The sequence below is a fragment of the Psychrobacillus sp. FSL K6-1464 genome (genome assembly GCF_038003145.1).
Taxonomy (GTDB): Bacteria; Bacillota; Bacilli; order Bacillales_A; family Planococcaceae; genus Psychrobacillus; species Psychrobacillus psychrotolerans.
Genome location: NZ_JBBOOP010000001.1, coordinates 173015 through 403700 on the forward strand (window position 1 = coordinate 173015; position 230686 = coordinate 403700).

A 230686-nucleotide genomic window follows, 5' to 3' on the forward strand; every position below is an offset into this window, starting at 1 on the left:
TTTTCCCATTTGTAATAACCTTGGCACTAGCTGCATTAAAGCTTTCATATTGTAATTCTCCTAATGGACCACCATCCATTGTATAGGCAAAGTTTGCTCCGAATTTTTCCACATCAAATTTATGAGGACCACGCCCGATTTCTTCATCTGGTGTGAATGCCACTCGAATTTTCCCGTGTTTTACTTCTGGATGTTGGAGAAAATATTCCATTGCAGTCATAATGATGGCAATTCCTGCTTTATCATCGGCACCAAGAAGCGTAGTACCATCTGTAGTTAATAGTGTGTGACCAACATAATTTTTTAGTTCAGGGAAGTCTTGAACGGTCATGACAGTATGCTCATTGAGAGTAATATCTTGTCCATCATAGCTTTCGATTCGCTGTGGATTCACATTTTTTCCTGTGTAATCTGTAGCTGTATCTACGTGAGCTAAGAAACCGATTGTTGGCATTTCTTTATCAGTATTAGCGGGTAGAGTGGCGAAAAGATAACCGTTTTCGTCTAATGTAATTTCCTCTAAACCAACTGTAGTCAATTCTTTTTTCAGCTCATGGAGTAAGTCCCATTGACCTTCAGTGGTTGGACATGTTGTACTTGAAGCATCGGATTGTGTATCTATTTTTGCATAGCGCACTAGTCGCTCTATTAAAGTCTCTTTCATGAGATTAAATCTCCTTTCGATTTGTAAAGCTAGTTCTTATTTTAACAGATTCTTTCGAGTTACGGAATAATGAATGCTAAGAGCAAACATAAATTGAGCTCCGTAATAAGAAATCATTATAAGTGCATCTGAGAAAGGAATATCTACTATGAATTTATTAATAGCAAGGGTTGAATCCGAAAAGATAAATAAAATAGCCCCAATAATAACAAATTTGTTTGCAGTTTGGAAAGCGTTCCAACCCATCGTCAGAATAACTGCAATATAAATAATAACTGCCAGCGCTAACACTGTATCTCCTTGAGACCAGAGTGTTCCAGCTAACCAAATTACCATTGATAACCCGTATATTAATAGCAATGCGATTGCCCATTTCGGAATGGATGTTTGTTTGATGTTTCTAAATGCGAAGATATACCAAATATGCCCGATCAAAAAGGTTATAAGTCCGACTATAAACCAATAGATTAATCCGTCAGCAAACATACATACAGTGAGTCCGATTAAAATAAGTATCTTGTACTTTTTAGATTCTCCTCCAGATTGTAGAGAAGCAAACAAGATAATAAGTAGCATCGGAATAAGTTTGAAAATAATCTTTGTCGAAACAGGGTCACTTGGAATAAAGAAAATATAAATAATACCCATGATTGCAATTAAAACCCCAATAATTTTGCTCCACATAAAACAAACACTCCCCTTTCTTATTAAATTCGTTACGGAAGATAAAACTTCCTCCACATTGTATGCGAATCTAAATAAAAAAAAGAACCAGCTGCCATAGTGAATAGGGCAACTGGTTGTATTTCTGCTTGGTATTATCTTGTGGAAGTTGAGCTTTATTTATTAGTAAGCAGTCCAACCAGCATCAGCGGCAATAATTTGCCCATTAACGAAGCTTGACTCATCAGAACCTAAGAATACTGCAAGTTGTGCAATTTCTTCTGGTTGACCGACACGTGGCATAGTACCGCTACCTGTTTGCTGACGACCCATACCGAATTCAGAAAGGCTAGTCATAGAATTTTGAATATTAGTCATGACGCCACCTGGAGCGATTCCGTTACAACGAATCCCTGAGTTAGCGTACATATAAGCTGTATTTTTAGTTAAACCAGACACTGCATGTTTAGATGCTGTGTATGCTGCACCTGCACGAGCACCACGTAATCCACCTGCAGAAATGTTGTTAACGAATACTCCGTGTCCTTGTTCTAAGAAAATGTTAGTTGCTATACGCATTGCACGCATAACGCCAGTAGTATTTACTGCGAATAACTGATCCCATTTTTCATCAGTAATTTCACCAACAGGCTCCATTCCATCCATGATCCCAGCGTTATTTACTAAAATATCTAATTTACCAAATGCTGCTTTTGTTTCAGCGAATAAGTTTTCTAAATCAGCAAGTACTGCTACGTTTGTACGGTTAGCGATTGCTTCTCCGCCAGCCGCTTTAATAGCTGCTGCCACAGTTTCTGCACCTTCTAAATTGTAGTCGGAAACAACGACCTTTGCGCCTTGTTTTGCATATGCCTCAGCGATAGATTTCCCCATCCCAGAAGCCGCGCCTGTAACGATAGCTACTTTGTCTTGTAATCTCATAATTATTTCCTCCTCATATGTTATTATACAGTTGTACAATAACAGTATAGTTTAAAATGAAAACGTATTCAATCAACAGTTATCGCAATAGTTGTACAATATCAAACACATATTGCAATAAGTGTTCGATAAGGAGAGATATTATTGAAAACAAAAGATTTAAGAGTCGTGAAGACAAAAAAAGCTATCTATCAAGCATTAACTCATATATTAAAAAACAAAAGTCTGACTGATATTAATGTGTCCGAGCTTTGTAGAAAAGCTGGTGTAAATAGGGGGACTTTCTACTTCCACTATGAGGAGGTTGGAGATGTTTTTAAGGAATTTTTTGAAGAGGTCATTTTAGATTTGCAAGAATCTTATAAAGAACCATATAAATACATTTCTGCACTTCAATTAAAGTCTTCAGTTTACAAAAATCTAGATCCAAAAACAGTTCGTATTTTTCACCATGTCAAAAAGTACGAAGACTTTTACCGTATTATTTTATCAGACAATGTGTCTACAACATACTACTACATGTTTTTTGATGCAATCCGTTCGAATTTTATAGAAGATAGTAAAATAGGGGAGTATGATGAATCTAAAAAATTTGTATATTCTTTTATGACAAATGCAATAATTGGTTTAATTATTGAATGGCATCGAAGTAATTTTAAAGAGTCCGTTGATGACATGAACATTCATTTAGTTCAAACATTGAACGCGATATCGAGGAATTAGTGAAATTAGTATATATGCTATTTCCATATTTGAAGAATAAAAGAATAAGTGGAGAAATAATGAAGATTAAAAGTTGTACAAAAAGACTCATCCGAGAGGATGAGTCTTTTTAATCAAAACTTAAACTTCTTGTAAAGCGTTGCTTAATTACTTGCGTACAGTTTTTAAGGCAGTTGTCCAAGGGATAACTTGATCTAGCATTTGGTTTACTGAATCAGCTTGTACTGCTGCTGGTTTGAAGTCTGTACCATTTTCAAAGTCTGTAAACAAGGATAGTGCTGGATGTACACGTACATGCGCTACTAGTAATTCACTTAAAATACCACGTAAATGCTCGGTTGCTCGAGCCCCACCTACTGAACCGTAAGATACGATTCCTGCTGCTTTGTTGTTCCACTCTTCACGTAAATAATCTAATGCATTTTTAAGTGCTCCAGTAATAGAGTGATTGTATTCTTGAACGATGAATACAAATCCGTCTTGTTTTGCAATGGCTGCTGACCAAGCTGCTGCACCTGATGCGTCGCCGCCTGCTTCACCTAATAGAGGTAATTTGAAATCTGCAATGTCAATAATTTCATATTCTGCGTCTCCACGCTTGTCGGCTAACTCTTTTACCCATGCTCCAACTTGAGGACTAACGCGTCCTTCGCGTGTACTTCCTAAAACAATACCAATTTTCATCATGTCATTTCCTCCTGTTTGCTCTTCATTTGAATTTAATCCGAATATTTTTTTCATAAAGCTCATGTTTATACCCCAAATCTTTACTTATTTTTTTGTGACAGTTTTTCATCAAGTGATAAGTTAATTGGATTAACTAAGACAAAGTAAATACCGATAGCCAAGTAGACTAATTCTAATTCGTATCCAGCGGATACACCATCACCTAATAATCCGAATGATAATTTCGCTGAGAGTATTGCTCCTAGCATTATTACTGCAAATAGCCCGCTAATTACTCGTGTTCCAAGTCCAACTACCAGTAATGCTCCACCGACTAATTCAATAATCGCAATTGCGTATGCTAGAGATCCTGGTAAACCAAGGAACTCAAAATATCCAACGGTATTTGAAATACCACCTTGGAATTTTGCTATGCCATGTATTAAGAACATAAGTCCAAACACGACACGTAAAATAAGTGTTGCAAGTTGTTGCTTCTTCATAATAAAAAAATCCTCCATTTAAGTTACTTAACGTAACTTACTATAATATAGTTATTAACTAAATACAATACATTTGATTACAAAAAGTAATCATATAAGCAAAAAAAATGATTTTCTGCTTATTTATCAGAAAATCAATGAGTAAGAAAGCTATAGAAATGAAAGGAAATCAACTAAAAACAAGCATTCTGATGAATGCTTGTTTTAAAAACTATTTTTGCCAAGGAGGATAGAAAGTTACATAAGTTCCTGCTATAAAATCATGAATTGCTCGTTTATCTTCACGAATACCAACCATAAAAGCACTAACAATAGCACCAATGCCAAATGTAAAACCATAGATAATACCGGCTATTAAGTGACGCTTAATCATTATCCAAAAGTTTACGTCAGTTTCATCGATATTCACAATACGAATACCAAGAATTCTTTTACCTACAGTGTATCCAACCCAAAAGACAGGTAGTAATATAAAATAAAGATATGACCCTATGGTAGTAAACCATGTATTGCTTTCTCCAAGAATAAGGTAACTAATGATAGCTAGTGGAGCCCCCATAATAATACCATCGAATAGACTAGCACCAAACCTAACCCAAAAGCCAGCAGGATTCAATTACTTCAACTCCTTTTAAATGCCTATAGTGCAGAGTCATCCACGCTATTTAAATATTCTTCAATCGAGCCAATAACGGATTCCACACAACCTTCCTCAAATGGAGAGATCAAATTAGCTTCTGCTACTAATTTAGTGAAAGATGTCGACCCACCAAGCTGACAAAGATGTAAATAATCCTTCCATGCAGCTTCGTGATCCTCTCTTGAACGCTTCCAAAATTGGAATGCACAAATTTGAGCAAGTGTGTAGTCAATATAATAGAATGGGCTAGCAAAAATATGTGCTTGGCGTTGCCACAACCCACCTGCCTCATAATAACTATTACCATCGTAATCACTATGAGGTAAATAAACTTCCTCGATTTTCCTCCAAGTAGCTTTACGTTCAGCGGGGGTCATCTCTGGATTTTCATATACAGCATGTTGGAATTCATCGACTGCCACACCGTAAGGTAGAAACAGCAGTCCACTACTTAAGTGAGCAAACTTATATTTGTCTGTTTGATCCTTAAAGAACAATTCCATCCAAGGCCATGTGAAGAATTCCATACTCATCGAGTGGATCTCACATGACTCATAGGTCGGCCATACATACTCAGGGATTCCAATGTTACGACTTGTATACACTTGGAAAGCGTGGCCTGCTTCATGCGTTAATACATCAATATCTCCAGATGTTCCATTGAAGTTAGAGAAAATATAAGGAGATTCATAGTTATCGATAAACGTACAATAACCACCTGCTTCTTTTCCTTTTTTCGCAACTAAGTCCATCAATTCACGGTCAATCATAAATTGGAAGAACTCCGCTGTTTCAGGAGAGAGCTCCTCGTACATTTTCTTGCCGTTTTCTACAATCCACTCCGGAGAACCTTGTGGTGTTGCGTTCCCACTTAAGAAGTTAAAAGGCTCATCATAATACTTCAGACAGTCTACGCCTATGCGTTTTGCTTGTCGCTCATAAAGTCTAGTTGCAACAGGAACGATAAAATCACTGACCTGATCACGGAATTTTTTTACCATCTCTGTATTGTAATCGATACGGTTCATACGAATATAGCCGAGCTCTACAAAGTTCTTGTACCCGAGAGTTGTTGCTATTTCATGGCGTACTTTTACTAGTTGATCATAAAGGTCATCAAATTTCGCTTCATTTTTATGGAAAAATCCACTACTAGTCTCTTTTGCTTTTTTACGAGTATCACGATCGGTAGATTCAGCATATGGTCCCAGCTGTGCAAGTGTTAATGTTTCCCCGTTAAATTCTACTTGTGCGGAAGCAACTAGCTTCGAGTAGTCGGATGCAAGCTTATTTTCTTTTTGCATAAGAGAAATAATTTCCGGTGAGAATGCCTTAATCTGATAATCTGCCAAATCGAATAGTTGATTACCCCATTTATCCTCCAGTTCATCTCGAAAAGGTGATTGAACCAACGCTTTGTAGTATTCAGTAATCATCTCTTCAATTTCAGGATTCGTTTCATCAAAATAATCACGCTCTTTTTGATAGAACTCATCATTAGTATCGATAGATGCACGAATATAAACTAAGTTTGCTTGTGTAGAATAATCATTGCGAAATGCATTGATATTCTCAATTGCTTCATTCTGTTCTGCTACAGAAGAAGCTTCTTTAAATTTTGTTAATAACTCTCTAAATGTAGATTTGTCTTGTTCTAAATTTGGACGTTTATATTCATAATCGTTAAATGTAACCAATGGAATTCCCCTCTCTATCGTTTCGCTTTACGAAACTCCTTATTCATATTGTTTATTATTTTCAGATAAATTGCAACCACATTTTTACATATTGATAATTTACAAACGTTATTATATAATGTTTGTAAATTAATAAACAAAGATTGGTTGTGTTTGTATATGGAAGTGTCAGAATTACTTTGGAGTGCCTCTTCAGAACAGTTAAAATCAGGGTATGCTGAAGAAGACGAAATGTATATATGTATTATGTGCGGTTTTAAAGTTGAAAAGGGATTCATTTATCCAAAGAATAATATGTTATATGAAGCAGAAAAATTCATGAAGCATCATATTGAAACGGAGCATGAATCTGTTTTTCAATATCTAATAGGGCTTAACAAAAAATTTACTGGCTTAACCGAACATCAAAATAGCCTATTACGCCTCTTTTATGAGGGTAGAAGTGATGCAGAAATACAAACAGAGTTAGGAATTGGAAGCTCTTCTACGATTCGAAATCATCGTTTCGTATTAAAGGAAAAGGAGCGACAAGCAAAAGTGTTTTTAGCGATGATGGAATTGTTAAAGGCAAAAGACAATCATGCGCCGACATTTTTACCACTTCATAAGACTGCAACGATGGTGGACGACCGGTATAACATCACGCAAGAAGAACAAAAAGATATCGAAAGTAAATTCTTCCCAGATGGAATAGATGGACCTCTTATGAAATTTCCGAGGAAAGAAAAGCAAAAACTAGCAACCTTAAGAGTTCTGATCCAAAGATTTGAAAAAGGAAAAACTTACACAGAGAAAGAAATAAATTATGTACTAAAGAATGCTTATGAGGATTTCGTAACATTAAGACGTTACTTAATAGAGTATGGATTTTTGGACAGACAAGACGATGGTAGTGCGTATTGGGTGAAAAACTAAATAGAAGGATGGAATATAAATGGATCGCAAAAAAGAATTAAAACAAGAATATAAAGAAATTAAAATCGAGGGCGGAATTTACGTCATCACAAACAAACGAAACGGTAAAAAGTATGTAGCTTCTACACCTAATTTTAAAACGTTGAATGGGGTTAAATTTACATTAGAAAACGGACTCCATTCAAATAAAAATCTGCAAAAGGACTGGACTCAGTTCGGCAAAGATAATTTTGACATAGAGCATATGGAGATTATTAAAAAAGAGGAAACTGAAAGTAGGGTAGGCAAAAAAGAATTAGAAAGGTTATTGGAGAAATGGTTAGAAAAACTACAACCTTACGGTGAAGAAGGGTATCATAGCTAAAATGAATTTTATGGAATAGTAAAAAGATGGGTATCAAGAAAATAACACGATAATTACTTAATACCCATCTATTTGTAACAATCAATTCCCCAAAATATATGCCTTTAACAACGCGACACGTTCTCGCGTACGAACCTTGAATTCAACCACTTTGGGAGTTTTAGCAGCCACGACATCTGATTTCCATCCTAGTTTACTTGCTAGTACTTTGGATCGTTGTAAATGGTAGTCGCTTGTTATAAGTGTGACGGAGTCGATATTACTGGGTAGTAATTCTTGTGAAAACAGTAGATTTTCATATGTTGAGGTGGCTTTGTCTTCTAAGATGAGTCGATCTTCGGCTATGCCATTTTCCAATAGAAAATCTCTCATCACCACGGCCTCTTCGATATCTTCATCGGGACCTCGTCCACCTGAAAGTACTAATTTTACATGGGTATATTTTTGGGCATACGCAAGAGCAGCCTCCAATCGATACTGTAAAGCAAAAGAAGGGATATTCCCTTTTTTCACTTTGGCACCAAGCACAATAGCATATTGATTGGTGCCATCTGCCTTTGGATTTTGACCATTTTCAAGCCAATTACTCGTGAGAACCCATATCCCAATTCCACTAGAAATAATCACTACTAATGGGATAAGCACGATCCACCTCATTTTCTTCTTCATGATATTCACTCATTTCATACAGATGGTTTCTTCTTACTTAAGAAAGTGGAGATTCTCATCTCTTCCTTTCGCATTAAACGACGGAAATTCTCGAGATGTAGTACAACAGCCATCAAAAATAGAAATCCGGCAATAGCCATTGGCCCTACTCCTTCTGCAAACCAAATGGATGCACCGATAAAAACAAAGTAAAAAACAAACACACCAATTAATAAATAGTCCGTTAATAATGTAGTTCCGATTAATAATATAAGTCCGATTAAACCAAGCGGCCAGCTAAGAGCAAGTAGTACACCAATAAGGGATGCAGTGCCTTTACCACCTTTAAATTTAGTGTAAAGAGGGAAGTTATGTCCAAGTATTACAGCAGCACCTGCACTATATAGCAGGATGTCCTGTTCCACTATCGAAAAATGTGCGTACTGTGACACCCAAAAACCCGTCCCAATTACGACTATAACTCCCTTTAAAATATCAATTATGGCAACTAAAATGCCATATTTTGCGCCAAGAACAATAGCTGCATTTGAGGCGCCAGAATTTTTTAAGCCCTCTTTTTTAATATTTACCCCACTCAGATACTGAGCTATTTTAGAACCGTGAATGGACCCAACAAGATAACTGATCACAAGGATACAAATCATCGGAATGAGCATTTTTTTCACCCCCATTAACTTCAATATATTAAACGAATGAAAAGATGAGAAGTTTCAGAATTTTAAAGTATATGTTTTTTAATTATTCAAAAAAGTATTGACAAATAGATTGGTAGAAATCTATACTGTGAAACAAGATGGAAAACTAAATCTAATACTCTTATCAAGAGTGGCGGAGGGAATAGGCCCTACGATGCCCGGCAACCAACAAGTTCTCAACTTGGAAAGGTGCTAAATCCTACAAATTCTAAATTGAATTTGGAAGATAAGAGGAGGAACATGCGAATTTGCACCCTCTTCTTAATTGAAGAGGGTTTTTTGCTTGTTCTAATCCTCCCTCGCCTCCATAAGCGTCCATCTAACTACATTTTAGGAGGAATTCAAATGACCAATCTACAAAAAGAAACACTACTTTTACACGGTGGCCAACAACCAGATCCAGTGACTGGATCACGAGCAGTACCCATTCATAAGACAACATCCTTTGTATTTAGAGATACAGAACATGCACAAAACCTATTTGCTCTTGCAGAAACAGGTAATATCTATTCACGTATTACGAATCCAACTGTGGATGTATTTGAACAACGAATTGCATTATTAGAGGGGGGGACGGCAGCAGTTGCATTTTCTTCAGGAATGGCAGCTATCGCATTTTCTATATTAAACATTGCAGGAGCAGGAGACGAAATTATTGCTGCTGAGAATTTATACGGTGGTACGTTTAATTTATTTGCTCATACATTGCCGCGATATGGTATAACGGTGAAATTTGTAGATTCTACAGATCCAGAAAATTTCCGAGCTGCTGTGACAGATAAAACGAAAGCATTTTTTGGAGAAATTATAGGAAACCCAAGCTTAAATGTATTAGATATAGAAAACGTAGCAGCCATTGCTAACGAAGTAGGAGTGCCTTTACTTGTAGATAGCACATTTGCTACTCCATATGGATCGAACCCTATTAAGTACGGTGCTCATGTCGTAATTCATTCAGCGACTAAGTGGATTGGTGGTCATGGTACTACGATTGGTGGAGTTGTAGTAGATGGAGGAAACTTCAATTGGGACTCCGAGAAATTTCCAGGATTCACACAACCGGATGTGACCTATCATGGTCTAAGATATGGAATAGACGTTCCAAACGTGGCATTTGCAGTGAAATTACGCGTTCAATTGCTTCGTGATTTTGGTCCAACTTTAAGTCCTGAAGCAGCATTTTCCTTTTTACAAGGACTAGAAACACTTCATTTACGCGTACCAAAGCATAATGAAAATGCACAAAAAATTGCGGAGTACTTAGAAAGTAACGAAGAAGTAACTTGGGTTAACTACTTAGGTTTAGAAAGTCATCCCTCCCATGAGCTTGCTAAAAAGTACTTACAGAATGGTTTTGGTTCCATCCTAACTTTTGGAGTGAAAGGTGGTAAAGAGGCAGGTCGTAATATTATCGATAATATTGAAATTTGGTCGCATGTAGCTAATGTCGGGGATGCTAAATCGCTAATAATCCACCCTGCATCTACAACACATCAGCAGTTAACTCCTGAAGACTTGGTGAAATCGGGCGTTACAGAAGACTTAATTCGCTTGTCTGTTGGACTAGAGGCGGTTGAGGATTTACAGTCTGTCCTTGATAAAGTACTTGTGGGAAAAACAAATGTCCTCTCTAGATAGAATTTTATTGATAATTGAGTAAAAATGGGCTACAATATGTAAAATAGTTCTTCGTATATGAATGCGATTAGATTTTACAAATTGAAGCAAATTGGAACTCAATTGTGCAAATTCAGTTGGAGGAGATAGCATGGCGACGATAAAAGCAGCAATCCTAGGTTTCGGAACAGTCGGGCAAGGGATTTACAACATTGTAAATGAAAAAAGAGAAGATCTGAAAAAGTCTTTAGGATTAGAACTAGAAATTAGTGCGATCCTCGTAAACAATGTTGGAAAAGAAAGAATGGCTACACCTGGTGTGTTAGTAACTGATAACTTTGAGGATATTATTAATATACCTGGACTCCAAGTGGTATTCGAGGCAATTGTAAATGAGGAACCGGCATATAACTACTTATGTAGAGCGATTGATAAAGGATGTCATGTAATAACAGCAAATAAAGTAATGTTCTCCAAATATAGTATTCCATTACATGAGCGTGCAAAGTCTCGTGGAGTATTTATAGGATATGAAGCAACAACAGCCGGCGGAGTTCCAGTTATTAAGACATTAAAAAATCTATTACAAGTTAACTCAGTGAAAAGAATCCAAGGGATCTTAAATGGTACGTCGAACTACATTTTGACACAAATGCGTCAGGATGAATGTCCATTTGATGACTCATTAAAAGAGGCGCAGGACCTTGGTTATGCAGAAGCAGATCCATTTAACGATGTGTCCGGGCAAGATGCTTTCCGAAAACTGATGATACTAAGCGCACTAGCGTTTAAAAAACAGCCCAATTGGAACGATGTTCGTGTAGTTGGTATTGATGAAATCTCATTAGAGGATGTCCGCAAAGCCAAAGAACAAGGACTACGTTATCGCCATGTAGCAGAAATAGAGCAAGACGAAAACGGTGAACTATACGCATCAGTTGGTCCACAACTAGTAGGGCCAGATCATCCATTATACTCAATAGAAGGTGTAAACAACGCAGTTGCACTAGATACAAACTATATTGGAACATTAACATTAGTCGGTCCAGGAGCAGGTATGTACCCAACAGCAAGTGTGATGGTAGAAGATTATGCAGAAATAATCGGAAAAAGAGCTGGATTCTTTATTACGATCTAATTTTTAGTTTAGGGTACTAGTATATTTTATTTGCTTACTTGATTGAAGTGGAGGGCGGCGACTCCAGCGGGAAAAGCGAGACAGTCGAGACCCCGCAGGGAGCTTAGCGACCGAGGAGGCTCGGCCTCGCCCGCGGAAAGCGTCCGCCTTTAACGGAAATCAACAGTATTGTATACAGGGCCAATTAATATAAAAGGACATTCTCCTCATTCGGAGAACGTCCTTTTCCTTTGTATTAATCTTCGTCTTTTACATCAATATCATCCGGAATCGGAGTATTTCGCCATTCATCGATTTGTCGCTTCAAATCCTCAATTTGCAGTAAGTGCGTTTCAAATTGAGCACTATTCACGTAATACTCTTCCCCATCAAAAATAGCACGAATTTTTTTCTCTGAAATATATCGTTTTACTTGATCAATAGGCATTGATAAATAATTCGCAGTTTCTTCTACTGTCATATACATGTAAAATGCCTCCTATCCTTATTAGTATAAGATACGATTGGCGGTAACTCAATATGTGCTATATTGGAAGTTAGAAAATGTGGAAAGGTAGGGAGAAAACTTGACCGTATTACCATACATATTTGTTCTACTTGGTGCTATTTTATGGGGGACAACAGGCACTGCACAAACATTTTTACCAGACAGTGCGCATCCTTTTATCATTAGTGCTGGACGATCAGCAACAGGTGGATTATTCCTGCTGATCATTATGGTTTTATTAAAAAAAATTAAATTCCGTTCATGGCCCTGGAAGCAAACACTATACGCCGCTGTATGTATCTCTTTGTTTCAGCTCTTATTCTTTTCTTCTGTGCGTTTAACAGGTGTAGCTGTAGCAAGTGTGGTTGCCATTGGAAGTGCACCAGTATTTTCAGGTTTAATAGAATGGATATTTTTAAAGATGCGCCCTACAAAAGTGTGGGGATTCTCGACTGGCTTAGCTATTATAGGTTGTATGTTATTATTTGTTACAAAAGGTGAAGTGAGTATAAATCCATTTGGGGTTCTGTATTCCTTAATCGCGGGTATTATCTTTGCATTGTATACAATGACAAGTAAATCTATGTTGCAAAAAGAAGAGGCAATGTCGGTCGTTGCAATGACTTTTTCACTAAGTGCTTTACTGTTGACGCCTTCTTATTTCCTATTTGACGTGAGTTGGTTGAATGATGCAGGAAACATAGGAATCATTTTTTACTTGGGAATAGCAACAACTAGTATTGCATATGTATTATACGGCTGGGGTCTTCGTAAAATACCCGCCTCCTCTGCGTTAACTTTGTCTCTGGCAGAACCGACGACAGCTGCTTTACTTGGGGTAGTTGTGGTAGGGGAAATTCTTAGTACAACCTCTTGGATGGGGATTGGTTTATTGCTTGGGAGTATCGCTATTTTAACACTAGGGAGTAAATCGGCTAGGGGACAATCTGAAGGCGTAGGTAAAGTGTCTGTTTAACTAAGACTGTAAATAAGGAGGGCTGTTTCGAGAAATCGGAACAGCCTTTAATTATTATTCTCGTTTAAAACCCTAACACTGCTCGAACATCTGTCATATAAGACTGACTTACCGGTAATTCGGTTCCGTCCTGTAACTGTATTAACAAATTAGAAGAAAAATCGCGGACGATTCGGTCGATAAATGAAATATTAACAATATAAGAGCGGTGAATACGTAAAAAGTTATCTGGTAACCGGAGTTGTAATTCCTTCAAAGGGATACTAGTTTTATAAGGCTCTTTATTGGCGTAGAACCATGTCTTTTTTTGAAGACTTTCAATATGAGACACTTTTTCAATAGAGATTGGTTTCCATTCGTCTTCCTGCTTCCCGGTTAAAAACTTATAAGGAGAAGTAATGGGAACTGCATGATGAGGGGGGAGTATAACAACCAATGCCGCTTTTTCACCATTAATCTCAATTGGATAACCAATTCCGTAATAGGGAACTTGAAATAATGCATCTTCTAATACAGCTTCTATTCTACATCCTCTCGTCAGTACTAGATCAGCTACACTATTAGGATGGATTTTCTGTCCTGCTTTTAGATGAAGATCATGCCCTCCTGCTTGGTAGTAAATATACTGATCTCCAGCCGCTATAGCGATAGAGGCCTCTTTGGGCACCCATTCCTCCATTATTAAACTATACTGTTTTAGTTGCTCTATTTTAAAATCCACTAATACACCTCGTTTTCATAATATTCTGCGTTCATCTCACTAATCCTTCGTTCATCCTAAAAAAACAATATTTCATCCAAATATCTATACAAAAAACATCTTTCTGTTATATATTAGATTACAAGAAAAGGAACTGTTATGATACAGTAAAAAAGTCGTATTTTTAAACAGTGTTCCTCCACAAAATATTAAGGGGTGTATGTACATGTCAAAAAGACAACAACAGGTAGAAGAGCTTCAACAACAATGGAAAGAAGAAAACCGTTGGAACGGTATTGAACGTCCATATTCTGCAGAAGATGTAGTGAAATTACGTGGCTCTGTCATTATTGAACAAACATTAGCTCGAAAAGGTTCAGAACGTTTATGGAAGTCGCTCCATCAAGAAGACTTCATCAATGCCCTTGGAGCTTTAACTGGTAATCAGGCAGTGCAACAGGTAAAAGCTGGACTTCAAGCAATTTACTTAAGTGGCTGGCAGGTAGCAGCAGATGCAAACCTTTCAGGTCAAATGTATCCAGATCAAAGCTTATACCCTGCAAACAGTGTGCCGGCAGTAGTTAAGCGTATTAACCAAGCGTTACAACGTGCAGATCAAATTGACCAAGCGGAAGGTAGAGAAGATGAGTTTGACTGGTTTGCACCTATTATTGCAGATGCAGAAGCTGGGTTTGGCGGACCATTAAATGTTTTCGAACTGATGAAAGGTATGATTGAAGCTGGAGCGGCGGGTGTCCATTTAGAAGATCAACTTGCTTCTGAAAAGAAATGTGGACATCTTGGTGGGAAGGTTCTTCTACCTACTCAAAATGCCATTCGTAATTTAGTATCAGCTCGACTAGCAGCAGATGTAATGGGGGTTCCAACTGTATTAATTGCACGTACGGATGCAGATGCGGCAGATATGGTGACGAGTGACATTGACCCACGTGACGCAGATTTCATAACTGGTGAAAGAACACCTGAAGGGTTCTTCAAAACAAAACCAGGAATTGACCAGGCAATCGCACGTGGTTTAGCATACGCGCCATACGCGGATCTTATATGGTGTGAAACTTCTCATCCTAGTTTAGAGGAAGCTAAACAATTCGCTGACGCTATACATGCAAAATTCCCAGGTAAATTGCTAGCGTACAATTGTTCACCTTCCTTCAACTGGGAAGCAAACTTGGATCAGGAAACAATTGCAAAATATCAAGTAGAGCTAGGGAAGATGGGTTACAAATTCCAATTCGTAACACTAGCGGGGTTCCATGCGTTGAACCACAGCATGTTTGAACTAGCGCATGATTATAAAACAAATGGTATGGCAGCATACTCTAAACTCCAACAAGCAGAATTTGCAAATGAAACAAAAGGATATACAGCTACGAAACATCAACGTGAAGTTGGGACCGGATACTTCGATGAGATCTCACAAATCGTGTCAGGTGGAACTTCCTCTACTACGGCGATGAAAGGCTCTACAGAAGTAGCACAGTTTGCTTAAACCAAACATGGGGATGGGAGGTTAATGATAAATGGAACAACTAACGACTAAAAGGATTGAAATTTTAGGGAAAGAGGTTGAAGGCATTGACGAAATTTTAACGCTAGAAGCATTAGATTTCGTAGCTTCCCTCCATCATCTCTTTGATAAGAGAAGAAAAGAATTGCTACAAGCACGTCAGTTTCGTCAAGAGAAATTAGATAACGGGGCAACATTGGACTTTTTATCGGAAACCAAAACAATTCGAGAAGGAGACTGGACGATAGCTCCCCTCCCAGAGGACTTACAGGATCGCCGCGTCGAAATAACTGGCCCGGTTAATCGTAAAATGGTCATCAATGCATTAAATTCAGGGGCAAAGACATTTATGGCTTGTTTTGAAGACGCGACTTCGCCCACTTGGGAAAATATGATTGAAGGTCAGCTCAATATGCGTGATGCTGTTCGCAAAACAATCTCTTATACACAGCCTGAAACGGGTAAAGTATATAGCTTGAAAGAACAACCAGCAGTCCTCATTGTAAGACCTAGAGGATTCCATCTTTTGGAGAAAAATATACGGATAGATGGTGAGTCAATCTCTGGTAGCTTCTTCGACTTTGGACTTTATTTCTTCCACAATGCAAAGGAAGCGATTGCTCAGGGAACTGGTCCTTATTTTTACTTACCGAAGTTAGAAAGTCATTTGGAAGCACGATTATGGAATGATATTTTCGTCTATGCACAGCAACAATTAGAAGTTCCTAACGGGACGATTAAGGCAACTGTTTTAATCGAAACAATCATGGCGGCATTCGAAATGGATGAAATTTTATATGAGCTTCGAGAGCATTCGGCAGGTCTAAACTGTGGACGTTGGGATTATATTTTTAGTTATATTAAACGACTTCGCAACCAGTCCCAGGTCATCTTGCCCGACAGAGGTCAAGTGACGATGACGTCACCATTTATGCGTGCTTATTCGCAGTTATGTATCCAAACCTGCCATAGACGAAATGCATCAGCCATCGGTGGAATGGCTGCACAAATTCCCATAAAAGGGGACGAAACAGCAAACGCAACAGCTTTCGCAAAAGTAAGCGAAGATAAACGGAGAGAAGCAACGGATGGACATGATGGAACATGGGTGGCACACCCAGGGTTAGTGCCTGTCGCTTGGGAGCAGTTCCAAGAACATATGCCTACGCCAAACCAAATTCATCGAAAACGAGAAGACGTCCAGGTAACAGCGGCTAATTTACTCGAAGTACCAAAGGGAACTATAACCGAAGAAGGCCTTCGTATGAACTGCAGTGTAGGGGTTCAATATATAGCATCTTGGCTACGTGGAAATGGAGCAGCTCCGATTAATAACTTAATGGAAGATGCTGCAACAGCAGAAATTTCTCGTACACAAGTATGGCAATGGATTAGGCATCCAGAAGGAAAGATAGAGGATGGACGAAAAATTTCCATCACTTTAGTAGAACAAGTTTTAACAGAAGAATTAGGGAAACTGAAAGCAACTTTTGGAAATGACATATATGGAAACGGTCGCTACACAGAAGCGGCAGAGTTATTCCTATCATTAGTAAGAGAAGATGAATTTATCGAGTTCTTAACATTGCCAGGCTACGAAAAGATTAGCTAAAAAAACAATCCATTCAAGGAGGTGATTTGCATGAAATTAACTACTCAAGAAGTAAATACAAAGCATTGTCGTGAATGTGGATGTGTTATTAATGAGCAAGTAGAATCATCCCTTTACGAGTGTGAACGTTGCATCGGCATGAACGAGGAATAACTATATCAAAAAAACAGGAATGTCTATAAATCTTAAGAACTTGTAAGTAAATTTAAATTATAGAATATAAACCTTCTAACTAATCTTTTTTAGATATGTTAGGAGGTTTTTATTTTTTTAAAGCATTTGTGTCATAATAGTAGTTAATATTAGGTATTAGAGAATCTAGGGGGTGTTAAAATGGCAACTTCTGAAAAAGAGTTAAGGACCTGCAACAAAGGGCATAAGTATTATAAAAGTAGTGACTGTCCGACTTGTCCAATGTGTGAACAAGGAAGCAAACCTAATAGCGGTTTTCTATCGCTGCTCTCTGCACCAGCAAGAAGAGCGTTGATGAATAACGAAGTTACTTCCTTGCAGAGGCTCTCTGAATTCAGTGAGAAAGAAATTTTAAAGTTCCATGGTATAGGTCCCGCTTCTTTGCCAACACTTAAAGAAAGTTTAAGAAGAGAAGGTTTAACCTTCAAAAGTTAATAATGTATACAAAATGCACCGCAAAAATGCGATGCATTTTTATGTGGTTATTTAGATTGTTATTCTGCAGGATACGTGGTCTGAACAGTTTTTTGCCCATTCTCTTCTACATATTCAATGATTAAATGTGTGCCTTCTTCTACATTTTCAAACTGAGGCATCGCCACCTCAGATAATTGCATTACTTCTGTTTCACCAGCTAGGTTTTTTACTTCAATAGAGTGTGGATCCACTAGTCCGGTAAATTTTATTTCCTGTGTTTGAACGACAAGTTTTCCCGGTGAAGTCAATAACTCATACGCAACTTTTTCTTTTTGGTCATTTAACCCTTTGGCGGTGGACCAAACGGTCAATGTGTAAGGACCTGGGGGAATTCCCACAAGTTCTTCTTTCAGATTAAGTGGAATCGTCCATTCCTCATTAGGCTGAAGTTTCTTTTCTTTTATTTCTTGCATGAATAATTTATTTGCTGAATATGTGTAAATGATTTCCTTCTCATTATTTAATAGTTGGAATTCGATTTGTTGACCACTGGACATTTCCAAAACTGCTTCTTCTGAAGTCTCATTCTTTAGCGTAAATGATCCTTCTCCATTTGTTGTTATATCAATTCGTGTGGATACAGTATCTTCTACGGCATCACTTCCAGTTGTAGATTCACTTAGACTGGATCCACAACTAGCCAATATAAAGAGGGGGATTACAAGTAATAAAATCCAATTGATTGTTTTGTTCTTTCTCATGTTGTACACCTCCTGTTTATAAATTAGACCATCTTTTGGATAAAAAGTTTCATAAGATGAGAACAAAATTTTCCACAAAAAAACTTCCCTGTGTTAAACACAGAGAAGTAGTTATTACGCTTTTACTGGGCTAAATTCATGAACCCATACAGTCATATGAGGTAACCAAGGCATGCCAGGGTGATAAGACAAGATGGACTGTTTATAATCTTCCACTGATTCAAAGCCTTCTTGGTTTGCATGTTCATCCATCAAGTCACCAAGTGTTTGAATATATACACGGTCTACAACGAATGATTGTCCTTGAAGCTCCATAATCTCGCCTACATCTGCGTAGCGACCATTACGTCGTGTAGCAGTTTTTTTACCTTGTAATACTAAAGCAACATCTGATTCCATTGTCACTAATCGTTCAATGGAACATGTTTTTGGAGGTAAAGTTGTTGTTTCTTCGTGATTTGTCATTGATAGTCCACCTTAAAAAATATTTTTCTACTTCTAACTAGTGTACATGTAAAATGTATTGCGGACTATGGTTAGATAAGCACTTTTTAGGTTGTTGGAGCAAATTGCACAGAGATCACTTTATGCTCAAGTTCAACTGGAGACTGTTTTTCCCTCATTTATGAACATTTTCGTGTTATTAAATTATTTCCCAGCCCATTCATAGGCTATCTCTTGTTTCTTATCACTTAGTTCCTTTGCAGCTGACCAAGCGATAAGGGTGTATGAGCCAGCAGGAACTTCCGCCAATTCTGTTTTTAACTCAAGCTGGATAACGACTTCTTCGTTTGGTTGTATCACATTTTCGGACATCATAAGGACAAATACTTTGTCGGCAGAATAAGTAAATACAATATTTTTTTCATTGTCTAAAAGCTGATATTCTACTTCTTGGCCACTACTATACGTTAAAGTTGCTTCTTCATTTGTTTCATTTTTAATCGTAAAAGTAGCATTCCCATCTTCTTTAACTTCTAGTTTAGTTGTAATAGTTTTTTCCTCCTTTGGTTTAGATTCATTTCCAGTAGTAGTATCTGTATTGTTCGTTCCGCAGCTTGCTAAGATTAATATGAGGGAAAAGGTACATAAACCAAAAATTATTCTTTTCAAATTAATCACTCCTCTACCTTATTAGACAGTTCTGCGGATGAAAAGTTACATATGAACTTCCTGACTTATTTTCTTAAGAATTTCTTCATATTTTCCCTACTGGAATGTTAAGGAATGAAGGGTACAATAAGTAACATAAGAGTGATGAGGGATACATAAATCATATCGTGCAGACCAAGGAGGTAAGCGAATGACACAGTTCACAGTATTAGTAACCGACGATGACAAGGACATTCGAGATGGTATCGAGATTTATTTGAAAAATGAAGGCTACCACGTTTTAAAAGCTGCAGATGGATTAGAAGCATTGCAGTTAATAGAAGAAAACGAAGTTCATGTCATTGTATTAGATATTATGATGCCTAAAATGGATGGAATTTCAGCGACTTTTAAAATTAGAGAACAAAAAAATATTCCTATTATTATGCTAAGTGCAAAAGCTGAGGACTCAGACAAAATTCATGGGTTATCGGTTGGAGCAGATGACTATGTAACAAAACCTTTTCATCCGATGGAATTGGTAGCACGTGTAAAGTCTCAGCTTAGAAGATATACCAAGTTAGGAAATTATCAGGGGCAGCAGCAAGTTATCGAACTAGATGGACTAACACTAAACAAAGAAGCGAAGGACCTCTCAGTAGAAGGAGAGTCCGTTAAACTAACACCAATTGAATTTAAGATTACAGAGCTACTAATGGTTAATGCAGGACGTGTTTTTTCGATCAATGAAATATATGAACGCGTTTGGAATGAACCAGCATATAACGCTGAAAATATAGTAGCTGTTCATATCCGGAAAATTCGAGAAAAGATAGAATCAGATCCTAAAAATCCTAGATATTTAAAGGTGGTGTGGGGCGTTGGCTATAAGATCGACAAGTAAAATGAGTTTACTTTTATCTGTAGTGGCAATTGTCTGCGGGATACTTTGTTTGTTTTATTGTATAACCAACCTTGTGCCTATAGTAGAAATTAGAGAAAGCTTTGTAGAAATTATTCAAAACATGAAAGGGGGAATAGTGGGGTGAAGAAACCAATTATAAAGGATATAATACTTTCTTTGTTAGCGGTGATAATGGTTTTAGCATTTTTTACTTTAACTAGAGAAAGTGGTAATTATATAGGGAAAAACTATTTTGATAGTGATGGGTTTAAAATAGAAGTGAGCAATTTTGAGTCGTCCATTGTTTCGCTTATTTTAGCTGTTCCAGAAAAAGAAGAAATGAAGAAGAATATTACTGTAACAGCGGAGGAAATAGATGAACATCGCTATCAGTTTGGTAGTTTGCAAGAGCAACTTGACTCTATCACCGCTCAATATGAAGCAAGAACAGACGAAGCATCAATTGCAGAGCGAAACAAAAAAATGGAGGACATTACAAAAAACTTTGAGAATAATGAATATGTAGCTGATAAAGTGAGAGTGGAAAAGGAAAAGCTAGTGGATGAGTACTTTCAAGTTTTAGAGGCAAGTAAAAATGAATTCCTAAATTATAATGACGAGTTTATATATAGTTTAAAAAATACAGAGACGGGTGAAAAATTTAATAACGGCGATTTAGATACAAAGCTTGCTTATAAAAAAGAGTATTCAAGTAAGTCGACGTATTTAAAGGGCAATGTGATAAATGAAAATACAGAAAACTCCTCGTATCTGCAAAATTTAGTTGGCTATAGTTTTCCAAAATTCGAAGGAACTATTGCTATACCAGAGGCTAGTATTATAAATGGGGATCGGGCGGATAACTATCAGTATTTTAAAAAAGAAGAAAGATTCTTTTATGGGATCCTCATTCTAGGTGTCCTAGCCACTATTGCATTTATTGTATTATGGAAGAAAGACAAGGTTCATTTTCAGCATGAAGAGGGAAAACGTAAATATCATAGACTGCCAATAGATGTTCAGTGGGTATTATTTTTTGCCAGCATATTTATTGTATTTATTGCTACGAATGAATTGAGAATGAGTATTTTACATTATGGTGGATTCGATATTCCAATCTTTACATTACTCCTTGCAGTGTTCTTAACAGCTTTAGCGTTCTATCAATGGCAGTGGATTAAAGGAAGTTTTGAAGATATAGATTGGAGTAAAAGCCTCTTATACAGTTGGTTTAAATCTTTAGAAGGATTATTCTTAAAACGCACTATTGGGATGCAAACGTTGATCATGCTCACGGTTATATTCCTCTGGGGATTTGGAACAATGATGGTTTTCTGGCAACCTGCAGTATTACTACTTTGGATACCAGCAACTATATTTATAGGTATTCCAATACTGGTGTTCTTATTGGCTAGAATGTCATACTTGAACCGAATTATTATGAAGACGGAAGAAATGGCAAGAGGCGTAATTGGCAATGAGATTGAAGTAAGAGGGAAGTCACCGATTGCTGAGCACGCCGCTAACTTAAATGGACTTCGTAGCCGTATAAAATCATCCCATTCGGAGCAAGCAAAAAGTGAACGCTTGAAAACGGAGCTTATTACAAATGTTAGCCATGATCTTCGTACACCGCTAACATCTATCATTACGTATACCGATTTGTTAAAAAATCCAAGCATTACAGATGAAGAGCGAGCATCCTATATTGCAATATTGGATAAAAAGTCGATGCGTTTGAAAACACTAATTGAAGATTTGTTTGAAGTATCTAAAATGACAACCGGCAATATCGAATTAGATAAACGAAAAGTAGACTTAACGCAGCTCTTGCAGCAAGCAATAGCTGAACATCAGGAAGACATTGATAAGTCGGGTCTAGATTATCGTGTAGTCATTGGCACAAAACCAATCATGTCCTATGTCGATGGACAAAAGTGGTGGAGAGTCCTGGATAACCTCATTATTAATACACTGAAGTATGCCCTACCTAATACTCGTGTATATATCAATTTGGACCAAATGGACGGAGAAGCCGTGTTCGTCATCAAAAATATAGCGAAGTATGAGCTAGGCAATGATGTGAATGAATTAACCGAGCGATTCAAACAAGCAGACACATCTCGTCATACAGAAGGTTCCGGACTTGGCCTTGCAATCGCACAATCCATCGTGGATTTACATGGAGGCAGCTTGCAAATGGAAGTAGACGGAGATCTGTTCAAAGTAACGGTGAAAATTGCAGTAATAGTATAAAAAAAAAGAGAAATCCCAGTGGGGTTTCTCTTTTTTTATGCTTCGGAAATGGTCTTAGTTGTAATTTTGAGCTGTTTAGTTGGAATAATGGAGAGGTTAGTTGGAATTTTGAATGATTTAGTTGTAATAATGAGCATGTTAGTTGGAATAGTAAAAAAATTCCACAAAAAAGACCGCCAAAATTAGCGGTCGTGAGACATCACGTAATGTCTGAGTTTATGATTATTCACTGGTTGGAGGGGAAGCTTATTTAATAAATAGTTTCCAGCATGCTTGTCCTTCAATTCAAGGAAGTAGACACATTCACGGTTTGTAATAGAGTCTTTCATTAGGTAAAACCAATCTTCAACGGCCTGTTGCTGGAGAAGGAGTTTACCCACTTTGCAAGTGGGGCACTTTAACTGACCACTCACTTTCCTTTTACAAATAGGGCATATCAAACCGGTTTTCACATCAGCAAGTTTCACTGGATATGTTTGTGCTATTGAAGGAGGGATATATTCAAAGGATTTAGCAGCAAGTTGCCTGGATAACTGATTGAATTTGGTGGTTGATAGGACATCGGGCAACTGATTATAATCATCCATATAGATGGAGATGTCGCAGCCCATAACAATTGTGGTATATTTTGGAGGAAGTACTACATGTGTTTTACTGTAGGCAAGAACAATGATTTTTTTTATAGGAAGATCTATTTTTAATTCCTTTAGGAGTACCTGGAGCTTTTTTGTTTGACGTGTTATTTGCTGTTCGGGGCATTTAAAGGGAGTGACTTCGCCGTCAAACTCTCTTATAAGTTGATCAGGATTTTTTTGAAAGGCAATTTTCCCTCGGATGTTTTTAATTTCTAAAAGAGCTATATATTTCTTTGTGAGAATAAGCGTATCCATTTGGAGATAACTGTTGGAATCTATTTTAATGTGGAGGTCTTTAAGTATGGCATAGCTTTTAGGGAAGGGAACCTGTTTGAGAAAGTTATCCACATAGCATTCTCCGTGAAATCCTGCTTCTATTGCTTTAATACGTTTCTCTACTTCTATATAAGTAGGGTGATAGATAGGTAAACGTTGTAGAATTCGCCTGTAGATTGGAATCGACTTTGGAAATTTGCGTGGTATATCGATGACACATTCCTCCTTTTCAATGAAAATACCATTTTTACAAACATATAACAAGTAGGGGATGAAAACATGGAAACGTTGAATCAATTAAATTTTGCTCGGGTTTATACATTAGGAAGAATTAGTCAAGTAAATGAAGCTTCGTGGGATATACAACCTACAGGATTCAATAATACTATTCGGTGGAATGTAGGACATATTTACGTGAATGCTGAGATACTAACGCAAAGAGCAATTCCAACCTATGAAATTGTACATCCGGAGTGGGTAACACTGTTTGTTCCGGGAACAAAACCAAGTGATTGGAATGTGGAACCGCCAACTTCAGATGAACTAGTCAGTGCTTTAAAGGAACAAGCGGAGCGAATAAAGGTTGCGCTAGACGATCAGCTAGCCAATATTTTAATAGAGTCGATGTCTATAGGGAAGCTCCATGAAATGAAGACAGTTGAGGCACTAGTGCAATTCTTGGTTTGGCATGAAGGCGTACATGCTGGAATTATCCACGCATTGAACCGTGCAACAAGTGATTGACGATGAAAATTTATATTGTAGGCTCAGTGGGAAGTGGCAAAACTACCCTTGCTCGTAAAGTTGCAGCCCAACTTCACCTACCACACTTTGAAACGGATAATTTCGTATGGAACCATCAGCTAACTGGTGACATCCGAAATGAAATAGATGTTAGAAACCAACTATTTATCAATGCCGTTAAACAAGAAAAATGGGTAATAGAGGGCGTTCACATCGACTGGACAGATGAGGCGTTACTCGCAGCAGATCAAATTGTTTTCTTAGACATCCCTGTGAATAAAAGAACATGGCGCATTATTAGAAGATACATTCGTCAACTTTTAAAAATAGAAAAGGGTAACTACAAACCGACCTTTACTATATTCCGGAAGATGTTCCAGTGGAACACGTACTTTGAAGAACAAATGAAACCAGCGTTCATGCAGAAATTTGAAGTCTACGGATCGAAAGTGCATTACCTTTATACAAATGAAGATGTCGAAGATTGGTTTCGGGAACTTTAAATAAAAAAATGGGATGGCGGTTTGTTCAAATGAATATATTTATTGAAAAATTACATGTGGCAGACGAAGAAAATTTGTTTAATTTTGAACTTGAAAACAGAACTTTTTTTGAGGAAATGGTACCTACGCGTGGAGATAATTTCTATAACCCAGAGAATTTTAAAAAAATCCATAAAACTTTACTTGAAGAACAAGTTAATGATGATTCCTATTTCTATTTAATAAAAGATAGTGAAAGCTCAATTTTAGGCAGAATTAATTTAGTCGATATTGAGAAAATGGATAAAATCGGTTACCTCGGTTATAGGGTGGGGCAGGCACACATAGGAAAGGGAATTGCCAATACAGCATTGAAATTATTAATAGAAACAGTAACTGGGAAGGGCATAAAACAGATTAAAGCCAAAACAACAACTAATAACATAGCATCCCAAAGAGTTTTAGAGAAAAATGGATTTGAAAGAATAGAAACTAGTAGTGAAGAGTTTGAAATGAATGGTCAGATGCTGAAATTTGTTTACTATATTTTAAAAATCTAGTTTTACATATGGTTTTTTTGAAGTCGAGCAGTTTTACTAAGGATAGCATTTGTTTTATACACCCCCAAAATAACTAAATAACTTTAATGAGCCAAATAAAAAAGGATCACCATCTTCTAAAATGGTCATCCTTTTTTTTCATTGTATCTATTTCCTTTATCAAATAATCCAGTTTACTTTGTATATCTGATAACTGCTGTTGATTTGCTTGCTTTTTTTGTTCTACATTCTTTTCTTCTTGAGCCAGCTCCGAAAGGGCAATGCCTTCGCCTATGGTTTCAATAATGTACCCAATCGTTACAACAACAGTACCTAGAAATCCTACTTTTGCAGCTAGATTACCCTGTTGCTCACTCTCGTTCTCCTGCTGTTCATTAGGGTCTAGTGGGTTCATGCGCACTAACATCCTTTATGCTATCTTTTTGTCCCGGTTTAACAGGAAGTTTTCCTTTAATAGCATATGATGGCGATAATGAATTAGTTATTTTTTTGTGGGAACCATTTTATGTTCAAATGCATAAATTACGGCTTGTGTACGATCACTTACCTCGAGTTTTGATAATATATTACTGACATGCGTTTTTGCTGTTTTTAATGCTATAAAAAGAGTGTCTGCTATATCTTGATTTGTTTTGCCTTCTGCCATTAGTAAAAGTACTTCATGTTCTCGGTCTGTTAAATCCTCATGGAGAGCATGATCCGATCCTTGACGCATACGCTTCATCATTTTATTGGTTACTTCAGGTTCTAATACAGCATCTCCATTCAAGGTTTTACGTATAGAATCTGCAATATGAGAGGCTTTTGACGTTTTTAACAAATAACTGATAGCTCCAGCTTCGAGTGCTGGATACACTTTGTCATCATCTATAAAGCTGGTGACTATCATTACTTTCGCTTCTGGCCATTGTTGAACAATTTCCCGTGTAGCTTCTGCACCATTCATAATCGGCATAACCATATCCATCAAAATAATATCGGGTTTGTGCACTAGAGCCATATCCACAGCTTCTTTTCCATTTACCGCTTCAGCGACTACTTCCATATCAGGCTGTGCTTGTAAGTAAGCGGAAACACCAATACGTACCATTTCATGGTCATCCGCTAATAAGATTCGAATCATTTTTTTGCTCTCCTTTCTCCAACTGGATTGTTTCAATATCTATCTTCTCAATCGGTAGCTTCACTTCTACAATTGTACCTTGAGAAGGAACAGAAACAATTTTACTTGTTGCACCAATTTCCACAGCTCTCTCTTGTACACTTTGTAACCCGTAAGAGCCATTTTTGGAATCGACCTGTTCAAATCCTACTCCATTATCTTGAACTCGGAAAATAGCAAGATTATCTCGTTCCACGAATAATATATCGACTTCAGTCGCGTTTGCGTGTCGTAGTGTATTGGATAACGTTTCCTGTGCAATTCGGAAAAGATGATCCTCTGCTCCTTTTGACAAAGGGACATCTTCTAAGCGATAACGAATCGTGAAAAATACTTTTTCTTGTAATTCTATAAGTAGTTCTTCCAAACCTTCTTTTAACGTTTTATCATGAAGGGCTGCTGGACGGAGATGTAGTAATAATGCTCGCATTTCTAATTGTGCTTGTTGAACTATTTTTTCTGTTTGTAACAATGTTTTTGGGGCTTTTTCATGTTGTGATTCTTCTATTTCTACCATAGCAGACAAAAGCATAGACGCAGCGAACAATTGTTGAGATACGGAATCATGTAGTTCTCTAGCCAGTCGCTGTCTTTCTTGCACGATTCTCTCTTGAATAACTCTATCTTGGTCCTCTGCTTTTTCATTCGTAATGCGTTGTAATGTCTTACGCTGAGTTATGATAAGTTGCTCTAACTGTGTTGTAGTAACATGTAATCGTTTAGAGTACGTATATTTCCTCTTTGTTGGTTCAAATGCCTCGGCCGCTAGCAAAGGGCGAAGGCTAATATCAATCTTCTTTTCCTGATCTCGAACCTTTAGTAGTGTATTCAGTGAAAAACTAAAACTTATAATAGCAAGAATGATAATAATCCAAGCACCAAAAGGCACCTCTGCGTACTTTGATTCTAATAAGGACCACCAAGCATTTTCATTGGGCCAACCCCATAGTGCATAAAGCAAAAGTGCTGCAAGTGATAATAAGGTGAAAAAAATAGAGAAACCTTGCCCCAAAATAATTTTCATTTGCGGATCACCTCAATATCCCCAATCCATGTGGATACAGTAATGACTAGCTCTGAAGCATACAGAACGTCGTCTAAATAACCATCTTTCACTAGAACAGATTGGTTCCATAGACGTTGAACGCCACGACCAAAGATGTCCGCCTCTCCGATTATCGTTGCAAAATGTAGTCTTACTGGAATTTCGTATGGTACATAGATGGTCACCTTTCCAAGGGACTGGCGAACGGAAACAAAAGATAGGCCTTTTGGCAATACTGTTTGTGTTACATCAATCACTTGTTCTCCATAAAAGCTTTGCACATGGACATCTTGCCACTCGTAAGCATTAAAGGGAGTTGTTTGAGAAGAGAATAACTTATTCTGTATAATACTATTTGGAGTTTCTTTATATACTGTGTCAAATGGACGGACCATATGTTGAATAGGTTCATTTTTCCAGAGTTTATACAGGATGTACCCCATTATAGCGAGAAGTAGAAGTCGCAAACTCCACATAGAAAAAATCGCTATAATCAAAAGAATAAATCCAGTCCAAAATAAAAAGCGGGTACGTTTTCGCAAGCTAAAATACATCATCCCGATGCCAAGAAGAACTAATACAATACTGCCATTCCCGAAAATTGTAGCCTCTATGAACATAAGGAAAACAAAACAAATGAGTATAAAAGCTAACTTGTTCGTTTGGTTTTCTTTCATAATGAGTATTCCTCCTTCTTCGCATTAGGTGAAAATTCCATCAGCGGGTTCCGCTAATGGCTAGTTGAACCTGGATAAAGGAGAAGGCGAGTGCCTCCTCCTCTTTAATGCCTGCTACGCTTTTCCATCTGTCTTGCGTCTTTCCTCTAGTTTACACAATTTCTTCTTTAGTTTGTGCATTTTTTTCTAACATTTGTAAACGCTGTTCCATCGAAGTGACTTCATGCTCTTTTTCAATCTTTTGGCCCAGACGTTCGATGTACTGTTCCATGTCTTCGAAAGTACCGAAATTCTTTTCTTTTTGTTCAGGTTGTAGAATTCGATCCATTTGATGGTGTGCACGAGTTACATTTTCTTTTCCCATCAATTGTAATTGGCGAACTTTCATGTCTTTAATTTTATGTTTCATCTCTTCGTATTTACGTTCTAAACCGAAAAGCTCTTCCGTTGTTTGGTGAATACTGTTCTGCAGTACAATGGCACGTTCTTCGTAAGCTGTTACTTCAGCTAAGGCGAAAGCAGCTAAGTCTTCCTCACCACTTGCAGTTGCTAGATCTACTTGGTTTTTACGTTTTTCAACCATCTGCATCGTTTCCACTAATTCTTTTTCAAGTTCTTGCTTTAAGTTTCCTTGACGCTCTAACCATTTACCAGTTTGTTCTGTTTGTTTCTCTGCTTCCCTAATATATTGGTTAAGCATTGCAATCGGATTTTTTTCTTCTTTTTTGTCAAAAAGCTTGTGTAAGTCTGCTTCTATTGAGTATTTTAGTCTGTTTAATAGTGATGTCATTTTCATTTCCTCCTTATTTTGAAAGCTCGTTCCATTGTTTTTCAAAGTTTACAAATGGGTCATCTGTTTTAACGATTGAAGATGAAAAATTTACTTCTTCGTTGTTCCATTTTTTCACTACATACCAAACCGCTAGAATTGCTAAGATACCGAAGAATCCAGGCACGTTTACAACGGCACTGATTAAACCAAGGATTCCTACGCTTGCCCAAAAGATTTTCAAGAAGGTTGAATCACTCTTTAAGTAAAAATGTACCCCTGCAAAAACGATTGCTGCGGAGACCCCAAGAGCTAAGAGCGAACCTAAGTTAGCTAATGCTACAATCCCTGCAATAATTCCTAGTGTTAATAAACCAAATCTTTTTTTCATATATTTGTTCCTCCTCTCGTTTGTATTACAAGCTTACCAATATTAGAAATGAATCCAAACGGGCTTAGAATTGATTTTCTTATCGGTCTTGAGCCTTAGGGGTACTAAGACATTTTCTGCTATACTTATGAAAAAGTAGTCAGGAATCTACTCGTTATCCGATACTTTGTTAAGTGAAAAATACATACATTGGAGAAATGATACATGAAAAGAATCGCTGGAGCAGCAGTAGTAATCCTCTTATATTCTGCAATCGTATTTTACTTTGGCTGGGGAGTTGCCAAGTGGTTAGATCTTTATCTCCCTATAAATACTTGGTTATTTAGTTTTGTCTGGGGAATACTTGCTTTTGGATTTTTCATTGGGAGAATCAGTCATAAGTTGCGACTCTTTAGTATAATAGGGTCCTACTGGTTTATTGTCATGCAGTATGGGATTATTCTTTTCCCAATTGCGACCATACTTTTGTGGATTTTCCCAACACATCTAAATTTAATAGGATGGTTAGTTTGTGGGATTTTCATCTTTGTTTTAATATTTGGCACATATAACGCATACACACCGGTAGTTCGTGAGCTTTCTATTGTAATGCCGAAAAAGGGCTCTAAACCAGATTCTATTAAAGTAGTAGTTGCATCTGATTTCCACCTTGGTTTATTATCCAATAAGGCACATTTAACTCGCTTTGTGAAAAAAGCAAATGCTCAGAAGCCAGATTTAGTGTTGTTAGCAGGAGATTTAGTCGATGATGATCCAATTTGGTTTGTGGAAAAAGGTATGTCCGAAGTTATGAAACAGCTACAATCTACGTATGGTATATACGGGGTGCTTGGAAACCATGAATATTATGGAAAGAAAATTCCTCTATTAGTAGAAGAGATGGAAGCATCCAACGTTCACATGTTATTAGATGAAACTATTTTAGTAGCAGATTCGTTCTATTTGACGGGTCGTGAAGACATAACGAACAAAAACAGAAAGCAATTATCTGAGTTAGCTCCGGAAGAAAAGGATTTACCATGGTTTGTAATGGACCATACACCGTCTAATTTATTAATACCTGAGAACGAAAAAGTAGATTTTCATGTGTCCGGTCATACACATCTTGGGCAAATGTGGCCCAATCATTTATTTACAAGAAGGATTTTTGAATTAGATTATGGGTATAGGCAAAAGGGAAGTTTACATGCAATTGTATCTTCTGGATTTGGTTTTTGGGGACCACCTATAAGGTTAGGTAGTCAATCAGAGCTATGGTCAATAAACATTAAGTTAGAGGATGTGGAAGTATAATGGAAGCATGGATTACAGACTGGATGAATCAGTTTGGTTATCTAGGAGTATTTTTATTAATTTTAGCAGAAAATATTTTCCCGCCAATTCCTTCTGAAGTGATTTTAACCTTGGGAGGATATATGACAACGATGACTAGCATGACGAAGCTTGGTATTATTATTGCTTCCACGGCCGGTTCTGTCATTGGTGCGACTATCTTGTATGGTATCGGGTTACTTTTAGATGTGGAGCGGTTGGAGAAAATTGTTGGGAAGTATGGTAAGTTCCTACGATTAACGATTAAGGATATTCATAAAGCCGACGCTTGGTTTGATAAATATGGAGTCTGGGCAGTCTTTTTCGGAAGATTAATACCACTGGTGAGAAGCCTTATTTCAATTCCTGCAGGGATGTCGAATATGAAGTTTGGATTATTTCTTCTATTTACGACACTTGGAACGTTAATATGGAATACAGTATTAGTCTCGGTAGGAGCGGCGGTTGGAGATAACTGGGATGAAATTGTTGGATATATGGATATTTACTCCAATATTGTATATACCATTATAGCTATTTGTGGTATTGCATTTCTGATTTGGTACTTTAAAAAACGAGATTAAGGAGATTTTATGGAAATTTTAGAGTTATTAAAAGCACTTATACTTGGATTTGTAGAAGGAATGACAGAGTTTGCACCGGTATCGTCTACGGGACATATGATTATTGTCGATGATATGTGGTTGAAGACGGAAGATTTTTTAGGGAAATATTCTGCTAATACATTTAAAATTGTTGTTCAATTGGGTTCTATTTTAGCGGTAGTAGTAGTGATGTGGAAGCGATTATTCAGTTTAGTCGGCTTGTATAAAATTGATACAGAAGAATCGAGTAAACAGTTCAACTTGCTTCATGTTATAGTTGGGATTATTCCAGCAGGAGTATTGGGAGTTCTATTAGAAGATTTTATCGATAAGAATTTATTTGGTATAGAAACCGTAATATTTAGTCTTATAGCGGGTTCTATTTTAATGATTATTGCAGATAAATTTGGACCGAAAAATCCTTCTATCGTAAGTCTAGATCAAATTACATATGCACAAGCTTTCAAAGTAGGTTTAGTACAATGTCTTTCGTTATGGCCGGGGTTCTCACGTTCAGGTGCTACCATTTCTGGTGGTGTATTATTCGGGATGAATCATAAAACAGCAGCAGACTTCACATTCATCATGGCTGTTCCGATTATGGCTGGAGCAAGTTTGATATCTGTTTTGAAAAACTGGGAAGATATTGATATGAACCACTTGAGTTTTTATATAGTAGGATTTATTAGTGCATTTGTTTTTGCACTTATTTCTATTAAGTTCTTCTTGAAATTAATCTCACGCGTTAAATTAATGCCGTTCGCAATTTATCGCATTATTTTAGCAGTGGTTCTTGCAGTTATCGTATTTCTTTAAATAAGTTGGCGAATTTTGTTAAGTAGTTCGTGGAGTAGGACTAAAACTATAGGGAAAAAGCATTGCCTCTGGCAGTGCTTTTTTTGAGTGGATTTGGTATGGACTACTTAGTGAAATAAGAAAAGCACGTCTCTCTTTAAAAGAAAGAATTTGTTAAGGAAAAAGGATGAATATTGGATAATGATTGTCCCTACTACTGGTTATTTATGTTGAAATAAAAGATTGTGAACGTGTTCACTTAAATTATATAGGGATTGAAGCTTTAAGGTGTCTAGAAGAACTAAAGATCGGGTAAAGAATACATAGGAAAAGCAATCAGGAGGTAATTTTTAATGAAGAATCATATTGTTGGCGTATACGAAAATGAACAACAAGCAGCTGAAGTTGTGGAAGATTTAAAAGCGAAGGGCTATACAACCGAAGAAATTTCAGTTATTGCTAAAAATATAAATGAAACATCTGAAATCGCACAGGAATTAAAACCCTCCACAAAGGATGGAGCAATTGTTGGAGCTGTAACTGGAGGAGCAATTGGAATAGCAGGGGTGATAGCAGGGTTATCCACTATATTAATCCCAGGGTTTGGTGCTGTGTTGGCTGCAGGTCCAATTATTACAACAATTGGCGGAGCAGTAGTAGGAGCCAACTCTGGTTCTGGAGGATTAAAACATGCTCTTATGGAAATTGGAGTTCCAGATAATGAAGCTGAACTCTATTCGAATGAAGCACAGGATGGTAAAATCCTGGTATTTCTTCACCCTAAAGAGTGAGGGTCGATTGAGTGGTCAAAAGTAATGTTTGCAAAAATAATATCAAGTGATTTTAGCTAAAAATCGCTGAATCACTTGATGTATTAGTTCCCCTAGAGAATTGACAGCTTGAATTAGGAGTTGCTCAGTTAAACACAATATGTTAGATTATATAAATGAACTAAACACAATATATAGTATGTTAACGATGAAAAGGTACCTTTATGGTTTAAAAGGGAATTCGGTAAAATGCCGAAGCTGTCCCCGCAACTGTAAGTGTGGACGACTGTTGAATAGCCACTGCGAGTGATCGTGGGAAGGACAACAGAAGGATGAAACACGAGCCAGTAGACCTGCCTTTTCATCGGTAAGCAACACTTTCTTCGGGGGTTGAGAGGTGGGAGCGAAGGCCTCTATCTCGAATGATTGATATGTCTTGTTGTATCCTACACTTTTAATTTTGAGCGATGTCTCAGCCGAAGATGGCTGTGTCATCGCTTTTTTTGTTTTGTGGTTTGGAGGGAAGTGCCACATAACTGTAACCGTTTAAAAAATAGGAGGAATTCAAATGACAATCATCTCAAACACAACGAAACAAGAAGTCCTACATAATCTAACAAAAGAATTTGGGGAGGAAAAAATTACTCCTCTTATAAAAACACATGAAAGATGGATGCAAAAACACCCGGAAGGTACAATAGCTGCTTGGTCGAAGTCAATGTCACTAGAAGCATTAAGTTTTCTAGATGAACAAGAAACGTACTGGACCTTTGTAGCAGCAAGAGTTCATTTAGCGCAGGTGTATGAACAAGTAGCTGAGAGAAGAAACACAACTGTGGATGCAGTGTACACAAAGTTTGCTAGTAATGTTCAACTGTTAAGTGATAAAGGCATTTACGATAAACGTCTTAAACAAGCATACTCACTACAAGAACTAGAGCAGCTATCTGAAATCCTCGTACAGGAAAGAGATTATTTATTTACTTATATCGGTCTAAAAACACTATTAGATCGATATGTAGCGAAGGACTTTGATAAAACAATAGTCGAACTGCCTCAGGAACGTTGGCTTATTATTGCAATGACACTGATGAAGGATGAGCAAGAAAATCGTTTAGAGAAAGTAAAAGAATCCTATTGGGCGATGAGCAACCTATATATGACAGTAGCAACACCAACACTATCTAATGCAGGTAAGCCTCATGGACAGCTCTCTAGCTGCTTTATCGATACGGTAGACGATAGCCTTCAAGGAATCTACGATAGCAATACGGACGTTGCAACCCTATCCAAATTTGGCGGGGGTATAGGTGTGTATATGGGCAAAGTGCGTAGCCGTGGATCTTCTATTAGAGGTTTTGTTGGTGCTTCCAGTGGTGTGCTTCCTTGGATTAAACAACTTAATAATACAGCAGTAAGTGTTGATCAGCTTGGGCAACGCCAAGGGGCAGTAGCTGTGTATTTAGATGTTTGGCATAAAGATATATTTACATTTTTAGATTTACGTTTAAATAACGGTGATGAACGACTACGAGCGCACGATATTTTTACTGGTGTATGTTTGCCCGATTTATTCATGGAGAAAGTCGATGCTAGAGAGGAATGGCATTTATTTGACCCTCATGAAGTTCGTCAGCTTAAAGGCTATTCTTTGGAGGACTTTTATGATGAAAAACGTGGCGATGGATCATTCCGCCAAAAGTACGAGGAATGCGTTAGCGATCATCGCTTGTCTCGTGAAACTGTTCCCGCTATCGACTTGATGAAGCGAATTATGCGTTCTCAGCTAGAGACAGGAGTACCGTTTATGTTTTACCGCGATGAAGTCAATCGCAGCAACCCTAACAAGCATGCAGGGATGATTTATAGTAGTAATCTTTGTACGGAAATTTTCCAAAACCAAAGTGCAACTACATTTGAGTCGATTCAAATTGAAGACGATATCATTGTCACTCGTCGTAAACCAGGGGATTTTGTCGTATGTAATCTGTCGTCTATAAACTTAGGGAATGCAGTTCCGGCAGATGTATTAGAAAAGCTTATAAAAATTCAGGTTCGGATGCTCGACAATGTGATTGATCTAAATATGATTCCAGTTCCTCAGGCGGAACGTACAAATTCTAGGTACAGAGGGATTGGGCTTGGGACATTTGGATGGCATCATTTACTGGCACTAAAGAGTATTCGCTGGGAGTCTGATGAAGCGGTTGAGCTTGCGGATTCATTGTATGAAAAAATTGCATACTTAACGATTAAAGCTTCTGCGGAGCTTGCGAAGGAAAAAGGGGCATATCCATTATTTGAAGGGTCAGATTGGCAAACAGGAGTTTATTTTGACAATCGTCAATACGATAGTAAAGAGTGGAATGAATTACGGGATATTGTAGGGGAAAGTGGGATACGGAACGGATATTTAATGGCAGTTGCTCCGAACTCTTCAACATCGATCATAGCTGGAAGTACTGCAAGCATAGATCCTATATTCCAGAAGTCATACTCGGAAGAGAAGAAGGATTATAAAATTCCGGTCACTGTACCAGATTTGAATTCTGAGACTACATGGTATTATAAATCAGCGTATTTCATCGATCAGCATTGGACGCTTAAACAAAACGCTGCACGCGGGCGTCATATCGACCAAGGAGTTTCATTAAACCTATATGTGCAAAACACAATCAAAGCAAAAGAATTATTAGATTTACATCTAGATGCATGGAATAGCGGGTTGAAAACAACTTATTATGTGCGTTCCACTTCAGTTGAATTAGTAGATTGTGACTCTTGTTCAAGCTAATGAAAGCGATCATTTGCTATTTAAGCTATAGCGGTAATACCGAGGAAGTAGCGGATCTATTGAAGAAGCAATTGGAAGCCGGCAACTTTGAAATAGATATGTATAGTATTGGCTATGGAGCAGTACCAAATTTGTTTGAATATAACCTTATTTTTCTCGGAACTTTTACTTGGGATAAGGGAAGCACGCCCGAGGAAATGAAGCACTTTGCAAGAGAAGTTGGTGACAAGCCTAACAATGTCTATATCTTTGGGACTGGGGACACACAGTTTGGTGGAGATGATTTGTTTTGTAATGCTGTAAACAAATTAGCTCGTTTCTATAACAGTGATTATCCGGGTTTGAAAATTGAGCAATCACCGAGAGGCAGCCAGGAGAGGCTGGTAAGTAAATGGTTAGAAGGAGTTTTGGAACATGCAGAAGGCAAAAACATTAGAACCTAGAAATCCGAACAAATCGACAGGAATTTTCAACGGCCAGTCAAGTGGAATATTAAATTGGAACGATATTGCGTATCCACACTGGCATAAGATGTACAAGCGCTTGCTAGGTAATTACTGGCAGGCAGATGAGATCAATATGTCCAATGATATAAAGCAGTTTGCAAGCCTTAGTCAGTCGGAGCAGGATGCCTATTTGAAAATTATTGGCTTGCTTGCGACATTGGATGCACCTCAAACACGTACAGCACTGTTATTATCGCTTTACGCAACCGACCCGTCAGTCCAATCAATCATGGCTGTAATTGCACAGCAAGAAGCGGTGCATAATGAAAGTTATTCGTATGTATTATCTTCTATCGTATCGCTTGATCAGCAAAATAAGGCATTTGAATTTGGGAGAACAGACGAAATTTTACTCAAGCGAAATAAAAACATCGCGAAGTATTATAATGACTTTGTAGAAAACCCGACGACAGAAAACATATTAAAAACGTTAACATACACTACCTTATTAGAAGGACTGTTTTTCTATTCAGGCTTTGCCTATTTCTATAATCTTGCTCGCTATAACAAGATGGTTGGGACTTCTACAATGATTAGCTATATAAACCGAGACGAGCTAGAGCACGGACGATTTATATCGGAACTGTTTAGAGCAACTCTTTCTGAAAACCCTGAACTGAATAACGAAGAGCTAATTGAATGGGTATACGAACAATTTAAAGAATCCGTAGAGTTAGAAATAGAATGGTCGGAGTATGTATTGGCTGATATCGAGGGAATTGAATTAGAAGAAATGCATGGGTATATTAAATACCGTGCTAACAAAATGTTACGTTTAATCGGTTTGGAGGAAATATATCCTGAATATGTAGAAAACCCAATGAAATGGATACGTGCCTATGCAGATAATATTGATGGAACAAAAACAGATTTCTTTGAACAAAAATCCCGTCAATATGTAAAAGTAAATGCTATTGATAATGGATTTGATGATCTTTAATATAATAGTGGAAACTATTAATGGATTAAAATACGGATAACAAAAAATTGCTTTATTGAACTATTACATACGTTCAATAAAGCAATTGCTATTTTTCGTGAGATAGACTGTTAACATAGTGGCCTAGAAGTTTTAAAGTTTTAAAGTTTCATTTGTACTCTTACCAGGTTCAACAGGCTCTTCTTTGCCTACTACTTTTTTCATGAAATTATATGCAGACTTGATCATTGATCCTGTCTCCCAATATTCGGCTGTTTCAGATTTTACTTTAATCAGTATCAGTCGAGGGTCCGTATAATCCATATCAAACATCACTTCATAGGCTTTATTCCAAAACTCTTTTTTCTTATTAAGGTCATCGACAATTTCAGCTGTTCCACTAATCGACGCATACGATTTTTCCGAAATGATAACGTTGACGTCATCATTTGTTTTGATTTCTTCATATTTATCGGTATCCGTACGTGTTAAAAACCATAAATCACCGTCAAATTCTACCTCTTGTAATTGCATCGGACGTGCTACTAAGCGGTTTTCCGGACTGTGTGTTACAAGCATCGCGACCTTGGCACTTTTGATAATTGATTTTAGTGCATCTAAAGTTTCTGGTGTATTTGTCATGAGAAATTCCTCCTTAATAATATATAGATAAAATCCCCTTATTTCGCAACAATAAACTTATTCTGAGCTTTTTTATAAAGATGGTTATTTGACTTTATAAATGAATTACAAATAGCCCATATTTCATTATGAAATATGGGCTATTATTATATTAAATCAAGAAATCCACTCTAATATTTCGATACGATTGCCAAATGGATCGTGTATATATATCCGATTGGCTCCGGGTAAGTCGACATCGACTATAAAATTCACATCACATTCAGCTAAATGTGCTTTTAAAGCATCTAAATTTTTTACTTGAAAAGCAGGGTGAGCTTTTTTAGCTGGTGCAAATGGCTCTTCAATACCGATATGGATTTGATAAGAGCCGAAACCAAACCAAACGCCACCCCGTTTTTTTAGAAGTGCAGGTTTTTCTACTTCCGTAAAACCTAAAATTTCCCTGTAAAATTTTCTTGCGATAGATTCAGAATCCTTTGGAGCTGCTAATTGAACGTGATCGATTGATTGAAATACAAATGACATCGTTAATCCCTCCTTATACTTTCATTGTATGGGAAAGATAGTTATAAGAATAATTTATAAAATTCATCATTATACATAAAGAATACTTATGACATTTTTGCAATTATTTTGTTAACCGTATTTTTATTGCGAGCTGTGGAGGGAATCCCGAGTTTACGCTCAAAAAAAGCATTCGTAAACTTTGTTTGATGATAGGTTTTAGAAAGACTAATAATCACGTTTCGGTTTTTCCAAACAACAAATTCATCATCTATTAAACCTACAAGCATTTCTTGTTGCTCCTCCGAAATTTCCTGTGTTAAAAACATCACATACACTTGGTCTTTGTAAAAGATAGGATGCTGCTGAATCTCTTCCAACTCTTCTTTTGAACGGATTGTTACAGGTATTTCAAATCCATAAGATTCTAGAAGAGCTACCTCTAAAGAGGGGCCATCAATAACAGACTGTTCCACTATTACGTTTCCAGTCTGAATATAGGTTTGTACATTTTCATAACTCATCTCTTCAAAAAGAGATTTTAAGGATTTCATATCTACCTTATTTTTAGCACCGAGATTGATCCCTCGTAGCAATATTACTGATGGCATCCAACAACACTCCCAACTGTTTTAAGAAATTCTACTTCTATTTTAACCAAGCCAGAAGGAGTTCGTACAGCTTAAAACTAATACAAATAAAAATAGTACTCCTAAAAAAGCATCTACTTTATCAACTAAGATCTCATGAAAGAAACCACCTCTCCGTTCTCCTGTAAAGCCCCTTGCTTCCATGGCAAATGCTGATCGCTCGGCTTTACGGACAGCACCCGCAAGCAAGGGAATAAGGACTAGGCGAGTATCCAACAAACGCTGTAAGGCATTTTTTTTCTGAACAATTCCTCTCAACCGTTGTGCCTGCTGAATTTGTATAAATTCGTCTTTTATAACTGGTAAAAACTGAAAGCCTACTAAAATGCCATAAGCTATTTTAGGGGATAGTTTTAATTGTTGCATTAAACTTAATATGAACGTAACGGGATTAGTTGTTAAAGCAAACAATAGAGACAAACTTGAAAAAGCTAAAACACGGAAGCTCAAAGAAAGTGCATGGTGTAGCTGGAGTTCTGTCACATGAACAGACCCGATTGACCAAATGATAGGACCGACCGTTTCCTTAGCAAATACAAGTGTCGTCCAAAAATAACCAAAAGACATTATAAAAAATGGAATCATAAAGAATAGCCACTTCTTCCAATCAGTTTGACTGAACAATATTTGCATTAAAAGTACACCAGCCCAAAATAGAAGGGGGGTCACTGGATCAAAGAAAAAAGCCATCGTGAACATGCACACAGTGATTAAAACAAACTTCACGGAAGGATTCATTCTATGCAAAAGACTTCTCACATTGCATCAGTCCTTTCGGTGGGAGTAAATGATGCTCCAGTAATAACTTTTCGTTCTCCCAAACGGCTAACGCAGGAAACTTCCCAGTTAAACTACCATCCTCCATCAATATAATAGAATCTGCTAGACAATAGGCGAACTCCATATCGTGCGTAACGATTAAAAATGTAGTGCCATCATGAGCACGCTCATCTATTAGTTGATATAGCTCTGATAATGCGGCAGCATCCTGACCTGAGGTAGGTTCATCCATTAAAATTACTTCTCTCCCATCACAAAGCATTGCGGCAATGGCTACCCTTCGTTTTTGACCATGACTAATAGAAAAAGGATGTGAAGCAGCAATGTCCATTAGTTTTAATCGCTGCAACATGTTATCCACACCATATCCACCGCCATATGCCACTTCATCTTGAACAGTCTTAGTAAGAAACAAAAACTCAGGTGATTGCGGAACATAGCCTAAGAACGTCGGTTCTACTAATCCATTTCTAGGAATCAAATGACATAAGGCCTTTAATAAAGTTGATTTACCACTACCGTTAGGTCCAGCAAGAATGGTAATTTCTCCGCGCTGTAAAGAAAATGAGGCGGGCTTCAAAAAAGTTTTTGTCTCTATTTCTGTTGCTTGAATGGAAATATCTGGTTTTATAGAAGTCATTCTTTTAGGAAGTATGGATGGTTCATCGCTTTCGCTCAAAGGAATGATCCTGTCAAAAAAATCTCCCCATAAGTCCAAGCGATGTTCAATTGCAACAATTGTCATTTGCCGATTTTGCTGTAGCTGATCCAACCATTCTATATATCTTTTAGCTGTATAAGGGTCCAAATGAGCGATTGGTTCGTCTAACAGCAAAATCTCGGGCTCCATAATAAGTGCACATGCAGTAGCGATTTGTTGCTTCTGCCCACCTGAAAGCTGTTGAATAATAGAATATCGAAAGTCAGTTAAATTTGTGAGAGCAAGTACCTCTCTTATTCGATTCTCCATCTCTTCACGTTTCACCTGCAAATTTTCTAGCGTAAAAGCAAGCTCCTCTTCCACTGTTTGCATACAAAATTGCGCATCTGGATCCTGAAAAACGGTAGCAATTCGATGATTTATTTCCCCGGCAATGAATGTCCGACTATCCTTCCCAAATAGCTCAATATTGCCCGTTAAAATACCATCGCAATTATCGGGATATAATCGATTGCACAAGTAAAGTAGTGTCGTTTTTCCACAGCCGCTAGGACCAGTTAACACAACCCTGGAACCTTTTTGTACTGCAAATGAAAAGTCAGTCAAAGTCCATTTTTCCTCATCTGGATATCGAAAGCTGACCTTCTCAAACGAAATGACGTCATGCACGAGCATCACCTTTTTTCGGTCGTGAAATAGCGTATCCTCGAAGAGAGCCTGTTGCTAGTAAGCCATCGGCAACCGCTTTACCTCCAACACCAGCAAGGAGAGCTCCACTCAATATGCGAATGCCAAGCATCAGCGCAACATAACCAGTACTGAATACCGTAAAGCCACCTAACAAATACCCGTAGGCAAAACTAAATACCGAAGATCCCACACCCGCTAGGATTAGAATCCAAATATCAAAGCGTTTGTATCTAGTTGCAGCAAATACTGCTTCTGCCCCTAAGCCCTGAATAACACCTGATAGAATTAGTCGGGGTCCAACGGCATTTCCTAACAACACCTCAATGGCAGCGGCGATTGTTTCTGAAATAACTGCAGCACCTGGCTTTCGAATAATATACATACTAATAATAGACACGATAAACCAAATCCCAAAAATCCATTCATATGCAATCGGACCTATAAATCCAGCCCAAATATTACCGACATGCAAGAACAATAAATACACAATGCCAAATACAACGGCAAGTAAAGACATTAACACGATTTCTTTTAGCTTCCATGATTTCAGCATGTTAACGACCTCCATGAGAGGGGCTGTTAATACTCATAGAAACGGTCATAACCAAATGCTTATGCTCATCTGAGCGGGCATTCGTGAATGCTTCTTCATAAAACGCAAACACATCATGAATATCTCCATGAATACCACTCGCATAATGCATGGAATCATTAAACACACCTTGTGCTTTAGCACGATCCACTTCACGGTAAATAATGTCCATATAACTCGGGTTATTCATCGGGTATAGAGCAAATTGAGAAGATACATATTGTTTTGTTATATCTGTGTTGGCAATTATATCGCCTTTGTCTAGATAGACATCTCCTGCAGAATCACCGGGGCAACCAGCGGAAAAAGTACCGGACAGTGCAATATGTTCTCCTGTTTTAGCAGCATGCAATGTAATTGCTTTTGCCACATTAAATACATGTACTTGTTTGCCACGAATAACCGTCGACACATCATCTGTGTGCATCCACACATTCGTCGCATCCGTCTCCTTCAAAGCACCTTTAATCACTTTGATAAAATCATTTGTCATCGGATGTAACGAAAAACGAAATCCGATAATTGGGCTCAATCCACACTCCATTTAAAAAACCTCCCTGTATTTTTTCATAAAAAAAGACCACATCCGTGAAGATGCAGCCACTTATCCAATACAAAAATATTAGGGAAGTCACCGCACTTCCTCACGCAGGTATTATCCTGATCGAGTTTTAAGGGATCGGAGCAAAATGCTCGCATCTCAGCCAAAGTGGGCACCCCTAGTGCGCAAAACGGTATGTAGTTTTTAATATGCCCAAAGTATAACGTAGCTATTTGAAGTTGTAAATATGTTTGCAAAATTTCCTACTTTCGTCCATGCTTTATCTAACCCGATTGTTTGAGGGCTGGGTGAATCATAATGGATATTTGGAGAAACACCGGAATGTTGGGGATAATCACCCGAAAGCACCAGAGAAACACAAGAATCCATAACTCGAGGGAGGATAAAGTTTTGAAGAAAATATACATAACTCGTAAACTACCCGAAGAAATCATTGAGCCTTTAAGAAAAAAGTTTGATGTACAAATGTGGCATAGCGAAACTATTGGAATGACAAATGAAGAAATAATAACAAATGCTAAAGACGCGTACGCTCTATGGACGATGTTATCCGATAATATCGATCGTACACTAATTGAAAGCCTTCCAAATTTAAAAGTAATTAGTAATTTTGCAGTGGGCTATAACAATATAGACATAGAGGCAGCAAAAGACCGTAGTATTGTCGTAACAAATACTCCGGGAGTATTAACAGAGACAACAGCAGACTTAGCATTTGCTTTACTATTAGCAACTGCTCGAAGAATAACAGAAGTAGAACAAGAAATTCGTTCGGGTAACTGGGATTCCTGGTCACCAATGCAATATACAGGAATGGACGTTTTCGGTGCAACACTCGGTATTGTAGGAATGGGACGTATAGGGGAAGCGGTTGCTAGACGTGCGAAAGGCTTTGATATGAATGTGTTATATCATAATCGCTCTAGAAAACTAGATGCAGAAGAAACGTACGGCTTTACTTACGCGGAATTAGACGAATTACTTAAGCAATCTGATTTTGTCATTCTATTAACTCCACTTACACCTGAAACAAAGGGACTTATAGGGGAACGTGAACTTAATATGATGAAAGAAACTGCAGCAATTATTAATGTCGCACGAGGTGGCATAGTAGATGAACAAGCTCTTTATGAAGCACTGGCGTCGAAAAAGATATGGGCTGCAGGACTAGATGTATTTGAGCAAGAGCCTGTACCGGTGGATCATCCTCTACTAACTTTACCTAATGTAACGGTGTCTCCCCATATCGGTAGTGCCAGTATCCGCACTCGCCAAGCGATGATGCAAATGAATGCAAAAGATATAGAAGCAGTTTTAGAAAATAGAGAACCTCAAAATAGAATTCTCTAATACTTAAGTAGTGGTCCTCATATGCAGGGCCACTCTTTTTGTTACTTGAAATGATGATCGACATCAGTAAGTGCAAATGATAAACTATAATGAAAACGATTATCATTATCAGTAGTGATATTCATATAAAAGGGAGTCAGTTGCATGCTAGATAAAATGCAAATGTTTATCGTTCTAGCTGAATGTCGTTCATTTACAGAGACGGCTCGTAGAATGTTTTGTTCTCAACCAACAATTAGTCATCAAATTCAACAGCTAGAAGAAAAATATAAGACCATATTAATTCAACGTAAAAATAGACAAATTGAATTAACAGAGCAAGGGGAAGTTTTTTTACAATATGCTAGGAAAATATTATTACTAGATAAGCAAATGGAACAAGAATTGCACCAAGTAAATTCTCCACTTTCCGTACACATAAGTCATTACATAGCTGAAAAATATTTTGCGACTATTTTACCTCTCCATATAGATGAATTTGAACAGCAATCATTCTCCATTAAAAGCAATTGTTATGAAAGCCTTAAGGAAAAGTTACTTCTTGAGAAAACAAATTTTGCAATTATGCCAATCTATGAGAATGACTCAGAATTTCAACAAGCATATAAAGTGGACTTATTATTTGAAGAGGAATTATTTTTAATAATGCATTGCAGTCATCCGCTGGCAGGAAGAAAAGTGATTTACGCACGAGATTTAAAAAACCAAACTCTCTTACTACCAGAAAACTTGTATTTGCAACAACTAATCAAAGATAAAATCGATCAAAAGAATGCACAAGTCCAATATATGCAGATGACGAATTTTGAAATTATAAAACAAGCTGTCTTGTCTAGTATGGGTATTTCTTTTTTGCCCTTAAAAATAATAGAGCCTCTTTTAGGTCAGAACAAGATTATGGCGAAGTCGATTCATGGACTTTGTATTAAACGTCAAAATGCAATTGTATCTAATCCACAAAAAATGCTAACCCAAAGAGAGTTAAATTTCTGCAAATACGTCAAAAATCAATTTATACATATGGAAAGCCTTTGAGTGCCAATAGAATGAACTAACCCAAGCTTCTTATAGCTTGGGTTTTTCTATATTTTCAAATCTAGTTTGCAACTATTAATAAAATGAATAATACTATTTATTTATTTTATTGATAGCGCTTACTTCCATGGAGCTAGGTGAAAAGTCGATATGTGAATTATAAATGATATTGAGAATCATTATCGTTGGTGTTAAAGTACGAAGGCAGGAATAAAAAATCAATTATTTAATAAAAAGGAGAAAGCATAGTGTATAAAGGGATTAAAAAATTATGGGGCTTACCGCTTATACTATTAGTGTTTTTAGTAGCAGGTTGTTCATCGAATGAAGCTAAAGGACAAGCTGATGAAACAAATTTAGAAGGTGAAGGAGCAGTAACGGAACAAGTAGCAGAGTTAAAAGTGGGGATTCCATCAGATGTTGGTCCATTAAATATATATACCGGAAACGTCGACTGGTTAACTGATTTAGTATATGACAAATTATTTTCACCATCGCCATATGTAGATGAACCGATTCCATGGTTAGCAGAGTCTGCAGAGCAACTTGATGATACAACTTGGATTGTAAAGGTACGTGATGGTATAAAGTGGCATGACGGGGAAGACTTTACGGCAGAAGATGTCAAATTTACATATGAATACTTCCGCGATGGTTCAGCCAACCGCCATACACATCATGTTAGCGAAGTACCGAAAATTGATGAAATTGAAGTTGAAGAGGATGGAAAAACGGTTCGTTTTGAGTGCGCCTATGCTTGTCCATCACTAGCGAGTATTACCTTTGCCGATTTGCCGATTTTACCAGAGCACATTTGGAAAGATGTTGAAAATCCACGTCAATATAATAAGTTAGCTGTAGGAACAGGTCCTTTTGTTTTAAAAGAATATGAAGCAGACCAGTATTACAAATTTAAAGCGAATAATGAATACTTCATGGGTGAACCAACAGTTGCTTCCATAAATATGCCGATTATAAAGGATGCAACAGCTATGTTTAACGCATTACGTGCAGGTGAGATTGATGCATCTACGCGTACAGTACCAGCTGAATTACAAGATTCATTTAAAAATACCGAGGCGATGAAGTTAGCAAAAGTATCTCCATTATCTATTGTCCAATTCGGTTTAAATTATGAACGAAAGCCATTTAATACAGAAGAGGTACGCCGAGCGGTATCTCTAGCGATAGATCGTCAAAGCATTGTTGATACTGTGTTATTAGGTCAAGGACGTGCTGGTTTAACTGGATATCCTCACCCGGATTCTCCGTGGACAAATCCAGATTTATCGACACCATATGATATAGCGAAAGCAACAGAAATTCTAGACTCACTTGGCTACAAAGATACAAATAATGATGGTTTTCGTGAAACACCAGAAGGTGAAACGTTACGGATGAATACAATTGTTTCTGCAAGTGAACCTGTTTATGTGCGTGTAGCTGAAATGCTGAAGGAGCAATTAAAAAATATAGGGTTACAGTTTGAAGTAGAAGCAATGGATGCTACGACTTATGCAGCTGCCAATTCAGAGGATAATTTTGATACATATGTTAGTTTAATAGGTCCGCATGGTGTAGCAGATCCAGATCAATTCATTATGTCTCATCGTGCATCATATCTATGGACGAAAGATATAGCCTATCCTGCTATGGATACATTGATTGAAGATTGGATGGCGGCATCCACAATTGAAGATCGTAAAGCAATTTCATTTAATATGCAGGAGTTATACAATAACCAACCTACTGCGATTGCCCTTTATTATCCGGAGGAAGTTTTCGCTTATAACGCTACGGTGTATGACCAATATGTAGAGTCTTTAGGTTACGGGATTGTGCACAAATATTCATTCTTACCAGAAGAAACGCGTCAAGCTGTTTCGGCAACAGCTCCAAAATTTGTGGAATAAGGAGAGTTGTAAGAAATGAATAGGACTCTATCGTCAATTGGAAAAAAGCTAATTCAATATGGACTGGTGTTCCTCGTAGCATTGACGATTAATTTCGCTTTGCCCCGATTAGCCCCAGGTGATCCGCTGTTATATTTTTTCGGCGATACGATAAATGAACTAACAGAAGTACAAAAGCAGCAGGCTCTTGAATCGATAGGTCTCGATGGGTCTTTATGGGAACAGTATATTGTATATTTACAAGGGATTGTGACATTTGATTTTGGGGTGTCAATTAAATATGCAGAGCCTGTGATGACAATAATAGGCGATAGATTGCCATGGACATTGTTATTAGTGGGGCCAGCTATGTTATTAAGTGCTGTAATTGGCGTTATATTGGGCGCTTATTCTGCTTGGAATCGTGGGAAAGGTCGTGATGTCTCACTATTAATAGGAATGCTGACCTTACAAGCTGTTCCAGGTTTTTGGGTAGGACTATTATTTTTAGCTGTTTTAGCGGTTCAATTAGGTTGGTTTCCTACATACGGGGCTTTTTCAATGATGCAAGATGGAACAACTTGGGGGTATATAAAGGACGTTGCAGTGCATGCGATCCTGCCGCTTACTACGATCACATTAGCAACAGTAGGATCGAACTATTTGCTAACACGTTCTTCAATGCTTGAATCTCTTGGGCAAGATTATATCACGATGGCAGAGGCAAAAGGTGTACATAAAAAAGGGTTAATTTTTAATCATGCATTACGCAATGCTTTGCTACCCATTTATACGCATTTTACGATGACATTAGGCACTTTAGTGGGTGGAGCAGTGGTAGTGGAATCTGTCTTTTCTTATCCAGGAATTGGTCGATTGTTATATGAAAGTGTTATTGCAAGAGACTTTCCAATGATGCAAGGCATATTTTTAATTATTACACTTGGTGTGATTGGAGCAAACTTATTTGCTGATTTAACGTATCCACTTATTGATCCTCGTGCACGTACGCTTAAAAAGACAAAGGGAGCGGATATGAATCATGCGTAAATCAACAAAAGTCATCGGTACTGTAGGATTCATTTTATTTATTGGTGTTGTACTCTTTGCTGTACTTGGACCTTTTATCATCCCATATGACGCATATAAGCAATCTGGCCCTTCCTTTCTGGCTCCTAATAGTGACCACTTTCTTGGAACGAATGATATGGGACAGGATATTTTAGCGGAGCTTGCGGAGGGGGCACGAACTTCATTAACGATTGGAATTTTGACAGCTCTATTTGCCACACTCATTGGAGGTAGTGTTGGTATTCTAGCGGGTTATATCGGAGGTTGGTTTGAGGTAATTGTGATGCGTGTTATTGATGTCGTATTAACACTGCCATTTCTACCTCTGATGATTGTTATTGCCGTATATATGGGACCAGGAATATTTACACAAGTATTTGTTATTACTTTAGTTATGTGGGCTGGAAAGGCAAGGCAAATTCGCGCACAAACTTTATCTATTAAAACAACAGGACCAGTGCTAGCAGCTAGGACGATGGGAGCAAACCATTGGTATATTTTCAATAAACATATTTTTCCGAGCGTTTTTCCCCTATTCATCCCACAATTTGTTGGCGCTGTAAATACAGCCATCTTATTGGAATCTTCTCTTAGTTTTTTAGGGATGGGAAATCCATTAGTTAAGAGCTGGGGAAGTATATTATATTACGCCAATAGTCGAAGTGCATTTTTAACAGAAGCATGGGTTTGGTGGATTATTCCTCCTGGTATTTGTATTGTCCTAGTGGTCTTAGCCTTTTCTTTAATGGGCTATTTTTTAGAAGAAAAAGTGAATCCAAGACTAAGTTCATACGCGGTCACACCGAAACGTCAAAAACAGGAGAAAGTAGAGGATTTAACGCTAGTTGAGCGAGATATTATGCTGTCTGTTCAAAATTTGACTGTCGAATACCCTAAAAAGGGCTGTTATCAAGAAGTAGTATCTAATGTTTCTTTCGAAATACAACGAGGGGATGTGCTAGGAATTGTGGGAGAGTCAGGAAGCGGTAAATCAACAGTAGCTGCGAGTATTATCCAACAGCTGAAGTTACCGGGAAGAAGCAAAGGCTCAATTTATTTTGAAGGACAATCACTAGAAACATTGGATGATGAGCAAATACGTCAACTTCGCGGGCGGGACATTGGATATATTGCACAAGCTGCGATGAATGCGCTTAATCCTGTTATTACTATTGAAAAACAGTTAAAAGAAGCAATCAAAGTACATAAAAAATTAGACGAATCTAGTATGGACCAACGTGTAATAGAAGTAATGACACAAGTCGGACTCGATACTAAATGGAGATTTTCTTTCTCTCATGAATTATCTGGTGGTATGCGTCAGCGCGTAATTATTGCGATGGCCTTAATAAATCGACCGAAACTTATTATAGCTGATGAGCCGACAACCGGACTTGATGTAATTGTTCAAGTTGAAATTGTTCAGTTACTACGAAAATTGCAACGTGAGTTAAATATTTCAATGATTTTTATATCGCATGATTTACCAGCTGTACTATCGGTTACGGATCAGATAATTATTATGAAATATGGTCATATCGTAGATAGAGGTGAGTCGATTGAAGTCGCTGAAAACTCAAGTCATCCATATACGAGACGTTTAGTCGATTCAATCCCGTTATTGAAACCGAAAAAAGGGAGAGAGACGGTGCTGATTTCATGACATCTTTAGTGGAGGTAAAGGAATTACAAAAAACATTTGGTCGCACAAAAGAGGTACAAGTAAATGTGCTGAAATCTATTTCATTTTCATTAAAACACGGTGAAATTATCGGGCTAATCGGGGCCAGTGGCGCAGGGAAGAGTACGATTGGTCGTATAATTGCTGGTCTCGAGACGTCGAACGGAGGAGAGGTTTTTTTCGAAGGCCAAGAGGTTTTATCTCTTACTGGAAAAAAACGTCGTTCCCTTGCTAAGTATATTCAAATGGTGTTTCAAGATCCATACGAAGCCCTCTCATCACGTATGAAAATTGGTCAGCTTGTAGCAGAGCCACTTGTCATTCAGGGAATTGATAAAGGAAACAAAGAAAAACGTTTAGAAAAGGTACGATATGCGTTAAATAGTGTGTCATTAGATCCTGATAAATATATAAATCGTTATCCACATGAATTATCTGGAGGAGAGCGACAACGGGTTGGTCTTGCGCGTGCTTTCGTATGTGAACCGAAGCTTATTATTGCAGATGAACCAACGTCCATGTTAGATACTTCACTACGTTTAGAACTACTGGAATTAATGAAAAAAATGAATGAATACAATCAAGTCTCTTACTTATTTGTTACACATGATATTGCTTTGACACAAGGGTTTTGCGATCGATTAATCGTGTTACAACAAGGTGAAATTGTAGAGGATGGTAAAACAAATGATATTATTCAAAATCCGCAACATCCTTATACAAAATCACTCATCGAGGCATTGCTCGTATTAGAAAATCATAAAGGAGATCAATAATGAAAGCTAACTTTATAGAACTAAATCCAGGAGCAATTTTTGCACAACGTGGTAAAAATAAAACAAGAGAAAATTTTACGAATGTCGATATTTATAACCTATCCAACATCGATTTAACAGCTTATAACTGTTTAGTTATAAGTGGATTTGCCGATCAAGACTTTTTATATGAACAACGTCAAATCATTCTAGATTTTGTGAATGCGAGAAAAATACTCATATTTTCAGGTAACTTAGTAACAGATTGGTTGCCTGGTGGTCAGTTATTTGTGCCAAAAGAGATTAATAGTCATAAAGACTATGAGGTGTCGATTCATAAACAGCATCCAATATTTGAAGGTGTATTGGAGGACGATATGACCTATAACAAAGGGGTTTCTGGATTTTTTGCACGAGGGCATCATCCTACTCCAGAGGGCGCCGAAGTTCTCTTAACTTTACCAGGGGATACTCCAATAACGTATATTGACCGTGTGAGCACAAAAGGAACTATTTTAGTCCATGCGGGTTCAGACTTGTTTGGTTATATGAAGCCTGAGATCAACAAAACAACCGACCGAATTGGTCCACAGTTAGTAAAATGGGTACATGAAGAGATTGCGATGCTACAAGAAGAGGTGACTACATGATGAAAAAAATAGCAGTTGTTTATGGTGGTAGCTCACACCATCATCGTACATATAAAATATCTGAGTTTGCCAAGTACATTAATCGTCTTATTCCCATACGCGAATTAGAAACTGCTTCTTTGGAAGGTGTCGATGTATTGCTTGTTCCTTCTCAAACACATTTGGGATTACTTAAGAAAAATGTAGAGAAGATTTATGCGTTTGCAAATGGTGGGGGAACAGTCGTTACGTTAGGTCCACAGGGATTTGATTGGTTACCTAGTCACAAATGGGAATTCCGTCCTACGAACTTTTGGTGGTGGCTAGACAAAGATCCGAAAAGTGGTCTAGTATTATCTGCTCCTGAGCATGACTTATTTAAAAATTACTTAACTCTTTCTGATGCAACATGGCACCAACACGGCGTATATTGGCCGCCAGATAACTGTGAAGTGCTCGTTTCAACAGATGACGGTGGGGCGGTTATTTATATAGATAAAGTAAGCACAAAGGGTACTTGGTTAAATACAACACTGGATCCGGATTTCCACTACGGTTCCTATTTCATGCCTGCAACGGAACGATTTTTAAGAGGCTTTTTACCGTGGCTGGTGGAAGGAAAGCTATAGATATTGCCTCGATATAGTTTCTGGAGAATTTGTTTTTCTCATAAGGCGCGCAGGCTCAGAAAAAGGGTAAAGCTCAAAAAAAAATTAGGGGATAAAACGCATGCAAACAATCAAGATCTATGATCGTAATGATTTAATAGAAATTAGCTTTGAGGACATTTACAAATATCATGGGACACTTGCTTATATGGCGATAGGTGTAGGCTTCCGAGTTATTCAAGCCGCTTTTGAAGCTTTATATGGTGAGGACGTTCCAAATCGTAAAGATATTTCCATCCTATCTGGTCATGGAGGTCCTGGATTTCGCGATGTTTTCGAATTTGTTACCCGTGCTCAATCAAGAGGTACATATATAGTCGATACAACTTATCCAAAAGCTCAATACGATCCATATCGTCCAACATCCTATGCGTATATTTTTACACGTGAAACCGGAGAAGCAGTAGAGGTGGTATTAAAGGAGAACTTCTTACCTCCTATTTTTTATGAACTTTTGAAAAAAGGCCGTGAAGACTCATTTACACCTGAAGAATACTTATACAATGAACAACTAAAACAGAATCTTGGTAACCGAGCATTACAATTACCGATTAACGAGTTAGTAGAAGTAACAAAACTGAAATAAGTTTAGTTCAAGTTACTAATGAAGTCGCTTGTAGACCGGTGTCAAATGCTTCCCTGGAGATCTGAGAACTAAACTAGGGAAGCTATTCGACATCGCAATGAAAAAAATTAGTAAATCTTTTTTGTGATTTTCTCATCAAGGAAACAATGATCGTAGGCATGCCCTTCAAAGAGGTAACTCTTAGATTATAGTAATCCGCCAAAAATTCCTCCTTAAATGTTGTATTCAATCGAATAAGTCAAACTAGCTCTTCTGTTAATATACCTCTGTTTACCTCCATCTATTTCCCCTCTCGCTTTAAACTCTACTAACATGAAAACTCTTAGAAAAGCGCATCAAATTTTTGAAAATTGTGGGTACATAAAAAATAACATGATTAAACTTTAAAAAATAGGGTATGTAATAGGGGGTTAGGGCTATGTGTCTAATTTAATAAATAGAGAAACGGGGATAAATTATGAGAAAAATGATGTTGTTTACTTCTTTGTGTGCACTTTTAGTACTTGGTGCATGTAGTAGTGAAACGAGCACAGACAGTATTGAAGTGATTAAATTTGCAGATGCAGGATGGGATAGTATCCGTGTACATAATAGTATAGCTCAATTGATTGTGGAAGAAGGTTACGGCTATGACACTGAGGTTACAAGCGGAACCACGGCAGCTACTTTGCAATCATTAGAAAAAGGTGACATAAATGTCTATATGGAAATATGGACGGATAATACAAAAGAAGTTTATGAAAAAGCAATTGAAAGTGGAAGTATAGTGAAACTAGCAACTAATTTCAATGATAATTCGCAAGGACTATATGTTCCAACCTATGTTATAGAAGGAGATGCGGAAAAAGGGATTGAAGCGGTTGCACCTGACTTGAAAACTGTACAAGACCTAGAGAAGTATCCAGAGCTGTTCCAAGATCCTGAAGATAGCACTAAAGGAAGAATAATTGGAGCGCCATCTAGTTGGGCGGTAAGTGAACACTTGGAGTCGAAACTTGAAACTTATGGTCTAGATGCAAAATTCAACTATTTAGCACCAGGATCAGACTCTGCAATCGTTGCAGATCTAGCGGGAGCATATAAAAAAGGTGAACCTTGGGTAGGGTATTACTGGTCACCAACATGGGTAACAGCTAGTTATGACTTAACATTACTTGAAGATGTTCCATATGACGCAGCAACTTGGGAAGAATCCAAAGGAACTGAATTCCCTCCAAATGATGTTGTAATTGCTGTTCATAAAGATTTACCAACACAGGCAAAGGATGTTACGGAATTCCTTAGTAAATATGAAACTAGTAACGCTTTAACAGAAGAAGCGTTAGATTATATGAACGAAAATGAAGTGGAACCAGAAGAAGCCGCACAGTGGTGGATGAAAGAGCATGAAGATATTTGGACGACGTGGGTGTCTGAAGAAGTTGCAGAAAAAGTAAAAGCAGCTTTGAACTAATAATTCATGATAAAAAGTAATCTATCCTATAAAAAATGAGGTGAATGCGACTGTTCTTTGAAACAGTCCATAGTCTATGACAGAATTTCCAGATGTACGAATACCAATAGGGGATATAGTAGAAAATTTTATTGATTTTTTGGCGATGAATTTTGATGCATTCTTTGATTTTATTTTTGTTATTTCTTCTTCCATGATCAAGGGTCTAGAAGCGGGTCTTCTAGCAATCCCTTGGTGGATTTTTATTATTATTATTTTTTTACTAGGATGGTATTTTACTAATTTGTATGGAGGACTTCTTTTTGGTTTCTTTATATTTCTGATAGGTACATTCGATTTATGGCCAGAAACAATGACTACTATTTCAATAGTATTAATCTCTGTTATATTGTCTTTATTAATCGGGATTCCACTAGGCGTTGCGACGGCATTTAGTAAATCATTGTCTACTATTATGAGACCAGTTTTAGATGCCATGCAAACTATGCCAAGCTTTGTTTATTTAATACCTGTAATATTTTTCTTCCCATTAGGGAATGTTCCAGCCGTTATTGCTACTATTATTTATGCACTCCCCCCAGTTATCCGACTGACTGAGCTAGGAATTCGTAATGTAGATAAGGAAGTAGTAGAATCAGCACAATCATTTGGTTCTTCCACTTCTCAAATGCTTATGAAAGTACAATTACCTCAAGCATTGCCAACTATTATGGCGGGTGTTAACCAAACAACAATGATGGCGCTATCTATGGCAGTTGTTGGATCGATGGTAGGTGCTCAAGGACTTGGAGAGCGCGTACTGTATGCGATAAATCGTATTGATATTTCACTTGGTTTTGAAGCGGGGATTAGTATTGTATTCTTAGCGATAATAATTGACCGAATTACCGGAGGAATTGCAAATCGCCTTCAGAAACATAGGAGGGATGTAGCATGACAGTTAAACTTAAGGTAGAAAATGTATCTAAAATATTTGGACCAAGACCTAAAAAGGTCATTTCAATGGTTGAAAAAGGTGTTCCAAAAGATGAAATTCTTGCGAAAACGGGCCATACGGTAGGTGTATATAATGCATCTATGGAAATTATGGAAGGCGAGACATTTGTCATTATGGGACTATCTGGTAGTGGAAAATCTACGCTCATTCGTTGCTTAAATTTATTGAACAAGCCTACCTCTGGGGCAATTTACGTCGATGGCGAAAATGTAGTTGGATATAACAAAAATCAGCTAAAGTATTTCCGTCAGAAAAAAATTGCAATGGTGTTTCAACATTTTGGTTTATTCAGCCATAGAACGGTACTAGAAAATATTGAATATGGCCTAGAAATACGAGGGATGTCTAAAGCAGAGCGTCGGGAGATTGCCGGGAAACATTTAGAAACAGTAGGGCTAAAAGGATACGAAAACCAATTTCCGGATGAACTATCTGGAGGGATGCGTCAACGTGTAGGAATTGCTAGAGCACTTGCGAATGATCCGGACATTTTACTTATGGATGAACCATTTAGTGCGCTTGATCCGTTGATCCGACGTGAAATGCAATTAGAATTACTAGATATACAAAATAAACTACAAAAGACTATTATTTTCATCACACATGATGTTAACGAAGCTTTTAAAATTGGTGACCGTGTAGCGGTGATGAAGGATGGCAAAGTTGAACAAATCGGTACTCCAGAAGAAATTCTTGAAAAACCGGCAAGCAATTACATTTCAGAATTTATCCGAGATATTGATCGTTCTAAAATTTTGCAGGCGGAACATATTATGTCTAAGCCATATGGGTTAGTTTCCTTAAAAGATGGGCTGAATGTCGCTATTCAAGTAATGAGAGAAAATGGTATTTCTAGTGCATTCGTTACGGATCGTAAGCGCCAGCTACAAGGAATAGTTACTATTGACCAAGCGATTAATGGTCTCAAAGAGAAAAAGACCTTACAAGAAGTAATGTCTACAGAAGTGAAAACAGTAAAGGCGGATGAATATGTACAAGATATTATTCCGTATGTATTAGATTCAAAATACCCCATCGTCGTTACGGATGAAGAGCTAATGATTAAAGGAATCATACTAAGGGTTCATGTATTAGCAAGCTTAATCAGCGAGAGTATGGACGAACAAAAAGAGACACAGAAACTATAACTAGTTTCTGTGTTTTTTTCAAGTAACAAATATTCTTTTCCTGAAATTTTATCCTCACTATATAGTGTTAATATAAAATTAATAGTACTTTTAAATTTTTACTTATATATTACTTTGAATTAAGTATGTTATAGTCTAATTGGTATAGTGAGGTGGAGAATATATTTAATTTTAACAATACTAGTCCTTCAAAAGATGCATATTTGGAAATTAGCGGTGAATACTCTATGACAATAGTGGTATTTTCAATTATTATAGCGATTGTAGCATCTTACACGGCAATTTCCTTGAAAAGAAGAGCAAAAGAAAATAGTTTTTTTCATAAAAGCTTCTGGTTACTGCTTGCCTCGCTATGCTTGGGGTTTGGTATATGGTCTATGCATTTTATAGGAATGGGTGCATTTTCATTGCCAGTAAATATGAGCTACAACAAAACTATTACGCTTATATCAATTATTCCTGCTATGTTAGCTTCATTTATAGCTTTCTATTTGGCAGACCTTCCAAGACGAAACTATTGGTCGTATGTATTCGCGGGGATAGCGATGGGGATAGGAATTTCCTCCATGCATTATATAGGAATGTATTCGATGGAAATGGACGTTATTTACACTTATGACCTTCTACTTTTTTTAGTTTCTATTTGTATTTCAATTTTTGTTTCTATTATAGCAGTTTACATTCTTGCGAAGGTTCATACCTATCAGTCGAAAAATATACTTCTGATTTTAATCTCTTTAATCATGGGGTTGGCTATTTCTAGTATGCATTACACCGGTATGGCAGCTATGAACTTTTATATTCCCAAGGGGTATGAATTGAATCATGAGGCTTCTCATATGACCGAAATGTATGGATTAGCAGTCATTGTAGGTTTAGGAATGGCTATACTTTTGGGAGTATTATTACTTTCAAGTTTGTTAGACCGGTATATTGAGTATCGTGGGAATTACTACGATGCATTAACACAATTACCTAATCGACGGTTGTTTGAAAAGAAAATTCAGTCACCTAAAGTTTTAGCTATTTGGCATATACATGATTTAGAGCATATAAACAGAGAGTTCAATTATGCTTTCGGTGATGAGGTGATTCGAGAACTAGTACATATGTTCAAATCTATATCACCTTCCAAAACAGAGCTTTATCGGATAGGAGGGAATCGTATTGCTTTGCTAACTAGGGATGTGGATAGTGCAAAGCAGTTAAAAGAGGTGTTGAAGAAGCTAGCAGAGTCACTTCGTGAGCCTATTCGAGTCCAAGATAGAGAAGTAATGCTGTTTGGAGTATGTGCTATATCTCAAGCCGATTACGGTGAGAAGGACACTGATATCTATAGAAATGTACTTGCCGTTTTAAACTATCCTTCTATTATGTATGATCATGATATTATTTACTATGATTCTAGTATTCATAGGTATACATTTAATCTTGAAATAGCTGAAGATGTAAATCGAGCTATGAAAGAAAGCGAGTTATATCTTGTTTATCAACCGAAATTTAGTTCGTACTCGCAGTGTATTGATGGGCTCGAGACATTATTAAGATGGAATCATCCTAAATACGGTAATCTATCACCTGCTGTTTTTGTTCCAATTTTAGAGGAATATGACCGTATGGTTAAAGTGACTGACTGGATAATAGATGGGGTTTGTAAACAAATAGCATCTTGGAAATTGGAGGATATTTCATTCAAACAAGTAGCTATTAATATTCCAGGCGAGTATATAACTTCCCCTTTGTTATTAGGGGTATTCACAGAAAAGTTAAGCGAATATGGGTTGGAGCCATCGCAAATAGAATTAGAAATAACTGAGAATAGTTTTGTGAAAAATGTGGAAGAAGCTATGAGGGCGGTAAGTAAATTTAGAGAAGAAGGTTTCTCTGTTGCATTGGATGACTTTGGTACTGGGGTATCGTCGCTATCTTATTTAAAAGAAATGCCAATATCAACCTTGAAAATTGATAAGTCTTTTATAGATGATGTACCGAAATCCTCTAAAGATTCATCTATAATTACCGCTATTATTGCTTTAGGAGAATCATTAGACTTAAATGTTGTCATAGAAGGAGTAGAAACAAAAGAGCAGGTGGATTTCTTAAAGGACACAAGTAAAAACCCAATTTTTCAAGGATTTTATTTTGCAAAACCGATGAACCCCCATGATCTTGTTAAGTGGTATCAAGCCAGAGTGGAAGGATAATTTCTTTCTAGCTCTGGTTTTTTTGTCTTAAAAATCAATAGCTTTTGGACATAAAAAGAGGGAAGTAATACTATAAAAGTATAGGAGGTGCTATGGGATGTCTAAATCTGAGGTAGAGAAAAACCTTTTAAATATTGATATGAAGGCTCTTATTCCTTTAATAAGTAAAGAATTTAAAAAATACTTCACAAAAAATATTAAGGCGTTATATCACTATACAAATTTAGAAGGAGCACAAGGAATTATTAGCGATAAAACCTTTTGGGCCTCGCATATTAAATTTATGAATGATTCCAAAGAATATAGTCATGGGTTAGAGGTATGCGAAAGTATCGTCCAAAAGCTTATTCAAGAGTTACCTCTAGAAAATCCCAGAAGAGCATATTTGGAAGAGGTCTTTACGATTTTAGAGGAACAAGACACAGATATTTTTGTCGTGTCCTTTTGTGAAAGTGGAGACCTATTAAGTCAATGGAGAGGATATAGTCGAAGTCAGCATGGGATTTCTATTGGTTTTGACTTTTCATCGTTATTTGATGTTTCTTTTCATCTAAGTGAAGAAAACTTTTTTCCGCGGAAGGTGATATACGATCATAAGTTGCAAGAGAGAATTATTCGTAGGATTATAAATGTTTCACTCATTAGTTTAGAGCTAAGTGAAGTAAAGCCACAGTTCTCTCCTAAGGAAGTAGCAAGAACGATTGGATACTTTCTACCACTTTTTAAACATGCTACTTTTTCAGAAGAAAAGGAATGGCGGATTATTGTGACCAACTCTAGGAGCATGTCATATCAGCATGAGCTGAAATTCCGCGCGCGCGATAATATTATTCTTCCATATATTGAGTTAGAAACACATAACAAAGTACTTCAAAATGACAATAGACTGCCAGTCAATCAAATCATTATAGGACCTTCGGGAACAAATGAATTTACGGCAAGAAGTATTAATTATTATTTGAAAAATGTAGGATACCCAACTGTTCCTATTAAACTATCGCATATTCCTTATCGCTAATAAGAAAAGCTTATGCGCTTATACTAGCCTTGAACGTTGGTGGACAGCTGACGAGTAAGAAGCAGAGTATTTTTCTAATAAAAGTGAAACCTATTGCGATGTAAAAGCGTAAAAATGTTATTAAAATCAAAGGAGAAATGTATATGTCATTTTTCAATAAAGTATTGGCAAGTGTCGGGGTTGGTGGAGCTAAGGTAGACACTAAACTAGAAAAGTCAGAGTTTACTGCTGGTGAAATTATGCAAGGTGTAGTAGAAGTGGTTGGCGGAAACTTAGAACAACAGATTGATGCGATCTACTTAACGGTAAATACAACATACATTCGTGAATCGAATGATCGAAAATACACGGACGTAGCAGCTTTTCAAAAATATAAAGTCACTGAACCTTTTACAATTGGGGCAAATGAAAAGAAAAAAATTCCCTTTTCACTAACACTTCCTGAAGATGCGCCAGTCACTTATGGAAGCACGCGTGTATGGATTAGCACAGGGTTAGATATCAAAAATAGTATAGATCCTACAGATAAAGATTATATTAACGTACGACCAACGAGAATAGCGGCTCATATTTTGGAGGCAATTGAACAGCTAGGATTTAAAATAAGAAAAGTTGAATGTGAGAAAGCCTCTCATAAATTAGGTAGTCGATATCCGTTTGTACAAGAATTTGAATTTGTGCCGGTTAGCAGCTCCTATAAAGCGAAACTTGATGAACTAGAAATCCTATTTTTGTCTCAGTCCGCACAATCAGCTGAAATTTTAATGCAGGTTGACCGAAGAGCAAGAGGTTTTGGGGGACTACTTGCAGAGGCTTTTGAAATGGACGAGAAATTCATTCGATTGACTATTAATGCACAAGATATTCCAACTATTAAAGACAAACTAAAGAGAGCAATAGGGATCTAGGGCATAATTCATTCACAATGCATATAAAATAATAAGCACCTTCAACTATTTTAAAATGGTTGGAGGTGTTTTGATAGGGAGTGCGTTTTTTTACGGAAAGCTTGTTTAGTGGCTAAACTATCGCTCCAAAAGCTACTTTCCCAGTAACTATTCCTGTTCAATACTACTTCAAATAATCGTATTTGCACTTTCTATAACTGCATTATTTGCAACAGGAAAAGGTAAGTTGGCTATTGTATTTGGTTGTAGTGTTTTAATAGAGATGATTTTAATGTACTCCATAGAAGACAAAAAATATAAAGTTAAAACTATTATAGAGGTATCATGCAAAATATTAGTAGATAACTCTTAGAAGGAAATATTGGAAGCTTTGTTGAATTAAAGGATATATGAAGAGCACTACAAACCAGCTGTGCAGCTTGAGCAAACGATTAGGTTGTCAGAGAATCTTTATGGAAGTATAAAACTATCACAGGAGTGGATACCAGTACTCCAATCATTTAATGATTCTCCAATAATTCCATCGTATTATTTTGGTTGGAATACATATGATAGCGCAGATAAGTCGACATATCCTGAAAGAAATGAAAATGGAAATTCTTCCGGGGGCGGAGATACATTTATTGACTTCCCTATTTACTTTGGGGAATCAGTATTAGAGTAGGTGTACTTTAAGAAATTATTAGTGCAAGCGCTTGCATAATAGATGCTAGAAGATTAGAATAACTCTATTAAGTTACATTTGGGATGGTGAAAAAATGGGGCAAAAAGTGGATTCTTGGTGGAAAAAAAGTGTTGTATATCAAATATATCCAAGAAGTTTTATGGATTCAAATGGGGATGGTGTTGGAGATATCCAAGGGATTATTTCCAAGCTGGACTATATTCAAAAATTAGGGATTGATGTTCTTTGGTTAAGTCCTGTCTATGATTCTCCAAATGATGACAATGGTTACGATATTAGAAACTATCGGACCATAATGCAGGAGTTTGGAACAATGGAAGATATGGAAAAGCTTATAGAGGAAGCAAAAAAACGTGGTATTCGTATTGTGATGGATTTAGTTGTTAATCATAGTTCAGATGAGCACGAATGGTTTGTGGAGTCGAGAGCCTCAAAAGATTCTAAGTATCGAGACTACTATATTTGGAGAGACGGGAAGGATGGACGTCCCCCTAATAACTGGGAGTCTGTATTTTCAGGGTCTGCTTGGGAAAAAGATGAACTTACGAATTCATATTATTTACATCTGTTCTCCAAGAAACAACCAGATTTAAATTGGGAGCATGAGCCTCTAAGAGAGGACGTGTACCAGCTAATGACTTATTGGTTGGAAAAAGGGATTGGTGGCTTCCGAATGGATGTCATTAACTTTATCTCGAAGGATATGAACTTACCGGATGGTGAAGTACAACCGAATAAGTTATATGGAGATGGAAGCCCGTATTTTATGAATGGCCCTAAAATTCACTCACACTTGAAAGAGATGAATGACAAAGTGTTGAGTAAATATGACATAGTTACAGTAGGAGAAATGCCTGGGGCGACAACCGATGATGCCCGTCTTTACACGAACCCCGACAATAACGAAGTGAATATGGTATTTACATTTGAACATATGGACTTAGATAGTGGGCCTAGCGGAAAGTGGGATGTACAGCCATTGAAGCTAATTGATCTAAAGAGAAATTTCGAAAAATGGCAACATGGACTTCATAATGTGGGTTGGAATAGCTTATATTGGAACAACCATGATCAACCACGGGTAGTATCCCGTTTTGGTAACGATGGAGAATACCGAGAGCTATCTGCTAAAATGTTAGCCATCTGTCTGCATATGCTACAAGGCACCCCTTATATTTACCAAGGGGAAGAGCTGGGAATGACGAATGTAGAATTCCAGAGTATGGAGGATTACCGCGATATTGAGACGTTGAATATGTATAAAGAAAAAATAGAGCAGGGGACTTCGCATAAAGACATTATGAGGGGTATTTATGCTAAAGGTCGAGACAATGCAAGAACACCTATGCAATGGACATCAGATGGTGGTTTCACTACAGGTATTCCTTGGATTCAAATGAATCCTAATACGGAGGAAATAAACGTGGAACAAGCTATAAATGATTCCAATTCTATTTTTTATACGTATCAAAAGCTAATACAGCTTAGAAAACAGCATAATATTATAACAGATGGAAGCTTCCAGCTAGCACTTGCTAATCATCCTAACTTATTTGTTTATAAACGGATGTCGGCGGATGAAGAATGGCTCGTAGTAGCAAATTTCTCCGATCAAATGGAGCGGCTAGAGTGGGAAACTTTTGACCTGCCATCAAAATCACATAGACTTATAATATCAAACTATAATACGGTTCAAACAACTGAAAAAATAGTAGAAATCCGTCCATATGAAGCGTTTGTGGTCGCATTTGAAAAGGGGATAGGGAATTGAAGAAGGTTCTGGGAGTAGATATTGGTGGAACGAAAATCCGGATGGGTGTTGTCAACGAACAGGGTGAAGTTCTGGTAGATAAGACGATACCAACTATTTTGCCGCTATATCCCTATTTAGAAGAGCAAATTCTTGCGATAATAAACGATGTGCCTGATATATCGGGTATAGGCATTGGAACAAGAGGGATGGTAGATGCAGAAACTGGTGTCATTACATTTGAAACAGAAATGCCAGGCTGGCAAGGCACCCCTGTCAAAGCATTACTAGAAGCTGCAACAGGACTTCCTGTAGAGATCAACAATGATGCCAATTGTGCTGCGCTAGCTGAAGCGAGACTGGGTGCAGCAGCAGAGTACAAACAGGTCGTTTGCCTAACAGTGGGAACAAAGCTGGGTGGGGGTATTGTTCTTGACGGTAAAGTGATGAACGGGATAAATGGTGGCGGTGGTGAGGTTGGTCACTTAATCTTATATCCAAACGGTATAGTATGTGGATGTGGAAGACCTGGCTGTAGTGAAGAGTATGTATCCGGAACAGCTATTAAGAGACTTATTCAGGAGCAGAATGTGATCAATGCAGAAACGAACGAATTGGCGAAACCTCATGATGTATTCCGTTTAGCTGCGAATGGTCATACGGGTGCAATAGCAGTTCGTGATCGCTTCCTATCGGACTTTGCCATCGTTATCTCTAGTCTTCAAGCGGTGCTAGATATGGACTGTGTTGTTATAGGGGGCGGAGTATCTGACTCTGCTGATTTCTGGTGGGAAGAACTTCTAGCAAAAGTAGAACCTTTAAAACTGAAGCCAGTTCAAGTGAAAAGAGCAACTTTCGGCAATGAAGCGGGAATGCTGGGAGCAGCTATGCTTGTAATAGATTCAAACAAGTAAACTAAAGATATACAAACATTTTTGTATAATTTAAATTCAAAAAAGGTCTTGTCCAATGTGGGCCAGACCCTTTTTGAGTGGCTGAATCTGTCATAGTCGTACTCAACTTTTTCTGGTCAACTTTGTAAACATGAAAAAAATGTTCTATCAATAGAAGAGCTTGCTAAACTAATAGAAGTAATAAGTATTGAAACGATACCGTCTAGATAATAGGGTGACAATATTTATGTGAAATAAAAGACAGAATTCATATTTAAATCACTATTGTCATCTTATTATGAATATGGTAGGATTGTTTTAACAACTTGTGCAAACGCTTTCGCAAGCTTTGTTATTATTTTTAATCTTTTGTGCAAACGTTTTCGCAAATACAAAAAAGGGTGGGAGAAAGTATGAAGAATAAATGGCGCGCAGGTTTTCTAGCAGCTTCATTAGGTATTGCAGGGGTATTAGCAGGATGTAGCTCGGATGGGGAAAATTCTTCAAGTGGTGATTCTAGTAAAGATGTAAAAATAGACATTTTCCAATTTAAAGTGGAATTTAAAGATCAATTTGAAGCGGTAGCAGAAGCATATGAAAAAGAAAATGAAGGAGTCGACATTAATATTACTACTGTCGGTGGTGGAGAGGACTACGGTGCTGCTCTTCGTTCGAAATTTGCCTCAGGAAACGAACCAGCTATTTATAATATCGGAGGACCCCAGGATGTATCAGATTGGTCAGACAAATTAGCTGATCTATCAGGCACTGCAGCAGCAGACGCAGCTCAAAAGGGTTCTTTAGATGGAGTTTCTGTGGATGGGAAAGTTTTAGGACTACCATTTAACCAAGAGGGATATGGCTTTATTTATAACAAAAATGTATTTGAAAAAGCGGGTATTGACCCTGCTTCTATCATAGACTTTGCTTCTTTAGAAGCTGCAGTAAAAGAGCTTGATAGCCAAAAAGCAGACCTAGGCTTAGAATCTGTATTTGCATTACCAGGGAAAGAAACTTGGGTAACTGGTTTACATTTATCTAACACTTTCATTGCACCAGAATTTGATAATAATGTGTTAACAGCATATGAATCGAAAACAATCGATTATAAATATGGCGACGCATTCAAAAAAATTCTTGACCTTCAAAACGATTACTCTGCACAACCAACTGTTAGTTTAGATTACTCTAAACAAGTTGAGGAATTATTCTCTCTACAAAAAGTAGCTATGATTCAACAAGGTAACTGGGTATATGGATCAATAGCAGGAATTGATGAAGACTTCGCAGCAAACGATATCGGACTTCTTCCTATTCCTGTTGAAGGATATGAAGGAGATAGTATTCCAGTAGGAATTCCAATGTACTGGGGCGTAAATAGCAATGCAGACGAAGCAGTAGTGGAAGAATCAAAAAAATTCATAGACTGGTTATACACGTCTGATGCTGGAAAAGAAACAGTATTAAATGACTTTAAATTTATACCTGCATATGAAGGGTACGATTCATCTAAAATCTCTGATCCGCTTTCAAAAGCTGTGTATGAATATGCGGAGCAAGGAAAAACAATTGGTTGGACATTCATGGGTTATCCAACTGGATGGGGTCAAGATGAGTTGGGCGTACAAATACAGAAGTACCTTAGCGACGAAGCAAGTTGGGAAGAAGTTATAGAAGCAACTAAAGAATCATGGGAATCTTCACGTAAATAATAAATAATTGGTTTAAACAAAGTAGCACTTGTGCTACTTTGTTTTGTCAAAAGGATAAAAAATGGTGCTACTTTCAAAATTGTTTAGAGGGAGAGCATCGTTGTAACTTTGGAGGTGAGCGCATGCGCACAAAAGACTTAGCGTATTGGTTGTTTTTATTGCCGGTTTTAGTAGCATTAACGATAGTAGTAGTTGCTCCATTATTTTTAGGGGTATATTATTCTTTCACTGATTGGAATGGAATTCAGACAAACAATTTTGTCGGATTTGATAACTATGTTGCCTTGTTCCAGGATGAACGTTTTCTAGATTCTCTATGGTTCACGGTTAAGTTTTCGGTCGTATCTATATTCCTTATTAACGCGATTGGGTTGTCATTGGCGCTGCTTGTGACTGCCAATTTAAAATCTAATAAATTATTGAGAACGATTTTCTTTATGCCAAACTTAATCGGCGGATTAATCTTAGGATTTATCTGGCAGTTTATATTTACTAAGGCATTTGATGGATTTGGTTCCCTGTTAGGAATAGAAAGTTTACAAGGGTGGTTATCAACATCTACCACTGGTTTTTGGGCATTAGTTATTTTAATGAGCTGGCAAATGTCAGGGTATATCATGGTTATATATATTGCTTACTTAGAAGGAATTTCAAATGAACTGCTAGAGGCAGCTGAAATAGATGGAGCAAGTCCTTTCCAACGTTTCCGTCTAGTTGTATTCCCATTAGTAGCTCCGGCTTTTACAGTTAGTATGTTTTTAACACTTTCCAATACATTCAAGCTATACGATCAAAACTTGTCGTTAACAGGTGGAGGTCCATATAACTCAACGCAAATGGTTGCGATGGAAATTTTTAATACAGCTTTTGGTCGCTATGAAATGGCCTACGCACAATCGAAAGCAGTTATATTTTTCTTGATTGTGGCAGCAATTGCTTTATTGCAAGTGTATATTAGCAAGAAACGTGAGGTGGAAATGTAATGCGTAAAAAGTATTTAATTCCCCTTGAAGTATTAGGGATTTTCCTAGCCCTTATCTGGCTAGCTCCGTTTTATCTAATGATCGTAAATTCGTTAAAAACGAAACGTGAAATTTTTGAAGATACACTAAAACCGCCTAGTTCAGCAACATTTGATAACTACGTGCAAGCATTTAATGAATTAGACTTTCTTAGAACATTTGGGAATTCCCTATTAATCACAGTAGTTAGTGTTGCACTTATCATTGTCTTTTCTGCAATGGCAGCATATGCTCTTTCACGTGCAAAAAGTAGATTTAGTACGATAATCTTTTTCGTATTCGTAGCAGCTATGCTAATCCCGTTCCAATCAGTTATGATTCCACTTGTAACGATTTTCGGGAAGTTTGAAATGCTGAATCGTGCTGGTTTAATATTCATGTATATAGGTTTTGGTGCAAGTTTATCGATATTCCTTTATCACGGAGCCTTAAATTCTATTCCACGATCATTGGACGAAGCAGCTACAATAGATGGTGCAAATAAATTCCAAGTTTTTTGGCATATAATACTACCGTTGTTAAAACCGATAACAGTAACAGTTGGAATTCTAAATACCATTTGGATTTGGAATGACTACTTACTTCCTTCGTTGGTTATTAACCAGGAAGGGAAAGAAACAATTCCGCTTAAAATGTTCTTTTTCTTTGGAGAATATACAAAACAATGGCATCTTGCTTTAGCAGGTCTGACATTAGCAATTATTCCAGTAATCATTGCATACTTCTTTGCACAACGCGAAATTATAAAAGGTGTATCTGATGGTGCTATAAAATAATTTAGGAAAGGAGGGAGTTCCATATGACTGTTACAATTATCGATGTAGCAAGAGAGGCAAATGTGTCTCCATCTACAGTTTCCCGTGTAATTGCAGACAATCCACGAATCAGCGAACAAACGAAACGAAGAGTTAGAGAAGTGATGGAAAGACTAGAATATCACCCTAATTTTCAAGCGAGAAACCTAGCTTCTAAAAGTACAAAAACTATTGGAGTGATTATGGCCCATTCGACTACGCTTGCGTTTCAAAATCCTTTCTTTCCTGAAGTTATTCGAGGGATTTGCTCTAGAGCTCATGCCAGTATGTATGGAATCTATCTGTCCACTGGTGGCACGGAGGATGAAATATTCGAGGAAGTTGTCTCGATGGTACAAGGAAGAAAAGTGGATGGAATTATCCTTCTCTATTCCCGTGTAAATGATCGAACAATGAATTATTTAAAGGAAACGAGATTCCCATTCACGATGGTGGGACGTCCTTATCAATTTGATGATGAAATTACATATGTAGATAATGACAATAAAAAAATTGCTCACGATATGGTAGATTATTTGTATCAACGCGGGCATCGTCAAATTGCATTTATCGGAGGAAATCTTAACTTTGTCGTATCCACCGACCGTCTCGAGGGATATCGACAGGCGTTAATCGATGCTGAATTACCCAACTCAGATGATTATTTTATACAGGATCAGGCTTTTAAAGAAAAAGGAAATAAAAGTATTCATGAGTTAATGCAGTTAGCAGCACCACCTACGGCTATCGTGGCCCATGACGACCTAGTTGCATATGAAATTGTTCGCTATTTAGAAGAATTATCTATCCGAGTTCCAGCGGATATTTCTATTGTTAGCTTTAATAACCATGCCTTATCTGCTTATGTGAGTCCTCCATTAACTTCACTCGATATTTCAATATTTGATCTTGGTTTTGAAGCAACAAAATTTTTATTGGAAAAAGTTCAGAATACAGAAGCCCCTGTCGTGCACCATCTAGTAGAAACAAATTTGATTGAACGAGAATCATGTAAAAATATTGGCTAGACCAATTAAAATAAAAGAGGTAGATTATGAAAGAAAATTGGTGGAAAGAAGCTGTGGCGTATCAGATATATCCACGTAGCTTTCAAGATTCAAATGGTGATGGAGTAGGGGACTTACAGGGAATAATGTCTAGGCTGGATTATCTACAAGATTTAGGAATTGATGTTATCTGGATTTGTCCTATGTATCAATCACCCAATGATGATAATGGCTATGATATAAGCGATTATCAAGCAATCATGGCTGAGTTTGGAACAATGGAAGACTTTGATGCCTTGTTAGAGGAAGTTCATAGACGTGGCATGAAATTAATCATGGATTTAGTGATCAATCATACGAGTGATGAACACCCTTGGTTTATCGAATCACGTTCTTCAAAATTAAGTGAAAAAAGAGACTGGTATATTTGGCGCGACGGTGTAGAGGGAAAAGAACCAAACAATTGGGCTAGTATATTCAATGGACCTGCTTGGGAGCTTGATGAAGAGACCCAACAATATTATTTACATTTGTTTTCCAAGAAGCAACCAGACTTGAACTGGGAAAACAGTGACGTTCGTAATGCCTTGTATTCAATGGTCAACTGGTGGTTAGATAAGGGTATTGACGGCTTCCGTGTAGATGCAATCAGTCATATTAAGAAAGACATAACATTTAGTGACATGGCCCCTGTATCAGGTATCCCATATGTTCCAGCATGGGAAAAGTATATGAATGTGCCGGGAATTATGCCGTTCTTAGATGAGTTGAAGAAGGAAACTTTCGCTAAATACGATATTATGACAGTCGGTGAAGCAAATGGTGTAGGAATTGATGAAATATCCGAATGGGTAGACGAATCTGAAGGAAAGTTTAATATGATTTTCCAATTCGAACATTTAAGTCTATGGGATGCTGAAACAACAAAGTTAGATATCCCCGGTCTTAAACAGGTATTAACTAGGTGGCAAAAGGCTTTAGAGGGAAGCGGCTGGAACGCTCTATTCATAGAAAATCATGATAAGGCGCGATCTGTTTCCACTTGGGGGAGCGACACAGAATTTTGGAGAGAAAGTGCAACAGCGTTAGCGGCAATGTACTTTTTTATGCAAGGAACTCCATTTATTTATCAAGGTCAGGAGTTGGGAATGACCAATGTCGATTTCTCTTCTATCACAGATTATAATGACGTTGCAACCAAGAATTTATACAACTACCGAACTGGTCAAGGTGAATCACATGAACAAGTGATGGGAATTATTCGAGCTACAAGTCGTGATAATTCAAGAACACCAATGCAGTGGTCCTCGGACGAATCTGCAGGGTTCTCCAGTGGAACACCATGGCTTGGTCTAAATCCAAACTATAAAGCAATTAATGTAGAGGCTCAAGAGCAAGATCCTAAGTCAATTTTAAACTTCTACAAACAAATGATACAATTACGCAAAAAAGAAATAATTTTCACTTACGGTATATACGATTTAGTGTTAGAAAGTCATCCAACGTTGTATGCTTATACCCGTACAATGGGACAACAAAAGGTAATAGTCCTATCTAACTTATCGGATGAAGCAGTAACAGTGACAGCTGCAGAAGGTATTACGTACAAGCATGAGAATCTACTGTTAGCTAACCTAGAAGTAGGAGTTCATACAGAGGCAACTATATTACAACTGTCTCCTTATGAAGCAAGGATTTATCAATTATAGAGAAACGTCTTGTCCAATGCGGGCAAGACGTTTTCGTTGTAAGGTAGTTATGCAAATAAAAGAAAAATGAAGAGGCGATTAGTGACATAACCCACTAATCGCCTCTTCATGCCTCGCTGGAATATAGATTAACCAATTCAAAGCTCCCTCAGAGGGTGTCTAACTCTCGTACCTTAATAACCTGGTTTTTTTAGAATTTTAAAGATATTATTCTTATAGTCTTCCACACCAGGTTGGTCAAAGGGATTAATATCTAGTAAGTATGCGCTATAAGCACATGAAATCATATAGAAATACAACAAATGTCCGATATGTTCCTCGTCAATTTGCTCAATGGTTAAGGAAACTTGTGGTACACCGCCATCTAAGTGGGCGCTAGCAGTTGCTTCGTGGCAAGCGTGGTTGAATTCATGAAGCGTTAATCCACTTAAATAGTTTAGTTCATCGCCATCATTTTCTGCCTCGAATACAGTTAAATCATCATTAGCTTTTTCAACTGTCAAAAATGTTTCAAATAACATGCGTTTTCCATCTTGAATGTATTGGCCTAATGAGTGCAGATCTGTTGAATAGACAACGGAAGCAGGGAAGATACCTTTACCTTCTTTACCTTCACTTTCCCCAAACAGTTGCTTCCACCATTCTTGAATATAGCGAAGTTTTTCATCAAAGGTTGCCATAATTTCGACCGGATAACCAGCATCATACAAATGCTTACGAATAATAGCATACTGAATAGCACTGTTTGTTGTTGGATCAACAAGATTGAATTCCTCTTGTGCTTTTGTAGCACCACCCATTAGTTTTGCAATATCATATCCTGCAGCCGCGATTGGAAGTAAGCCAACTGCCGTAAATACCGAATATCTACCTCCAATATCATTTGGCACGACATAACGTTTATATCCCTTTTCAATTGCAAGTGATAAAAGGGCACCTTTTTCTTCATCTGTAGTGACGATAATACGAGATGTTGCCTGTTCACCGTAGCGTTTTTCCATGTATTGCTGTAAAAAACGGAATGCTAATGCTGGTTCGGTCGTTTTACCAGACTTGGATATTACATTTAAAGACACTTCTTTTCCATCTAAGTACGACATCAATTGTTTCAGATACTCTCCACTGACCATGTGACCGGCAAAAATTACTTCCAGACCTTCTTTTGTTTCAAATGGTGTCGAAAGTGCTTCAATTACCGCTTTAGAACCTAGATAAGATCCGCCAATTCCGATAACGACAAGGACATCCGATGTAGAACGAACTTGTTCAGCTGTATTTTGAATATCTTGAAGAAATTCATTACTCATATTGCCTGGCCAATCAACCCATCCTAAAAAGTCAGCTCCAGCAGCTGATTTTGTATGTATCCCTTCATGTATTGCATTTAGTCGATTCTTCACTTCAAGTGTAACCAATTGTGAATAATCCCCCGAATAATTTACATTAATATTCATACGAATCCCCTTTGTAATACTGCATTTATTACTACTAATTTTATCATTAAACAGATATAAAAACGAGCATATGATACAAGAAGATTTTGTTCGTACTATACAAAAAATCCCTAAACTAGTATGTAAAGTTTAGGGATAGAACAGATAGTTTCTAACGCGATATAAAAATTAACGTTCTCCTCGGTCACTTAGCGGGTATTGGTTTAAACGGTTCTCTACATCTTTTGCACGGATGGGTTCTCCAGGACCTTCTAATTCATCTCCATCATAAGAAGAGTCCGATTGATTTTTAATATAGTTATCATAAACAGCGCCATAGTTCTTGTCTACATACAGGAGAATTCCTCCATTTTTCACTTCACTATAATAACGTTCAGACTCTTCATCAGTAAATCCCATTTGACTAAAGGCTGCACGAACTGGCTCATCACCCATCAAAAATGCTTTGAATTTATCTAACCAGTTACCTTCTACAGATTCTAACTCTACAGCTGTTTGTCCTCGCACGATTGAAAGTGATTCCTTGTCATCTGTTACGACATAAATATCGTCATCCACATATCCTTCTAATTTTAGTTCATTGATTTTGTCTAATACTTCCTGTTCTGTTAGAAATGATCCCACAAATTTTTTATCTGCCATTTTAAAGACCTCCATATTTTTTAGTATTGCTATTAATTTACCCATTAGAGCCTGTCATAAACAAAGACATTTCTCTTCAAAGTTTAAAGGGTAGAAAAATATATTTTCTTTTAAGAACACATAGGTTGTGTAATTTTCTACACTAAATAATTGCTTATATACTTAACTACTATTATACTTAAACTATAACGTGATGGTTTGGAGTGATCTAATTGGGATCGAAAAACTAAGAATTGGTGAATTAGCAGAAAAAACAGGTATAACTAGACGGACAATAGATTATTATACAACGCTTGGCTTACTACAAGCTGAACGTTCCGCTTCTAATTATCGTTATTACTCTATAGAAATGATCGAGAAACTACGATTAATTGAGGAGAAAAAAGCATCTGGAATGTCTTTGGAAGCTATCAAAAAACAATTTGAAGAGGTTCAAATTGAAGAGGTAGATATTCAGGAGTTACGTTTACAAATGCAATATTTAGAAAAAGAAGTTACTCATTTAATAGAACAGATTAATTCAGAGGAAAAAGCTACTCAACACAATATAAAACAAAAAGTCTCATCAGAAAGCGTTGCGCTAATGCAATCTTTACTTTTACTTATCACTTAGGAGGTGAAGTCTTACTATTATAGTAAGACAACTTATTGACCGTATTAAACTTAACTATATTCATTATTTTATTAGCATTAACAGGATTTTTTGTTGCAACAGAGTTTGCAATCGTTAAGGTAAGGCATTCGAGAATAGATCAGCTTGTGGCTGAGGGCCGTAAAGGATCGCTTGCAGCAAAACATGTTACCACACATCTAGATGAATACTTATCGGCCTGTCAGTTAGGAATTACTGTTACAGCACTTGGTATTGGGATGGTGGGTGAATCGACATTTGAATTCATCCTACATCCTTTGTTTAATGGTATCGGTATTAGTACTGAATATATTCATTACTTTACAATCGGTGGTGCGTTTGCCATTGCAACATTTTTACACGTAGTAGTTGGGGAGTTAGCTCCCAAAACGGTTGCAATTCAAAAGGCGGAAGCTGTATCCCTTCTTTTTGCCAAGCCCATTATGATTTTCTATAGAATTTTATACCCGTTTATTTGGTTCTTAAATGGTTCCGCCCGTATTTTAGTAGGTCTATTTGGTATGAAGCCAGCTTCTGAACATGAATTATCTCATACCGAAGAGGAACTGCGATTATTGTTAGCAGAGAGCTTTAAAAGTGGAGAGATAAACCAAAATGAATTGAAATATGTGAATAATGTCTTTGAGTTTGATGATAGAATTGCTCGCGAGATTATGGTGCCACGTACTGAAATTATTGGTTTTGAAAAGAATGCAACATTCCATGAAGTACTTACATTAATTTCCGAAGAGCGCTACACCCGTTATCCTGTTTATGATGGAGACCATGATAATATAATCGGCTTTATAAATATTAAAGACTTTTTGACGCAGGGGATGAGTAATCGGGTTACTGCGGAGACATTTACGATGGAAAGGTTTACAAACCCTGTCATAAATACAATGGATACTATACCGATAAATTCCCTATTATTGAAAATGCAGAAAGAACGTACGCATATTGCTATTCTTTTAGATGAGTATGGTGGTACTTCTGGTCTTGTCACAGTAGAAGATATTCTTGAAGAAATAGTTGGAGAGATTCGTGATGAATTTGATGAAGATGAAATAGCGGACATCCGCAAACTAAAAGATGATCATTATCTAATACACTCAAAAGTATTACTAGACGATGTAGCGAAACTTTTGAAAATTGAGTTAGAAAATCCAGATGTTGATACATTTGGTGGTTGGTATTACACGCAAAATATGGACCTGTTAATGGATAAACAGGTTGAGTATAATGGCTATAAATTCTCTATTTACGAAAAAGATGGTCATCAAATACATTTTATTGAAGCGATAAAAATACCTTCTTAATACCATGCAAGTGAATAATATTGAACCTTCTAGAGCTCAAATCTAGAAGGGTTTTTTTATAGCACTTTACTAGTCGATTTTCAGAGTAGGCAGGAGGGATATGTTAATATAAAGTAAAAAGCCAACAACTATCCGATCAACAGAAATAATTTAGGGAAGATCGAGAAAGGATACACAATGAATTTTTCGATGAATGAAGCAAAGATTAAGCAATTATGTGGGGTTACCGCTTTTAAAAAGGGTAAATCTTATTATCAAGCTGGAAAAGTACATGTGCATTCTTTTCAACCAGATGATTCTATCATAAAAGCAACTGTACATGCAGTCGATGATGTGGAAGTTATGGTAGTAGCAGATGTTGAGGGGAAGGTTGGAGGTACTTGTACTTGTCCGCCTATAGGGTTTGTTAAAACATATTGTCAGCATATTGCAGCAGTGCTCTTTGTAGTAGAGGAAAAGGAAACAGAAGAGCGTCTGGCATCAAGAATGCTTGATTTGTTTGAAAACAGATCTGTGCACCCTACAGCAAAACAGCTACATTTTGATAAAAGACAAACATTACATATTGAATTTATATGTCATCTATTACCACTAGTTGATGGCTGGGATAACGGAATTGGCATTCAGGTAAAGGTGGGTACAAATAGTTTATATAGTATTTCTAACATGAAAGATTTTCTTCGTAATTTGGAGAGACAAGAGCCATTTGAATATGCCTCAGAACAATACTATGCTCCCGAGATATATAGCTTTCCAAAAGAATCAGATGCCGTGCTTCAGCTGTTATTAAAAGGGCAGCATGAGCAATCCCTCCACGCAGATACCTTACTCATCTCAGCATCCGACTGGGATCAGTTAGTCCCGTTGTTAACAGAAGCGCCATTAGTTCGATTCGTTCAGGGGGAAAGAAAATATAGTGGGGTGAAGTTTGGAAGAGATCTTCCACTCCGTTTTGCCTTTGATGAAACGAAGAGGACCAATTACCAACTGAATGTGGAGGGACTTGATCAAATTGTTGTGTTGAAAGGCTATGGATATGCATTCTCACAGGGGATTTTGTATAAGCTTCTTCCAGAAGAATGTATAAGACTTGCCGAACTAAAAGAGATGCTTAATCAGTCTGGAAAACATGAATTAGTCATAACAGAGAGCCAAATCGATTATTTTATGGAGAAAACCATACCAGGGCTTATGAGGCTGGGGTATGTACATATTGCAGAATCTATTTCTAAAAGAATGGGAGAAACTCCACTCCGGGTAAAGCTGTTTTTAGACCGAGTCAAGCATCGAATACTTGCAGGACTTGAATTTCATTATGGACACCTGGTTATAAATCCTTGTGAGGAGATAGAGTCAGATGTTATGCATTATCCGGGTATTAGACGGCAGTTGGATAAAGAACAAAAGATTATCGATGTGCTAATGGAAAGTGGATTTTCTCAAACCTCGGGGGGATTCTACTTGTTTGATGAAGAGGCAGAGTATCACTTTTTATATCATGTGCTATCTGGTATGGAAAAGTGGGTCCAAATATATGCCTCGACAGCAGTTAAATTGCGTGTACAAAGAGGATATATTGGTCCGAGGATTAAAGTAGAAGTAAAAGAGCGAACAGATTGGTTAGAGTTTAAATTCGATTTAAAAGATATTTCAGAGAAGGAAATTCAGCGATTGATGACCTCCATCGAAGAAAAACGGAAATTTTACCGTATTCCAGGAGGTAACTTAGTTTCACTTGAAACCCCTGAATATCAAGCATTATCTAGCTTTATTATTGATATGGGAATCACGATGGATTCATTTGATGATGAAATCCATATACCGTTAATAAAAGGGATGCAAATGATTGATGCTTTAGATCAAAGTGATCTATTAGAACCTGGTGAGAAATTTGCAAAGCTCATGAAAAACTTACATGACCCTGAAAACTCAGAATTGGATGGCGCTATACCTCTGGAAACGATACTTAGAGACTATCAAAAAGTAGGTTTTCGTTGGTTTCAGCTGCTGGCAAAATACAAATTTGGTGGTATACTCGCCGATGATATGGGACTTGGAAAAACCCTTCAAAGTATTGCCTTTATTGAATCTGTTCTTCCAGATATTCGTGCGAGAAATTTACCGGTGTTAATCGTGTGCCCTGCATCGCTATTATACAATTGGAGGAACGAGCTAAAAAAATTTACTCCACATATCCAGGTACAGGTGATAGATGGTAATAAGACAAAAAGAAGTGATTTGTGGAGACACACTTTACATACTGATGTAATAATTACTTCTTATCCAACGCTACGATCGGATACAGATCTGTACCGGGAACGATTTTTTCATACATTGTTCTTAGATGAGGCCCAAGCCTTCAAAAATCCAGTAACCAAAACAGCGAAAGCAGTAAAAATGATCAAAGCAGATTTCCGATTTGCCCTAACAGGAACACCAATCGAGAATACATTAGACGAGCTCTGGTCTATATTCCATGTTGTATTTCCCGAACTATTACCTGGAAGAAGAGCCTTTAGTGAATTAAGTCGTGAAAATATTGCAAAACGGGTCCGACCATTTATTTTGCGTCGGATGAAACAAGATGTATTGAAGGAATTACCAAAGAAAACAGAAACAATGCTCTACTCTGAATTACAAGTCGAACAAAAGACATTATATGCCGCTTATTTGGCTGAACTTAAACAGGATGCACTGAAGCATTTAAAAAAAGGGGATCTTCAAAGGAACCGCATTAGAATATTAGCGGGTTTAACAAGACTTCGACAGCTTTGTTGTCATCCAGCTCTATTTGTAGATGGTTACAAGGGAAGTTCAGCTAAATTTGAACAATTGATGGAGCTTCTAGAAGAGTGCAGAATATCGGGGAGAAGAGTGCTCATTTTTTCTCAGTTTACACAGATGCTAGGAATTATTAGAGGGAGACTTATACGAGAGGGGACTCCTTACTTCTATTTAGATGGACAAACCCCATCTGAAGAACGGGTAGAATTATGTGATCGCTTTAACAACGGAGAAGGGAATCTATTTCTCATTTCGTTAAAAGCAGGAGGCACTGGGTTAAATTTAACTGGAGCTGATACAGTTATTCTTTATGACCTCTGGTGGAATCCAGCAGTGGAGCAGCAGGCCGCTGATCGTGCTCATCGAATGGGTCAAGAAAACGAAGTTCATGTCATACGTTTAATAGCTAAGGGTACGATAGAGGAAAAAATTACTCAGTTACAACATAAAAAACAAGGCCTCATTGATGAGGTCATTCACTCAGGGGAGGATACTTTGTCTGCAATGACAGAACAGGATATTAAAGAGATTTTAATGATTGAATAGGGAGTTTTTAAAGAATAGTCCAAGTGAAGCATAAAAGCTTTGCTTGGTTTTTTTATTTGGTTTTATTCAGAATATGGCGCTCTATATAATCGTTTTTAGTGCCTTATTTTTGATTCCTAATAGGAAAGTTAGTTAAATAGATTAAACGCCTTAAATGGGCGATAAGTGCTTAATTAACGGAATTGGATAATTTAAATTCTAAATAGTGAACTATAAATAGGCTAAAAGTTATTCTTTCTTTTATTACTTTATTGTAGTAAAAGTACCAAAGAAAGTATTAAAAAATCCTCCGCAAATTGAATTTTAGTGATGTATTCATAAGTGTATACAAGTATACAAAAAGAAAACGAAGTGTATACATAATAGTAAACATGTACACAAAGAGGTGTACATGTTGATTTAACAGTATGTGTACAATTGTGTATACAAGTATACGTAATGATTAGAGTTGTATACAAAGAGAGATTGAATGTTTACAATTTGAATACATCTTTTGTTGGATTGACCGTGTTTACTCTATAAGATAACCTTAAATTGGTAGAACATATAGATGAAGGGATGATTTGATGAATACTTCAAGAATTTGTGCAATCGATGTAGGAAATGACTCAGTTAAAGCTTTATTTGGTAAGTTAGATTATGAACTCAATATTCCTAACGTAATAGCCGTATCCACAGAAGACAGACCTGTTATAGGAATAGAGGAATTGAATGATAAGGATCCAATTGAAGGAATTCATATTAGAGTTCACTCCCCTGCCCTAAATGATAATAATATAATTTACCGAGTGGGTAGTTTAGCAACAAAAAGTGATAATGCAACTGAATTAGACCCTGGTAGCAACAAATCAGAAGAAGATCAAACATTAGTAATGTTATTTGCTACTTTAGCTTTAGATGCAGTGAGAGAAGAAAACTCAGAACTATTCAAAAAGAATAATAATATAATAGATGCTAACTACACATTGGGTACAGGTTTACCTTTACGTGAAGTAAAAGAAGGTAAGGATGTAGGTTATCGTTCACAACTTTTAGGATCTGTTCACCAAGTGGAATTTTTAGTGACACCTAAATATCAAGGATTAAAAGTGAATATTAAGTTTGAAGAAGTTAAAATCTATCCTGAAGGATTTGCTGCATATATAAACTTAATAATGGATAATGATCTAAACATTATTAATAGAGATTTGGTAGACAAAAGTATCCTGATTCAAGATATTGGTGGACTATCAACGGATGTAGCAGTTATTAAAAATCGTAATGTAGATGATGATAAAGCGCAGGGGTTCAATTTAGGTGTTTCTGAAGCTCTAGAGTCTATTCGAGAAGAGATTAGATTAAAACATGGTGTAGAACTGGATAGCCGTAGAGATGTGGTAGATATTATCACTAGAAAAAATGATCGAAATCATATTATGGTGAATGGTAGCCGTACAAGCGTTCATGATATTACTGACCGAATTCTGCTAGACTTGGCGAAAAAAGAATATCGTCACTTACGTAATGTTTGGCAAAAAAATTCGCAAACAGAGATATGCTACTTTGTTGGTGGTGGAGCAATTGTATTAAAAGAGTATATCAAAACACTAAACAACAATCTAAATGGATATAACATCGAATTCTTTGAAGATGAAAAAGAGAGCATTTGGATGATGGCAAATGCCTATCATAAATTAATCTCTGATTTTGTGAGAAAGAATAAGAAAGATATAAAAAGTAATGAAGTAGTGAAACAAAAAGTAGAAAAATAAGGTGATTTCATGGAAAAAGCGAGGAACTTTGGTATTCAAAGGGGACAAGCAATTACTTTTCGTCTGCCTTCTGACACTCCTGATCACATTTTAAAGCAAATGCAAAAGTTAAAAGAGACTGAGAGAAGAAACTTTTCAAGTAAAATAGCAGAGTTTGTTTTGGAGGGAGTAAGTACCTCCTTATCTAAGGATAGAGAAACTATAACTATCCCGATGCCTAAGCAGTTAAGTAAGGAACAGCGTAACTGGCTCAAGCATGCACATTCCGAAGCTATGCTAGGAAATATTGTCTATCATTTGTTGTCTGATCCAGTTCGTGCAATGTCTATTCTTGCTTCCCTTAACAGTAATGCCTTAGATATTGACCAAGCCTTATACTTACAAGCTGAGCTTACTGAAGAAGTAGAAGATGAATTAGATATTAGTACTAATACTAGCATTTTGACGGAACGAGAGAATAATCTCCCAGAATTACCCGATGATGAAATCGAAGATGATTTAATGAACTTTGACTGGGAGCAAGCAAAACAAGAGCATGCCATAACTGAAGAAGATTCAGAGGAAAGTACCGAGATGGAAAGCTTGGATGATTTGCTTGGTGACTTTCTTTCCAGGATGAATAAATAATAGTTGAAGTATAAATAGGTAAACTAATACCCCCAACCATTAATATTGGTTGGGGGTATTAGTCCTAGTGGAATTTTGTGGTTATAATCTATCACGTTTATTCAAAGGATCATTGTCCAAACGATTTTCTTCCAACGGATCATTATCTAGAGCCTTAGCTTCGATATCATCTGTACGATGGATATCTGCTTCTTCGCGACGAACTGTCTCGTTTACAAACTCGGTGTCCGTTACTTTTCTCTTGCCTACAACAATTTCTTCACTTACGACAGGACGTTTGGTTACTTCTACTCTCTCTTCCATAACTGGAATATGAATTTTTTCACCATCATCTACAATTTCTCCATTGGCGTTTTCATCAACTACTGCACGTCTTTCAATATAAACTTCTTCGTGCTCTACTGGAACTTCAACTCTTTCTTGCGTTTCTACAACGTGTTTCTCAACGTTAACTTCACCAGCTAGTTGTTGTTCCTTGTCAATGGACAGTCTTTCCTCATGAAGGCGCATCCGTTCTTCTTGTGTATGACCATCAATGAAGTTGTCTGTTGTAGAGAAATTTGTACCTGTTTGCGTAGTGCCTAGATCTTTATCGTTCTCATCATAAATAGTTCCGTACTCTTTATCTACATAGAGAAGGATGCTACCGCTTTTAACTTCATTATAATACCGATCGGACTCTTCATCAGTGAAACCCATATTTAGAAATGCTGCTCGAACTGGTTCATCTCCACTCATAAAAGCCATAAACTTATCCAGCCAGTTACCTTCTACTGTAGATAGATCTACGTCCGTCTGACCGCGAACAATAGAGAGCGACTCTTTATCGTTAGACACTACATATATATCTTCTTCCACATAGCCTTCAAGTTTTAACTCATTAATCTTATCAATTACTTCCTGTTCTGTTCTAAAAGATCCAATATATTTTTTGTTTGCCATTATTAATCTCCTCCTAAAAAATTAGATATTAATATCGTGCATGTTTAATAAAATACCCAGCATGTTTTAAATTAAACAAAAGCAACTTCATTTTTGGTAGGATAAAGTTCAAAACAAAAAATTATAAAAACTGCCAGTTGCTTATAAAATAAGGGTTTAAAGCACTTGAAACAATTTTTATAAGATAATATTATTCCATTAATTGGATTTCTCGAAGTGAGCTAAGGGTAAAATAATTGGAGATGTCTTGGGTAGAGTTACAAAAACCCCGAATAATTGGCACTATGAAAAGTGCTGATTATTCGGGGTTTTTCTTAAAATCTCTAATTTTTAGAGTCTCTCTCGAACTTAGGAACCAAATCGAAAATTCGTTGGTCCTCAAATGCATCTATGAGGCGTTCAAGCCAGTTGTAGTAATCTTTCATATACTTAAGCTTACTAATATCTATTTCAACCACTTCACGCAATTCATCACTAAGTGTTGGATTTTGCAATAACTCCTCATACTCTGCTAGTGACTTTTTAATAGCTGCTGAATGAAGTGTAACCGATCTCTGCCATTTAATAGAAAATAAATCGATGAAGCTTTGATGCCAATCATCGGTTACTTTATATAAATCTTTTCGAACTCCTTTTTTCCATGCACGCTCAACTAATTTTAGTTCAGACAGTGCCCGGACAGAAGTACTCATACTTGTTTTACTCATGCCTAATTTTTCTGTCATATCATCTAATGTTAAAGGTTCATTTTGAAAAAACATTGTGCCGAATTGTCTACCTGCAGAAGGCACCAAGCCGTATAAATGTATATTTTGGGCAATTGCTTCTATAATTCTTTCCCGTGCTTTATCTATTTTTTCATGGTCCTCCATATACGTTCCCTCCACTGAAATTAGCTTCATTCAAATCATCTGCTAACTAAATTTAAATGTATTATATCCTTACCCAAAAAGCAATTTTTTTAAATATTTTTCGTACAGTTTTAACTGTACAAACAATTAATATAGTTAATACTGTTGAAATTATACGAAAAAACCACTATAATGAATTGGGTTCGGATTTTTCGGACGGTAAGGAGTGAAGATATGACTGAGGAATACATAAATAAAAAAATAGTGGTAAAAGACGCTACTAAGATATTTGGTAAAAGTAGTGGCCGTGCTATACAGATGCTGAAAGATGGCAAAACAAAAAGTGAAATATTGAAAGCCACGGGGGCAACTGTGGGGGTAAAACAAGTATCCTTTGATGTAAATGAAGGTGAAATTTTCGTCATAATGGGTCTATCCGGAAGTGGTAAATCAACATTAGTTAGACTACTTAATAGATTAATAGATCCAACGATGGGGCAAATATTACTGGACGGTAAAGATATTGTACAGATGAATAAAGAGCAGCTTCGTAATGTAAGACGGAAGAAAATCGGTATGGTTTTCCAAAACTTTGCGCTCTTCCCACATAAAACAATTGTTGAAAATACAGAATATGGTCTAGAAATCCAAGGGATATCTAAAAAAGAACGGAACGAAAAAGCAACAGAGTCATTAAGACTTGTTGGTTTAGCGGGATATGAAGACCAATACCCGAAACAACTAAGTGGGGGTATGCAACAGCGTGTCGGACTTGCTAGAGCACTGGCAAATAACCCCGACATCTTGCTTATGGATGAAGCGTTTAGTGCATTAGATCCACTGATACGAAAAGATATGCAAAATGAGTTGCTTCAGCTTCATCACGATATGCAAAAAACAATTATTTTCATTACACATGATTTAGATGAAGCACTTCGTATCGGTGATCGTATAGCACTGATGAAAGATGGAGAAATTGTTCAGATTGGATCACCTGAAGAAATTTTGATGAGTCCATCCAATGAATATGTCGAAAGGTTTGTAGAAGACGTCGATTTGTCTAAAGTACTAACTGCTGGTCACATCATGAAAAAAGCTGACACAGTAAAAGTTGATCGTGGTCCGCGTGTAGCACTTCGACTGATGAAACAACTGGGTATTTCTTCTATATATGTAGTGGATAATGCGAATCGCTTACTAGGAGCTGTAACTGCGCAAGATACTCTAGAAGCTATTGAATCGGAGAAGTCTTTGAATGATGTCCTTATTTCTGACCTTCCGATGATTTCACCTGATACAGTGCTTACGGAATTATTTGATGTAGTGTCAACTGCGAGCATTCCGGTTGCTGTTATCAATGAGGAACAAAAGCTGCAAGGGATTATCATTCGTGGTGCCCTTATAGGTGCATTATCTGGGGATAATGATTTTATAAACAAAGATGGAACAGTGGATTCCGAAGAGCAAACTATTACGGAGGTGAAGTAAGATGGATAAATTATTACCTCGTTTACCTTTTGCTGATTGGATTGATACTGGTGTTGACTGGTTAGTAGATACATTCGGGACTGGTCTGGACGGATTTGCCGATGTATTAGAAGGGGTAGTAGAAGGATCAGTAGATATATTGGATTTAGTTCCTTCTATATTACTAGCTTTTATCTTTGCTTTGATAGCTGGAATTATATCTACAAGAAAGATTGCCTTCTTTTCATTGATTGGACTCTTATTCATTGATTACTTAGGGTATTGGTTCCCTATGCTTCAAATGTTAACGCTAGTACTTACTTCCGTTATTTTTGCATTAGTAATTGGTATTCCTGTTGGGATTCTTGGTTCACAAAAAGCAGGTGTGCGAAAGGTAGTAAATCCAATATTAGATTTAATGCAAACAATGCCTGCATTCGTATATTTAATACCAGCGATTTTCTTTTTCAACATTGGAGTAGTACCGGGAGTTGTAGCATCGGTAATTTTCGCAATGCCTCCTACAATACGTTTAACGATGTTAGGCATTCAGCAAGTTCCAAAAGATTTAATAGAGGCAACAGAAGCATTTGGTTCAACAACATGGCAGCGTTTATTTAAAATCCAAATTCCTCTAGCGAAACCTACAATTATGGCAGGGGTAAACCAAAGTATTATGTTAGCGCTATCGATGGTAGTAATCGCATCAATGGTAGGTGCACCAGGCTTAGGGGAAGAGGTATACCGCTCTGTTACGCAATTGAAAACAGGAGTTGGTGTAGAAACGGGATTATCCATTGTAATCGTAGCGATTATTTTAGATAGAGTCACGCAATACGCTGGAAATAGAAAGAAAAAATTAGGGGGACATTCATTATGACATTAACAAAAAAAATAACAGGTATTGGCGCAATTGCATTACTTTCACTTGGATTAGCAGCATGTGGTGATGCAGATGAGAAAAACGATTCAACGTCTAAAGACTCCACAGTAGGAGAGTCCCTTAACTACAAAATTACGGGTATCGATCCTGGAGCTGGAATTATGGAAGCAACAGAACGAGCTATTACAGACTATGAACTAGATGAGTGGGACCTTGTAAGTGGTTCAAGTGCTGCAATGACAGCCTCTCTAAAAAAAGCATATGATGCGGAAGAGCCAATTGTGGTAACTGGCTGGACTCCTCACTGGAAATTTGCTGAATATGATTTAAAATACCTTGAAGATCCAAAAGGTTCATATGGTGGAGAAGAAGAAATTCACACAATTGGTCGTACTGGATTACAAGAAGATATGCCAGAAGCTCACCAAGTCCTTTCTAATTTCAACTGGACGGAGGATGAAATGGGTGAAGTAATGATTGCTATCAAAGACGGTGAAAAACCTGAAGTAGCTGCACAAGCATGGATTGATACAAATCCTGAGAAAGTTGCAGAATGGACAGAAGGTATTGAAAAAGTGGATGGTGACAAGATTAAACTTGCATATGTTGCATGGGATAGTGAAATTGCCAGCACGAACGTTATGAGCATCGTATTAACAAGTTTGGGCTATGACGTAACAATGCTTCAAGTGGAAGCTGGTCCAATGTGGACTGCTGTTGCAGACGGTAGTGCAGATGCATCGCTTGCAGGTTGGTTACCATTAACACATGCTACGTATGCTGAGAAATTCGATGGCAAATTCGAAGATCTTGGTACAAGCATGACAGGTGTGAAAATTGGATTAGTTGTACCAGCATATATGGATATCACATCTATTGAAGACTTAAAAAAATAACTAGAAACGAAACAAATCTCCTCAGAGTAGATATTCTGAGGAGATTTTTCTTTTTATTTCTATCTTCAAAAGAATAATGATTATACGCTTAGGAATTTACCTTTAGTGAATCTTTATGTTCTCTAGATGATAAGGCAATAGTAGTGGGCAAAATATTTTAGGATTAAATATATATATCTTTTAACATTGGGGTTTTGTCTTTTTTTGAACCTTCAGGCTCGCATTTATGATATTGAGTTTAATTGAGCTAAAATGTACATACCAATGAGGTAAGGAATTGAAAGTAACTTTTGTGACCAAATGTCATCTGAAGTGAAAGCGATTTCCGTTATAATTTATATTAAGGGGGAGCTAGGGATGTTGGAAAAACGAAGTCTGAATACTTTTTATCAATTGATGAAATTGCAACCGACGCAACTAACCTCTTTTATGGACAAGATAAACCTAACTGAACATCAGTTTCAATATGATGTAGAAAAAGTTAATAGCTTCTTATATAAAGTAGGGGTAACGCCCATTAACATTTCGGGTGACCGAATCATAATAGGGCAAGAAGTAATCGATTACTGGAAGGAAAATGGAGCAGGCTTTGTAGCAAATCAATTTTCTTTTGAGCAAGAAGAGCGTGTAATCATATTCTTGTTATATACCTTTATCCGACATGAACCTCTCTCCAATTTTCACTTTCAACACTTGTTTGGCGTTAGTAAAAATACCGTCAGTTCAGATGTGAAGCGAGTTAATAATTTTTGTGCCGATTTCCGTGTAGAAGTGCGCTATTCGCGTGTACATGGATACCATTTAAAAGGGACAGAAGAAGATAAGCGAAACTTAATGCTTAAAGCAATTTCTACATTGAAGATTAAATCATATGCTCATGAAAAGTTCACATTTATATTTCAGCAGCAACAATTACAGAATCAGTACGATAACTACCAGCAAGTATTGAAGGATTTTGAACAGCAGTATTTATTTGCATTCACGGAAGATAGGTTGGATGAATTTATCTACTTACTTCAAATGGTTCATATTCGTCAACAACAACATAAACGGGTACAAATCTATCCAGATACAGTGAGTTTTTTGGAAAATCAACAAGCTTTTCTAGTATCTACATTGATACAGCAGCGCTTGGGATATACAACTAATCGGGAAGAAGTTGCCTTTTTGACAATTCAACTGCTTGGCATCTGCCAAGGGGAGGTTAGCCCTGTTAGAACGGATGCACTATTTGCGATTACAGAACAAATTATTGTTAATTTTGAACGTTATGCATGTATCCAATTATTAGATAGAAACAAAGCAATGGAAACATTGTATTTACATTTTAAGCCTGCCTACTACCGGATGCTCTTTAAAATACCAATTACAAATGTATTACTTAATGATATTAAGGAAGAGCATCGAGACTTGTTTATCGTCGTAAAAGAAGTACTCAAGCCAATTGAGCAAATGTTAAATATTAAGGTACCAGAAGATGAGGTAGGATTTCTAACTCTTCATTTTGGTGGATTGCTTAAAAAGGATAGTGACAGCTCGCTAAAGTTGTTTAGAGCTTTAATCGTTTGTCCAAATGGTATTAGTTCAAGTTTAATGTTGGAAAATCAATTAAAGTCACTTTTTCCGCAGTTTAAATGGACTTCATCGTTTTCATCCTATGATTTTCAACATCTTGCAGATACGGAGTATGATCTTGTATTTTCCACTGTGGTACTTAAAACAAAAAAACCATTATTTATCATTAGACCAATTATGAGTGAAATGGAAAAGAAGGAACTAATACAAACAGTAGAAGGACTCACGCTCCAACAGTCATACCATAATCCAACCTCAGATGAATTAATAAAGATTATTCGTCAGTACGCGGATATTAAACAACCTGAGCTGCTAAAAAGCGCATTACAACAGGCTTTGTTTAAAAATGATTACTTGAATATAGGGAGGAAACAACCAGTGTTAAAGGATTTATTAATCGAAGAGAATATCCAATTTATAGATGAAATAAGCGATTGGAAAGATGCAATCAAGGCCGTAGCGGAACCACTGTTATTAAATGATTCCATTACAAATCAGTATGTAGATGTCATGATTGAGAACGTAGTGACAATGGGACCGTATATTATTATCGGTGAACAAGTGGCGATACCGCATGCACGCCCAGAATTCGGTGTGAAGAAATTAGGCATGAGCTTGTTGAAATTATCAGAACCTACTTACTTGTTAGGGGAAGAGCAAAACAAAGTAGAAATATTCATTTGTTTAGCTGCTATTGATAACCAAACGCATTTAAAAGCATTAGCTCAATTAACTACCTTGTTGAGTGATCCCGAAAAATTAGAACTTTTAAAGAAGGCTGAGAAAAAAGAAGATATTCTAAACTTAGTCGTAGAGTTTTCTGAACTATAAGCTTACAAAAATGAAAAATACAATCGAAACTAACTATTAATAGGAGGAAGTAAAAATGAAAATTTTAGCAGTATGTGGAAACGGTTTAGGTACGAGTTTTATATTGTCGATGAATGTAAATAAGGCACTAAAAGTATTGAATATAGACGGTGAATGCAAGAATATGGATTTGGCTAGTGCAAAGACAGAAGTAGCTGATTACTATATTGGTACTCCTGAAATTATGGAGCAATTGCAAGATGGCAACAAAAAAACGATTAGTATTGTCAATATGGTCAGTGCAGATGAAATTCAGAAAGCGTTAACTACTCATATCGTGGGGGAAAAATAGTATGTTTGATTTTATCATGAAGGATATTTTAGGTACTCCAGCTATATTGGTAGGGTTGTTCGCTTTGTTTGGCTTACTTTTGCAGAAGAAAGCCATTACCGATGTTGTTTCCGGTACATTAAAAACGATTATGGGCTTCATTATTCTTAATGCAGGTGCGACAGTATTAACGGGTTCTCTTACTATCTTCGGAGAAATGTTCGAAAAAGCATTTAATATTGAAGGTGTTATTCCAAACAATGAAGCAATTGTGGCGTTATCACAAAATGCTTTTGGTACGGAGACCGCTATGATTATGTTAATAGGTATGATAGTGAATATCGTCTTAGCACGATACACAAAGTTCAAATATATCTTTTTAACAGGACATCACACTATGTTCATGGCTTGTTTACTTGCTGCTGTGCTTTCCACATCAGGGATGGGGAGTGTTCCTCTTGTAATTCTTGGGTCTCTAATTTTAGGTGGATTGATGGTTCTACTACCTGCAATGCTACAACCTACGGTAAGAGAGATTACAGGTTCAGATGATATTGCTGTAGGACATTTTGGTTCTTTCGGTTATTTCGTTGCTGCTAAAGTTGCTAAACTGACAGGAGACAAAACGAAGTCAACAGAAGAGGTTAAAGTGCCAAAATCACTTGGTTTCTTACGTGATTCATCCGTAGCATTAGCGTTAACAATGACTATTATGTTCCTTGTAGTTTCATTATTTGTTGGGCCGACTTACATAGAGGAAAACCTTAGTGATGGTACAAACTTCTTAGTATTCTCATTACTTCAGGCCATTACTTTTGCTGCTGGGGTGTTCATCATCTTAGCTGGTGTTCGTATGTTGATCGCTGAAATTGTTCCCGCATTTAAAGGGATTGCAGACAAAATTGTTCCAAATGCAAAACCTGCACTAGATGTACCAATCGTGTTCCCATTTGCACCTAATGCAGTTATTATTGGGTTCTTATCAAGTTTCGTAGCTGGATTACTAAGTATGTTTTTACTTCCACTCGCTGGATTGGCAGTAATCGTACCAGGACTTGTTCCTCACTTTTTCTGTGGAGCAGCCGCTGGAGTATTCGGTAATGCAGTAGGTGGACGTAGAGGTGCTATAATTGGTGCTTTTGTACAAGGGATCTTAATCAGTTTCCTACCAGCAATGTTATTACCAGTCCTTGGTTCGCTAGGATTTGAAGGCACAACGTTTGGTGATTCTGATTTCGGTGTAGTAGGTATTATCATTGGTTATATTATTAATCTATTTAGTTAGTAATAGACTAATAAATTTACACATATAAAAGTAAAACAGTCATGGACGACAGGAGTCTATGGCTGTTTATCTGTATTGGGAGTCAACCACATTCGAGTAAGACTCTAAACTATTTTTCTAAATACAATTCAAACACATAAAATCCCGTAGGAACGAGTAATACTTGTTCCTATGGGATTTTGTTTTTTGAGCGATGTTGATTTATTAGATTATCTGATTATAAAAGCCAGTCCTAAAGAATACATTGTTTGAAAGGGAGTTGGTTTTCCAAAATGAACTTGGACGATTTCACAATGTTTTACATTATAAAGGGGGACAAGCATTGAAAAAGAAACTAATTTTGAGCATCATTACTTTAATAGTCCTGAGTATTGTTGCGGGGTGTGGGTTTGGGGGAGGAAAGGTACTAGATCGAATGGAAAAAGACGAAGTGCTGAATGTGGCATTTGAAGGTACGTATCCACCATTTAACTATTTAGATGACAATGGCGAACTAACAGGTTTTGATGTAGACATTTCAAATGAAATTGCGAAAAGATTAGGCGTGAAAGCTAACTTTGTAACTTCAAAATGGGAAGGCTTAATAGGTGGTTTAAAGGCAGATAAGTTCGATATTATCATTGGGCAGATGACTGTAACAGAGGAAAGGAAAAAAAGTGTAGATTTTACTGATCCATATGTTATAACAGGCTCGGTGTTAATCACTCGTGAAGAAACAAACGATATTAGTAAACTAGAAGATATTAAAGGTAAAAAAGTTGGTGTAGGTGGGGGAACTACGTTTGAAGAAATTGCAAATAGTGTAGAAGGTGCAGACGTCAAGCTATATAAAGCGTTTAGCGATTATTTAGAGGATCTTAAAAATGAAAGATTAGATGTGATTATTAATGACCAACTGCTAGTGAGCTATAACATCAAAGAAAATAATCTGCCGATCAAAGTTGCGAGCGATATTCTCAAAGTGGACGAAGTTGGAATGGCAGTCAATAAAGGTAATGAAGATTTTGTTGAGAAGGTGAATGAGGCTCTAAGTGAGATGAAAGAGGATGGGACGTATAAGGAAATATATAAAAAGTGGTTTGGTTCAGATCCTGTTGAACAATAAATAACAAAAGTACAAACATGATAAGGAGGAAAGAAAACCTTGCATATCGTAGTTTTAGGAACAGGGATGATCGGGACAACGGTCGTAAGTGAACTTGCCAATTTTACTGATATAGATTTAATTACTGCTGTTGATGTTAGGCAAGAGAGTATAGATAAATGTTTAGAAATCTCAAATAGTCATAAAGTTGTGGGAAAAGTTGCTTCATTAGAAACAAAAGAAGACATAGCTGAGGTTTTAAAGGATGCAGATGTGGCAGTTGCATGTCTTCCTCATTCTTTGAGTCTTGTAGCTATAAAAGCAGCAATAGAATCGAAATGTCATTTAGTAGATTTAGTAGGATCTATGTTCAATGAAAAAATAGAATTACATGAGGCAGCAATGGATGCAGGGGTAATTATCGTTCCAGGCTGTGGAGTAGCTCCTGGAATTACGAACTTTTTGGCAGCTCAAGGAATTGAGATGCTAGAGGAAGCAGAGGAAGCGCTTATGATTTGTGGAGGGATTCCGAGACATCCAGTTCCCCCATTATGGTACCAGGTTGTTTTTCGATTAGAGAGTGTCCTAGGCCTTTATACAAAACCGGCTATTGCAGTGGAAAACGGACAACTTGTAGAACTATCTCCTTTATCAGGATTAGAAAAGATGACATTCCCTCAACCCGTAGGTGACTGTGAAGCTGTTATTACGGATGCGCATAGCACTGCTTATATTCTTAAGGATAAAGTGAAAAACCTATATGAAAAAACAGTTAGATACCCTGGGCACTGGGACAAGATGAATGTATTAGGAGAACTAGGATTTCTTGATAATATTCCTATTACAGTAGCAGGAGTTACAATCACGCCACGGGCATTTGCAGAGCGAATCTTGGCACCTAAAATGCTAGGTGCCTCTCATGAAGATGTTACAGTGCTCCGAGTGGAAGTTAGTGGAGTTAAGGATGGAAAACCAACTAAACTTACATGGGAAATGGTCGACTTATACGATCATGAACGAAAGATTACCTCTATGGCTAAAACTACGGCAATCCCTGCAGCGATCATGGCGAAATGGATTGCTTGTAAAAAAATCATAGAGACAGGTGTTGTACCAATAGAGAGCTTAATCGTTAGAGAAAGGTTCCAACCATTTATGGAGGAGCTAAACAATCTTGGAATTCAAATAGATTTTAAAGAAGATATTTTACTCTAAGTGATTATCAACCTTGTAATTCGTCGGAAAGGAGGTTGATGTATGGATGTTACGATAATTATTGATTCATTGCCATCTTTGCTTAAGGCAACTTTAATGACTATTTTACTGGCAGCGATATCCATCATAATAGCGCTCGTTCTTGGATTTTTTGCTGCAATTGTAAGAATCCTAAAAGTAAGAATATTAAACGGAATTGCCACAGCATATGTTTCGATTATTCGTGGAACTCCTCTACTTGTTCAAATTTTTGTCATTTACTATGGGTTGCCGCAGATTGGTATTTCGCTAGACCCAATATCTTCAGGAGTAGTGGCATTAAGCTTAAATGCTGGTGCTTACCTTTCAGAGTCCTTTAGGGCAGCAATTCTTGCTGTGGACAATGGTCAAATGGAAGCATCATTATCAATGGGAATGACGTATTCGCAAGCATTAAGGAGAATTATTCTTCCCCAAAGCCTTCGAATAGCTATTCCTACCTTATCTAACACATTTATTGTGCTTATCAAGGATACCTCTCTAGTCTCCGTTATAACGGTAACTGAACTACTGCAAATGTCGAGTTTAATCATCGCAAAAACATTTGAACCACTCACAATCTATTTGCTAGCTGCGGCTATTTATTGGATATTAATAACTTTCTTCACAACCATTTTAGATAAACTAGAAGTTCGTACATCAAAATACTTGGTTCGCTAAGTACGTGCAGCATTTTAAATACGAATGATAGGAGATGTTCATGAGTATCATTCAAGTTAATAATTTAAGAAAAAGCTTCGGAACGAATGAGGTACTAAAAGGAATAGATTTAACAATTGCTAAAAGTGAAGTGGTTGTAATTATGGGACCGAGCGGTTCAGGGAAATCAACCCTATTACGCTGTCTAAATTTCTTAGAAGAGCCAACGGAGGGTATTATTCGTATTGGTGAATTTCAAGTAGTTACAGGTGGCAAAGCAAATAGTAAACGAAAAAAAGAAATAAGAGAACTAAGGAAGAGAACCGGGTTTGTATTTCAATCGTTCAATCTATTTCCCCATAAAACGGCCATTGAAAATGTGATGGAAGGGCCAATCATAATACATGGAACCAAAGTAGAAGAAGCTAGAATATTAGCAAAGGCACTTCTTACAAAAGTCGGTCTTGGAGATAGATGTGATTACTACCCAGCTCAATTGTCAGGTGGACAGCAGCAAAGGGTAGCAATTGCAAGGTCATTAGCCTTAAATCCTATGGTAATGCTCTATGATGAGCCTACTTCTGCACTAGATCCTGAGCTTGTAAAAGAAGTTCTACAGGTAATTAAAGATTTAGCACGAGAAGGAATGACAATGATTATCGTGACACATGAAATGAGCTTTGCAAAAGACGTCGCAGATCGAGTTATTTTTATGGACAAAGGAGTAATAGTGGAACAAGGAACATCAGAAGAAATCTTCCTGAAACCAAAAGAGGAAAGAACGAGACAGTTCTTATCGATAGTTAAGTAAAAGGAGTACCAGGTTCTATAATAGTTCTGAATTGGAATAGAGCCTGCTACCTTTTACTCCTTTACTCTTTTTCTTCAATATGAGTTGCAATCTCCAAAGCAATTATTGGATCCTTTACTTCGTCTATCATATAAACTGTACTTTCCTTTTGCCAAACAATGCGATTATCTGATTGATACACGTCAATATGAGCAAATCCGTTCGGTTTCGGAATAGGTAATGTATGAGTTTCTAAAAACTCAGTGGCTTCTTTTGCAAGTTTTTCTCCTTTTTCACCTTCTGAAGTATGTGTGTGTGCAGCGATTGCCCAACGGCCTTCATTCCAACTTGTCCACATGGAGCCAGCGCCAGCATCCTGATAGCCGGTAATGCCAAACCCAAGATCAATTGGTTGTCCTCCAAACTCACTAAAGTTTTCAAATCCTACTTGTTCATTTGCTTCCTGTATGCTCTCATATTTTTTTGCTTTAAGACGAGCAATAATTTGATCATTATCTGCTGACATTTCATGATTAACAGCAATGGGCTCATCGCTTTCATAAAAAATAACTTCATAATTATTTGCATCTGATTTCGTCGTTGCGGTAAAATATTTTCCTACTTCTAATGGTAATTCACTTGGCAACATTTTAGTTAGGTCAGTTTTCAAGTCAGTTTTTACTGCATCTAATACTTCTGCTTGTGTCATAGTTTGTTCAGTTTGATTGGTTTCGTCATTCTGTGGAAGGTTTTTGTCTGACGGTACTTCCGAAATCTGTTCTTTGCTATTATTCGTCATTTTATTTACATCATCGCTAGTGGAACAGGCACTAAGTAAAATTAAGGTAAGGGCAGTGGTGGAAATTGGTGTTAAAAATTTCATTTGAATCTTCCTTTCTCTGTTTCCTTTTTTCTCTTCATTAAAAAGTAAACTCCATTGGTAGTCAAGAATATAACATTTATTGGGATTCTAAGCTCTTTTACCAAACTTCAGAAAAACAAAAAAGGTATGGAAACGTAAAAGTTTCCATACCTTTTTCAATTGATAAAACTTATTTAACTCATACGTCAACAATTTTTTTAAAATCATTCCCGGTTGGGTTCTGGAATAATTGTATTCCAAATTCCGCGGCTACGGCAAAAAGGTGATCGAATATATCTGCTTGAACCGTTTCATAGACAGCCCACTGTGTGTCGTTAGTAAATGCATATATTTCTAGCGGTAATCCGTTCTCGGTTGGAGCTAACTGTCTAACCATTAAGGTCATATCCTGATTGATTCCAGGATGGTGTCGAAGATAGTTGCTAATATATGCTCTAAACACACCAATATTCGTAAGAGCTCTTCCATTCACTCGATTACTGTGATTAATTTTATTTCTTGTATTGTACTCAGCAATTTCACTTTCCCTAAGGGTCACATAGTCTGAAAGATAGTGGATATTTTTAAAGTTATTAATCATCTCTTCCGTACAAAATGAAATACTGTTCTTATCAATAAATAACGAACGCTTAATCCGTCGTCCTCCAGAGGTTTGCATCCCTCGCCAATTTATAAAAGAATCGGATATTAGCGCATAGCTTGGAATCATCGTAATCGTTTTATCAAAATTTTGTACCTTTACAGTATTTAGGGAGATATCAATAATGTCTCCATCTGCCCCGTATTTCGGCATTTCAATCCAGTCACCAACCTGGACCATATCATTAGTGGACAACTGAATTCCAGCAACGAGACCTAATAATGAATCTCTAAAAACCAACATGAATACGGCGGATAGAGCACCAATACCACTCAGAAGAAGAAGTGGGCTCTTTCCAATCAGGTTAGCTATCACCATAATGATCCCAAGCGTTATGATAATAATTTTAACAACTTGAATATACCCTTTAATAGGCTTGGTCCTTGATACTTCATAGGTTTGATAAATATCATTCATTGCATTTAAAGCACTATTGATAATTACTAACCCCATAATTATTAAATATGCTATGGAAACTTTTTGGATCAAATTTTGAAAGGATTCAGGGAACGCGAAAGCAAAGAAATAAATAATAATCGCTGGAACAATATGCGATAGCTTATGAAAAACCTTTCGTTCCAAAAGCATATCATCCCATCGGAATTTTGTGTTTTGTACGATTTTAGTGATGACCCTGATAACTACTTTTTTACTGATAAAATTAGCGATTATACAGACAAACAGTATAAATAGCACCATAATAATTAGTGAAAGATAACCGGCCCAGGTTATATCCATATTAAATTCTAAAAGCTGGTTATAAATGTAATTCATCTATTTCACCTCATTGTATATATTATTGTTGGTATCAAGTTTGCTACTCATTTTTGTCATAAGTGTAATGAGGTAATAACCATTGTATCAGAAAAAATTGGACTTCACTTTCTTCGAGGCTTCGCGAATAAAATGAGCATTCGAGAAGTGACTATAAGATGAACTTTTTGAGAAAGAACGGAGATTTCCAATTATGATTTACCTATCTAATTATTTATAATCCTCTATCGGAAGTTGGAAGTTGACTACCTGGAAGCGATAAAAGGAAATAATATATATGCTGTTAACATGGAATGCTTTATGGGATTCATAGATAAGGTAGATTTAAATGCGATGAAATTGAAGGGGACGGTACTATAGCTAATTATTTGTGAAGATGGCAGTTATAAATGATTAAGTGCTGCTAAATTCTGAAGTATTCTCTATATGTTTTACAAATGATATAATTGCTGTCATTAGTAAAGAGTAACAGCTATTCACGCATGGAGGATTTCAAATGATTGAAGTAATAACGGTAGTAAATATGTTGGTAGAAGTAAAAAATACGAAAGATTATGAAAAAAAAGTAGAAAAGATTTTGCAGTCCAAGACTCGGTCGATTCAACATATAGAGACGATTAATATGTCGAAACCAAATGAAAAACTGATCGTAAGCGCTTTGGTGAAGTATAGAGTTCTCATAGAAGAAAGAATGGAAAACAAGTTTTTAGATGATTATGTGGGTCTCGTTCTTCCGATGTTTTATAATCGTTTTAAAGCGATGCCTGTAAGCAATCAAATTTATAAAATTTCAAGGATCAAAAAAGAAAATAGTTATCGGCGTTAATATTTGTTTAGTTATAGTCCTTGTAAAAAGAAGTAGCAGAAAAGCAAATAATCTAAATGAGATGAAAATAGTTAAGACCCAATAAAAATAGACTTGTGATTGAAAATGAGACAAGTCTATTTTTAGTATAATTTCTTAGCACTTATCAACTCATAACAAGTTCCTTCTCAGTTTTCTTTGCTTCTAACGAATTAGATAATAAGGAAGGAAATGTAATTTTAAATATCGTTCCTTTTCCAATTTCACTTTCTACATGAATTGTACCATTCATAGCACGTACGATACTATACACTACCATAATACCGAGACCTGTTCCCTTGCTTCCTTTGGTTGAATAATAAGGTTCACCTAGACGGGTCATTTGTTCAAGTGTCATACCTGAACCAGTATCTTTAATGAGAATGCTTACAGTTGTTGTACGCTCCGTTTCAACCGTTAATATTCCTCCCTCAGGCATTGATTCTATTGCATTTTTCATGATATTTACAAAGCATTGATGAAATTTTTGTTTGTCTCCTTCAATCCCCTCTCCCGGTGAAAAAATAGAAACTATTTTAACCGAATTTCGCTTTGCCAATGGTTGTAGCAATTGAACTACTTGTTCTAGCTCTTCCTGAAGAAGTAGGGGTTCCATCGATTTAATTTCAGGATTAGAGAAATTCAAATAATCTTGAATGACTCTTTCAGCAGATTTCAGTTCGTTTTTAATAATGGAGATGTAGTGGGTATGGTTCTCTTTTGAAATAGCATTACTTTGCAAAAGTTGAACAAAACCAATTGCTGCTGTCAATGGGTTACGAATTTCATGACTAATAGCTGCACCCATTCGTTCAACAGCCTCTATCCTTTTGGATTTTATAGTGCGTTGGCGCAATTGAATAGTCATAATAATTTCTTCAATAATATAAGAAATAATTACGGCTCCAATTGGTTGGATGACTAAGTAAGCAAACAAAACTTCAGCACTACTGTGAGGTAAGTGCCAAATTCCCATCGTAAAAGTTTGGGCAAAACTGAACAGAAAAGTTACGCATCCAGTAAAAAGAATTCGCTGCATGGGAGAGCGTTTTAAAAACCAGGAGGCAATTCGCCAAAAAAGAATGGCTAGTCCTCCATAATAAAGAACAGTCATCCAAAATCCATAATCAATTCCCAAAAGACCTCTTACGAATACAATGAATGCAGCCAAAAAGGGCCCTATGCCCATATACAAACCACCGATAATGAACGGAACTTTCCGTAAATCAAAAACAACCTCAATACCTTCAATTTCATAAGTAAAAATAAAACAGATTACTAAACTAATTATTAAATAGATGCTGCAAATAGCTTGATCAGACCAATACCTTCTCAGCTTCTCTCCACATAAAAAACCTGAAAGTAGTAATACGATTAACAAGGATAAGTTGAAAAAGAAGTATACTGTTAACTCCAAGGTATTATTCCTCCAATACTATTTATTCCTAAAAGGATTCATCTACATCTTCACTTCATCTAATTTTTGTTTAGCTTAAAATGAAATTGAAAAGTGGTGCCTGTGCCAATCTCACTTTGAACTTCAATTCTCGCTCTCATAGCACGTAATATACTGTAAGCAACCATCATGCTGAGACCAGTTCCCTGGGGTCCTTTCGTAGAATAATGTGGTTCTCCTATTCGTTGAATTTGTTCTTTACTCAATCCTGTTCCTGTATCTTGTATAGAAATAATTATCTTGTTCTGAGTAGCCACCGTTTTGATCAATAATGCGCCGCCATAAGACATAGATTCAATCGAATTTCTCATAATATTTATAAAACATTGGTGGAATTTCGACTTGTCTCCTAGGATTGTTCCATAGTTAGAAAAGTCAGTTGAAACCTTTACTGAATGATAATTAGCAAGAGGGTGTAGTAATTTTAAAATATGTGTTAGTTCTTCTTGAATATCTAGTTCCTCTACTGATTCAACAACTGGTTTCGAAAAGGTTAAGTAATCTTGTATGATACCTTCTGCAGAATCTAACTCATTTTTTATAATGGAGAGATATTTTGTTCTTCTATTATTATCAAGATAAACTTGATCGAGGAGATCGATAAATCCAATTGCTGTAGTTAATGGATTTCGTATTTCGTGAGATATTGCAGCACCCATTTGTTCGACTGCAGCCAACTTTTCTTCAATTATTAACTGTTGCTGCAACTGCTGATTTTTTTCTCTTATTTCAATGAGAGAAGAAAGCAGGGCAACTCCAAGTGGTGGGACTACTACATAAGCAATGATTATGTCTAGCAATTGGTCAGCAGATACTGTTTTTAATGCTATGGTGAGTAGGATACCTACACTTAATAGTAAAGTAATAGCGGTGGAAAACAGTATTCGTGTAGTAGAAGTGAGTTTTAAAAACCAAGGAGAAATACGCCATATAAAGAAACTAAACACGCTATAAAATGCAATTGCTATAAAGAATCCAAGGTCTATTCCATGGAATGCACGAAAGAAAATAACCAAAAATCCTAGTATAGGACTGAGCCTCAAATAAAGACCACCCAATAAAAAAGGAATTATCCTCAAGTCTAGAACATACTCACTTTGTATGGGATAAGAAAATAAAGAACAAAGTATTAGTGAAAGAACAAAGTATAATACGCCTGTTCGTTTGTGTATATGGATACTACCGACTCTCTTACTTAATAGAAAGAAAGCAAAAAATAGAATCGTTAATAAGGTCAGATTAAATAAAAAATGTATTGTTATAACTCCCAATATATACCTCTTCTAATAATTTTTATAAATTAATAGTAACTAAAGAATGCAGAATATACAATATCCTTAAAAGAATATTCAGACGATTTATAGGGGTTTTTGATAAAGTATCCCTAACACTGTGTTTTTCTTCTTAATGCAGGGGCTAAATATTGTGGTTGTGTTACAAGGAGGTATTCGAAACTATTTGTTGAATACAGGAGGATATATAATACTAACCTTTGAGGTGGGACATGAATAACAGGGTGATAGAAACTTATAACCAACTTGCCAATGATTACGAGCATAATGTGGATAAAGGAAGTCTATTTAATACAGAATATGAACGACCAGCAATGATGAAGTTATTGCCAACTGATTTAAAAAACAAGCAGATTTTGGACGCTGGTTGTGCAGCAGGTTGGTATACAGAGCAATTAGTGAATTTTGGTGCTGAAGTTACAGCGACTGATATTAGTCCAAAAATGGTAGAGGCTACTAAAAGAAGAGTCGGAGAAAACGCAAAGGTATTATGTTTGGATTTAGGAGAAAAACTACCTTTTGAAGATGGAACATTCGATGTAATTATAAGCTCTTTAGTTCTACATTATATAAAGGATTGGAGCAAAACTTTTAGCGAATTCCAAAGAATATTGAAACCTAATGGGAAATTACTTTATTCCGTACACCACCCATTTATGGATATAAAATTGTCCGTGAATGGTGACTATTTTTCCAAAGAGCTTATTATCGATCAATGGAAGAGAGAAGGAAAGCTCATAGAGGTTCCGTTTTATCGTCGTCCACTAAATGAAATAGTAAATGAAACGGCAGCATATTTTACCTTGGAAAAGTTAATCGAACCACAACCTACAAAAGCTTTTGAAGAGAAAAAACCAGAGAAGTATAAAAATCTTATGAAAAATGCTCACTTTATGATTGTAAAAGCTCAGAAATAAAATTAGGTAAAAAGAAACTATTAGCGAAATAGACAAAGCTCTACGTTCTTAATTTTATAAAGTGTAAGCGAGGGGAAATCCCTCGTTTTTTTTATGTAAAAAGCGTTATTGAAACTAAAAAAGTTATTTATCGTAATATAAAGATAGAAAGATTTTGAAAGTCTATATCGAGTACAACTTTATATCAGAAAGCAGTGGAGAAAGTGAAAAAAAAGAGGTTTAAATTTCGGGTAATAATTAGAAACTTAATCTTAGCGTTAGCTGCACTATTCCTTGTCTGGATTACTTTCCATCAGCTTATGGTCGCATATGAACAAAAGAAGTATCCAGCATTAGGTGAATTAGTTGAAGTGGATGGAAAGAATATGCATGTGTATACAAAAGGAGAGGGTCCAAATACAATTATTTTGTTGAGTGGTTTAGGTACGACAGCGCCAGTGTTGGATTTTGAACCTTTAATTAACGAGATGTCAAAAAGTAATAAAGTTGTTGTGGTAGAGCCTTTCGGTTATGGCTGGAGCGACCTAACGGATGAGGATCGAACAGTAGAGAATTTAGTAGAGGAATTACGAACGGCTTTAATAAAATCGAATATAGAAGGGCCATATATATTGATGCCCCATTCTATTTCTGGAATCTATAGTATGTATTATGCAAGTAAATATCCAGAGGAAATAAAAGCTATTATAGGAATCGATCCCACATTACCTAATGCCTTAGAGTATTTTGATGAATCTGTTCCCACAATGCCAAAATATATGAGTTACATAGCCCCTACGGGAATTGCGAGATTGGCATTATATTTAAGTTCAGAGGACTACCTCCCTTTGGCAGACGAAGGTATTTATTCAGAAAAAAATTTAAAAATGACCAAAATCCTTTCTGCTCAGAGGGGGTATAACAAAAATATAGTAAATGAAGCAAATGAAATAAATAATAACATTGGAAAAACACGTAATTTGTCGTTTCCTCTAGATATGCCTGTGATGATTTTCACGACAAACGAAAAAGAAGAGAATGAGGAAGGCAAATCGAATATAACCTTTTATCAATCGGAAATAGGAAATTCGCCATTACATAAACTTGTTCCTTTAGAAGGGCATCATTATCTGCACTGGACTCAATATCAGCAAATGAGTGAATATGTTAATGAATTTACCGAAGCGTTTGGAAATGATTGAATAAATGCATAGTACCTGTCTTTAAAATACAAGAAAGTAAATTATTCTATCCAATCTGTGCTGTCTGCCTATTGCACAATAAATAGGCTAATTACATATCATGGAAGGAATGTGCTTTGTAAACACATTACAAATGCTAAAAAGGCAGGTCAAGTTATGGATTCTTCTATTGATTACACAGCACCGTCCACACAGTTCGCTTTCGATGTAAATAAAAGCCCCTTCTTTAAAAAAGATAGTTATAACTTTATGAATATTTTAGGTGTTCAACAATTAAATACACTGGATAATATATCTTTGCTCGATATTTTTCTTAGTGCCAACAATAACATAGAGCCACATTACCATCCGAATGCAGCAGAGTTAGTATACTGTATTTCAGGAGAAATCGTTGTTTCTATACTCAATCCATTTACTAAGCAATATAAACACTACACGATTACACCAGGTCAAGTGGCAAATATCCCACAAGGTTGGTGGCATTACCAAATGGCTACTGAAGATCGAACGCATATATTAGCTATTTTTAATGCTTCCACGCCTGAAGTAATTCTAGGTTCCGATATCTTAAAATTGACACCTTCGAATATTATGGCGCATACCTATTGTATGAACGAAAACGAGTGGAAAAAAGCGATAGCTCCAGTTATGCCGTCTACCTATATTGGTCCACCAAAAAACTGCAACAAAACTACAACAGATAATCAGCAATACTATCCAAATCATTTCATCAACCAAAGCTATCCAATGCAATAATTCCACCATTACGAGTGTAGGGCAACAGTTACTAAAACAATTCTGTATTGTATTAGAACTGGTGCCTTTCACTATTGGTGAATTTTTGGCAATTTACCAACGCTCTTTATTAGGTTACTCAAATTAAAAAACAACGATGAGCTATTTAAGCTTAAAATTTATTTATAGGTATTTATAAACACTTTTAGAAATTAGATTAAACCCTTAGTTGCATTATGACTGTGTTGCTTACCATCGCTATGAATCATTTTCCTAGTATTATTAAACTCTACCTTTACCATCCAACTAAAAAATGGAATATTATAACTAATAGGGTAGAGGGGGAGTTTAATGTTTCAGGAAAGGAAGATATCTTTTTTTTAGAGTCAACAGTTGCCTCTTACATTCTTTCAATAGGAAAAAAGAATCCAAGGTGTGTCTATGAAAATACTAGACGTAGATTTATTTCAAGATGGTTTAAGAAGAAATATTGTAATGTTGGACAGGCTTGAAAGTGAAGTAGAGGCAATTCGTCGTGCTGTAGAAGGATTAGTAGCGATGGAAGACGAACTAAAAGGACAAGGAGGCAGTGCCATTCGTGCTTTCTATGCGGAATGCCATGTGCCATTACTCCAACAATTCCTTGTTTCTGCTGCGGGTTATAAGCAAGTGCTTCAACAAATGGAAAATGCATTATATACATTAGAACCAGATACGTCTGGTCATATTGTGGAGCAATTTCTAGAAGGGGAGGTAGAGCAGGGACTTACTACAATCGCACAACTGACTGAAAATCTAACGAATGAGTCAAACAGTATTATGGACCAGGTCAGTGATATAGTAGCCCTCCCGCATCTGGATGATAGTGGTGTACAAGAAGGCGTTCTAGATGCAAAAAGAAAACGAGACGATACAGTAAGTAGACTTCAAGAATTTGATGCAACACAGACAGCAGCCTTACTACCTTTCGAGCAAGATATGCAGGCAATGGATACGTGGATCCGTAACATGGAAGAGATGTTCACAAGTAATCTCACAGATATTCACTTCCAAACAGATCGATGGGCGGAACTGGTGGCATGTAGTCCCCCATTAACCATTTCCACGCCAACGATTGAAGGAGAAATGTGCCTACGTGAAGAAGAGGAAGAAAAGTCGTTTGTAGATACTGGTTTAGAAGTAGTAGACGGAATCTTAAGTGGTTTATTTGATGTTGGAAAAGATTTTGTTACTGGTATTGTAGATATAGTCCAGGACCCGAAAGCCACACTGGATGCTACGTTAGAGGCAGTTACTAATCCGATAGAGACATATAACACGATAAAGTCGGCCATTACTACTTCCTACGAACGTGATATGGTCAACGGAGATGCCAATTCCCGTGCTCACTGGGTAACCTATGCATTAGGCACGGTTGCGACTTCAGTAGTTGGAACAAAGGGTGTCGGTGCACTCACCAAATCGGGGGTCACGGTCACAAAGGCAGTTGCTCCAAAAGTAGTCGGGGCTGCCAACAATGCCTCGGACTCATTAGCTAATCTATTACCCTACGGACCCCGTACACAGTTTGCGATCGCAGGCCAAGTTCCTTATAACGTAGTGAATGGGAGCGAATTGAAGGGTCAGCTGATTTCTATGGCGAAAGTGAAGAGTGGTGTTACGGGTAGTAAGAATGAAGTAAGTGGAGCAAAAAGTAACTTTTTAGGTGAACTGATGAGTCCTGAAGAGGCAAAAAGATATGATGATTACTGGAGAGGATTGGGAATTGGGTCTAATAAAACGTGGGCAGGTTTTGCAAAACAAAATGTAAATGGTACAGTCGAAGATTACTTTAAGTTAGTAAAAGAACAATCTCCATGGCCAGATGGATTTGTTCCAACAAAATCTATGCTTATACCTGGAGATAGAATAGAAATGGCATTATCTAAGGGCCAAGACCCAATATACCCAGGCAGATTTGCCACGACTATAGATTCTATAACTGATGTAAATTATGTCAGAGAAGAACTTGCTGTAAAAGTAGATTGGAAACCGGAGATAGATAAAGTTGTAGTGTACAAAGTTAAAGAAGGAGTAAGTGTTCCAGCCTTAAAAGGTCCAGTTGGTCCACAAGTAGATCTTGCAACTAATAGTTACCTACCTGGTGGAGCAGATCAAGTCAATATAATGTTAGGAAGAGAAGTTAATTTAATGGATTATTTTGATATTCTCTCTGTTAGGCCAATTAATTAGAAAGGAGTATTAATAAAAATGATTAACAATTTATTATACAATTCTCACCTTGTGAGTTGGGTTTTTGAAGGAAAAGAAGTCGGCATAAATATAGAGAATCTATTTTTTGCTTCGGTTGATGAAAATAATGAATATGTGTACGTGAACGCTGGCGAAAATTATATTAAGGATAAAGTTTACTATTTTAATTTCGATGGCACTCTAAAGATGTACTATGACTTGTTTACTGGCAGTATAAAGTGGGATTACAAGGAGGAGAAACAAACGCTTGTTATTAAGGATTTAATAGAAATAGGTTATTTCCCTAAAAAAGAAATTATACTTGTATTATTCAATGAAGATAAGAGAGAGGTCATAGGACTAAATTTAGCAGGAGAATATTTGTATGAGATAGAAAAACCTGTAGGATACAGAATGATGTATTTTGAAGAGTTTCCAGATAATGTTGCAGTTGTTTGTGACGGGGGTGAACTACAAGAAGATAGGTTTGGAAGAAGTAGGACGAACTTTTTACTAAATCAGGATGATGGGACTCTGTATAAAGGTAATTTAGCTTATTAATACTCAATTAATTGAGGGTAGCAATGTAGAAAGAAGGTTCTTATGAAAGAACCATTGGGAGTGGATAAATTACAACTCATCTAATACCTTTTTACACTCTCTGGAACTCCAATAGAGGGTTATTAGATTTAGTCTTGCAAGAGATGTAATTGATTCCACTTCAATAATAAATATTTTCATACAAATATAATCCCGTTGGAACAATAACCTTTGTCCGCGGGATTTAAATTGTCTTATTATTACAATGACGAAATTTTCACTAATGAGATCGATCTATTGATTTGTAAAATAAAAATCATCCCAGTGTACGACGTAAATTCTACACAATTACATAATAATCTCAAAATGATTACAACATTGGTTTAGAAGTAGTAGATGGAATTTTAAGTGGTTTATTTGATGTAGGGAAAGATTTTGTTACTGGTATTGTGGATATAGTCCAGGACCCGAAAGCCACACTGGATGCTACATTAGAGGTTACTAATCCCGTAGAGACATATAAAACGATAAAGTCGGCTATCACTACTTCCTACGAACTTGATATGGTCAACGGAGATGCCAATTCCCGTGCTCACTGGGTAACCTATGCATTAGGCACGGAAGCCCTGTCATACGCGCCAATTCACGTAGTGGAAGGTCACGTTCTTTCAAGATTTCTTTTAGTTTGATTGAAATAGGCATAGTAATTCCCTTTCTCTTTTTTATGTTACAAGTCTTGATCCTTTAGAGGAAGTAGTGAATCGGTTAAGGACTGTTGAAGCAATGGACGGTGACTTTGATGCTCTTGAAGATTTAGGAGTAGCTAGTACAAGATAGTAGAAATACAGGAGGTAATGTTATGGATGAAAAAAATCTAAACAAAACTATAAGAAATACTATCAAGCTTGGTGATATTAATGAAGTAAAGCGTTTAATAGACGATAATCCAGAATTCTTACATTCAATGACACCATTTGGTACGTGGCTACATGTAGCAGCAAAAAAAGGACATTCTGGAATAGTAGAATATCTGATCCATAAAGGTATCGATGTTAATACAAAAGGTGATATATTCGATGCTTCTCCTTTAAGAGTGGCTGCAGGAGCCGGGCATTTGGAGATAGTAAAGTATCTAATAGAGGCTGGAGCAGAATTAGATGTTAGCTTGGCAAAAAGAAATCCATTATTTGGGGCAATTTATGGAGGACATAAAGAAGTAGTTGAGTTACTAGTTGAAAAAGGAATAGATATTTCAATTAGATACACTGGAGAAACTATTAAAAATATGAATGCTTATGAATATGCTAGAGAATTTGGGCAAACAGAAATTGCAGAATATCTAAAGCAAAAGATGGATAAAAGAGAATAAAAAAGTGTTAACAAGATTAATCCTAACTTTAAATTAAATTGTGTCTCTTTAATTTAAAGTAGGATTAGTAATAGATAAACTAATAGGATTAGGGTACCAGGTTCTAAAACAATTCTAAATTGTATTAGAACCTGGTACCTTTCATTATAGTGGTGTACAAGAAGGCGTTCTAGATGCAAAAAGAAAACGAGACGATACAGTAAGTAGACTTCAAGAATTTGATGCAACGCAGACAGCGGCCTTACTACCTTTCGAGCAAGATATGCAGGCAATGGATACGTGGATCCGTTACATGGAAGAAAGATGTTCACAAGTAATCTCACAAATATTCACTTCCAAAATAGAATTGATGTTGTTGATGATCAAATTAGGGGGAATTGCTAAGAATATGTCAGCTGAGCAGCTAAAGAATACTTATTTAAATGTGAAATTAACTCAATAATTAAAGGAGGTTATTTTAATTGGATACTATATTTAGGGATTTTATAAAACATGAAACAGTTGATGAAGATGTTATTTTAAAATATAAGGATAAAATTCCCGAAGAATTAATAGAAACATGGAAAAAATATGGTTTTGGTAGTTTCGCAAATAACTTTTTAAAAGTTATTAATCCAGACGATTATTTAGATATTTTAGAGAGAAGTTATCTAAGGTATGAGCAGGCGATTCCTATTTTTACAACTGCAATGGGTGATATTATAGTATGGGAAAAAGATAAGTATGTAAATTTATTAAACTTTAGGAAAGGATATGTTAATGTTGTTTCATCCGGATTTGAATTCTTTTTTGATGACCTAAAAGATAATGACTTTATGAACGATGAATTAATGTGGCAGCCCTATCCTGAAGCGATTAGTAAATACAGTGCCCCTGATTATGACGAGTGTTTTGGATACACCCCTCTATTAGGTTTAGGTGGAGCAGAAAAAGTAGAGAATCTAAAAAAGGTCAAATTGAAGGAACATATTCTTATTATTACTGAATTTATGGAACCAGTTCAGTAATGTTCAGGATTATGTTACAGAATTAACTATAAGCACTTGATTGCCTTTTTAGGCAACAGGTGTTTTTGTTTTTTTTAAAATTTAAGCTTTGGGCGATATTCACTTCCAAACAAATCCATGGGTGGAGTTGGTGGCATGTAGTCCCCCATTAACCATTTCCACGCCAACAATTGAAGGAGAAATGTGCCTACGTGAAGAAGAGGAAGAAAAGTCGTTTGTAGATACTGGATTAGAAGTAGTAGATGGAATTTTAAGTGGTTTATTTGATGTAGGGAAAGATTTTGTTACTGGAATTGTAGATATAGTCCAGGACCCGAAAGCCACACTGGATGCTACGTTAGAGGCAGTTACTAATCCGATAGAGACATATAACACGATAAAGTCGGCCATTACTACTTCCTACGAACGTGATATGGTCAACGGAGATGCCAATTCCCGTGCTCACTGGGTAACCTATGCATTAGGCACGGTTGCCACTTCAGTAGTTGGAACAAAGGGTGTCGGTGCACTTACCAAATCAGGGGTCACGGTCACAAAGGCAGTTGCTCCAAAAGTAGTCGGGGCTGCCAACAATGCCTCGGACTCATTAGCTAATCTATTACCCTACGGACCCCGTACACAGTTTGCGATCTCAGGTGAAGTTCCTTATAACACAGTGAATGCGGCGGGCTTAAGGGATCAGGTGATTTCTATAGCTAGGGTTGAAAGTGGAGTTAAGGGTACTACTAAACCTTTACAAAATCACCACTACGCAACTAATAAAAGCAAAAAATACACTCCTCAAATGGAGAGTTTAACTAAAAAGTATGGCTTAAATTTAGATGATGGATGGAATAAGGAATTATTACCTCATCAAGGGAGACATCCATATGCATATCATGATTATGTATTAGATAAATTGAGTACTTATGATAGATTAGCTAAGGGAGATAGGGAGAAATTCCTTAAATTGTTTGAAGGGTTAAAGAAGGAAGTAAGGGATAATCCAGATATGCTTTATAAAGAATATTGGAGGTCAAAATGAAATATTTCAAACTAATTTTAGATGACAGCAACGATAATGACGTAGTTGTTCATTGTGAGGATACACATGGATTTGAGCAGTATGAGTTAAAGGAAGGGAATTTTTTAGAGAGTTGGAATGACAATATCACTTTTTATTTTAATCTACATGATGGAAATAGATTTACTGATTATTTAGCAAATAATTTAGGGTGGTTCATTGTATCAAAAAAGTTTAAGGATTTAATAAAAAAAATTGAAGAGGATGTCCAATTTTTACCTGTAAACGTTGTTGATTTTGAAAGTAAATCTAAAATAGTGAATGATGAATATTTTGTTGCAAATGTATTAGGAGTAGTTGATGCATTAAACCTTCAAAACTCTGATTATAGTGTTGTAGATTTAGACGGTGAAAAAATATATTCTGTAAGAAAATATGCAGTTTCGGAAGACAAAATAAATAACAAAAATTTGTTCAAATTAAAAGGAGATGAAATTCCTTTATTCATGTCAGAAGATTTTAAACAATTAGTTGAAAAAAGTAATATTACTGGTTGTGAATTTCTAGAAATAAGAAACATCTGATTTTTTGGGAACCTTAGAGGGATAAGGCACTGACTATACTTTTTGAGTCAGGAATAAAACACCCTACTATGAAACCAATTGACGGTATTGAACCGGCAATTGGTTGTTTAGTTTCGTTCGTTTGAATACGGATATTGTTGTAATAAGAAGTAGATAGTTTTGGAGGTAATCGTGAAAAAATGGTTGAAATGCTTAAGTTATTAGGTGAAGAAGCAGCATGAAATAAAGATACTTTAGGAGGATTCTGTGGATAATAAGGAAAAAGCAAAAAAAATCTATGATTTAATTAAGAATGGTGACTTAGAACTAGTGAAAGAGACAGTTATTACTGATAAAAACTTGCTAGATTTTGTAACCCCTTTTGGAACGTGGCTACATGTTGCAACTAGAGCAGGTAAATTGGATATAATAAAATTTTTAGTTGAATCTGGTATGGATATTAACATAATCGAAGGTGTACCAAAGTCAGCACCTATTGCACATGCAGCTAGTGAAGGTGAAATTAGTATTGTAGAATTCTTATTTGAGAATGGTGCAATATTAGAAACTAGTGACCCAAATAGAAATCCTCTTTTCTCAGCGATTTATGGTGGGCACCTCGATATAGTAAAATATCTTGTTCTGAATGGTATTGACATTAACACTAAGTATACAGGGGGTACTATGCAAAATATGGGAGCTTATGAATTTGCTATTGAAAGAGGACAAACAGAAATTGCTGAATATCTTAAGCAAAAGATGAATGAAGAGGAATAATAAAGAGTTATACAAAGAATAAACCTATCTATAAATGAATAGACTCGTTAATTTAAAGTAGTATTAGTAATTTAATAAAATTAGGGTACCAGGTTCTAAAACAATTCTAAATTGTATTAGAACCTGGTACCTTTCATGATTGTGGTGTACAAGAAGGCGTTTTAGATGCAAAAAGAAAACGAGACGATACAGTAAGTAGACTTCAAGAATTTGATGCAACGCAGACAGCAGCCTTACTACCTTTCGAGCAAGATATGCAGGCAATGGATACGTGGATCCGTAACATGGAAGAGATGTTTACAAGTAATCTTTCAGATATTAACTTCCAAACAGATCGATGGGCGGAGCTGCTGGCATGTAGTCCCCCATTAACCATTTCCACGCCAACGATTGAAGGAGAAATGTGCCTACGTGAAGAAGAGGAAGAAAAGTCGTTTGTAGATACTGGTTTAGAAGTAGTAGACGGAATTTTAAGTGGTTTATTTGATGTAGGGAAAGATTTTGTTACTGGTATTGTAGATATAGTCCAGGACCCGAAAGCCACACTGGATGCTACGTTAGAGGCAGTTACTAATCCTAAAGAGACATATAACACGATAAAGTCGGCCATTACTATTTCCTACGAACGTGATATGGTCAACGGAGATGCCAATTCCCGTGCTCTGGGTAACCTATGCATTAGGCACGGTTGCCACTTCAGTAGTTGGAACAAAAGGTGTCGGTGCACTTACCAAATCAGGGGTCACGGTGACAAAGGCAGTTGCTCCAAAAGTAGTCGGAGCCGCCAAAAATGGCTCTGACTCATTAGCTAATCTATTACCTTACGCACCCCGCCCGCATTTAGCGATGGTAGGTGAAGTTCCTTATAACACAGTGAATGCGGTGGGTTGAGGGATCAGGTGATTTCTATCGCTAGGGTTGAAAGTGGAGTTAAGGGTACGGGTAAAAGTAATTTAGAAATCCAATTTACAAAAGAACAACTTGCCACTAAACCGTCATATTCGCCTGTCCTGGATAAATGGACAAAGAAAGGCGGTACAGTGAAAATTGATGAAGATGGTGCTTGGGTATATACAAATAAGAAGGAACAGACTGTAAGGTATCCTAATGGTTATCCAGACTTCACGGAATATGTACTTCCAACTGTTAAGCCGGTAGAAATTGAAATTGCAAGTCCAACCAATCGTCCATTGGATTATAAAAATGCTAATATAGAGGCAGGTTTAAGTAAAGATTCTGACCCACCTGTGCCAGCATTAGATAAGCCACCTGTGCCAGCATTAGATAAGCCACCTGTAGGATATATCTGGCATCATCATCAAGATGGGAAAACGATGATTCTAGTAGATAAAGATATTCATAGACAATTTACTCATACAGGAGGAGTATCGACAGTTAATGGAAGAAAATAAGGGAGGATATTAAAATGGTCAAAATTGAAGGTTCTCATAAGAAACTTACTATAGAAGAAATTAAACAGTTTGAAAAAGATACTGGAGTCAAATTAACAAAAAAATACACTGAATTTTTACTTAAATGGAATGGTGGATACCCGAAAGAAAGTATATTTACTATTACTGATAAAATGGGGAAAAGCGTTTTGAATGTATTTAATGGAATAGGTGAAATGTATGATAACTTAGAGAAAGTTATAGACATATATGAATTTAGACTTACCAAAGGCTTTATACCAATAGCAGATGATTCAGCGGGCAACGTTATATGCTTAGGTACAGAGGAACCTTACTTAGACAAGATTTATTTTTGGGATCATGAACAAGAACCGGAAGATCCTGATGATATGAGTAATATGTATTTTTTAGCAAATGATATTGATGAATTCTTAGATAATTTATATGAGGACACAGAGGAATAAAAAGAAGTATTAGCAATGAAGAACATTATACGCTAATTATAAAGCACTTGATTGTTTAATAGGCAACAAGTGCTTTTGTGGTGAGAAATTTATGTTTTAGGGAATGCTTATGACAAAACAATAGACCATAGAATTGGGAGGAAAAATTTGAGGAGTGAAGATACATGGCAGTTTTTGTATTGATGTTGAAGGAATTTGAGGACAAGACAGGGCAGTATATATCTATATGGATCAAATGAGAATTCAATGGGGTAAAAAATAGGGTTATCAACCAACTCTCGCCAATTGATTCACAAGAGTCCGCTGATGATTTCTTCTTTAAGAGAGCAGAAAGACGTCTTTCAAGAATAATTATTAAAGAGAATCAGAACTTTGTTGACCGAACAACTATAGAATCTTGATAAGTGCTAAAGATTTTAGTGGTTTTTTATTAAATTTGGGTATGTAAGAAAGTAGCATAGCGTTTGAACCTTGATGGGCTATATCCTTTCAAGGTTTTAATATTTTTAATAACTTGGTGGTAAACAAACTAGATTTGTAGCCAGATTAGGGTACCAGGTTCTAAAACAATTCTATATTGAATTAGAACCTGGTACCTTTCACTTTAGTGGTGTACAAGAAGGCGTTCTAGATGAAGAAAACCGAGACGATACAGTAATTAGACTTCAAGAATTTGATGCAACACGAATTTTAATCCACCAATTAAAAAGTGAAAAAGTTAAAGAAAGGATGTAACGAATGAAACTATATTTTATTGAACCAGAAGTTGCCGGTGGTCATGGTGAACAGACTGTTTATGGAACTGAAGAGGATATTGTAAAAGAGGGCATATCAGCAAAGGTGAGATTTTTACACTATGAGTTTGAAGGATGGCTTGGAGATGACCTTTTAGAGTCAACACCAGCTTTCATAGTGTCAAGTTTACTAGAAACAGAATTACAGAAAAGTGATATTAAAGATTACAAATTAGAACCATGTCTAATTACAACATCTGATGTATTTAAAGAAATGCATCCAAATAAAGAAATCCCTCTTTTTAGCAGATTTATTCCACTTGGTAAAATTGAGGTAGAAGGAGAGCATTTCACAAATTGGTCAGGGCATCATTTCTGCTTATCATCCAAAGGTGAGTTAGTTGTAACTCAAGAAGCATTGGAGTTATTAAAAACTGTTTCGATAGATAATTGTTATATTACTTCTTTAACACAAGCATAATTAATAGAACCTTAGGGAAAATAAGACATTCTCTAAGGTTTTATAATTTTGGATAATGGGGTGTCGAATAAATACTTTGTACTTCTATATAAAAGATAACTCATATGAACTCTATAGGACTTTTAGAATAATAATAAATTTTATTTCCTAAATAAATCTTTCTATTTCTTTAAATAATTACAATATTAACAGTTGTCATCATTACAACTCTCCAAGTACTAATCCATATTTTAACACTACTTATTAAATTTCTCGCAAATTTGACGTATATAAAACGACTGCTAAGGTGAGGTTACTCCACCTCGATTAACTCCTGAGATATGTACGATCCTCATGCACATCATATTGTATTTAAAAAAGGAAATGGCGTATCTCAAAAGGAATTAGTGAAAGAAGGCCAAGAAATATTAAAAGAATATGACATTGACCCTATTCTGGGACTTGAAAATCTAGTTTGGGCTCCTAATAGAGTTAAAGGTCAACACGGGATTGAAGCCCTTAGTAATGTTGTTGATAATATTAAAAAAGTAAGGGATGCTGGCGGAGATAGAGATGATATGGTGGAAATGCTAAATAAACTTGGTGATGTTGCAAAAAGGAGGAAGTAATTACATGGACAATAAACTAATTACTAAAGAAATTCGTTCTGCTATAAAAGATGGTAATGTTCAAAAAGTAGTAGAACTAATCGACTCCAACACAGAAACATTAAACATGGAGACTCCTTTCGGTACTTGGCTTCATGTTGCAGCCTCTAAAGGAAAGCTTGATATAGTACAAAAGCTGGTAGAACTTAGGTCGGATATTAATAAACTAGGTGGAGTATATGGTGGTGGGGTATTGAATGAAGCTGCTTCTTCTGGACATATCGAGGTAGTGAGATATTTACTATTAAGAGAAGCAAATTTAGACGTAAGCGAACCAGAAAGAAATCCATTGTTTGGAGCGATTAGCAATGGGCATGTTGATATTGTAAAACTATTAATTAAAAGTGGTATAGATACAGATATTAAGTACGCTGGCGAATCAAAAGAAGATACGGATGCTCTAACTTTCGCAAGGGAACAAGGTCAAATAGAAATAGTTAAGTTATTGGAAAATCCAAATGAGTGCTCCACTACTGCAAGTAAAACAAATGAAAGTAATCAAAACCAACATGATGTGATTTTAGAGCATGTAGCTAAATACTTTGGCGAGGTTAAAAATACTATAAGTGAAATTGTTCCTGGTAGTAGAGTAGCCGTCAGTATTCATATAATTGCTCCATCCATAAATAAAAATTTCGTAACTCTATTTACTACGGGTATGAGTGATGAACCAATGGACTATTCAGAAAAAGAAAGTGGATATAAATATTCGGAGTTGTTATTAAAACTGCCTTCGAATTGGAATGGCGATAAAGACGATAAGAAAGATCAGAACAATTATTGGCCTCTTGCATGGCTAAGGAAAGTGGCTCATATTCCACATATTTATGACGGCTGGATTGAAGAAGGTGTTATTCTTCCAAATGGAGAACCTCCACAGCCACTTGCATCAAATACAAACTTATCCTGCGTAATGGTGTCTCGTCCTAAAGAGACCGGATTAGATATCGTTCAAACTAAACAAGGAACAGTAAACGTTTATACACTCATTCCTATTTATGAAGAAGAAAGAATTCTTGCATTGGAAAAAGGGCATGACTATCTAATTAAGATAATGAATGACAAAGGAGTCTCAGACGTATTGGATTTAGATAGGATAAATGTTGGTAAATAACAACAGTAACAGTCAGTGTAGTACTTTATAAATTAGTCACATTACAAGGATATAAGTGGAGGGTATCGGTTTCTAAAGCAATTGTAAATTGCAATATTGACTGGTCCTTTTATTGATTAAAAATATAGTTGATGATTGATGTGGCATCAGATTTAGATGACATTATTGAAATACTAGAAGACCTAGGAAAACAAGCTGCTACTAGGAAATAGAGATTAAAGGAGAAATTAATATGGATAAGACTCAATCTGCAAAAGATATTAGAAATGCCATAAAAAGTGGTCAACTAGAAACTTTAAGAGATTTACTTGAGAATGAGCCAGAAATGTTAACATGGATGACACCTTTTGGTACGTGGTTACATGTAGCGGCAGCTCATGGGCATTTAGAGATAGTGGAATATCTTATTAATGCTGGGATAGATGTTAATGCAGAGGGTGGAACTTTTTCTACAAATGCACTTGAAAGAGCGACTACAAAAGGACATTTAGATATTGCTAAATATCTAATTAGTCGGAATGTAGAGATGGATATTAGTGAACCAGATAGAAATCCTCTGTTTGCTGCAATATATGGTGGGCATTTGGAGATTGTAAAATTATTAGTTGAGAAAAATATAAATATATCTATAAAATACTCTGGTGAAATCATGGAAGATATGGATGCCTATTCATTTGCAATAGAAAGAGGACAAACAGAAATTGCTGAATATCTTAAGCAAAAGATGGATGAAGAGGAATAATAAAGAGTTATACAAAGAATAACCCTATCTATAAATGAATAGACTCGTTAATATAAAGTAGAATTAGTAATTTAATAAATTAGGGTACCAGGTTCTAAAACAATTCTAAATTGTATTAGAACCTGGTACCTTTCATTATAGTGGTGTACAAGAAGGCGTTCTAGATGCAAAAAGAAAACGAGACGATACAGTAAGCAGGCTTCAAGAATTTGATGCAACGCAGACAGCAGCCTTACTACCTTTCGAGCAAGATATGCAGGCAATGGATACGTGGATTCATAATATGGAAGAGATGTTCACAAGTAATCTCACGGATATTCATTTTCAAACAGATCGATGGGCGGAACTGGTGGCATGTAGTCCCCCATTAACCATTTCCACGCCAACGATTGAAGGAAAAATGTGCCTACGTGAAGAAGAGGAAGAAAAGTCTTTTGTAGATACTGGTTTAGAAGTAGTAGACGGAATCTTAAGTGGTTTATTTGATGTTGGAAAAGATTTTGTTACTGGTATTGTAGATATAGTCCAGGACCCGAAAGCCACACTGGATGCTACGTTAGAGGCAGTTACTAAACCGATAGAGACATATAACACGATAAAGTCGGCCATTACTACTTCCTACGAACGTGATATGGTCAACGGAGATGCCAATTCCCGTGCTCACTGGGTAACCTATGCATTAGGCACGGTTGCCACTTCAGTAGTTGGAACAAAGGGTGTCGGTGCACTTACCAAATCAGGGGTCACGGTCACAAAGGCAGTTGCTCCAAAAGTAGTCGGAGCCGCCAAAAATGCCTCGGACTCATTAGCTACTCTATTACCTTATGGACCGCGTCCACAGTTTGCAATCGCAGGCCAAGTTCCTTATAACGTAGTGAATGGGAGCGAATTGAAGGATCAGCTGATTTCTATGGCTAGGGTGGAGAGTGGGGTTAAGGGTGCAGATAACGGTATTACAAAAGACGAATATAAAAATTTGAGGAAAAAGACACCAAGTAATGATATAAGAAAAATGGTTAATCCAGATGGTCCTAAAGTAGACCCAGTGTACGGGTATGAAGTTGATAAGTTTGAAGCAGACCATATTGTTTCAATGAAAGAAATAACTGAAATGGATGGATTTAATAGGTTAACTAGAGAACAACAAATAGAAACTCTAAATCTAAAAGATAATTTTGTTGGTCTTGGAAAATCTTCGAATGCGTCTAAGAGGGCTCATAGCTGGGCTGATTGGAAAGGACATTCTAAGATGGGAGAGGTACCTGTTAATGTTAGAATAGAAATGCTAGAAAAAGAGAAACGAGCTAGTGAAATCCTAAAAGCAGCTATAGAAGAGAGGTTGAAGAAATGAAGGAATTTGAAAAGACTATTATGGGCAAAAACATTATAGTAACTGCCGAAAAAGAATTAGAACCTCAAATAGAAAGTTTGTTTGTCATATTAGAACAGGTAGACCGCAATAATTTAATTCATGGATTTTCTATACAAGTTGGTTGGTCCGTCTATTATTTACATGAGAGAGAAACCGGGAATTTTATATTGACCTCTCCTGATTACTCTAGAAATCCATTTGAAGATATAACAGAAGATTTAACTTTAGCATTGTGGGTACAACTAGAACAAGGTCATTTTTTGAGAAAGATAAATGTCGATGGTTTATCAATAAAATTTAGTGATAAAATCATACTTTGTAAAGGTGTACTAGAACTTAAGAAAATATATTTGCAAAGAAATGGAAATGTTGAAAAAGGAGATTCAGGTTGGTATATAGGTCCTGTAGAGGAGGATAATACTACAGAGTTGTATGCTCTATATGCTTATCAACTACTAAAAATTAAACCAGAGATCATACAAGTTCTTGCTTTACCAAATGAATATATGGTTGTTTTTGAAGGTAATAAAATAAAAGCGGTATTAAACGAAAACGATCTAGATGTTTTTAAAGACTCTTTATAGATTTTATTTATGGAAATCTTAAGTTACGACTAAACTACACAGGAAGTAAAACATTGATTAAAGCACTTAATTGTCTACTAATGACAACGAGTGCTTTTTTTGAGAAATTTATGCATTGGACAACTAAAAAAAGATTGTATGAAATTCATAGCTCATGAAGGTAGTACATCGAGGAATTCTGTTTTAGTACTGTGTTTGTGAAAATATAGATAAATAGGCGAGATGACATTCTACATGGCAAGGATAGTTAAGATATGGAATGGCTTACAAACTAAACGAGATTGACAAAGTTCATGGTGATAAACAATGGGTAATGAAGCTAAAGTCGATGAAGAAGCGTTAGAATTGGATGGAATTGGCTTTCAAGAGGTGTTGAAGTATCTCTCTCACCGTGGAATGGATTATGTTGTCAGATGGAACACAAGCCGATAATGGCATTCAGAGGTTGAGTGTTAGTTCATCTAGAAAAAAGTATGGTGTATACATTCGGAATATTAAACAACAATACAGTATCCCAAAAGACACTAGCGACTAATTATCAATGGTTTAATTGGGTTATTAGACCAATTAAACGATTAAAAATCAGCAAGAACTGGTTCGAGAAGGTATATAGAAATGGTGTGTTTTGGTTTCTAAGTGAGATGTAGTCCGAATAATTTACCAAATAATACACATCCTAACCCTGTGTTTAGGAGGTGAAATTATGACTAATCATGAAAATAATCAAGATCAAAGAAATAACAAAAGTGTCGCAAAGAGCATCAAAAACACAGCAGGATCTGCATTTGAAACAGCGCATAATGCTTTAGAGGCTACAGAAAATGTTGCAATGAACACTGTTGATGCAACTAAAAATGCTGCAAAGAATTTAACAGGTAATAAAAATAATCGTTAGACTAAAAAGTTGTGCAATTTTCTTACTTGAACAATGTTAGATAAAAAACGCCCATTGGGCGTTTTTTGTTATTCATTCATTCATTTTACATGGAGCGGCATGGAGAAAAATACATACAAGTTTATATGATGATCCAGTAACGTGCAGGGAAAATACATTTCGTAGAAGAGATGTTAGAGAGTTTATATGCTCTACATTAACTGTATAAGGAAAGTTTTCATTCCCTTAAAATTATTCTTCTCTTGAATTGCTTTCTTATGCTGTTTATTTACATGGAAATTGTCGATTTCCCGGGAAATATTACGAATTACGCCTAAAACTTTTCTTACTTAATGAAAAAAGTATTTTTACAGTAAAAACTTCATTGAAGATACTCTTTTAAATTCTTATTATTCTTCCACTAAATAATGATAAATATCGTATTGTACTGGTTGTTCAAGAATCATGTTCATAGTAGCTACATTGTAGATTTTACCTTGGTCTATTAGTGTATCGTTTTCTGCGCTATTTGAATCTACAGTAACTTCACCAAGGTAATAGAAATCTTTTCCCTCACCATTATGTTTTTTTACAAACAAATGAACAGTTATATCTGCTGCAGAAGAGTTTACAATAGGAGCAATATCTTTAGCTGTAACTTTTCTGTTTTTTGTTGAACACCATTTGAAAATGTCTGTTGATAAGAACTCATCCATATATTTTACTTCTAAATTATCTTCGTCAGTCTTATGATAGTTTACAAAGATAGGACAGGTGTTCATTTTCACTCTTCCACCGTTTAAGGTACCTTCTTCATTACTACTCCAATTTAAAAGTCTACATACGTCTTTTCTTGAATACTTCTCATATATTGTTAAAGGCGTCTGTTTATTATATTTTTTATTTTTTTCAAAACTACATATAATTATATCCTGTAATAATTTCCTGAACTCCTCGTTTTCTAAACTTTTCTGTAGCTTACTATTTAGCTTATATTTTCCGTTATCTAAAATTACAATTGGTTCTGACCCATAATTTTTCTGAGCAGTTGTAACGAAAAATTTTAAAGATAATAAATTTTCTACAGAATAAATGGTTTCTTTATTACTATAAGTTCCATAATCACTTAGTAGTTTTATATAATCGGTTTGAGCTAATTCACTATTGTAAATTAGATTTTGTACTAGTAATACTTCGTGAATTCTTTTGCCGTTTATAAGCTCTTGAGAAAACATGGTTAATATCGCTTGTTCATAATCATTTATATTTGCAACAGGTTCATTCATACTTACTAAAAAGTCAAAGTAGTTTTTCTTTTTTACAAAGATTACTTCAGGATCAATCGAATTATTTTTAATGAAATCAATCAGGAGAGGTATTCTTCCCAATCGATTTTTTAACTCTTTGTACGGAGTAGTGAGAAACTCCATATTGTACAATTTTAACTTTTTATTATCGATTGCATCAAAAATACGTTTCTTAGCAATCTCTTCAAAGTTTATTGTTGAAACACCTTGGATATAGTCAGTATTAACCGTTCTACGGCGGACATTATCCTTATTCATGGATTGGTCACCTGAAAGAGCAATAGGGATTAAATAGTTATTTTTATAGTTGCCGATGAAATCAATAATAGTTACATACTCTTTTTCATTATGCTTGCGTAGTCCACGTCCCAGTTGTTGAATAAAAATTATACTTGACTGTGTTTGGCGTAGCATGATGATTTGGTTTAAAAACGGAATATCAATACCCTCATTAAAGATATCTACGGTTAAAATATAATCTAGTTGGTATTGTTCTAATTTACGAATTGCATCTTCTCTTTCAGGTTGTGAATTATCACCTGTAAGGGCAATAGTTTTTAAGCCTTGGGCATTTAACACTTCTGAAAGGGCATGTGATTCTTGCTTAGAGCTACAGAAAATTAATCCTCGTACCCGCTTTCCTGAATAGCCATAGTAGTTAACTTTTTCGAGAATATGATGAACACGCTCTTGCGATACAAGTTGTTGCAAGGTAGATGTGTCATCAATTATTTCTCCATTCCTCTCATAATCTATCACACCAAAGTAATGAAATGGACAAAGCATTTCCTCTTCAAGAGCGGCCTGTAGCCGAATTTCATAAGCTATATTGTAATCAAAGAGCTCAAAGATGTTAAAGCTGTCCGTACGTTCAGGAGTCGCTGTCATTCCAAGTAAGAAATTAGGCTCAAAATAATTAATAATATTCAGGTAGGAATCTGCACCCGCACGATGTACTTCGTCTATTAGTATATAGTCGAATTCATCTTTTTCGAACTGCTGTAAATGCCGTTCTGAAGAGAGTGTTTGAACTGTTGCAAATAAGTATTTTGCATTTGTGTCTTTTGAATTACCTGAAAGTATTCCGAAATCATCTTCTTGACCCCCTAATATTTTTCGGTAGTCTTGAAGTGCCTTCTTTAAAATTTGTTCTCTATGAACAACGAAGAGCATCTTTTTAGGGGCAAAGTGACGAACATCAAAAGCAGATAGATATGTTTTTCCTGTCCCAGTCGCTGAGATAATTAATCCTTTTTTAGCACCGGTTTCACGAAGAGTTTTTAATTGTTTCAGCGCATCATTTTGCATTTTATTTGGTTGAATAGCAAGACTATCGGCCAATTGGTTTGTGAGATATTCTGCGTTCACTTCAAATACGTTGGAGGTTGCCTGATTAACGAAGGGCTGTTGTTCATAATTCAGATTGTAGCTGTTAATCCAATCTACAGTTAGAGGGATGGCTTCATTCCATGCTTCTTCAAACTGATTTTTAAAGTGGTGGATGATTTCTCCATCTTCCAAAGAAGTTAAATAGATATTCCATTCATAGTTAGCTTTTAAAGCGCTATCCGTTAGATTTGAGCTTCCTACTATTAAAGAATAATAGTCTTTATGTTCGAATATATAACCTTTAGAGTGGAAGCCTTTCACGCCAGTCAGACGGACTTCGACATTGTCTAGTTTTAATAATTCTTTAAACATTTTAGGTTGATTGAAATTTAAAAAAGTAGATGTCATAATGCGGCCTTTGATCCCTTTTAGCTGCAAGTCTAATAGCATAGTTTTTAAAGTTGCTAAACCACCCTCAGTAATAAAAGCTACGGAAAAAGTGAAGGTTTGGCACGTTTTCATCTCTTGAAGAAGTGTGGATAAAACATTTTCATGTGCTTTATTTGATAGCAGCTTAGGCTTAAACTGTCCTGAAACGGGATTACTTTTATCAATAAAGCCTTTATGTAAGGAATTTTTCATTTTGCGAATTAGTTGATCCAACTTGACCACTTCTTTTCATTCAAATTTTCCAAATTACATACTTTCATTCGCTATTTTTTCAACTGCTGGAATATCAGCAGCAGCAAAGTTCAGTGTATGTAAATTTTCCCGAGTAACCCATCTTGTGTCGGCATGCTCCGTTGCAATTGGAGTACCATTTAATAATTTCGCTTTATAAGTTTCGAGTCTGACGATAAATTTTTCATATTCATAAGTCGTATCTTCTACTTTTTGACCAACCACAATTGTACAATTAAATTCTTCTGTAATTTCTCGTTGTAAAGCCTGCTCGGGTGTTTCTTCAGCTTCAATCTTACCACCCGGGAACTCCCAAAGATCGGGAAGTGACATAATGGGACTTCTTAACGCACAAAATATTTCGCTTTTCTCATTTTCAATAATTGCCCCAACTACATGGACTAATTTTTTCATTATGTATCACCCTAATTTCAGTTTATACCTATATCATAGCTGATTTTAAAGTAATGATCAGCAAGAAACTTTAAATGATTGGAATTTACTGATTGTTATATATCTAACTGTGGTTTCTATATGGGTACTAATAGAGGGGGAACATTTATGAAATGAATGGGGTGGTATTTAAAGCTGATTGGAGAAAATGTTAAGTGGATATAGTATGGAGAGATATACGGTGAAGGCAATGGAGAATTTATCGGACTAGTCGAGAATACATATAACAAAAAGTAGATACTCCACATAGTAGAGGTATCTACTTTTCTATGTTTCTGAGTCTCTTTGATAATCTAAATCTCTCCTAGGCTAAGATAGTTTGTAATATAAGCTTTAATAGCTCTTCTGTTGTTTCAGGTAATTGTTCGGGTAAGCTTAATGGATGTTTCATCTCTGTTCCTCCTTTAATCTCGTATTCTATTATCAATATAGGCAATCTAGTTCAAATTTATGCATGATATTATAAAAAAGTTTTGAATCTCTTAATTGGAGATTTGGATATTCATTTGACTAGAATTCCTATTTGACGTCTTGGTCAATATTCTATATTATGATTGCATACCCGTACTTGACCGGGAGAGGTTCATAGCTTATACCCTCTATAAAAAACTATGGATACATGACTATTCGCCATGTCCATATAATTTGGACGTGGCTTTTTTGTTTTTATCCTTTTGTTTGTATAGATTGGTCTGTGAAGCCTCTTTTGAAAGTGTTGGGAAACATTTTTTATAGGAGGTTTTTTTATTATGTCTGGAAGAAGTCATGATGAAGGTTTGAAGGATTTAACACTGTTAGGGAACCAAGGTACAAAATATTCATTTGATTATGCACCTGAGGTATTGGAGTCGGTAGATAATTTACATTCTACTCGGGATTATTTTGTGAAGTTTAACTGCCCAGAATTCACAAGTTTGTGCCCAATTACCAATCAGCCGGATTTTGCAACGATGTACATCTCGTATATACCGGATAAAAAAATTGTAGAAAGTAAATCGTTAAAATTATATTTATTTAGTTTCAGGAATCACGGGGATTTCCATGAGGACTGTGTGAACATCATCATGAACGATTTAATCGAATTGCTAGATCCAAGATATATCGAAGTATGGGGTAAATTCACTCCACGTGGAGGTATTTCTATTGATCCCTGGTGTAATTATGGAAGACCTGGAACGAAATATGTAGAAATAGCAGATTTTCGTTTGATGAACCATGATTTATATCCAGAGAAAATTGATAATCGTTAATGGAATAATCATATGTAAGGCAGAAGTGCTAAAATCCTGAAACTAGGGGCTAGGCGCTAGAGATAGACAATCTAAAAAATTCAGAAGATGACAGCATTCTTCCTTATGGTGCTGTTTTGTCGATATAAGGGAGTTTAAACGGGTGAAGCAGGAAAAGGCAATTATTGTGTTTAGTGGAGGACAGGATAGCACGACCTGTCTGTTTTGGGCAAAAGAACGTTTTAAAGAGATTGAGGCAGTGACTTTTGATTATGGGCAAAGACATAGTCTTGAAATCGAATGTGCAAAGGAAATAGCTAAGGAGCTTGGTGTAAAGCATCACATTCTGGATATGTCGCTTTTAAATCAGTTGGCACCGAATGCTTTGACACGAGATGACATAAAGGTAGAGGACGGGGAAGATGGGGGATTGCCGTCGACTTTTGTACCTGGTCGAAATCTGCTCTTTTTATCTTTTGCTGGGGTCTTAGCGAGCCAGGTAGGTGCAAAGCATATCGTAACTGGAGTGTGTGAAACTGATTTTAGTGGCTATCCAGATTGTCGTGATATTTTCGTGAAATCCTTAAACGTCACATTAAATCTTTCTATGGATACTACTTTTGTGATCGATACACCACTCATGTGGTTGGACAAGGCACAAACATGGGAACTTGCAGATCAGCTTGGAGCGCTCGAATTTGTTAGAGAGAAAACGTTGACTTGTTATAACGGTGTAATAGCAGATGGCTGTGGGGAATGCCCAGCATGTAAGCTGAGAAATAAAGGATTAGAAGATTATTTAACTTCTAAATCTATTGAAGGAGTAACATTATGAGAATTTTATTTTATTTAGTATCGATTGTGATTGCTAATGTCGTAACAGCAGCTTTTGCACCTTTACAGTTCGGGATGTTTATCGTCCCTATGGGAACATTGTTCGTCGGTGCTACCTTCATTTTTAGAGATCTTGTACAAAACAAATATGGTAGAGCAAAGACGTACTTATTCATTTTCATAGCTTTAGCATTATCAGCATTAGTGTCATTTATGTTGGGAGATACATTATTAATTGTATTTGCATCGGCAATTTCATTTGTTGTTGCTGAAACAGCAGATACAGAGATATATACAAGATTGAAACTACCAATGGCTTGGCGTGTATTCTATAGTGGGATTGTTGGTGGATTCCTGGATTCAGTCATTTTTGTCATAATAGGCTTGAGTCCTCTGGGAGCAAATATTCTTCCATGGGAAGCCGTGCCAGCCGCTATTGTAGGGCAAATTATCGTGAAAACCGTTATTCAGACAATCGGAGCGCTTATTTTGAGTCGGGTTTATGTAATGAAGGAAAAACGTCTTCTTTCTGAATGATTATATAAAAATTAAAATATTATAATTTAGCCTTCCAATAGACTTGGAAGGCTATTTATGATTTTACAGATTATGTAGGGGATGACCTTTGACTTCACTAATAATACTGTTACTGGTGTAGAGATGTATGATGATTATGCACTAGTTTCTACTAACGAGGAATTTGATTTTATAAATGCAGCTGGTGAATACACGTATTACAATCGGAATAAAGTATACACGGTAGTAATCAATAGTTCGGGTTATTATCAAATTACGAATATAGACATTTACGAATGATATGGTTGTAACAAGGTAATTACTTGAATACCCTAGTAATCTCCAGTAGACTAATAATTACCATAATTGACAACTGAGGAGAGAAATGCCGATGGAGATTTCTATAACAAAAGCTTTACGTGAGTTAAAAACATTGGATGCGCGCATTTTAAAAAAGATTAATGAGACAACTTTCGCAGCCTCTAAAAAACCGAAAGAGAATATTCGTGGATTTAAGACCGTTGAGGAGTTTGAAAAGGAAGCGAAAGAAAGTATACAATCCATAAAAGATTTGATGGATCGCAGAAAACAAATCAAAAAATCCATTGTAGAATCTAACGCTACAACTTTAGTAGAGGTTTCCGGAGTCAAAATGACGGTGGCTGATGCAATTGAGCGTAAAAACTTTATTGAAATTGAAAAAACTCTCCTTCGTAAGATGAATAACGACTATGCTCAGTCTCAGGAAAAAGTAGAAGTGAATAATGAACTTGCACAAGATCGATTAGACACACAGTTAAATAATATGATTTCTAAAGATGGTAAAACAGATTTAACAGCGGTGGAAGGCTACAAAAAGTTGTTTTGGGAATCTGAGGAAACAAAACTAATTGACCCGATCCACATAAAAGAAATCACTACTAAGATGGCTTTAGATATTGAATCCTTTGAAGATGACGTAGATGTAGCGCTAAGTGAAATTAATGCTCGCACACTAATCACTATTAAACAATAAGTAAACTTAGAATTTGCTGTTATAGCGAAAAAGAAGAAAGTTTCCCCGTTTGCAGGGTCTGGGTAAATCCCTGCTCCCAACTATAGTATTTACGAAAAGCTATAAAGCTTAAAGCTCAACCCTTAAAGCTAAAAGGTTAACCATCAAAGCTCTTATATTCTAACGCTCAATATTTAGCGATAAAAAAATCTATAAAATCTCGGATAACAGGTGCCGTAGGATTTGAAACTTCCTTTCTTCCCCTCCGAGCAGCTATGACAGCACAAAAAGAGTGGTCCTTCAGGATCGCTCTTTTTGTTTGCATTTTTTTCTTCCTGTACCATCCTGCAGATTCCTGAGTAATAATTTAGAATATTAGTTAATTACCCAATTTTTTAAAAACTTTTTTCGCAGTTGTAAGTCTAATAAATAGGGACGATTGAAATGAGGTGATATTTTGAGTGAAAAGATGTTAGTAAGGAAAGCGATTAAAGGGGATGAAGAAGCTTTTTTAGCGTTAATCCATTCATATGAAGAGGCATTATATCGAACGGCTATTTCTTATTTAAAAAATGAAGGAGATGCACTAGAAGCCCTTCAGGAAGTGACATATAGAGCTTATATAGGTATAAAAACAGTAAGAGAGCCAGCCTATTTTAAAACATGGCTAATTCGGATTATGATGAATTACTGTCAAGATATCCTTAAGAAGAGCAAGAGGGAAGTACCAGATGATAGGATATTTTACATACAAGGAATAAGAGAGGACTATAACTTTTTAGAGGTTGAAGAGGCTCTATTAAGTTTATCTGATTATGAAAGAGAGTTATTACATTTAAAATACTTTGAAGATGTCAAAATAAAGGACATTGCTGTTATGTGGGATACACCAGAAGGAACAATTAAAACAAGGCTACATAAAGCATTACGAAAACTTAGGACGGGATTTGAAGAGAGAGGAGAGGTTAAACGTGTTTGAGGAGGAAAAGAAGAAATTGGAGCAGAGAAAGAAGTCGATTTATCAGGTTCAAGTATCCAAAGATATGCTATATTCCGCCGTGCAAATTGGATTCGAGAAAGCAAAAAAAGAAAGAATGTTAAAAAGAACCAAGTTGATAAAACGGAGTTCATGGTCGGTAGTAATTGCTGCCATCCTTCTCATTTCTTTTTTCACATCCATCTCCATATCTCCTGTTTTCGCAAGTAAGGTTGCATCTATTCCAGGGATGGAACGAATTATTGCACTTATTCAGCAAGACAGAGGTTTAATAGCTGCCGTTGAAAATGACTTTTATCAACCATTGAATCTCTCTCAAGAAAAGAACGGCATCATGGTGACACTCGATGGAGTAATCGCAGACAAGAAAGGAATAGTTGTTTTTTACTCTGTCCAATCTAAGGAGAAGAATCAGCCTTTAGAAATAGAATATTTGAAGCTAGTGAATGAAAATTACAGTAATTTGCCTGTAAATGACACTACTTTTTGGGCTTCGGAAAAACCAATAATTGAAGAAAAGGTATTTAGCTCTATGATGACACTTGAATCTGTAGAAAATCAAATAGTAGGTGATGGTAATATTTTATGGACGATTGGTTTGAAGAAAGCAGATAAATTGGAGCATTTTCAAATTCCATTTAAGTTTAAAAAGTCTAGCTTAGTAAGTAAAACAATCGCTTTAAATAAAGAAGTTTCAATTGAAGGTCAACGAATTATAGTGCAAAAAATTACAATTGATCCAATTCGTGCAGAAGTTAAATTAAAAGTTGATCCGAACAACTCCAAAAAAATATTTTCATTTGATAATATCAAGTTTACGAATGATATCGGTAATGAATGGAGCATTAATAATATTGGGACTACGTTTAGAAGTTTAGATGAAACTGAATGGACTATAAAATTTCAAAGTCCTTACTTTAATGACTCTGATAATCTAAAATTAGTATTTGGAAAAGTAGGAGCTATTGACAAAGACGATGCTTTTATTTTAATCGATACTGAATCAAAGAATTTTTTGAGGCAGCCTTCTGGGTCTATCTTCTCTGATTTAGAAATTGAGAACCGTAAAGTTAGTTTTACAATGGACGTAAATGGAGAAGATACTATGTTAGTATCTTCAAGTTTTGTAGATAATGACGGAAATGAATTTTTTATAAAATATGACTTTACTAATCCTATTCCAGGGAAAAAGTATGTAAAGGGATTTTATGAGAAAACAGATGAGAGAAGCTTAAAAATTGAATTTGAACTTCCAATGGAATCTATTCAAAGTCCCTTGCGATTCGATATAGTTTCTTACCCATCTTGGATAGAAGAGGACGTCGAGATAGAGGTCAAATAATAAAACGAGATTCTGAGAACAAATTTCTTCATTGTTCGAGAATCTCGTTTTTTAATGAGGGAAATAAAAAATATTTATGTTTTAGTTTTAACTATTTAACTTAGATCTCTTCCAAAATTCCTTTAACTAATCCAACGAATTTAACTCTTACTTTTCCAGCAACGTCAATTACTTCCTCATGATTTAGTGGCTGATCTAATATTCCACTTGCCATATTCGTAATGCAAGAAATACCAAGTACTTTCATCCTGCTGTGAGTAGCTACAATTGCTTCGGGAACGGTAGACATACCAGCTGCGTCAGCTCCTAGAGTGCGGAACATACGAATTTCTGCAGGAGTTTCATAAGTTGGTCCACTCCACCAAGCATATACACCTTCTTGCAAATGAATATTTTGATCATTTGCTACTTTAGCTGCAATACTACGTAGCTCTTTGTTATATACTTCTGATAAATCCGGGAAACGGGTGCCTAATTCGTCATTATTTGGTCCCATTAAAGGATTGGCCCCGACTAAGTTAATGTGGTCTGTAATTAACATTAAGTCACCTGGGTTAAAGCTAGTATTTACTGCACCACATGCATTGGTAATAATTACTTTTTCTATACCAAGTGCTTTCATAACACGTACTGGGAAGGTTACTTCATCTAACGTGTAGCCTTCATAGTAGTGAAAGCGTCCTTTCATAGCAGCAACTATTTTTCCGTTTAATTCTCCGATGACTAGTTCGTTTGCATGTCCAATTGCTTCAGATTTCGCAAAATGGGGGATCTCGCTATATGGAATTTTGGTGGGGTTCTTAATTTCATCGGCAAGCGAACCTAAGCCTGAGCCAAGGATCATTCCGATTACAGGACGATGATCTGTCTTACTCCTAATATAATCTCTAGTTTCTAAAATGCTTTCCATGTTGTGCATCATAATTCCTCCTTGAAATGGTGCTTAAAAAAACAATACAAATGTAGTATACACTCTAAAAGTGGTAATGCAAAAATGGGATATGTGTACATTCAAGGTTATTGTTGGTGATTTATAGTATAATTACATTATTTACAATATATTTGTCGAATAATCTTGTTTTAATAGAAATAAACTAAGGAAGTACTAAATATATGAAAAGTCATAAAGTAAAAGTAATTTTCTTCTTGTCTGTTGTATTATTACTCTTTTTTTCTGCTTTAAATGTGTATATATCATATGTGAGGATGAAACATACAATTGAAGAGTCAGTTGCAAACCAAAGTTTAGAGGCTGCCAAGTCCATTGCATCCTCAATAGATGTAGAAACGTATCAGAAATTTTTGGATAAGCCAGAGAAAAATGAACACTTTCGAGAAATTCAAATCTATTTAAGTGATGCTCGAGAAAAGTTGGGCTCCTTATATGTTTACACATTAGAGGTCGATAATCCTAAGGTTTCTAAAACAATGATATTAGGTCATTCTGGTGAGATTGAGAGCTTAGTTGATTATCCGATAGGGTTTGCATGTACGGTACCAAAAGAGCAAGTTAAAAAAGCTTATGAAGGACAAACTTATATAACCGGTGTGCTGAAGGATCCAGGTTATGGAGATTATTTATCTGTTGGTGCCCCTATTAAGAATGAAGAAGGAAAGATACTAGGGTATTTAGGTATCGATACTAGTGCAGCTACCATCAACCAGATTAAAGGTGCTGCACTAGAAAGGAATATACTAGCCTTAATATTCAACGGACTCTTTGTTTTTATCGTGATTGTCTCCTTTTTGTTTATGCAAAGATGGTACAGAAGAGAGGTTGCTAAGGAAGTTGGGTATACAGAGGATACATATCAAACAGAGATGAAAACGCTAATAGCCTCTGTTTCTTCATTACGACATGATTTTTCAAATCATATTTTAGTTTTGCATGGACTTTTAAAAATAGGGCAGTCGGATAAGGCATTACAATATGCTTCCTCTCTTTTTAAAGAAGTAGAAGCAATAGAATCTATAAAAATAGATATAGCTCATCCTGGGCTTTCCATTTTGTTGCAAACGAAAAAAATTGCTGCTCAAAATAATCGTATTCACATGGATATTGTGATTTCTCCTGTTTCTTTTGACTGTATAAAAACAACTGATTTAATTATTATTTTGTCTAATTTAATCGATAATGCGATGGATGCAACAATGGAGCTACATGAGGGAGAACGTAGCATACTCATAGAGTGTTCATCCAATAATACTCATTATGTATTTATAGTCACTAATACAGGAACTGAAATTTGCGATAAAGAACTAATCTTTAAACAAGGGCATTCTACTAAAAAAGAAGAACAAGGAAAAATAAGGGGTCAGGGATTGTTTATTGTGAAGGAAGTTGTAAATGGTTACAACGGAAATATTTCTGTTGAATCATCAGCCGATTTAAAAACAACTGCCATAGTGGAAATCCCTCTAAAGTAAATTTCCACTTCGTTGATATACCTACTATAAAAATAGATACCCTACCCAAATAGAGGTGTCTATTTTTCTTTAAAAAAAGCAAAGTATTTGCATGTGAATAAATTTCTAGGCCAAGGGCTATCCCTAGCAAACGCAACACCTTTAAAGAGACAAACACAAAGAGGTCAGCCAAAATATGAAATTATGAAATGGATTCAGCCAATTTGATAATTCCAAACTGTAAGAATCTGGTGCACTTCTTCCGAAATAAGATATGTATCATCCTGTTTATACAGTATAATTTAAATAATCTGTTTGTTTTGTAAGGTGGGATTCTGTTGTTGGACTTGCTTGCTATAATGCTTGAGAGGGTTGGCATGATTGTTGCCGTTGCCTTTATTTTGACTCGTTTTCAGTTTTTTAAAAACTTAGTGTATCGTGATAAATTGAATCGCAAGCAGGAGATTGCGGCGATCTTATTTTTTGGCTTTTTTGGTATTGTGGGAACGTATTTTGGAGTTGCACTCGATACGAATTCACTGCATTTTAATAGTGTCGCAACAGTTTTGAGTTCAGAGGAAGCTATTGCAAATTCACGTGTTATCGGTGTGGTCGTTGCAGGTCTGTTAGGCGGCTACCGTGTGGGGATTGGTGCGGGACTGATTGCAGGTATTCATCGTATGACATTAGGTGGATTTACAGCTGTGTCTTGTGGTCTATCAACTATCATAGCGGGAGCTGTTGCAGGAATTTTTTATCGAAAAGAAAGGGCACTTAAACCGCTTACTGTCTTTGCTATAGGGGCATTTACTGAAGCGATGCAAATGTCTATGATTTTATTGATATCAAAACCATTTGAGCAATCACTTACATTGGTTAAGATCATTGGTATACCGATGATTTTAGCTAATGGTGTAGGAACTGCACTATTTATACTGATTGTCTATAATGTGATCAGCCAACAAGAGAAAGTATTGGCATTGCAAGCACAGAAAATGCTGCGTATTGCAAATCAAACACTAAGCTACCTACGCACCGGCATGAACACTGTCACTGCACAAGCCGTTTGTAATATTCTATTCCGTGAATTACAACCAAGTGCTGTTGCTATGACCAACCAAACGGACATTCTTGCGCATGTTGGAATTGCCAGTGATCATCATAAGGGGGGTAGTCCGATTCGGACAGATGAAACCAGAAATGTCATACAACATGGAGAGGTAGTTGTTGTCAATGATGGCACCATTCACTGCAATTATCCAGGCTGTCAATTAGGAGCAGCAGTCATTGTCCCACTTATACAGCGTGGAGAAACCATTGGCACACTGAAACTATACTATCCATCTGAAAAAGTCATAACTGAAGATAATATTGAACTAATTGTCGGATTGAGCTCCCTATTAAGTAACCAGCTAGAAATTGCTGAAACTGATCATGCTTATCAGTTGGCAAAAGAGGCTGAAATCAAAGCGTTACAGGCGCAAATCAATCCCCACTTTTTATTTAATTCTATGAATATTATTGTGTCGTTAATTCGCACAGATCCTGATCGGGCAAGGAAACTACTGACGTCATTATCCTATTTTCTGCGACAAAATGTCACAGGGACAACTGCGTCTCAAATAACACTTGAGCAAGAGCTATTGCATGTTAAAGCTTATTTGGAAATAACTGAAGCTAGATTTATAGATCGACTGACCATTTTATATGACGTGGATGAACATTTGCTAAATGAAAAGATTCCTCCTTTCACATTACAGCCCATTGTTGAAAATGCTATTCACCACGGCATTAAGGATATGGAAAATAATAGTGTGGTTAAAATGACGGTACGTGACTTTGATGCAGAAATTGAGATTATCGTGAAAGACAATGGGAAAGGGATATTACCTGAACGACTCGCTGTTCTGGGCACAATGCCGCTCGAGTCCGAATCAGGAACTGGAGTAGGATTATTCAATATTAATAGTAGACTACTAATGACGTTTGGAGACCAGGCGGGTTTAAAGATTGTAAGTAAAGAGAATGAAGGAACAGCTATTTCCTTTAGAATTCCTAAATTGGGGGGGGATGCCTGATGGGATCGATTACTATATTGGTTGTAGATGATGAACGCTATGCACGAGAGGAATTAACGTATTTACTAGGTAAGTTTCCAAGAGTTCAAGTGGTAGGAGAGGCAGAGAGTGGAGAGGCTGCAATTTTAAAGGCATTACAGATCCATCCGGATGTTGTTTTTCTAGATGTCGAGATGCCTAAAATGAATGGAATAGAAGTAGCTAAAACCTTGTCGGGATTTAAAAAAGTGCCACTCATCATTTTTGCAACGGCTTATCCACAATTTGCGGCAGAGGCCTTTCGGATTAATGCCGTCGATTATTTATTGAAACCGTATGATGAAAGACTACTAGAGCAAACGATAGAGCGAATAGAAAAGACGTTATATCCTGCACCAACGGCTGACAGTATGGAGAAGCTTGGGAAATTGGCGATAGAAACAGGCGGTGACATCGATTATATTCTACCGCAGAATATTTTGTATATCTATCGAGATGACAAAGTAACGAAAATTATTACGCAAACCGATGGATATGATGTGCGGACAACTTTGAAAGAGCTTGAAAGTCGTTTAGTACCATTTTCATTTTTTCGAATTCATAAAGGATATCTCGTTAATTTGAAATACGTCAGTCGCTTAACACCATGGTTTAATGGTGCGTATCAGCTAGAGTTGGAAGGATTAGAACAGAAGCTTTCTGTCAGTAGAAATTACGTTAAAGAATTACGCCAGCGTTTAGAACTGTAATAACGTGTTATCTCCCACTATTTGCATGTTAAACTCTTAAACTTGCATGTTGCACCGAAATACTCCTATTTTTGAAAATTTGCCATAAACTAAATATAACTTATGGCAAGAAAAACCAAATTCGGAAATAGAAGGAAATAGGAGGGCTCACATGATTACATTTTTTTGTGCGATTGCACTATTAATTGTCGCGTATTTTACTTATGGGAAATTCATTGAAAAGATTTTTGATCCTACAGATGCTCGAAAAACACCTGCATATGCAAATGCAGACGGCGTTGACTTCGTACCGATGAATAAACAAAAAAATGCGCTCATTCAGCTGCTAAATATAGCAGGAACAGGTCCAATCTTTGGACCAATTATGGGTGCGTTATTCGGACCAGTCGCTTTCTTATGGATTGTTTTAGGAGCCATTTTTGCAGGGGCTGTACACGACTATTTAACGGGTATGATCTCCATTCGCAACAAAGGTGCACATATTCCAGAGTTAGCTGGAAAGTTCTTAGGTAACGTTTCGAAACATATTGTAAACGTTTTCGCATTACTGCTTCTTTTATTAGTCGGGACAGTATTTGTAACGACACCTGCCTCTTTATTAGCGCTATTAATGGATGGTAAAGTAGCGTTATGGATATTGATTGTTGTTATTTTTATTTATTATTTCTTATCTACAATTCTTCCAATTGATAAAATTATCGGGAGACTGTACCCATACTTTGGCGCAGTACTACTGATTGGTACCGTGGGGGTTGGAGTTGCTTTACTAGTCTCTGATTATACAATTCCAGAATTGTCGTTAACAAACATGCACCCAGATAATGTACCAATTTTCCCGATTCTGTTCTTTACGATTACATGTGGTGCACTTTCTGGCTTTCATGCCACACAATCACCAATTATTTCGAGAACTGTCGAAAAAGAATCACAAGGTCGTTATGTATTCTATGGCATGATGATTACGGAAGCAGTCATAGCGATGATCTGGGCTGCAGCGGCAATGAGTATGCTAGACGGACAAACATTAAGTGAATTTATCGCAACAGGGACACCTTCTGCAGTAGTTAATGAAGTATCCATGACTTTATTAGGAGCTATTGGTGGAACAATTGCGGTACTGGGTGCTGTTGTACTACCAATTACATCAGGTGACACAGCGTTCCGTGCTGCACGTTCAATCATTGCAGATTATTTGAAAATTGATCAGAAAAAAGTGGCGAAACGTTTGATGATTGCTGTTCCATTGTTCGCTATATCGGCGATGTTAACGCAAATTGATTTCAACATCTTGTGGAGATATTTCTCTTGGGCAAACCAAGCAACAGCGGCAATCGCCTTATGGATTGCGACAATGTATTTGTTCATTAAAGGAAAGAACTACATTGTGTCGCTAATACCAGCACTGTTTATCACTTATATGGTTTTTGTCTATATCTTAAACGCAAAGATTGGATTTAGGTTAGACTTGGAACTATCCTTCTATATTGGAATAGTATTAACAATTATTTTGACAATCATGTTCTTTATCAAAGCAAAAAATAATAGAGCAAACCAGATTGAAACGGATGTAGTAGTGGATAATGTGACTGAATAACAGTAAATAGGCTTGCATGAACTAAATCACGGAGAAACGAAATAGTTTCTCCGTGATTTTTTAAATACCCTCCTAAGATTGGGGGTTAGTAAGAGAAAAGCTACTCACTTCTTTAATAGAAAGAAGTGAGTAGCTTTTTGTTGTTGACTATTTCTATGAAATTACTACTAAATTAACGATCCGCCTTTTTCCATATACTTAAGAATACCTTCAGCCGCACGGTAAGATAATGCACCTACAGTACCAGTTGGATTGTATCCAGCATTTTGCGGGAATGAAGAAGCCCCTACAACAAATAGATTTTCAACATCCCACATTTGTGAGTAGTTGTTGACTGCAGATGTCTCAGGATCTGCACCCATAATTACACCACCAGTATTATGAGTGGATTGATATTCAGCTACATTGTAAGGCCCAAGATCTCCACTAACATCCACATGACTCGCACCCATTTCTTTCAGAATTCCTTCACACTTTTCAGCCAAGTACTTCGTCAATTGACGGTCTTGTTCTTCGAAGTCAAAAGTGATTCGAACTAATGGATCTCCAAATGCATCATTATAAGTAGGGTCTAAGTCTAGGAAATGTTGCTTATAAGCCATCGAAGCACCCTCACCACTTACCGTTAAGGAAGCATTTGTATATTTTAGGGAAGCATCTTTAAAATCTTTACCCCAAGATTTTGTGCCAGATGGAACTTGGTTGTTTGCAATAGGTCTTTGTCCTGTTTGACCAAGGATAATCATCCCACCGTGAATAAAATCTAAATCAGTGTGATCAAAGTTATCTCCGTTAAAATCATCAATAATCATACCTAAACCGCCGGCACCAGCAAAGTTGTTGAATTTATGATCATCGAAGAATCCAGTTGCTCTACCTTTACGAATTTGGTAGGCATAGTTTTTCCCAATAACGCCAGTACCAGTAGTTGGGTCATAAGGTCTTCCAATTCCAGAAAGTAATAGAAGACGAACGTTTGTAAATACATATCCTGATAATACGACAACATCAGCTGATTGTTCAAATTCTTCCCCAGTAGTTAAATCTGTGTAAAGAACTCCGGTAGCTTTTCCGTTTGAGTATAAAATACGACGTACTTCAGAATGTGGACGAACTTCAAAGTTCCCAGTAGCTTTTGCAACTGGCAGTACAGTTACACCAGGCTCTGCTTTTGCACCGTATTCACAGCCAAAACGCTCACAAAATCCACAATATTGGCAAGCTACTCGAGAAATTCCATCTGGGTTTGTATAATTTTCCGATAGATTGGCAGAAGGTTGCACATACGGATGATAACCCATTTTTTTTGTAGCCTCATCAAATAAGCGCATTGCCTCTGTTTTTTTCATCGCCGGAGTAGGGAATGGGTTAGAGCGTCTTCCACCTAGTGGATTGTCTTCGCCTGAAATACCTGCCATTTTTTCGTATTGATCATAATAAGGTTCAATCTCATCATATGTAATACCCCAGTCTTGGATAGTCATATCAGCAGGTATTTTATCTAAACCATATTTTTCAATTGTTTTACTACGCAGTTCAAAATCATATGGAAGGAAACGGAAGTTTTGACCGTTCCAGTGGGCACCAGAACCACCAACACCAACACCAAGTAAGAATGAACCATAAGATCTCATAGGAAGAGAGCGCATTTTGTCGTTATTACGGAAAGTAATTGTTTCTTTTGAAAGATCTTGCATCATTTCATGTCGAACTGCATATCTAAGCTCGTCATGGGCCATAAAATAATCTTCTGTTTTTCTCTCTTTACCGCGCTCTAATCCAACAACCTTTTTACCTTGTTTTGTCAGCTCAGCCGCGATGATACCAGCGGACCAACCAACACCTATTGTGACAACATCTACTTTAGGTAATTTTGTTACCATTATTATTTCCTCCTCAATCGTCAATTTCTATATAGCTATGATTCTATTAATGTTTGTGCTGAGAATTTAACGCCATCGGTTCAATCTTCGTAAATTCTTTTTCAATAATATCCAGGAAGCTCATCTGATGTCCTGGGAAATTCTTCATCTTCCAGCCTTCCATATTTGCATTACCACCATATAGAGGATCAGCGTAAGCGCCTTCAATTGTTGCTGTTCTTAGGACACCAAAGAAATGAGCAGAGGATACACCTTTAAGCTCCACATTTCCATCAGCGAACTCGGTTAATATTGCGTCTTGTTCATCTTCCGAAAGTTCTATGAAAGATTTATCATATGTTTTTAAGCTGTGATCTTGGATTCCTTTTAAACCAATTTCAAAGATTTGTTGACGATTTTGGCTACCTTGATAACCTTGGGTATCTTCTCCAGGGAAGAATGGTCCAGATGTATATTCTTTTGATCCCATGCCCCAAGCGCCTGAAAGTTGATGGTCAATATAGTAGGCAACAAGTAATTCTTTTGCACCAGGACCGTTTTGATCTTTCGGGAAAATTCTCTCAGAAGCAGCTTCCGTTATACGATATTGTTCGGGTGTAAAGTACATTAAAGCAACATTTGGGTTAGAAGGAGCAGTACTTGAGTGCACATTTGTTTCATTCGTTGTAGTCTTTCCATCCTTTACGAGAAGACTCCCTAGGGCTCCTCCTAAAACGACTCCACCAACTGTTAAACCTGAGTTTTTGATGAAAGTACGTCTCGATGAACGTTTGTCTAAAACAGGTGTATTTTTTTTCTGTTCAGTCATAATATAACCTCCTATATAAGTAGTTTAGAATTTTAACTAGGTAAATATTTATGCAAAAAAAATTAATGGATAATGGAATGCCAGTTATAGACGATAGAAAACAGTACAGTAAATACAATTAAAGAGCTTATAAAGTACAAATGTTGTTTTCCTGTCCAACAAAGAACGATAATGGCTAGACCAAGACCCGAGCCTACTAAAGCAAACCATGGGAATGCACTATTATAGAAGAAAAGAGCTAGAGCAAAATCAGCTACTATAAATAATGCCAATAATACTTGATTCAAAATTTTTAATTCTTCCAAATTATATTGCGTCACTTTATTTCTCCTTTGACTTATACTATTTGTTTAGTAAATTTTATTTATACTAATTATTAAAGAGTAATAATACAAAACAAATCGTACTCAGTGTATCCTATTTTTATCTTGGTTTCTAGATAATATTTGCAAAAATTAAATAAAAAAATATTCAGATAATGAAATATGTTACTATGCGATAGCAATATATTGTAATTGGGAGTAGGCTTTTTTCATATCCTAGCAGGAGATTGGGATACAACTATTGAATAGTTACTAAAATGTATTAGGGGGAATAGAGATGGGATTTTTAGATGGGCTAATGGGGAATGTGTCGGAGATAGAAAATAGCCAGGTTGAAAGTGAGTTAAAGGATTTACTAGCCTCTTCTGAAAAGGTAGAACATGCGTATAAACTTATCCGGGATTTAATCGTTTTTACAAACAAGCGGTTATTGCTTATTGATAAACAAGGTATGAGTGGAAAAAAGGTAGAGTATCATTCTGTTCCATATAGAAGTATCGTTCATTTTTCAATTGAAACTGCTGGCACCTTTGATCTGGACGCGGAACTAAAAATTTGGTTATCGGGAAGCTCAGTTCCTATACAAAAGAAATTCAATAAGACCCTAAATATATATAAGGTACAAAGTGTATTAGCAGAATATGTAATGCGTTAAAAGGGAGATGTGCAGGTGGAGTTACTTATTATACGACATGGACAATCGGAGGCAGATTTACTGGGAGTGCATGAAGGAAGAGCAGACTTCGCCTTGACTAAATTAGGGGAGCTGCAAGCAAATACAATGGGGGCATACGTAGCAGAACATCTACCACCTGATATTATCTTAGCAAGTCCTTTATTAAGAGCAAAGGGCACTGCCGAAATACTACAAAAATTCGTCGGCTGCAACTTGCTCATTGAAACTGATTTAATGGAATTTAATAATGGTGTGCTAGCGGGACTTTCTAAGGAGGTAGCTCGGGTGAAGTATCCACTACCTCTAGCAGGAAGACCATTACATATTCCTATTGAACAGGGTGAATCAGAATTAGAGTTTCGCTTTCGTGCAGAAAGAATTTTTCACAAAATCATGCATGATTATCAGGGATATAATCGGGTGGCAATTGTCTCTCATGGTGGGTTTATCTCTCAATTCATCAAAGCATTTTTAAAGCATCCTAATGAAAGTGAATTTGGGTTTGCGACAAGTGATACCGGACTCCATCTATTAGAAATAAAAGAGAAGGCAAGGATTATTAGGTTTCTAAATAAACAGGAACATTTAAAAGGTGAGATAGATTGATATTGCATACAAATGTTATGGGTAATGGGAAACCTATCGTTTTTGTACATACAGGTTTGCAAACTGGATTATTAGATTTTGAGTTTCAAAGAGAGTATTTTAGCCATAATTACCAAGTGATTTCTCCAGACTTGAGAGGTCATGGTCGATCTAAAACAGAAAATATACAAAATTTCTTTGAGGATTCTGCAAAGGATTTATTGGAAACGCTGGATTATTTAAAAGTTTCTGCTGTTCATCTCGTAGGGTGTTCGTTGGGTGCACTTGTAGCAATTAAATTTGCACACATGTTTCCAGAAAGGGTTATTACGTTAGCTATTTCAGGAGTTACACCAGTAAAGCCGGACAACTGGTTGGAAATCCATAAGGAAGATGTTAATGGGCAAAATAATTTATTACAAAACAAAGAATTCGCTAATTACTTTGATCACCTACATGAATCTGATTGGCGACAGTTCATTCATTTTGGAAAAAATGAAAACTGGTATCCATTTGAAGATGTAAAGGCAGTCACAAAATTTGAATTCCCAGTACTATTCATCGTAGGGGAGAAAAAGCGGAATGAAACTATCGGTGCATCCATTTATCCTGAGATAAATTCAAATGTACGTATTGCAATTGTACCGTTTGCAGGGCATTTGGTTCATGATGAACAGCCTGAAATTTACACAAAGATATTAGAAGTATTTATAAAGACTGTGTAAGTTTCTTAGAAACCAAAAGAGTAGTTGGAAGTTTGAGGATGAATCCATATATTAAAAAACTGCTACCTTCTTTGATGGAAAGAAGGTAGCAGTTTTTAAGTTGTTGGCTAATTCTATGAGTAGAAATTAATTGTTATAGTTAAGCAAATATTATTTGTTCATTTAGAAGCGTCTCGTTTTAAACTAAAGATCCGCCAGTTTTTAAGTATTTTTCAATACCTTCAGCAGCACGATATGCTAATGCGCCAACAGTGTTCGTTGGGTTGTATCCTGAGTTTTGTGCAAAGGCACTTGCACCTGGCACGAATACGTTTTCACAATCCCACATTTGTAGGTAACTGTTTAAAGCACTTGTTTCTGGGTCAGCACCCATAATTACTCCACCAGTATTATGAGTAGACTGATAGTTACGAATATCGTAATCGCCGATTTCATCACCAGTCATTTTAACTTCTTTTGCACCCATTTGCTTCATGATCTCAGCACATTTTTCGCCCATAAATTTCATTAGTTGACGGTCTTGGTCTTTCCAATTGAACGTCATTCTAAGTAATGGGTCACCGAATGCATCTTTATACGTTGGATCTTGATCGATGTAATTATCTTGCCAAGGAAGGGAAGCTCCTTGTGCTTTAATGATAAGAGCTCGGTTTGCGTTTTGGACAGAAGCGTCTTTAAACTCTTTGCCCCAACTTGGAACGTTTGGTGGTACGTGATTATTCGCAATAGGGCGATCCCCTAGTTGTGTAATATGAATTGTAGCACCATGTAAGAAATCTAAGTCAGTGTGATCAAAGAAGTCTCCATTGAAGTCATCAATTTGAGCTCCTAGAGCACCTGCTCCAGCATACATATTAAAATCTTTATCGAAGAAACCAACAGCAGTACCCAAATATGTTTGATATGCATAGTTTCTACCAATAACTCCTGTACCAGTAACTGGATCATATGGGCGGCCAAGTTGAGAATTTAATAGAAGTTTAATATTATTCATTTGATAGGCTGAAACTACAACTACATCTGCCTCTTGAATAAACTCTTCACCAGTACGTGTGTCTACATAAAGTACACCTGTAGCTTTTCCGTTCGTGTGTAGAACTTTACGTACTACACAATGAGGTCGAACTTCGAAGTTACCTGTTTCCTTAGCTACAGGTAATACTGTAACTACTGGTGATGCTTTCGCTCCATATTCACAACCAAAACGTTCACAGAAACCACAATATTGGCAAGCACTACGAGCAATACCATCTGGATTTGTATATGGTTGTGTTAAATTGTTAGATGGCATATGGTATGGATGATATCCAAGATCTTTAGTTGCACTTTTGAATAATGCTGTAACAGGTGTTTCCAACATTGGTGGGTTAGGATATTTAACTTGTGGAGAACCAGGTAATGGATTCGGTTCGCCGCCAATACCAGTCATAGCATCGAATTTATCAAAGTAAGGTTCTAACTCTTTGTAAGTTATACCCCAGTCTTGAAGCATCATCCCTTTAGGGATTTTACCTTTTCCGTAACGTTTAACAGTTTCTGAATAGATCTCGAAATCGTATGGTAAGAAGCGGAAAGTTTGTCCATTCCAATGCTCTCCTGAACCACCTGTTCCCTCTCCAATTAAGAAGCTACCCCATTCACGATAAGGTAATGCTCGTTGTGTCGTATTATGACGGAATGTAAGTGTTTCTTTTGAAAGATCCTGCATCATTTCTTTACGATCTGCGTATCGTAATTCGTCGTGAGCCATAAAATAATCTTCAGTAGAACGTTCTTTACCACGTTCAATACCTACCACTTTATATCCTTTTTTTGTAAGTTCAGCTGCAATAATACCGCCTACCCAACCTACCCCTACTAAAACTATATCTGTTTTTGGTAATTTAGTTGCCAAAGTTTTTCACCCTTTCTATTGGTAGATATTAATGTTGATGTTGCGAGTTTAAGCTCATAGGAGCGATTTTCACGAATTCATCTTTTTCTAATACGTTCATATAATTCGTTTGATGTCCAGGGAAATTTTTCATTTTCCAACCAGCCATATCTTTATTACCGCCATACATTGGATCAGCATATACTCCTTCAATCGTTACTTTTCTAAGCAAAGTAAAGAAAAAGGATGAACTAACAGCTCCGCTTAATTTAACTTTATCAGCTTCGAAATCTTTTAAGATCTCGATTTGTTGTTCTTCTGTTAAATTAGCAAATTTAGGTTTCTCATCGGATTTCTTCGCAGCCTCTGTATTTAAAGCTGTAATTCCAAGGTTAAAAACTTGCTGACGATTTAAATGGGTTTGGTACCCTTGTTGTGGAACTGCTTCTGCAGGGAAGAAAGGACCAGTCATATATTCTCTTGAGTTAAGGCCGAAGCTTCCTGCTAGTTGGTGATCGATATAATATGCAACAAGTAATTCTTTCGCACCGGGTCCTACTTCAGTTTTAGGGAAAATTTGTTCTGTTGCCGCATCTATCGTATCGAATTGTGCTTTGTCAAAATACATTAGTGCTTGGTTGTAATTCACCGCAGCAGATGTTGAATGAACGCCAGTTTCGTGAGTTTTAGATGTTGAATCTTTACCTAGTAAAGAACCGAGTGCTCCACCTAGTACAACTCCACCAACTGTTAATCCGGAATTTTTGATAAATGTACGTCTAGATGAACGTTTATCTAAGTATGGAGCCTTTTTTTCCTGTTCTGACATAATATAACCTCCAACGTAAATTAGTAGAAAAATAGCTTAAATTGTTTATTCAAGTAAACAATGAATTAAAAAAATAATCTAATTAATGAAAAAATGAATGCCAGTTATAAACTAATGAAAATAGGATCGTATAAACCAATAAAAAAGCGATAAAGTATATATATTTTTTTCCAGTCCAGCAAAGAACAATAATAGCTAGTCCAATACTTGAACCTATTAACGCGAACCAAGGGAACTCATTATTATAGTAAAAGAGACCAAGTGCTAAATCTGCTACTATAAATAAAGCAAAAATTACTTGATTCAACAGTTTTAATTCTTCTAAGTTATATTGCGTCACTTTTATTCTCCTTTAACATAGTTCACAAAACTATGAAAATGTAATTTTTATACATAACAAAACAACCGTTTACCAGTCTACTCCTTTTATTTCTTCAATACTACATATTTATTTCGGATTATAAAATATAATTTTATTCTGAAAAAACATTAAATTCGCATAAATATTGCAAATTTATAGTAAAAACGCCTATGTTTTTGGTATAAAGTAACTAGTGTTTTGAAGGTAAAAAAAGCTAAAGAACTAGTTGTATAAACAAAGCTCAAGAAAGTTAACGAAGTGAAAAAAGTAGATTTTGTATTAAGGAGACGTTTCAAGCTCACACAATTCATTTTGAGTACTTAGGTATTTACAAATTTAAACGTAGGAGTATAATGTGTAATTGATACAAAACAACCAATATTTTTTGTCAGATAAACAACTATTGCAAAAACCACGTGAAAATTATATAGAAAAAGTATAGGAGAGATTATAATGCCAAATATCGGAATACCAGGTTTAATCATTATATTAATCATTGCTTTAATCGTTTTCGGTCCGAAAAAGTTACCTCAATTGGGTAGAGCAGTTGGAGAGACGTTAAAAGAATTCAAAAACTCAACTAAAGATATAGTAGACGATGTTGCAGAAGAATTTAGAATAGAAGATAAAGAAACAGAAACTAAAAAAAATATCTAATGCAAAAAGCCACCTATTTAGGTGGCTTTTTGCATGCGTTAATATGCGTTGCTAGATTTGAGCATGTTGTTTAGGAATAGCTACCCAATGCTCCGGGGATACCTCTATTAACTCGGATTGACTCAATTGGTATTTATCTATTTCTAAGTTGTCTTCCATTAGAGACCGTTTTTTCTTGGCCTCTACTTTAGGATCGGGAATTGGAATTGCGGCTAGTAATGATTTTGTATAAGGGTGCTGAGGGTTAGAATAGAGCTCCTCGCTTTCTGCAAGTTCTACAATTTTCCCAGCGTACATAACTGCCACTCTATCACTAATATGCTTGACCATTGATAAGTCATGCGCAATAAACAAATAGGTAAGCCCTAGACGATGTTGGAGATCCTCTAGCAAGTCGACAATCTGAGATTGTATAGAGACATCTAAAGCGGATAAGGGTTCATCGCAAACGATAAAGTCAGGCTCAACAGCAAGTGCCCGAGCGATTCCAATTCTTTGGCGTTGCCCACCAGAAAATTCATGTGGGTACCGCATGGCGTGTTCAGGTTTTAGTCCCACCATTAGGAGTAATTCTTCCACGCGCTGTTTTCTTTCCTCGTTGTTTTTACTTAAACGGTGTATATCTAATGCTTGCCCGATTATATCCAATACTTTAAAGCGTGGATTTAATGAAGAGTAGGGATCTTGAAAGATCATTTGCATATGTCGACGCATTGTTTTCATTTCATCTTTACTAAGTCTATTTATCGCTAAACCTTGATATAATACATCTCCGTCTGTTGGTTCATGAAGTCGAAGTATCGCTCTACCAGTTGTAGACTTACCTGAACCAGATTCTCCGACTAACCCTAATGTTTCTCCAGGTTTTATGAAAAAGCTAATATCGTCAACTGCTTTTAGTACATTGCCTTTTCCAATATCGAAATTCATTTTAAGGGAACGTACATCTAGTAGAGGTTTTCCGTCTTCTGTCCCAAGGGAATGGAGAGAAGGACGTTTAGCTTTTTTTTTCTGATCTAATCTTGGAAGAGCGTTAAGCAGTTTTTTTGTATAGTCATGTTGAGGGTTTTCAAAGATTTCTTCCGTTGTCCCAGTTTCGACAATTTCTCCATCCTTCATGACTGCTACTCGGTCACACATTCCGGCCACTACACCCAAATCATGGGTGATTAAAATAATAGATGTTCCAAAACGTGCTTGCATGTCTTTCATGAGGTTTAATATTTGCGCTTGAATGGTAACGTCAAGTGCAGTTGTAGGTTCATCTGCAATCAGAAGAGTAGGACGACAAGCCAATGCTATTGCAATCATGACTCTTTGACGCATTCCACCAGAAAACTCATGCGGATACTGATTGAAGCGTTCTTCGCTATTTTTAATTCCTACTAACTTGAGTAGGTCAAGCGCTTGTTTTTTTGCTTCCTTTTTGGATAACTTTTGGTGTTTGATCAAACTTTCAGCTATTTGTTTGCCAATTCGAATAGTAGGATTAAGGGAGCTCATAGGGTCTTGGAAGATCATACTAATATCTTGCCCTCGGATACTTTCCATCTCTTTTTCTGACTTATTTATAAGATTTTCTCCGAGAAATTCAATCTCGCCGTTTTTTAACAAGGAAGGAGGGGAAGGGAGTAATCTCATAATTGAACGAGCGGTAACACTCTTGCCGCTACCTGATTCTCCAACAATCCCAATAGTTTCTCCTTTTTTCACTTCAAAACTGACACCTCGCACAGCTTCAAATTCTTTGTCGCTGGTCAGAAACGAGATATGTAAATCTTTAACCTTTAGAACCGTCTCCAACGTAAAACACCTACCTATTCCTATATATATAATATTAAATAAATATCATTGACTAAATAAAATTTCCTATCTATACTTTACAATACCACTAGGAATTATACAATATCAGAAAGGAGGTAAATAGTCGATGGAATTGCACAAAGAACCATCGCTCAATTTTGGTTTTTCTGATCATCTTTCATATGTTTTTGAGAAAATGATGAAACGACCGTCCTACAAATATTTGTTGTTAGTATTAGGATTACCCTTACATCTTATTATTTTTTTCTTTTACCAATCTAAAAGAAAAAGTGATACATATTTTACTATTCATAAAATAATAAATGAGTCATTACAAACAGCAGGGCTTAAAGAAAAGTTATTAAGTGATTTCAAGGAACAATACGTTCGAAAACATGCTTTCTTTCAGGAAAAAGTGGATGAACAGCAAATGAATCGGGAAGTAGATAGGCTAACAGAGGAACGCTACTCGAAAATACTCGCAGAAAAAATAAATGACGAGTATGAACGTCAGGGTTTAACAAAGCTAAATTATATCTCCTATTTTCAACGTTTATTAAAAAATCCGCTCTTTTTAATTGTTTCTTTTATACCTGGAGTACTGATGTATATATTGCTGTTGTTGTTTAGTAATTTCTTTATCAAATTTATCTTTGAACGCCTAATTATGAGTGTTTTTGTCATTGCAGGTGTCTCGGTGCTAGTATTTACTATTTTATATTTGTCGCCTTTTGATCCTGCTGCAAATCTTTTAGGTGAATCTGCAACGAAAGAGCAAATTGCTTCTTTTAATCATACGTATGGTCTGGATCTGCCTTACTTGCTGCAATTATGGAATGCCGTTAAAGGGATTTTCACATTTGACTTAGGTGCTTCCTTTACTGGAAATGAAGACGTAGCAGCTAGTATTGCTAATAAGTTCCCGATTACTTTAACAATTGCGATTTTCTCACTATTAATGGCTATTGTTATTGCCATTCCAGTTGGAATCATATCAGCTACTAGACAAAATACATTTCTAGATTATTCCTTTATGTTTATCGCATTAATTGGATTATCTATTCCGAATTTCTGGCAGGGCTTAATATTTATATTAAATTTCTCTATTAAACTGCAGTGGTTACCTGCCACTTATAACCCTCAGAATATGTTGTCGATTATTATGCCAGTAATAGTTTTAGGCACAGGGCTTACAGCTTCTGTTGCAAGAATGACTCGCTCCTCTATGCTAGAAATAATAAATGAGGATTATATTATTACGGCAAAGGCTAAGGGGCTAAATGAACGTCAAGTTCTATGGAAGCATGCTATTGGTAACGCAATGATTCCCATTATTACAGTAATTGGATTGTTGTTTGGAGATATGCTCGGGGGAGCAGCTGTTACAGAGAAAGTATTCAATATTAGCGGTATAGGTAGTTATATTGTAGATAAACAGTTTATCCCCGACATTCCTGCCATCATGGGTGGGGTCATATATATTGCTATAACAATTTCATTAGTAAACGTGCTCATCGATATTTTGTATGCGTTTTTTGACCCTCGCATTCGATCTAAGATGAAGCAACTGTAATATAGAAGTAGGTGTAGAGGGTGAACTCGTTTAAAAAACATGCTTTGAAATTGTCTCGAGAGTATACGCAAGCAAACTTTGCATTGGTTCTTTCTATTGTAGTCAGCCTAGTTTTCCTTATAAATAGTTTTAACTATAAAGAAGGAACGATAAAGTCTCTTGTTTTTACGATATTTTTAGTTTATGCATTATTCACTTTGTATCAATTTTTCCTAACATGGAAAATTAAAAAAAATCTTTTGAAATTTGGTGCCATACAGCCAATTACAAGAAAGCTAGGATATATTCAACTCTTAAGTATATTGAGTGCAAATGTTTTTACGGCATCATTTGCTTTTAACTTGATAAAAAACAAAAAAACACCAGATTACACATTTGCTGTATACATGTTATTTACACAGCTTTTCGTAATTGCAATCTCTGCTTTTAATATGTTTAAGCCGTATGTGACAGATACCTTTCTACCCGCAATGGGAATTCTGGTGGGAATCCTCGTTTTTCAAGTAGTAACTTTAATTCTTGTATCAAAGTATGTACAGGATGAATCTGCACCATCTTGGTTTTTGGTCATTGCTATTGTATTGATTGCTTCATCTGTAACTGGTAATTTGTTTAACCTGTTACTTGGTATAAGTTTAATAGTAAAGATACGGAGCCACGATCGTTCAAGAATTATAAAGTGGAACACGATTTGGGGTAAAATCACTCGCAATTCCACTGCGATATTAGGAATGTTCTTCATCATACTTATGCTTTCTCTATCAGTTTGTAGCAAGTATACATTCGATTATGATATGGCGGTGGAAAATGATTATGGAAGCTTGCTTCAACAACCTAGCCTAGAGCATCCCTTTGGAACAGACGATTTTGGAAGGGATCTATTTTCTAGAATTATCTTTGGAGCAAGAATATCTCTACTAGTAGGGTTTGCTTCTACAATTATTCCTCTAATAATAGGGGGGGTTCTTGGAGCAATAGCAGGATATTATACAAAACGTGCGGATAATATTATTATGCGATTGCTAGATATCCTGTATGCAATTCCTGGAATTTTGCTTGCGATTGCTATTATAGCTGCGTTCGGAGCTAACACGATGAACCTGATATTAGCACTTAGTGTTGGTGCAATTCCAAGCTATGCGCGAACGATGAGAGCAAACGTACTCATGGTATCGAACTATGAGTATGTCGATTCTGCACGAGCTTTAGGTGCTTCTGACTTCTCGATTATTTTTAAGCAAATTGTACCTAACTCACTCGCTCCGATGATTGTAAAAGCCACTTTAACAATTGGAGGAGCTGTAATTGCAACGAGTAGTTTAAGTTTTCTTGGACTAGGGGTTGAACCACATATTCCGGAGTGGGGAAATATTTTAAAAATAGGTAGTACTTATCTTGAATCGCATTCCTATCTAGCGATTATACCGGGGCTAGCAATTATAGGTCTTGTATTATCTTTCAATTTCTTAGGAGATGGGTTAAGAGATGCTTTTGATCCAAGAATGGATTAAACAATTATTTAGGAGGAAATGAATATGAAAAAAAGTTTATTGGCAATCCTGATCACTCTAGTAGTGATATTAGCAGGATGTGTAAATACGAAGTCGGACGTTGCGGATAAAGGAAATGATAACAAAGATGTAAAAACAGATGATAGTGCAGTAGCTATTGAACTGTTAGGTATGAGTACTGGGGAAGCGGACATGAATATCGTACGTGACCAACTGATTAAAAATGGTTTTGATGTGAAGTTGAATATCCAACCAGATTACGGTAGCTTTACAGCACAAAAAGATGCAGGAAACTATGACTTAGCACTATCTAGCTGGACAACAGTTACTGGAAATCCTGATTATGCGGTACGTTCACTATTCAAATCAGATGGTGATAACAGTATTATGTCTGATGAAGAAGTAGATAAGTTAATAGAGCAAGCAAGTACAGAAACGGAAGAAGAATTTACGAAGACTTATAAGCAATTAGAACAACGTCTTGTGCTTGATAAAGCATATATAGCCCCTTTATATAATTCGTTCAAAGCACAAGGTGTAAACAAAGAAATTGTAAATGCAGATACAGTAAGACTTGCGAAATCACGTGCAATTGCATGGGAATCTATCGACTTTGTTGATACTTCGAAAAGAGCGACACAACCATTAATAATGCAACAAGCAATCGGAGCACTAACATCTTTAGATCCGATTAAAGGAAATGACGGTTCTATAAATACGTTAAATACAAATATGTATGTAAGACTTGTAAATTTAACAGATGACGATAAAGTAGTCTCAGATGGTTCTTTATCACTTAACCATGTCATTGCGGAAGGAAACCAATCTTATTATTTCCTTCTTCGTGATGATATCAACTTTGCTGCAGTTACAGATGAAAAAGCAGTGGATACTGGGGAACGTGTTGGAGCAGACGATGTAGTATTCTCATTAAACCGAGCTAAAGATGAAAAATCTGTACCAGATCACCGCACATATAGCTTACATGAAAGTATGGAAGAAATAGAAGTAGTAACGGATCTGGCAGAGCTTGATGTAAACCAGTCTGGTAGCGAAGTTACTGTAAAAGAAGCACTTGAAGAGGGCTTAGATGCCAAAATATCAGAATTAGTAGAAGACAAAAATGCAGCTGATAATGCAGCTGGTAAATATCAGGTAGTGAAAATTACAACAGTAAATCCATTCCCACAAGTACTAAATTATTTAGCTCACCAATCTGCAGGTATCGTGTCTAAGAAACAAGTAGAAAGCATTAACACATACGATGTAGAATCATTCGATGTTAACAAAGATATCCCTTATGGGGACCAAAACACCGTTACAGAAGGTGCCAAATATAACAATACGTTATATGCAAGCGGACCTTACATTTTGTCACACAAAAATGATTATGAAGCTATATTCTTGAAAAACCCTGCATATATGACAGGAACGGAAAATGAAGCTAAAATCTCTAATGTAACTGTACGTTTTATACAAGATCCAGATAGCACACTTTCAGCATTACGTAATGGAGAAATTCACATATTCAACGGAGTGCCAGAAACAAAATATGACTTAGTAGAAGGCGATAGCAAGTTAACACTTCAAAAAAGTGACAGTAACGCTGTGTCTTATCTATTGTTCAATACCAAAAACCGTGCAGTATCAGATAGCGAAGATCTAAGAAAAGCTATTCTGTATTCGATTAACCAAGATGAAATTTTAAATTATTATCAAGGAAATAAAAACAAAGCAGTTTCTACTGTAAGTCCACTTGTGGATACTGGAAATGAAGTAGTTGCAGATCCAGCGAAAGTGAAAGAATTCTTAGAGGCTTATAATTCAAGTAAATAATAACTATTAGCGCCAGTTTCTATACAAATTTTGATTTGTATTAGAGGCTGGTTTTTTTATATATAGTATTAGTCGTTGAATGCAGTTTTGATAAAATGGCTAGAAAAAGGATATGGAGATATGCCAAGTTTCCTATTTTCTTAAAGAAATGACTAAAAAAAGTCTAATTATCAACTGGAAATAGTAAAATGTAAGAAGTATGGTAGTGTTTAATGTGGAAGACATGATTTACTAGGTCGTATCTTTTTAGTTGTAGTATCGTTCCTCTTATTTATATGGAGATTACCCTTGAATCAACAATCAAAAAGCATCACTATTGCAACTGGTGATTTATTGGGGGTGCAAAAATGAAATTTCGCTTGTTCCTTGTTTTTATAATTGGATATGCTTTAAGTTTTATTTTATTAACAGATTTATATGACGACAGAGTTCTAAATACGTTATTTAGAGTGTGCTTTGCATTATTTTTTCTATTCGTAATTTGGCTTGTTCAACCTAAAAGAAAAAATAGCGACGATAAGGTTAAAAGAGATTGATGAGGATCAATATAGTTTTGGTCCGTAAAAATCATCGTTCCTTAAAACGAGAATTCAGGGAGGTAAAATGGGAGAATTAGATGTTATCTTAATAATAAAAATGATTATTATTGGGCTAGTGCAAGGCTTTACAGAACCAATTCCAGTGTCATCTAGTGGACACGTAATGATTGCTAGTGAAATCTTAGGGCTAGGTGAACAAGGATTTACATTTGCTATATTAACAAACACAGCCTCACTTTTTGCGATACTTTATATTTATAGAAAAGATATCGCAAGACTTGCAGTAAATTCATTTCTTTATTTGAAAACGAAAAATCGTCGTTATAAGAGTGACTTTCATTTTGTTTTCTTTATCATCATTGGCTCTATTCCAGCGGGTGTTCTTGGAATATTATTAAGTGACTATATTGCAGAAAGTGTTAGCATGACAACAATTGCTGTGATGCTTTTCGTAACGGGGATTGCCTTGTGGGTAATTCGTAATCTGAAAGGTAAAAAAGACGAAAGTGATATTACAATTAAGGATGCTTTTATTGTAGGATTAGGGCAGGCTGTCGCATTAACACCCGGGATTAGTCGTTCAGGTGCAACTATTATTTCCGCAGTTGCTGTTGGAATGAAACAAGATACGGCACTTCGATTTTCATTTATGTTGTATATTCCGGTTAGCCTCGGAGGAGTTATATTAGGTCTTTCTGATTTTCTGAATGAACCGAATAAAGCAGACTTAGCAATTCCGTATTTAGCTGCTTTTATAGCAACACTATTAATGACCTACTTTGCGATGAAGTGGTTTATGGGAATTATGAAAAATGGGAAGCTGGTTTATTTTACATATTATTGTTTCATCGTAGGAGCATTACTTCTAATTTTCTTCTAACGTGCTTTACCGCTTTACTTCAAGAAGGAGTAAAGCTTTTTTTATTGAACTAAACTCGCGAATTAGTTCAATAAGCAGGTATTACTGGAAGAATGTCGAAGTACTTGAATATATGAGGAATACATCTAATGGTATGAGGGAGCGGCAAAACTATATGAGTAAAAAAATTTTTATTTTATATTTTTTAATTGGCATGTTTCTTGTGGTTCCAATTTTAGAATGGCTTGGTATGCCGTCATTTGCAAACATACTAGTTTATTTGTTTGGAGATCCAGATAAAGGAAACAAAATCATTGTATCTCTGTTTTTGCTTGTTTTCTTGATAGTACTGTTTCCTTTTATAAAATATAAGAAAAGCACATAACATCAATTGCTTGATGAGACCAACAGGTAATTTAGTAAAAAAAGAATATCAAAATAAAATGGGTTGGGAGAAAATATCCTAGCTCCATTTTTATGTACATCTTAAATAAACCTCTACCTTTAAAAAGGATGTTTTATTCTTTAAAATAATACTTTGTAAAGTATAATAGGGAAGTATTTAGTTAAAATAATTCCGGGGGGTTAAGATATGGTTTCAAACAAGATGAATGCACAAAAATTGGCTTATGAATACATTAGGGAATCTATGCTTGATGGAACTTACAAAGGCGGAATGAAGCTAGTAGAGGAGCGTCTTGCAGATGAGATTGGTGTTAGTCGTACACCAATTCGCGAAGCAATTAAAAGGTTGGAGCAAGAGGGATTAATTAAGAACAAGCACATTTATAATCCGACAGCACAGGATTTGATATACATATATGAGATGCGCATAGTACTAGAAAGCTTTGCAGCGAAAAGAGCAGCGAAAAATATGACAGCGGAGAAGGTTAAAGAACTTGAGAATACCATACAGGCATCTCGTAATTCGCTTATGGAAGGACAGTCCAAAAATACATATAATGCAAATCAACGTTTTCATGATTTAATTATAAATGAAAGTCAAAATCCAATAATGATTGAAAGATTACAACAAGCTCAGACAATTTTCTATTTGTTTAGTCTAAGGCTGGATATATATAGTCGTCCAAATATAATAGATGAGCATGAAGAAATTTACAAAGCCATTAAGAATAAGGATGAACAACTTGCCGGAGAACTCATAGCTGAACATTTATATAAAGACATGAATTTTACTCTGGAACTTATCGGAAGGAATGGACAGTTTTAAATTATTTATTGGTTAGTCACCAAAAGTAATGATTAAATTGCATTCAAACTTATCTTAAGCAAGAATGTTAAAATTTCCCAGATGATACAAAGCACTAATTTATCTAGTTAGCATATGAATTAGTGCTAAAAACTCACCACGAACAGCCTAAAACCTTGTAGTACTTCCATTGCACCTCTTTTGGGTGTTTTTTTATTTGGGATACTTTTCTACATAGTCCTCGTTTATAACCTTTGCCTCTTTTCTAAACTTCACTATAAATATATCTAATTTCATTCTAAGATTTGTTAAAAATAATCGCACTATCATGTAAAAGCTACAATTCATACTTGGGAAGTACCATCTTCTAAGGTCCCTAATATGTGGTCTTATCATAAAGAAAACTAATCCTCTTTTAAATAACTTAATAAGTTATATCAAACTGTGTGAAAGGTTCTTGTTCATGATTATTTCTTAAAATTTTTAAGGTGTACAAACAACAAAAGAATATAGTAGAATAGATAATGTTGTTTTTGTATACAAAAACATATATTTTGTATACAAAATAAAGTCATCTTTTGAAACGTGTTTTTACTATTGCATAAAAAGGAGAATAAGTATGACGCAATACAATTTAGAAGAACTGAGGATGCTCAATCAAGTGCTACTGGCCCTTTTCATCGTAGCTGATTTTGCACTTTTACTCTTTTTTTATAATAGTCCATTCCCTTGGTTTGCCCTATTAGGTTCTGGGATTGGTTTAGCTATCATTGTTCTTTGTTGGACAGGAAGAAAACACACTATTTTTATAGCTTCATTGCTTACTTTTTCAGTTCTGCATACGATTGTTTACAATTGGAGCTCTATTGTGCATTAAAAGAAAAAATGAAGAATATTTATTAAGCGATTAAATAGAAAACTATTAAATTTATAGGAGGTTTTATTATGTCAGAACAAGAAAAGAATAACACTGTTTTAGACAAACGATCGTCTAGACGGACGTTTATCAAAAATTCTGGTTTGACAGTTGGGGGAGTTGTTTTAGGGGGAGCTTTAGGAAGTCTTCTAATAAAAGATGACAAATCAGCGACCACTACTAAAACTCAAAATCACGCGGCAACACCTAAGGCTAACCCAAATGTAGCTTTAATGTTCTTCACACCAAACCAATATCAAGTTACTCAAGCGGCAGTGGAACGTATTTTCCCAGAAGATGCAAATGGCCCTGGTGCAAAAGAACTTAATGCAGCTATTTATATCGATCATCAGTTGGCTGGCCCATGGGGTTCTAACGTTAAAGACTACCGTTTAGGTGCATTTTATAAAGCAGAAGAAAACCAAGGTCCACAAACGAAGATACTTAGAAAAGATTTATTTCTAGCTGGTTTAGTTAGTTTAGACAAGTATAGTAACGAACAATATGAAGTTGATTTTAAAGAGTTAGAAGCTGCTAAGCAAGATGAAGTTCTACTTTCCTTTAGTGAAGGTAAAGTTGAATTATATGGAAAAGTTTCTTCTTCTCAATTTTTCAATTTACTACGTACATTAACTATAGAGGGTGTATATGCAGACCCAATGTATGGTGGTAACAATGAAATGTTAGGTTGGAGTATGCGTAAGTATCCAGGATCTCGTATGCAATATGTAGCTGAAATACAAGATGAGAAATTTATCGAACTGGAACCACAAAGTTTAAATTCTCATATGGGACATTAATAATAGAAAGGACTGACATATAAATGGTTACAAAATTACCTAAAGTACCTGTTGTAGTAGTAGGAATGGGTTGGGCTGGTGGAATCGTTTCAGCTGAACTAACAAAAGCAGGCATAAGCGTTGTTGGGTTAGAACGAGGTAAAGACCGGACAACAGCTGATTATACAATGGGACATGATGAACTTCGTTATCAACATCGTCAAGAATTAATGCAAGATCTTTCGAAGGAAACTATTACTTATAGAAATACATTATCCGGTAAGGCTTTACCAATGCGTCACTACGGTACATTTATAGTAGGTGACGGAGTAGGTGGTGCAGGTAGTCACTGGAATGGACAAACTTATCGTTTCTTACCTTATGACTTCGAAATACGTACAAAAACAATTGAGCGTTACGGAATCGAAAAAATCCCTGCTTGGATGGAAGGTCTTGAAGACTGGGGTATAACCTATGATGAGATGGAACCATACTATGATACATTCGAAAAAATGGCTGGTATTTCAGGGGAAACAGTAGAACTTTGGGGGAAACGTACGAATCCATACCCAACGCCTCCTTTAGTGAAAACACCATTAATGAAAGAATTCGAAAAAGCGGCAACAAGCTTTGGATACAAACCTTTCGTTATTCCTGCAGCAAACCTTTCTGAAGCATATACAAACCCTGACGGCATCTCTCGTGGAGCATGTCAATACTGTGCGTATTGTGAAAACTTTGGTTGTGAATATGGAGCGAAAGGTGACCCAGCAGTAACGGTAATTCCGGTTGCAAAACAAACAGGTAAGCTAGATCTTCGTACACATTCTAATGTAGTGGAATTAACTAAAAGTGGTGGTAAAGCAAACGGGGTTATTTACGTAGATATGCTAACTGGAGAAAAATTTGAGCAACCTGCAGATGTAGTTGTAGTTGCGAGTTATGTATTCAATAATTCACGTTTACTTCTAAACTCTGGTATTGGTACCCCTTATGATCCAAAAACAGGTAAAGGGACAATCGGTAAAAACTACTGTTATCAGGTAACAGCTGGAGGTTCTCAGCTATTCTTCGAGGACAAAGAGTTTAACCTATATGGTGGCGCTGGAGCATTAGGTATTGAGATTGCTGAATACATGGGGGATAACTTTGACCATGCGGAAGTAGATTTCATACATGGTGCTGGTATTCGTTCAACACAATATGGTGACCGTCCGATTGCAGTAAACCGTGTACCTGCAGGAACGCCAAACTGGGGTGCTGAGTTCAAAGAGAAATCTATTAAATATGCGAATTCAAACTTCCCAGTTAAAACGCAAGGTGCTTCTTTACCACATAAAGAAAATTATCTAGACCTTGACCCAGAATTTAAAGACGAATTTGGATATCCATTATTACGCATGACATATGAATATACAGACAATGACCGCGCGTTGGGGAAATACATGTCTAAGATTACGCGTAAATTTGCAGAAGAAATTGGTGCAGATATTATTGACACAAATGAAGAGCAAGGTCCATTTAACGTAAATAAAGATTCAAATACTCATAATACAGGTGGAGTAATTATGGGGACAGACCCTGAGAAATCAGCGCTAAATACTTACCTACAAATGTGGGAAGCTGAAAACGTGTTTGTTTTAGGTGCATCTGCATTCCCACATAATAGTTGCTTTAATCCAACTGGAACACTGGGTGCACTTTCTTATCGTGCTGCTGAAGGCATTCAAAAATATTTAAAAGAAGGCGGATTACTAGTTAAAGCATAAGTGACAACTAGTTATTCTATAAAAGAACTCTTGACTGGAATTTAATTTGCGGTCAGGAGTTTTTTTGTGTAAATATGTATATGATCTGACTACAAAAATATGTCGGCTCTATAAATTTGAGAATAATATAGCAACAGACTTGTACAAAACTCACTGAATATAGTAAAAGAATTCTCTCTTAATGTGTATGGACATGCTGGAATGTTCAAGAGTATGAACGTATACATCAAAACATTACCGCTTGGGTGAAAGAAATAGAAAAAATTAGAGCTGAGCAATAAACAAATCCCTATGACGTATACTATTATACTTAGTGTGCAGCATAGGGATTTCATGTGGCAGATTGTTGGAACATTAACGTTAACTTCTGTAGTATTAACAAAGAAGATACATTGTCCTTCTTAGGAAGACTAGTAAAGGGGTTAATAAAATGAAACAAAAATACGAAAAGATTTTTCAAGAATTTACGTTTTCATCAGGTGTAAAAGTAAAAAATCGAATTATGGTCGCTCCAATGACTCACTATTCCTCGGAAGAAAGTGGGGAAGTATCGGAAAGAGAGTTAGCCTATTATAAAGAGCGCTCTGGTGGTGTTGGTACATTTATCACTGCTTGTGCATATGTGATCAAGGGTGGTAAAGGATTTCCAGGGCAATTTAGCATCGATGATGATAAATTCCTTCCAGGATTGAAAAAACTAGCTCAGAGCATTCAATCGAATGGAACAAAAGCTATTATTCAAATTTATCATGGGGGCAGACAGTCTCCGGCCCAGTTATTACCAGATCAGCAACCCGTTTCAGCAAGTGCTGTTGCTGCGGAACGTGAAGGTGCAATAGTTCCGAGAGAGATGACAGAGGATGAAATTAAGCAGACAATCCAGGCTTTTGGAGATGCTACAAGAAGAGCAATAGATGCAGGCTTTGATGGAGTAGAAATCCACGGAGCTAACACTTACCTGTTACAGCAGTTCTTCTCGCCGCATTCAAATAGAAGAGAAGATCAATGGGGAGGTTCCCTTGAGAATCGTATGAAGTTTCCCATGGCAATCGTAGATTCTGTTAAACAAGCAGTAAGGGAACATGCAAAAACACCATTTATTGTTGGTTATCGAATTTCTCCAGAAGAGGGCAGTAACCCTGGGATTCAATTGGAGGATACTCTTCAATTCGTAGATAAGCTAGCTGATCAGGGCTTAGATTATCTACATGTGTCTGTGAATCATTTCTGGAATGGTTCCTTCCGTGAAGAAGATAAAACAGAGTCAAGAATTATTAAGATACATGAAAAAATAGGGAATCGGACTCCGGTAGTTGGAGTAGGTTCATTGCATACACCGGATGAAGTAGTCGAAGCGTTAGAAACGGGAGTGCCTTTCATTGCGTTGGGTCGAGAACTTTTAATGGAACCAAAGTGGATGGATAAAGTTCAAGCTGGCCAGGAAGATCAAATACGTAAAACTCTTTCGAGACAAGCGCAAGAAGAGTTAGTTATCCCTGATCCATTATGGGATAGACTAGTAAATGTAAAAGGTTGGTTACCAGTAGAAGATTAAAAGAGTCGAGAAAAGTGATAATCACTTTTCTCGACTCTTTTTTAGTAAGGGAATTAGATTGGTAAAAGGAATAACATAAAATTCAATGTAGTTCAATTATCTTATAAGGTGATTAACTTTGGTAGTCGAAATAATTAGTCCTTCGTGTCATTAAAGGTATACATAAATTGAGCTATATAACCCTATTATAATACTAATTAATCAAATATTCATAATAAATTTACTATTTAAATTTCGTTTGTTATTCTAGTAACAGTTCTAAGAATTAGAAGAAGGAGTGATATGTATTGAAGAAAAAAATGGTTAGTACAATAGGTATTTTAGGGCTATGTACAAGCTTGGCTTTTCCTGTTTATGCTGCGGATTTGGTTAAACAAGAAACACATCATCATGAATACTCTATCTCTGGTTTTATCAGTCATGGTGAGCTCCAAAAAACACTCCAACAACTTGAGAAGACAAGTAATGGAGTTGTACAGGTAGAGGTCGTTGGTCAATCCCATAAAGGGTTGGATATATACACTGCCAAAGTTGGAACAGGTGACAAAGTTATTCTTCTTCAAAGCGAAATTCATGGTAACGAAAAAACTGGTACAGTCGCTCTTTTAAATCTCTTAAAAAGCCTTTCCACAAATTCAAAAGAAGCAAAGAAAATCCGTGAAGAAGTTACGATTGTTTTCATGCCCATGATGAATCCAGATGCATCTGAAGCGGACAAACGACGTAATAGTATGACATGGGATGAAGCAGTGAGAGATTTCCCACAACTGGCAAGCGCTAAACCTTCTTGGAACTATTTAGACCGAGGGATTAGTCAAAGCTATAACTATGGCGAGAATCCAGGTTTCGATGTGAATAGGGATTTTAATCCAAACTTAAACTATGTCCCAGAGGCGCAAGACTTCCCAGGAGCATCTAACAAGCCAGGTTGGTTTATCACACCTGAATCACAAACTTCTCGTGATGTATATAAGGCATTAAAAGAGGAGTATGGAAATGTAGATGTCTTTGTGGATTTACATCATCAAGGGATATACTATGTGGATGGCACCTCGGATGAAGTAACGCTGTCACTATCCGCACAGTTTGTTCCAGATCCGAACACACCTGAAGGAGCGAAATACGCCCAATATGCTGATAACTACAACTATGATTTTTCAAGACAATTGAACGTTGCAGCTTATAACGAACTTCAATCTTATGGTAACTCAAAGTTCAAGAATATTTCACTCTATTCTCAAGGGCTTGATCTCCCGGGCACAGCTCTTGGAAGCTATGCGCTGAATGGTAGTGGAACTGTGCTTTTTGAGGTGAAAGGTCAGACACAAACAATGGGGCAGAAGCAAAAAGGACAACTTGTTAAATCGGTTGAACGTGGACTAGAAGCAATTATTAAAGGCGTCGCAGATGGTTCTGTAGAAACATTGAATCCGGAAGATTATGAGAAGATTCCACTAACATCTATCAGACCTTCTTGATGTTTTGAATTAAATAATATTCCTACGTAATGCCCATTCTGTAGGATAAATTTTGATGAATAAATATGCCCGTAAATTCCAAATAAGGAGCATTTCCCGTAATTAAAATTGGTAATGTGCTCTATATTTAGGGTCCAACTGATAGGCGTTATAGTTACCTATTGAGGATGAAAAAGAGCCGTGAAAAGTGATTAAACACTTCTCTCGGCTTCTTTCCTCTGTATATCATGATGGAGTATTTCACATAGTGAAGGTGTTTAAATGGAGTTTTTCATTTTACAGGACTATGATTAGAGTAGATTATCATGAAAAAGGAGTTGCTAAAAATGGGACAATCATTAAAAGGAAAAGTGGCATTTGTAACGGGAGCAGGAAGAGGTATTGGCGAAGCGATAGCTATTGCTTTAGCAAAAGAAGGAGTAAACGTTGGATTACTTGCAAGAACAGAGGAAGCATTAAAGGGTGTAGCTGAAGAAATTGGTACCTTAAATGTTAAAGTAGCTTATGCGCCAGCAGACGTTTCTTCATTAGAAGAAGTGAAACAAGCAATAGAAAAACTAACTAGTGAATTAGGAACTGCCGATATATTAATAAATAATGCAGGAATTGGTGGCTTTGAGAAACTAGTAGACACAGATCCTGTAGAGTGGAAAAAGATTATTGATGTTAACTTAATGGGTACTTATTATGTAACACATACAGTACTTCCACAACTGATTGAAAAAAATGGAGGAGATATTATTAACATCTCTTCAACAAATGGATTAAATGGTGCGCCTGGTTCAAGTGCATATAGTGCATCTAAATTTGGGGTTATTGGGCTGACAGAATCATTAGCTCAAGAAGTCCGCCGTAATAATATACGTGTGACCGCATTAACTCCGAGTACAGTCGTAACAGAGCTAGCTACCAATTCTTCTTTAGTGGATAAAGATAAAATCGACCAATTTATGCAACCAGAAGATATAGCTGAGTTCATTGTGTCACAACTAAAATTAGATCCGAGAATTTATGTGAAAACAGCTAGCTTATTAGCAACAAATCCTTTCTAAATAAGTCACTTTAAAAAGACCCATTCCTAGAGGAATGGGTCTTTTGTGTGTAACTTTATTAGCGTCGTTCTATTGGCATAGAGCAACAGCGGAAGGAACCACCTGATTTTATGATTTCCGAGAAATCGACCTCTATCACTTGATAGCCATGCTGCCTCATTTGAAGATTAACGTCATGATTAATTGGTAAACTGATTACTCGATTTTGTCCAATAGATAATACATTGGTACCCATTGAGAACTGCTCACTTTTGCTCACTTCGATTAAATTATACATACTCGATAATAGCTCCACCATATTTTTGTCGAGCGCATCAGGAAAAATCAATGCATCTTTTGCAGAGAGAATATTGAATACACAGTCAAGGTGCAGGTATTTTGGGTTAAAAACAATAGGTAGGATATCGAAATCTGTTAGCTCTTTTTGTAAAACTTTAATAGCGTCCATAGATGTACGATGGCCAATCCCGATAAACACTCGATGGCCATCCACGATAACATCGCCACCTTCTATGGAGTGTTCAGAAAGCTTTTTGTAAAAGATGTCATGTTCATTCATCCAATGAGCTAACACTTTCTCTTCACCCTGACGAATCGGATTTGCCATTTCGGAAATAAACAAATGATTGCCCAAGGTAAAGCCTATATCTCTTGTGAAAACTTGTTCGGGATGGTCTTTGCTTGGTGTTAATTTAATTACTTCCACACCGGCATTCTTTAAGGCTTTTTCAAATTGTTGATGTTGTGAAATAGCAAGTGAACGGTCAATATTATCATTTACATATTGTTTCTGAACATCATTAATTACTTCTTTTATTTCCATATATTGAGGTTCGCATAAGACGACTTTTTTTAGTGTTTCATATTCACTTTGACAATGTATTTGAGATTGATCTTGAATTATTTTTACCATAAGGAATCCTCCACTTTTTTTAATTCATTCTTCTTTTCTATTCCCTATATTTTTCATTGTATAACCTTTTTCAGTGAAGTTTATTTGAATTTTAATATCATTGTTTTAGGGAATTTAAGATTGGGTAAAGACAAGACTAAGAGATGTATGAATAATGATTGTGGAGGCGATTGTATGATTACAAAGGAACAGGCATTATTGACAAAAGAAGATTTTCATACTAGAACCGACTTACCAAATTGGCTGTATAAGGAATATGAAACTTTCCACAACACAGTAACGGATAAGACGTTTCCTTGTTTTTTTGGAATGAGTGGAGAATTGAAAGGCGAGCTTCGTTATGCATATATTAGCCAAGAAGACTGGAGTAATCTACCTTCTGCAGTGGAAGGCTTTCTAGATCTGTTTAAATTACCAAATTACAAAAGACATGGTCTCTTTGTATTTGTAGAGCCTTTTGAGCAAGAGGGTTCTATCGAGGATTATCGTAAGCAATTTTGGGATATCCTTCAATACTTACATGAAATGGATGAAGTTGAATGGCCAGAAGACAGTCCACGCGACCCTGATCATCATTTATGGGATTTTCGATTCAATGGAGAGCCAATCTTCGTGTTTGGAAATGCTCCTGCATATAAGAAGAGAAAGACACGTCACTTAGGGAATGCAATGGTTCTTGGATTTCAGCCTCGCAAAATCTTCGAAGGACTAGAAGGAACTGAAAAGGGTGGTATTATGTCGCGTGAAAAGGTTCGTAAACGAGTAGAGGTTTGGGACCAACTTCCTAAGCATCCAGATATCGGCCACTTCGGAGATCCAACACATAATGAATGGAAGCAATCCTTTATTGGGGATGATATTGAACCCATTCAAGGAAAGTGTCCTTTCCATCATAAATTAGAAGCTTAATATTAAGTCCCATCTGAAATTTCCTTGAAGATGTGGGTGTTAAATAGACCAATTTAAAATGGTGGTCAATAAATACTCCGTCACACAAAAGGAAATTTCTTTTTATTTTGTCTTTTTCATGACATATGCCTTGCAAAAATAAATGTTATAGCGTAAAATACAATTAACAAATAACAAACTGTTAATTAAAATAAAGAACGAGTACTATAATAGAAAGGCAGGTACTATGATGGGGAAATATAAGTCGGAAGAAGAAATGTTAGAGAATTACGATGCAAATAAATATAAAACACCCGACGGATATACAAGTGATATTGCCGTATTTACCATCATTTCAACTGAGGTAGAAAAGCATAAACCACCTGTAAAAGAATTGAAGTTGATGTTGATACAACGAGCAGCAAAGGATGCAGAGGGCGAGCCAAATGTAGAAGGTAGTAAATGGGCATTGCCAGGTGGTTTTGTTCAGCCAGATGAAACAGCATTTGAAGCAGCTTCGAGAGAACTTGAAGAGGAGACAGGGGTAACCAATCTCAAGATGAAACACTTTGGCACTTACGATAAACCTGGACGTGACAAACGTGCTTGGATTATCTCCAACGCGCATTATGCGATTGTACCAGAAAACCAGTTAGTCAAACGCAAAGCAGCTGATGATGCTTCGGATGTACAGCTATTTAACTTAGAAGAAATCAGTCAGTTAGAGCTCGCTTTCGACCACCAACAAATAATTTCAGATGCCATTTGGATTATAAAGAAAGATATGGCTCTTACTACATTAGCAAAAAACTTTTTACCGAAAGAATTCGTATTGTCGGAATTACAGGGCGTACTATTAACGGTATTGGATGATTCCTGGATTAAACTTGATTCACAGTTTTTTAGAAAAGCACCATCCTTGCCATTCATTGAAAAAGTAATGGATGAAGGGGAGTTAAAAAAATCTAATAGATGGTCTAAAAACAAAGCACAATTATATAGATTTACCGATTTCGAGCCTTTTGTTTCTATCTATAATGCAAATTATTAATTTTTTTCTATGTATTAATTAACAATTTAACAATTGATGATTTATTTAATATAAAGGAGCGGATGAATGATGAAAAAAGCATTGTTGAATATTGATTACACGGTAGATTTTGTGGCGGACAATGGAGCATTAACATGTGGTAAACCAGGACAGGATATCGAGGGAGCCATTTTACAAGTAACGGAAGAATTTATAGCTGCTGGCGATTTGGTCGTTTTTGCGATTGATACTCATCAAAAGGATGACCAGTACCACCCTGAATCTAAGCTATTTCCCCCTCACAATATAGAGGGAACCGAAGGAAGAGATTTGTTTGGAAAACTCAAAGATGTATATGAAAATAATAAGAATAGTGAACAAGTCTATTGGATGAACAAAACTAGGTATTCGGCGTTTGCCGGTACAGACCTAGAGTTAAAGCTAAGAGAAAGACAAATTACAGAAGTTCACTTAGTCGGTGTATGTACCGATATTTGCGTACTTCATACAGCAGTGGACGCGTATAACAAGGGCTTTAAAGTAGTCGTTTATAAGGATGCTGTCGCGAGCTTCAACCAACTAGGTCATGAATGGGCTCTAGGTCATTTCCAAAACAGCATAGGTGCAGAAGTCCGATAAAACCATCTATAAACTAGTAAGTGGGTATTAAAATGAGACGGAGGGGTACGCATGAAAACAAATTACAAAGACGATGGGTTTGCGTTACACACAGATCTTTACCAAATCAATATGGCAGAAACATACTGGGAAGATAATATACACAACCGTAAAGCTGTTTTTGAAGTATATTTTCGAAAGTTACCATTCGGTAATGGGTATGCAGTATATGCCGGGTTAGAAAGAATTGTTGAATATATTTCTAACTTTCAATTCACAAAGAGTGATATAGAATATCTTCAAAATGAACTAGGTTACGAAGAAGACTTTTTAGCATATCTTCAAACGCTGAGATTCACTGGAACAATTCGTTCGATGAAAGAAGGAGAATTGGTCTTCCATAACGAACCTATGTTACGTATTGAAGCTCCTTTAGCGGAAGGACAATTGATAGAGACGGCTATACTGAATATCGTCAATTATCAAACGTTAATAGCGACAAAAGCTTCTAGAATGAAACAAGTAATTGGTGATCAAACCGCTATGGAATTTGGTACGAGGCGCGCACAAGAAATGGATGCAGCTATTTGGGGAACAAGAGCAGCTTTTATCGGAGGATTTGAAGCAACTAGTAATGTGCGAGCTGGGAAATTATTTGGTATACCAGTATCTGGTACGCACGCCCATTCTATGGTTCAAGCGTATCGTGACGAGTATACCGCATTTCATAAGTATGCGAAAAGACATAAAGATTGTACTTTCTTAGTAGATACGTATGACACCTTAAAGTCTGGCGTTCCTACCGCTATCAAAGTAGCAAAAGAGCTAGGCGATAAGATTAACTTTAAAGCCATTCGCTTGGACAGTGGTGATTTAGCTTATCTATCCAAAGAAGCGAGAAAGATGCTAGACAAAGCCGGTTTCAAACAGACGAAAATTGTTGCATCTAATGATTTGGATGAATATACTATTTCTCAATTAAAACATCAAGGAGCTAAAATTGATGCTTGGGGAATCGGCACTAAACTAATTACTGCTTATGACCAAGCGGCATTAGGAGCAGTTTACAAATTGGTATCTATTGAAGATGACCATGGAAATATGGTAGATACCATTAAGATTTCTGGAAACCCAGAGAAGGTTACTACACCTGGACTTAAAAAAGTCTACCGTATTATTAACCTGACGAGTAATAAGTCAGAAGGTGATTACATCGCAATGGATGATGAAAAACCAGAACAACAAGAAAAGTTGAAAATGTTCCATCCGGTTCATACGTATATCAGTAAGTTCGTAACAAATTACGAGGCTAAAGAACTCCATCATGACATATTTGTGGATGGTAAACAGGTCTACGAATTACCAGGAATATTAGAAATCCAACAAGATGTGAAAGAAAATTTGTTGTTCCTATGGGATGAATATAAAAGACTTCTGAATCCCGAAGAATACCCCGTTGACTTAAGTCAAAAATGTTGGGATAACAAAATGGTTAATATTCAACAGGTGAAAGAAAAAGTAGAGGCACGCTAAATAAAATTATGTTAAGACAGTTTAACTACTATTGAATATGTGGAGGTAATCTAATGGCTAAGATAGGAATTTATGGTTCGTCTTTTGATCCCATTACCAATGTCCATCTTTTTACAGCAAGTACAATAGCAAATCGTTGCAAGTTAGATAAGGTCATCTTTTTACCTTGCTCCAACAAAAGAAAAGATAAAACGATGAATACAGAAGACAAACATCGGTGGAATATGCTAGAAATGGCGATTAAATCTGATGAAAAATTCACCTTAGATAATTTTGAAATGAAGCAAGATGCCTGGAAAATCTCCACCTATGACACAATGAAGCACTTAAAGACAGTATACCCAGAGGATGATTTATATTTCATTATGGGAGCAGACTTATTAGTGGATATCGGAGATGGTAAGTGGGGAAGTGCAGATAAACTAGTGAGTGAAAATAAATTTATTGTCATGGCTAGAGATGGTATTGATATGCTGAAAGCGATAAGTGGTTCTCCTTTGCTGCGAAATAACGACGATGGGAGCACTTTCCACTTAATCGATAAGGGTATTGCTATGGAAATTAGCTCTACTTATATTCGTGATGAATTTGCAATTGGGGGAGAAGCGAAATACCTCTTGCCTACAAGTTGCTATAAGTACATTAAAGAAAATGAATTATATGGATGGAAAAATTCGTCAAAGGAAATTGGATCAAAATAAATTATAAAATTTATGCTGATCTTAATAGTTAGCTTGTATAAAAAAGTAGGCTCGGAAAAGTCTTTCCGGGTCTATTTTTCTTTACCAATGTTTTTTTAATCTACTATATCCCAAAATTGAGCGGCCACTTTTGAGGTAGGTGCATTTTTTAGTTTTAAGATGATAGGTTCCACACTATGGTTAAACTGTTTCAATTCGAAAAGGGTGAGATTTTCTAGAAAGGTAGATGCATAATCCATATTTGGAATAATCGATACTCCTAAACCTTTACTAACAAGTGAGGCTACCATAGCAATATCTTTACACTCAATTATAATATTTGGTTCTACATGATGTTCTTCAAACGCTCTATGTATTTCTCCATGAAAAGAATGTCCTTCTATTGCACCCAACATGATAAAAGGTAATTTAGCAATCTGATTAAAAGTTATATGTGAATCTATAAATGATGTCGACCAGTTAGTTGGGACAATTACAACATAAGGTTGTTTTTTTAATACTTTTATCTCATATTGTTCACTGGTGCTCAGACGTAAAAGAAATGCCAAGTCTATTTCTCTTTGTTCGAGTCGTTTTAATAATTCATCGGAGTTACCGTTAACAATACTAATTTTAACGTTAGGAGATTGTGTTCTAAATGTTCTTACGTAATCAATCATCATATTCGAGCATGCGGAAGAAACACCGATACGGATCGTTCCGGCTTTTCCTTGTTCTACTTCTTGAATTCGTCGCTCTACATCCTGTCTTTGCATTAGTGTTTGCTCCGCATATTGATACAATATTTCTCCTGTTTCAGTCAGTTCCCATTTTTTTCGATATCGATGGATTAAAGTTGTGCCAAGGTCATTTTCTAGTTTCTTTAAAAGTTGACTGAGTGGTGGCTGTGCTATATGTAGGGCTTCTGCAGCTTTAGAAATACTGGAATGCTTTACTTTTTCTCTAAAGTAATGTAATTGTCGAATATCCATCCGTACACCTCATTATATGTATTTTCATATGAATAGTTTATCATATATATATTTTTAGTATCTTGAATTGGATGATATGATGGATAGGAGATTAAAAAAGGAAGCGAATTACTTATGAATCATAAGAATGTTACGATGAAGCGCCTTACTTTATATATAGGTGGCTTATTTTTTTTGACACTTGGTGTTAGTTTATCGATTCAAGCAGGACTTGGTGTATCACCTGTTTCTTCTCTGGCATATGCACTTGTCTTAACGTCAGGCTTATCAATCGGTATTACTACAGTCCTTGCAAATATATTATTTATCCTTGTTCAAATCATTTTAAGCAAACGTATGGATATAAAAGATTTAATGCTTCAATTAATTATTTCGGTTGTATTTGGTTTCTTTATGGATGCTACATTATTCCTCGTGCAATTATTGCCTACACCTGAATCTATAGTATTGCGTTGTGTATATTTGATTATTAGTTTATTTGTCGTATCAGCAGGATTAATCGGATATTTCACCGCAAAACTCCCTCTAATGCCCTACGATGCGTTAACGTATGTTATTAGCGAACAGTTTAAAATCAAGTTTAGTAAAGCAAAGATTACGGGTGATTTAATAAATGTTTTTGTCGCAGCTATAATGGGTTTAGTTTTTATACAGTCCTTTGGAGCAATTGGTATCGGTACTATAGTTGCCGCTTATTTTATCGGAAAAATATTGGGGTGGATGATATTACGCTTTCAAGAACCTCTGCAACAGTGGGTAAGTCAAAATGAAAAAGTAATTCCCTAATTGAAAATTTGAAAAAACGGGCATCATCAGAATAGGTGTCTGTTTTTTGTATTCAATTATTTATTGTTTGAAAAGAAAAGTGATATATTGCTCAAATATATATTAGAGTTAATAAGTTATTATGACTCATATATTAGTACTTTATTTCTAAAAATAATAAAATTTCTATTGACCTAGTTCCTTGGAAGTAATAAAGTTATTTTAGTGAGTCTTTTTATTTATTTTGGAAGGGGAATAAACTAGGTGAAAGTATCTATAAAGAAGAAAATGTGGACAGGATTTGGATCTGTTCTTATTCTATTAATTGTTGTGGGGTTAATAAGCTTATACTCAGTAAATCGGATAAGTGGGGAATATAAATCATTAATAGAGGATCGAGTGGAACCAATACTATTACTCGATGAACTTACTGGTTTTCAAAAGGATATGACAACGGTAAGTCTAGCTTTAGCCTTGGGTGATACTAAAGTAGAAGGTTTAACGGATCAATTCGACAAAGGATTCCAAGAAACTGCTAGCAGAATTAATGACATGAAATTAGCGGCGGATGGCCAAGTCCTGCTAGACAGAATAATAGAATTAGAGAATCATTATGCCTCATTAAACAAAGCTATCACTAGAGATGCAATGCCTAGCGATGACGCAGAGATTGCAAAGCTTGATAGTAAAAGTGTAGTAGAAGAGTTAATGGCTGCCATTGCAGACATGAAAGAATATATGATGGAATCAGTAGAAAAAACAACCATAGAACTTGAAGAGTTAGCAAAACTAACCCTTACTTTGATACTAGCTCTAATAGTAGTAGCAATTGTGGTAGGAGTTATTATTTCCTCTGTCATAAGTCAAGGTATAGCTAGACCGGTTAGTAAAATGACAGCTTCGATGAAAGAAATTTCAGAAGGAAACTTACAAATTGATCACGTCATCATTAAAAATAATGATGAAATTGGTATATTAGCTAGTACGTTCAACAAGATGTTAGAAGACCTAAAAGGAATGGTTACACGAATGAGAGATTCATCTGTAGAACTTGCATCGAGTGCTGAGCAACTTTCAGCAAGCTCAGAAGAGAGCCTTGCATCTTCTCAAATGGTAGCAACAGCTGCTGAACAACAAATGATGGGTAGCGAACAACAACTACGCATCGTAGATAAAAACAATGATTCACTGTCAGATATGAGTCACATTGTTGACCGAATTTCTGTGAGTAATGATGAAATGGAACATGCTGCAAATACAGTTATAGAATTGGTTGCAGATGGATCAGAGGTAGTATCCAAAGTATCTGATCAAATGAATACCATTGATGCAACTATTAAAGAGTCATCTGATATTATTAAAGAAATGGAACAGCACTCGAATGAAATACAGAAAGTTACTGCATTAATCACCGAAATTTCAGAGCAAACTAATTTACTTGCGCTAAATGCAGCGATTGAAGCAGCTAGAGCTGGGGAATACGGTAAGGGCTTTGCAGTAGTTGCTGAGGAAGTGAGAAAACTTGCGGAGCAATCCAAAAATTCAGCCTCGGAAATTGAATCAATGGTTGGTGTTATACAATTGGCAGCGGGAAAAGCAGTTAAATCGATTGATATAGGTGGAGAAAAAGTAAAAGAAGGACTAAATGCATCCAATCAATCTCGTCAAGTTTTTGTAGAAATTGAAACTGCGGTTGGAGTAGTGGGATCCAAGATTGAATCTGTCTCAACTGCGATAAAAGAAATACAAACTGTGTCTGAAGCAGTGACAGTAGCTTCAAAAGAAATACAACTCCTAGCACAACAAACTGCTGACGGTGCAAATGATACGAGCGCTGCAACAGAAGAACAACTGGCTGCAAACCAAGAGATTTCTTCTAGTGCACAATCATTAGCAAACTTAGCAGAAATATTACAAAATGAAGTAAGTCATTTTAAAATAAATTAAAGTATATATAGTGAAAAAAGGGACACAACTAAACGTTGTGTCCCTTTTTGGCATCCTTCAATTAGTAAGATCTATCCCTCTCACTCATATCACGTCGATTTGGAGACATTGAACCTTGCTTTGGTGTTAAATAACCAAGTTCAGCCAACTCTAGAGAAATCTCTTCTTTCTTACTAGTTGCAGGTCGTCTCGCCATAGAACCTCTTTTATTAGCCCCTAGATGAGTACCATTTCTCATAAGAAAACCCCTCTCGACGTTTTTTGATGCCTACTTAATATGGTTTGAAATACAGGGAAAATACAATTTTTACGATAAGAATAAATATAGTTATTCTGATTCTTTATATATAAAGTAATCAAAATCAGCAGGGATACTTTGACCAGAAGTATCCTGACATTGCATGCCGACGAATGCCCCCGTGAAGAAACCACCGCCCTGAATATAATCATCTGATAATTTATGTGATGCGAGTTTAATAGGAATTAGTGTCCAATTTTCACCATCAAATGAATAGGAATATTCATAAATAGATGTTTGGACATCTACTCTAAGATAAACATATTCCTGCTCAGCTGGAATTACAATTTCATTTCCTTTAAGTGGTTGGTCAAAGGTGAAGTTATCACATGTGCTTAACTCAAGAATTTTTCCTTTTTCCTCATGCCAGGAAATCTGAAGTGCCGTCCAGTTTTCGGTATTATAATAGTTGACCAGGCCAGCAGATTGCTGAAATGTATTTGGATTAAAAGCTACTTTTGTTTCTGCAGTAAAGTTGAAATGCTGCCAACGTCTTGCTATAAATGCTTGAGTAAATTTAGAAGTAAGAGATTCTTTCCCATATAGTCGTAAATGACCAGGCTTGTCTTTTAGCGAAACAATCTGTTCACCAAGAGGTATACGCAATGATTGGAAATGATTGTTTAATCGTTCTTCATTAAAATCATCCTTCTCTTCAAACTCCTTTTCCCAAACTACTTCCTCCATAGAAGGTCCTTCGATTTCAAGTGATGGGCCATTCCCGTTTACAACATATGGCCAGTCATTTTCCCATTCGACTCTTTGGATAGCAGTCTCTCGTCCAAGTGGACAATATCCTCGTGGATCCAATAACGCTTGGTTGTCTTTAGGTAGTGGACGACCAGTTAAATGAACTAAAAACCATTCATTTGTATGTGTTTGGACGATAGAAGCATGACCTGCCTTTTGTAAAGGGTTTCTCGGATAGGGAAAAGACGTGATTAACGGATTATCCGGATGTACCTCGTAAGGACCCTCTAAGTTTCTGGAGCGTGCAATAGTAGCAGCGTGGTCGTATTTTGTGCCACCTTCAGCAGTTAGCAAATAGTAATAGTCATTTATTTTATATAGATGAGGAGCTTCCACTAATTTAATATCTGTACCTTTAAAGATAATAGTAGAGTCCCCAACTAATTTCTGCTGTTCCACATCATATTCCTGAAGTGCAATACCATAAAAATTATGATGGTGGAGACGATGATCCCACTTCATATTCACTAAATACTTCTTACCCGATTCATCATGATACAAGGATGGGTCAAAACCAGAGCTGTTTAAATAGATAGGCTCTGACCATTCCCCATCAATGGTATCACAGGTTACTAGGTAATTATGACAATCCTTCCACTGCCCCTCAGTAACCTTTACATCGGTGAATATTAACCAAAACTGTCCATCGCTGTAAGACAAGGCAGGTGCCCAAACCCCACCTGAGTTAGGATTTCCCATCATGTTCAATTGACTAATACGATTAAGTGGGCGAGAAACTAACCGCCAGTTTTTTAAATCCTTGGAATGATAAATACCAACACCGGGGAACCATTCAAAAGTGGAAACGGCAATATAATAGTCTTCCCCAACTCTACAAATACTTGGATCGGGGTTAAAGCCAGGTAATATTGGATTTCGTATAATCGTCAATTGTCATCATCCTTTGCCTCTATTTTTTGCCCATTTTAAGTTATATAGTTGCTAATAATACAAGCTAAATAATAGATTTCACAGTATTATTAATACTCCTAATAATTCCTAAAATAGAATTTTTTTCAATATGTTAATACATATAACACTAGATTAAATAAAATGGCAAGTTATAATTTTTAGATAATTTAGTGTATTCTATTCCATTGCAGTATCTTGCTGTATACTGACGGACAAAAAGTTTTCGATGGAAAAAGCAGCAACACCTAATGCTGTAGATCTGGTAGATAATTCGGAAAAATCGATTTGAAGATCATTTTGTTGGAACCAAAGAGCTTGATTTGAAATTCTTTTGTTTAACGAATATTTTAACCATTTTTCAGAGTAAGCTAATCTGTTACCGATAATAACTTGTTGCGGATTAAATATATTTATGATGTTATTAATCCCGATGCCTAAATAGTCTCCAGTTTGTTCAAATAACGCAATGATTTCATCATTTCCACTCTCTGCGAGTGTCACAAGACCTTCTAAATCTTGCATATCCGAAGGGATATCTAGCTTTTCAGCCTGTCTAACAAGCGCTTGCTCTGACGCATATAACTCCCAACAACCTTCGTTTCCACAGCGACATTTAGCGCCTCCTGCTTGTATCGTCATATGACCTAGTTCTCCAGAAAATCCATTAGAACCTTTATAAAGAGAGTCATTAAGTATCAATCCAACACCAATACCAATACCTGCACTCACGTAAATAACATTTTCAAAATCTTTTCCTGCACCAAAGTTTTTTTCACCATATGCACCAGCATTAGCTTCGTTTTCTATAATGATTGGAAGACTATACCTTTCTTCCAGAACTTCTTTTAGGTTTATATTTCTCCAGTTTAGGTTCGGTGCTAACAGAATATTATCGTCCTTATCGACGATACCGGGTACTCCAACACCAATTCCTATTACACCATGTGGAGACTCAGGAGTGGACTTCAGAAGATATTCTATTGTCTCAAATAACTTAATCTCAATCTCTTCATAATTTAAATTTTTAAATGTTATTTGCTTCTCAGTGTGAATATTTCCGTTAAGGTCCGTTAGTACTCCGAGTAAATAGTTTACGCCTAGATCTATTCCAATGGAGTAGCCAGCTTTTTCATTGAACAGCAACATAACCGGTCTTCTTCCTCCACTAGATTCACCCGGTCCAGATTCATAGATGAGATGTTCCTCTAGTAGATCATTTACTAAAGAGGAGACAGTTCCTTTGTTTAATCCGACTTGGCTTGCGACTGAAGCTCGGGAGATAGGGGAGTTGTATTTTATTTTATCGAGAACTAATGATTTATTGCCTTTTTTTACAACATGGTGATTCCATGTTTGATGGGTACTCATTTTCATCCTTCTTCAGCTCTTTCTCTCTTTTTCATCATTCTAACATATAAAACATGAATAAAAAAACTTTGTTCATCCACTAGACTAACTTAGTTTTGTTTGCTACAATGAAAACGCATACAATATTCAGAATATTGTTGTAAAATAATTGGGGTGGGGGAAATAAGAATGAAAATCAACAAAATGATTAAAATTCTACTATTTGCTTCTGTATTTTATTTATTGGCAGGGTGTTCAGATTCAGGTGACTCGTCATCAAGTTCAAGCGGTGACAAAGAAATTAAGTTTATGCATTTATGGCCAGAAGGAAGCTCCAAACAGCATTATGATGTTGTAAATGAAATTATTGCTGATTACGAAAAAGAACATGATGGAGTTAAAGTAGATTTGGAAGTGTTGAGTAATGAACAATATAAAGACAAACTAAGAGTTTTATCAACATCTAAAGAACTTCCAGATGTAGGTATGACTTGGGCAGCAGGGTTTTTAGAGCCTTATGTTGGTGGTAACATGTTCGCTCCATTAGACGATGTTATTGAAGAAGAACTTAGTGATAGTTTTGTATCAGGAACTGCAGAAGCTTATGCACTAGATGGTAAGACATACGGGTTACCATTAGAGCTTAACATTGTGACACTTTACTATAATAAAGCAATGTTTGATGAACAAGGTTTAGAAGCACCAAAGACTTTTGAAGAATTAGAAAGTGTTGTAAAAGCTTTTAAAGAAGATGGAATTGATCCGATCGCTTTAGGAAACAAAGATGCTTGGACGGGATCACTTTGGTATATGTATTTAGCAGACCGTTTGGGTGGAGCGGATGTTCTGAATAAGGCAATCGATCGCTCAGGAACATTTGAAGATCCTGCATTAGTAGAGGCAGCGCAAAAGGTTCAAGACCTTGTTGATATGGGTGCTTTTGTAAACGGATTTAATGGACTAGCAGATGAAGAAGCAAAGAGTATGTTCATGAGTGAGCAAGTGCCGATGTATTTAATCGCAACTTGGGATTTACCGAACTACACAACAAACGAAACTGTACCACAGGAATTTAGAGATTCTGTAGAATACTTAAAATTCCCAACGGTTGATGGAAACGGCGATATGAATAGCTTTGTTGGAGGTCCTGGAGTTGGACTATTCGTAGCAGAGAATTCTAAAGTAAAAGAAGAAGCGAAAGATTTTGCTGCATACTTTGTGAAACAGTGGGGTGAAAAAGCGGTTACTCAAGCCGGCGTAATACCTGCTACTAAAGTGGATGCTGATTCTTTAGATCTTCCAGAAATGTATATTGATATTTTAAATGAATTAAATGAAGCAAGTAATATTACGTTATTTGCTGACGTTCAAATGAGTCCAGATGTCGCACAAGTGCACTTAGATTCAATTCAGGCTCTTTTTGGAAAAGAAATGACTCCAGAAGAATTTGCAAAAGCGCATGAGGAAGCTCTTTCAAAATAGAAATGAACGAGTCAATTTCATAATTAATTTATTATAAAGTAGACTTCGTTGATTGAAGCGGTGCCCACGTAAAGCATCCGCCTGGAGCGAAAATCAACTTTGTTCGAATTTTACTGTTATTAGCTTCTTTATGAAATTGGCTTAAATAGAAGGAATGTAATGAAAAACAGAGGGTTATCCTGCCTAGTTGGATAGCCCTTCTCTACCTGGTAAGGAAGGAGTTGAATGTTATGAACAAGGTAATGTCTAACAAACTACTAATAGCATTATATATTTCACCTGCGCTGTTACTAGTTCTAGTATTAGTATTCATACCACTAATTCTATCAGGCTATTATGGCTTAATGGAGTGGGATGGAATAGGAGATAAAACATTCATTGGATTAGAGAATTATATAAATGGGCTTCAGGATATGAAGTTTTGGAGTAGTGCCTATCATTCGTTTTTACTGGCTATATTCTCGACACTGAGCTTAGGTATTTATTTGGTAATATCCTTTATATTAGCATCCAAGATAAAAGGATCAGATCTACTGAGAAAGATATACTTAATACCGATGTTACTGTCATCCGTTGCGATTGCACAGCTATGGATTAAAGTGTATAACCCGTCGAATGGTATTTTAAATGTATTTCTGAAACAAATAGGAGTGGAAAATCCTCCTGCTTGGTTAGCGGATCCATCCTTAGTTTTATTTGCAATTTTCATTCCAATTTTGTGGCAATATGCGGGCTTTTATATTTTGATTTACTATGCTGCATTAAAGAATATTCCAGAGTCATTAATCGAAGCTGCAAGAATCGATGGTGCTTCTGCATTCCAAATTGCTACGAAAATTAAGTTGCCTTTGATCAAGGAAGTCGTAAGTGTAACTGTCGTATTAGCAATAGTTGGGTCGTTAAAATACTTTGATCTAATCTATGTGATGACTTCTGGTGGACCGAATGGTGCAAGTGAAGTAATGGCGTCTTATATGTATAAGTTAGCCTTTTCAAGCTATAACTTTGGGTACGGAAGTGCGATTGGGTTCCTTCTATTAATCATTACATTAATCGTAACTTTTATCGTTCGTAAACTAACTACACCAAAAGAGAGAATAGAATATTAAAGGAGGTTTGTATATGAAGCGTGTAGGCTACTTTTTTCTATATTTTAGTCTATTGGTTGTAGCATTGTTTCAAATCGTCCCGCTATTATGGTTATTCATCTTCTCCTTAAAAGACAATAGAGAAATATTTGCGGGTTCACCGTTCGCATTGCCTTCGGAGTTTAGATGGGAAAACTATTTAAAAGTGTGGGATGGCGGTATAGGTATTTACTTTTTTAATAGTGTTTGGATTACCACGCTAGCGATCGTATTAACCGTTCTTTTCGCAAGTATGGCTACTTTTGCAATTACGCGCATGAGATGGAAACTAAGTGGGGCCGTTCTTAGCCTGTTCATCATTGGGCTTATGATTCCTATTCATTCAGCGCTGATTCCACTATACAGTATGTTTTTAAGTGTGAATCTAATCGATAATCCCCTCGGAGTAGTTATTACATATACAGCCTATAATTTACCCATAACGATGATGATTTTGCTTGGATTCTATTACACGCTACCAAAAGAAATTGAGGAAGCTGCTGTTATCGATGGTTGTTCGGTCAATCGAATGTTTTTCCAAGTAATTCTTCCGATGACAACACCAGTAATGGCTACCACTGTAGTGATTAATATGATTTATAACTGGAATGAGTTTGTGTTTGTTAATACGTTTATCAGCTCTGAGAAATATAAAACATTAACAGTTGGCATCCAAAATTTCATTGGTCAATATATGACCGATTGGGGTGCAATAGGGGCAACTCTAATCATTAGCGTTCTACCAATTATTATTGCTTTCATTTTCTTTAGCAACAAAGTAGTGGAAGGTATCTCTGCAAGTGCGGTAAAAGGCTAAGAAGACTGGGGCAAGTGGAAAGTTAGGCCATGGAGTTAGACAATAAAAATAGCTTCCACTATGGGAAGCTATAATTCACTGCTCACTTTTAAGGCTTCTTGCTTGTCGCTCACTTTCTGAAATGCATGTAGGCTAAACCTCATCGATATAAAAGCGTAGACACTTCCGCCAAATATAATTCCAATGGCTGGAAGTAGGCTTATTAAGTAAAAGAATGGCAACAGGCATAGGAAGATTAATAGAGTTGTAATTGGATTAATAAGCATAATGAAAAAGGAATTTTTTATAATCGGTCCTAATTTTAAATTAAAGTGGACGAAGGATGGAAACAAATAAAACAGGAACATGATGAATAATAACATAAAAGCAAATAATGGTAAGTATGTCCAAGTTAACAAATCACTATTAGTAGATTGTATGTAAATAATATCTAATCCAATAATGACTATAATGAGCGTAACAAGGACTCCTAACAAATTACTTTTCATGAATTCCTCTTTAAAATGTTTCCAAAAGGTACTAAACAATGGTATTTCTGTTTCACCTTTCAACCATTCTCTCACTATGGCGAACATTGAAGTAGTAGAGGGGAAAAATCCGAAGATTACTCCACCCAGCAATGTAAAGAAGAGCCATAGCAAATTTAAATAGGCAAGTCTTGTAATCCATTCAAGTGCATTATATATAAAACTACTTATTGCATTCATGAAGAACCATCCTTTGTTTTCAATTTATTTGAAAGAATTGGAGAATTATTAATAGCATACACTTTTTAATTATGATAATACAACTTTGTTCGGTTAATTAACAAACAAATTAAACAGTTAAATCTCATGCAAAAGCCATTGGCCAATTTGTAGAGATAAAATTCAGGAGGTCAAAATAATGGTCTATTTCCAAAATGTCGAGAAAATTAAATTTGAAGGTGCAGCTTCCAAAAATCCTTATGCGTTTAAATTTTATAATCCACAAGAAAAAATTGGCGGTAAAACGATGGAAGAGATTTTGAGATATGCCGTTTCCTATTGGCATACGTTTACGATGGATGGGTCAGATCCTTTCGGCGCAGGGAGTATGAACCGACCTTGGGATAAATTTAGTGGATTGGATCTAGCAAAAGCAAGAGTAGAGGCCTCATTTGAATTTTATGAAAAGATGGATGTCCCGTTCTTCTGTTTCCATGATATTGATATTGCTCCAGAGGGAAGCAACCTTAAAGAAAGTAATCAAAACTTAGATGTAATTGTTAGCATGATAAAAGATTATATGAAAAATAGTAAAGCTAAATTACTTTGGAATACGGCGAATAACTTTACGCATCCACGCTTTGTGCACGGGGCAGCAACTTCAAGTAATGCAGATGTTTTTGCCTACTCGGCGGCTAAAGTAAAAAAAGGATTAGAAATTGGTAAAGAGCTTGGTGCTCTAAACTATGTATTCTGGGGTGGACGTGAAGGTTACGACACTTTACTAAATACAAATATGAAACTAGAATTGGATAACTTATCTCGTTTCTATCATATGGCTGTAGATTATGCGAAAGAAATTGGTTTCGAAGCACAGTTCTTAATCGAGCCAAAACCAAAAGAGCCTTCCACACACCAATATGATTATGATGTTGCAACAGCTCATGCATTTTTACAAAGTTATGGCCTGGAAAATTCATTTAAATTTAATATCGAAGCAAACCACGCTACACTTGCTGGTCATACGTTTGAACACGAACTGCATTATGCGAGGATTAATAATATGTTAGGATCCGTAGATGCAAACCAAGGTAATCCACTTCTTGGCTGGGATACAGATGAATTCCCAACAGATTTATGGACTACAACTCTTGCGATGTATGAGATTTTACAAAATGGTGGATTAGGCAAAGGTGGTTTAAACTTTGACGCGAAGGTTAGAAGAGCATCATTTGAACCAGAGGACCTGTTCCACGCACATATTGCTGGAATGGATGCTTTTGCCGTAGGTTTACGAGTTGCACAAAACTTGATTGATGATAAAGTGCTTGAAAATGTGGTGGACGATCGCTACAAGACGTACAAAGAAGGTATTGGATTAGATATTGTAGAAGGTAATACTGATTTCCATAAGCTAGAAGAGTATGCCTTTGGACTTCAAGATATTAAACAGACTTCTGGCCGTTTGGAGCAGATCAAGGCGACGATCAATCAGTACTTATTGCAGTCATTTAACAAATAATAGGAATGCATTTGGTAGGAGCTGAAGTGATGAAATATGTTATTGGGGTAGATTTAGGAACTAGTGCTGTGAAGATATTGCTAGTCGATACTAGTGGGGAAGTCATTCAAAGTGTATCGAAACCCTATCCTTTAATACAGGAAAAAACGGGTTATAGCGAACAAAATCCCGAGCACTGGGTGGAACAAACAATAGTAGGTTTAAAAGAGTTATTAAAGGATTTTCCAAGCGATATAGCGAATATTGAAGGGATGAGTTTTTCGGGACAAATGCACGGCCTTGTTCTGTTAGATGAACAAAATGAGGTATTACGTCCTGCAATTCTTTGGAATGATACACGCACTACAGCTCAGTGTCAGCAAATCTATAATGTAATTGGTGAAGATAAACTGCTTCAAATAACAAAAAACCCCGCTTTGGAAGGTTTTACGTTACCCAAGATATTATGGGTGAAAGAAAATGAGCCGCAAGTATTTGAGCAGGTAAAGACTTTTGTACTCCCAAAGGATTATTTACGGTACAGATTTACAGGTCAGCTTCATATAGATTATTCGGATGCTGCGGGAACTCTTTTATTAGATGTTGGTAGAAAAGAATGGAGCACAACTATATGTGCTTTATTGGATATCAACCCAAGTATTTGTCCGCCATTGTTAGATTCCCATGACGAAGTTGGTACTATTTCTTTAGATATTGCACAAGCAACTGGTCTATCAGCTACAACTCGAGTGTTTGCAGGTGGTGCGGATAATGCTTGTGGTGCAATTGGCTCTGGAATTTTAGAGGATGGAAAAACGCTTTGTAGCATAGGGACATCGGGTGTTGTATTATCTTATGAGGCAACCCCAGATAAGAATTTTAATGGGAAGGTTCATTATTTTAATCACGGGGTCTCGGATGCTTTTTATACAATGGGTGTAACGCTTTCTGCGGGTCATAGCTTGACGTGGTTTAAAGAGGTTTTCGCAAGTGAAGAATCTTTCCAACAATTATTGTCCGAGGTAAATACTGTTCCGGTAGGTTCAAATGGATTGTTGTTTACCCCCTATTTAGTTGGAGAAAGAACACCTCACGCAGATGCAATAATTCGTGCTAGTTTCATAGGAATAGATAGTTCGCATCAGCGCAAGGATTTTGTTCGTTCTGTTTTAGAAGGAATAACATTCTCTTTACATGAATCTATTGAAATCTTTCGGAAAAACGGGAAGTTGATAGATACTATTGTATCAATTGGTGGTGGAGCTCAAAATGATGATTGGCTTCAAATGCAAGCAGATATTTTCGATGCGAAAATTGTCCGACTAACTAGCGAACAGGGACCAGGAATGGGAGCAGCGATGCTAGCAGCTTATGGCTGTGGGTGGTTTAATTCATTAAAAGATTGTGCAGCTAACTTTTTAAATGAAGATAAACAGTTTAATCCTATTCGCGTAAATGTGGAAAAATATAAAAAGTTATTTCTTATTTATCAACAGGTTTATGGTCAAACAAAAGTTCTAAATAAAGGACTTTTGGAATTCCGCAAGTAAGTGTTATAAGAGCCTCAACTACATAGTTGAGGCTCTTATTTACAAAGGGAGAGGAGTGGCGAAATGAATTATCGTCAAATTGGTAGCACAGATTTAAAGGTAAGTGAACTTAGCTTTGGAACTTGGGCAATAGGTGGAGCATGGGGAAAAACAAATGACGAGGAGTCTTTAAAAGCATTAGATTATGCAATTGGCAACGGGGTTAACTTTTTTGATACAGCCGATGTATATGGGGATGGTCATAGTGAGGAGCTTTTGGCCAAAGCAACGAAAGGAAAACATGGAGAGATTCATATAGCTACGAAATTTTGCAGAGCGGGTGATGTTTATGATCCTAAAACATATTCCATGGAAAGTGTTACAAAGTACTGTGATGATAGCTTAAGACGTCTTGGTAGAGATCAAATTGATTTGTTGCAAATTCATTGTCCACCTCTAGAAATTTTAAAAGATGGTCAAGTATTTGAAGTGCTGGATCACTTAAAGAAACAAGGTAAAATTCGCTATTATGGTGTTAGTGTGGAGACGGTTGAAGAAGGGCTACTATGCTTAGAACAACCAAATGTTGATAGCCTACAAGTAATATTCAACATCTTCCGCCAAAAACCATTGGATCAATTATTTCCAAAGGCTAAGGAAAAGGGTGTCGGAATCCTTGCGCGTGTTCCGCTTGCAAGTGGACTACTAACTGGAAAATTTAATATAGGTACTAAATTTGAATCGGATGACCATCGTAACTTTAACCAAGACGGAGCTGCGTTTAATGTGGGTGAAACTTTTGCAGGATTAGGGTTAGAAAAGGGTGTAGAGTTAGCGGGTAAACTAGAATGGATTGCGGAAGGTAGAGAAAATATGACTCGAGCTGCATTAAAGTGGATACTGGAGCATGAAGAAATTTCATGTGTCATACCTGGTTTTAAAACAGTTGCTCAAGTAATGGATAACCTACAGGCAGTTAATGTTAGTGCTTATACAGAAGAGGAAATGCAAAAACTAGCAAAGTTTTATATGCAAGAAGTCCATAGTGAAATTAAAGGAGTTTACTAGTAATACTTTTGTTAATAATTTGAGTCTGAAGGAAAGGGAGATGACTGAATGGAGAACATTAGATGGGGAGTATTAAGTACGGCAAATATTGCGCAGCAACAACTAATACCGGCAATTGGCCGAGCAGATAATGCGGAGTTAATAGCTATCTCGAGTAGGGGAAGTCAAGTGCATCCAGTAGCTTCTAAGCTAGGTATCCCTAAAGCTTATGAAAGCTATGAAGAACTTCTCAACGATTACGATATTGAAGCTGTTTACATCCCGCTTCCTAATCATTTACATAAGGAATGGGTATTTAAAGCAGCTAAGCAAGGTAAGCATATACTATGCGAAAAGCCAGTAGCTTTAACAGCCCAAGAAGCAGAAGAAATGGTGGAAGTATGTCGAGAGAGCAATGTAAAGTTTATGGAAGCCTTCATGTACCAGCTACATCCACAGCATCACCGCGTAAAAGAAATAATAGCATCGGGTGAAATTGGGGACATAAAGCTTATAAAATCGAGTCACTCCTTTCACTTACAGTCCCGTGTAGATAAATTTAGAATGGACAAAGCAAAGGGGGGAGGCTCTCTTTATGATGTGGGTTGTTATAGCATTCATGCGATTCGTTATTTGTTAGATGCCGAACCAGTTTCTGTGCAATGCTTTGCGGACCTTGACCCTGAAACAGGTATAGATTTGAGCACCTTTGGATATTTGAACATGGGCGGGGGAGTACGTGCCATATTTGACTGCAGTTTTGATATGACTGGAAGAAATGAATATGAAGTAATAGGTACAAAAGGAACGATCAAAGTGCCTTTTGCCTTTAGACCAGATAATAACGGTGGAGTAGGGAAGGTAATAACACAAGTGGCAGACATAGTGCGTGAAGAGAATATATACGGGGATCTATACCGGCTAGAAGTGGAGCACTTTTCGGAAGTAATACAAATGAATAGTAATCCAGAAATTTCAGGAGTTTCTACTATTAATAATATGCGAGTGATAGAAGCATGTTATCATTCTATACAAACCGGAGAACTTATAGAGATGAAGTAATAATAAGAAAGGATTGGGTTGCTAAGTGTCAGTGCAAGAAAAGCTATTTGGATATATAAATGGACTACCGGTTACTTTATTTACAGTTAAAAATAATAATGGTTTTGAAGTATCCTGTATGAATTATGGATGTGTAATTACAAAAGTTTTAGCTACCGACAGAACAGGACAATATGAAAATGTTGTTCTCGGATATGATACGTTAGAGGAATATGATCATAATCCAAAGTACTTAGGAGCAGTTGTAGGTCGAGTTGCTGGTCGCATCCGTGGAGACTCTTTTTGTATAGGAGAGGATATCTACAATCTCCAAAAAAACGATAAAAATAATCATATACATGGAGGTCTCAATGGATTTAGTCATACAATATGGAATGCTACTGTGCTGGAAGGAGACCAAGATACTACAATTGAGTTTACCTATTTAAGCGCAGATGGGGAAGAAGGATACCCTGGTAATCTAGAAATGAAAGTAAATTACACCATTTTACACGAGGAAGACACGCTATTAATTACATACACTGGTATTTCTGATAAAGACACATTAGTAAATGTAACGAATCACTCATATTTTAATCTTAGTGGGAATTTGAAAAGGGATGTATTAGGCCATGCACTAACGATGGATAGTCCTTTGTATTTAGAGTTAAATGAGGAGTTTCTTCCAACCGGAAATATAATACCGGTTGAGAACTCTGTATTTGATTTTAGAGAAGGCCGTAAAATAATGGATGGAGTGGCCTCTGTTCATCCACAAAATGTATTAGTCGGAAACGGTTACGACCATCCATTTTTATTTACTGAAAACGAACTTAATGCAATGTTATTAACAGAAGCAGAAAGTGGTCGTAAACTAGTAGTAGAAACTACAGAGTCTGCAGTCGTTTTCTATACAGGAAATAACATGGGCAATACGGAAACTATGAGAGGCGAAGAGCTAAGAGATTATTTAGGTTTATGCCTGGAAACGCAAGGGCCACCTGATTCAATTCATCATCCTCATTTCCTTTCGTCTATTCTACGAGCAGGGGATGAGTACAAGACTACAACAATTTATTCTTTCGGAGTTATAGCAGAAGAATAATACATGAAAAAAGCCGAGAGAAGTTTAAGACACTTCTTCCCGCTTTTTTTATTAGAATTGAATTTCGTCTGGGTCAGGACCCATACGAACATTTGTAGCTAGTTTAGCAATTGCGTCCATATCTTCAGACGATAATTTGAAGTCAAAGACATTAAAGTTTTCTTGAATACGACTAGGAGTAATCGATTTTGGTAAAGCAACTCGTCCTAATTGTAAGTGCCAACGAAGCACAATTTGTGATGGAGACTTCCCATATTTTTCAGCCAACTGGTGGAATAAATCAAAATCTAAGAATTTCCCTTGCATAAGGGGACTCCAAGCTTCTACATGAATACCTTTGTCGGATAAATAATTCACAAAGTTCTGCTGTGGTAATTGGGGGTGTAGCTCGATTTGATTGATCATAGGCGTCATCAATCCAGCTGCCTCTAATTTCTCCAAGTGATGTTCTTTGAAGTTAGACACACCAATTGACTTTATTTTTCCTTCATTGTAGAGCTCAACCAGCGCACGCCAAGCTTCTACAATACCGTCAACTGGCCAATGGATTAAGCATAGATCTAGATAGTCCGTGTTTAAACGGTTAAGGGACTCTTGAAATGCTTCTTTTGTACGGCCTGCACGAACGTCATCGTTCCAAATTTTTGAAGTTAGGAAGATATCTTCACGAGCAACACCAGAAGCAGCAATTCCTTTTGCCACTCCTTCTTCGTTACCGTAAGTAGCTGCAGTATCAATATGACGATAGCCGACGCGAAGAGCCTCTTCTACAGCAGCTGGAGCTTCTGTTTCGTTATCAACTTGCCAAACACCAAAACCAATTTGAGGGATTTTCAATCCATTACTAAGTGTTAGAAATTCCATGTATATATCTCTCCTCTCTAAAAATATAATATTACCATTCGGATTCCTTTGTATCCAACAATAAGTGCATCAAACACCAAATCTCTGTCTATATCCACACTTTCTGCACATTTCTTCAACTGCTTCTCTTCTAGTAAATCCATCATACAAATTATTTGCTCGTTCACTCTCAATAATATCAGAGAAAGAATTGTTATGAATATTACCTAAGTCAATCACACCTTCACCATCTAGACAGCATGGTACAACGGTTCCATCTACAAGAATAGCCGCTTGGTTTCGAAGAGCGTGGCAGAATCCTTTTCCATCATCCTCCGGTGCAAGTAAACTTGGCCATTGAAACTCATGATCCTGGTTCAAATATATATTATGTGCAATTTTGATGCCTTTGCCGGGTTGAACTTTTTCTTCAATTTTATAGTCTAAGTTATATTCTTTCTCAAGTATTTCCAACGTTTCGCGATTTCTACGTTGTGCAATTTCTGAAACCTGTTCTCTCTGTAAGTTCCATAATCGGAAGGAAATAATGATATTATGTTCCTTGGCTTCTCGAACAAAATCTAGAATATCACCTAAATATTTTTCTCGATTTTCGGATCCCTCATGACCATCGAAACTATGTAAAGAGAAATTGATTTGACGAAGTGCTGGTTTACCTAATAGTTTATGTCGATTTTTATTGATAAGCGTACCATTGGTTGTAATATTAACTCTAAATCCCTTGGCATGGCTAGCTTCTAATAACTGATCGACTCTTGGATGTAAAAGTGGCTCTCCTTTAACATGAAGGTAAATATATTTTGTATGTGGTCGTATCTGATCTAATGTTTTATTAAATGCATCTAGTTTAAGGATATTCTTTGCTCTACTTGTCGGTGGACAGAAACTACAAGCAAGATTACAAACACTCGTAATTTCAATATACATTTTTTTGAAGGTTTTCAAGGTATGTTCTCCATTTCATTTCTGTTTACTTTCATTTTATCAGAATATCCCCTTTTGTTAATGTCTTTAAGCATAATAAAAACCCTCAAATGGCAACTTGACCATTTAAGGGTAAAAATCATAAATCTATAATTTCATCGTATCCGACCATTCTATCCATATGACTAGCAATCATAGCTATAATAGTACTGGCTTCGTCCTTCTTAAAAGTGAAGGTGCTTTCGTCCTCAAGGACGTCATCGTCTGTCCAAAGCCTATTTACTCTTCGAAGAACACCATCGCCATTAGCGTTATCTACCCCGAACTGATAGGTAACTTCAACGTTATCTTCAATTAGAAAAGCGGTAACCTCAGGAGTTTCCCATTCTACATCGATTTCCTCAATAGTAATTTCATCATCCTCGTCATCACTATCATCATCCAAATAAACTAACTCACTATCACTATCGTGTGTAAGAAACTCGTGAAAGCTTTCATGAACAGCTTCTATAATATCCGTAATATCGTGCAATATAATTCTGGTAGGTTGAAGAAGTTCGACATCGAAGCTTTCTACATAGAACTCTTCGTTATATGGATCAAACAGAATGGTACAAAAATAATCTCGATCATCATCTTCAGTACTAACAAAAAATTCAATTCTTGGATGCTTAGAAGCACGATTAATATTCATATGCCCAATTTGGTCATACTCCTCACAAATCGAATTTAAGTGATCCTGTAGCTCCTCTGTTACTCTGTCAAACCATTCTGTAGTAATAGTCATTACCGCCCTTCTTCTTTTATTCCTATTTATCTTGTCCTAAATGGACAAGATTATTCCATTCATTATAAGAAAAGTTAGTGGAGTAAAATTTTAGAGAGGTATGCGACAAATGAAAGAACATTAGAAATCCTTAATGAAAGTTCTACGAAGATTAAAGGAAATATTGGATATTCTGTAAGATCAAATTGTCATTTGAAGGACCTTTTCTTCAAGAGCGAGTATAGCACATCAAGGCTTTTCATCATTTAGCTGTTGGTATGAATTAAACATCTACTAATAAGTTTGTATAATGTTTGTATAATTGTTTTAAATAAACTTTGACATTTATTGTTTTTTTATGTTAAATAGTAACTAGGCCATGACGTGATTCCTAAGTTCTATAAAAGAGCAAATTATAGACTGTAAGATAAAATTCTTGCTCCTTTAGAATGAGGAAAACTTTTTGTGGATGAACGGATTGTATTGAAATCGTTAATAACTGATAAACAAAGAATATTCTACAAGTGTTGATAGAAATAGATAAAGTAAATGGGATGGGGCATAGACGAATATGATAACAGTAAATAATAATGTGACGGACGAGCTTGTAATGAATGCGATTAAAAATAATCTAGCTATTATTAGGTTTGATATGAATAGGAAGGTTGCATATGTCAATGATCTGTTTGCGCAAACCTTAGATTATACAATAGAAGAACTGTATGAGAAGAGTCATGAAGAGTTTTGTTTTCCAGCTTTTGCGAAGAGCACCGATTACGAAAAGTTTTGGAGGAATCTGTTATCAGGAAAAAGTTTTCAGGACAAAGTGGAGAGAATGGATGCTTCAGGAAATCGTGTTTGGTTAGAAGCTACTTATATGCCTGTCTTTGCAGAAGGAACTAGAAGAAAAGTCATTGGAGTTTTAAAAATAGCAACCGATATTACTAACCGACAAAATTCAATTGTACAAGTTGCAGATGACTTGAAACAAATGTCAGCGGAGTTATTCAATCGCTCGGAAGTTGGTATAACAAGAAGTGAAGAATTAGGAGATACGATCAAGCGAATTGCCGCGGATTCTCAAGGGAATCTAGATAACTTGGTAGGATTACATAACCAGACTGATTCAATAAAAGGAATTGTTAAGACGATTCGACAAATTGCTTCGCAAACTAATCTATTGGCGTTGAATGCTGCTATTGAAGCTGCAAGAGCAGGGGAATTTGGCCGAGGGTTTGAAGTAGTAGCAAAGGAAGTAAGAAAACTCTCCGTTCAAGTAGAGCAATCTATTTCAGAAGTAAAAGAAAATATTGAAGGGATTGTACGAGAAATCGAACAAGTGACTGAGAATATCACACGTGTATCTGATAACGTAGAAAAAACGCATCAGCAAATTCATTTAGCTATACAAGATTTTGCTGAAATTTCTTCGTCTGCTGAGGCTCTTGATGACCGTGCACATAAATTCCAGGAGCTCATTTAAAGTCAAGATCTCCAACTCCTGAAGCCTTTAGCGATATTTAACTGCATATGTACTTTGTTCCCCATGCAGTTAACGAAGGATAGGAAAAAGCCTGGAAGTGCTCCTCCAAGCTTTTTTTGAGTTTTAACAAAATTACCTATGATTTACCTACCTCTGAATAATTTTAGAAATATAGGAGACGATAAATTATGTGTGAAATAACAAGGAGGAATTGAAGTGACTAATAACAATAAACCTAACCCAGATGACCGATCAGATAATGCGAAAAAACTGAAAAAAATGGTGAAGAATACAATTGAAAATATGGAGGCTGCCGAAGAGACAATGGAACACACCATTGGAAATAATCAGGAAGCCATCCGGGAGAAGAATGAGCGTCGAAAAGAAAGTATCGAAGGTTTCCGAAAAGAAATATTAGATGAAGCAGAAAATAGAAATAAATAATAAAAGAAGACCTATTGATCAAATGATCAATAGGTCTTCTGCAATTCAAGAAGCGGGTGAAGAGAATCGAACTCTCATCATCAGCTTGGAAGGCTGAGGTTTTACCACTAAACTACACCCGCATAATATGGTGGCTCAGGACGGAATCGAACCGCCGACACAAGGATTTTCAGTCCTTTGCTCTACCGACTGAGCTACTGAGCCAACTTCGATTGTGCTAAGCTGCGAATCTCTTTGTCAGCTTCATTCGTTCAGTTAGTCACGTACTTTAGTACGCTCCTTCCATCACTCAATCGCTTCCTCGACCTTCTTGCTTATCACCAATCTCAAAATAAAAAAATGGCGGTCCCGACCGGGATCGAACCGGCGATCTCCTGCGTGACAGGCAGGCATGTTAACCGCTACACCACGGGACCATTTGGTTGCGGGGACAGGATTTGAACCTGCGACCTTCGGGTTATGAGCCCGACGAGCTACCACTGCTCCACCCCGCGACAATAAAAAATTACAACTACCAACAATAAAATAAAAATGGAGGAGGAAGAGGGATTCGAACCCCCGCGCGGTATGACCCGCCTGTCGGTTTTCAAGACCGATCCCTTCAGCCGAACTTGGGTATTCCTCCGTGATTAACAATTGACTGGATAAGTTCCGAATCATTTGCGACTTTTATATTATATAGCATTATTAACTAGAAAGGCAATAGTTTTTTATGAAAAAAATAAATTAGTTTCTAAAACAGTAGATTTTCTAGGTTATTTTTTCAATTAGATTTCAAAAACATCGCGTGTCTAAAGGATTGTTAAGTCAATTTCTCTTTATTTAGAAACTTAATCATACACTTCTACTTTTGGGACATCCTAAGGAAAAGTATTCTGAGGTGATGGAAATGATTATAGAAAAGTCATCGGAATGGGCAGAGGGCTTGACTAAGCGATTAGAAGGTATTGAACCGTGGGATAATTGGACATTTTATAATATGAGCTATCGTATTGCGCAAAATAACTTAATCACGGAGTTCACAGGACTTCAATCTCCGAAGTATTTAACTAATTTAAAGCCACTTGAACATCAATTGAAGGTTGCAGAAACAGTTATTGAAAGAATGAATGGAAAAGCGATTTTGGCTGATGAGGTGGGACTTGGTAAAACCATAGAAGCTGGCTTGATATTGAAAGAGTATTTAGTTCGCGGGCTAGTAAAGAAGGCTTTAATATTGGCTCCCGCTTCACTTATCAATCAATGGGTGGAGGAGCTGCATTATAAGTTTTATATACCTGCTGTAGCTTATAAGAAAAATACTCCTTTAGAACATTGTGAAGTTGTTGTTCTGAGTATGGATACCGCCAAAAAAAGTCCTCATAGAGAACTTATCTTTGCACAGGATTATGACATGATCATTATTGATGAAGCACATAAGTTAAAAAACCACAAAACTAAAATCTACGAGTTTGTGCAAAGTTTAAAGAAGAAATTTTGCTTATTGTTAACTGCTACTCCTGTTCAAAATGATGTGTTTGAACTATTTAATCTTATTTCACTATTAAAACCTGGACACCTAGGAAATTATGAGACGTTTCAATCAGCGTTCTCTGCAAGCAAGCATGATTTAGAGCATGATGACTACCTGAAAGAGCTGGTAAACCAAGTGATGGTCCGAAACCGAAGACAAGACACGGGGATAGAATGGACGAATCGTCAAGTGAATATTATTCCCATACAGTTTACAGCGGAAGAAAAAGAAGTGTATGAACTAATCTTAGACTTGAAGAATATTTCTCCTGTTTTTTCAGGAGCTTTTTCGATGATTACACTACAGAAGGAAATGTGTAGCAGCAAGGAGGCGACATTCCTTACATTAAATAAAATGCGGCAAAATTGTACAAGTTTAGAGGAAAATAATTCTGTAGAAAATGTTATGCAAAAGTTAATGGCATTAGATATAAACTCAAAAGCAGAGAAAGCATTTGAGATAGTATCTAAAGCTCAGGATAAAGTAATTATTTTTACGGAATATAAAGCAAGTCAAGCATACTTGCAGTGGTTTTTACACACAAAAGGTATTACAAGCGTGCTTTTTAATGGGAAATTCAATAAAAATAAACGAGATTATATGAAGCATTTATTCAAGGAACACGCGCAAGTATTAATAGCAACGGAATCAGGTGGAGAGGGGATAAACCTCCAGTTTTGTCACCATGTGATAAATTATGATCTACCATGGAATCCAATGAAATTGGAACAACGTATTGGGCGTGTACACCGGCTAGGGCAAGAACATGATGTTCATATTTACAATTTAGCTATTGATAACACGATTGAGATAGATATATTGCAACTACTTTACAAAAAAATTGATGTTTTCGAAAAGGTCGTAGGTGATTTAGATGATATATTGTCCGCTTTCAAACAGACGATTTAAACGGGGACATGTAAAGGAGGATATATATGTACCCACAACAGGTTCAGCAATATTTACGAACTTTTTTCTCGGAAAATAATTGTCAGTTTGTAAATGATACGGATCATTATCTCACGGTTCAGCTGACAATAGATATGGATAAACGCATTATGAATAGGCCTTACTATTGGCAATATGTAGAAACTACTGGTGGAGTACCTTGTCCGGCACAGCTTACATTAATAACGGATCAAACAAAATTGACTGAGAATATTAAGGGCGAGTTAGTGCATTTTGGATCACCGCGTTTGAGTCAACTTTTTCAAGTGACGCATGATATGGGTTCTTTTATCCAAATGTTTGAGCAGGTAGAGGGAACCATTAACCGACCAATACTTACTCCATGGCTAGGAGTGAATTATAAAGTATCCTATTACAGCAATCAAACAAAAGAATTACTTCATTCCCTTGGTATTAACTTGATGAATGGCAATATAATATCCAACTTTCATACTTCTTTAAACGAGATGAATATTGCTCCTTCTATGCCACCAAATGCCTTTTTACTACCTTATGTTATTAAACCAAATCGCGGTTTAGAGCGTTTAGATGATGTAGTTGAAAATGCGATTCAGCAGGACGACCATTCGTGGGCTGAGCAAGCGAAAAAAAGATGGCAACGAGATATGCGGGTGTTAGAATTCTTCTATGAAGGTGTGGAGGTAAGACCTGAGAGCTACGAGATGGAAAAAACAGCACTGGAACAACAGTATGAAGCGCGGATAAAGATCGAAGTTATAAACGGAGGTATCTTTTATTTAAAATAGCCTTCCTGTAAAAGTCCATAATATCACCGAGAAAAGAGAGGCTGGACATGATGTTAGTCACGTCTAGCCTCTCAAAAAATTATCGGTATTAATAGAGCCAAACGTCTGTTCATAACACTTCACTTCAAACCGATAGAAACAGATTTTGAAATTACTGAACCGAATGTCTTATTGTTCGGTTTATTATTTCTTTTGAACAGTTATTGTCCATGCGGCATCGCCAACCTGTTCATAGTTAGTAACGTTATGCCCTTCTTCCGCAGCCCAACGAGGAATTGTATCTGTAGCTTGTGTACAATCAAATTCTATTACTAGTTCATCTCCTGAGCTTAACTCTGCGATTGCTTCTTTTGCTTCTACTAAAGGGAAGGGACAAACCATTCCCATGACACCTAATACTTTTTTCATGTATGACACTCCTTCTTTATGCTGTTGTTATGCTTGTTTGAACAGTGGCTTTACTTTTCTTTTCCTTTCTCCCACGAATGAAGACGAAGTAAACAGCTGTCCATGTACCAAGAATCATGAAGATCAATGCGATCCAACCCTGCCAGGTCATTAGAGCCGTCATAACCAACCCGTTCCCAATGGAACAACCACCTGCCAAGCTTGCTCCAAATCCCATTAAGTTACCGCCAGTAAAACTAGTTAATCCTGTTTTTACATCAGGCATTCTAAAGCGGAACTCATTGCTTGCTTTAGCGGCAACAAATGATCCTACCAAAATACCAAGAACTAAAAATACTCCCCAATTAATGAATGCCAAATCTCCTGTAGTTAAATATTGTAGGATATTTGCAGAAGGAGTAGTAATGCCTAAACCTGCGATTCGCCCAGTTGCTGAGCTTAATGGCCAAGCGAGAATTGCAATAAGTCCAACTAATAATGCAGTCAAAAATGGATGCCAGCGCTTTTCAAATAAAATGTGTGCCAACCCTGTTTTTTTCGGTTTAAGTGTTGGGATAACTACTTTTGGTTTTGTAACTTCTTTATAAATAATCCAACCTACCACAGCTAGTAATAGTGCAATTAAAAACCAAACGTTTATTCCGAGAGTATCTGCCATAGAATTCGATGGTAATTGAGGCTGTTGGATTTTTTGATTTAACGGACTGAGTGGACCTGTTTTCATAATTGTGCTCATAAGTATATAACCAGCTAATGCAATCCAACTGCCTATTAAACCTTCTCCAGCACGGTACCAAGTTCCAGTAGCGCAACCACCGGCTAGCACAATACCGATACCAAATATAAATGATCCCAAAATAATTGCAAATAACGGTAAAGTACCTGTGCTAATTTGAATGACTTCAAGTGCGACAAGTGTATAAACACCTACACTTTGTACTGCAATGGCAATTAGTAAAGCATAGAACATACGATTGTCTTTCGTTAAATACATATCACGAAAGCCACCAGTCAAACAAAATCTTCCTCGTTGCATAACAAACCCTAACAAAGCACCGCACAACAAACCAGTAATAATCATTTGTACCAAATAAATACCCTCCCTTTAAATCCGACTAAACTAATAGGGTTATAATATATTATTCTATTATTGATTTCAATAGTAATTTTGGAGGAGAAAATTATTTTCATAGATAAAGTGAAGAATTTTGATGATGCAAATGAAAATTAATAAGATAGAAGAGGGCTATTTAGTTTAACTCGAGTATTACGTAGAATCTCTCATAAAAAAACTCCCGAAATTGAGATTTCAGGAGACTGTAAATTACTCTTTTTAATACAGCATAGATTAATTTTATAGAAACTATATCTTGATTATTTATCGTTCTTACATTCTTAATTTATTCATATAGAGTATCTTCTATTGAGCCATCTTCCTCATAAATAGTAAGAATACCGTTTTGATCATTTACATATGGTTTTGCTTTTTGAAGTAATTTTGCTTTCGTTTTCTCCACAATAATAGAACGTTTACCGTCTGCTTTCCTCAAAACCCAGTCGGTTTCACGCGAAATAACTTCGTATGTAACACGTTCCTCTTCATCGCCGTGGATGGCTTTTCTTGCCTGAGAAGTAGCGATAGAAATTGCTCGTCCCTCCTCATAATTATCTTCTAACAAGGCATTGGCGATCTCAATAGCTTTCTCTCTTACATCGGTTTCTAAATTTTTCATAGAATCGGGATAATCGTCTTTATTCCATGGCATTTTTAACGCCTCCTTAGCATTCGTTTTCCCGTTTCTTAAGGACTGAAACGTATTTGAATCATCAAATGCATTTTTGGACAGGCTAGGATATGAAAGGAGGGAGGAAGTTGAGATTTCAAGCTATCTCTAAAATACACATTAGCCTATTTGTTATTGTTCTTGTCGTTTTAATATGGTCAGCTATTAAACCATTCGATTATATAGACTGGATAGCGGAAGTAAGCCCAGGTGTGATTGCTATAATTTTACTGGCCATAACTTATAGGAAGTTTCGATTTACCACGCTTTCTTACTTCATCATAGCCTTTTTATGTATTCTTACATTTATAGGGGGGCATTTTACATATTCTGAGGTTCCGTTGTTTAATTGGGTGAAGGACGAATTTGACTTAAAGCGAAACAATTACGATCGTATGGGGCACTTTTTTAAAGGTTTTGCTGCAATCGTAGTGAGAGAATTATTCATACGCCTTAGCCCGTTAACAAAAGGTGCTTGGTTATTTGTATGCACGACCAGTATTATTTTATCCATTGCAGCTTTATACGAAATTATTGAATGGTTGAGTACGAAACTTACAAAAGGAAGTAAGGCTGCTAAAGACTTTCTAGGTATGCAAGGAGATAAGTGGGATGCTCAGTGGGATATGAGTTTAGCTTTAGCTGGTTGCCTATTAGCTTTGCTCATCTTATCAAAATGGCATGATCGGATATTAAAGAAGTAATATTACAATTGTTGCATTTTGTCGAATGCTGTCACTTAAATGATATTTCTTCCTAATGAGAATGCAATGGTTCTGTCATATATAGGTGGTATGATGAATCTCGTTAGTGAAAAGGAGGAAATTCATTTTATGAAAAAACACATTATTGCACTAACCGCAATTGTAACACTATCAGTAGGAACGGCAGGTCAAGCGTCTGCATCAAGCGTTCATACGGTAGAAAAAGGTGATACACTTTGGTCTATTTCTCAAGCGGAGAATGTAAGTGTACAAGATTTACAAACATGGAACGATCTCAATTCAACAGTTATATATCCATCTCAACAATTAAAAGTGGAGGAAGCTGTGCAAACGTATGTTGTGGTTACAGGTGATACATTATTTAATATAGCTGAAAAATATAATATGACTGTAAATCAATTAATGACAAACAATCAGTTAACTAGTGATTTAATCAAACCGGGAGATAAATTAGTACTAGATGGAGCAAAGGTGATACAACCTAAGGTAAGTGCAGCTACGACGACAACTTCTGTTACTTCTAATGCTCCAACTTCAGAGACTAAAACACCGTCTTCTGTTGAGAAAGAGTTAACGATGACAGCAACAGCTTATACTGCGTCATGTGCTGGTTGCTCGGGAATCACAGCTACTGGTATTAACTTAAAAGCTAATCCAAACCAAAAAGTTATTTCTGTCGACCCAACTGTAATTCCATTAGGTTCAAAAGTATGGGTAGAGGGCTATGGAGAAGCGATAGCTGGTGATACTGGCGGAGCCATCAAAGGAAATAAAATAGATATTTTCATCCCAACGAAACAAGAAGCACTAAATTGGGGACGTAAAACAGTGAAGGTAAAAGTTCTAAATTAATTTGTTTTAATGGAGAGACCTAATGGAGTTAATTCTACTAGGTCTCTTTGGCTTTGTGGGAAATCAGGTTTACAGAGTTCTATCGTTAGTATTCCACTCTACACTATGTGAAAAACTTCATTAGTAAAAATATAAAGTGTACCCAGATAATTTACTAATGAAGTTATTCTCTACAAATTTGAATTCCAGCATAATGTTGAAGTTAGGCTGGGAAATCAACTAAGGAAATTCTACGGCAGTCTGCAACTACCAAACCCCCGTCTTCTTCTCTAAAGTAAGCAAGGTGAGTGTCTTCTTCTAGGTTGATAAAACGAAAAACATCTTCATTAAAACCGTCTACAACAATCTCATTTACTCGATAGTTTGGAGGTGAAGTAGCTAATAAACCACAAATACCATCTCTATTATTATTCAAATATATTCACCTCCATCTAAAAGGACTTCCCCTCTCACAAGAGGGGATATTATATTTTATGTATTGTTATAATCTATCGATAGGTTAATATCTCGTTAAGAGAGATTTAATCATTGGAAACAGAAACTATGTAGCGAAGAAATCTATTTTACAGTAAAAATGGTCGGACATGACGTAAGTCACGACCAACCATTATATAGGATAAGTACGTAAGAGATTTTTAAATTTTATTTTTAATCCCAATGAATTGCTTCTATTTTTTCAAGATCAAAAGAGATCGTTTCTATGCCATTTGAAAAAAAAGCGATACCTGTTTTTTTATTGATTGAAATTAGTTTTTCTACTGCGATTGGCACACCCCCAACAATAATTTGTTTAAGAGGATAATCTGGTGGAAGCTTAGATAACAATATACCTAAGTTACCCTTTATATCTAGTAGTCTCTCTATGGAATCCTTTACATCTGATAGAACTTCAATCTGTTGAGTATCTACTTCTTTAATACTTTCCAGGCTAACTTTAACTTTTTCAAGTTGTCGATCTTGATTGTCTGATAACTGCAGTAAAAAACCTTGCTGTCTATTTAAGCTATCTTGTAGATAATTATATATATCGTCCTGCTGTGTTATTTGATGTTTAATTTCCTCAAATATTAATTCATCCATCTCCTCAGAAAGCTCCAGTTTCTCATTTACCTGATTATTAAAATGGTTTTGCTCTTTAAATTGACTTGAAAAAAGCTGATACTGATTGTTTTGAGTTTCAGATAAATTATTTAGAATTTCTTTTTGTTTATTAAATTGCTCGTTTATTTGTTTTACCATTTCTTCCAGATGAGTTGGAGATGTTAACTGTTCTTCTTTAGCAGAATATATTTTATGCAAAAGGTTCTGTTCTTCCAAATTTTTCGATACTATAGTAAAAAACCGCTTTTGTTCTGTTAGCACACTTTGAATGATTTCCAATTGCGTATCTGTCTTACTTCCATGTTGATGTAGTTGACCTTTAATATCTTCTAAAGAACCGTTTTGTTTAATAGCAAAATTGTTAAGAAAATTTCTTTGCCTATTCACACTTACTTGTAGTTTTGTTAGTGCTCTCTCGAAATTGTTTGTTTTCTCGTTATTTACTTCGTTAAGTTCAGAATGGTTATTTAAAAGTACATTGATGGATTGAAGTGATTGCCCTAGGTTTTGTAATTGGTACTTGGATTCTTTTGAAGTTTGCGCAAAATTGAACAGTATCTTTTTGATATTGCCATAATCATATCTGTGATTAGTATTTAACTTATTAAGGACTGTGCTTTGATCACGTAATTCGCGTAAAATGGTTTTACTCGATTGGTCCAACTGTGAAATAGATTTCATTAAACGACGATTTACGACTATTTGTTCTTCTAGAAATTCTGCATTGTGATTGGTATAAAAATGTTTTTGGCTGTTACTCTTTGCCAAGGCATCAGAAACTAAATGGACCTTCGATTCTTTCACTTCTTCATACTCCTTTATACAGAAAGTCATTATGCCTTATTTTATGAACATTATTGTTATATGTGATGAATTAGGTTGTGTTGGTATAAACATATAAAAGGTGGTAATTGAATGTTGTATGCAGGTATTCCATCTCTTTCAGTTCCTATGGTGAGAATAATCACCGTAACTGGCAGGGGGGTAAAAGAGGTTGCACCAAACTATGCTCAACTCCAAATAGAAGTAAGAACGCAAGGGAAAGAGGTACAACAAACCCAGGCAGAAAATGCCCAAGTGATGAATCGGGTAATACAATCCTTATTGGCGTTAAATATTCCAAGGGAAAACATACAAACAGCAGCTTTTAATATCTTTCCGCAATATGATTTTATAGACGGAAAACAGGTATTCAGAGGTTATGAGGTGACGAATGCTATTACAGTAAAACTAGAGGATCTTGAAAAAGTGGGTAGTGTAATCGATACTGCGGTGGCAAATGGGGCGAATAGTGTATCGTCTATTCAGTTTGGTTTAGATAACCCAGAGGTTGTTTACCAACAGGCGCTTCAGAAAGCACTTCAACATGCTCAAGTTAATGCTCAAACAATTGCTCAGACGATGAAGCTCACATTATATCCACAACCAATTTCTATCGTGGAGGAGCACCAGCAAAATGGGCCAGAACTGTATAAAACACTCTCGATAGCTAGTTCGCAGATGGGAACACCTATTGAGCAAGGAGAAATTTCTGTAAGTGCAACCGTTACTGTCAAATTTCAGTATTAATAAATGAAAGACCAAAAATCCCCGTATGTTAGTTTATACACGGGGATTTTTGGTCGTACTAAATATTAAATTTGGAAACCCTAATTTGTAAGTCCTCGGCAAGATTTGCTAGAGAGACAGCTGCTGCTGTTACTTCTTCCATTGAGGCTAGCTGCTCTTCTGAAGCCGCAGCAACAGAAGATGAACTATCAAATGTTTCACTTGCTACTGTAGACATATTATTAGCATGGTTAGCAACATCTTTAACAATTATATGAATGTTATTTGTGATGGATGATATATCTCCAACTTGTTCTTTTACTAGTTCTACCGATGTCAGGATATCATGGAACGTTACTTCCGTGTGATGGGCAATTGTAAGCCCAGAGTCAACTTTTTCCTTTACTCCATTAATGGATGTTACTGTTTTCTTTGTCTCACTTTCAATTTCGGTAGCAATTTCGGAAATATCAGAGACCGATTTTCTCGTTTGTTCGGACAGTTTCCTCACTTCATCTGCAACTACTGCAAAGCCTTTACCCGCTTCACCAGCACGTGCTGCTTCAATGGCTGCATTTAGAGCAAGCAAATTCGTTTGGTCCGCGATGTCTGTAATAAGTTTGAGGATGTGCACAATTTCTTTAGAACGGTCATTGAGTGTGACAAGCGCCTGATCTGTTTCTAATACAGCATCATTTATTAATCTCATCTGTGCTACTGTATCTTGAACGAATGCAGAACCTTGCAAGGTTTTCTCATTAGTTGCAATCGTTATTTTCATTGTATCTTTTGCTTTTTCCGCAATTTGAGTAATTGCATTTGCGCTTTCCTCTGCAGAGCGAGCAGATTCTTTTGCCATATTTGTTTGATGCTCTGCTCCTTCAGAAACTTGTTGGATAGAAGAGGATATCAATTCAGTACCCTTCATCGTCTCATCTGCACTTGCCATTAGTTCTTCTGCAGAAGCGGCTACTTGATTGGAGCTATCAGAGACGTGCGTAATGACTTCTCTTAAATTCATAGTCATTTGTTCAAAGGACTTTTGCAGTGTTGCCACTTCATCTCGAGTTTTTACTTGTACAATATCGACAGCAAGATTCCCGTTGGCAATTTCCTCTGCATTCTTAGTAATGTCACGGATTGGCCGAACAATTCTATTGGTAAAGATAATCACCAAAGTGATACTACTAACTAACAACAGCACTACTAAAATAATGGAAATAGAAATAATACCATCAATTTTGGTTTGCAAATTGCTCTGCATAATCGAATATTCTGTAGTAATATTTCTTTTTAATTGAATAACGTCATTTATAAGTCCTTTTGTACGCGTTGATTGTCGCTTAATCTCGGCAAGGTTTTGTTCCGTAATTGCTTGATTGGAATAACTTAATATTTCTTCATACTTTTTAGAGATATTAGTATTCAATTGTTTCTGTTCCGATGTTGTTAGGGAAGATGATAGTTCATCATTGATCGATTGAGTAGAAGCTAAATCGACCTCTATATCATTTTTATTGCTTTCTGATATATTTAGCGAGTATACACTTAACGATTTTTGTAAGCTTTTTGCTGAACTATTTAACTCTTCGACTTTCACTAAAGCTTTTACAATTTCTTCTGTCGACGATTTTAATGCCGATAGTTGAATTATGTTATAGCCGATAATACAGGCAGATAGTAGCAACGGGATAATAGATATCATTAATATCTTCTGTTTAAGCTTCATATTCTAGTCACCTTATTTCTATTGTAGTATTGTTATAGAACCATTTGCGATATCTTCTTGTAGTTTAGCTATCCGATTTTTCTCAGCGGCCGATAATTCGATTACACGAATAGGTGCAATACTTACACCATTTTCCTTTATGCCTAGTATTTGATTTTTCTCAGATATTTTACCGTCTTCGACTAGTTCTTGTATGGTATTGAAAATAGCAATGTCCACTTGTTTTAGCATAGAAGAGACAATCGAATTCTCCGCCAAGTAAAACTGATCGCTGTCTACTCCAAATGTATAGATGCCTAAGCGTTCAGATTCCTTTATAACGCCAACTCCTGTGAAGCCTGCAGCAGGGTAGATATAGTCAGCTTTGGCTGAAATCATTTCTTTTGCAATGCTTTCACCCAATTTATCATTGCCGAAGTCATTCGCGTATTCGGATAACACTACTGCCTCTGGATTTTCAGATTTTACACCTGCTGTAAAGCCTTTTTCAAATTTATGGATGAGCGGAACATCCTCACCTCCAACAAATCCAACAACATTACTTGTTGTTTTCATACCAGCTATTGCTCCTAACAAAAACGAGGCTTCCTCTTCTTTAAATGTTACGTTGTTGACATTGGGTAGGTCTGATTGAGCATCTATTAGTAAAAATGATGTTTCTGGATATTTCTTTGCAATCATTTCAAGGTCTTCTTGGACGGAAAATCCAAGGCCAATAATTAGATCGTTACCAGATTTCACTAGCTGCTCTAGTCCTTTTGCATATGTCTCTGTTTCTTGGATTTCTTTATACTCAAATGAGATATTCAGCTCATCCCGTGCTTTTTCTAAGCCTGCAAAACCTAAATCAGAGAATGATTGATCTCCAAGTCCTGCATTCGAAAGCATAATCCCAATTTTTAATTGCTGATTCTCTAAAGTGGGTTCCTTCTCCGTGCATCCCGTAATAATTAATAAAGAGATAAATATTAATGAAATAATAAGACCTTTGTTCATACAGACACTCCTAATGATAAATAATTGATATTCTTGACTAATATCGTCTCATAATCAAGATACTTAAGCTGTTTTATGTACATTAATAATTCAGAAATTTAGGTAGAACAATAAAAAAAGAGCCATTTGGCTCCTTTTTTGAGAAAGTATAAATTTGGTTTTATTGTTGATTCCAAACAACAAGCTTTGTCTCTGTCATTTCCTGAATTGCATATTTTATGCCCTCTTTACCAGTACCGCTATCTTTCACACCACCATATGGCATTTGGTCGACACGGTAGGTAGGGATATCATTAATCATGACACCCCCAACTTGTAGCTCTTTGGAGGCTTTAAAAGCAGTCGAAATATCATTTGTGAAAATACCAGCCTGAAGGCCAAAGTTGGAATTGTTAATAGCATCAATACCCTCATCTATAGAAGAGATGCGGTTTACTAAAACGATTGGAGCAAAAACTTCTTGGCAAGACACCTTAGAGTCTGCACCCACATTAGTTAAAATTGTAGGCAAGAAAATACCATTTTCTATCATGCCTCCAGAAATAACCTTAGATCCTTGTTCCACTGCTTCTTGTACCCAACTTAGCGCTCGTTCTTGTTCGTCCGGGTGAATCATAGCAGAAATATCTGTTGACTCATCCTCTGGATTTCCAATTACCAACTTGTTCGTTAAAGTAGAAAATTGCTCGATAAATTCATCGTATACTTCATCCATTACATATGTGCGTTGTAAAGAAATACAAACCTGACCTTGGTTAGAGAATGCACCCATCACACATTTTGGAACAATTTGGGCTAAGTCTACATTTTTGTCGATTATCAATCCGGAATTAGAGCCTAGTTCAAGTGCTACTTTCTTCAATCCTGCTCTATCCCGAATCCCTTTTCCGACTGCAGGACTACCAGTAAAAGTAATCATTTTTACTTTATCACTTTTTATTAGGGCATCTCCAATTGTTTTTCCGCTACCTGTCACTACATTAAAGGCACCCTTTGGCAATGCTGTTTGATCGATTAACTCCGCTAAAAAGAGTGCAGAAAGGGGAGTCTGTGAGGCAGGTTTCAGAACAATTGTATTACCCGCAGCAATGGCAGGACCGACTTTATGTGCCACTAAATTTTGAGGGAAATTAAATGGTGTAATCGCACCAACTACTCCAATTGGCTGCTCAATAGTATAGCCAAAACGGTTCGCTCCATTTTGAGCAGCATCCATAGGAATCATTTCTCCAGTTAGTCGCTTAGCTTCCTCAGCGGCAAATTTATAAGTTTCGATAGTTCGGTCAATTTCCCCTAAAGCATACTTAATTGGTTTTGAAGCCTCTAAGGAAATAATTTCCGCAGCCTTTTGACGATGATCAATAAACAATTGTGCAATATGCTCTAAAATTGCAGCTCGGTCATATGCAGTTAATGCAGTCATTTGTTTTCTTGCTTCATCTGCTATGTCAATTGCTATATCTACTTCCTGCTGAGTTGCTTGTGGAATCTGTGCTATTACTTCCTTCGTGTGAGGAGAGTGAAGCTCCTTATATTTATTTGAAGATACCCATTTACCATTCACATAATATTGCTTTTTCATCGAATCATCCTTTCAAAATTCTACTTTCTGTAGTTAATCCTTATAGATCTCATGATTCTAACTATAACTTTACTATACCCATTTATAACAGTCATAAAAAAAGCTTGATGGATATCCATCAAGCGGTAACTAATATTATTATTAATCGTCAAAACGATCGTCGTCATTATCAAGCTCCGACTCTAGAATTTCTCCAGAGCTAGCATCGATTGTAAACTCTGCATTTTCTTTATCAGTACGAAGTTCTAATTCATATTCATATCGACCATCATCAGAATCTAAACCGATTTCTACTAATGTACCTTCGAATTGTTTTTGAGCAATTTCAATTGCTTCAGTTTCTGTAATAAGTTTAGTATTTGCTGTTATATTATGCTGAACATCGTCGGCATCATCTTGGTTGTCGTTATCTTCTCTTACATTTAAGACCTTTGCGTTATAGGCATCTATTCGTACTTCGATTTCTTTTGACTTTTCTCCATTTATATCTACTTCATAAAATGTTTTTCCATTATTTTTTTCAAGATCTATACTTTCAATTGTGCCTTTAGCTTCGTTCAGTGCTACTTCTTTAGCTTTTTCGAAACCTATTAATTTTTCACTTTGCGTTTTACTAAGATTTAGATTGTCGTCATCTGCCAAAGCATTAATCCCAATTCCACCACTAATTATAAGTACAGCTGCTAATGAACCAATTACTAATTTTTTCATTTTATTGTCCTCCTATGTTTTGTTTGCCTTACATGTATTACTATATACAGCAAAAAAGAAAGGACGGGGAGCGGAAGGTTAAAATTTGGATAGAATTTAACATTATACTCATAAAAGGTTTGGATGAAATTCCGATTTCGCGAGTAATCACCAACATTCACTAAACTAAACATCTGCTGAACGACGGCATCGCAATAAAATAATTTTGTGTAGTAAATTTAACAAAAAAGAAAGGCTGGTAGCGGCTGTAGCCACACCAACCTTGTCTAACTAGTTCTCCCAATTTACGGATTTTACCTTACCCGTATATGCGTCGACTTCGACAACTGCTTCACGATCTTCTTCTTCTCCATTTTCAATCTCAACTTCTACTAAATAATAAGGTGGTTGACCAGTAGGTTGATGAAGTTCTGCATCATCATCGGCCATACCTTTTAAATGATCAGCAGCTATAGTAAGTGCTTCTTTCTCAGTGATCAGGATATTTTCAGTTGAGACAGGAGCTTCTACTGGAGCCTGCGAAGAATCTATTATGGCGCCATTATAGGGATCCACTTTTAGATTGAATTCAACATTTCCCTTGTGCACAACGACTTCATAGTAAGGATTCTTTTCATTTATAAAAAGTACGGATTGAATCTCACCTTGAATAGCAATTTTCTTTTTGATCTGCGCTTCCGTAAGTGTTTCAACAGCTAGGGGCACTTCCTCAGTAGCTATTTGTTTGAGGGAAAGAATAGTTCCATTGTTGGTATCCATGCTAATAGCATAAACTCCGTTTTCCATTTGCATGTCAATTTCATATTCGTTCTCCGATTTAGTCGTACGAATTATTTCGCCAGGGTATTTTGTAAGTGCTGCGGATTTCAATTCCTCTTCTGTAAGTGGCTTAGAAGAAAAAGGGGAAAGCCAAAGCACTCCAACTACTATCAAAATAATTAGCGTTACTCCTCCGATTATATAACCGTTCTTACTTATTTTCATCGTGTCTCACCTCATGGTTAAGTTTGTTGGCTATAGTATATAACGCAAAAGTAAGAATTTGGGGAGAGCAGCTATTTTTCTTTTGGCAGAAACAGCGTCACAGTTGTTCCTTGTTTTTCTTTACTGTTTATTTCAATTCGGGCACCGAGTGCATCAGTTATATCTTTTGCCATAGTTAAGCCGAGACCGGATCCACCTTGCTTACGACTTCGTGCCTGATCAACGCGATAAAATCGATCAAACACTTTAGGTAAATCCTCATAAGGAATGCCAACTCCTCTATCCTGAATTTGAATAGTCAAATCTTTATCTGTTTGACCTATACGAACAGTAATCTTACCATCACTGTATTTACGTGCATTGTCTAAGAAGATAAACAGTAATTGCTTTAGTTTTTGAATATCTGTGTAACCGACTGTTTGATGGTTACCTTCCATCTCTACTTCTCGCTGATAAGTAGTTTGGAACGTGGTTACTGTCTCTTGGACAAGCTGGGTAATATTAATCTGCTCTAATTGAATATTCCATGGCTCCTGCTTTGCTATCGACAATAGCTGTTCTGTCATTTCTCGCATTCGTATAGCTTCAGAGTGGATAGCATCAATGGATTCTTCAAATAAGTCAGGACGTTCTAAACCTCGACGCTTCAGTAAGTCTGCATAATTTTCGATAATAGTTAGGGGAGTCCGAAGTTCATGAGATGCATTGGAGACAAATTGCTCCTGCTTTTCGTAGTTCGTTTGGAGCAACTCCATCATGTGATTGAACGTTTTACCCATCTCGACTAGCTCACCTTCGTTAGTATCCTCTAACTTCAGTTGCTGAAATTGGCCACTTTTTTGAATTTCCTTCATTGTGTTAATCATTGTACGGATAGGTTGAATAATTAAATTGCTTAAAATTCGGCTAGAAATAAGGGTCGGTACAATTGCGATAACTGTAACAACGATTAAAATAATAGCTAAGAGGTGGATCATCTCATTAGTAGCAGCTATGCTTGTTGTCACTTGTATATTCACGACGGACCCGTCAATCCAAACAATAGGTACTGATACGAAAACATACGGTGAACTCTCATACGTTATCAACTTACTAACTTCTCCTGTGTAAAAGCTACTTACCCGCGCACCTAGTTTTTCTTCAGTAGGGGAGGTGAATTTACCATCACTTGTTAAATCCTCTTTTAACAATTGAATCATTCCGTCTACGGGTACGTTAGCGCGTAAAAGCTCTCTCGGCGCAATACGGTCAACTGCACCTCTAATATCGGTGACGACCCTTTCAACCTCGGCGTGCGTACGCTCGAGTTCATTTTCTTTTATCAAATGACTGAACACAAAATAGATAGAAGTGTTCATAATTAGGAGCAGCACGATAAATAATACCGACGTGTATAAGTTTATTTTATTGCGTAGCTTCATGTGGCTTCCTTCAGGACATATCCTACGCCTCTAACTGTATGAATGAGTGAAGCATCAAAATCTGCATCGATTTTTTTACGCAAATATCGGATATAAACGTCGACGATTTTTGTATCACCATAATAGTCATAGCCCCAGACAGCCTCTAGAATTTGTCCACGTTCTAACACTTGTCTTTGGTTTTTCAATAAATATAGAAGTAAATCATATTCCTTTGGTGTCAAACTGACGTTTAAATCATTTCTAATAACTTCCCTTGTTTTATCATTTAATCGTAGATCACTAACTTGAAGCCACTCTTCATCAAGCGGACTTGAAGCGGGTGTTGCTTGGCTCATCCTAAGCACAGCACGTATTCTAGCAAGTAATTCTTCCATTCTAAAAGGTTTTGTTATGTAGTCACTGGCACCAAGGTCAAGACCGGAAACCTTGTCCTCAATAGAGTCCTTGGCCGTCAATAATATTATTGGGACAGATGAATTTTTCCCTCGAATGCGTCGAAGTAATTCAATTCCGCTCATACCTGGCAACATTATATCTAATAATATCAAATCCCATTTTTGGGAAAGGAACATTTCAAAAGCTTCAATTCCATCCAATGCCTTACCTGTTTCATAGCCTTCATATTCTAATTCAATTTCGAGTAGCCTAACAATTTTTTCTTCATCTTCTACAATTAGAATAGATTCTTTAGACAAAATAATCCCACCTTTCGAATCTTTATGTAATCCCATTATATCAATAATGGTTGACTAGTGAGAACGTAAGGGATTGCGCATCCTTAAACTAGAAATATGAATAGCTTTTCACTTTTTATCTTTATCGTTGCTTAAAGGTTTACTTGGTGTAATAGGTGGTTGGATTCAATCACCTGAAGGTTTTTTATGGTTTATTTTCTCACCATTGGCTTTTGCCATCAGCGTTCCATGGAGGGAAGCAGTGCAAGCAGGTTCATATATAGGTCAAAAACTTAAATAATTTGTGCCTATTCATCATTTGTACTTATGTAAATATAAGATCTCAACTATCTATAAACAGTTTAGACCCAAAGTTTAAGGGAATAATTAGTTAAGAATAAGTCTATGGAAAGTGAGGAGAATTATTTTGCAAATGTCTTATGAAGAGTGCATCAAGGCATGCCAGGATTGTTTAGAGGCATGTAATAATTGTTTTCAAGCCTGCCTAGGCGAAGATCACGTACAAATGATGGTGGATTGTATTAAGCTAGATCGTGAATGTGCGGATATTTGCAGTTATGCTGTTCAGGCAATGACTCGTAATAGCCCATTCGTCCAGGAGATTTGTGCTCTATGTGCTAAAATTTGTGAGGATTGTGCAGAAGAGTGTGCAAAACACGACCATGAACATTGTAAACGCTGTGCAGAGGCTTGCCGAACATGTGCTGAAGCTTGTCGTCAAATGACTGCATAAACATAGTTATTCGAACCCTTCCGCTTCAAGCGGAGGGGTTTTTATATGTATAAGTTTTAATCAGGTCCAATAGGGAAAAGATGAGGAGGAAAGTTCTAGAAGAGAGGATGATTGGTCATGAATAATAGTTTTCCACGTGAAGAAGGAATGGACCACAGTCTGAGTTTGTTAAGAGAAGGATATATGTACATTCCAAATAGAAAGAAAAGTTTCGCTTCCAACATATTTGAAACACGATTATTGGGACAAAGTGCAATTTGTATGAGTGGAGAAAAAGCAGCAGAATTATTTTATGATGAAGAAAAATTTATGAGAAATGGTGTAGCACCGAAACGTTTGCAAAAGACACTGTTTGGCGAAGAAGGGGTACAAACATTAGATGATGAAACACATCGACATCGTAAGTCGATGTTTATGTCATTGATGACAAAGGGCCGCCTTGAAGTATTACATGAGATTACTGAAGTGCAATGGCAACTTGCTGCAAAGAAATGGGAGCAAATGGAACAGATCATCTTATATGATGAGGCAAAAGAAATCATGTGTAGAGTAGCATGTGAATGGGGAGGAGTCTCGATTAAAGAAGAGGAATTTAAAGAAAAAGCGGAGCAGCTAGCTGCCTTATTTGAATCTCCAACCGCTCTTGGCCCTCAGCATTGGAAGGGAAGACATGCCCGTAAACAGATAGAACAGTGGTTAGGTGGGTTAGTTAAACAAGTTCGCGATGGAAGTCTTACTCCGCCCGAAGGTACTGCTCTACGTGAAATCTCTTTGCACAAAGACTTAGAAGGTAAATGGTTAGATGAAAAAGTTGCTGCTGTTGAGGTAGCAAACATATTAAGGCCAATTGTGGCAATTGCCATTTATATTAACTTTACTGCATTAGCAATTCACCATTACCCAGAACAAAAAGAAAAACTGGAAACAGCAGGTGCTCAGTATTTTCAAATGTTTGTTCAAGAAGTAAGACGTTTTTATCCGTTCTTTCCGATGGCTGCAGCTAAAGTTAGAAAAGACTTTGTTTGGGAAGGGTATTCATTTAAGGAAGGAACATTGACGTTACTTGACTTGTATGGAACAAATCATGATGCAGAACTGTGGGAAAATCCAGATTTATTTAATCCCTATCGGTTTTCTGGATGGGATAAAAGCCCATTCGATTTTATACCGCAAGGTGGGGGAGATTATATGATGGGGCACCGTTGTGCTGGGGAATTTGTGACTATTGAAATAATGGAAGTATCCCTAAATTATTTAGTTAATCACCTAACTTACCAACTTCCAGATCAAGATTTGAGTTATAGCCTAGTTAGTATGCCTAGTATCCCGAAAAGCGGGATTATCATGAAAAGTGTTCGAGTAAAATGAAGTAATCGCGCTCTATAAAAAACGGGCTAACAAACACTCGTTCTTAAACCTAATTTTATATTTTCGAGAATGCTCTGGACATACTTATTTCCATAGTAATCCTCTTAGGAACAGGTAAAAAGATACTATGTTATAAAAAAATCCCGAGTGTTAAATATACACTCGGGAACCAATGGAAGATTACTGAAAATATTAGCTCAAACCAAATTCATTAATTAGTGATGCTAATCCGCCTTGGAATCCGCTTCCAATTGCATTGAATTTCCACTCATTATTGTGGCGATATATTTCTCCTACAACAAGTGCTGTTTCAATTGAAAAGTCTTCACCTAGGTCATAGCGAACAATTTCTTCGTTCGTATCTTCATTGACAATTCGTATAAAAGCGTTTGAAACTTGGCCGAAATTTTGTTTGCGTTGGTCTGCATCATGAATAGTTACAGTAAAAACGACTTTTTGCACAATACTAGGAACAAGTGGTAGTTTAACTAGTAGTTGCTCATCGTCCCCGTCCCCGTCCCCAGTACGGTTATCCCCAGTGTGGATAACTGAACCTTCTTCACTTTGGAGGTTATTATAAAAGATAAAGCTTTTTTCGTTAAAGGCTTTACCATTTCCGTCTACGATAAACGCGGAAGCATCTAAGTCGAAATCCTCTCCACCACTATATCTATTCGTATCCCAGCCTAGTCCAACTAAGACATTCGTTAATCCTGGATTCGTTTTCGTTAAATCAATTTTTTGTCCCTTTGAAAGGTTAATAACTGACATTTTGTTTCCCCCTCATCCAATTTTAAAGTTATTTTCTTTGTCCGTTTTCATACTTCTTTTGTAATTCTTCTAGGCGAAGACGACCTTCTTCTCTCATTTTACGATTTTCTTCTTCGATTGCTTTAGTTTCGTTCATCCCACGCATAATAGTATCCCATGTTTGCTCAATTGTTTCGATTTTAATACTAGGCTGCCCGGACATTCTAGCGATATCCACACTTTGCTTGGATATATCATTAGCATTACGAAGTAACATTTCATTTGTTCTACGATCTAGCTCACTCATAGATTGGGCCACTAGATTTTGTCTTTTCGCAGAAATGGCATTAATAAGTCCTGTTTTAAAAATTGGAATAGTTGTTACGAATGCTGAATTTATCTTGCCGATCAACTTCGTATTGCCTCGCTGAAGCATTCTAATCTGTGGTGCTGATTGATAGGAGACCTGTTTAGCCATTTCCAAATCATAAATACGTTGATCTAGAAGTTCAATTGCATTTTGCAAAGAATTCAGTTCCATTAATACTAGCTGATCACCATTTTCAGCTTTTTGCTGTAGGTTAGGTACGAGCTGTCTTAATTGGTTTACTTTTAATTCTCCAGCTACAATATATTTTTCCAATTCCATAAAATAGTTGAAATTTTTGTCGTACAAGTCCTCTAGTGTTACAGTAGATTTTTTCATTTCTGTCTCATACTTCGTTATCTCCACAAATACCTTATCGATTTCGCCGCCCATTGTTTGATACTTGTTGAATAGCTTTTCAATTATTTTCTCGCCTTGTTTAAAGATTTTACCGAAAAGAGAGGGCTTTTGAACAAAATCTTTTTTGTCGAACTTATCCATAATTTTGCCGAGTTGTTTTAAAAGTTCACTAGATTCTTCCATACTACTAGACTTAATCGTGCTTAAAATTTGTCCTGTAAATTTGGAGATTTCATCTGCCGGCTCACGACCGAATTCTAATAGTCCAATCTGATTTTTAGGGTCTATTTTTGCAACAAGCTGTAATACTTGTGGGTCACGTTTCAACTTGGCTTTTAAATCATTACTTTCTTCCATCATTTGTTCTTGTTGTTCAATTTCTAACTTTTGTAATTCCATATTTTTTCCCCCTATTTCTATAGAAACTTCTTGAAAATTTTATGAACTACACTTGGCTCCTTAAAAGGATCGTTAAAACTTCGGTCGTCCATCCAGTGTATATCAAAGGTACCTTCCTGAACCCATTTTTCGATATCAAGATGTCCTTTCGGATTTACGATAATAATATCTAGCCCTAAATGATGCATCATACATAAGGCGTTGGCGTCAGATCTGGAAAGTTCAGGACCTTTCTCCTCATTGTAGATGAATATAGTAGGCACAAATTGAGGATAATCGAATGTTTGTAATAGGCGGATAACAAAATCAGGTAGTACCATGGATTGAGCAAAAGCATATAATTGCAAGTCTTCCGTTGTTTCATTGGACTGTCGATTAAGTATTGGTTCGTTCACATGTTTGGCGATAGTCTCTCCAATGGCGGTTTGCGTGCCAAGTGGAAGTTTGTCGTATGTCCACCAATTGGCAGCTTTCATTTTCTCAGGATCTAACATACCATCTGCTTTTAATGCATCTCGGTAATGGAAAAGCTGATTGGTTTTTTGTTCCTTCGTGAAAGGGAACTGACGAATAACATGCGTATCATCTCGTTCTGTTAACGAGTGAACATTATTCCAAAAACGTTTTCTATTTTTGTCTATTCCTAATAGTTTCGCGAAAACTACAGGAATTGTAACTTGTTGGTTACTAACCTGAAAATGGGGACGAATCATTGCTCTTTCTTTAGATATTAAGAAAGCTTCATCTTCAGTTGTTTTCAAACGGATAGAATTGATGGAATACGATTTGAACTGGAATGGCTTGTAAAGACCCGAATCATCATGATGTAATAGTTCGTTAATCTCTTGAGTTGCTTTAAATGCAACAGTCCCTGCAATTTTTGGCATCTCTTCTGGCAATAGTTTAACATCTTGAGAAACCTTTGGAAAACGATAACTTAGGTCATCCTCAATGGAGAGTAAGGTTTTTGGCCAAGGCTCGTTAGTTGGGTTGAAAATAACCACATGGAATCCAAAGTCAGCTAAATATGTAAGAAACCATTTTTCACTAGGGGTTGCAGTACCATACCAAAGAAAAGCTGGCATCCCCTGTACGAAATCTATTTCTTTTAGTGCAGGCTCTACATGATTGGATATCCATTTCACAAGATCTGTAGTTATCCGACGATATTCATGATGGAGAGTACCTTCTGTGTAGCTTTTTTGTAACTTTTTCAATAAATCAATTAAAACTGTTTTAATTCGTCTATTTAAACCAGGATCTTTCGAATCTGGTAGTAAAGAATAACCATCCAGAAAGGCAACCATACGATTGGGGGAGAGTCCTTTTTCTTTTTTGTGCAAGTCAAATAACTGATTGAGGGATCTTAACTTCTCGGCAGAAATTTTTTTGTTAAGTGCACCAGTCAAAATTCTTAGCTTTCCTAAGGAATCATTGACTTGTGTATGCAGAATCGAGAAATATTCATCTTCATCTAGGGACATACCAATATATTGGCAAACTAGTTGAGGATACGTTAAGTTTTCTCCGTCCACTGTTACTTGCGAAGAGTCTCCTAAAGAATCTTTCAACCATCCTCCTATATTAGATGAATCCCACGACTTCATCCTAATGGGATTTAAATTAACCATGGGCTTTCCCTCCTATTCATACATATTATAACAAATAATCGCTTACCTTTTTTAATATTTCTTCTCCAGCTAATACCCCTGCATGATTTGTTATAGAAACGTGAGAGGGGAGATGTCCGCCTTTATGAATTGCTTCGCCGTGAGAGGGGATAAAGCCATAATCGGCATTTAAAACCATATCGAAGTCGAGCATGGAATCTCCGGCGGCAATGACTGTTTTTGCAGCAATTCGCTCTTTTACAAATTGAAGAGCTGTAGATTTGTTTATGCAGTTTGGCATGATATATACTTTTCTCCCCTGGTGGGAAAGAGTGAAACCTTGCTGATAGAAGATTTGCGAAAGACTTTCAAAATCTTCGATTGAAAATGCTTGTTCATCAATAATTAAGTACACAAACCATGATTCTGCTTGCATCACTTTAAGAACAAATTTGTTTTTTGTATAGGTATCGAGTTGGGGTAGTACGTCTTCTATGGAGGTACGATTATGCTGCATTTGAGCAATAACTTTATCTGACCATTCTTTAAGGGGTTTACCGTCCTCTAATATGACTGCTCCGTTGGATACAATTGCATATTTGGGTTTTTCTACTGTATGAAATAACCCAGTAATTCGATTGTATTGTTCAGCTGTTCTAGTTGTTACGGGCAAAAAGGTAATAGAGGGGGAAATATCCTTAAATAGCTGAAGCCCTTTATTGGTCATAAATGCAGTGGCTTTTTCTTCTACCCATTCTATAGCTGTAAAATCTTGTTCGCTAACTTCTTGACCACGTGAATTTTTACTATATATAAGTGTTCGATCTAAATCACTAGCAAATAGGATTGTCATAGCCGATCCTCCGATTCTATCAGTCCGATGGCAAGGTAAAAAAGCCCAGGTACAATTTCTGTAGGAATATTTTTTTCCTTACATAATAGAAGGATATGACGTAGAGATGGGTGTTTATCATCACTAAGTAATATTTTAAAAGGCTTCCTTCTTAATAACACTCTAGTCGTTTCTCCTACACTTGGCTTTACTTTACTAATATCAGCATTTCTATAGAACTTGTGAGCAATCGCTTCTACTTCTTGCATGCCTCTCCAAGTTCGTTCGTTTTTAATGGGAAACTCTTTGCTAAGTTCTTTGATAGTAGGTTCTTGCTCTTGGAATCGACTGGAGATATTAGCGATGAATTCATTGGATACATCCACTTCTTCCAAGTTAGCGTAATACTTTGCTCCGTGATAATCGTCTGCTGCTTGAAAAGCATTATTTAGTACAGTTCGACTAACTAATCCAGAGACTGTTGAGTTCAAACAAGCGTTTGGGATTAGAAAGTCTTCTCTAGTACCGAATAAGGTAGCACATTCGCCGGGGTCTGTTAAAACCGCCAGGTCATCATTTAAATTAAGGTTATAGGTTGCATTTAACTTTTGAATGGACTTTGTTAGCTCATTTTGAATAGCGCCTTTCCCTGTCCAACCATCGACGAATTGTATATGACTTTTTGGGTGAAGCTCTCTAATAGTGCGAACAGCCTGCTCATCGATTCCTCTTCCTCTTAGTATAGATATACTAAAGTGGGGCCACTTAAGTTTCAAATACTTTTCCGCATATCGTTTCATTAAAATCCCGATTGGACTTCCTGCTCTTGCAAGGGAAACGATTACTACGTCATCTGTACCTGCAAATTTTCTAACCCGTCTACTTAAAACCCCGACTAATTGTGCGATATGATCTGCCGAATCATACAAAGCCTGTTGGTATAGCTCTGTATATTCAGATGTCGGTCGATTTTCAATAGGTAAAGATTCGGAGTAGTGACTACCTCTTTCGAATAATTGTTCTCTAGATTCTACGGAAGACTCAATTTGAACATTTGATAAATCCTTCAGTAAAAAAGTTATATCTTCTGAAGGGTAGCTCGATTTAACCAATCCATCTGTATTAAAAACCATTATATTTCACCTCTAACTGGCATAGTGAGAGACAACCATGAAACAGGTGCTAACGTCTCTAAATGGGAGAGAAGAGGGAACCAAGTAGCAGGGTCCTGAACTGATTCAGAAATAACAATAATTTGTTCCCAATTTGTTTCGGACAGATTATATAGATATTGATCAATACCATTGGAATCCGGCAAACTAAATTTGCACTTATGCTGGATAGGGTATAATTCATCGGTTTTTGCTAAGATTGGACTTCGTGTCGTAGTTTGAACTTTAGTGTTATTACCAAAGGTGAGTGCAAATCTAAGTGGGAAATAGATGTTTTCGCCAATACCTATAACTAAAGTAGATTTATCCCTGTCTAGATTCGGGAGCTTATTGATAAATCTTTCTATCCAACCATCCATTTCTACATGAAGATCACTTGCTAAACCAAATCTTCCCGTGAAGTTGCAGTAGCTCCCATGTTCACTCTGATATTTAGAAGTAATTTCTAAAGCTAATTCTTCATCAGCAAACACAGTATGTGATTGCTTATCATCTAAAAAGGGAATTTCTTTTTCTTCAATCGTTGCTTCATTGAGCAGTTTAAATTGACCACCCATAATAGTAATAACATCTGCAGAAATATTATGTGTGTTCATGAGGTGGATAAAATCTTGTTGATGCGCTTCGGTTCTCCAGTCCAAAATAGAGAGGATTTTATACCGTTTACCAGGAAAAGAGACATTTAATGCAACGATTAGATTGGACAGTGTAAGACCAGTCGTTATTTCATCATCTATTAACACAATAGTTTCTGCTTCCTTTAATGTTTGTTCAGGTGCATAAACACTGTGAGATGTTGCATGGGAATGTTCTTCTTCAAAGTAAAAGGAAGGTTCCATATGTAGGATTTCTTCTCTAGTAGTATGGATGTAATGAGCATTTTCAAAGTGATGAAATACTGCATGGCCAAGGCCAGTTGCCGTTTCAGCAAATCCAATGAATACGGTCTTGTTTGGTAATTCAGTTTTATATGCGAGAGTGTCCAAGCTCAGTTGTCGATTTGGAATTTCTGAATTAATCATCTGAATAATTTCATTTACTAATGGATGACCGTCTAAACCTTCATCCTCCATAAGCATAGAAGCCAAAATAGTGCCTGTTCCAAGTGAAATGGCTGGATCCACTGCTAAGTGTTTTCCGAGGAGTCGACTTACGAATAAAAATTGTCGTTTTTTGTTTATTCTCACAGCCATTTGGAAAAGAGATTCCGGAGAGAAATTATATGGATTATTTTTAATGTCGATTTCTAGTTTCAAATCTCCGTGTAAATTATAAGTTTTTAATGTATTGAAGGAAGTCGAGTGATGTAACATGTTCTTTTAACACCCCATAGATTTCTGCTTGGGCAATAATCTTCTTAGCCCAGCTATAGTGAGGTTTTACCTCATTCATTTTGTTTCTAGCAGAACTTCGCAAAACTCCGTTTGTTCTGGATTCATTTTCTACGATTAAACACGCATCTTCAAATAACTCTTTAGGTACTATATATCCACTATTTACAATATTAACCTGAGAAGGATGAATACAGGTTTTACCGTAAAAACCATTTAAAAGGTCTTGCTGAACCTCAGCCCAGAGAATAGACTCTATACTATTTGGATCATTGAATAGACGAAAAGAATCCTGAGATTCAAAGTACTCATAAACTGGACCAGAAACAACAAAATTATCCTCTTTGCGATTGAATTTATTAAGTATATCGGTCAAACAGTTTGTGATGAGTAGCAACTCATATATTGTTCTGTTTCCTGGTCGTCGTAGACTGAATAGGCTAGTAAAATCCGTCGCACCAACCCGTATAGTGAGTATAAGTTCCTCGAATTGCTTGAAAACTGTATATAGGTTGGAAAGTTCTTGTTCTCTAGTCTCCGTGTAAATAATTTCTTTTGTTTCTAAAATAGGTAGTGCATATAAATGAATAGAGTGCAGACTGTTTAAATTTTGTAGACATAAAAAAAAGTTTGTTGCATTAGAAGAAGTACACTTTGGAAGGACAATTCCTGTAATAAAGCGAATGGTACTCCCTAATAAAGAAGCTATTTTGTCTAAATGTTGAACGGTTCTTACTCGGATAAATAAGAGAGGAATCTCATGTGTATCTAGTGAGCCAGTTTGTACTTTCTGTTCCATTGACTTTAATTCATTTACAACATTTAGTTCTGCGTCTAAAAGCTCTGAATCGGAAACAGCATCTTCTAAACAAATGATCGCGCTAGTTAAGTTCTTTAAATTATTATTCGATAGTTTATAGGTGAAATTGGGCATTGAACCTGGTAAGTATAAAGCTGCTCCCATAGCCATCCCTAATTTTTTTCTCTCCATATTGCTGGAGAAGTCGCTAGGTGGTATATGAAAGAATTGACGTATCTCTTTCTCACTAACCCCTCTGAATTGTCTCATATTTTCCACTCCTAAGAATGAAGAAGGGGAGTTATTAGGTATACCCAAATACCTCGGCATTCTTCAGATACTAAAACCTAAAACAAAAAGCAAGGTAGCATGCCCTTGCTTTTTGAGAGAAGTTATTAATTCAAGCCGAAATCTGAAACTAATGCTCCAAGACCGCCTTGGTATCCACTTCCGATTGCGTTGAATTTCCATTCGTTATTATGGCGATATAACTCACCGACAACAACTGCAGTTTCAATGGAGAAATCTTCCCCAAGATCATAGCGAATTATCTCTTCTTGTGTATCTGCATTTAAAATACGTACATATGAATTACTTACTTGACCAAAGTTTTGACCTCTGTCTTCTGCATCGTGAATAGTGATACTAAAAGCAACTTTATCAACAGAAGATGGTACAGTGGATAAGTTTATGTTCACTTGCTCGTCATCGCCATCTCCATCACCTGTACGGTTATCTCCTGTATGAACGACAGAACCATTACCACCAGTCGCATTATTATAGAAGATGAAGTCTGCTTCAGTAGCACATTTTCCATTACTGCCTAAAAGGAATACGGATGAGTCTAAGTCAAAGTCTTTCCCGCCATCGTATTTATTAGTGTCCCAACCTAATCCAACTGTTACATTTACTAAGCCTGGGTTCGATTTTGTTAAATCTACCTTTTGTCCTTTTGATAAGTTAATACCCATTAATAACCACTCCTTATAAGTATTTGTTTGCTATAGAACCGATATCTAAATCTGCTGTACCTTCGCCAATTGCAGAGAACTTCCATTCTGATCCATGACGATATAGTTCACCAGGGAACAAGGAAGTTTTCCCAGCGTAGCTTTCCGTCAAGTTATAATGTATTAACTCTTCTTTACTCCCGCTATCTACTAAGCGGATGAAGGCATTTTGGATAAGCCCAAAATCTTGTTTTCTTTGTTTTGCTTGATAAATATTAACTACAAACACCAACTTATGTACAGAAGGTGAAATAGCACTTAAGTTTACATTTATTACTTCATCGTCACCATCGCCATCACCTGTACGGTTATCGCCAGAATGGACAACACTGCCATCTTTACTAGTTTTGTTTCCAAAATAGACTAAGTTTTCTTTAGATAATAATTTGCCTTTTTCATCTAGAAGTATTACGGAGGCATCGCAATCTATTTCAGCGCCAGCAGCACTGCCGCCACCACCCAATAGTCCACCTAAAAATCCGCTTTTTTTCTTTTCTTTTACAACTGGATCCCAACCTAATCCGACCATAACACCAGATAAGGAAGATCTGCCTTTTGTTAAGTCAATTTTTTGACCTTTAACTAAATTAATACCCATTTCTTTACCTCCATTTTCTAGTCATATAATATATACGACGAAATGCTGTAATAAGTTTCAAAAACCAAAGCTTTTATTAGCAGAGGATAGTGTAATTTTATCAGAATTTTTCACCTTTAGCTATTAAGTTGAATGATATACATCTAGTTAATATAAATGGAATGATGCATTCGTAATAAAAGTAGAGGAGAAGCAAAATGTTTCTGGCAACATATCGCTTCTCCTCTATTATTATTAGTTCTTATTCAAAAACTCTAGTAAGTCTTGATGATTCTCTGGTGTTACTCCGTGCCCATCAGTATACGTTTTAAAAGTCACATTGGCTCCCGTAGTTTCGAAATACTCCTTACTACCTTGTCCCCATTGTGATGGAATTACGTAATCATAGTCCCCATGAGATATAAAGATGGATAAGTGAGTAGTACTTTGCTTACTATATTCTGTTTTTACAAAATCAGGTATATATCCACTTAATGCGACCACTTTACTGATTTCAGGTCCCATTGTTAGTGCTACTGTTTGAGCAAGGATAGCACCTTGACTAAAGCCTAGTATTGTAATGTCCTTAGGATCTAAGTTGTACTCAACTATTGCTTCTCGAATGAAAGCTTGAAGATGCGTGACAACTTTATCAAATACATCTCTTATAGGCTTTCCTATTTCTTCAATCAGGAAGAACGAATAGCCAGGTTTATGTACGATAGGACCCCGTAAGCTAAAAATATGATGCGTATTTTCAAAATCCTTTACTAGCTGAGGTAAATCTTCTTCATTACTCCCCATACCGTGTAGTAAAAATAAGGCTGGTTGTTTTTGATCAGCATTGTTAGGTGCCGTATGGTTAAATGTAAAAGGAGATTTCATATATTATACTTCCCTTCAATTAGAGTATGTCTATCTTATCATAGGTAGGGGGCGAAGCTTGTGGTGAGAGCTTTAACTGATGTTTTTTGCCGTACATATTTACAAGAATGACACTTGCAATAGCAACGAATCCTCCACCAATAGATAGGGCAGAAGGTAGCTCCTGCAACCAAATCCACGTCACAATAATTGCAACGACTGGCTCCAAATACAATGAATTTGAAACGGAGCTTGCCTCACTATAAGACAGCGCCATGGCCCATGTTAAATAAGCAATTGCAGTTGGGAATATCCCTATATAGACTGCAGAGATATTAGCCTCTAACGTTGCGTGTTGTATTCCCTCGAGAAGTCCAGGTGCAAAGAATAAAAAAGGTATCGTACCTACCCAAGTAAAGTAGGCAGTCAATTCAATGGCAGTATACTTTTTATATAAAGGTTTCTGATAAACAAAAAATATTGCGGTAGAAAAGGCTGCCATAATAACGAGAAATACTCCTGGTGAGATACCTAAAGATCCTCCACCTGTCCCTAAAGCAATCATTAGAATGCCGACAAATCCAAATGCTAATCCAAACCAACCAATTCTGCCGAGTCGTTCTTTTAATACGATGATCGCAATAATAGTTGTGAAGATAGGGGCGGAACCAATTAGCATACCTGCGGTTCCTGCAGATATCGATAGTTGCCCAAATGTAACACATAGATGGTATACACTAATCCCGATCAAGCCGAGAATGACTATTTTAAATAGATCTTCCTTGTGAGGTAATCGAAATTGGACTCCAGGCCACAAGGCAATAATAAAGAATATAATAGAAGCAATCAAAAATCGAACTAATATTAAATGCCCTGCAGTATATCCTCCCTGCAAGCTAGCACTAATGGAAGCAAACGAAGAACCCCAAATAGTTACTGAAAATAATGCCAGTATTAACGCTTTTGTATTCAAATATTTCACCAAACTTCCTAAACGGTTTAAAAAATCTTTAATTCTGCAAACAACTAATCCTACAATAATTTTATCATTCGTACAATAGGTGCTATCAACAAGCGAAAACAAGACCTGAGAATCTAGCCGATTCTCAGGTCTTGTTTCACTTCATATGGTAGTTAATCGCAGCAATTCCTAACGTTTTAGCAGCTACTAACATTGCACGTTCATCAAAATCGAACTTGGGGCTATGATGTGGGAAAACATCTCCTTCCGGCATGGCCCCCGTAAAGAAGAAAGTACCTGGAATTTCTTCTAGGTAATAACCAAAGTCCTCACCGATCATCAATAACTCAGATTCAATCACTTCGCTTACTCCTGGAACAGTTCTAGCGATTTCTGCAACATAGTCTGTTTCTTCTATATGATTAATTACAGGAGGATAGCCTCTTTCATATAGGAAAGAATAAGAGCAATCCGCTGTATAGCAATTGCCTTCTAAGACGCGTTTTAATTCATTTTCCATTAAATCTCTAACGTCAGGTTTAAATGTGCGGACGGTACCGGTCATTTTCACCGTATCTGCAATAATATTGAATGCGTTATCAGCGATGAAAGATCCTACAGAAAGCACTGCGGATTCAGTAGGATTTACTCGTCTAGAAACTAATTGCTGTAAGTTTACAACTAACTGTGAGGCAACTACGATAGAATCCTTTGTGTCGTGTGGATTTGCACCATGGCCGCCTTTTCCTTGGATAGTGATTGAAAAACGATCTGCTGCTGCCATAATGGGGCCACTTTTATATTCAATGGTACCGAGGGGCGTTTGAGACCATAAATGGGTGCCAAATATAACATCTACACCTTCCAAACAACCAGCCTCGATCATTGGTTTAGCGCCACCAGGAGCATATTCTTCCGCATGCTGATGGATAAATACATATTCACCTGCTAGTTGATCTTTAAATTCATTTATCGTCCGAGCAAGTATTAGTAATGCAGCGGTATGTCCGTCGTGACCACAAGCATGCATGACTCCTGGAACGGTTGATTTATAAGGGACATTTTTTTCGTCTTGGATGGGAAGAGCATCGAAGTCTGCTCGCAATGCAACAGTTTTGCCTGGTAAAGTTCCTTTTACTCTTGCAACAACCCCATTGCCGCCCACATTTGCTTGGAAAGGTATTTCTAATTCTGTATAGAATTTTTGTATATATTTTGCTGTTTCGACTTCTTGAAACGAAACTTCCGGATGCATATGTAAATAGCGCCGAATACTGACCATTTCATCGAATGATGCCTCAAGCTGTTTAATAATATCCATACTCATTTTTAATATTCTCCCCTTATCTGATTTTTCAATAAACAAAGTATATCAGAGATTGAAGTCATTTTTATGAACTTACGCATATTTCCCATTAAATAGACCAAGCTATTTTTATAGCAAATCAAAAGGAGGAAAGAAAAAGTGAATACATTACTCAAACTAGTATTTATGATGCTTCTCATCGGATTACTGACTGCATGTGGTAATAATAATGATGATGAAGCGAAAGACAACGGGACAGATAAAACAACAGAAAACACCGATATGGTAGATGAAGGCATGAATGGAACAGATGCAGGTACTACAGATGGCAATGCTACAAATGGCGGTACAACAAACGATACTAATGCACAAGATGTAGAAGTAGCCGATCAAGTAGCAGATAAAATTACAGAGTTAGAAGAAGTAGAATCGGCAAGTGTATTAGTAACAGACAATAATGCATACGTGGCAGTAGAACTAAAAGAAGGTACGGAAGAGACAGAAGAAATAAAAACTAAAATTTCAGATGCTGCTAAGAAAGAAAATGCTGACTTCAAAAATGTGTATGTATCAGCCAATCCAGATTTATCGCAACAGTTTAAAGATTATGGAGACAGAATAAGAGCAGATGAGCCGGTAGAAGGGTTCTTTAATGAATTCACAGATACAGTGGATAGAGTATTCCCGGACCGAGCAGAGTAATTATAAAGGAAAAAACCGATTCCCAAAGGAATCGGTTTTTTTACGGAAACAAGTTATTTTAAACCAATATTTGCTTTTACATCTACTTCTGCATATTTTCGTTGATCTGCTCGAGCACCAAAAAGTGTGCCGATCCAACCACCTAAGAATCCAAGAGGAACTGAAACTAAAGCTGGATTGGTGAGTGGGAAAAGAGCTTCCCCAGTAAAGGCCATTGAACCGTCCGCAGCCCATAAGTTAGGGCTTATTGCCACAAGTATAAGAGCGGAAAGGAGACCAGTGATTATAGCGGTCAAAGCACCAGTGGTATTAAAGTTTTTCCAGTAAATTGTATAAATGATTACTGGGAGGTTTGCACTTGCTGCAATACAAAATGCAAGAGAAACTAGGAATGCCACGTTCATAGACTGTGCACCGAGTGCTAGCAGTATAGAGAAAGCAGAAACCCCAACAGAAGCAAGACGCGCAGCGTTCATTTGTTGTTTTTCTGTTGCTTTACCTTTTTTGAAAATTTGTCCATATAAATCATGTGCAAAAGCGGATGCTCCTGAAAGCACCAAGCCAGCTACAACGGCTAAGATTGTAGCAAATGCAACTGCTGAGACAAACGACATTAGAATATCTCCACCTAAAGCCTGTGCTAATAAAGGAGCAGCCATATTTCCAGCCGGATTAGCTGCTATGATTGCATCAGAACCTACAAATGCAGCAGCACCAAATCCTAAGAAAATAGTTAATACATAGAAGATCCCTACAATCCAAGTAGCGTAAACAACGGAGCTACGAGCCGTTTTTGCATCTTTTACAGTAAAGAAACGCATTAGAATATGTGGTAAACCAGCAGTTCCTAGCACTAATGCAATCATCATAGATATCGTATCTAGTCCGTTTGTATATTTCACACCAGGATGTAAATATGCTTCACCATTAGCGGTTATGGATTTCATTTCTGTAAACATGCCTAGAATATTAAAGTTGAATTTCCACAATACTAGGACGGAAATAAGCACAGTGCCGACCATCAACAAGGCAGCTTTTATGATTTGTACCCAGCTAGTTGCAGCCATTCCACCCCATAGTACATAAATAGTCATCATGACACCGACTAAAAGAACAGCAACCCAATAATCGATTCCTAATAATAATTGAATAAGTGCACCTGCACCTACAAGCTGTGCAATCATATAAAACAAAACAATAGTTAATGTACTTATAGCAGCCGCTGCACGAATTTTCTTTTGATCGAACCTAGCAGTAATCATATCTGCAAGAGTATATTTCCCGAGATTTCGTAGTGGCTCAGCTACAATATATAACACAACCAAGTAAGCTACTAAATAACCAATGCTGTAAAAGAAACCATCAAAACCGAAAAGTGCGATTGCGCCTGCGATACCTAAGAAAGAAGCAGCGGATAAGTAATCTCCAGCAATCGCAATTCCATTTTGCCAGCCAGTTAATCCGCCACCAGCTGTATAAAATTCACTGGCTGAGTTTGTACGCTTGGAGGCTATATATGTAACAAATAAAGTTAGTCCAACTATTGCTACAAAAAATGCCAATCCTATTACATTCATTTATAGTCACCAGCCTTTTCTTTTTCAAAAATAATCTCTGCTTCTTTATCAAAATCATTGGCACGGCGGACATAAACCATGCATAATACCCATGTCATTACAAAGAGTGAAAGAGCATAAATCCAAACCCAAGCGATGTCACCAAATGCATTATTATTTAAAATAGTCGTATAAGAAGTCAAAATGGGAAGCAAAATATAACTCAGTAAGAAAAATATTGTTATTGGTAAAATAAATTTGTTTTTCTTTCTTTTCAGGGATTTGAACTCTGTACTTTCTGCAATCGCAGAATAATTAGGCGGACCCCCTTTTTGGGGTGTTGTTTTCTTTTTATCTAGAGGTTTCGTCTTATTTAAAGCAGTTTCGGTCTTAATCGCCATGCACGTTCCTCCTAAATTATATTCAATTTTTAGAATTTTCTATCTAAAAACTGTAAATCTATCATAATAAAGATTAATAGAGTAAGCAATTATTAATTCACAAAATATTCATATTTATGTCATAACTCCTATTGATATTATTTAAAAATAGTATTAGCGAAAGATAGATAAGTCGGATTATGCAATTTCTCAGCTAAAAATGATAACATAGATAAGTTGAATAAATTACGTATTTACTTACGATAAAGAAGGAGGTTTGTTCATGAGCCAATCAGCAACCTTAGTTAAGACATTGCGCTGTAATTTAATGATTACTAATAAAGCGCGCAAAGGAATTCAGGAATGGTCAACTGATGAACATGCCTTTTTTAACATACAGAGTTCTTTTGAAGTACATATTGAAAAGCGCCCAGTAAATAATCATGGAAATACATCACTGTCCATATATTTTGATAATGTAGCAAACAATAAGCTAGCTGAAAAAATGGATAACCGTGTAGTAGTGATGGAGTGTATCCTGCAAAAAGACGGTTTACTTGCAACAGGTCTTTATGTGAGAGGTCCGAAGGTTCCTGTTCGTACTAATCGCCGTCTCCCGGTCAATTTAACATTTGTTACTGCTAAAAATAATGGTGCAGGCATGCCGCTAGCATTGCATACAAAAATTCAAGAACTCCCTGTAGCAGAAGAGCGTTCAGAGTATGTAAAAAAACGAATTTCTAGTTGGGAAGGTTATTTGAAGATTCAAGAGCGTAATGCAGATATTGCGGATATAACTAGTCCATACTCTAAACTTATCTTCAATGCAGATTTTAGTCGTATGAGCTTGCAAGGCTGTACGATGAATGCGAACGAATGGAAAAACTTAAGAGGTCTTAGTGTAACGTTAAAAGGTTTCCAAAATGACGTAGGCGATATATTGAAATCAGATCGAGCAAAACAAACAATTGAAATAGAAATCAAGCCAAAATATAGAGAACTTGCAAGGAAAAATCAATGGAATCCCAAATCGAAAGAGGTAGTTTTTAGTAATTTCGCCTCCCTCAGTCAAATTAGACGTCTACGGAAGGGATTTGAAGATTTACAAAATGGGTTAGCTGCCAATCCAAATCTCGAGAAAATTTTATTCGAAGATCGGCCAACCATTCGTGTGAATGCAAAGCGTAAAGAATTAGAATTCCATAACCAGCTAAACGAATTCCAACAAGAAGCGGTAATTGGTGCGATGTCAGCGGAAGATTTATATGTAATTCAAGGTCCGCCTGGCACTGGAAAAACAACGGTCATCTCTGAAATATGTCAACAAAATGCAAAGGCCGGGTTACGTACTCTTGTAGCGTCTCAATCTAATTTAGCAGTAGACAATGCACTTAGTAGATTACTTTCAAACAAAGAAATTCGTATTCTGCGATTCGGTAGGACAGAAAGTATTGAAGAAGAGGGCAAAAGGTTTATCGAAGAAAACGTGGGGCAGTATTGGAAAGAACAAACTTTATCTGCCTTACAAAAAGAGTTGGATGAACACTCTTTAAGAGAAGGTCAGCTCCTTAAACAAATAGCTGGATGTAAGCTTCAAATTGAGGAACTTAGTAAAGAACAAATTTTATTGAAAAAAGCTATTGAACAAAAAGCAGAAGCAAAAGTGGAGTATGAGTTAGGAATAGAAGAGATTAAAAAGTTAAAAAAAGCATTGGTTTTATTAAAAAAAGATCATGAAGAGCTAGAATCAAGACTATACGAAGTACGAGTAAAGTCGGAAGCTTTAGCGCATGAAGTAAATACTATGGAGCAATTCCTTGTGTCTAATCCGACTAAGCAAGAACTTGTCACCGAAATAGACTCTCTTATGGTAGAGATAAAGGGAATTCAAAATTACCTTGTATATAAGGACACGATAGCGTCCCTGCAACAAACAGAAGCAAATGTAGAAACATATAGAGAGAAGTATCAAACCGTACTGACAAAGTTAAATCATCTTGAAAGGTTAAAGACTGATATAGATTCTATCAAGAAGATAGATCAGCTGAAAAGTACAATGAAAGAGTATGGAATAGAACTATCATCGCAACTACAGCAACAGATGGCTGAATTAGATGAGCTAATAGACAAAATTAAAGCATTCAATGATTGGCAAGATTTAAACTCTCGCTTACACGCTGCTATAGATTATGTAGAAAAGTTACTTCTCAAGTATAAATTCCCTGTTGAAAATGTAAAAAACAACATGGGAAGAAGCGGTATTTTGTTTGATACTGAATATACGGTAAAAGAAATTCATCAGTTTATGAATCGGATGAAGCACATTATGACGGGTGATGATGAACTAACAACCGAAAAGTTAGCTATATTACTGGAAGGATTATATGTAAGAGAAAAATTTGTGATAAAGCAGAAATCAATGATTCAGTTAGTAAAAAATAGTTCCATTACTAAGTTTCAAACGATTAAGTCACAAGTGCTCAGTGATAGCAATAGAGAGTTTATATCACTTCAACATCTTCAAACTGATATAGCTAATAAGACGATAAATGAAAAGAAACAACTAGAGTTTCTTCAAAAGACAGTGAATGAGCTAAAGACGGAGATCGATACAACCAATCTACTCTTGATACACTCGGATTTAAGAGGCAGGAAATCGGAAATCGAAGTCTCTCTTGCCAAATTGAAGAAAACGAAAGAAACGGTTATAAGTTATATGGAACAACTGGAAATGAAAAAGAATCATTTTCAACAGCTAACCAAGGAACTAGAGGGAAAACAAGCTATTCTCCAAGACAACGATCAAAAAATTAAACAAGTGAATGCAGATGGTTTAGAGCAAGAGCGCAAACTAAAAGCTTTAGATGAAATTATACTTCAAAACCCTGAACATGCATTCGACAAAGTAGGGGAAACGATAAAAGAAACTAAAGAAGAAATAGTAAAGCTTCAACTAGAGAAGGATCGCCTTCCAATTACGCAAACAGTGCAAAAAGACTGGTACTCACTATTAAAGGATGCAAATGACCACGATTTAGATGAAATTCGTAAGTTATATGTTCGTCATGCCAATGTTATTGGAACAACATGTGTTGCATCTGCGCGTAAAGAATTTATGGAAAACTACCCTGTTTTTGATGTAGTTATAATAGATGAAGTTTCTAAAGCAACTCCACCTGAATTGCTTTTACCAATGTTAAAAGGCAAGAAAGTTATTCTAGTTGGTGATCATCATCAGCTACCACCTCTTGTTGGAGAGGATACTCTAGATGAAACACTACAGGCTATACTAGAAGAAAGTGAAAATCTAGAGGAAAAGGATGAGTTAAAAAAACTTTTAAAGGAATCATTATTTGAACGGTTATTCAAAAATTTACCTAAGACGAGTAAAACGATGCTAGCAATCCAGTATAGAATGCATGAAAGTATAATGCAGACAATCACTCCGTTTTATGAGGAAGAGAATTATCGACTCCAATGTGGGTTGGTTGATTCAGATTCTGCCCGAGACCACCTACTTGAATCGCGCTACGTGAATAGAAAAGACCATCTGTTATGGATAGATATGCCTAACCAAAAACCGTATTTTGAAGAGCGTATGAAGGATGGGAAAAGTCGTTTTAACCAAGCGGAGTTAGATACTATTCGTGACGTACTAATAGATTTAAATGAGGCTACGGCAATTGCTAAAAAAGAAGGAAGAATGAATCCTGATGAACGTAAAAGTATTGGGGTCATTAGTTTTTACGGGGAGCAGGTCAAGCGAATTGATCGACTTATTCAACAGCAGGTTAACTTAACTCATTTGACCTTCCGAACTGGAACTGTAGATAAGTTTCAAGGGATGGAGATGGATGTCATCTTACTAAGTATGGTAAGGAACAATCAAGAAAAGAGTGGAGACATTGGATTTGCTAATGACTACCGTCGCTTAAATGTGGCATTATCAAGAGCAAGAGAGTTGCTTGTTTTAGTAGGAAGCTCCGATATGTTCACTAAACGAGCAAAACAAAAAACTTCTAGAGAAATGTATGGTCGCTTGCTTCAAATTGTAAAAGATAAGAACGGATGGACTAACTTTCAAGGTGCCAGAAAGAAATAATGTTTAGGTTATAGGAGTATATTAAAATGATTGAACTAGAAAAACGCCTCAAAAAAGAGTTACTACAAAATGTTCAAGCTAAAGTAGTTTCATCCACAGCGTGGACGATTCCACTTCATACAATTGAAGTGGAATATAAACCTGTAAAACGTATAAAAATGGATGTTCTAATGAAAATGATGTTGATAACATGTCAAAAAGCAAAAGTAACAAGTGCTATGCAAATTAGTGAGTTACTACTTGTGGAGCAGTTATTTATGGAAGATTTGATCAACATTATGAAGAGAACTCAATTAGTAGAAATAAAAAATCAAGTTTATACGTTAACTGAAAAAGGGATTAAACAACTCAACGATGGAATATTTGAAGAAGAACTAGATGCTCAAAGCCAGAATTTACTTTATAGCCCAAGCCACTCTACTTTTCTACAGGGAGAAATAAAACCGGCATTGGACGGCGAAGAAACGTTGAATCTTTTCCGATATGCCTCGGAGGAAAAAGTAAGATTTAAATGGGCAGAAGACGTACTAGTTGATGCACTTCAAGCAAATGGAATGGAAAAAGTGGATGGAGATCTTCAAACCGTTGTATCTGAAATTGTATCCAACACGGAACTATATGTAGATGATGTTCCTTGCTTTGAATTTATTTTATACAATCCATCAGAGGATCTTCTGTACGCGAGAGTCTGGAATACATTTCTTGACCAATGGGATGAAACACTCGAAAATGAGCTGAATGAAAAAGAACGAGTTATTTGGCGAGAGAAATTTTTAAAAGAGTAGGGAAATGTAAGGTTATTTTATATAAAGTCTATTTCGCTAAATTTGCGAAATGGACTTTATTTTTTTGTGCAGTATAGGGATATATAGAGAGATAGAGCTTCCCTCTAAATAGTTTATAGGTAAAATATACTGATTTGAAATAATAATTTGAAAACCAACTACTTTAGATTTAGGTAAATTAGGACTATTTTTTTGTGCAGTCATCAAGTAAATTAGTAGTATGAAATAAAAAATTAGAATAGTCTATAAATTCAATGATTAGGAGAAAAAATTTTGAATATTAAGAGAAAACTAACCTTAGGATTCCTAGCGGTGATACTTATTTTAAGTCTAGTTGCGGGTATTGGAATTAGGTCATTAATGGAAACGTTCAATAAAATGAACGCCGTAGTTAACGATGGATATAAAAAAATTGAGCTTATATCTGACATACGCTATGAATTCAACAACAAAGCAAAAGGGATTTCTTATCTCGTCTTAACTGAATCTGAAAGCGAAATGCAAAAAGAAATAGAAAGTATTCGTTCAGCAGGTGATAGAGGGGGTATAGCAATTGAAGAACTTGAAAGTTTAGTCAATACACAAGAGGGGGCTAACCTTCTTTTAGAGATCAAGCAAAAGCGAATGAATTTCTCCGATCTTGTGGAAAGGGAAATTACTTTAGTTCAAGATGGTAAAAAAGAAGAAGCCTCTGATCTAGTGAGGACAGAAGGGAAGGCTATTCAACAAGAATTTTTCGATTCACTGTTTAAACTAGTTAACTTTTATGAAACAGACATGGATGCTACGCTTGTTAAAGCTGATTCAGAATATAAGAGTACTTCAATAGTTTTGACTCTTCTTGCTCTAATAGGAATTATTTTAGGAATCATTATTTCCATTTCTGTAACTAGAGGAATAGTTAAAGGACTTAACAATCTCTCTAGAGTTATGAGCGATTTTTCGACAGGCCAAACTAACTTGTCCAGTCGAATAGAAGGTATAACAAATGATGAACTGGGACAACTATCTATATCATTCAACACGATGGCAGAAACACTTGAGAACCAAGTGAAAAAAGAACTTGAAATAAGTACTAGAAATGAAGGACAAGCATGGATGATGAAAAATCTTGCTGATGTAACTACTTCTCTCCAAAGCTCAAAAGATTTAAGCTCCTTTTCTCACAACTTTATACAAGCGGTAACTCCATTAGTAGGTGGCAAATATGGTGTTTTTTATTTAAATGAAGAAATTGAAGAAGAGCCTGTATTTAAACTAACTGGAACTTACGCTTATAAACAACAAGATGATACAAATAGGATTATTAGGTTAGGGGAAGGTTTGATAGGTCAGAGTGCATTGTCTAAAGAAACAATCAGCCTTGTTGATATTCCGGAAAGTTATATACATATTGCTTCTGGAGTAGGAAAAGCTATTCCCAAGCAAATCCTCATTATACCTATAGTATTTGAGGGCAAGATTAAAGCGGTTTATGAAATAGCCTCTTTCCAACAGTTTAGTAGTATTGAACAGAAGTTACTAGAAGAGTTAGCTGACTATTCAGGAATTATAATTGACAATATAACTGGTCGTAAAAAAATGTTGGAGTTACTTCAAGAGTCACAAACGATGACAGAAGAACTGCAAACACAATCCGAAGAGCTGTCAACTCAACATGAAGAGTTGAAGCGTTTTAACGAAGAATTGGAAACACAGACAAAAGCATTAATACAATCCGAACTGACGCTTCAACAACAGGCAAGAGAATTAGAGTTATCTAATAGTGAACTAGAGGAAAAAGCACTCTTACTCGAAGAGCACAATCAAAAGTATGAATTAAAAAACAAGGAAGTAGAGAGAGCAAAGACTGAGTTAGAGGAAAAGGCTACACAATTAGAACTAACTTCTAAATACAAGTCCGAATTTTTAGCGAATATGTCCCATGAATTGAGGACACCTTTAAATAGCCTGCTCATTTTATCTAAGTTATTAGCAGAAAATAAATTTCACAACTTATCTGATAAACAAGTGCAATATGCGCAGACGATTAACTCAGCCGGCTGTGATTTGTTAGATCTCATAAGTGATATTTTGGACTTATCTAAAATTGAGTCTGGAAAAGTTGAAATCCAAGTAAATGAAGTGAAGATACAAGAAGTTACTGACTTTGTGGAAAGAAACTTTCATGCTACAGCATACGATAAAGGTCTTGAACTTCATATAATAAATGAAATTAATACGGAAGATATTCTTCATACGGATGAAAAAATACTTCAGCAAATACTTAAAAACCTAATTGCAAATGCTATCAAATTTACGGATAATGGCAGCGTTACGTTGCAAGTATCGCATGTTTCAAAGGATAATTTGAATTTAAATCGCGCAGAAGAAACCGATTATATCTCCTTTTCTGTAACAGATACAGGCATTGGTATTCCTCAAAACAAACAAGCGATTATTTTTGAGGCGTTTCAACAAGCTGATGGAACTACTAGTAGGAAATACGGAGGAACTGGGCTTGGCCTATCTATAAGTAGAGAACATGCTTCCTTATTAAATGGGGAAATTATAGTTGAAAGTGAAGAAGGTATAGGTAGTACATTTAAACTATTCATACCAACTGTTCTTAATCATCAGGTTTATGCAGTAGAGAAGGAAATTGCAACCACGATAGATGTAGTTGAGGTTGGAGACTACATGGACAATGAACTTGCAGAAGTTGAGAGTCGAGTATTAATTGTCGAAGAAAATAATATTCAACGAGACGGCATAAGAGAGATTATATCTTCCCATTATTCCACTACAAAGGTAACAGCAGTTACATCAGGGAAAGAAGCAATAAGGGCATTACAGGCACAAAGTTATAAATGCATTATATTAAATCTAGGATTACAGGATATGACGGTAAATCAATTACTAAAGCAGTTAAAAGAACAGGATGAATGGAATAAGACTCCTGTTATTATTTATACAGAAAAAGAATTGACAGTAAGGGAAGAAATGGAATTAAAACATTTTACAGAAATAATCATCGTCAAAGGTATAAACTCATCTGAACGTCTACTGAACGAAATTTGTCGGTTCATTTCCCGTGAGGACAAAAGTACTTTAGAAGAATCTATACTTAAACCTACTTTGCCCATTAAGACAAACGAACTGTTCTTTAGTGGTAAAAAGATTTTAATCGTAGATGATGATGTTCGTAATGTCTTTGCTTTATCTAGTATCTTAGAGGGATATGATATGGATGTACTTTTTGCTGAAAATGGTCTAGAAGCGTTAAATATGATAAGTACGAATACTGATATAGACCTTATATTAATGGATATTATGATGCCCGAAATGGATGGTTTTGAAGCAATATCTAAGATTCGAGATATGGAACAATTTAAAAGTCTGCCAATCATCGCATTAACTGCTAAGGCAATGCAAGAAGATCGAGAAAAGTGTATTGCAGTGGGAGCTTCCGACTATATTTCGAAACCAATTATCAACGATCAGCTTTTATCGTTAATGAGAGTTTGGTTATACTCATAAGGAGGTAAAGTTAATGAAGCCAAAGAGCAGCATACCTCAGGAGTATATAGAAGAAAAATCTGATATAGAAAAACTAGAAGTAACGTTACTTTTAGAAGGTATATTTCAACGTTATGGGCATGACTTTCGGGGGTATGCTTACGCTTCTATTAATAGAAGGATTAAATATCGGATGGAAATAGAAGGCTTATCGTCTATTTCTCATCTTCAACAACGTGTATTATACGAACCTGAATTAATGAAAAAACTACTCAAAGATTTTTCTATTAATGTTACCGAGATGTTCAGAGATCCCGAATTTTATCTGGCATTTCGGAAACATGTAGTTCCGCTTCTTCACTCCTACCCTTTTATACGAATTTGGCATGCAGGGTGCTCCACTGGAGAAGAGGCATACTCAATGGCAATCCTTCTGTATGAAGAAGGCCTTTATAAAAAAAGTAAGATTTATGCAACTGATATGAATATGGATGTATTAGAAAAAGCGGAAAAGGGGATTTTTTCTTTTGACAAGATGAAACAGTATACAAGTAATTACCAAAAGGCTGGAGGATTACATGCCTTTTCGGAGTATTATACTGCGGATCAATACGGAGTAAAATTTCAACCTTTCCTAAGTGAAAATATTATTTTTGCAAGGCACAATCTTGCAACTGATAGTTCATTTAATGAATTTAACGTAATTTTATGTAGAAATGTATTAATTTATTTTGATAAAGAGCTACAAAATGATGTTCATGGATTATTTAAAGAAAGTCTTAGTAGGTTCGGATTCTTAGGATTAGGAAACAAAGAATCTATAAGGTTTTCCCCTTATATGCAATATTACGAAGAAATAGACGCAACAAATAAACTATATAAAAGAATAGATTAATAAAAATCTAAAATGAGGATGTGCAAAATGGAGAAGTACATCGAAAATGTAAATGTATTATTGGTAGATGATCGTCCAGAAAATCTACTTGCCCTGGAAGCCGTGTTAGGCGACCTAGATTACAATCTAATTAGAGCATATTCAGGAGAAGAGGCGCTGAAGTGCTTATTGAAGGATGATTTTGCTGTAATTTTGTTAGATGTACAAATGCCTGGACTGAATGGATTTGAAACAGCAAGAATTATTAAATCTAGACCTAAGACAAGGGACACCCCAATAATTTTTATAACAGCGATTAGTAAAGCGCCGGAAAATGTTTTCACGGGGTATTCTGTGGGAGCGATAGATTATTTGTTCAAACCTTTTGAACCAGACATACTTAAATCTAAAATCGAGAGTCTTTCTGCTATTCACCGAAACAAACGTGGACTCGAAGAGCATACTGAATTATTGATCGAGAAAACACAGAGCTTA

The 230686-nt window shown here is 36.4% G+C and carries 224 protein-coding genes, 5 tRNA genes and 4 riboswitches (2 of these 233 cut by a window edge); of the genes, 143 read left to right on the top strand and 86 right to left on the bottom strand.

Features of this window, described 5'->3' with window-relative positions:
* The 3 genes from pepT to MKX39_RS00890 all read right to left on the bottom strand — a co-directional run.
* A protein-coding gene (gene pepT / locus MKX39_RS00880; RefSeq protein WP_340767924.1) for a peptidase T crosses the window boundary here: on the bottom strand, positions 1-664 show its 5' portion. Its footprint begins 563 nt before the window's first position; the window shows 664 of its 1227 coding nt (coding positions 1-664); the start codon lies at positions 662-664; its stop codon lies off the left edge, out of view.
* 36 nt (positions 665-700) lie between these two features.
* The gene (locus MKX39_RS00885) at positions 701-1348 is read right to left on the bottom strand and encodes a lysoplasmalogenase (protein ID WP_340767925.1); all 648 of its coding nucleotides are present in this window, start codon (positions 1346-1348) and stop codon (positions 701-703) included.
* Between the two features lie 162 nt (positions 1349-1510).
* A complete protein-coding gene (locus MKX39_RS00890) occupies positions 1511-2269 on the bottom strand; it encodes an SDR family oxidoreductase (protein ID WP_093536566.1) in 759 nt (252 codons plus the stop codon).
* A gap of 144 nt (positions 2270-2413) precedes the next feature.
* On the opposite strand from MKX39_RS00890, the gene MKX39_RS00895 reads away from it, so the two are divergent.
* The gene (locus tag MKX39_RS00895) at positions 2414-2992 is read left to right on the top strand and encodes a TetR/AcrR family transcriptional regulator (protein ID WP_340767926.1); all 579 of its coding nucleotides are present in this window, start codon (positions 2414-2416) and stop codon (positions 2990-2992) included.
* A 147-nt stretch (positions 2993-3139) separates the two neighbouring features.
* Here the strand turns inward: MKX39_RS00895 and MKX39_RS00900 are convergent, their stop codons facing one another.
* The 4 genes from MKX39_RS00900 to MKX39_RS00915 all read right to left on the bottom strand — a co-directional run bounded on the left by MKX39_RS00900 (position 3140) and on the right by MKX39_RS00915 (position 6498).
* Positions 3140-3742 carry an NADPH-dependent FMN reductase gene (locus MKX39_RS00900; protein ID WP_093536562.1) on the bottom strand — a complete coding sequence of 201 codons (603 nt, stop codon included), beginning with the start codon at positions 3740-3742 and terminating at the stop codon, positions 3140-3142.
* Positions 3743-3759: 17 nt separating this feature from the next.
* A complete protein-coding gene (locus MKX39_RS00905) occupies positions 3760-4161 on the bottom strand; it encodes a DoxX family protein (protein ID WP_340767928.1) in 402 nt (133 codons plus the stop codon).
* Between the two features lie 211 nt (positions 4162-4372).
* Positions 4373-4777: an RDD family protein gene (locus MKX39_RS00910; RefSeq protein ID WP_340767929.1), complete on the bottom strand. Its 405-nt coding sequence runs from the start codon at positions 4775-4777 to the stop codon at positions 4373-4375.
* A 23-nt stretch (positions 4778-4800) separates the two neighbouring features.
* Positions 4801-6498 (bottom strand): M3 family oligoendopeptidase, encoded by a 1698-nt coding sequence (locus tag MKX39_RS00915; protein WP_340767931.1) that lies wholly within the window; start codon positions 6496-6498, stop codon positions 4801-4803.
* A 159-nt stretch (positions 6499-6657) separates the two neighbouring features.
* Here MKX39_RS00915 and MKX39_RS00920 point away from each other — a divergent pair, with 159 nt between their 5' ends.
* A complete protein-coding gene (locus tag MKX39_RS00920; protein ID WP_340767933.1) occupies positions 6658-7413 on the top strand; it encodes a DUF2087 domain-containing protein in 756 nt (251 codons plus the stop codon).
* A gap of 19 nt (positions 7414-7432) precedes the next feature.
* On the top strand, positions 7433-7777 hold the full coding sequence (locus MKX39_RS00925; RefSeq protein ID WP_340767934.1) for a GIY-YIG nuclease family protein: 345 nt from the start codon (positions 7433-7435) through the stop codon (positions 7775-7777).
* 81 nt (positions 7778-7858) lie between these two features.
* Here MKX39_RS00925 and MKX39_RS00930 read toward each other — a convergent pair whose 3' ends face one another.
* Entirely contained in the window at positions 7859-8446 is a 588-nt protein-coding gene (locus MKX39_RS00930; protein WP_340761152.1) for a YdcF family protein, read from the bottom strand.
* Between the two features lie 14 nt (positions 8447-8460).
* Entirely contained in the window at positions 8461-9102 is a 642-nt protein-coding gene (locus MKX39_RS00935; protein ID WP_340761153.1) for a glycerol-3-phosphate acyltransferase, read from the bottom strand.
* A 157-nt stretch (positions 9103-9259) separates the two neighbouring features.
* A riboswitch (SAM riboswitch) is annotated at positions 9260-9374 on the top strand.
* Between the two features lie 112 nt (positions 9375-9486).
* Here MKX39_RS00935 and MKX39_RS00940 point away from each other — a divergent pair.
* A complete protein-coding gene (locus tag MKX39_RS00940; RefSeq protein ID WP_340767935.1) occupies positions 9487-10779 on the top strand; it encodes an O-acetylhomoserine aminocarboxypropyltransferase/cysteine synthase family protein in 1293 nt (430 codons plus the stop codon).
* A gap of 130 nt (positions 10780-10909) precedes the next feature.
* Entirely contained in the window at positions 10910-11896 is a 987-nt protein-coding gene (locus MKX39_RS00945; protein ID WP_093536548.1) for a homoserine dehydrogenase, read from the top strand.
* Positions 11897-12131: 235 nt separating this feature from the next.
* Here the strand turns inward: MKX39_RS00945 and MKX39_RS00950 are convergent, their stop codons facing one another.
* On the bottom strand, positions 12132-12362 hold the full coding sequence (locus MKX39_RS00950) for an excisionase family DNA-binding protein (protein ID WP_093536546.1): 231 nt from the start codon (positions 12360-12362) through the stop codon (positions 12132-12134).
* Positions 12363-12462: 100 nt separating this feature from the next.
* Between MKX39_RS00950 and MKX39_RS00955 the strand changes: the two genes are divergently transcribed.
* Entirely contained in the window at positions 12463-13359 is an 897-nt protein-coding gene (locus MKX39_RS00955; protein WP_340761155.1) for a DMT family transporter, read from the top strand.
* Between the two features lie 64 nt (positions 13360-13423).
* On the opposite strand, the gene MKX39_RS00960 is transcribed toward MKX39_RS00955, so the two are convergent.
* Positions 13424-14080 (bottom strand): LytTR family DNA-binding domain-containing protein, encoded by a 657-nt coding sequence (locus tag MKX39_RS00960; protein ID WP_245762660.1) that lies wholly within the window; start codon positions 14078-14080, stop codon positions 13424-13426.
* Between the two features lie 205 nt (positions 14081-14285).
* Here MKX39_RS00960 and aceA point away from each other — a divergent pair, with 205 nt between their 5' ends.
* The 4 genes from aceA to MKX39_RS00980 all read left to right on the top strand — a co-directional run bounded on the left by aceA (position 14286) and on the right by MKX39_RS00980 (position 17826).
* Positions 14286-15569, top strand: coding sequence for an isocitrate lyase (gene aceA, locus MKX39_RS00965; protein ID WP_340761157.1), 1284 nt, complete (start codon positions 14286-14288; stop codon positions 15567-15569).
* A gap of 31 nt (positions 15570-15600) precedes the next feature.
* The gene (gene aceB / locus MKX39_RS00970; protein ID WP_340767937.1) at positions 15601-17199 is read left to right on the top strand and encodes a malate synthase A; all 1599 of its coding nucleotides are present in this window, start codon (positions 15601-15603) and stop codon (positions 17197-17199) included.
* A gap of 30 nt (positions 17200-17229) precedes the next feature.
* Positions 17230-17352, top strand: a complete 123-nt coding sequence (locus MKX39_RS00975) for a protein YhfH (RefSeq protein ID WP_139219905.1) — start codon at positions 17230-17232, stop codon at positions 17350-17352.
* A 180-nt stretch (positions 17353-17532) separates the two neighbouring features.
* On the top strand, positions 17533-17826 hold the full coding sequence (locus tag MKX39_RS00980; protein ID WP_093536538.1) for an RNA polymerase alpha subunit C-terminal domain-containing protein: 294 nt from the start codon (positions 17533-17535) through the stop codon (positions 17824-17826).
* Positions 17827-17885: 59 nt separating this feature from the next.
* Here the strand turns inward: MKX39_RS00980 and MKX39_RS00985 are convergent, their stop codons facing one another.
* The 3 genes from MKX39_RS00985 to MKX39_RS00995 form a co-directional block, all read right to left on the bottom strand.
* Complete coding sequence (locus MKX39_RS00985; RefSeq protein WP_340767938.1) at positions 17886-18569, bottom strand: BsuPI-related putative proteinase inhibitor; 684 nt, start codon at positions 18567-18569, stop codon at positions 17886-17888.
* Positions 18570-18683: 114 nt separating this feature from the next.
* Positions 18684-19034 carry an ASCH domain-containing protein gene (locus MKX39_RS00990; RefSeq protein WP_093536534.1) on the bottom strand — a complete coding sequence of 117 codons (351 nt, stop codon included), beginning with the start codon at positions 19032-19034 and terminating at the stop codon, positions 18684-18686.
* A gap of 183 nt (positions 19035-19217) precedes the next feature.
* On the bottom strand, positions 19218-19682 hold the full coding sequence (locus MKX39_RS00995) for a BsuPI-related putative proteinase inhibitor (RefSeq protein ID WP_340767939.1): 465 nt from the start codon (positions 19680-19682) through the stop codon (positions 19218-19220).
* Positions 19683-19872: 190 nt separating this feature from the next.
* Between MKX39_RS00995 and MKX39_RS01000 the strand changes: the two genes are divergently transcribed.
* Both MKX39_RS01000 and MKX39_RS01005 read left to right on the top strand, forming a co-directional pair.
* The gene (locus MKX39_RS01000; RefSeq protein WP_340767941.1) at positions 19873-20565 is read left to right on the top strand and encodes a response regulator transcription factor; all 693 of its coding nucleotides are present in this window, start codon (positions 19873-19875) and stop codon (positions 20563-20565) included.
* A 141-nt stretch (positions 20566-20706) separates the two neighbouring features.
* A complete protein-coding gene (locus tag MKX39_RS01005; RefSeq protein ID WP_340767942.1) occupies positions 20707-22821 on the top strand; it encodes a sensor histidine kinase in 2115 nt (704 codons plus the stop codon).
* Positions 22822-23003: 182 nt separating this feature from the next.
* Here MKX39_RS01005 and MKX39_RS01010 read toward each other — a convergent pair whose 3' ends face one another.
* Entirely contained in the window at positions 23004-23996 is a 993-nt protein-coding gene (locus MKX39_RS01010; RefSeq protein ID WP_445678040.1) for a nuclease-related domain-containing protein, read from the bottom strand.
* 15 nt (positions 23997-24011) lie between these two features.
* Here MKX39_RS01010 and MKX39_RS01015 point away from each other — a divergent pair, with 15 nt between their 5' ends.
* The 3 genes from MKX39_RS01015 to MKX39_RS01025 are packed head-to-tail and all read left to right on the top strand — an operon-like array spanning position 24012 to position 25518.
* Positions 24012-24476: a DinB family protein gene (locus tag MKX39_RS01015; RefSeq protein ID WP_340761163.1), complete on the top strand. Its 465-nt coding sequence runs from the start codon at positions 24012-24014 to the stop codon at positions 24474-24476.
* Positions 24477-24478: 2 nt separating this feature from the next.
* On the top strand, positions 24479-24979 hold the full coding sequence (locus MKX39_RS01020) for a DNA topology modulation protein FlaR (RefSeq protein ID WP_340761164.1): 501 nt from the start codon (positions 24479-24481) through the stop codon (positions 24977-24979).
* A 29-nt stretch (positions 24980-25008) separates the two neighbouring features.
* Positions 25009-25518 (top strand): GNAT family N-acetyltransferase, encoded by a 510-nt coding sequence (locus MKX39_RS01025; RefSeq protein WP_340761165.1) that lies wholly within the window; start codon positions 25009-25011, stop codon positions 25516-25518.
* 106 nt (positions 25519-25624) lie between these two features.
* On the opposite strand, the gene MKX39_RS01030 is transcribed toward MKX39_RS01025, so the two are convergent.
* The 6 genes from MKX39_RS01030 to MKX39_RS01055 form a co-directional block, all read right to left on the bottom strand.
* On the bottom strand, positions 25625-25912 hold the full coding sequence (locus tag MKX39_RS01030) for a hypothetical protein (protein WP_340761166.1): 288 nt from the start codon (positions 25910-25912) through the stop codon (positions 25625-25627).
* Positions 25913-25999: 87 nt separating this feature from the next.
* Entirely contained in the window at positions 26000-26641 is a 642-nt protein-coding gene (locus MKX39_RS01035; protein ID WP_340761167.1) for a response regulator transcription factor, read from the bottom strand.
* Positions 26616-27704, bottom strand: a complete 1089-nt coding sequence (locus tag MKX39_RS01040; protein WP_340761168.1) for a sensor histidine kinase — start codon at positions 27702-27704, stop codon at positions 26616-26618. Before MKX39_RS01040 ends, MKX39_RS01035 begins: the two co-directional genes overlap by 26 nt.
* Entirely contained in the window at positions 27701-28402 is a 702-nt protein-coding gene (gene liaF, locus MKX39_RS01045; RefSeq protein ID WP_093536515.1) for a cell wall-active antibiotics response protein LiaF, read from the bottom strand. Before liaF ends, MKX39_RS01040 begins: the two co-directional genes overlap by 4 nt.
* A 151-nt stretch (positions 28403-28553) precedes the next feature.
* Positions 28554-29192: a PspA/IM30 family protein gene (locus MKX39_RS01050; protein ID WP_340761169.1), complete on the bottom strand. Its 639-nt coding sequence runs from the start codon at positions 29190-29192 to the stop codon at positions 28554-28556.
* Between the two features lie 13 nt (positions 29193-29205).
* Positions 29206-29562: a lmo0954 family membrane protein gene (locus MKX39_RS01055; protein ID WP_093536511.1), complete on the bottom strand. Its 357-nt coding sequence runs from the start codon at positions 29560-29562 to the stop codon at positions 29206-29208.
* Between the two features lie 204 nt (positions 29563-29766).
* On the opposite strand from MKX39_RS01055, the gene MKX39_RS01060 reads away from it, so the two are divergent.
* The 7 genes from MKX39_RS01060 (at position 29767) to MKX39_RS01090 (ending at position 37283) form a co-directional block, all read left to right on the top strand.
* On the top strand, positions 29767-30855 hold the full coding sequence (locus tag MKX39_RS01060) for a metallophosphoesterase (protein WP_340761170.1): 1089 nt from the start codon (positions 29767-29769) through the stop codon (positions 30853-30855).
* Positions 30855-31457, top strand: coding sequence for a DedA family protein (locus tag MKX39_RS01065; RefSeq protein ID WP_093536507.1), 603 nt, complete (start codon positions 30855-30857; stop codon positions 31455-31457). Before MKX39_RS01060 ends, MKX39_RS01065 begins: the two co-directional genes overlap by 1 nt.
* A gap of 9 nt (positions 31458-31466) precedes the next feature.
* Positions 31467-32294, top strand: a complete 828-nt coding sequence (locus MKX39_RS01070; protein WP_340767943.1) for an undecaprenyl-diphosphate phosphatase — start codon at positions 31467-31469, stop codon at positions 32292-32294.
* A 332-nt stretch (positions 32295-32626) separates the two neighbouring features.
* Positions 32627-33064, top strand: a complete 438-nt coding sequence (locus MKX39_RS01075) for a general stress protein (RefSeq protein WP_340761171.1) — start codon at positions 32627-32629, stop codon at positions 33062-33064.
* A 176-nt stretch (positions 33065-33240) separates the two neighbouring features.
* Positions 33241-33418: riboswitch (cobalamin riboswitch) on the top strand.
* 193 nt (positions 33419-33611) lie between these two features.
* Positions 33612-35837, top strand: a complete 2226-nt coding sequence (locus MKX39_RS01080; RefSeq protein ID WP_340761172.1) for a ribonucleoside-diphosphate reductase subunit alpha — start codon at positions 33612-33614, stop codon at positions 35835-35837.
* Entirely contained in the window at positions 35837-36280 is a 444-nt protein-coding gene (locus tag MKX39_RS01085) for a flavodoxin (RefSeq protein WP_340771290.1), read from the top strand. Before MKX39_RS01080 ends, MKX39_RS01085 begins: the two co-directional genes overlap by 1 nt.
* The gene (locus MKX39_RS01090; RefSeq protein WP_093536496.1) at positions 36252-37283 is read left to right on the top strand and encodes a ribonucleotide-diphosphate reductase subunit beta; all 1032 of its coding nucleotides are present in this window, start codon (positions 36252-36254) and stop codon (positions 37281-37283) included. Before MKX39_RS01085 ends, MKX39_RS01090 begins: the two co-directional genes overlap by 29 nt.
* 132 nt (positions 37284-37415) lie before the next feature.
* Here the strand turns inward: MKX39_RS01090 and MKX39_RS01095 are convergent, their stop codons facing one another.
* The 7 genes from MKX39_RS01095 to MKX39_RS01125 all read right to left on the bottom strand — a co-directional run bounded on the left by MKX39_RS01095 (position 37416) and on the right by MKX39_RS01125 (position 42328).
* The gene (locus MKX39_RS01095) at positions 37416-37904 is read right to left on the bottom strand and encodes a pyridoxamine 5'-phosphate oxidase family protein (protein ID WP_093536494.1); all 489 of its coding nucleotides are present in this window, start codon (positions 37902-37904) and stop codon (positions 37416-37418) included.
* A 156-nt stretch (positions 37905-38060) separates the two neighbouring features.
* Positions 38061-38432 (bottom strand): VOC family protein, encoded by a 372-nt coding sequence (locus tag MKX39_RS01100; protein ID WP_340761174.1) that lies wholly within the window; start codon positions 38430-38432, stop codon positions 38061-38063.
* 86 nt (positions 38433-38518) lie between these two features.
* Positions 38519-39022, bottom strand: a complete 504-nt coding sequence (locus MKX39_RS01105) for a DUF1697 domain-containing protein (RefSeq protein WP_340761175.1) — start codon at positions 39020-39022, stop codon at positions 38519-38521.
* 42 nt (positions 39023-39064) lie between these two features.
* A complete protein-coding gene (locus tag MKX39_RS01110) occupies positions 39065-39799 on the bottom strand; it encodes an energy-coupling factor transporter transmembrane component T family protein (protein WP_340764332.1) in 735 nt (244 codons plus the stop codon).
* Between the two features lies 1 nt (position 39800).
* A complete protein-coding gene (locus MKX39_RS01115; RefSeq protein ID WP_340771292.1) occupies positions 39801-41177 on the bottom strand; it encodes an ABC transporter ATP-binding protein in 1377 nt (458 codons plus the stop codon).
* On the bottom strand, positions 41164-41745 hold the full coding sequence (locus MKX39_RS01120) for an ECF transporter S component (RefSeq protein ID WP_093536484.1): 582 nt from the start codon (positions 41743-41745) through the stop codon (positions 41164-41166). Before MKX39_RS01120 ends, MKX39_RS01115 begins: the two co-directional genes overlap by 14 nt.
* Before the next feature lies 1 nt (position 41746).
* The gene (locus tag MKX39_RS01125; RefSeq protein WP_340761176.1) at positions 41747-42328 is read right to left on the bottom strand and encodes a YkoF family thiamine/hydroxymethylpyrimidine-binding protein; all 582 of its coding nucleotides are present in this window, start codon (positions 42326-42328) and stop codon (positions 41747-41749) included.
* A gap of 80 nt (positions 42329-42408) precedes the next feature.
* Positions 42409-42515, bottom strand: a riboswitch (TPP riboswitch).
* A 221-nt stretch (positions 42516-42736) separates the two neighbouring features.
* Here MKX39_RS01125 and MKX39_RS01130 point away from each other — a divergent pair.
* From MKX39_RS01130 to MKX39_RS01240, 23 genes are all read left to right on the top strand, one after another.
* A complete protein-coding gene (locus MKX39_RS01130; protein ID WP_340761177.1) occupies positions 42737-43696 on the top strand; it encodes a 2-hydroxyacid dehydrogenase in 960 nt (319 codons plus the stop codon).
* Between the two features lie 144 nt (positions 43697-43840).
* Positions 43841-44731, top strand: coding sequence for a LysR family transcriptional regulator (locus MKX39_RS01135; protein WP_340767944.1), 891 nt, complete (start codon positions 43841-43843; stop codon positions 44729-44731).
* 248 nt (positions 44732-44979) lie between these two features.
* A complete protein-coding gene (locus MKX39_RS01140; protein ID WP_340767945.1) occupies positions 44980-46644 on the top strand; it encodes an ABC transporter substrate-binding protein in 1665 nt (554 codons plus the stop codon).
* A 15-nt stretch (positions 46645-46659) separates the two neighbouring features.
* Positions 46660-47673, top strand: coding sequence for an ABC transporter permease (locus MKX39_RS01145; protein ID WP_340761180.1), 1014 nt, complete (start codon positions 46660-46662; stop codon positions 47671-47673).
* Positions 47666-49357 carry a dipeptide/oligopeptide/nickel ABC transporter permease/ATP-binding protein gene (locus MKX39_RS01150; protein WP_340761181.1) on the top strand — a complete coding sequence of 564 codons (1692 nt, stop codon included), beginning with the start codon at positions 47666-47668 and terminating at the stop codon, positions 49355-49357. The genes MKX39_RS01145 and MKX39_RS01150 overlap by 8 nt, the downstream gene beginning before the upstream one ends.
* Positions 49354-50151: an ABC transporter ATP-binding protein gene (locus MKX39_RS01155; RefSeq protein ID WP_340761182.1), complete on the top strand. Its 798-nt coding sequence runs from the start codon at positions 49354-49356 to the stop codon at positions 50149-50151. Before MKX39_RS01150 ends, MKX39_RS01155 begins: the two co-directional genes overlap by 4 nt.
* A complete protein-coding gene (locus MKX39_RS01160) occupies positions 50151-50780 on the top strand; it encodes a phosphate starvation-inducible protein PhoH (RefSeq protein ID WP_340761183.1) in 630 nt (209 codons plus the stop codon). The genes MKX39_RS01155 and MKX39_RS01160 overlap by 1 nt, the downstream gene beginning before the upstream one ends.
* Positions 50780-51388, top strand: coding sequence for a hypothetical protein (locus tag MKX39_RS01165; protein ID WP_340771294.1), 609 nt, complete (start codon positions 50780-50782; stop codon positions 51386-51388). The genes MKX39_RS01160 and MKX39_RS01165 overlap by 1 nt, the downstream gene beginning before the upstream one ends.
* Before the next feature lie 100 nt (positions 51389-51488).
* The gene (locus tag MKX39_RS01170; RefSeq protein WP_340761184.1) at positions 51489-52013 is read left to right on the top strand and encodes a hypothetical protein; all 525 of its coding nucleotides are present in this window, start codon (positions 51489-51491) and stop codon (positions 52011-52013) included.
* Between the two features lie 457 nt (positions 52014-52470).
* Complete coding sequence (locus MKX39_RS01175; RefSeq protein ID WP_340767946.1) at positions 52471-53466, top strand: ABC transporter substrate-binding protein; 996 nt, start codon at positions 52471-52473, stop codon at positions 53464-53466.
* A 76-nt stretch (positions 53467-53542) separates the two neighbouring features.
* The gene (locus MKX39_RS01180) at positions 53543-54403 is read left to right on the top strand and encodes an ABC transporter permease (protein WP_340767947.1); all 861 of its coding nucleotides are present in this window, start codon (positions 53543-53545) and stop codon (positions 54401-54403) included.
* A complete protein-coding gene (locus MKX39_RS01185; protein WP_340761187.1) occupies positions 54400-55611 on the top strand; it encodes a quaternary amine ABC transporter ATP-binding protein in 1212 nt (403 codons plus the stop codon). Before MKX39_RS01180 ends, MKX39_RS01185 begins: the two co-directional genes overlap by 4 nt.
* Before the next feature lie 227 nt (positions 55612-55838).
* Entirely contained in the window at positions 55839-57815 is a 1977-nt protein-coding gene (locus MKX39_RS01190; RefSeq protein ID WP_340761188.1) for a bifunctional diguanylate cyclase/phosphodiesterase, read from the top strand.
* 97 nt (positions 57816-57912) lie between these two features.
* The gene (locus tag MKX39_RS01195) at positions 57913-58833 is read left to right on the top strand and encodes a DUF2971 domain-containing protein (protein WP_093536460.1); all 921 of its coding nucleotides are present in this window, start codon (positions 57913-57915) and stop codon (positions 58831-58833) included.
* A 143-nt stretch (positions 58834-58976) separates the two neighbouring features.
* The gene (locus MKX39_RS01200; protein ID WP_340767949.1) at positions 58977-59741 is read left to right on the top strand and encodes a sporulation protein; all 765 of its coding nucleotides are present in this window, start codon (positions 58977-58979) and stop codon (positions 59739-59741) included.
* 436 nt (positions 59742-60177) lie between these two features.
* Entirely contained in the window at positions 60178-60405 is a 228-nt protein-coding gene (locus MKX39_RS01205) for a hypothetical protein (protein WP_340767950.1), read from the top strand.
* 94 nt (positions 60406-60499) lie between these two features.
* A complete protein-coding gene (locus MKX39_RS01210; RefSeq protein WP_340761191.1) occupies positions 60500-62197 on the top strand; it encodes a glycoside hydrolase family 13 protein in 1698 nt (565 codons plus the stop codon).
* Positions 62194-63090: an ROK family protein gene (locus tag MKX39_RS01215; RefSeq protein WP_340761192.1), complete on the top strand. Its 897-nt coding sequence runs from the start codon at positions 62194-62196 to the stop codon at positions 63088-63090. The genes MKX39_RS01210 and MKX39_RS01215 overlap by 4 nt, the downstream gene beginning before the upstream one ends.
* A gap of 392 nt (positions 63091-63482) precedes the next feature.
* A complete protein-coding gene (locus tag MKX39_RS01220) occupies positions 63483-64781 on the top strand; it encodes an ABC transporter substrate-binding protein (RefSeq protein ID WP_340761193.1) in 1299 nt (432 codons plus the stop codon).
* A gap of 122 nt (positions 64782-64903) precedes the next feature.
* Positions 64904-65764 (top strand): carbohydrate ABC transporter permease, encoded by an 861-nt coding sequence (locus MKX39_RS01225; protein WP_093536446.1) that lies wholly within the window; start codon positions 64904-64906, stop codon positions 65762-65764.
* Positions 65764-66579 (top strand): carbohydrate ABC transporter permease, encoded by an 816-nt coding sequence (locus MKX39_RS01230; protein WP_093536444.1) that lies wholly within the window; start codon positions 65764-65766, stop codon positions 66577-66579. Before MKX39_RS01225 ends, MKX39_RS01230 begins: the two co-directional genes overlap by 1 nt.
* Positions 66580-66602: 23 nt before the next feature.
* Positions 66603-67625: a LacI family DNA-binding transcriptional regulator gene (locus MKX39_RS01235; protein ID WP_340761195.1), complete on the top strand. Its 1023-nt coding sequence runs from the start codon at positions 66603-66605 to the stop codon at positions 67623-67625.
* A gap of 26 nt (positions 67626-67651) precedes the next feature.
* Positions 67652-69313, top strand: a complete 1662-nt coding sequence (locus MKX39_RS01240; RefSeq protein WP_340761196.1) for a glycoside hydrolase family 13 protein — start codon at positions 67652-67654, stop codon at positions 69311-69313.
* Between the two features lie 173 nt (positions 69314-69486).
* On the opposite strand, the gene MKX39_RS01245 is transcribed toward MKX39_RS01240, so the two are convergent.
* Together MKX39_RS01245 and MKX39_RS01250 are read right to left on the bottom strand one after the other, a co-directional pair.
* Entirely contained in the window at positions 69487-70767 is a 1281-nt protein-coding gene (locus tag MKX39_RS01245) for a glucose-6-phosphate isomerase (RefSeq protein WP_340767951.1), read from the bottom strand.
* Between the two features lie 168 nt (positions 70768-70935).
* Positions 70936-71409, bottom strand: coding sequence for a general stress protein (locus MKX39_RS01250; protein ID WP_093536418.1), 474 nt, complete (start codon positions 71407-71409; stop codon positions 70936-70938).
* 193 nt (positions 71410-71602) lie between these two features.
* Between MKX39_RS01250 and MKX39_RS01255 the strand changes: the two genes are divergently transcribed.
* The 5 genes from MKX39_RS01255 to MKX39_RS01275 all read left to right on the top strand — a co-directional run bounded on the left by MKX39_RS01255 (position 71603) and on the right by MKX39_RS01275 (position 79067).
* Positions 71603-72022, top strand: coding sequence for a MerR family transcriptional regulator (locus tag MKX39_RS01255; protein WP_340761199.1), 420 nt, complete (start codon positions 71603-71605; stop codon positions 72020-72022).
* Between the two features lie 35 nt (positions 72023-72057).
* On the top strand, positions 72058-73359 hold the full coding sequence (locus tag MKX39_RS01260; protein ID WP_093536414.1) for a hemolysin family protein: 1302 nt from the start codon (positions 72058-72060) through the stop codon (positions 73357-73359).
* A gap of 177 nt (positions 73360-73536) precedes the next feature.
* Positions 73537-76689: a DEAD/DEAH box helicase gene (locus MKX39_RS01265; RefSeq protein ID WP_340767952.1), complete on the top strand. Its 3153-nt coding sequence runs from the start codon at positions 73537-73539 to the stop codon at positions 76687-76689.
* Between the two features lie 566 nt (positions 76690-77255).
* Positions 77256-78440: a ParM/StbA family protein gene (locus MKX39_RS01270; protein WP_093536410.1), complete on the top strand. Its 1185-nt coding sequence runs from the start codon at positions 77256-77258 to the stop codon at positions 78438-78440.
* Positions 78441-78449: 9 nt separating this feature from the next.
* Positions 78450-79067: a hypothetical protein gene (locus tag MKX39_RS01275; RefSeq protein WP_340767953.1), complete on the top strand. Its 618-nt coding sequence runs from the start codon at positions 78450-78452 to the stop codon at positions 79065-79067.
* 81 nt (positions 79068-79148) lie between these two features.
* On the opposite strand, the gene MKX39_RS01280 is transcribed toward MKX39_RS01275, so the two are convergent.
* Positions 79149-80009, bottom strand: coding sequence for a YsnF/AvaK domain-containing protein (locus tag MKX39_RS01280; protein ID WP_340767954.1), 861 nt, complete (start codon positions 80007-80009; stop codon positions 79149-79151).
* 323 nt (positions 80010-80332) lie between these two features.
* A complete protein-coding gene (locus tag MKX39_RS01285) occupies positions 80333-80881 on the bottom strand; it encodes a GbsR/MarR family transcriptional regulator (RefSeq protein WP_093536404.1) in 549 nt (182 codons plus the stop codon).
* Between the two features lie 213 nt (positions 80882-81094).
* On the opposite strand from MKX39_RS01285, the gene MKX39_RS01290 reads away from it, so the two are divergent.
* The 10 genes from MKX39_RS01290 (at position 81095) to MKX39_RS01335 (ending at position 91895) form a co-directional block, all read left to right on the top strand.
* Complete coding sequence (locus MKX39_RS01290; RefSeq protein ID WP_340767955.1) at positions 81095-82348, top strand: quaternary amine ABC transporter ATP-binding protein; 1254 nt, start codon at positions 81095-81097, stop codon at positions 82346-82348.
* Position 82349: 1 nt separating this feature from the next.
* Complete coding sequence (locus MKX39_RS01295) at positions 82350-83207, top strand: ABC transporter permease (RefSeq protein ID WP_340767957.1); 858 nt, start codon at positions 82350-82352, stop codon at positions 83205-83207.
* Positions 83204-84106: a glycine betaine ABC transporter substrate-binding protein gene (locus MKX39_RS01300; protein ID WP_340767958.1), complete on the top strand. Its 903-nt coding sequence runs from the start codon at positions 83204-83206 to the stop codon at positions 84104-84106. Before MKX39_RS01295 ends, MKX39_RS01300 begins: the two co-directional genes overlap by 4 nt.
* A 357-nt stretch (positions 84107-84463) precedes the next feature.
* Positions 84464-86512 (top strand): BglG family transcription antiterminator, encoded by a 2049-nt coding sequence (locus tag MKX39_RS01305; RefSeq protein WP_340767959.1) that lies wholly within the window; start codon positions 84464-84466, stop codon positions 86510-86512.
* A 55-nt stretch (positions 86513-86567) separates the two neighbouring features.
* Positions 86568-86843 carry a PTS sugar transporter subunit IIB gene (locus MKX39_RS01310; protein WP_340761213.1) on the top strand — a complete coding sequence of 92 codons (276 nt, stop codon included), beginning with the start codon at positions 86568-86570 and terminating at the stop codon, positions 86841-86843.
* Between the two features lies 1 nt (position 86844).
* Positions 86845-88107 (top strand): PTS ascorbate transporter subunit IIC, encoded by a 1263-nt coding sequence (locus MKX39_RS01315; RefSeq protein ID WP_340761214.1) that lies wholly within the window; start codon positions 86845-86847, stop codon positions 88105-88107.
* A gap of 322 nt (positions 88108-88429) precedes the next feature.
* Positions 88430-89212, top strand: coding sequence for a transporter substrate-binding domain-containing protein (locus tag MKX39_RS01320; RefSeq protein WP_340767961.1), 783 nt, complete (start codon positions 88430-88432; stop codon positions 89210-89212).
* Positions 89213-89251: 39 nt separating this feature from the next.
* A complete protein-coding gene (locus MKX39_RS01325; RefSeq protein WP_340767962.1) occupies positions 89252-90406 on the top strand; it encodes a saccharopine dehydrogenase family protein in 1155 nt (384 codons plus the stop codon).
* 42 nt (positions 90407-90448) lie between these two features.
* Positions 90449-91105 carry an amino acid ABC transporter permease gene (locus tag MKX39_RS01330; protein ID WP_093536386.1) on the top strand — a complete coding sequence of 219 codons (657 nt, stop codon included), beginning with the start codon at positions 90449-90451 and terminating at the stop codon, positions 91103-91105.
* A gap of 40 nt (positions 91106-91145) precedes the next feature.
* Positions 91146-91895, top strand: coding sequence for an amino acid ABC transporter ATP-binding protein (locus tag MKX39_RS01335; RefSeq protein WP_340761217.1), 750 nt, complete (start codon positions 91146-91148; stop codon positions 91893-91895).
* Positions 91896-91956: 61 nt separating this feature from the next.
* Here MKX39_RS01335 and MKX39_RS01340 read toward each other — a convergent pair whose 3' ends face one another.
* Together MKX39_RS01340 and MKX39_RS01345 are read right to left on the bottom strand one after the other, a co-directional pair.
* Positions 91957-92757: a hypothetical protein gene (locus MKX39_RS01340; protein WP_340767963.1), complete on the bottom strand. Its 801-nt coding sequence runs from the start codon at positions 92755-92757 to the stop codon at positions 91957-91959.
* 178 nt (positions 92758-92935) lie between these two features.
* Positions 92936-94171: a mechanosensitive ion channel family protein gene (locus tag MKX39_RS01345; RefSeq protein ID WP_340767965.1), complete on the bottom strand. Its 1236-nt coding sequence runs from the start codon at positions 94169-94171 to the stop codon at positions 92936-92938.
* A 496-nt stretch (positions 94172-94667) separates the two neighbouring features.
* Between MKX39_RS01345 and MKX39_RS01350 the strand changes: the two genes are divergently transcribed.
* Positions 94668-94997 carry a hypothetical protein gene (locus MKX39_RS01350; RefSeq protein ID WP_340761220.1) on the top strand — a complete coding sequence of 110 codons (330 nt, stop codon included), beginning with the start codon at positions 94668-94670 and terminating at the stop codon, positions 94995-94997.
* A 145-nt stretch (positions 94998-95142) separates the two neighbouring features.
* Here MKX39_RS01350 and MKX39_RS01355 read toward each other — a convergent pair whose 3' ends face one another.
* Positions 95143-96432: a HAMP domain-containing sensor histidine kinase gene (locus MKX39_RS01355; RefSeq protein WP_340767967.1), complete on the bottom strand. Its 1290-nt coding sequence runs from the start codon at positions 96430-96432 to the stop codon at positions 95143-95145.
* Between the two features lie 59 nt (positions 96433-96491).
* The gene (locus tag MKX39_RS01360; protein WP_340767968.1) at positions 96492-97514 is read right to left on the bottom strand and encodes an ATP-binding protein; all 1023 of its coding nucleotides are present in this window, start codon (positions 97512-97514) and stop codon (positions 96492-96494) included.
* A 461-nt stretch (positions 97515-97975) separates the two neighbouring features.
* Between MKX39_RS01360 and MKX39_RS01365 the strand changes: the two genes are divergently transcribed.
* The 23 genes from MKX39_RS01365 to MKX39_RS01475 all read left to right on the top strand — a co-directional run bounded on the left by MKX39_RS01365 (position 97976) and on the right by MKX39_RS01475 (position 116532).
* Positions 97976-98680, top strand: coding sequence for a class I SAM-dependent methyltransferase (locus tag MKX39_RS01365; protein ID WP_340767969.1), 705 nt, complete (start codon positions 97976-97978; stop codon positions 98678-98680).
* A gap of 203 nt (positions 98681-98883) precedes the next feature.
* Positions 98884-99861: an alpha/beta fold hydrolase gene (locus MKX39_RS01370; protein ID WP_340767970.1), complete on the top strand. Its 978-nt coding sequence runs from the start codon at positions 98884-98886 to the stop codon at positions 99859-99861.
* Between the two features lie 156 nt (positions 99862-100017).
* The gene (locus MKX39_RS01375) at positions 100018-100617 is read left to right on the top strand and encodes a cupin domain-containing protein (protein ID WP_093536742.1); all 600 of its coding nucleotides are present in this window, start codon (positions 100018-100020) and stop codon (positions 100615-100617) included.
* 420 nt (positions 100618-101037) lie between these two features.
* Positions 101038-102828 (top strand): ribonuclease YeeF family protein, encoded by a 1791-nt coding sequence (locus tag MKX39_RS01380; RefSeq protein WP_340767972.1) that lies wholly within the window; start codon positions 101038-101040, stop codon positions 102826-102828.
* Positions 102829-102846: 18 nt separating this feature from the next.
* Positions 102847-103389, top strand: a complete 543-nt coding sequence (locus MKX39_RS01385; RefSeq protein WP_340767974.1) for a hypothetical protein — start codon at positions 102847-102849, stop codon at positions 103387-103389.
* 428 nt (positions 103390-103817) lie between these two features.
* Complete coding sequence (locus MKX39_RS01390) at positions 103818-104057, top strand: hypothetical protein (RefSeq protein WP_340767975.1); 240 nt, start codon at positions 103818-103820, stop codon at positions 104055-104057.
* Between the two features lie 170 nt (positions 104058-104227).
* Positions 104228-104737 carry an ankyrin repeat domain-containing protein gene (locus MKX39_RS01395; RefSeq protein ID WP_340767976.1) on the top strand — a complete coding sequence of 170 codons (510 nt, stop codon included), beginning with the start codon at positions 104228-104230 and terminating at the stop codon, positions 104735-104737.
* Positions 104738-104855: 118 nt separating this feature from the next.
* Complete coding sequence (locus MKX39_RS01400) at positions 104856-105179, top strand: T7SS effector LXG polymorphic toxin (RefSeq protein WP_340771295.1); 324 nt, start codon at positions 104856-104858, stop codon at positions 105177-105179.
* A 19-nt stretch (positions 105180-105198) separates the two neighbouring features.
* The gene (locus MKX39_RS01405) at positions 105199-105744 is read left to right on the top strand and encodes a T6SS immunity protein Tdi1 domain-containing protein (RefSeq protein WP_340767977.1); all 546 of its coding nucleotides are present in this window, start codon (positions 105199-105201) and stop codon (positions 105742-105744) included.
* 130 nt (positions 105745-105874) lie between these two features.
* Positions 105875-106768, top strand: coding sequence for an AHH domain-containing protein (locus tag MKX39_RS01410; RefSeq protein WP_340767979.1), 894 nt, complete (start codon positions 105875-105877; stop codon positions 106766-106768).
* Positions 106765-107331, top strand: coding sequence for an imm11 family protein (locus tag MKX39_RS01415; RefSeq protein ID WP_340767980.1), 567 nt, complete (start codon positions 106765-106767; stop codon positions 107329-107331). Before MKX39_RS01410 ends, MKX39_RS01415 begins: the two co-directional genes overlap by 4 nt.
* A 246-nt stretch (positions 107332-107577) precedes the next feature.
* A complete protein-coding gene (locus MKX39_RS01420; protein ID WP_340767981.1) occupies positions 107578-108087 on the top strand; it encodes an ankyrin repeat domain-containing protein in 510 nt (169 codons plus the stop codon).
* Positions 108088-108197: 110 nt separating this feature from the next.
* A complete protein-coding gene (locus tag MKX39_RS01425; protein WP_340771297.1) occupies positions 108198-108887 on the top strand; it encodes a T7SS effector LXG polymorphic toxin in 690 nt (229 codons plus the stop codon).
* A 99-nt stretch (positions 108888-108986) separates the two neighbouring features.
* Positions 108987-109499 carry an HNH endonuclease gene (locus MKX39_RS01430; RefSeq protein WP_340767982.1) on the top strand — a complete coding sequence of 171 codons (513 nt, stop codon included), beginning with the start codon at positions 108987-108989 and terminating at the stop codon, positions 109497-109499.
* Between the two features lie 14 nt (positions 109500-109513).
* The gene (locus MKX39_RS01435; protein ID WP_340767983.1) at positions 109514-109963 is read left to right on the top strand and encodes an SMI1/KNR4 family protein; all 450 of its coding nucleotides are present in this window, start codon (positions 109514-109516) and stop codon (positions 109961-109963) included.
* Positions 109964-110701: 738 nt separating this feature from the next.
* On the top strand, positions 110702-111178 hold the full coding sequence (locus MKX39_RS01440; protein ID WP_340767985.1) for a hypothetical protein: 477 nt from the start codon (positions 110702-110704) through the stop codon (positions 111176-111178).
* Positions 111179-111564: 386 nt separating this feature from the next.
* Positions 111565-111786, top strand: coding sequence for a hypothetical protein (locus MKX39_RS01445; RefSeq protein WP_419957618.1), 222 nt, complete (start codon positions 111565-111567; stop codon positions 111784-111786).
* 4 nt (positions 111787-111790) lie between these two features.
* A complete protein-coding gene (locus MKX39_RS01450; protein ID WP_340767987.1) occupies positions 111791-112939 on the top strand; it encodes a suppressor of fused domain protein in 1149 nt (382 codons plus the stop codon).
* A 232-nt stretch (positions 112940-113171) separates the two neighbouring features.
* The gene (locus tag MKX39_RS01455; protein WP_340767988.1) at positions 113172-113681 is read left to right on the top strand and encodes an ankyrin repeat domain-containing protein; all 510 of its coding nucleotides are present in this window, start codon (positions 113172-113174) and stop codon (positions 113679-113681) included.
* Positions 113682-113790: 109 nt separating this feature from the next.
* Positions 113791-115032 carry a T7SS effector LXG polymorphic toxin gene (locus MKX39_RS01460; RefSeq protein ID WP_340771300.1) on the top strand — a complete coding sequence of 414 codons (1242 nt, stop codon included), beginning with the start codon at positions 113791-113793 and terminating at the stop codon, positions 115030-115032.
* Complete coding sequence (locus MKX39_RS01465) at positions 115029-115637, top strand: immunity protein Imm33 domain-containing protein (protein ID WP_340767989.1); 609 nt, start codon at positions 115029-115031, stop codon at positions 115635-115637. The genes MKX39_RS01460 and MKX39_RS01465 overlap by 4 nt, the downstream gene beginning before the upstream one ends.
* A gap of 306 nt (positions 115638-115943) precedes the next feature.
* Entirely contained in the window at positions 115944-116069 is a 126-nt protein-coding gene (locus tag MKX39_RS01470) for a hypothetical protein (protein WP_340767990.1), read from the top strand.
* A gap of 271 nt (positions 116070-116340) precedes the next feature.
* Positions 116341-116532 (top strand): hypothetical protein, encoded by a 192-nt coding sequence (locus tag MKX39_RS01475; protein WP_340767992.1) that lies wholly within the window; start codon positions 116341-116343, stop codon positions 116530-116532.
* A gap of 389 nt (positions 116533-116921) precedes the next feature.
* Here MKX39_RS01475 and MKX39_RS01480 read toward each other — a convergent pair whose 3' ends face one another.
* Complete coding sequence (locus tag MKX39_RS01480) at positions 116922-119810, bottom strand: DEAD/DEAH box helicase (protein ID WP_340767993.1); 2889 nt, start codon at positions 119808-119810, stop codon at positions 116922-116924.
* Between the two features lie 33 nt (positions 119811-119843).
* On the bottom strand, positions 119844-120242 hold the full coding sequence (locus MKX39_RS01485; RefSeq protein WP_340761235.1) for a (deoxy)nucleoside triphosphate pyrophosphohydrolase: 399 nt from the start codon (positions 120240-120242) through the stop codon (positions 119844-119846).
* Positions 120243-120853: 611 nt separating this feature from the next.
* Positions 120854-120900: riboswitch (PreQ1 riboswitch) on the top strand.
* A gap of 130 nt (positions 120901-121030) precedes the next feature.
* Here MKX39_RS01485 and queF point away from each other — a divergent pair.
* The 7 genes from queF (at position 121031) to MKX39_RS01520 (ending at position 126193) form a co-directional block, all read left to right on the top strand.
* Positions 121031-121531, top strand: a complete 501-nt coding sequence (gene queF, locus MKX39_RS01490) for a preQ(1) synthase (RefSeq protein WP_093536326.1) — start codon at positions 121031-121033, stop codon at positions 121529-121531.
* Between the two features lie 142 nt (positions 121532-121673).
* On the top strand, positions 121674-122345 hold the full coding sequence (gene queC / locus MKX39_RS01495) for a 7-cyano-7-deazaguanine synthase QueC (protein ID WP_340761237.1): 672 nt from the start codon (positions 121674-121676) through the stop codon (positions 122343-122345).
* Positions 122342-122881, top strand: coding sequence for a VUT family protein (locus MKX39_RS01500; RefSeq protein ID WP_093536322.1), 540 nt, complete (start codon positions 122342-122344; stop codon positions 122879-122881). The genes queC and MKX39_RS01500 overlap by 4 nt, the downstream gene beginning before the upstream one ends.
* An 81-nt stretch (positions 122882-122962) precedes the next feature.
* Positions 122963-123160, top strand: a complete 198-nt coding sequence (locus tag MKX39_RS01505; protein WP_340761238.1) for a TcaA NTF2-like domain-containing protein — start codon at positions 122963-122965, stop codon at positions 123158-123160.
* A gap of 91 nt (positions 123161-123251) precedes the next feature.
* Positions 123252-123875: a hypothetical protein gene (locus tag MKX39_RS01510; RefSeq protein ID WP_340767995.1), complete on the top strand. Its 624-nt coding sequence runs from the start codon at positions 123252-123254 to the stop codon at positions 123873-123875.
* 436 nt (positions 123876-124311) lie between these two features.
* Positions 124312-124833 carry a sigma-70 family RNA polymerase sigma factor gene (locus tag MKX39_RS01515; protein ID WP_093536316.1) on the top strand — a complete coding sequence of 174 codons (522 nt, stop codon included), beginning with the start codon at positions 124312-124314 and terminating at the stop codon, positions 124831-124833.
* On the top strand, positions 124826-126193 hold the full coding sequence (locus tag MKX39_RS01520; RefSeq protein WP_340767997.1) for a DUF4179 domain-containing protein: 1368 nt from the start codon (positions 124826-124828) through the stop codon (positions 126191-126193). The genes MKX39_RS01515 and MKX39_RS01520 overlap by 8 nt, the downstream gene beginning before the upstream one ends.
* Before the next feature lie 100 nt (positions 126194-126293).
* Here the strand turns inward: MKX39_RS01520 and MKX39_RS01525 are convergent, their stop codons facing one another.
* Positions 126294-127112, bottom strand: coding sequence for a purine-nucleoside phosphorylase (locus MKX39_RS01525; RefSeq protein ID WP_340771301.1), 819 nt, complete (start codon positions 127110-127112; stop codon positions 126294-126296).
* A 194-nt stretch (positions 127113-127306) separates the two neighbouring features.
* Between MKX39_RS01525 and MKX39_RS01530 the strand changes: the two genes are divergently transcribed.
* From MKX39_RS01530 to MKX39_RS01545, 4 genes are all read left to right on the top strand, one after another.
* Positions 127307-128620 carry a GHKL domain-containing protein gene (locus MKX39_RS01530; RefSeq protein ID WP_340767999.1) on the top strand — a complete coding sequence of 438 codons (1314 nt, stop codon included), beginning with the start codon at positions 127307-127309 and terminating at the stop codon, positions 128618-128620.
* A gap of 317 nt (positions 128621-128937) precedes the next feature.
* Positions 128938-130677, top strand: a complete 1740-nt coding sequence (locus tag MKX39_RS01535) for a sensor histidine kinase (RefSeq protein WP_340768001.1) — start codon at positions 128938-128940, stop codon at positions 130675-130677.
* Positions 130677-131405, top strand: a complete 729-nt coding sequence (locus MKX39_RS01540) for a LytR/AlgR family response regulator transcription factor (RefSeq protein ID WP_340768002.1) — start codon at positions 130677-130679, stop codon at positions 131403-131405. The genes MKX39_RS01535 and MKX39_RS01540 overlap by 1 nt, the downstream gene beginning before the upstream one ends.
* 151 nt (positions 131406-131556) lie before the next feature.
* Positions 131557-132999, top strand: coding sequence for a carbon starvation CstA family protein (locus tag MKX39_RS01545; RefSeq protein WP_093536306.1), 1443 nt, complete (start codon positions 131557-131559; stop codon positions 132997-132999).
* 167 nt (positions 133000-133166) lie between these two features.
* Here the strand turns inward: MKX39_RS01545 and MKX39_RS01550 are convergent, their stop codons facing one another.
* From MKX39_RS01550 to MKX39_RS01560, 3 genes are all read right to left on the bottom strand, one after another.
* Positions 133167-134882: a GMC family oxidoreductase gene (locus tag MKX39_RS01550; protein ID WP_340768003.1), complete on the bottom strand. Its 1716-nt coding sequence runs from the start codon at positions 134880-134882 to the stop codon at positions 133167-133169.
* A 46-nt stretch (positions 134883-134928) separates the two neighbouring features.
* Entirely contained in the window at positions 134929-135690 is a 762-nt protein-coding gene (locus MKX39_RS01555; protein WP_340768004.1) for a gluconate 2-dehydrogenase subunit 3 family protein, read from the bottom strand.
* Between the two features lie 62 nt (positions 135691-135752).
* Positions 135753-136010, bottom strand: coding sequence for a hypothetical protein (locus MKX39_RS01560; RefSeq protein ID WP_093536300.1), 258 nt, complete (start codon positions 136008-136010; stop codon positions 135753-135755).
* A 280-nt stretch (positions 136011-136290) separates the two neighbouring features.
* Between MKX39_RS01560 and MKX39_RS01565 the strand changes: the two genes are divergently transcribed.
* The 3 genes from MKX39_RS01565 to MKX39_RS01575 are packed head-to-tail and all read left to right on the top strand — an operon-like array spanning position 136291 to position 137999.
* Entirely contained in the window at positions 136291-136668 is a 378-nt protein-coding gene (locus MKX39_RS01565; RefSeq protein WP_340761247.1) for a PH domain-containing protein, read from the top strand.
* Between the two features lie 15 nt (positions 136669-136683).
* On the top strand, positions 136684-137295 hold the full coding sequence (locus MKX39_RS01570) for a histidine phosphatase family protein (RefSeq protein ID WP_340768005.1): 612 nt from the start codon (positions 136684-136686) through the stop codon (positions 137293-137295).
* The gene (locus tag MKX39_RS01575) at positions 137292-137999 is read left to right on the top strand and encodes an alpha/beta fold hydrolase (RefSeq protein ID WP_340768007.1); all 708 of its coding nucleotides are present in this window, start codon (positions 137292-137294) and stop codon (positions 137997-137999) included. The genes MKX39_RS01570 and MKX39_RS01575 overlap by 4 nt, the downstream gene beginning before the upstream one ends.
* A 178-nt stretch (positions 138000-138177) precedes the next feature.
* Here MKX39_RS01575 and MKX39_RS01580 read toward each other — a convergent pair whose 3' ends face one another.
* The 3 genes from MKX39_RS01580 to MKX39_RS01590 all read right to left on the bottom strand — a co-directional run bounded on the left by MKX39_RS01580 (position 138178) and on the right by MKX39_RS01590 (position 141041).
* Positions 138178-139893, bottom strand: coding sequence for a GMC family oxidoreductase (locus MKX39_RS01580; protein ID WP_093536292.1), 1716 nt, complete (start codon positions 139891-139893; stop codon positions 138178-138180).
* 28 nt (positions 139894-139921) lie between these two features.
* Positions 139922-140701, bottom strand: a complete 780-nt coding sequence (locus tag MKX39_RS01585; protein ID WP_340761252.1) for a gluconate 2-dehydrogenase subunit 3 family protein — start codon at positions 140699-140701, stop codon at positions 139922-139924.
* An 82-nt stretch (positions 140702-140783) separates the two neighbouring features.
* On the bottom strand, positions 140784-141041 hold the full coding sequence (locus tag MKX39_RS01590; RefSeq protein ID WP_093536288.1) for a hypothetical protein: 258 nt from the start codon (positions 141039-141041) through the stop codon (positions 140784-140786).
* A gap of 471 nt (positions 141042-141512) precedes the next feature.
* On the opposite strand from MKX39_RS01590, the gene tatA reads away from it, so the two are divergent.
* Positions 141513-141719 carry a twin-arginine translocase TatA/TatE family subunit gene (tatA, locus tag MKX39_RS01595; RefSeq protein ID WP_093536286.1) on the top strand — a complete coding sequence of 69 codons (207 nt, stop codon included), beginning with the start codon at positions 141513-141515 and terminating at the stop codon, positions 141717-141719.
* A gap of 51 nt (positions 141720-141770) precedes the next feature.
* Here tatA and MKX39_RS01600 read toward each other — a convergent pair whose 3' ends face one another.
* Entirely contained in the window at positions 141771-143522 is a 1752-nt protein-coding gene (locus tag MKX39_RS01600) for an ABC transporter ATP-binding protein (RefSeq protein ID WP_340768010.1), read from the bottom strand.
* 127 nt (positions 143523-143649) lie between these two features.
* Here MKX39_RS01600 and MKX39_RS01605 point away from each other — a divergent pair, with 127 nt between their 5' ends.
* The 13 genes from MKX39_RS01605 to MKX39_RS01665 all read left to right on the top strand — a co-directional run bounded on the left by MKX39_RS01605 (position 143650) and on the right by MKX39_RS01665 (position 158599).
* Entirely contained in the window at positions 143650-145095 is a 1446-nt protein-coding gene (locus tag MKX39_RS01605) for an ABC transporter permease (protein ID WP_340768012.1), read from the top strand.
* A 20-nt stretch (positions 145096-145115) separates the two neighbouring features.
* Positions 145116-146606 (top strand): ABC transporter permease, encoded by a 1491-nt coding sequence (locus MKX39_RS01610; RefSeq protein WP_340768013.1) that lies wholly within the window; start codon positions 145116-145118, stop codon positions 146604-146606.
* A gap of 24 nt (positions 146607-146630) precedes the next feature.
* On the top strand, positions 146631-148442 hold the full coding sequence (locus MKX39_RS01615; RefSeq protein ID WP_340768014.1) for an ABC transporter substrate-binding protein: 1812 nt from the start codon (positions 146631-146633) through the stop codon (positions 148440-148442).
* 347 nt (positions 148443-148789) lie between these two features.
* The gene (locus MKX39_RS01620) at positions 148790-148978 is read left to right on the top strand and encodes a hypothetical protein (protein ID WP_093536278.1); all 189 of its coding nucleotides are present in this window, start codon (positions 148790-148792) and stop codon (positions 148976-148978) included.
* Between the two features lie 67 nt (positions 148979-149045).
* Positions 149046-149861: an undecaprenyl-diphosphate phosphatase gene (locus MKX39_RS01625; RefSeq protein ID WP_340768016.1), complete on the top strand. Its 816-nt coding sequence runs from the start codon at positions 149046-149048 to the stop codon at positions 149859-149861.
* A 154-nt stretch (positions 149862-150015) separates the two neighbouring features.
* Positions 150016-150225 (top strand): hypothetical protein, encoded by a 210-nt coding sequence (locus MKX39_RS01630; protein WP_340768017.1) that lies wholly within the window; start codon positions 150016-150018, stop codon positions 150223-150225.
* A 207-nt stretch (positions 150226-150432) separates the two neighbouring features.
* On the top strand, positions 150433-151071 hold the full coding sequence (locus tag MKX39_RS01635) for a GntR family transcriptional regulator (protein WP_340768018.1): 639 nt from the start codon (positions 150433-150435) through the stop codon (positions 151069-151071).
* 598 nt (positions 151072-151669) lie between these two features.
* Positions 151670-151927 carry a hypothetical protein gene (locus tag MKX39_RS01640; RefSeq protein ID WP_340768019.1) on the top strand — a complete coding sequence of 86 codons (258 nt, stop codon included), beginning with the start codon at positions 151670-151672 and terminating at the stop codon, positions 151925-151927.
* Between the two features lie 68 nt (positions 151928-151995).
* Positions 151996-152766 (top strand): gluconate 2-dehydrogenase subunit 3 family protein, encoded by a 771-nt coding sequence (locus MKX39_RS01645; RefSeq protein WP_340768021.1) that lies wholly within the window; start codon positions 151996-151998, stop codon positions 152764-152766.
* Positions 152767-152789: 23 nt separating this feature from the next.
* Positions 152790-154514 carry a GMC family oxidoreductase gene (locus tag MKX39_RS01650; RefSeq protein WP_093536268.1) on the top strand — a complete coding sequence of 575 codons (1725 nt, stop codon included), beginning with the start codon at positions 152790-152792 and terminating at the stop codon, positions 154512-154514.
* A 430-nt stretch (positions 154515-154944) separates the two neighbouring features.
* Positions 154945-156069, top strand: a complete 1125-nt coding sequence (locus tag MKX39_RS01655) for an NADH-dependent flavin oxidoreductase (protein WP_340761267.1) — start codon at positions 154945-154947, stop codon at positions 156067-156069.
* A 287-nt stretch (positions 156070-156356) separates the two neighbouring features.
* Complete coding sequence (locus MKX39_RS01660) at positions 156357-157547, top strand: M14 family zinc carboxypeptidase (RefSeq protein ID WP_340768022.1); 1191 nt, start codon at positions 156357-156359, stop codon at positions 157545-157547.
* A gap of 326 nt (positions 157548-157873) precedes the next feature.
* Positions 157874-158599, top strand: a complete 726-nt coding sequence (locus MKX39_RS01665) for a 3-ketoacyl-ACP reductase (protein WP_340768024.1) — start codon at positions 157874-157876, stop codon at positions 158597-158599.
* A gap of 58 nt (positions 158600-158657) precedes the next feature.
* Here the strand turns inward: MKX39_RS01665 and MKX39_RS01670 are convergent, their stop codons facing one another.
* Positions 158658-159512 carry a dimethylarginine dimethylaminohydrolase family protein gene (locus MKX39_RS01670; RefSeq protein WP_340768025.1) on the bottom strand — a complete coding sequence of 285 codons (855 nt, stop codon included), beginning with the start codon at positions 159510-159512 and terminating at the stop codon, positions 158658-158660.
* A gap of 174 nt (positions 159513-159686) precedes the next feature.
* On the opposite strand from MKX39_RS01670, the gene MKX39_RS01675 reads away from it, so the two are divergent.
* From MKX39_RS01675 to nadD, 5 genes are all read left to right on the top strand, one after another.
* Positions 159687-160421 (top strand): YqcI/YcgG family protein, encoded by a 735-nt coding sequence (locus MKX39_RS01675; protein WP_093536260.1) that lies wholly within the window; start codon positions 159687-159689, stop codon positions 160419-160421.
* Positions 160422-160650: 229 nt separating this feature from the next.
* On the top strand, positions 160651-161451 hold the full coding sequence (locus MKX39_RS01680; RefSeq protein WP_340771304.1) for an NUDIX hydrolase: 801 nt from the start codon (positions 160651-160653) through the stop codon (positions 161449-161451).
* A 69-nt stretch (positions 161452-161520) separates the two neighbouring features.
* Positions 161521-162069 (top strand): cysteine hydrolase family protein, encoded by a 549-nt coding sequence (locus tag MKX39_RS01685; RefSeq protein ID WP_340771306.1) that lies wholly within the window; start codon positions 161521-161523, stop codon positions 162067-162069.
* Between the two features lie 51 nt (positions 162070-162120).
* A complete protein-coding gene (locus tag MKX39_RS01690) occupies positions 162121-163581 on the top strand; it encodes a nicotinate phosphoribosyltransferase (RefSeq protein ID WP_340768028.1) in 1461 nt (486 codons plus the stop codon).
* A 53-nt stretch (positions 163582-163634) separates the two neighbouring features.
* Positions 163635-164282, top strand: coding sequence for a nicotinate (nicotinamide) nucleotide adenylyltransferase (gene nadD, locus MKX39_RS01695; RefSeq protein ID WP_340768030.1), 648 nt, complete (start codon positions 163635-163637; stop codon positions 164280-164282).
* A 95-nt stretch (positions 164283-164377) separates the two neighbouring features.
* Here the strand turns inward: nadD and MKX39_RS01700 are convergent, their stop codons facing one another.
* A complete protein-coding gene (locus MKX39_RS01700) occupies positions 164378-165253 on the bottom strand; it encodes a LysR family transcriptional regulator (protein WP_340768031.1) in 876 nt (291 codons plus the stop codon).
* 114 nt (positions 165254-165367) lie between these two features.
* Here MKX39_RS01700 and MKX39_RS01705 point away from each other — a divergent pair, with 114 nt between their 5' ends.
* Both MKX39_RS01705 and MKX39_RS01710 read left to right on the top strand, forming a co-directional pair.
* Positions 165368-166039: a YczE/YyaS/YitT family protein gene (locus MKX39_RS01705; RefSeq protein ID WP_340768032.1), complete on the top strand. Its 672-nt coding sequence runs from the start codon at positions 165368-165370 to the stop codon at positions 166037-166039.
* A 243-nt stretch (positions 166040-166282) separates the two neighbouring features.
* The gene (locus MKX39_RS01710) at positions 166283-167965 is read left to right on the top strand and encodes a methyl-accepting chemotaxis protein (protein ID WP_340768033.1); all 1683 of its coding nucleotides are present in this window, start codon (positions 166283-166285) and stop codon (positions 167963-167965) included.
* Positions 167966-168026: 61 nt separating this feature from the next.
* On the opposite strand, the gene MKX39_RS01715 is transcribed toward MKX39_RS01710, so the two are convergent.
* From MKX39_RS01715 to MKX39_RS01725, 3 genes are all read right to left on the bottom strand, one after another.
* On the bottom strand, positions 168027-168203 hold the full coding sequence (locus MKX39_RS01715) for a hypothetical protein (RefSeq protein ID WP_175496217.1): 177 nt from the start codon (positions 168201-168203) through the stop codon (positions 168027-168029).
* 90 nt (positions 168204-168293) lie between these two features.
* Positions 168294-169904 carry a glycoside hydrolase family 43 protein gene (locus tag MKX39_RS01720; RefSeq protein WP_093536250.1) on the bottom strand — a complete coding sequence of 537 codons (1611 nt, stop codon included), beginning with the start codon at positions 169902-169904 and terminating at the stop codon, positions 168294-168296.
* A gap of 198 nt (positions 169905-170102) precedes the next feature.
* The gene (locus MKX39_RS01725; protein ID WP_340768035.1) at positions 170103-171293 is read right to left on the bottom strand and encodes an ROK family protein; all 1191 of its coding nucleotides are present in this window, start codon (positions 171291-171293) and stop codon (positions 170103-170105) included.
* 168 nt (positions 171294-171461) lie between these two features.
* Here MKX39_RS01725 and MKX39_RS01730 point away from each other — a divergent pair, with 168 nt between their 5' ends.
* From MKX39_RS01730 to MKX39_RS01740, 3 genes are all read left to right on the top strand, one after another.
* Positions 171462-172754, top strand: coding sequence for an extracellular solute-binding protein (locus tag MKX39_RS01730; protein ID WP_093536246.1), 1293 nt, complete (start codon positions 171462-171464; stop codon positions 172752-172754).
* A 230-nt stretch (positions 172755-172984) separates the two neighbouring features.
* Positions 172985-173863 (top strand): carbohydrate ABC transporter permease, encoded by an 879-nt coding sequence (locus MKX39_RS01735; RefSeq protein WP_093536244.1) that lies wholly within the window; start codon positions 172985-172987, stop codon positions 173861-173863.
* A 13-nt stretch (positions 173864-173876) separates the two neighbouring features.
* The gene (locus tag MKX39_RS01740; RefSeq protein WP_340761278.1) at positions 173877-174698 is read left to right on the top strand and encodes a carbohydrate ABC transporter permease; all 822 of its coding nucleotides are present in this window, start codon (positions 173877-173879) and stop codon (positions 174696-174698) included.
* A 68-nt stretch (positions 174699-174766) separates the two neighbouring features.
* Here MKX39_RS01740 and MKX39_RS01745 read toward each other — a convergent pair whose 3' ends face one another.
* Positions 174767-175405, bottom strand: a complete 639-nt coding sequence (locus MKX39_RS01745; protein ID WP_340768036.1) for a YesL family protein — start codon at positions 175403-175405, stop codon at positions 174767-174769.
* Between the two features lie 178 nt (positions 175406-175583).
* Between MKX39_RS01745 and xylA the strand changes: the two genes are divergently transcribed.
* From xylA to MKX39_RS01770, 5 genes are all read left to right on the top strand, one after another.
* Positions 175584-176906, top strand: a complete 1323-nt coding sequence (gene xylA / locus MKX39_RS01750; RefSeq protein WP_340768037.1) for a xylose isomerase — start codon at positions 175584-175586, stop codon at positions 176904-176906.
* 29 nt (positions 176907-176935) lie between these two features.
* Complete coding sequence (gene xylB / locus MKX39_RS01755) at positions 176936-178435, top strand: xylulokinase (RefSeq protein WP_340768038.1); 1500 nt, start codon at positions 176936-176938, stop codon at positions 178433-178435.
* Positions 178436-178498: 63 nt separating this feature from the next.
* On the top strand, positions 178499-179482 hold the full coding sequence (locus MKX39_RS01760; protein WP_340768039.1) for an aldo/keto reductase: 984 nt from the start codon (positions 178499-178501) through the stop codon (positions 179480-179482).
* Between the two features lie 48 nt (positions 179483-179530).
* Positions 179531-180523: a Gfo/Idh/MocA family protein gene (locus MKX39_RS01765; protein WP_340768040.1), complete on the top strand. Its 993-nt coding sequence runs from the start codon at positions 179531-179533 to the stop codon at positions 180521-180523.
* A gap of 25 nt (positions 180524-180548) precedes the next feature.
* Positions 180549-181607: an aldose epimerase family protein gene (locus MKX39_RS01770; RefSeq protein ID WP_340768042.1), complete on the top strand. Its 1059-nt coding sequence runs from the start codon at positions 180549-180551 to the stop codon at positions 181605-181607.
* A gap of 51 nt (positions 181608-181658) precedes the next feature.
* On the opposite strand, the gene MKX39_RS01775 is transcribed toward MKX39_RS01770, so the two are convergent.
* The 3 genes from MKX39_RS01775 to MKX39_RS01785 form a co-directional block, all read right to left on the bottom strand.
* On the bottom strand, positions 181659-182471 hold the full coding sequence (locus tag MKX39_RS01775) for an aldo/keto reductase (RefSeq protein ID WP_340761285.1): 813 nt from the start codon (positions 182469-182471) through the stop codon (positions 181659-181661).
* A gap of 69 nt (positions 182472-182540) precedes the next feature.
* Positions 182541-183416 carry a radical SAM/SPASM domain-containing protein gene (locus MKX39_RS01780; RefSeq protein ID WP_093536226.1) on the bottom strand — a complete coding sequence of 292 codons (876 nt, stop codon included), beginning with the start codon at positions 183414-183416 and terminating at the stop codon, positions 182541-182543.
* A 118-nt stretch (positions 183417-183534) separates the two neighbouring features.
* On the bottom strand, positions 183535-184176 hold the full coding sequence (locus MKX39_RS01785) for a hypothetical protein (protein WP_340764352.1): 642 nt from the start codon (positions 184174-184176) through the stop codon (positions 183535-183537).
* Positions 184177-184732: 556 nt separating this feature from the next.
* On the opposite strand from MKX39_RS01785, the gene MKX39_RS01790 reads away from it, so the two are divergent.
* Together MKX39_RS01790 and tlp are read left to right on the top strand one after the other, a co-directional pair.
* Positions 184733-185644, top strand: coding sequence for a methyl-accepting chemotaxis protein (locus MKX39_RS01790; RefSeq protein ID WP_093536224.1), 912 nt, complete (start codon positions 184733-184735; stop codon positions 185642-185644).
* Positions 185645-185860: 216 nt separating this feature from the next.
* Positions 185861-186088 carry a small acid-soluble spore protein Tlp gene (gene tlp / locus MKX39_RS01795; RefSeq protein WP_340768044.1) on the top strand — a complete coding sequence of 76 codons (228 nt, stop codon included), beginning with the start codon at positions 185861-185863 and terminating at the stop codon, positions 186086-186088.
* A gap of 51 nt (positions 186089-186139) precedes the next feature.
* Here tlp and MKX39_RS01800 read toward each other — a convergent pair.
* The 5 genes from MKX39_RS01800 to MKX39_RS01820 form a co-directional block, all read right to left on the bottom strand.
* Positions 186140-186210: transfer RNA gene (locus tag MKX39_RS01800), tRNA-Gly, on the bottom strand.
* Positions 186211-186216: 6 nt separating this feature from the next.
* A tRNA-Phe gene (locus MKX39_RS01805) sits at positions 186217-186292 on the bottom strand.
* A 136-nt stretch (positions 186293-186428) separates the two neighbouring features.
* Positions 186429-186504 (bottom strand) — tRNA-Asp (locus MKX39_RS01810).
* Positions 186505-186507: 3 nt separating this feature from the next.
* A tRNA-Met gene (locus MKX39_RS01815) sits at positions 186508-186582 on the bottom strand.
* 38 nt (positions 186583-186620) lie between these two features.
* Positions 186621-186713 (bottom strand) — tRNA-Ser (locus tag MKX39_RS01820).
* A 258-nt stretch (positions 186714-186971) separates the two neighbouring features.
* On the opposite strand from MKX39_RS01820, the gene MKX39_RS01825 reads away from it, so the two are divergent.
* Both MKX39_RS01825 and MKX39_RS01830 read left to right on the top strand, forming a co-directional pair.
* Positions 186972-188510: a DEAD/DEAH box helicase gene (locus MKX39_RS01825; RefSeq protein ID WP_411748340.1), complete on the top strand. Its 1539-nt coding sequence runs from the start codon at positions 186972-186974 to the stop codon at positions 188508-188510.
* Positions 188511-188536: 26 nt separating this feature from the next.
* The gene (locus tag MKX39_RS01830; protein WP_340768045.1) at positions 188537-189316 is read left to right on the top strand and encodes a YqhG family protein; all 780 of its coding nucleotides are present in this window, start codon (positions 188537-188539) and stop codon (positions 189314-189316) included.
* Positions 189317-189499: 183 nt separating this feature from the next.
* Here the strand turns inward: MKX39_RS01830 and MKX39_RS01835 are convergent, their stop codons facing one another.
* The 3 genes from MKX39_RS01835 to MKX39_RS01845 all read right to left on the bottom strand — a co-directional run bounded on the left by MKX39_RS01835 (position 189500) and on the right by MKX39_RS01845 (position 191490).
* On the bottom strand, positions 189500-189724 hold the full coding sequence (locus MKX39_RS01835) for a sulfurtransferase TusA family protein (protein ID WP_093536219.1): 225 nt from the start codon (positions 189722-189724) through the stop codon (positions 189500-189502).
* A 16-nt stretch (positions 189725-189740) separates the two neighbouring features.
* On the bottom strand, positions 189741-190805 hold the full coding sequence (locus MKX39_RS01840) for a YeeE/YedE family protein (protein ID WP_340771308.1): 1065 nt from the start codon (positions 190803-190805) through the stop codon (positions 189741-189743).
* A gap of 319 nt (positions 190806-191124) precedes the next feature.
* Complete coding sequence (locus MKX39_RS01845; protein ID WP_340768047.1) at positions 191125-191490, bottom strand: hypothetical protein; 366 nt, start codon at positions 191488-191490, stop codon at positions 191125-191127.
* 107 nt (positions 191491-191597) lie between these two features.
* Between MKX39_RS01845 and MKX39_RS01850 the strand changes: the two genes are divergently transcribed.
* On the top strand, positions 191598-192212 hold the full coding sequence (locus MKX39_RS01850; RefSeq protein ID WP_445678014.1) for a DUF2238 domain-containing protein: 615 nt from the start codon (positions 191598-191600) through the stop codon (positions 192210-192212).
* Between the two features lie 129 nt (positions 192213-192341).
* Positions 192342-193085, top strand: a complete 744-nt coding sequence (locus tag MKX39_RS01855; RefSeq protein ID WP_340768050.1) for a LysM peptidoglycan-binding and 3D domain-containing protein — start codon at positions 192342-192344, stop codon at positions 193083-193085.
* 202 nt (positions 193086-193287) lie between these two features.
* Here the strand turns inward: MKX39_RS01855 and MKX39_RS01860 are convergent, their stop codons facing one another.
* Entirely contained in the window at positions 193288-193500 is a 213-nt protein-coding gene (locus tag MKX39_RS01860; protein WP_340768052.1) for a hypothetical protein, read from the bottom strand.
* Positions 193501-193733: 233 nt separating this feature from the next.
* Complete coding sequence (locus MKX39_RS01865; RefSeq protein ID WP_340768053.1) at positions 193734-194990, bottom strand: hypothetical protein; 1257 nt, start codon at positions 194988-194990, stop codon at positions 193734-193736.
* Positions 194991-195101: 111 nt separating this feature from the next.
* Between MKX39_RS01865 and MKX39_RS01870 the strand changes: the two genes are divergently transcribed.
* Positions 195102-195755, top strand: coding sequence for an SIMPL domain-containing protein (locus tag MKX39_RS01870; RefSeq protein ID WP_340761292.1), 654 nt, complete (start codon positions 195102-195104; stop codon positions 195753-195755).
* A gap of 58 nt (positions 195756-195813) precedes the next feature.
* On the opposite strand, the gene MKX39_RS01875 is transcribed toward MKX39_RS01870, so the two are convergent.
* From MKX39_RS01875 to MKX39_RS01905, 7 genes are all read right to left on the bottom strand, one after another.
* A complete protein-coding gene (locus tag MKX39_RS01875) occupies positions 195814-197463 on the bottom strand; it encodes a methyl-accepting chemotaxis protein (RefSeq protein WP_340761293.1) in 1650 nt (549 codons plus the stop codon).
* Positions 197464-197481: 18 nt separating this feature from the next.
* The gene (locus MKX39_RS01880) at positions 197482-198459 is read right to left on the bottom strand and encodes a BMP family lipoprotein (protein WP_340761295.1); all 978 of its coding nucleotides are present in this window, start codon (positions 198457-198459) and stop codon (positions 197482-197484) included.
* Between the two features lie 160 nt (positions 198460-198619).
* On the bottom strand, positions 198620-200041 hold the full coding sequence (locus MKX39_RS01885) for an aldehyde dehydrogenase family protein (protein WP_340768054.1): 1422 nt from the start codon (positions 200039-200041) through the stop codon (positions 198620-198622).
* Between the two features lie 141 nt (positions 200042-200182).
* Entirely contained in the window at positions 200183-200752 is a 570-nt protein-coding gene (locus MKX39_RS01890; protein WP_340768056.1) for a PepSY domain-containing protein, read from the bottom strand.
* 270 nt (positions 200753-201022) lie between these two features.
* Positions 201023-201736, bottom strand: coding sequence for a PepSY domain-containing protein (locus tag MKX39_RS01895; protein ID WP_340768057.1), 714 nt, complete (start codon positions 201734-201736; stop codon positions 201023-201025).
* Between the two features lie 71 nt (positions 201737-201807).
* Complete coding sequence (locus MKX39_RS01900) at positions 201808-203157, bottom strand: sensor histidine kinase (RefSeq protein WP_340768059.1); 1350 nt, start codon at positions 203155-203157, stop codon at positions 201808-201810.
* Positions 203154-203855 carry a response regulator transcription factor gene (locus MKX39_RS01905; protein WP_340761300.1) on the bottom strand — a complete coding sequence of 234 codons (702 nt, stop codon included), beginning with the start codon at positions 203853-203855 and terminating at the stop codon, positions 203154-203156. Before MKX39_RS01905 ends, MKX39_RS01900 begins: the two co-directional genes overlap by 4 nt.
* 127 nt (positions 203856-203982) lie before the next feature.
* On the opposite strand from MKX39_RS01905, the gene MKX39_RS01910 reads away from it, so the two are divergent.
* From MKX39_RS01910 to MKX39_RS01920, 3 genes are all read left to right on the top strand, one after another.
* Positions 203983-204135: a hypothetical protein gene (locus tag MKX39_RS01910; RefSeq protein ID WP_340761301.1), complete on the top strand. Its 153-nt coding sequence runs from the start codon at positions 203983-203985 to the stop codon at positions 204133-204135.
* Between the two features lie 132 nt (positions 204136-204267).
* Positions 204268-204588, top strand: a complete 321-nt coding sequence (locus MKX39_RS01915; RefSeq protein WP_445678041.1) for a four-helix bundle copper-binding protein — start codon at positions 204268-204270, stop codon at positions 204586-204588.
* Positions 204589-204705: 117 nt separating this feature from the next.
* Complete coding sequence (locus MKX39_RS01920) at positions 204706-205956, top strand: cytochrome P450 (protein ID WP_340768062.1); 1251 nt, start codon at positions 204706-204708, stop codon at positions 205954-205956.
* A gap of 192 nt (positions 205957-206148) precedes the next feature.
* Here the strand turns inward: MKX39_RS01920 and MKX39_RS01925 are convergent, their stop codons facing one another.
* The 12 genes from MKX39_RS01925 to MKX39_RS01980 form a co-directional block, all read right to left on the bottom strand.
* The gene (locus MKX39_RS01925; RefSeq protein ID WP_093536187.1) at positions 206149-206727 is read right to left on the bottom strand and encodes a TerD family protein; all 579 of its coding nucleotides are present in this window, start codon (positions 206725-206727) and stop codon (positions 206149-206151) included.
* 28 nt (positions 206728-206755) lie between these two features.
* The gene (locus tag MKX39_RS01930; protein WP_093536185.1) at positions 206756-207832 is read right to left on the bottom strand and encodes a toxic anion resistance protein; all 1077 of its coding nucleotides are present in this window, start codon (positions 207830-207832) and stop codon (positions 206756-206758) included.
* A 17-nt stretch (positions 207833-207849) separates the two neighbouring features.
* A complete protein-coding gene (locus tag MKX39_RS01935) occupies positions 207850-209463 on the bottom strand; it encodes a YceG family protein (RefSeq protein WP_340768064.1) in 1614 nt (537 codons plus the stop codon).
* Positions 209464-209488: 25 nt separating this feature from the next.
* Positions 209489-210295 carry an HAD family hydrolase gene (locus MKX39_RS01940; RefSeq protein WP_340768065.1) on the bottom strand — a complete coding sequence of 269 codons (807 nt, stop codon included), beginning with the start codon at positions 210293-210295 and terminating at the stop codon, positions 209489-209491.
* On the bottom strand, positions 210292-211407 hold the full coding sequence (locus MKX39_RS01945; RefSeq protein ID WP_340768066.1) for a cysteine protease StiP family protein: 1116 nt from the start codon (positions 211405-211407) through the stop codon (positions 210292-210294). Before MKX39_RS01945 ends, MKX39_RS01940 begins: the two co-directional genes overlap by 4 nt.
* Positions 211407-212759 (bottom strand): phosphoribosyltransferase domain-containing protein, encoded by a 1353-nt coding sequence (locus MKX39_RS01950; protein WP_340768067.1) that lies wholly within the window; start codon positions 212757-212759, stop codon positions 211407-211409. Before MKX39_RS01950 ends, MKX39_RS01945 begins: the two co-directional genes overlap by 1 nt.
* Positions 212716-213846 (bottom strand): HpcH/HpaI aldolase/citrate lyase family protein, encoded by a 1131-nt coding sequence (locus MKX39_RS01955; protein ID WP_340768069.1) that lies wholly within the window; start codon positions 213844-213846, stop codon positions 212716-212718. The genes MKX39_RS01950 and MKX39_RS01955 overlap by 44 nt, the downstream gene beginning before the upstream one ends.
* 125 nt (positions 213847-213971) lie before the next feature.
* Positions 213972-214547, bottom strand: a complete 576-nt coding sequence (locus MKX39_RS01960; protein ID WP_340768070.1) for a TerD family protein — start codon at positions 214545-214547, stop codon at positions 213972-213974.
* Positions 214548-214560: 13 nt separating this feature from the next.
* Positions 214561-215184: a TerD family protein gene (locus tag MKX39_RS01965; RefSeq protein ID WP_093536173.1), complete on the bottom strand. Its 624-nt coding sequence runs from the start codon at positions 215182-215184 to the stop codon at positions 214561-214563.
* A 234-nt stretch (positions 215185-215418) separates the two neighbouring features.
* The gene (locus MKX39_RS01970) at positions 215419-216048 is read right to left on the bottom strand and encodes an alpha/beta hydrolase (protein WP_340761310.1); all 630 of its coding nucleotides are present in this window, start codon (positions 216046-216048) and stop codon (positions 215419-215421) included.
* Between the two features lie 19 nt (positions 216049-216067).
* Entirely contained in the window at positions 216068-217009 is a 942-nt protein-coding gene (locus MKX39_RS01975; protein WP_322788066.1) for a DMT family transporter, read from the bottom strand.
* A 136-nt stretch (positions 217010-217145) separates the two neighbouring features.
* Positions 217146-218315: a M20 family metallopeptidase gene (locus tag MKX39_RS01980; protein WP_340768072.1), complete on the bottom strand. Its 1170-nt coding sequence runs from the start codon at positions 218313-218315 to the stop codon at positions 217146-217148.
* Positions 218316-218453: 138 nt separating this feature from the next.
* Here MKX39_RS01980 and MKX39_RS01985 point away from each other — a divergent pair, with 138 nt between their 5' ends.
* A complete protein-coding gene (locus tag MKX39_RS01985) occupies positions 218454-218996 on the top strand; it encodes a YhcN/YlaJ family sporulation lipoprotein (protein WP_340768073.1) in 543 nt (180 codons plus the stop codon).
* Positions 218997-219049: 53 nt separating this feature from the next.
* On the opposite strand, the gene MKX39_RS01990 is transcribed toward MKX39_RS01985, so the two are convergent.
* Both MKX39_RS01990 and MKX39_RS01995 read right to left on the bottom strand, forming a co-directional pair.
* Positions 219050-220573 (bottom strand): solute symporter family protein, encoded by a 1524-nt coding sequence (locus MKX39_RS01990; protein ID WP_340761313.1) that lies wholly within the window; start codon positions 220571-220573, stop codon positions 219050-219052.
* Complete coding sequence (locus MKX39_RS01995) at positions 220570-220953, bottom strand: DUF485 domain-containing protein (protein WP_093536163.1); 384 nt, start codon at positions 220951-220953, stop codon at positions 220570-220572. The genes MKX39_RS01990 and MKX39_RS01995 overlap by 4 nt, the downstream gene beginning before the upstream one ends.
* 262 nt (positions 220954-221215) lie before the next feature.
* Here MKX39_RS01995 and MKX39_RS02000 point away from each other — a divergent pair, with 262 nt between their 5' ends.
* The 5 genes from MKX39_RS02000 to MKX39_RS02020 all read left to right on the top strand — a co-directional run.
* A complete protein-coding gene (locus MKX39_RS02000; RefSeq protein WP_340768074.1) occupies positions 221216-225034 on the top strand; it encodes a DEAD/DEAH box helicase in 3819 nt (1272 codons plus the stop codon).
* 26 nt (positions 225035-225060) lie between these two features.
* Entirely contained in the window at positions 225061-225819 is a 759-nt protein-coding gene (locus MKX39_RS02005) for a hypothetical protein (protein ID WP_340768075.1), read from the top strand.
* Between the two features lie 273 nt (positions 225820-226092).
* Positions 226093-229338, top strand: coding sequence for a response regulator (locus MKX39_RS02010; protein ID WP_340768077.1), 3246 nt, complete (start codon positions 226093-226095; stop codon positions 229336-229338).
* A gap of 13 nt (positions 229339-229351) precedes the next feature.
* Positions 229352-230212: a CheR family methyltransferase gene (locus MKX39_RS02015; protein WP_340768078.1), complete on the top strand. Its 861-nt coding sequence runs from the start codon at positions 229352-229354 to the stop codon at positions 230210-230212.
* A 27-nt stretch (positions 230213-230239) separates the two neighbouring features.
* Positions 230240-230686: the start of a two-component system response regulator gene (locus MKX39_RS02020; protein ID WP_340768079.1), read on the top strand. 1692 nt of this gene lie beyond the right edge of the window; the window shows 447 of its 2139 coding nt (coding positions 1-447); it begins with the start codon at positions 230240-230242; the stop codon falls past the right edge of the window.

Excerpts from the sequence above, each read along its gene's own strand:
- MKX39_RS00885 (WP_340767925.1), bottom strand. The coding sequence starts at position 1,348 with ATGTGGAGCAAAATTATTGGGGTTTTAATTGCAATCATGGGTATTATT.
- MKX39_RS00890 (WP_093536566.1), bottom strand. The coding sequence starts at position 2,269 with ATGAGATTACAAGACAAAGTAGCTATCGTTACAGGCGCGGCTTCTGGG.
- MKX39_RS00900 (WP_093536562.1), bottom strand. The coding sequence starts at position 3,742 with ATGAGCTTTATGAAAAAAATATTCGGATTAAATTCAAATGAAGAGCAA.
- MKX39_RS00905 (WP_340767928.1), bottom strand. The coding sequence starts at position 4,161 with ATGAAGAAGCAACAACTTGCAACACTTATTTTACGTGTCGTGTTTGGA.
- MKX39_RS00920 (WP_340767933.1), top strand. The coding sequence starts at position 6,658 with ATGGAAGTGTCAGAATTACTTTGGAGTGCCTCTTCAGAACAGTTAAAA.
- MKX39_RS00925 (WP_340767934.1), top strand. The coding sequence starts at position 7,433 with ATGGATCGCAAAAAAGAATTAAAACAAGAATATAAAGAAATTAAAATC.
- MKX39_RS00930 (WP_340761152.1), bottom strand. The coding sequence starts at position 8,446 with ATGAAGAAGAAAATGAGGTGGATCGTGCTTATCCCATTAGTAGTGATT.
- MKX39_RS00935 (WP_340761153.1), bottom strand. The coding sequence starts at position 9,102 with ATGCTCATTCCGATGATTTGTATCCTTGTGATCAGTTATCTTGTTGGG.
- MKX39_RS00940 (WP_340767935.1), top strand. The coding sequence starts at position 9,487 with ATGACCAATCTACAAAAAGAAACACTACTTTTACACGGTGGCCAACAA.
- MKX39_RS00945 (WP_093536548.1), top strand. The coding sequence starts at position 10,910 with ATGGCGACGATAAAAGCAGCAATCCTAGGTTTCGGAACAGTCGGGCAA.
- MKX39_RS00950 (WP_093536546.1), bottom strand. The coding sequence starts at position 12,362 with ATGTATATGACAGTAGAAGAAACTGCGAATTATTTATCAATGCCTATT.
- aceA (WP_340761157.1), top strand. The coding sequence starts at position 14,286 with ATGTCAAAAAGACAACAACAGGTAGAAGAGCTTCAACAACAATGGAAA.
- aceB (WP_340767937.1), top strand. The coding sequence starts at position 15,601 with ATGGAACAACTAACGACTAAAAGGATTGAAATTTTAGGGAAAGAGGTT.
- MKX39_RS00975 (WP_139219905.1), top strand. The coding sequence starts at position 17,230 with ATGAAATTAACTACTCAAGAAGTAAATACAAAGCATTGTCGTGAATGT.
- MKX39_RS00980 (WP_093536538.1), top strand. The coding sequence starts at position 17,533 with ATGGCAACTTCTGAAAAAGAGTTAAGGACCTGCAACAAAGGGCATAAG.
- MKX39_RS00985 (WP_340767938.1), bottom strand. The coding sequence starts at position 18,569 with ATGAGAAAGAACAAAACAATCAATTGGATTTTATTACTTGTAATCCCC.
- MKX39_RS00990 (WP_093536534.1), bottom strand. The coding sequence starts at position 19,034 with ATGACAAATCACGAAGAAACAACAACTTTACCTCCAAAAACATGTTCC.
- MKX39_RS01000 (WP_340767941.1), top strand. The coding sequence starts at position 19,873 with ATGACACAGTTCACAGTATTAGTAACCGACGATGACAAGGACATTCGA.
- MKX39_RS01015 (WP_340761163.1), top strand. The coding sequence starts at position 24,012 with ATGGAAACGTTGAATCAATTAAATTTTGCTCGGGTTTATACATTAGGA.
- MKX39_RS01020 (WP_340761164.1), top strand. The coding sequence starts at position 24,479 with ATGAAAATTTATATTGTAGGCTCAGTGGGAAGTGGCAAAACTACCCTT.
- MKX39_RS01025 (WP_340761165.1), top strand. The coding sequence starts at position 25,009 with ATGAATATATTTATTGAAAAATTACATGTGGCAGACGAAGAAAATTTG.
- MKX39_RS01030 (WP_340761166.1), bottom strand. The coding sequence starts at position 25,912 with ATGAACCCACTAGACCCTAATGAACAGCAGGAGAACGAGAGTGAGCAA.
- MKX39_RS01035 (WP_340761167.1), bottom strand. The coding sequence starts at position 26,641 with ATGATTCGAATCTTATTAGCGGATGACCATGAAATGGTACGTATTGGT.
- MKX39_RS01040 (WP_340761168.1), bottom strand. The coding sequence starts at position 27,704 with ATGAAAATTATTTTGGGGCAAGGTTTCTCTATTTTTTTCACCTTATTA.
- liaF (WP_093536515.1), bottom strand. The coding sequence starts at position 28,402 with ATGAAAGAAAACCAAACGAACAAGTTAGCTTTTATACTCATTTGTTTT.
- MKX39_RS01050 (WP_340761169.1), bottom strand. The coding sequence starts at position 29,192 with ATGACATCACTATTAAACAGACTAAAATACTCAATAGAAGCAGACTTA.
- MKX39_RS01055 (WP_093536511.1), bottom strand. The coding sequence starts at position 29,562 with ATGAAAAAAAGATTTGGTTTATTAACACTAGGAATTATTGCAGGGATT.
- MKX39_RS01060 (WP_340761170.1), top strand. The coding sequence starts at position 29,767 with ATGAAAAGAATCGCTGGAGCAGCAGTAGTAATCCTCTTATATTCTGCA.
- MKX39_RS01065 (WP_093536507.1), top strand. The coding sequence starts at position 30,855 with ATGGAAGCATGGATTACAGACTGGATGAATCAGTTTGGTTATCTAGGA.
- MKX39_RS01070 (WP_340767943.1), top strand. The coding sequence starts at position 31,467 with ATGGAAATTTTAGAGTTATTAAAAGCACTTATACTTGGATTTGTAGAA.
- MKX39_RS01075 (WP_340761171.1), top strand. The coding sequence starts at position 32,627 with ATGAAGAATCATATTGTTGGCGTATACGAAAATGAACAACAAGCAGCT.
- MKX39_RS01080 (WP_340761172.1), top strand. The coding sequence starts at position 33,612 with ATGACAATCATCTCAAACACAACGAAACAAGAAGTCCTACATAATCTA.
- MKX39_RS01085 (WP_340771290.1), top strand. The coding sequence starts at position 35,837 with ATGAAAGCGATCATTTGCTATTTAAGCTATAGCGGTAATACCGAGGAA.
- MKX39_RS01090 (WP_093536496.1), top strand. The coding sequence starts at position 36,252 with ATGCAGAAGGCAAAAACATTAGAACCTAGAAATCCGAACAAATCGACA.
- MKX39_RS01095 (WP_093536494.1), bottom strand. The coding sequence starts at position 37,904 with ATGACAAATACACCAGAAACTTTAGATGCACTAAAATCAATTATCAAA.
- MKX39_RS01100 (WP_340761174.1), bottom strand. The coding sequence starts at position 38,432 with ATGTCATTTGTATTTCAATCAATCGATCACGTTCAATTAGCAGCTCCA.
- MKX39_RS01105 (WP_340761175.1), bottom strand. The coding sequence starts at position 39,022 with ATGCCATCAGTAATATTGCTACGAGGGATCAATCTCGGTGCTAAAAAT.
- MKX39_RS01110 (WP_340764332.1), bottom strand. The coding sequence starts at position 39,799 with ATGAATCCTTCCGTGAAGTTTGTTTTAATCACTGTGTGCATGTTCACG.
- MKX39_RS01115 (WP_340771292.1), bottom strand. The coding sequence starts at position 41,177 with ATGCTCGTGCATGACGTCATTTCGTTTGAGAAGGTCAGCTTTCGATAT.
- MKX39_RS01120 (WP_093536484.1), bottom strand. The coding sequence starts at position 41,745 with ATGCTGAAATCATGGAAGCTAAAAGAAATCGTGTTAATGTCTTTACTT.
- MKX39_RS01125 (WP_340761176.1), bottom strand. The coding sequence starts at position 42,328 with ATGGAGTGTGGATTGAGCCCAATTATCGGATTTCGTTTTTCGTTACAT.
- MKX39_RS01135 (WP_340767944.1), top strand. The coding sequence starts at position 43,841 with ATGCTAGATAAAATGCAAATGTTTATCGTTCTAGCTGAATGTCGTTCA.
- MKX39_RS01145 (WP_340761180.1), top strand. The coding sequence starts at position 46,660 with ATGAATAGGACTCTATCGTCAATTGGAAAAAAGCTAATTCAATATGGA.
- MKX39_RS01150 (WP_340761181.1), top strand. The coding sequence starts at position 47,666 with ATGCGTAAATCAACAAAAGTCATCGGTACTGTAGGATTCATTTTATTT.
- MKX39_RS01155 (WP_340761182.1), top strand. The coding sequence starts at position 49,354 with ATGACATCTTTAGTGGAGGTAAAGGAATTACAAAAAACATTTGGTCGC.
- MKX39_RS01160 (WP_340761183.1), top strand. The coding sequence starts at position 50,151 with ATGAAAGCTAACTTTATAGAACTAAATCCAGGAGCAATTTTTGCACAA.
- MKX39_RS01165 (WP_340771294.1), top strand. The coding sequence starts at position 50,780 with ATGAAAAAAATAGCAGTTGTTTATGGTGGTAGCTCACACCATCATCGT.
- MKX39_RS01170 (WP_340761184.1), top strand. The coding sequence starts at position 51,489 with ATGCAAACAATCAAGATCTATGATCGTAATGATTTAATAGAAATTAGC.
- MKX39_RS01175 (WP_340767946.1), top strand. The coding sequence starts at position 52,471 with ATGAGAAAAATGATGTTGTTTACTTCTTTGTGTGCACTTTTAGTACTT.
- MKX39_RS01180 (WP_340767947.1), top strand. The coding sequence starts at position 53,543 with ATGACAGAATTTCCAGATGTACGAATACCAATAGGGGATATAGTAGAA.
- MKX39_RS01185 (WP_340761187.1), top strand. The coding sequence starts at position 54,400 with ATGACAGTTAAACTTAAGGTAGAAAATGTATCTAAAATATTTGGACCA.
- MKX39_RS01190 (WP_340761188.1), top strand. The coding sequence starts at position 55,839 with ATGACAATAGTGGTATTTTCAATTATTATAGCGATTGTAGCATCTTAC.
- MKX39_RS01195 (WP_093536460.1), top strand. The coding sequence starts at position 57,913 with ATGTCTAAATCTGAGGTAGAGAAAAACCTTTTAAATATTGATATGAAG.
- MKX39_RS01200 (WP_340767949.1), top strand. The coding sequence starts at position 58,977 with ATGTCATTTTTCAATAAAGTATTGGCAAGTGTCGGGGTTGGTGGAGCT.
- MKX39_RS01210 (WP_340761191.1), top strand. The coding sequence starts at position 60,500 with ATGGGGCAAAAAGTGGATTCTTGGTGGAAAAAAAGTGTTGTATATCAA.
- MKX39_RS01220 (WP_340761193.1), top strand. The coding sequence starts at position 63,483 with ATGAAGAATAAATGGCGCGCAGGTTTTCTAGCAGCTTCATTAGGTATT.
- MKX39_RS01225 (WP_093536446.1), top strand. The coding sequence starts at position 64,904 with ATGCGCACAAAAGACTTAGCGTATTGGTTGTTTTTATTGCCGGTTTTA.
- MKX39_RS01230 (WP_093536444.1), top strand. The coding sequence starts at position 65,764 with ATGCGTAAAAAGTATTTAATTCCCCTTGAAGTATTAGGGATTTTCCTA.
- MKX39_RS01235 (WP_340761195.1), top strand. The coding sequence starts at position 66,603 with ATGACTGTTACAATTATCGATGTAGCAAGAGAGGCAAATGTGTCTCCA.
- MKX39_RS01240 (WP_340761196.1), top strand. The coding sequence starts at position 67,652 with ATGAAAGAAAATTGGTGGAAAGAAGCTGTGGCGTATCAGATATATCCA.
- MKX39_RS01245 (WP_340767951.1), bottom strand. The coding sequence starts at position 70,767 with ATGAATATTAATGTAAATTATTCGGGGGATTATTCACAATTGGTTACA.
- MKX39_RS01250 (WP_093536418.1), bottom strand. The coding sequence starts at position 71,409 with ATGGCAGATAAAAAATTTGTGGGATCATTTCTAACAGAACAGGAAGTA.
- MKX39_RS01255 (WP_340761199.1), top strand. The coding sequence starts at position 71,603 with ATGGTTTGGAGTGATCTAATTGGGATCGAAAAACTAAGAATTGGTGAA.
- MKX39_RS01265 (WP_340767952.1), top strand. The coding sequence starts at position 73,537 with ATGAATTTTTCGATGAATGAAGCAAAGATTAAGCAATTATGTGGGGTT.
- MKX39_RS01270 (WP_093536410.1), top strand. The coding sequence starts at position 77,256 with ATGAATACTTCAAGAATTTGTGCAATCGATGTAGGAAATGACTCAGTT.
- MKX39_RS01275 (WP_340767953.1), top strand. The coding sequence starts at position 78,450 with ATGGAAAAAGCGAGGAACTTTGGTATTCAAAGGGGACAAGCAATTACT.
- MKX39_RS01280 (WP_340767954.1), bottom strand. The coding sequence starts at position 80,009 with ATGGCAAACAAAAAATATATTGGATCTTTTAGAACAGAACAGGAAGTA.
- MKX39_RS01285 (WP_093536404.1), bottom strand. The coding sequence starts at position 80,881 with ATGGAGGACCATGAAAAAATAGATAAAGCACGGGAAAGAATTATAGAA.
- MKX39_RS01290 (WP_340767955.1), top strand. The coding sequence starts at position 81,095 with ATGACTGAGGAATACATAAATAAAAAAATAGTGGTAAAAGACGCTACT.
- MKX39_RS01295 (WP_340767957.1), top strand. The coding sequence starts at position 82,350 with ATGGATAAATTATTACCTCGTTTACCTTTTGCTGATTGGATTGATACT.
- MKX39_RS01300 (WP_340767958.1), top strand. The coding sequence starts at position 83,204 with ATGACATTAACAAAAAAAATAACAGGTATTGGCGCAATTGCATTACTT.
- MKX39_RS01305 (WP_340767959.1), top strand. The coding sequence starts at position 84,464 with ATGTTGGAAAAACGAAGTCTGAATACTTTTTATCAATTGATGAAATTG.
- MKX39_RS01310 (WP_340761213.1), top strand. The coding sequence starts at position 86,568 with ATGAAAATTTTAGCAGTATGTGGAAACGGTTTAGGTACGAGTTTTATA.
- MKX39_RS01315 (WP_340761214.1), top strand. The coding sequence starts at position 86,845 with ATGTTTGATTTTATCATGAAGGATATTTTAGGTACTCCAGCTATATTG.
- MKX39_RS01330 (WP_093536386.1), top strand. The coding sequence starts at position 90,449 with ATGGATGTTACGATAATTATTGATTCATTGCCATCTTTGCTTAAGGCA.
- MKX39_RS01335 (WP_340761217.1), top strand. The coding sequence starts at position 91,146 with ATGAGTATCATTCAAGTTAATAATTTAAGAAAAAGCTTCGGAACGAAT.
- MKX39_RS01340 (WP_340767963.1), bottom strand. The coding sequence starts at position 92,757 with ATGAAATTTTTAACACCAATTTCCACCACTGCCCTTACCTTAATTTTA.
- MKX39_RS01345 (WP_340767965.1), bottom strand. The coding sequence starts at position 94,171 with ATGAATTACATTTATAACCAGCTTTTAGAATTTAATATGGATATAACC.
- MKX39_RS01350 (WP_340761220.1), top strand. The coding sequence starts at position 94,668 with ATGATTGAAGTAATAACGGTAGTAAATATGTTGGTAGAAGTAAAAAAT.
- MKX39_RS01365 (WP_340767969.1), top strand. The coding sequence starts at position 97,976 with ATGAATAACAGGGTGATAGAAACTTATAACCAACTTGCCAATGATTAC.
- MKX39_RS01375 (WP_093536742.1), top strand. The coding sequence starts at position 100,018 with ATGGATTCTTCTATTGATTACACAGCACCGTCCACACAGTTCGCTTTC.
- MKX39_RS01380 (WP_340767972.1), top strand. The coding sequence starts at position 101,038 with ATGAAAATACTAGACGTAGATTTATTTCAAGATGGTTTAAGAAGAAAT.
- MKX39_RS01385 (WP_340767974.1), top strand. The coding sequence starts at position 102,847 with ATGATTAACAATTTATTATACAATTCTCACCTTGTGAGTTGGGTTTTT.
- MKX39_RS01395 (WP_340767976.1), top strand. The coding sequence starts at position 104,228 with ATGGATGAAAAAAATCTAAACAAAACTATAAGAAATACTATCAAGCTT.
- MKX39_RS01415 (WP_340767980.1), top strand. The coding sequence starts at position 106,765 with ATGAAATATTTCAAACTAATTTTAGATGACAGCAACGATAATGACGTA.
- MKX39_RS01435 (WP_340767983.1), top strand. The coding sequence starts at position 109,514 with ATGGTCAAAATTGAAGGTTCTCATAAGAAACTTACTATAGAAGAAATT.
- MKX39_RS01440 (WP_340767985.1), top strand. The coding sequence starts at position 110,702 with ATGAAACTATATTTTATTGAACCAGAAGTTGCCGGTGGTCATGGTGAA.
- MKX39_RS01450 (WP_340767987.1), top strand. The coding sequence starts at position 111,791 with ATGGACAATAAACTAATTACTAAAGAAATTCGTTCTGCTATAAAAGAT.
- MKX39_RS01455 (WP_340767988.1), top strand. The coding sequence starts at position 113,172 with ATGGATAAGACTCAATCTGCAAAAGATATTAGAAATGCCATAAAAAGT.
- MKX39_RS01465 (WP_340767989.1), top strand. The coding sequence starts at position 115,029 with ATGAAGGAATTTGAAAAGACTATTATGGGCAAAAACATTATAGTAACT.
- MKX39_RS01470 (WP_340767990.1), top strand. The coding sequence starts at position 115,944 with ATGGGTAATGAAGCTAAAGTCGATGAAGAAGCGTTAGAATTGGATGGA.
- MKX39_RS01475 (WP_340767992.1), top strand. The coding sequence starts at position 116,341 with ATGACTAATCATGAAAATAATCAAGATCAAAGAAATAACAAAAGTGTC.
- MKX39_RS01485 (WP_340761235.1), bottom strand. The coding sequence starts at position 120,242 with ATGAAAAAATTAGTCCATGTAGTTGGGGCAATTATTGAAAATGAGAAA.
- queF (WP_093536326.1), top strand. The coding sequence starts at position 121,031 with ATGTCTGGAAGAAGTCATGATGAAGGTTTGAAGGATTTAACACTGTTA.
- MKX39_RS01500 (WP_093536322.1), top strand. The coding sequence starts at position 122,342 with ATGAGAATTTTATTTTATTTAGTATCGATTGTGATTGCTAATGTCGTA.
- MKX39_RS01505 (WP_340761238.1), top strand. The coding sequence starts at position 122,963 with ATGACCTTTGACTTCACTAATAATACTGTTACTGGTGTAGAGATGTAT.
- MKX39_RS01510 (WP_340767995.1), top strand. The coding sequence starts at position 123,252 with ATGGAGATTTCTATAACAAAAGCTTTACGTGAGTTAAAAACATTGGAT.
- MKX39_RS01525 (WP_340771301.1), bottom strand. The coding sequence starts at position 127,112 with ATGCACAACATGGAAAGCATTTTAGAAACTAGAGATTATATTAGGAGT.
- MKX39_RS01530 (WP_340767999.1), top strand. The coding sequence starts at position 127,307 with ATGAAAAGTCATAAAGTAAAAGTAATTTTCTTCTTGTCTGTTGTATTA.
- MKX39_RS01540 (WP_340768002.1), top strand. The coding sequence starts at position 130,677 with ATGGGATCGATTACTATATTGGTTGTAGATGATGAACGCTATGCACGA.
- MKX39_RS01545 (WP_093536306.1), top strand. The coding sequence starts at position 131,557 with ATGATTACATTTTTTTGTGCGATTGCACTATTAATTGTCGCGTATTTT.
- MKX39_RS01550 (WP_340768003.1), bottom strand. The coding sequence starts at position 134,882 with ATGGTAACAAAATTACCTAAAGTAGATGTTGTCACAATAGGTGTTGGT.
- MKX39_RS01555 (WP_340768004.1), bottom strand. The coding sequence starts at position 135,690 with ATGACTGAACAGAAAAAAAATACACCTGTTTTAGACAAACGTTCATCG.
- MKX39_RS01565 (WP_340761247.1), top strand. The coding sequence starts at position 136,291 with ATGGGATTTTTAGATGGGCTAATGGGGAATGTGTCGGAGATAGAAAAT.
- MKX39_RS01585 (WP_340761252.1), bottom strand. The coding sequence starts at position 140,701 with ATGTCAGAACAGGAAAAAAAGGCTCCATACTTAGATAAACGTTCATCT.
- MKX39_RS01605 (WP_340768012.1), top strand. The coding sequence starts at position 143,650 with ATGGAATTGCACAAAGAACCATCGCTCAATTTTGGTTTTTCTGATCAT.
- MKX39_RS01615 (WP_340768014.1), top strand. The coding sequence starts at position 146,631 with ATGAAAAAAAGTTTATTGGCAATCCTGATCACTCTAGTAGTGATATTA.
- MKX39_RS01620 (WP_093536278.1), top strand. The coding sequence starts at position 148,790 with ATGAAATTTCGCTTGTTCCTTGTTTTTATAATTGGATATGCTTTAAGT.
- MKX39_RS01625 (WP_340768016.1), top strand. The coding sequence starts at position 149,046 with ATGGGAGAATTAGATGTTATCTTAATAATAAAAATGATTATTATTGGG.
- MKX39_RS01630 (WP_340768017.1), top strand. The coding sequence starts at position 150,016 with ATGAGTAAAAAAATTTTTATTTTATATTTTTTAATTGGCATGTTTCTT.
- MKX39_RS01635 (WP_340768018.1), top strand. The coding sequence starts at position 150,433 with ATGGTTTCAAACAAGATGAATGCACAAAAATTGGCTTATGAATACATT.
- MKX39_RS01640 (WP_340768019.1), top strand. The coding sequence starts at position 151,670 with ATGACGCAATACAATTTAGAAGAACTGAGGATGCTCAATCAAGTGCTA.
- MKX39_RS01645 (WP_340768021.1), top strand. The coding sequence starts at position 151,996 with ATGTCAGAACAAGAAAAGAATAACACTGTTTTAGACAAACGATCGTCT.
- MKX39_RS01650 (WP_093536268.1), top strand. The coding sequence starts at position 152,790 with ATGGTTACAAAATTACCTAAAGTACCTGTTGTAGTAGTAGGAATGGGT.
- MKX39_RS01655 (WP_340761267.1), top strand. The coding sequence starts at position 154,945 with ATGAAACAAAAATACGAAAAGATTTTTCAAGAATTTACGTTTTCATCA.
- MKX39_RS01665 (WP_340768024.1), top strand. The coding sequence starts at position 157,874 with ATGGGACAATCATTAAAAGGAAAAGTGGCATTTGTAACGGGAGCAGGA.
- MKX39_RS01670 (WP_340768025.1), bottom strand. The coding sequence starts at position 159,512 with ATGGTAAAAATAATTCAAGATCAATCTCAAATACATTGTCAAAGTGAA.
- MKX39_RS01675 (WP_093536260.1), top strand. The coding sequence starts at position 159,687 with ATGATTACAAAGGAACAGGCATTATTGACAAAAGAAGATTTTCATACT.
- MKX39_RS01680 (WP_340771304.1), top strand. The coding sequence starts at position 160,651 with ATGGGGAAATATAAGTCGGAAGAAGAAATGTTAGAGAATTACGATGCA.
- MKX39_RS01685 (WP_340771306.1), top strand. The coding sequence starts at position 161,521 with ATGAAAAAAGCATTGTTGAATATTGATTACACGGTAGATTTTGTGGCG.
- MKX39_RS01690 (WP_340768028.1), top strand. The coding sequence starts at position 162,121 with ATGAAAACAAATTACAAAGACGATGGGTTTGCGTTACACACAGATCTT.
- nadD (WP_340768030.1), top strand. The coding sequence starts at position 163,635 with ATGGCTAAGATAGGAATTTATGGTTCGTCTTTTGATCCCATTACCAAT.
- MKX39_RS01700 (WP_340768031.1), bottom strand. The coding sequence starts at position 165,253 with ATGGATATTCGACAATTACATTACTTTAGAGAAAAAGTAAAGCATTCC.
- MKX39_RS01705 (WP_340768032.1), top strand. The coding sequence starts at position 165,368 with ATGAATCATAAGAATGTTACGATGAAGCGCCTTACTTTATATATAGGT.
- MKX39_RS01715 (WP_175496217.1), bottom strand. The coding sequence starts at position 168,203 with ATGAGAAATGGTACTCATCTAGGGGCTAATAAAAGAGGTTCTATGGCG.
- MKX39_RS01725 (WP_340768035.1), bottom strand. The coding sequence starts at position 171,293 with ATGAGTACCCATCAAACATGGAATCACCATGTTGTAAAAAAAGGCAAT.
- MKX39_RS01730 (WP_093536246.1), top strand. The coding sequence starts at position 171,462 with ATGAAAATCAACAAAATGATTAAAATTCTACTATTTGCTTCTGTATTT.
- MKX39_RS01735 (WP_093536244.1), top strand. The coding sequence starts at position 172,985 with ATGAACAAGGTAATGTCTAACAAACTACTAATAGCATTATATATTTCA.
- MKX39_RS01740 (WP_340761278.1), top strand. The coding sequence starts at position 173,877 with ATGAAGCGTGTAGGCTACTTTTTTCTATATTTTAGTCTATTGGTTGTA.
- MKX39_RS01745 (WP_340768036.1), bottom strand. The coding sequence starts at position 175,405 with ATGAATGCAATAAGTAGTTTTATATATAATGCACTTGAATGGATTACA.
- xylA (WP_340768037.1), top strand. The coding sequence starts at position 175,584 with ATGGTCTATTTCCAAAATGTCGAGAAAATTAAATTTGAAGGTGCAGCT.
- xylB (WP_340768038.1), top strand. The coding sequence starts at position 176,936 with ATGAAATATGTTATTGGGGTAGATTTAGGAACTAGTGCTGTGAAGATA.
- MKX39_RS01760 (WP_340768039.1), top strand. The coding sequence starts at position 178,499 with ATGAATTATCGTCAAATTGGTAGCACAGATTTAAAGGTAAGTGAACTT.
- MKX39_RS01765 (WP_340768040.1), top strand. The coding sequence starts at position 179,531 with ATGGAGAACATTAGATGGGGAGTATTAAGTACGGCAAATATTGCGCAG.
- MKX39_RS01775 (WP_340761285.1), bottom strand. The coding sequence starts at position 182,471 with ATGGAATTTCTAACACTTAGTAATGGATTGAAAATCCCTCAAATTGGT.
- MKX39_RS01790 (WP_093536224.1), top strand. The coding sequence starts at position 184,733 with ATGATAACAGTAAATAATAATGTGACGGACGAGCTTGTAATGAATGCG.
- MKX39_RS01825 (WP_411748340.1), top strand. The coding sequence starts at position 186,972 with ATGGAAATGATTATAGAAAAGTCATCGGAATGGGCAGAGGGCTTGACT.
- MKX39_RS01830 (WP_340768045.1), top strand. The coding sequence starts at position 188,537 with ATGTACCCACAACAGGTTCAGCAATATTTACGAACTTTTTTCTCGGAA.
- MKX39_RS01835 (WP_093536219.1), bottom strand. The coding sequence starts at position 189,724 with ATGAAAAAAGTATTAGGTGTCATGGGAATGGTTTGTCCCTTCCCTTTA.
- MKX39_RS01840 (WP_340771308.1), bottom strand. The coding sequence starts at position 190,805 with ATGATTATTACTGGTTTGTTGTGCGGTGCTTTGTTAGGGTTTGTTATG.
- MKX39_RS01845 (WP_340768047.1), bottom strand. The coding sequence starts at position 191,490 with ATGCCATGGAATAAAGACGATTATCCCGATTCTATGAAAAATTTAGAA.
- MKX39_RS01855 (WP_340768050.1), top strand. The coding sequence starts at position 192,342 with ATGAAAAAACACATTATTGCACTAACCGCAATTGTAACACTATCAGTA.
- MKX39_RS01870 (WP_340761292.1), top strand. The coding sequence starts at position 195,102 with ATGTTGTATGCAGGTATTCCATCTCTTTCAGTTCCTATGGTGAGAATA.
- MKX39_RS01875 (WP_340761293.1), bottom strand. The coding sequence starts at position 197,463 with ATGAAGCTTAAACAGAAGATATTAATGATATCTATTATCCCGTTGCTA.
- MKX39_RS01880 (WP_340761295.1), bottom strand. The coding sequence starts at position 198,459 with ATGAACAAAGGTCTTATTATTTCATTAATATTTATCTCTTTATTAATT.
- MKX39_RS01885 (WP_340768054.1), bottom strand. The coding sequence starts at position 200,041 with ATGAAAAAGCAATATTATGTGAATGGTAAATGGGTATCTTCAAATAAA.
- MKX39_RS01890 (WP_340768056.1), bottom strand. The coding sequence starts at position 200,752 with ATGAAAAAATTAGTAATTGGTTCATTAGCAGCTGTACTTATAATTAGT.
- MKX39_RS01895 (WP_340768057.1), bottom strand. The coding sequence starts at position 201,736 with ATGAAAATAAGTAAGAACGGTTATATAATCGGAGGAGTAACGCTAATT.
- MKX39_RS01900 (WP_340768059.1), bottom strand. The coding sequence starts at position 203,157 with ATGAAGCTACGCAATAAAATAAACTTATACACGTCGGTATTATTTATC.
- MKX39_RS01915 (WP_445678041.1), top strand. The coding sequence starts at position 204,268 with ATGTCTTATGAAGAGTGCATCAAGGCATGCCAGGATTGTTTAGAGGCA.
- MKX39_RS01920 (WP_340768062.1), top strand. The coding sequence starts at position 204,706 with ATGAATAATAGTTTTCCACGTGAAGAAGGAATGGACCACAGTCTGAGT.
- MKX39_RS01925 (WP_093536187.1), bottom strand. The coding sequence starts at position 206,727 with ATGTCAGTTATTAACCTTTCAAAGGGACAAAAAATTGATTTAACGAAA.
- MKX39_RS01930 (WP_093536185.1), bottom strand. The coding sequence starts at position 207,832 with ATGGAATTACAAAAGTTAGAAATTGAACAACAAGAACAAATGATGGAA.
- MKX39_RS01935 (WP_340768064.1), bottom strand. The coding sequence starts at position 209,463 with ATGGTTAATTTAAATCCCATTAGGATGAAGTCGTGGGATTCATCTAAT.
- MKX39_RS01940 (WP_340768065.1), bottom strand. The coding sequence starts at position 210,295 with ATGACAATCCTATTTGCTAGTGATTTAGATCGAACACTTATATATAGT.
- MKX39_RS01945 (WP_340768066.1), bottom strand. The coding sequence starts at position 211,407 with ATGGTTTTTAATACAGATGGATTGGTTAAATCGAGCTACCCTTCAGAA.
- MKX39_RS01950 (WP_340768067.1), bottom strand. The coding sequence starts at position 212,759 with ATGTTACATCACTCGACTTCCTTCAATACATTAAAAACTTATAATTTA.
- MKX39_RS01955 (WP_340768069.1), bottom strand. The coding sequence starts at position 213,846 with ATGAGACAATTCAGAGGGGTTAGTGAGAAAGAGATACGTCAATTCTTT.
- MKX39_RS01960 (WP_340768070.1), bottom strand. The coding sequence starts at position 214,547 with ATGGGTATTAACTTATCAAAAGGACAAAAGGTAGATTTAACAAAATCG.
- MKX39_RS01965 (WP_093536173.1), bottom strand. The coding sequence starts at position 215,184 with ATGGGTATTAATTTAGTTAAAGGTCAAAAAATTGACTTAACAAAAGGC.
- MKX39_RS01970 (WP_340761310.1), bottom strand. The coding sequence starts at position 216,048 with ATGAAATCTCCTTTTACATTTAACCATACGGCACCTAACAATGCTGAT.
- MKX39_RS01980 (WP_340768072.1), bottom strand. The coding sequence starts at position 218,315 with ATGAGTATGGATATTATTAAACAGCTTGAGGCATCATTCGATGAAATG.
- MKX39_RS01990 (WP_340761313.1), bottom strand. The coding sequence starts at position 220,573 with ATGAATGTAATAGGATTGGCATTTTTTGTAGCAATAGTTGGACTAACT.
- MKX39_RS01995 (WP_093536163.1), bottom strand. The coding sequence starts at position 220,953 with ATGGCGATTAAGACCGAAACTGCTTTAAATAAGACGAAACCTCTAGAT.
- MKX39_RS02000 (WP_340768074.1), top strand. The coding sequence starts at position 221,216 with ATGAGCCAATCAGCAACCTTAGTTAAGACATTGCGCTGTAATTTAATG.
- MKX39_RS02005 (WP_340768075.1), top strand. The coding sequence starts at position 225,061 with ATGATTGAACTAGAAAAACGCCTCAAAAAAGAGTTACTACAAAATGTT.
- MKX39_RS02015 (WP_340768078.1), top strand. The coding sequence starts at position 229,352 with ATGAAGCCAAAGAGCAGCATACCTCAGGAGTATATAGAAGAAAAATCT.